Genomic DNA, 230686 nt, shown 5'->3' on the forward strand with positions numbered 1-230686 from the left:
TAATTTCATTACCTGCTATAATGCTCTTAATCCAAGCTAATTGTGTAGGAGATAAAATCAATCCGCCTGAGCGATTTTGTGCTCCATTTTGGTGGACACCAATGACTTCACCATTAGCATTAAATATTCCTCCACCACTCATACCAGGATTTCCACCTTGATATTGAACACCGTAGGTGTTATTCGCGTATTCTTGTTCCATTTCTACCGTAGCATCTTTTAAGTGCGTATATTTCCCAGCTGGATATCCATGAACATTTAGTTTGTCATTAAGATTTACTTTAGTATAATTTTTAACTAATTCTACATGTTCTCTGCCAGTTGTTTCAGGTAGCTTAATCACTGCTAAATCATAGATAAATCCTTTTGGATAATCTTTTTTATTATAAAAATGAATATTGTTAGCAGTAAATGTTCCTTTTTGTCCATCAGGAGTCACCCACTCATATACGTTTTTAGATTTATCACCTCTAAATTCGCCCGTAGTATTATCAGTAGAATTATTAATGAAATTATGTGCTACTGTTAAAAGTACATTTGGTGCAATAAAAGTAGCTGATCCTACTCCAGTAACCTTCGACGAATCTGTAATAAAGTTCATATTAATTAATGCACTAGATTTTTTCTGAATACTCATTTCTTCTGGTGTATTAGTATTTTCATTATTTGGTTTAGTATCTTCTGCACTAGGTTGTTCGATTTTACCAGTATATTCTTTCGGTGCTTCTACTTTCTCTGGCTCGACTATCGCTCCGGCTTGTACTCCTGTGTACTCTCTTGGTGCTTCGACTTTTTCTGGTTCTACTATTGCTCCAGCTTGTATACCCGTATATTCTCTCGGAGCTTCCGCTTTTTCTGGTTCTACTATCGCTCCGGCTTGTACTCCTGTGTACTCTCTTGGTGCTTCGACTTTTTCTGGTTCTACTATTGCTCCTGCCTGTGGACCTGTGTACTCTCTTGGTGCTTCGACTTTTTCTGGTTCTACTATTGCTCCAGCTTGTACTCCAGCATATTCAGGTTCAACTTTTTCAGGTTCAACTATCGCTCCGGCCTGAACTCCTGTATATTCAGGTAGCGGTGCTATCTGCTCTGGCTCGACTATCGCTCCAGACTGTGGACCTGTGTATTCTGGTAGTGGTGCTACCTGTTCAGGTACGCCTTTATCGCTTACTACAGCTTCGGGTAACGCTGGTTGGATTGCCGGTTCACCTTTATCTGTTACGACTGCCTCTGGTAGTTCAGGCTGAATTGCGGGTTCAACAATAGCTCCAGACTGTACGTCCTTATATTCTGCACCAGTCTCAGGTTGTTCCTTTATAATTTGAGCTTTTTTAGTACCTTTTTCAACTATTCTTGAAACAGGCGCAGTAGTTGAAGTTGAAACAATTTCTCGCGAAACTTCTTCCTTGTTTACAGAGAATATTCTGATGACTTCAATTTTCTTACCTAATGTACCTTCTTGTTTGACTCTTACAGTTCCTTCAGCTAAATCAGGATTTTCTTGAATTTCTTCTTGAAAATCTATTTTTGTCTCTATAGTTTCATCACGATATAAGAGTTCAGGTTTGTTCAATTGACCTGATAAAACTTCATCCTGTGGATTTAATGTATTTACCCCAGTCTTTTCTTTTGGAGAAACCTTCTCGTCTTTCTTCGTTTCTAGATTCTTATGTTCTGCTAATTGTGATTGAGAATTTGAAGATTGTTTCTCTTCTTTTGTTGGATCGGTTAATTCTGTAGAGAGAGGTTTTTCAACTACTTGAACTTCTGTCGGCTTAGTTGAAGAAACAGGTGTTTGTTCCTGAATATCTTGTACTTTGGGATGGTCTACAAAATTCGGTGTAACACTATAATCCACCTTTTGTTGTTTTGTAGGAGTGGCTGCTGATTTTTCTTGATTATTTACTTTAGACTCAGAAGTTATGTTTCCCTCTTTGATATATCCAACATATCTGTAACCTGAAATATCTTTAGGAAGAGGTAATTTTTCTTCAGAGGTCAATTCATAGTCCGTATTGTAATTCAGTAAAAGATTATTTTCTAAAGCATGAGCTGAAATTAGGACACCATTTCCTATTCCTGCAACCAATACTAAATGTAATACCGTTTTATTCTTGACCTTTTTCTTAGAGACAGCAAAAATTAAAATCCCCAGAGCAGCTAAGCTAGCACCAGCAACTAGGGCTTGCATCTCATTCTTGCTTCCAGTATTTGGCAATTCTCCCAGTTGATTTTGAGAATTTAATTTATAAACAAGATAATAAGTTTCATCATCATTCTCCACGTATGTCGGAATATCATAAACGAGCTGATTCTTTTCTTCTGATGATAGCTCTGAATCTGTTACATATTTATAGTGAACACCTTTAGTCTCTTGAGCATCCACAGATGAACTAGCTAATACAGACATAAAAAATAAACTTGAAATCGTTGCAGATACAAGTCCTACTGATAATTTTCTAAATGAAAAACGTTCTTGTTTTTCACCAAAATACTTTTCCATGATTCCTCCTTGAAATACAATTTATAAATGTTACAAAGACCTTTATTATATTAGTGTATTATATATAAAAAAGGCAGTATACCTTAATTATACTCTTTATTTACCGAAAAGTCTTAAAATTTAGTAGCGTTTTCATACTTTGTTTTATATATAAAATACCAAGCAGTAGTTTTGCAACTTCCTATTATTTTTTTGGGTAAAATTACACCTACCATGAAATTTCCACAGTAGGTGTTACTCATATCAATAATCGTTCTAAAAATGGTTTGAGGCAATTGAGGAGAATTCCTTCTATCCAGCTTTCCTGTGCTGAGGAGAGATGATCTGCCTGTAGGCTTTCTTTTAGAAAATCGCGGACTTGTTCTGGTGAGATTTCAAACTCAAAGGCTTTCATTTTATAGAAAAAGTCGAGCAGATGATCTGACAGATATTCAGTTGAAAAGGGAACTTCTCCACTTTTTCGATATTCTAATAAGAGGCGAGCAAATCGAGCTTTTTCTTCAGGAAGTTCACGAAAGTAAGAATTGAGGAGCCAGGTCTGCTTCTGTTTTCTTTCAATTGGATCTTGACTGGCAATTCGTTGATCTTTTTCCAGCTCTTTTTGGTATTGTTTGGCCTTGATAGCCCGTTCTGTCCGATTTTTACCAAAAAGAATTTTCTCCCACTTGCGTTCTTCTTGAGTCAGGGTCTCTGTAAAGCCAAAGTAATCTTGATAAGCACGCTCTGCTGGGCCCATAGCTAGAACCAGATTGTCTGCATATTGCTTGGCGATTTTATCCCTCTTCTTGCGCTCTTTCTCTGCCTGAATACGGAGTTCTTGTTCGTAGTCAATTTTCTCCTTACCTAGCTTGACAAGGTAGAGTTGGTCATCTGGTTTTCCAAGTAAAAAGGGTTTGATACACTTTTCAAGAACTTCTTCCATCCGAGCCTTCTTCTTGGGCTCTGCCTTGGTCCAACTTCCTCCTTGAAAGACTTCTAGGAAGAGATGGTAGTCTTTCTCAGGTGAGAACTGATTTCCACGATTGGGTTTAAAAACACCTTTTTCCCAGAGCCATTTTAGAAGTCGCTCGTCAAAGTCACTTTTATTGACCTTGATTTTTTCCCTTTTCTGGATTTTTCTGGTCAGATTTTCAACCTTTCTGAGTAGTTTTTCTTCCTCTTCCAGTTGCTGGTCAAGGGTCAATCGATGAAAATGACGAACACAGTCGCTACCTATCGGAAAGAGGCGTTGGCCTGTGACACCGTTAAAGAGTTCATAAGCGTATTTGATGGTATTTCCACAGACACAATTGCTACGGCCGATACCGTTAAAAATCAAGGAAACTTCATTCCATTCCTTGGTAGCTTGTTCCCAAGTATCCGCTTTTGAAGCCTGTAAAACCGCATCATGCAGGGATTTTCTAACTGGAAGTGTCATGAGGTCTCCTTTCTAAATTATACTTTTACAACTTGAACCTCATCTTTACCTAGTAAAATCAAGTATTTCTCAATATTTTCAATCGAATAGGCTCGAGATAAAGCCTCTCCGTATAGGGCTAACTGACCACGATAACGGTCTATGAGTTGACTTGGTTCATCATAGCGGTCTGTCTTATAGTCGAACAGAACAATTCTGTCCTCATAAAGCAGATAGCCATCAAGAATACCACGGACAACAAAGTCTTCCTGACTATTTTGGTCTCGTTTGAGCATGGAAAAAGGTTGCTCACGATAAAGATGGTTGGTATTAGCGATAATTTCCTGACCGAGCGCTGTGTCAAAGAATGCAAGAATTTTAGCAAGCTTGATCTTGTCTCTGACAGCTGGTCTGGTTTGAACTTGTTTGAGAGTTTCTGTCAGGCTAGCAAGCGTTGGTCGTTGGCTGAGATCCATTCTCTGCATGAGTTCGTGGGTAGCACTACCAATCTCAGCTCCAGTTACCTTTTCTTTGGTTGAAAAATCTGGCAAATTAAAGCTAATTTTCTTGTCTACTGACTGGCCTTGACCAGCAATTTCGACACCTTCCATATCCATAACTGGTTCGTAGAATTTCTTGATTTGACTTGGAGTTTGAACACTAGGAAGTTCAATGGCTGCACGGTGAAGAGTATTATAAACTTCCACTTCTTTCAGCATTTCAAGAGCTTCTTTAATGGTTTCTGACTGACGATTGTCTGCTTGGGAGCTATCTTGGAGAGGGCTTTTGTTTTCCAACTCTCCGATAGATTCTCTAGTCAGCTGATTTTCACCAACGAAACGATAACTAAAGTTGAGAGTGTCCTTAGAAAATACTTTGCTGATAGCCCAGATCCAATCTTGAAAATTCTTGGCTTGAAGTCTAGTGTTGCTATTTAGTTTCCCATTTTTAGCTGCTGGGTATTCCTTGGCTTCCAGCTTTTCACGAGAACCCTTGCCGACAAGATAGAGCTTTTTCTCAGCCCGCGTCATGGCAACATACAGCAGACGCATCTGTTCTGAATAGCTTGCCAGCTGCAATTCTTCTTCATTCTGCCTATAGGTCAGGCTAGGAATGGAGAGTTTGATGGTTTTAGGATAGTGATCTTCCACTGCTCCTGTCTCCATTTTGGCAATATATTTGACACCAAGTCCATTTTTACGGCTGAGAATGACCTCTGACATAGAGTCTTGCTTGTTGAAATCTTGATCCATATTGAGGATAAAGACGTAAGGAAACTCCAGCCCTTTACTCTTGTGGATGGTCATGAGCTCTACTGCATCTTTTGGCGGTGCGACGGCCACGCTTGCAAGATCGTGCTGGGCTTCTAAAACTTGGTCAATCATACGAATAAAACGTGATAAACCCTTGAAATTGCTCTTTTCAAATTGATCAGCACGCAGTGCTAGGGCATAGAGATTGGCCTGTCTAGCAGGACCATTTGGCAAGGCTCCAACATAGTCATAATAAAAACGGTCGTTGTAAATCTTCCAAATCAGGTCATAGAGGGAGTGGGTTTTGGCATACAGGCGCCAAGAAGCCAAGATTTCTATGAATTGCTTTAGTTTCTCAGCTAACTCTGTGTGAATCAAGCCTTTTTGACTACTTGCCATTTTTTGTGCATTGACCAGTTTCTCATAGAGATTTTCGTGGACTTTATCCTCTGCTTTCTGAAGAGATAAACGTGCTAACTCGTCCTCGTCAAATCCAAACATTGGAGACTTCATAATAGCAACCAAGGCATAGTCTTGTAGGGGATTGTGAATGACACGAAGGGTGTCCAGCATGACTTGCACTTCTAGGGATTGGAGATAATTGTTTTGCTCTCCGTCAGTTTTGACAGGAATTCCGTACTCAGACAGGGCGAGTAGAATCTGGTCATTACGACTGCGACTGGAGGTCAGAAGGGCGATTTCTTTAAAGGCAACACCTTGTTCCTTATGGAGTTTAAGAATCTCCTTGATGACCAGCCGCATTTCGCCTGTTAGTTTCGTTTCTGCCTGCCCCTCTTCTTCCTCACCTGTATCGTCCTTGTCGTAGAGGAGAAATTCTGCCTTGTTGTCTGGATTGGGAGTCAGTTTGGTATTGGCAAAAACAAGCTGGTGCATGTTATCATAGTTGATTTCGCCGACCTCTTGGTCCATGAGACGTTCAAAGACATCATTGGTTGCTGACAGCACTTCTGAACTACTACGGAAATTTTCTTTAAGCAAAATCAACTTGCCTTCGTGTGGATTTTGAGCATAGCGTTGAAATTTTTCATTGAAAATCTGCGGGTCTGCCTGACGGAAACGGTAGATAGATTGCTTGATATCCCCCACCATAAAGCGATTGTGGCCATTAGACAGCAATTCCAGCATCCGTTCTTGAATGTGATTGGTATCCTGATACTCATCGACCATGACTTCGTGGAAACGCTCCTGATAAGCCTCACGGACTTGCGAGAAATTCTCTAAAATCTCGATAGTGTAATGGCTTATATCAGCGAATTCAAAGGCATTTTCCTGTCGTTTTCTCTGACGATAAGCCTCTACAAAATCGCTCATGAAAGATTGGAAGGTTTTAGCTAGTTTCCAAGTGTCTCCATGATAACGTTCTTGATAGTCGAGAATCGCTATCTGGTCTGATAATTGTCCTAGCCTAGCAAACTGGGTCTTTCTCTCTTCGTTGTAGGCATCAGCCAGGGGCTTCAAATCAGCCTTACGGCTGGCATTAGTCAGAGCTCGACCGTTTTTCTCCTTAGAGATGGCGACAACACGCGCAAGCACTGCCTGATAAGCCTGACTATCGGACTCCTGATTTAGGGAGCCAATTTCATCCAGAATTAACTGAACATTTTCTAAATAGGCAGCCTTTGCAAATTCTTTGGCATCATTATCTAGATGATAACGGAAGAAACTTTCCAAGTCCCAAAGGGCTTGTTTGATTTGTTCAGTTAGTTTTTCTTTTTCACTGCTAAAATCAGCTTTTTCAAAGCCTTTGAGGAAAGATTCACTCAGCCACTTTAGAGGATTACTGGTGGATTGGAGGAAGTCATAAATTTTATAGACTTGCTGGCGCAGCCCCCGTTCATCCTTACCACGCCCAGCAAAGTTTTTCAGCAAATGACTAAAGGTATCTTTCTGTTTACCTTGGTAATGGGCTTCAAAGACCTCATGAAAGACTTCGTTTTTTAGAAGAAGTTGCTCGCTCTGGTTTTGTAAAATCCTGAAATTAGGCGCAATATCAAGCAGATAGCCATGTTTGCCAAGGAACTTTTGTGTGAAGGAATCCATGGTTCCGATGGCTGCGTTGGGTAAGTCTGCCAACTGGCGTCCCAAGTGTTGTTTGAGGTCGACATCATCGCTTTCTTGGACTTGCAGGCTGATTTTTTTCTCCAAGCGTTCTTTGAGTTCAGTCGCAGCCTTAACGGTAAAGGTTGAGATAAAGAGTTGAGAAATTTCGACACCACGCGCTAATTGGTCCAGAATACGCTCTGCCATAACAAAGGTTTTCCCAGAACCAGCCGACGCTGAGACCAGGATATTTTGACCAGAAGTATAGATAGCTTCGATTTGCTCGGCAGTTTTCTTTTGTTCCTTGCTCGAATTCGCTTCTGCTTCTTGCAATTTTTGAATTTCCTTCTCAGTTAAAAAGGGAATAGGCTTCATCGATTCAACTCCTCTCTTATTTTTTCAAACCAAGCTTGCTTGAGTTTTTCTCCGACAAGACGCTTGCCGTCAGTCAAGTCCAACTTTTCTAGAAAACGGGCTTGGCCCAAGTGGTAATTGGCTTCAAATCCTGTGATGGCTTGATGTTGCTGAACATACGGTGCAATACTTCTGCCATTTTCAGTATAAGGGTTAATGGCGAACTGACCTTCTAAAATTTTCTCAGCTGCTTTCTTGTAAAGATGGGCATTGTAGTCCAGTAGGATCTGAAATTCCTCATCCGTCAGCTGATTGGCCTTATTTTTATTGTAAAATTCACCCAAATGACTGCTTTCTTTTTCTAAAAAGAGTCCTTGGTATTTCATAGACTTGCTGGCTTCTACTACTGCACCTGCCAGACTTTTAACGGCCATCAGAGATTGAACAGGTTCAGCCATTTCCAAGTACATAGCGCCGAAAAAGTTCTGCTCCCCTTCTCTTTTTAAGGCAGCTAGATAGGTTGGCAGTTGGGAATTGAGCCCATTAAAGAAATGAGGAAACTGGAACTGGGTCAGACTAGACTTGTAGTCTACTACTCCTATCGCTCCATCAGCTTTCAAACGGTCAATGCGGTCAACCTTACCTCGTACAAAGACACTGCGCCCACTGTCCAATTGAATAAAGGCCTGCTCTTTTTCACCGAAATTCGCTTCCTCTTTGATGGTTTCGATGACTGGATTCTGTCGGAGAATATATCCAGTCGTCCGTGCAACATCAAGTAGAACCTCCTTGGTAAACTGAGCTTCCAAACTTTCTTGATAAATGGCTTCAAATTCGCGTTCTTGACTGGTTTCTTGGATAGCTTGTTCTAGACGTTTGTCAAAGGAATCTTCGTTAGGCAACTGCAGGGCACGTTCAAAAATGCGGTGCAAGAAATTTCCGTGACTGCGAGCATCAGGACGCAGGCGTAATTCTTCTTGCAAGCCTAAAACGTAGCGGAGGAAATAACTGTATTGGTTTCGGTAAAACTCCGTCAAACCAGATGTAGACAGATAAAACTCCTGATCAGCAGGATAGAGAGCTTGTAAGGTGTCCTTAGCCAACTGCTTACTGCTTGGACTGGTTGGGAGGGCTGGATTTTCCAGACCTTGCTGGTCTAGTTTTTTACCCATGACACGCGCCAGAACCTTAACAAAGGTCAAATCTTGCTCAGTCTCACTCATCTCGCCCTGCTGATGATAGGCAACCAGACTAGACAAAAGACTATGGTATGACCCCATATCCTCCTTAGACAGCCCCTTGTGATTCATCCTCTTCTCTTTCCGACTAAATCCAAAATGGACCAGTTCTTGAAGATAGGCTGACTCCTTACTTTCACTTTCGTTAAAAAGGCTTGGAGCTGACAAGATTAACTCTTTACGAGCAGAATTGACCAAAGAAAGCATAGTATAGCGATTTTTCTTGAGGTTTTCACTGCTGGCAATCAGCAATTGACTCCCCTCTTCTGTCGCTTGGTTTAGGTTTTGCCTTTCTTCATCTGTCAAAAGACTAGTGTTTTGCGCAATTTTTGGTAAATTGTCCTGAGTCAGCCCAATGGCATAGACAAAGTCAGCAGTCAGTGGTGCAATCAAATCGTAACTCTGCACCAGAACGGTGTCCACTGTTGCTGGAATGGTACGGTACTGAGATAGGCTCATTCCAGAATGGAGCAAGGCTAGGAAGTCCTCTAGACTAACCTGTGAACCAGCAAAAACAGTCGCAAATTGTTCTAAAACATGGCAGAATGCCTTCCAAACTTCGTCCTGTCTTCCCTGTTCAAGAATTTCCATAGTGGCTGTCAAATCTTGTAACTGCTTGGTCACAGCTCCTTCTTTTAGAAAAGAGTTCCACTTTTGCAAGAGATTTTCAGCCTTTTGTTTTCGACTGGCAAAGAGGGTTTCAAGAGGTGTTAAAATACGCAGACGAAGAGCATTTAAACGTTCCAGATTAAATTTTCCATGGTGGGATTTGGTAAAGATTTGCTGAAAGGCTGGCAAGCCATTGATACCAAGATAACGGATATATTGCTCAAAAGCATCAATATCAGCCTGACTAAGGTCGGTATACAAACCTGTTCTAAGAAGGTTTATCAAATCCTCCTGACGGAAACGATAGCGTTTCAAAGCTAAAATAGACTCGACAAACTGTGTCAAGGGATGATGAGCCATGGATTCGCTTCTACCAAGATAGAAAGGAATCTGATACTGGTCAAAAATGGTTTTGAGAGATAACTGATAAGAAGCTACATCCCCCAAGAGAATACGAAAATGCTTGTAACTCAGGTCTGGATTGGCATGTAATTTCTGACGAATGCTACGGGCTACTAGCTCCAACTCCTCCTTTTGCGTCAAGCAAGACCAGATTTGTAAGTTTTCACGGTCTTTCTCATCGACATCTAATGTTAATTCTGAAAAGTCATAAGAAGATTCCAGCAAACGAGAGGCCTTGTCAAAGCTATCCATCTGCTCATGCGTTTGAGAACAATCCTGGGCAGGTGTTTGGTATTTAGAAGCTAGATGATGGAGAAACTCCACACTGGCTTGATAAAGATTGCCTTCAGCGAATGGACTGGTATAGGCTTTCTTACTAGCATAAGCCCCAATGACAATCTCAACACCCTTGCCGTGAAGTAGGTCCACAATCCGCTCTTCCTCAGCAGAAAAACGAGTAAATCCATCAATAACCAAGGCGATTTGAGTAAAATCACTACTAACTTTGTCATTCACAATAGCCTCAATCAAGTGGGATAACTGACTTCCTTGAGCCAACTGGCCTTGATTGAGATAAGCCGTTACTTTCTCAAAAATCAAGAGTAAATCAGATCGCTTGTCCTCATCCGTCAAACTCTCCAAGTCTAAAAAGTTCATCTGAGCCTTGGTCATCTCGTGATAAAGATCAATCAACTGCTGGATAAATTGAGGGTCCTGCTTGATAGCACCATAAACACGTAAGTCCTTAGGATCAAGTTCGGCAATGCATTTGTAAAAAGCCATCCCAAGACCAATATCATCAAGACTGGTCTTGGCAGGCAAATCGTTCAAAACCAGATAACGAGCCATCTGAGCAAAGCGCGTGACGGTAATCGCAAAAGAAGCCTGCTGGGACAAGCATTCCAGCACGGCGCGTTCTTTTTCAAAAGAAAGAGAGTTAGGAGCGATATAGAAGACTCGCTTGCCAGCAGCAACTAACTCCTCCGCCTCTCTGGTTAGAATTTCTGTCAAAGAAGTCCGAATATCAGTATAAAGTAATTTCATCTCAGCCTCGTTGGAATTTTTCATTACCTTTTATTATACCATTATTAGCCTCGTAAATCTGTTAAAATATTTAGGCCATCCTTTCTTTTCTTCATCTGTAACTTCTCAAAGTAACTTCCACTTGCCTGACCAAAGTGGAAATTAGTCTAAAACGGATTTTTATGGTGGAATTAAGTGTGAGACGTTTGAGTTAGAAACGAGGTCTACTATGACAAAACATAAACACCTTACCCTTTCAGACCGTAATGATATCCAATTAGGTTTAGAGCGCAGTGAAACCTTCAAAGCTATTGGACAATCCATTCTAAAAGACCCGACTACTGTTTCTAAAGAAGTCAAACGAAACAGACAAGTCCGAGAGTCTACATGCCATAACCTTCCTTGCCCTCTACTCGACAAAGCTCCCTTTGTCTGTAACGGCTGCCCTAAAAGAAGACAGAATTGTGGCTATAAGAAGATCTTCTACCTCGCTAAGCAAGCTCAAAAACAATACGAACAAACTCTTGGCGAAGCTCGTGAAGGAACTCCCCTCAATTCCAAGACCTTCTGGGACATGGACAAAGTCATTTCTGATGGGGTTAAAAAAGGACAACACATCTATCATATTCTCAAAACTCATAACCTTGATGTCAGCTCCTCAACTGTCTATCGACACATCCGAAAAGGGTACCTATCTATCGCTCCGATTGATCTTGCCAGAGCCGTTAAATTCAAAGAAAGACGAAAAAGTAAGCTACCTTCCATCCCTAAAGAAGCTAAAAAAGGCCGTTCCTATGAGGATTTCCAAAACTATTTAGCACTGAATCAACTAGACTCTTGGCTGGAAATGGACACAGTTATGGGGAGAATGGGAGGTAAAGTCCTACTCACCTTCAATCTATCTTTCTGTAACTTTATCTTCGCTAGACTTCTGGATAATAAAACTGCCCTTGAGGTTACCAAACATCTCTATGACATCAAGAACACTCTTCACCAAGCGGACAAAGATTTCTTCCAACTCTTCCCTGTCATTCTTACCGATAATGGTGGAGAGTTTGCCAGGGTTGATGACATCGAAATGGATGTGCGAGGAGAGAGTAAACTCTTCTTTTGTGACCCTAATCGCTCTGACCAGAAAGGGAGAATTGAGAAAAATCACACGCTGATTCGCGACATTCTACCTAAAGGAACTTCTTTTGACAATTTAACTCAAGAGGACATCAATCTCGTCTGCTCTCATGTCAACAGCGTCAAACGTGCTGCTTTGAATGGAAAGTCAGCTTATGAACTCTTTGCCTTTACTTATGGAGAAGAAATTCCTAAGCTTCTCGGTATTTCTAAAATACCTGCAGAAGACGTCTGTCAGTCTTCTAAATTACTCCAACATAAGTTCTAAAAACTAACCTAAAACCCTATTCAAACGTCTCACACTAACTTCCACCATAGCGGAACTTAATCTGAAACGCTTTCAGATAAGAGGATTTTGTGCGCTCTTTTTTTCGATTCATTTTGGCTACAAAAGCAATAAAATCAAGCATTAGTAAAACCAGTGGAACTTACCCTGACATGGATTTCCACTGGTTTTTACAATTTTTATCAGATTAACTTCCACTTCTACTAGCGGTGGAACTTAGTTTGGGAATTTACCTCTTTTCTTCATCATCTACTAAATCTTAAATACTTAGCTTTACTTGTATTAGATAGAATAAATCTGGCTACTGAAAATCACATAATAAAAAAGCCTCGGTAACAAGGCTTTGAGTTTTATGATTGTTCCCTAGGTCCAGAGTAGACTTCAATGTGTTGTCCTAGTACCTTGATGTCGACTGGTAGATTATCTGATTTATCACCATCGACATCGGACTCTAATTCGATATCAGAAGAAATTTTAATAGTACGCGCTTTTATATATTCAATATTTTCATTCTCTACAAGATCTCCTTTTAACAAATCCGGAATTAAAGATAATTTAGAGAATATAGAAGCATCTTTCAAAATTAGAATATTTGCATATCCATCCTTGTTTTCTTCAAAGATTTTTTTATCGGCAAAATAATTTGTTAGAAGTACTAAAACATGACTTGCTTCCCCAAGGTAATTTCCATTTTCAGTTTCGACTTTAATGTTAAAGACTTGATCTGTCATGACAGACTTCATGGTATTAACTGCATAAGCCAAGATACCAAATTTCGTTTTATCTTCAATTTCAACATTATGAATGGCTTCAGGGAGAGACCCGATACTAAAGATATATCCAAAATAGTGACCATTTGCTTTTCCAATATCAATCTTATCAGTTAAATTGAAATCCAGCTCTTCAATAGCTCCGTCAATATCTTGATTGATTTCTAAAAGTTTTGTAATAAGGTTACCAGTACCACCTGGTATAATTCCCAGTTTAGGAATATAGTCCCTTTCAGCAATCCCTGAAATAACTTCATTGACTGTACCATCTCCACCAAAAACTAGAATTGATTCATATCTTTCTCTAGCAGCTTCTTCTGCGAAATTTGTAGCATCTTTGGCTTTTTGAGTAATTTTAGTTTCCACATCATCAAAATACTCTCTTGCTTTATTCTCCAGCTTCTCTTTGTAATCTAAAGCTTTTTCTCCTCCAGAAGTTGGATTGATAATTAGCATTATTTTTTTCACTCTGTATTTTCTCCTTAAAATTGAAATAGAAAGGTTATTCTCGATGAAAATCAAAGCGTAAACTAGGAAACTAGACGCAGGCTACTCACGACACTGTTTTGAGTCTGTATATTAGCCTAACATGGTTTAAAAAGATTTTCTAAGAGTATTAACCTGATGACACATGATATTTGCGTATATTGCTATTATACAATGAAATGTTAAAAAATAGAAATAAATTGCTTTTAATATCAGTTTTTATCTCATATTAAAAAATGATCTATTTTTTACTAGTAGGTTATTCTTAATCATCCAAACTAGTCTCTCTCCTCTCCACGATGGAATATAGTTTGTAGATATTATTGCTATTTTCTAGTTCCGGATAAAGATAAAGCTCACTTGAAAGAGGATTTTACTCATATATAAGTCAGTCTTTGTCTGACTAGCTACTAGCAGATAGATGAGTTAATGTTCATTGTCTACTAATCTGAAAATGAAAATACTTCAGAGGCAGGCACAGCTAAGCATAGCAAAAACTTAATTTTAGGAAAAGCTGAAGTATCTAGTATTACAATAAAAGGCATCTTATCAAGTGTTTTTGACACCGGATAACATGCACTTTTCTGATTTTAAAGATTTTGCCAGTTTTATTATCATTTAAGATAAGACGCTTCCATCATGTTTTGCATCATCATCAACAAACTGTTCTTTTACTAAATCCTTGATATCACTTTTGATGCTTTTAGTATCTATAATAGAATCTTCACCGAGTTGGTGAAATGTCGCTTTATCTCTAATAGTATATTCTTGTTCATCGTCATATTTTTTGGTTATCAATCGAATCATCTTTCGTCTTAAAGATTTTTCCCCTTTGATGTTTCCTCTTTCTTTTATCCATGCCACTGCTAAAATGACCAGCATTAGACAACCGACATAACCTAAAAGAGGATACATAATGGAGACTAATTCTTTAAATCCCATAAAAGATAAACCATATCCTATAGCGACCGTAGCGATTAGAATAGGGTAAAAGCGCTTAGGTTTGTTTGAAGAGAAACGTTTTGCCAAGGCATAAAATAAACTGAAAGCTGTATTAAAAATGAGTCCAAAAATAATTAGAGCATACAGTAAAGAAAATAGAGGATGAATTTGCTCTGCAATTGTTAACATAGGAATATCAACAGTTGCAACAAGTTTTATATTGGCGTATAAAATACTAGTTGCTACGGTAATAATCAAACTAACTACAAGTCCACCTAAGAGACCACTTTTTTCCGCAACACCAATTCTCATGACAGAACCTCCTAAGACAAATGCCATGGATACACCAGTCATAACAGTTAGTGCGAAATAATTTAGTAAAGAAACCCAGACATTGGGCATCGGAGAAGAAAGTGTAGCTGTGATTGCTTCTAATTCTTCAAAATCAAAACTTTTCCCTACGAACGTATGGACTGCCATAATGATAATCATGACAAAGACCAAAGGAGTAAATATCCCAAGAACGCTGGTAATCTTTTCAAAATTAAGAAAACTGACAATAATGACCAAGATAGCACAAATCAATCCTCCCAACCAAAATGGCAAACCAAATTGTTGGTTAAGGTTTGAACCAGCCCCAGCAATCATAACAAAACCAATTACAAAGCAGGAAACAATTAAAGCAAAATCAAGAATCTTATTAGTAATAGGCCCGGCAATTTGGGAAAGAACTTCAAAATGATCATTTGAACGGAAATAACTTCCTAAGGTAATGATAATTTTACCAAAAATAATACTTATGATTCCAAGAACAATCGTTCCAATGATACCCCATTTACCAAAACTAACAAAGTATTGCATTAAATCTTGGCCTGAAGATAGTCCAGCACCAATAACAACACCGACATAAGCTAATGCTATATTTAAAATACGTTTTAACACTATTTTCTCCTAACCGTTATCACTACAATCAATGATTGTCTATTTAGTATACTATTTTCTTATATTATTGTCAAAAATATAGGTATTAGAACCTTGTACATAGAAATATTTCTGCACGATATAGCAAGATAACACAAGGACTAGTCAGTTACTAATTAAAATTCTATGGTAATCAGTTGTTGGCTGCTCTTATGCCAGACAAATATCACAAAGATAGGCAGACATTGGCTATCCACACAACATTCAACCGATACATTCCCGATGATGACGGTACTAAGACTTTTGCAAGCTTTCGAATTACCTACTTAACTAAAAGAGAAATTGAGATACTAGACAAAATGATTGAACTGAACCAGCTCAGTGAAAATACTGACCCAAATTGGTACAAAAGCACTCGTATATTCGTCACAAACACTGGTAAGCCAATCCATAGTTCAATTCTAAGCAAGTCTCTCCAGCGAGCAAACGAACGCCTTAAAAAACCAATCCCCAAACATCTGTCCTCTCACATCTTCAGACATACAACTATTAGTATTTTAGCTGAAAATAAAATTCCGCTAAAAACAATCATGGATAGGGTTGGACATTCTGATTCTGATGTTACTAATTCCATCTATACCCACGTCACGAAGAACATTAAAGATGAAGCAATCAAGGTACTGGATAAAGTTATGAAAAAGATTTTTTAAAAAGTTTTGTCCCCTAAATACAAAAATAGCCCTTCGGATAAAATCCGAGGGGCTAGAAACGTTGTTAAATCAACGACCGAACTTTTGAGTTTCAAGGTTCGGGATAAAATAGTTCACTGAACTATTTTATTTTTTCAAGTTGTAGAATGATTTCAATCCACGGTATTCAGCTACTTCACCAAGTTGGTCTTCGATGCGAAGCAATTGGTTGTATTTAGCGATACGGTCTGTACGTGAAAGTGAACCAGTCTTGATTTGTCCTGCGTTAGTTGCAACTGCGATGTCAGCGATTGTTGAATCTTCAGTTTCACCTGAACGGTGTGATACAACGGCAGTGTAACCAGCTTCTTTCGCCATTTCGATAGCGTCGAATGTTTCAGTAAGAGTACCGATTTGGTTAACTTTGATAAGGATTGAGTTAGCAGCACCTTCTGCAATACCTTTTTCAAGGTAAGAAGTGTTTGTTACGAAGAAGTCGTCACCAACCAATTGAACTTTACCACCAAGACGTTCAGTAAGAGCTTTCCAACCGTCCCAGTCATTTTCATCCATACCATCTTCGATAGTGATGATTGGGTATTTGTTTACCAATTCTTCAAGGTAGTCGATTTGTTCTGCAGCAGTACGTACAGCTGCTCCTTCACCTTCAAATTTAGTGTAGTCGTAAACTTTACGTTCTTTATCGTAGAATTCTGATGAAGCACAGTCAAATCCGATAAATACGTCTTTACCAGGAACATATCCAGCAGCTTCGATAGCAGCAAGGATAGTTTCAACTCCGTCTTCAGTTCCTTCAAAACGAGGAGCGAATCCACCTTCGTCACCTACGGCTGTTTCCAAACCACGAGATTTAAGGATTTTCTTAAGAGCATGGAAGATTTCAGCACCCCAACGAAGAGCTTCTTTGAATGATGGCGCACCAGCAGGTACGATCATGAATTCTTGGAAAGCGATTGGAGCGTCAGAGTGAGAACCACCGTTGATGATATTCATCATTGGAGTTGGAAGAACTTTAGTGTTGAATCCACCTAGGTAGCTGTAAAGTGGGATTTCAAGGTAGTCAGCAGCAGCACGAGCTACAGCGATAGACACACCAAGGATTGCGTTTGCACCCAATTTACCTTTGTTAGGAGTACCGTCAAGAGCGATCATAGCACGGTCGATAGCTTGTTGATCACGTACATCGTAGCCGATGATAGCTTCAGCAATGATGTTGTTTACGTTGTCAACAGCTTTTTGTGTACCAAGACCACCGTAACGAGATTTGTCACCGTCGCGAAGTTCAACTGCTTCGTGTTCACCAGTAGAAGCTCCTGATGGAACCATACCACGTCCGAAAGCACCTGATTCAGTGTAAACTTCTACTTCAAGTGTTGGGTTACCGCGTGAGTCTAGGACTTCGCGAGCGTAAACATCAGTAATAATTGACATTTTTTACTCTCCTTATGAGTTAAATTTTTTACACCTCTATAATACCTTAAAACCCCTCCTTTTTCAAGAAAAAACGTTATCTTTGTGCAAATTTTCCTTAACTTTATAAAGTAATCGCTTTCTTTTGTCTGTTTTATTCTAACTTTTATGATATACTGTTTTCATGACAGATTTATCAAAACAATTACTTGAAAAAGCTCATGGTGGGCCAAAATTAAATCCTGATGAGCAAAGACGCTATCTGGGTACTTTTGAGGAAAGAGTTCTTGGATATGCAGATATTGACACAGCAAATAGCCCTCAGCTAGAAAAAGGTTTTTTATCTATTTTAGAAAACCTTCAGGAAAAAGCAGAGCCACTATTTGTGAAGATTTCACCAACTATCGAATTTGACAAGCAAGTTTTCTACTTGAAAGAAGCAAAAGAAACCAATAGTCAAGCCACCATAGTATCTGAAGAGCATGCTACTTCTCCCTTCGGTCTGGTTATCCATAGCAATGCACCAGTTCAAGTAGAAGAAAAGGACCTTCGACTTGCTTTTGCAAAACTTTGGGAAGGTAAAAAGGAAGAACCAGTCAAAACATCCTTCTGGAAGAAATGGTTTGGCTAAATCTTGTGCATATTTAATAAGTGCCCAATATTGGCAGCCGTGTGCCCCAAATAGAGACTGGCATTTTTCAAACTATCTTCTAAAGGTTCGCTTTTCTCTAAAATAGAAAAGGCTGCTTGGATATTTTCAAATGGTAGGGATGGTAAATCTTCAGCAAGACTACCGCAAATAGCAATAACAGGAACTCCAACAGGGGTTCTTTTTGCAACACCTATAGGAGCTTTACCTGCTAAACTTTGACGATCTAGCTTTCCTTCTCCAACAATAACCAAGTCAGCATCTAAAACTTTCTTATCAAAATCAATCAAATCTAAACAGGTATCAATTCCAGACACGATATTTGCCTGAGCAAAGGCGCACAAACCGCCAGTAATGCCTCCACCAGCTCCGGCTCCTTTAATTTCCAATGTGACAGGTGAGGCTTTTTCATAAAAATCTTGGATTGCCTGATCTACGACTGCAAACATAGTAGGATCTAAACCTTTTTGCTTTCCAAAAGTGTAAGTCGCACCTTGATGACCACATAAGGGACTCGCGACATCTGCTAAAATACGAATTTGAACATCTTCAGGAATTTCATAGCGATTTTCTGTTGACATAGAAGCTAAGTTTAATAAGGACTGACCGCAAGCGGGCAAGACATTTCCATCCCTATCATAAAATCGATAACCTAAACCAGCAGCGATCCCCAGTCCTCCATCATTACTGGCCGTGCCACCAACACCGATATAGATATCTTTAATCCCTTGAGCAATGAGATGACGAATCAACTCTCCAATACCACAAGTTTGGATTTGAAGTGGATTTCGTTTCTCTATCGGAATTTTTCCAAGGCCAACCAAATCAGCAACTTCAAATAGTGCCAGTTGTTCTTTTTGAAAATAGCGCATGGCTTCTTTTTGGCCAAAAGGTCCTGTAACTTGGATCCAATTTTCTTCAATGTCAAGAGAATGTCGGATAGCATCTACAGTACCTTCCCCACCATCACCAACAGGACAGAGGAAACATTCTACATCTGCTATCGATTGTTGGAAGCCTCTTTTTATTGCTTCAGCTACCTGTTGAGCGGACAAGCTTTCCTTAAACGAATCTGGTGCAATTACAATCTTCATATTTTCCCTCATTCTAAAAAGTCAATCAAAGGTAGAACTTCTAAAAAATCTCTCTTGTCAACATGATGTGGTATTTCTTTTCTGAGTACTTCTTTTGCACAAAAGGCGATTCCAAGTCCCGCTGACTTCAACATCAATAAATCATTGGCCCCATCACCGATTGCAACTGTTCTTTCTCTAGGAAGTTTCAGTTTCTCTCTCCATTTTTCCAGAATCTCTTTTTTAACCTCAGGACTGATAATGTGTCCAACTAATTCCCCTGTTAGAAGACCATCTTTGACTTCAAGTTGATTAGCAGAGAAATAGGCAATGCCAAGTGATTTTGCTAATCTCTCAACTATTGGAGTAAATCCACCGGACACCAGACCAACTAGGATACCATTCTTTTGGAGAATGGAAATGAATTCCTGGGCATTTGGCGTTAGATGAATAGAGTTGAAGACTTTATCAAATACCGAAATAGGAAGGCCTTCCAACAAGGAAACTCTGTCTCGTAAACTTCTTTCAAAGTTCAACTCTCCTCGCATTGCCCGACTTGTAATCTGCGAAATTTCCTCCTCACGACCTACCTCTCTTCCCAAAAGATCAATCACTTCTTCTAGGATTAAGGTTCCATCAACATCCATAACACACAAACCTTTTACTTGAGACATCAGTTCTCCTCTCTAAATAGCCCAAAAATCGTATGAAGTCATCATACGATTTTATCTATTAATTAACTAAACTATGGTACAAGTCAAGGTATGACCTGCAGGCTGTATCCCATGAGAAATCACACTCCATAGCTTGTTTTTGTAGATTTCTCCAAACGTCAGGATGGTTTCTATACAAGTCCAAAGCTGTTTGGAAAGTCCAATTTAACCAATAAGGAGATAGATTGTCAAAGCTAAAGCCAGTACCGCTTCCTTCGATTGGATTGAAAGCACGAACGGTATCTCGCAAGCCTCCAACTTCATGGACCAATGGCAAGGTTCCATAACGCATCGCCATCATTTGAGACAAGCCACATGGTTCAAAACGACTTGGCATGAGGAAGAGATCACAAGCAGCGTAGATTTCTTGAGCTAGTTTGACATCAAAAGTGATATTTGCTGATAGCTTGTCTGGGTAAATCTGAGCAAACCATGAGAAAGCTCCTTCAAAGGCTGGATCTCCAGTTCCCAAAAGAACAATCTGAACATCATTTTGCAAGATATGGTGAAGACTTTCTACCACCACATCAAAACCTTTTTGACGTGTCAAACGAGAAACAATTCCCACCAGTGGAACGTCAGCTCTAACTGGCAAGCCAACTCTCTCTTGTAATTTTGCCTTATTCTGGGCTTTTCCAGACAAATCTTCCTGATTGAAATGATAGTCTAAAAGAGCATCCGTCTGAGGATTATAAAGATCAGCATCAATCCCATTCACGATACCAGATACCTTACCAGACTCCATTCGAAGAATCTGATCCAAGTTACATCCGAACTGACTAGTCATAATTTCATGAGCATAGCTAGGTGAAACGGTTGAAACACGGTCAGCATAAAGAATACCAGCCTTCATCCAGTTCAGACAGTTGTTCCAGCGAAGGGTACCATCAGCATAACGTTCAAAGCCAACTCCAAACAAATCCCATAACATTCCTTCTGAAAATTGTCCTTGAAATTCCAAATTATGAATGGTTAAAACTGTTTTAATTCCCTCATAGGCTTGAATCCACCGGTATTTTTCCTTCAATAAGAAAGGAATCATGGCTGTATGGTAGTCATGGACATGGAGAAGGTCAGGGATAAAGTCAATCGTTTCCATAGCCTCAATGGCAGCAAGTTGGAAGAAAGCGAAACGTTCCCCATCATCAAAATCACCGTAAACATGGCCACGGAAGAAATAATATTGGCTGTCAATAAAGTAGAAGGTTACACCGTTTAAGACGGTTTTCTTAATCCCACAGTACTGTCTGCGCCAACCAACACTCACCTCGAAATGAAGAACATCTTCAATCTGATTTCCAAATTTAGCCTCTACCATGTCATAGTAGGGTAAAATTACTGCAACTTCATGTCCCGCTTTTACTAGTGATTTAGGAAGAGCGCCAATGACGTCTCCCAGACCACCTGTTTTTGAAAAGGGTGCACCCTCTGCTGCTACAAATAAAATTTTCATGAATGAATATCCTCTGTTACTTTGCTACCTTTCTTAACGACAACTGGATGTTCTGCAGTTCCTCGAATCACAATACCAGGCTCAACTTCAACACCCTTGTCCAAGATAGCATATTCGACCTGAGCACCTTCTCCAATCACAACACGAGGGAAGAGCAGGCTATCTTTAACCAGGCTATCCTTATGGACATGAATATTACGTGATAGAACAGAATGAGCCACTTGACCTTCAATGATACTACCAGACGCAAACTGAGAAGTACTTACCTTAGATGTATTAGCATAGTAAGTTGGCTCTTCATTTTTGACCTTTGTATAAATCTTTTGGTTTGGTGAGAAGAGAGAGTAGAATTTTTGTGATTCAAGCATATCTTTATTAGCTTTGTAATAAGACTCTACAGAGTGAATATTTGCAAGGTAGCCTGTATACTCGTAGGCGAAAGCTCCCTCTTTTGCAGCCAAATCCCGTAAAACATAACGCAACTTCTCTGGATGTTCTTTTTTAGCTTCTTCTTCCAAGCGTTCAATCAACCACGGTGTATCAACGACAAAGATATCTGTAGACATATTGAACGTTTCAGCTGTTGACTTACTATCAAAGAGTTTATGAGAAAGAACATGGTCTGTTTCATCCACTTCTAAGATTGCATTTACTTCTGAAATATCTTTCTTAGCTAGTTTTTTATAAACTACAGTGACAGGCCCTTTTGTTGTACTATGTAGGTGGAAAACTTGGTTCAAATCAATGTTAATCAAGACATCGCAGTTGAGGGCAACCGTTTGGTTTGAGCCAGAACGTTTCAAATAAGTAAGAAGCTGTTGGTAGTATTCTTTTCCAACTGTGCTACTTTCTACACGGGTATTGTAAATTCCTAGATAATAGTGACTAAGAAGAGTTGACAAGCCCCACTCACGTCCTGAGCGGATATGGTCAAAGACTGAGCTGATATTATCCTGCTGGAAAATACCAAAGACACTACGAACACCTGCATTAGCAAGGCTTGAAAGTGGGAAGTCAATCAAACGATATTTCCCACCAAATGGCAAACTTGCTACTGGACGGTGGTCCGTCAATGTCGACATATCATGAAAACCAACTGTATTTCCTAAAATGGCAGAATATTTATCAATCTTCATCTGTTGCTACCCCCACTACTTCATCATATCCTACAACTTGTACTTCATCTGTTCCATCAATTTCGACACCGTCAGAAATAATCGCACCTTCACCAATAATGGCACGTTTAATCTTAGCTCCTTGACCAATGATAGCTCCACTCATGATAACTGAATCAACCACTTCCGCTCCTTCGCGAACTTGCGCGCCTGTTGAAAGGATAGAATGTTTAACAGTTCCATCAACGAAACATCCGTCTACAACTAATGAGTCTTCCACATCAGCATTTGCCCCGAGGAAGTTTGGTGGTGAAATCAAGTTTCTTGAGTAAATCTTCCATTGACGGTTACGACTATCCAAGGCATTCTCTGGAGAAATGTACTCCATGTTCGCTTCCCAAAGCGACTCAATCGTACCAACATCTTTCCAGTAACCGCTAAATTCGTAAGCATAAACACTTTCACCTGACTCAAGGTAATTTGGAATGACATTTTTACCAAAGTCTGACATATCTACATTGCTCTTTTCAGCAGCAACGAGCATATTGCGCAGACGTTGCCAATCAAAAATGTAAATACCCATAGAAGCCTTTGTAGATTTTGGTTGTGCTGGCTTTTCTTCAAATTCAACAATGCGGTTATTGGCATCTGTGTTCATAATACCAAAACGGCTAGCTTCTTTCAGGGGAACATCAAGAACTGCGACTGTCAAACTAGCATTATTATCCTTGTGAGACTGGAGCATATCATCATAATCCATTTTGTAGATATGGTCCCCAGATAGAATCAAAACATACTCAGGGTTGACACTGTCGATATAGTCGATATTTTGGTAAATAGCGTGACTAGTCCCTTCGAACCAACGATTTCCTTCACTTGCAGAATAAGGTTGAAGAATAGAAACACCAGAATTGATACCATCTAGTCCCCAGCTTGAACCGTTCCCAATATGATTGTTGAGAGCAAGAGGTTGATACTGTGTAATGACCCCCACATTATGAATCCCTGAGTTGGCACAGTTTGATAGGGCAAAGTCAATGATACGGTAGCGCCCACCAAATTGCACAGCTGGTTTTGCGATGCTTTGAGTGAGTTTACCGAGACGAGTTCCTTGCCCACCAGCAAGAATCAAAGCTAACATTTCATTCTTCATTTTCTACTCCTTTTTGGTTTTTATTTGTGACGGTTTTTGCAGATTTCAAGCGGCGTTTTATTTTCCAAACACTTGCTCCCATAGCCGGTAGGGTAAAGGTTAAGGTCTGCTCATAATCTTTCCATAGTCCTTCTTGCGTTTGAACAGTTTGATTATGTTCTTTCCAAACGCCTCCCCACTCTTCTAACTCAGTATTCCAGACTTCTTCGTAAATTCCTGCAACAGGTAGTCCGATTGTAAAATCTTTCCGTTCAACAGGTGCCATGTTAAAGATACAGACTAACATTTCTCCCTTTTTACCCTTACGGATGAAGGAAAGAACACTCTGGTCTCGATTATCCGCATCAATGATTTCAATACCATCATAGCTGGTATCGATTTCCCACAGACAGCGATGATCTTTGTAAAACTGGTTTAGCTGAGAAGTGAAATACTTCATCTTAGCATTCATTGGGTCTTCTAGGTTAGACCATTCCAACTGTTCTTCAGATTTCCATTCTAGGAATTGACCGTATTCGCTACCCATGAAGAGCAATTTCTTACCAGGGTGACAAATTTGGTAAGTGTAGAGATTGCGCAAGCCTGCGAATTGATTGTAACGATCTCCCCACATCTTATGCATCATACTCTTCTTACCATGAACCACTTCATCGTGCGAGAATGGCAAGAGATAGTTTTCATTGAAAACATACATAAAGCTGAACGTCACCAAATTAAAGTCATATTTACGATAAATCGGATCTTCTTCGTAGAAACGGAGGATATCATTCATCCAGCCCATATTCCATTTGTAGTCAAATCCTAGACCACCAAGCTCTTTCATTCCCGTAATCTTGGTTGCAGACGAACTTTCTTCTGCAATCATCATCACATCTGGATATTCTAACTTAATAATATCATTCAAGCGTTGAAGGAAATAATAACCTTCATAGTTGAGATTTCCCCCATCTTTGTTAGGTGTCCAGGGAGCATCATCATAGTCCAAATAGAGCATGTTGCTAACAGCATCCACACGAATACCATCCAAATGATAGACATCAATCCAATGCTTAATACAAGAAATCAAGAAGGACTGGACTTCATTTTTTCCAAGGTCAAAATTGAGAGCGCCCCAACCATAGTTATGAGCCTTATTATGGTCTTGGTACTCAAAAGTCGGTGTCCCATCATAATAGGCTAAGGCATCATCATTGATGGTAAAGTGACCAGGTACCCAGTCTACAATAACCCCAATATTATGGATATGACACTCCTCGACAAAATCTTGAAACTCCTCTGGTCTACCATAAGCATGCTCTAAAGCGAAGTAACCCATAAGCTGATAACCCCAACTCAACCCCAAAGGATGGGACATCAAGGGCATAAACTCAATATGAGTATAGTTCATTTCAACGAGATAAGGAATGAGTTCATCCTTGAGCTGGGCAAAACTATAAGGACTACCATCAGGATTTCTTTTCCATGATCCAGCGTGAACTTCATAGATATTGACAGGACGTTCAGCAAAGCCCCAACGTTTTCTTCGTGCCAGCCAAAGTCCATCCCTCCATTTCTTCTCAGGAAGCTCTGTTACGATTGCCCCTGTTCCTGGACGAGCCTCATATCTGACAGCAAAAGGGTCAATTTTCATCAGTTGATGACCATTTTGACGTGTGACATGATATTTGTAAATATGCCCTTCTTGAGCCATGTTGGTAAAGACTTCCCAGACCCCAAAGTCATTTCTTACCATTGGAATCTGACCCTCAATCCAGTTGGTAAAATCCCCCACCAAGTGAACAGCCTGAGCATTAGGTGCCCAAACACGGAAAGTATAACCATACTCTCCATTTAGCTCTTCCCTATGTGCTCCTAGATAATGCTGAAGGTGAAAATTTTCTCCTGTCATAAAGGTGCGCAAAGCTTCTCTTTTATCCATAACACCTCCCCTTTTCTGTAAGCGTTTTCTATGTTTTTATTATACTACCTTTTTAGAGAAGATTCAAGTAAATTACTATACTTCTTTAAAATTATTTTGAAAATCTACAAAAAGTTCACTTTCTCGTTCAATTGTAAAGCAATATTTTTTCAAAAAAATTGCGAAAACGCCTTTCTTTTTCTACTATAATAGCAAAAAGTTCGTATTTTTGCTACCAATATTATTTTTTTATATCAAAAAATAAAACCAGGAAAACAATTTCCTGATTTTATACGTTTGATGAAAATATTTATCAAATTTTCTATACAAGTGAGTTATCAACTAAGTTCTTTCTATTCGTTCACTTCTAATGATGTGTTAGAAATAGCGAGATAGATGGTCTTTATAAAACACTCAAGACAGCTAGACTAATATCATCTAACACATTATCTTCTTTTGAGCGACTGTTGGTTACCAACATAGCTAAATTTCCTGCATTTTCAAATGGATAGGGTTCTGATTTAGCATTCACAACCACCAAGAGGTGTTCTTTGCCGTGAACTTCATAGATAAGGCAGCCGCTATGTTCAATCGCAGAATGCACAAAGACATGATGGTAAATTTCATCATAGCTAGAGTAAGAAAAGGCACCAGTTTTTGTCTTCAATCGGATGACTTGACGAATAAATTCAATACTGTCTTGACGCTCATTGATCAAATCCCAGTTGACTTGGTTCACACTGTCAGGAGCATTATAGCTATTCATCGCACGCTCTCTATCATCATGTGTCAACTCACCATTCTCACCAGTCGCAACCAGTTTGGTACGACCAAATTCTTGACCGATTTCCATAAAGGCCATCCCCTGCATGAGCAGATTCATGGCTGTGGCTGTCTCGACCTTGCGCATGATTTGTTCTGAACTTTGGTCTGGATGAAGGGTTGCCAATAAATCGTGAAGATTGTAATTGTCATGGGCTTCCACATAGTTAAGCACCTGATTGGGATGTGTATAGGTTCCTAATTCACGACTTCCTAGGATTGCTTTAGCTAGAATTGGCTCTGTCGCAGCACCACTGACAAAACCTGACTTGATAGCACCGTAAACTTCTCCACCTTTGACAGCATCACGCTGATTGTCATTAAAGAAACCAATATTTGGCATTTCGTAGGCGTTGTCTTTCTTAGCCTTATCATAAGGGGCAAGGCCTGTTCCCATATCCCATCCTTCTCCATAGAGGATAATGTTAGGGTCGATTTCATCCAAGCTCTGACGAATCATCTGCATGGTCTTGACATCATGAATCCCCATCAAGTCAAAACGGAAGCCGTCAATATTGTATTCCTGCACCCAGTATAGAAGAGAATCAATCATATACTTGCGGAACATTTCGTGTTCACTGGCTGTTTCATTTCCAACACCCGTTCCATTCTGGAAGGTACCGTCTGGATTCATACGATAATAGTAATCAGGGACTGTTGTTTGGAAAGGTGCATCAACAACTGAGAAGGTATGGTTATAGACCACATCCATAATAACACCAATACCCGCATCGTGGTAAGCTTGAACCATGGTCTTCAAATCACGAATGACCTGAGCTGGATCCTCTGGATTAGTTGAAAAACTAGTTTCTGGTGCGTTATAGTTTTGTGGATCATAACCCCAGTTGTAGGTTACATTTCCATCCTCATCGTATTCTTTATGACGGTCTGCAATTGGTTGCAACTGAACATAATTGTAGCCCAACTTCTTGATGTGATCAAAAGCAGTTGACTGACCGTACTGGTTAACCGTGCCAGTCTGAGCAGCACCCAAGAACGTTCCTCGAAGATGTTCATCCACACCTGAGGTCGGTGATTGGGTCAAATCACGGATGTGCATTTCACAAATAACTGCCTTACATGGATTTTCCAAACGCCAAGTAGCCTCCAAACCGTGCTTAACCTCAAAGTTTTCAACTTGCTTTTCTGCATGACTCAAAATAGCTGAACGTTTGCCATCAGGGCTGGTCGCGATGGTATAAGGATCACGTGTCAGTGTTTCGTGATGAGGGAATTGGACTTGATACTGATAAGCCTTACCAGTCAAATCTTCCTCAACATCCAAACTCCAGACACCAATAGTATTGTCCTTATGGTTATAAGAGTAGCGATTGCCTCTTTCCATATCAAAAGTTTTCCAAACAGAGGCATCATTAGCAGCTGATTCATAAACCACAACCTGCACTGCTGTCGCTGTTGGTGACCAAAGGGAAAAATGAGCCTGATTGTCCTCTACACGGCAACCCAATTCCCCTTGGTAACCCCAATGGTGGTCGAAACTAGCACTGTTAATGGCCTTATCAAAGGCAAAAGGATTTTGATTTTTATAGAAAGGACTGGCAATAGCAGGATTTTCAGAGTAATAAATCCTATCATCCCCTTCCAAAATCCAGACCTCTGTTAAGAGAGGATAGTGATTAAAACGAATAGCATATTCTTTACTGGTTTGACCTGTATGAACCACAAAATTCAAGCTTTCTAAGGCATGAGCACTTGGGTGTTCAAAACTAAATAAGGCGCCAAAATAATCTTCTTTGTAGGTCAGCAAATCAATTCGGTGGTCATGGCTTTTTACAAAAGAGCAAGTGTCATATTCACCATTCTTGCGATGGTAATGAATGCGCATAGGGTAGGTATACATTTTTATTTTTTCCTTTTTTTAATTTGTTTCTGTTTCACTAATAAATTCTTGACTAATTTTGTCACGACTAACAAACATAGTTATATTATCTAAACTCTGTTTTTAAACGATCATTACAGACTTTCTAGCCAAGCTTCGTCTCGAACCTCGATACCAAGTTCTTGTGCTTTTTGCAGTTTACTTCCAGCATCTGCTCCTGCCACGACGAGGTCGGTCTTTTTAGACACACTGCCTGTTACCTTGGCACCCAGACTTTCGAGTTTACTTTTGGCTTCTGAGCGCTTGAGCCGTTCCAATTTCCCAGTCAATACAACGGTCAAACCTGACAAGGCTGCATCTGCTACTACAGTCTGACCTTTATAGTCCAGATTGACCCCAGTTTCTTTCAACTCGTCTAAGAGAATCTTCGATCCTTCTGTCGCAAAATAAGTTTGAAGACTTTTGGCAATCACCCCACCCAGACTTTCAATACTAGCCACTTCCTCTGGATCTGCCTGAGCCAGATTTTCAATTGAATGGAAATGTTGGAGTAAGAGCTGACTAGCCTTGCTTCCTACATGGCGAATTCCCAAACCAAACAAGAGTTTTTCAGCAGAATTTTCCTTAGATGCTTGAATGGCCTGATACAGTTTAGAAGCAGACTTTTCCTTAACCCCCTCTAAAAGTAGGAAATCTTCTTCTTTCAAACGATAAATATCTGCTACATCCTTGACTAGATTGGTAGCAAAAAGCTTCTCAACAATAGATGGACCAAGGCCTGTAATATTCATAGCATCTCGAGAGGCAAAGTGGATCAAACCTTCCATGATTTGGGCAGGGCAACGTGGATTGATACACCGCAGGGCTACTTCATCTTCAAAGTGCAACAAGTCAGAGTCACAACTTGGGCAGTTTGTTGGAATATCTAGTTTCTCTTCAGAAATTCGTTTTGACTCTACTACACGTAAAACAGCAGGGATGATGTCCCCGGCCTTATAGACAATGACCGTGTCGTCCTTACGAATATCTTTTTCAGCAATATAATCCACATTGTGCAGGGTCGCACGGCTAACAGTTGTACCAGCTAGTTGTACTGGTGTTAGATTCGCAGTTGGGGTTACAACTCCCGTACGGCCAACTGTCCAATCAACTGATAAGAGTTGAGCTTCTTTTTCTTCGGCTGGGAATTTGTAGGCCACTGCCCACTTTGGAGCCTTAACAGTAAAGCCGAGTTCTTCTTGACTTGCTAGGTCGTTTACCTTGATCACCACCCCATCGATATCGTAAGGCAGATTGTCTCGATCTTTCCCCACTTCTTGAATAAAATCCCAGATTTCATCTATGTTTTCAGCCAAGATTCGCTTAGGATTGACTACAAAACCGAGTTGTTCTAGGTGCTTCAAAACCTTTTCTTGACTATCTCGAGTTGAAGGGCTGGCTTCTTGATAGAGAAACGTTGCAAGATTGCGCTTGGCAACTACAGCTGTATCTAACTGCCGAAGGGTTCCTGCCGCCGCATTACGAGGATTGGCAAATTCAGGCTCTCCATTTTCTTGGCGAGCTTGGTTGACCTGGTCAAAAGAAGCGCGTGGCATGTAACATTCCCCACGAACTGTAATATCAAGTTCTTCTGGCAAGATCAATGGAATGTCCTTAACACGCTTAAGATTTTCTGTGATATTTTCCCCAATAGAACCATCTCCACGTGTTGCCCCAGCAACTAAAATCCCCTTTTCATAAGTCAGCGAGATAGATAAGCCATCGATTTTCAACTCACAAATATAGGTTGGATGAGCCACTTCCTTACGAACACGCGCATCAAAAGCTTCAAGCTCCTCACGTGAAAAAGCATCCTGCAAACTATAAAGAGGATACTGATGACTATATTTTTCAAAACCATCTAAGACTTTGCCACCAACACGATGGGTCGGACTGTCTGCTAACACTTGATCTGGATAGGCAGTTTCTAACTCGACCAACTCACGGTAAAGGCGATCATACTCATTGTCTGAAACCGACGGATTGTCGCTAGTATAGTACTCAGACGCATAGCGATTGAGCAAGGCGACTAACTCATTCATTCTTTTATTCATAAGACCATTTTACCATAAACTAAGCCCTCCTCACAAACGAGAAGGGCGGAAAAAATACTTAGATTGGAATTATTTTTAAAACTCAAGCAGCCTTATATCAATTTTTCAAAATGAGTTCGAACATAAATAAACGATATACAAGACAAGATGATAACACCACTTCCAATTATCAGGAAAGAAGAGAGATATACACTTGGCAAGACTGTCATAAATCCTTTTGAAATAGGCATAAATAGAATAGCTAAGGTATAAATCGAACTGAGAACTCTACCCAAATATTCACCTTCAACCTTGGTTTGTACTTGAGTAAAAAAGTGAATATTGAAAATCGTCATAAACAGTTCACAAACGAAATTTCCAGAAAAGGAAAGAAAATTTGGAAGTGGTAATCCCATCATAAAAACTCCGACACCTGTCAAAGCCAGTAAAATCAAAAGATTATAAACATTAGCTTTAATCTTACTAGCTAGAAGAGCCCCAATGATGGAACCAATAGCCCCCATAGTTAAAATACTTGCATAGGCTCCTTCTGACCCGTAAAGCTGATTCGAAAAGGGAAGGAGAAATTCAAAAGCTGCAAAAAAGAAATTAACGCTGGAAGCTACCAGCAAAAGGAAAAAAATTTCTTGCTGATGCCAGATATAGTGTAACCCATCCTTGATATCTACAAAAATATCTCTCCCAGTAAAAGCCTTTTTCTCTTGAACTCCTACTTCCTCTTTTGGAAGGAAAGCCACTAGAACAAAAGCAATGAAAAAAGTCAGCGAGTCTAGCAGTAGCGTCATATGGAGACTTGCAAACTGTAAAACAAGGAAGGAAAGAACAGGAGAGCTAACACCTACAACCTGCAAAACCAGCTCTAGGCGAGAGTTATAGATCACAATCTCATCTTTCTCAACAACCTCAGTTATGATAGCTTTATTGGCTGTACGAGAAAAGGCAAAAGCAATTGCCTGAACAATGTTGGCAACAATCAAAGCCCCAATCATCCAGCTATCATTCCTTATGAAAGAAATAGCCAGACAAAGAATCCCGCAAACAAGGTCTGTCGCCATTAAAATCTTACGACGAGAAAAACGGTCTGAAACGACTCCGCCAAAGGGGTTGACAAGAATAGATGTGACGAGTTCAGAAATCTGATACATTCCTAAAACTGTCTGTCCCATAGTCCCCATGGAAGCCAACCAGACACTATTTCCATAATCATAGAGCATATTCCCTATCTTGTTAACAGCTCCACGGCTAATCAACTGTACTGCATAGCGATTCATATAAAAACTCCTCTCAAATTTTGAAACTATTGTATCAAAACCGAAAGGAGCTTTTTTCTTTTTCCCTTATTTGGGAAAATTAATTTTTGATAAATTTTTCGTAGTGTTCCTGATAATAGGCTACTTGCTCTGGAAGACCTAGCACGTCAAAAATATGCATGGCTTCTTGCATTTGGCTACAACCTTCTTTACACTTTCCTTTTTGATATAAGGCAAAACCTTTGAGGTAATGTAAAATATTTCGTTCATACAGACTAATGTTTTTACCAATAATCTTCTCTGTATAAATCTCAAAATAGCTTGCATTGTCAAAAGAAAGATGCTCTAAACAATGCTGGTAACAATTGAGGGCCAAAATCAACACTAATCTCTTATGGCGCCCAATTTCTTGATAAAACTCCTCCCTCTCCATAACTTCTCTACCAATCCGAGTGACATAGTCCACATCGTAGAAACTATAGAGGTTCCCGAAAAGAATCAATTCATACATGGTCCATTCTTCTGTTTTGAAGAGATAATCTGCTACCTTATCCAAATCATCCTGCTTCATCTCATAACTCGAATCTCTTTGACAAATCAGACCTTGTAGCAAAATCCAGTTCAGCTCAAAATAGAGGGGATTTGTCGAACTCTTAGCCTTTTCAAGTTGTTCTCTTTGAAGCTTTTGAAAACCTGCAATATCATTTGAGTAGTAAAGCGGAATAATTTGTCCCATCATGGCAACATGTTCATGATTGTGAAAATTTCTTGCCTTGTCCATGAAATTTTCGATTGTTACATGAATGTTATCCAAAATCTCAAAGAAACGCGAGACTGCTAGGTCAGACTCCCCAAGCTCAAAGCGAGATAACTGAGAGGTTGAACAGGACTCGCCTGCTGCTTCCTTTAAAGAATAATTTCCACTTGTTCGAAATTCACGAAATACTTTTCCAAGATGTTCCATCTTTACACCTGCTCTGATAATTCTTCCCACTCAAGCATAGCTTCTTCCTGACGATGGCTGATTTTGTCCAGCTCAGCCTGTAATTCCATGAGTTTGTCGGCATCGTTTGTTTCCAACATTTGTTCAGAAATGGCTTGACTTTGACTTTCTAACTCTTCGATTTCAACTTCTAGACTTTCAATTTGTCGCATGAGTTTGCGAACTTCTTTTTGACTTTCTTTCTGAGCCTGGTAGTCATTGAGTGTACTTACTTCTTTTGCTTGATTGCTGGTTGAAGCTTCCTCAGTCTGACTCATTTCTACTTCTACTTTCTTCTCAACATAGTAGTCGTAATCTCCCAAGTAAAGAGTCGAACCCTTCTCAGACAATTCCAAAACATGAGTTGCCACACGATTGATAAAGTAACGGTCGTGGCTGACGAATAGAAGAGTTCCATCAAAGTCAATCAAGGCATTTTCCAACACTTCCTTGCTATCAATATCCAAGTGATTGGTCGGCTCGTCAAGAATCAAAAAGTTGTTGTTTTCCATAGACAATTTAGCCAAAAGCAAACGAGCTTTTTCGCCACCAGATAGCATGCCGACTGATTTTTTAACATCATCTCCTGAGAAAAGGAAGGCACCTAGGCGGTTACGGATTTCAACTTCCGGTGTCAATTTGAAATCATTCCAGAGTTCATCCAGAACCGTATTACTTGGTGTCAGCTTGCTTTGAGTTTGGTCATAGTAGCCAACCTCAACATTTGCGCCAAAGCGCTTTTCCCCCTTGATAAAAGGAATCTGATCCACGATTGATTTGATAAAGGTTGACTTGCCAATACCATTGGGACCAACGATAGCGACAGCATTCATCTTACGAAGGTCTAGGTTGATAGGCTCTGACAGGACTTCCCCATCATAGCCAATAGCCGCATTTTCAACAGTCAAAACAACATTGCCCGACGTTTTTTCAGACTGGAAGGTCATGTTGACTGATTTCTTACCAGCTTCAGGCTTGTCCAAACGCTCCATTTTTTCCAGTTGTTTACGACGAGATTGGGCACGTTTGGTCGTTGAAGCTCGGACTAGATTGCGATTGACAAAGTCTTCCAGAGCAGCAATCTCCTTCTGTTGCTTTTCATAGTTTTTTGCCTCAGTAGCTAGCTTTTGCTCTTTCAACTCGACAAAACTAGAGTAATTGCCAACATAACGATCCAAGGAATGCTTGGTCAAATCTAGCGTAATTGTCGCAACCTTATCTAAGAAATAACGGTCGTGGCTGACGATAATGAGGGCGCCACTATAGTTTACCAAGTAATTCTCTAGCCAGGCAATAGTTTCGATATCCAAGTGGTTAGTTGGCTCGTCCAATACCAAGAGATTTGGCTTTTCAAGAAGCATTTTAGCAAGAGCCAGACGGGTATTTTGACCACCAGAAAGCTCGGCAATTTTCATCTGCCACATAGATTCGTCAAACTTGAATCCATTTAAAATCGCTCGAATATCAGCTTCATAGGTAAAGCCACCTGCTTGACGGAAATTCTCAGATAAGCGATCGTAATCTGACATCAGTTTATCCAAATCATCACCAGACTTTTCACCCATCTCCAACTCCATCTGACGCAGTTGTTTCTCCGTCCGACGTAAGTCACCAAAGACAAGAAGCATTTCATCGTAGATGGTATTTTCAGACTCAAAACGGCTATCTTGGGCTAGGTAAGACAGAGAAATATCTTTTTTCTTATTGATTTCTCCACTAGTTGGCTCCTCTTCTCCAACCAAAATCTTCAAAAGAGTAGACTTACCTGCACCATTTTTCCCAACAAGGGCAATCCGGTCTCGTTCATCAACCTGCAGGTTAATATTATCGAAAAGAACCTCTCCTGCAAAAGAACGTTCAATTTTATTAGCTTGTAAAATAATCATACAAGTAGTATAGCATGTTTCCCTAAGGCATTCAAGATAATGGTAAGTATTTTAGCGAAGGATTTGTAACATAAAATAAATTATGTACATTTTATATTACAAACCCTTCGCTATCTTGTTGGATTTTCTAACCAGCTAATCTTGCTTCAAATAGTTATCGCACAAGTCTATTATTTAATTCTTTTCATTATATACGTACGTATAGCAGATTGAAATAAGATGAGAACCAATCGATTGGGGAAGTAAAATTAATTTCTATAGATGTTTTAGAAATTGTTTTGTACTATTTTAGATTCAACTACTATATATACAATATTTTCGGAGCATTCAATTTTTTAACTCTATTTATTACTAGATTTCATAATTAAAAAGCCTACTGACCAAGCTAGAAAGCTTGATACAATAGGCTTTTAAAAGGCTGATTATTTAACAGCGTCTTTAAGAGCTTTACCAGCTTTGAATGCTGGAACTTTAGAAGCTGCAATTGTCATTTCTTTACCAGTTTGTGGGTTGCGACCTTTACGTTCTGCACGCTCACGAACTTCAAAGTTACCAAAACCGATCAATTGAACTTTTTCACCAGCTGCAAGATAGTCAGCTACTGCTGCAAATACAGCTTCAACTGCTGCTGCTGAGTCTTTCTTAGTCAATTCTGTAGCTTCTGCTACTTTAGCGATCAAATCTTGTTTGTTTGCCATGTTAACGATTCCTCCAAATAATTCTAATTAACAAATATAATCATATCCTAAAATCCCTTTTAGGTCAAGTTAAAAACGCTATTTCTTCCCATTTTCTTTATTTTTTTAGGAGTGGTAACGTACCAAAATAGCCCAAGCATTCTCACCTGTGTGCGTTTGAATAATGGAACCCGTTTCCAAAACAGAAATTGGCTGTTCAACATAGGCTTGTAAGCTTTCTTTCATCTCTTTTGCCCAATCAGCACTACCAGAATATGAAATTCCAATCTCTGCTACAGAACGTTCAGCGAGTGATGTTATCAACTCATCTAACCATTTTTTAAAAGTTTTAGCTCCACGACCTTTAACCATTGGCTGCAATTCATGGTCTTTCATTTGCATGACAACACGGATATTGAGAAGTGAACTCAACAATCCAGTTACACGGCCAATTCGCCCACCTTTAACAAGATTTTCCAAAGTTGAAACACCAATATAAAGCTCTGTATTGTTTTTGACCTCTTCTACATGAGATAAAATTGTCTCCATGTCTTTGCCTTCTTGCGCTAATTTTGCAGCCTCAACAACTTGGAATTTCAAGGCTTGGTCAGTGAAGAAACTGTCAATAACTGTTACGTCGGCAGTAGATAGGCTAGCACCTTGACGCGCTGCTTCTACAGTACCCGAAAGAGCATGGGACATATGAATAGCAAGAATCTGGCTACCATCCTTGCATAGGTCTTCAAACACTTCAGCAAAGACACCTACAGGCGGCTGGCTTGTTTTCGGAAGATTCTTACTTGCTTGCATCAAGTGAAGGAATTTACCTTCTTCTTTCAAATCAGCATCAGAATAAACAACATTATCAATCATTACAGATAATGGAACAATTGTAATATCTAATTGCTTTACTAGTTCTGGTTCAATAGTAACAGATGAATCGGTTACAATCTTAATTTTTGTCATAGTATCAATCTTTCTATTTTAGGATTCAGATTGGTTTTCTTACTTCTAATTATATCAAAAAAAGATTAAAAATCCTAATGGAGTCACTCAAATTTTCCTTAAAAATTTGATATAATCTACTTATAAGAAAAGAGGTGTCCTATGATTAAAAAAATTTACCCCATTTTAACCATTTTATTAGGAGCTGCTATTTATGCTTTTGGGCTGACTTATTTTGTAGTTCCTCATCATCTCTTTGAAGGAGGGGCGACAGGTATTACCCTCATCACCTTTTATCTTTTTAAAATCCCTGTTTCGCTCATGAACTTGCTGATTAACATTCCCCTTTTCATCCTAGCTTGGAAAATATTTGGAGCAAAATCTCTCTATTCTAGTTTGCTTGGAACCTTAGCGTTGTCTGCTTGGTTGGCTTTTTTTGAGCGTATTCCCCTTCATATTGACCTTCAAGGTGATTTACTGATCACAGCCCTTATAGCGGGAATCCTATTGGGAATTGGCCTTGGAATTATTTTTAATGCTGGAGGTACAACTGGCGGAACTGATATTCTAGCTCGTATTCTCAACAAATACACTCATATATCAATGGGGAAACTACTTTTTATCTTAGATTTTTGTATTCTCATGCTCATTCTCCTTATCTTCAAGGATTTGAGATTGGTTTCCTACACACTCTTATTTGATTTTATCGTTTCTCGTGTCATTGATTTGATTGGAGAAGGTGGCTATGCTGGTAAAGGCTTTATGATTATTACAAAACGTCCTGACCAACTTGCTAAAGCGATTAATGATGACCTAGGAAGAGGTGTTACTTTCATCTCAGGTCAAGGCTACTACAGCAAAGAAAATTTGAAGATCATCTACTGTATTGTCGGTAGAAATGAAATTGTGAAAATGAAGGAAATGATTCATCGAATCGATCCTCAAGCCTTTATAACTATTACAGAAGCCCACGAAATCCTTGGAGAAGGATTTACCTTTGAAAAAGAATAAAAAGAGGTAGTGTAGTGACCTCAGAAGTTAGACTAAATCATCTATCTTTCAGGTCACAGACAACCTCTTTTTTGTTTACTCAATCTTTTAAGACCAATTCCGAGCTACTTCTTCATCAGTCTTTAACTGATCCACTAATTGGTCAACAGAATCAAATTTTGTCATATCTCGAATGCGATCAAGCCAATAAACCATGACGGTTTCTCCATAAATATCTTGATTAAAATCAAAAATATTGACTTCAAAACGTGCTTCTTCTCCATCAAAGGTCACATTTTTCCCGACACTAGCCATAGCACGATACTTCTGTCTTTGAATCTCAACATCAACGACATAAACGCCATCTGCTGGCATATAAGTACGGTCTAAAAGCACTAAATTAGCTGTTGGATAACCAATCGTACGACCACGAGCATTACCATGAACCACCATACCTCTTGATGGAAGCGGTGCCCCCAAAAGTTCCCCTGCTTCTTTCACATTTCCGTCCAAAATAGCTTGACGGATACGAGTTGAACTAATCTTTCCTTTCTCATCTTCTACAGGTGGTACAATGATAACTTCTCCATCAAAGTAATCCTTTAAGTCTTCTGCCGTTTTTTGGTCAGAACCAAATGTATAATCAAAACCTGCAACAATAATTTTGGCATTCATAGCCTTGATATAAGTTGCAAAAAATTCTTCTGCCGTGAGACTAGCGAATTGACTACTAAAATCAAGGAGATATAATTCTTCTACACCTTCACGCTTTAATTTTCTCTCGCGTTCAGCAGGGTTCAAAATATGTAAAAACAGATCAGGATGATAAGGCTCTAAAGCGATCTTTGGAGATTCATTAAAGGTCATAACGACGATAGGCAATAAATCCTTTCTCGCAGCCTTATTGGCAACACGAAATAATTCTTGATGCCCCTTGTGTATACCATCAAAATAGCCAAGGACTACGACTGAATCAGATGGTGTGCCAATATCTTTTTGGTTTTTTATAGGAATAGTAATAATCATAAAATAATTATATCATAGCGATAGCTATTTCTGGAACAGAAAATCTGAAATATCGTTTTTTTCACCTGAAGTGTACCTGTTTTCAAAAAGCACTTCACTCGATTGTTGCTTAACTATGAACTTTGCAATATTCTTCTCAAAAACTTGTAGAACATCTTCAAAATTTTGAAAGGAGTGATTAGACTTGTTCAGTAACCATAAAGTGTCATACTATGCTTATGTATGAAAAAGCAATGCAACTAACTCCTGAGAACTTTAAATTACTAATTGGTGCCGAAAAGGTAGAATTTAGAATCGAGGTACACCTATGGCTGTAAAATTTACAAAATGAGACAACTTGGGCAAGATGTTTGAAGAATTTCCTAAACTCCCTGATTTGAAGCAAGTCACTTTCCCTGATGACAAAGAAAAAGCCAAAGCAGCAAAGAAAAACTAGATGACTGCTTTCCAACAACTCCCATCTAATGTGCTTCAGACTGGAGCTATTTTTCTCTCCATCTGTTAGCTTGGATTCTCAGACAGTTTCAGCTAAAGAATATCTTTTCCCTTATCAGAAGAAACGAATCAAGCCATTCAGACAAGTGAAGGGACGACAAGCCAATATTTGAAACCAGATACCAGTTCTTATAGTCAATTGAAATAAAATCTGAAGAAATCGAGTAGGAAACTCAAATCAATTTTTAACAGTGTTCTATTCCAGATTCAATCCACTATACATATTAAAAAGTATGGGTACCAAAACAAAAAAACAGGCTCTCCGAAAACTCGGAAAGCCTTAATTTATGCTATTTCTAGCTTCCTCGCCTTTACAGTTCAAGGCTCGGTATAAAAAGGTTCACTGGACCTTTTTATTTAGCGATTGGATAAACAGAAACTTGTTTTTTATCGCGTCCTTTACGTTCAAAGCGTACTACGCCTTCAACTTTAGCGAACAAAGTATCGTCTCCACCACGTCCAACGTTTACACCTGGATAGATGTGTGTACCACGTTGACGGTAAAGGATTGATCCACCTGTTACAGTCTGTCCGTCAGCTGCTTTAGCTCCAAGACGTTTTGCTTGTGAATCACGTCCGTTTGATGTAGAACCTCCACCTTTTTTGTGGGCGAAAAGTTGCAAGTTGTTAAGAGTCATTTTTAACATAATGTTTTCCTCCGTGTTAGTTTTCTGTGATAACTCTGGTTTGGACGAACTCTGAAGAGTTCTCCGATAAGTTTGCCATACCTAAGAAAAATGATTCAAAGAATAACTGAGTCATTTCTCTCTGGTGTGAAGGAAGATCTTTTGGAATTTCAACCATCAGATAGCCACCTTCATCTTTGTTTAATTCTAGGATTGGTTCGTAGCCTGCAAATTTCTCAATGGAATTGATAAAGTTAATGGCAAGCGTAGAAACCGATGCACACACGACATCTAAGCCGTATTCGCCACTCTCGGCGTGTCCAGTAATTTCCGCACTCCTCAGCTCGCCATCTTCGGCTCTCTCAAAGACTGCTTGTATCATGTGTTCTCCTTAAAATTAAGCGTTGATTGCGTTGATGACAACTTTTGTATATGGTTGACGGTGACCTTGTTTACGGTGGCTACCTTTTTTAGGTTTGTACTTGTAAGTAACAACTTTCTTTTGTTTTCCTTGTTTTTCAACAGTTCCAACTACAGTAGCTCCAGCAACAAGTGGAGTTCCGACAACAGTGTTTTCACCACCAACAAGAACAACTTCGTTAAAAGTAACTTCTTGACCAGCTTCAACGTTCAATTTTTCAACGTAAACTGCTTGACCAACTTCAACTTTAACTTGTTTTCCGCCAGTTTTGATAATTGCGTATGTGCTCATTATGCACCTCCTATGATTTTTATGGGTTTCCCCGATTTTTTGTGAAGACTCGCCTAGCATCGTGGGACGAACCACTTAAACTTGAATAATCAAGCAACGATGTTCGTGCGGTTGCACAGGATCGTGCATAGTCAACTCTTCAAGTATAGCATATCTCCTATTTTCTTACAAGTAATAACACCTAAAATCACGCTTTTTCTTTTACTTTTTTCTGCCAAGAGGCAAAAAGCATGCTAAGGTAAAAAATACTCATCATAATAGGAACACCAAGAATAGTCTTTTCATGATAGAAAATCGTCAAATAGGCTGAAAAGACAACACCAAGGACAAAACTACTAAGCAGGCTAACAAATATGAACCCTTCACGCAAAAAAGGAGTGTGCTTGGTCCGGAAATAATCTCCAAAAGCCAACATGGTCCGTTTGATATTCCCTGTCATAAAGGCATTATTGTAAGCAATACCCGACACTTCTCCAAAAGCAGTTGTCACCAGTCCCATACAGAAGGCCAAGGGCGGCACTAGATAGATATTATCCACAGTTTGCGGCACAAAACCAATAACTATTGATAAGATTGCCAAAGGAATCAGTGACAGAATTGGCTTTTTCACAATTCTCAATTTTTCCTTATAAATGGTTAGTAAAAAAACTCCCAGCATAAACGCTATTAAGGTTAAAAGCTTATCCCTAACATCCGAAACATTATTCTGTATTAGCTCTACCGAAAGAAAGACAACATTTCCAGTTTGTCCAGCTACAAGGGTATTCCCGCGAACAATAAAAGTGTAAGCATCCACATATCCAGCACAAAACGTCAAAAAAAGTGCTAACCTTTTAGACTGACGTGATATTTTTCTTATAGGTAATAACCTCATTTTCCCTCCCATTGTATTTTCTCTTAGAATATTGTACCATTTTCTTTCTAAAAAATCGTAGGCTACCATTTAGATTTTACTATTAGCATAATAATAGATAACTATTTATCCAAAAATAGATAGAGATAACATGTTTGTAAACAAAGCGAACCTTTGGTAAAATCATTTCCATGAAACTAGAATAGAGCCTCTCTTAGCAAAAATCATTATTTTAATTTATTTCTAATCACTCCTTGACATAAATAACTCTTACCAATAAAAGACTATGTCTAAAAAAAATGGTATAATAAAATCAATACTTGGGCTTGATGGCTATGCTACTAATAACAATTAGGAGAGAAAATCAGGCACTTGTTAACAACAAGGATTATCCCCTTGAAACGAAAGGAATCTTAAAAATCTTATGATGAACATGCAAAACATGATGCGCCAAGCACAAAAACTTCAAAAACAAATGGAACAAAGTCAAGCTGAACTTGCAGCTATGCAATTTGTTGGCAAATCTGCTCAAGACCTTGTCCAAGCGACCTTAACTGGAGATAAGAAAGTTGTCAGCATTGATTTCAATCCAGCTGTCGTTGACCCAGAGGACCTTGAAACTCTTTCTGATATGACCGTTCAAGCCATCAACTCTGCTCTTGAACAAATCGATGAAACTACCAAGAAAAAACTGGGTGCTTTCGCTGGGAAATTGCCATTCTAAAAACAAGGACCTAGAACAATACTTGTCGATAACAAAGGCTAAGAAAGGTGCAAAAATTATAAAAAACGCATAATAGCAGGTGTCAAAAACACTCAATATTATGCGTTTTCTAATGAAAAAATTCTCTTTTCATACTCATTTAATACTCTTCAAAAATCAAATTCAAACCATATCAGCGTCGGCTTGTCGTACTCAAGTACTGCCTGCGCCTATCTTTCTAGTTTGCTCTTTGATTTTTATTGAGTATAAAATCCAAAAGGGAATTTATCGTTTTACGGACATATATATTACAGATTTCTATAGGTCGTATATAGACAGGATATCATCGCTTGGAAGTTGTCCTTTTTGACACCAATCAGTAATTTAGTCCCCAGGAGTTAATGGCAGTGCTTTTCGTACATAGTTTCATAACTACAGTATAGCATAGTATATCGCTTTATAGTTTTCACTATTGATGAACTGCTTGGGCCGCCGTGATAAGGGTCAACTTGTAGACATCATCTGCATTACATCCACGAGAAAGGTCGTTAACTGGCTTGTTCAAACCTTGCAAAACAGGGCCTACAGCCGCAAATCCACCAAGACGTTCGGCCATCTTGTAACCGATATTTCCTGCCTCGATACCTGGGAAGATGAAGACATTTGCTTGACCAGCTACTGTACTTCCAGGAGCTTTCAGAGCTGCAGTTTCGGGAACAAAGGCCGCATCAAATTGCAACTCACCATCGATTTCAAGGTCAGGACGCAAGTCGTGAGCAATTTTAGTTGCTTCTACAACCTTATCGACGCTCTCACCAAACCCTGAACCTTTAGTAGAATAGCTTAGCATAGCAATTTTAGGTTCGATACCAAACATCTTAGCTGTGATTGCTGAGTTGATGGCAATTTCAGCCAAAGCTTCCGCATCTGGATTGATATTGATAGCACAGTCTCCAAATAGGTAACGTTCAGAGCCACGAACCATGAGGAAGGCTCCTGAAGTACGAGTCACATTTGGACGAGTTTTGATGATTTGTAGGGCTGGGCGAACTGTTGAAGCTGTTGAGTGAATAGCTCCAGATACCATTCCATCAACCAAGCCCAAGTAAACCAACATAACACCAAAATAGTTGACATCTTCAACCAAAACCTTGCGTGCATCTTCTTCAGACATTTTGCCCTTGCGACGCTCCACCAATGCAACAACCATTTCTTCAAATTGAGGATAATGTTGAGGGTCAATAACTTCATAACCATCCATGATCCCTTCGATTTCAAGATAAATTTTAATTTTTTCAGGATTTCCAAGCAAGACTGGAATAACATCTGTTTCTTTTACCAAGCGTTTAGTTGCTTGCAGAATACGAGGCTCTTCCCCTTCAGGGAGAACAATACGAGCATTTTTACCAACAAGGTTGGCTTTGAGACTTTCAAAAACTTCCATGAGTTTTCTCCTTTAAGATAATAATTATACTCTGAAACAGTTTTTATAGAGTATTAGTTGATAACTGAGTAATAAGGTTACTGAAATCATCCGGCAAGGAACTTTCTAACTGCAAGTCTTGCTCTAAAAATGGATGATAGAAGGATAGGTAATGGCAATGCAGGGCCTGACGTTGAATGCCATCGTCCAGACTACCACCATACAAGTCATCTCCCAACAAAGGAAAACCAATATGAGAAAAATGGACTCGGATTTGGTGGGTTCGTCCAGTATGCAGGCGAATGTCGACCAAGTGGATATTTCCATAAGAAGCTACAATCTTGTATGAAGTATGGGCATACTTTCCGCCTTTAGCCACTCGTCTGGTAATAATGGAATCTTCATCACGCGCAATCGGAGCAATAATTTCCCCTTCTGGCTCCAAATGTCCATCTCCCTTAACCAAAGCAAAGTAGCGTTTCTCGATAGATTTCTTCTGCAACTGCTTGTCTAATCGTGCATGGGCATAACCATGCTTGGCAAAGAGCATCAAGCCAGAAGTGTCCCTATCTAGTCTGGTAACAATGTGAACCTGCTGATTTTCATAATTTTGCTTGACATAGTAACCCTTGATAAAATTGGCAATGGTATTAGAGTGATTGACACTAGGAATAGAAGCCACTCCATAGGGTTTATTCAAGACTAGAAAGTGGTCATCCTCATAGAGAATATCTAATGGAAGCTCAATAGCCTCCAAGGTTTCAAAGCCTTCCTCAGCGGGAATATCGATAGTAACGCGGTCCCCAAGATCCAATAGATGGGTTGCATTTTGTGGTTGGTCATTGACCAGAATAGCCCCACCTCGAAACTTAATCTTGGCCAGAAGCCCCTTAGAAACCTCGTGCTTTTTTAAGAAGGTCTTAACCTTGACATGCTCATCTGCGATAAATTCAAACCTCATTCGTCCACCTCGCCGATAAAAGCATCCTTAACGCGGTTCCAGAAGCTGGTATGGCTAGGAGTCGCGACAAAGTGAATCTTATGATGATCAATTTGATACTCGATTCGCTCGATACTACGAAAAGAATAGACACTATTGTCAACCGAAATGGTGTGGTAATCATTTCTTGTTGGAATGAGTTCAATCTTATCCTTCTTAGGCACAATAATGGACGAACCCAGCGTTCGATAGACACGATTATTAAGGCTGGCAATTTCCGTCAACTGAAGAGCTTCAATGGTAGGATGTAACACTGCACCGCCAAGAGACTTGTTATAAGCCGTACTACCAGTCGGCGTTGAAACTGTTAGCCCGTCTCCACGAAAACGCTCAAAGGGAACACCATTGATGACAATATCTGCCACCATGGTTCGATCAGACCTGCGGATACTGGCTTCATTGAGGGCACGAAAAATCTTGACCTCTCCATTTCCAAGAAAAACCTTCACATTTAGAACAGGGTAAGAAACCCTTGCTCCGGTATCTAGCTGCAAATTGATCATTAACTTATCCAACTCAAAATCACGATAATCGGTATAAAAGCCCAGATGTCCTGTATGAAGACCGATAAAGCGTACCTTATCAAGTTGGTCTTCGTACTTATGAAAGGCCGACAAGAGCATGCCATCTCCACCAATGGAAATGACAATGTCCGGACTGCTATCATTGAGTATAAACTGATTTCTCTTCAAACGATCTCGCAATTCATACAAAACCCTTTGGCTCTGCGGTTTTCTATTAGCTATCAGATCAATTCGTTTACCTGTATTCTTCATCTGTATCGTCACTGTTTCCTACACCGTCATTTAATTTTCTACTCAAAGGATCAAAAAGTGCCTGGGCTTCTTGGATATCATCACGAATTTTACCCATTTCTTCATCCAACTGATGGGCAATTTTGGCAGTAATTTCCAATCGCTTCTTAATCTCCTCTGGGAAATCCCCTTGATATTTGTAGTTGAGAGAATGTTCTATCGTTGCCCAGAAATTCATGGCCAAAGTACGTATTTGAATTTCTGCTAAAATAGTCTTGGCTCCATTGATGGTGTCAACCATATATTCTACTACCACATGATAGGAACGGTAGCCTGAAGCCTTTCGATGAGTAATGTAATCTCGCTCCTGTATGATACGCATATCCTGACGCTTACGCAAAATAGCTACAACTTCTTGGACGTCATCTACAAACTGGACCATCACACGTAAACCAGCAATATCCTGTAAATCGTGTTCTAAGGTCGCATAAGTAATGCCACGACGAGCCATTTTTTCTTTGATACTCTCAATTGGCTTGACTCGACCAGTCACAAACTCAATCGGAGAATGCTTATTTTGCTTACGATATTGCTTACGAATACCACGAAGTTTAATCTTTAACTCACCAACAGCTTGAATGTAAGGATCTAGAAATTCTTCCCATTCTAAGGTCATATATTCTCCCTTGTTCTCATATTATCCGTCAAAAATATCTTTGATTTTTTCTCCAGATTCATATACAATAAATACAATGCTTATTATACCATAAATCCGCTTTCAACGATAAAGAAAAGGTAAGAAAAATGAAACATTTAGAAATTGAATTGAAAACACTATTGAAAAAAGATGAGCATGATCGTCTAAAAGACCAGTTCACAGGTGTCACTCCTGTTCTTCAAAAAAATTACTACATCGACACACCTGATTTTGAGCTGCGAGAAAAGAAAGTTGCTATGCGCATTCGAACCTTTGAAGACTGGGCAGAATTGACACTCAAAGTCCCACAAAGTGTTGGGAACATGGAATACAACCAAAAATTGCAACTAAAAGATGCTGAGAACTATCTGAGTAAGGAAGAACTTCCTCAAGGGCTGGTTCTTGATGAATTGGCTAAACATGGTATCCAAACTAGTGAATGGCAGGTTCTTGGTTGTCTAACAACGCTTCGCTATGAAATGCAAACAGCTATCGGTCTCATGGCTCTGGATGAAAGTCAATACTTTGATATGACGGATTACGAATTGGAGCTTGAAGTGGAAAATCACGAGCAAGGCAAACAGGATTTCCAACAATTTTTAGAGAAAAATCAGATTTCCTATCAAAAAGCTCCTTCAAAATTGGTTCGATTTGTCAAAAGTATGAAAAATAGCTGAAATAATCTCCATTTTTTGGTAAAATAGAAAAGATAAAAATACACAAATCCCAGTTCATATATGTAAGGCAAATATCACTAGGATTTATAAAGTTTACAGAGGACGGTCTATAATGTCAGATAGAAAAAACATGAAACTTTTCGCACTCAACTCTAACCAAGAGATTGCACAGAAAATTGCTGAAGCTGTTGGTGTCCCACTTGGAAAACTATCATCACGTCAATTTTCAGACGGAGAAATCCAAGTGAATATCGAAGAAAGTGTTCGTGGTTATGATGTTTACATCATCCAATCAACAAGTTTCCCTGTTAACAACCACCTAATGGAATTGTTGATCATGGTTGACGCTTGTGTGCGCGCAAGTGCCCACAGTATCAACGTTGTCCTTCCATATTTTGGCTATGCACGTCAAGACCGCATTGCTTGTCCTCGTGAGCCACTTACAGCAAAACTAGTTGCCAATATGCTGGTTAAGGCTGGAGTTGATCGTATCCTGACTCTTGATTTGCATGCCGTTCAGGTTCAAGGTTTCTTTGATATTCCAGTGGATAATCTTTTCACTGTTCCCCTATTTGCAAAACATTACTGCGATAAGGGACTACTCGGTTCAGATGTTGTTGTCGTTAGCCCTAAAAATTCAGGTGTCAAACGTGCGCGTAGCTTGGCTGAATATCTTGATGCTCCTATCGCCATTATCGACTATCCTCAAGACGATGCAACTCGCAACGAAGGTTATATCATTGGTGATGTTGAAGGTAAGAAAGCTATCTTGATTGATGATATTTTAAATACAGGACGTACCTTCTCTGAAGCTGCTAAAATCGTTGAACGTGAAGGAGCTACAGAAATTTATGCTGTTTCTAGCCACGGTCTCTTCGTTGAGGGAGCTGCTGAACTTCTTGACAATACTAAGATTAAAGAAATTCTTGTGACTGATTCAGTAGCAACAAAAGAAAAAACTCCTAAAAACGTATGCTACATCACTGCTAGTGAGTTAATTGGTGATGCCATCGTCCGTATCCACGAAAGAAAACCAGTCAGCCCACTCTTTGCCTACAACAAAAAGAAATAAGGTGATCCTTTGATTTATTTGGACAATGCTGCGACGACTCCTATGTCAGCAGTTGCTATTTCAGCTATGACCAAGGTTATGCAAGAAACCCATGGAAACCCTTCTAGTATTCATGGGCATGGCCGTCAAGCTGGCAAACTCTTGCGAGAAGCCCGTCAGGAACTAGCTCAGTTACTGGGGACAAAACCTCAACATATCTTTTTCACTTCTGGTGGGACTGAGGGCAACAATACTGCTATCATTGGCTACTGCCTTCGTCACCAAGAACGAGGAAAACATATTATCACAACTGCCATCGAGCACCATGCTGTCCTTGAAACCATTGATTACTTGGTTCAACACTTTGGGTTTGAAGCAACCATTATCCAGCCAGAAAATCAAGAAATCACCGCTCAGCAAATTCAAGAGGCCTTACGTGACGATACGATTTTGGTTTCTACCATGTTTGCCAATAATGAGACTGGAAACCTACTGCCCATTGCTGAAATTGGCCAAATACTCAAGCAACACCCAGCCGCCTATCATGTCGATGCAGTTCAGGCTATTGGTAAAATCCCTATACACCCAGAAAAATTGGGCATTGATTTTCTCACTGCTTCTGCCCACAAGTTCCATGGTCCTAAGGGAATCGGCTTTCTCTACGCATCTAGCATGGATTTTGATTCCTATCTACATGGCGGAGACCAAGAACAGAAAAAACGTGCAGGAACTGAAAATTTAGCTGCCATCGTAGGCATGGTTGCAGCCCTAAAAGAGGACCTCGAAAAGCAAGAAGAACATTTTCAACATGTACAAAATCTAGAAACTGCCTTTCTGGCAGAGCTAGAGGGCATTCAATATTACTTGAATAGAGGAGACCATCATCTCCCTTATGTTCTCAATATTGGATTTCCTGGTCAGAAAAATGACCTCTTACTCCTTCGTCTAGATTTGGCTGGAATTTCAATCTCTACTGGCTCAGCCTGCACTGCAGGTATTGTACAAGTAAGCCATGTTCTTGAAGCCATGTACGGGGCAAATTCAGAACGCTTGAAGGAATCCGTTCGTATCAGTTTGTCGCCACAAAATACCGTTGAAGACCTACAAACCCTAGCAAAAACCTTAAAAGAAATTATCGGAGGTTAGCCATATGGCATTTGAAAAAACCATTCAGTTAAAAAATTGTCATTACGACTACACTCTTAGCCCTTCTGTTAAAAAATTCACCCTCAAAGATAACACCTTTTTTGAAACAAAGATTGGTAACTACGAACTAACTCGCCTACTTGAAAAAGTGCCAAACAGCGGTGAAGGCTTCCAACTCAAAATCATCATTAACAAGGAACTTACAGGGGCTAAAATCAATATCACTGACAAGTTTGGGCTACGTCTGGTTGATATTTTCAAATCAGAAGACCACCATATTCATCAGGAAAAATTCTATTTCCTCATGGATAGCTTGGTAGAGCGTGGTGTCTTTACAAAATCAGAAAGATAAAGCCAAAATGTTTGAACTGACCTATAAGGATAACTATCATGTAGAGCGTACTCTCAAGTACGAAGATTATGAGGAACTCATGCTGGCTTTGTCAGGATGTGTGACCCTACCAGATACACTTTATGTGACTTCTCTGACTTTTAAGGACCAGAAAGTTTATCAGGGCCTGGTCGGAGACCTCTACCGTTTTCTATCACATGCAGATTTTTTACATCAAAACTAAGATTTTTCTTAGTTTTTTCTTGTTTTTGTTGATTTTTTCACAATGTTTCTATAAAATAGAAGAATAGAAAGGTTGTGATTTTGTGAAAGATAAACAGTCTGCTATTCCAAAAGCTACAGCAAAAAGACTCTCCCTATACTATCGAATTTTTAAGAGATTTCATGCAGAAAAGATTGAACGTGCCAACTCTAAACAAATTGCAGAGGCTATCGGTATTGATTCAGCGACCGTACGTCGTGATTTTTCCTATTTTGGTGAACTTGGTCGTCGTGGTTTTGGCTATGATGTCAAAAAACTAATGACATTTTTTGCCGATTTGCTCAATGATAACTCTATTACCAATGTCATGCTGGTTGGTATTGGAAATATGGGCCATGCCCTTCTCCACTACCGCTTTCATGAGCGTAACAAGATGAAGATTATCATGGCCTTTGACCTAGATGACCACCCTGAAGTCGGTAGCCAAACTCCTGATGGGATTCCCATTTACGGAATTTCACAAATCAAGGATAAAATCAAGGATGCTGATGTGAAGACTGCTATCCTGACAGTTCCCAGCGTCAAGTCACAAGAGGTTGCCAATCTCTTGGTGGATGCTGGCGTGAAAGGAATTCTCAGTTTTTCACCAGTCCATCTGCATTTACCAAAGGACGTGGTCGTTCAGTATGTCGATTTGACAAGTGAACTCCAAACCCTCCTCTATTTCATGCGAAAAGAGGATTAGAAAGCGAAAATCATTTTATGAAAAAACCAGTTATAGGGATTACAGGAAACGAAAAAACTCATCCAGATGATGACATCATGATGAGCTACGCAGCAAAAGGCTTTGTTGAAGGCGTTAAAGACGCTGGAGGGATTCCCATCATCCTACCGATTGGTGATCAAGAAATGGCTAGCCACTATATCAGTATGATTGACAAGCTCATCTTGACAGGTGGGCAAAATGTTGATCCAAAATTCTATGGTGAACCAAAAACCATCGATAGCGATGACTACCACCTTCAAAGGGATATCTTTGAACTGGCCCTCATCAAGGAAGCTATTAAACAGAAAAAGCCAATTTTTTCTGTCTGCCGTGGAACTCAACTCTTTAACGTTGCCATGGGTGGAACTTTGTACCAAGATATCGAAGACCATTGGCAGGATTGTTCTGCTGAGTACACAACTCAACGCTTGGCGACAGAACCAGATACCGTTCTCCGAGAAATCTATGGAGAAATTTCCCATATTAACTCCTTCCACCATCAGAGCATTAAGGATTTAGCACCTAACTTAAAGATTGCGGCTCATGATCCTAAGGATGGCATTATTGAAGCTGTCATGAGTACGGATGATGTCTCCTTTCTCGGTGTCCAATGGCATCCAGAGTTTCTTTTTGAAAATCGTCCCAAAGATAAAAACCTCTTTGACTATATCGTTAATGAACTTTAGATTAAATCTGTCTTTTCACGATAGCTAAAATAACTGGAGTGAGAGACAATCAAATGGTCCAAGAGGACAATGCCCATCAGGTCGCAGGCTTCCTTGACAAGCTTAGTGACATGATCATCATTTCGGCTAGGGGCTACCGCTCCTGAAGGATGATTGTGAACTAAGATGAGAGAGGTCGCCATATGCTTGATAGCATAGTGAAGAATCTCTCGAGGCTCAGCGATACTACGAGTTGCAGAACCGATAAAAATGGTCTGTTGATGGATGATTTGATTTTGAGTATTGAGATAGAGCGCCACCAAGTGCTCTTGTTTTTTATGTCCCAACTCCTGTTGCATCTTCTTGGCTAACTTTTGACTGCTGAGAATACTTTCCATCTCAAGGGTCTCGTATTTGTGAATACGATGGCCCAGTTCAATCATAGCTTGCAACTCTATAGCCTTAACACGCCCGATACCAGACAGACTCTGCAATTCCTGCAGGGTCATTTTTTTCAAATCCGTTAGGCTTGAAAGGTTGTTCAAAACTTTCTGGGCAATTTCAAAGACGCTATCCTGACGTGTTCCAGTCCTAAGTAAAATAGCTAGCAACTCTTGATTACTGAGCGCTTCTACTCCTTCCTTGGCCAGTCTTTCTCTTGGCAATAGTGAATCTTCTTGGAATGAAATACTATACATAAAAATCCTCCTCACTTTATTATTCGTGAGAAGGATGGAAAATTAGATTTTTTTCTCAATTGGAGCCACACTGGCTAAAAGTTTTTTCAAACCTACTTCTGGGAAATTGATTTTCAATTCCTGAGTTGCACCACTACCTGAAACTTCCAGAACGGTTCCCTCTCCCCATTTCTTGTGGAGGGCAATATCACCAATGGACCAATTTGTCTCACTAGAAGCTGATTTTGTGCCAGCTGTAAATTGACCAAATGGAAGGCCGCTTGACTGGATAGTTTTTGGAGCCGCACCGCGTTTACGGTCTTGGAGGGCCTGCGCCAAACTCATACCTTGACCGAAGGCAAGGCCACCACTACTATATGATGCTTTAAAGCTTGTATTTGCTGGACGAGCCAGACCTTGATACTCAAGTAAGTCTGAACTGATTTCGTTAATAAAACGAGTCGGACGGTTGTAGTTGGTACGACCAAAAAGCAGGCGTGAGTTGGCATTGGTCAGATAGAGAATTTTCTCTGCACGCGTGATTCCTACATAGGCTAGACGGCGTTCTTCTTCTAGTTCATCTTGATCTTCAGCCGCACGGCTAAGCGGGAAGACATTTTCTTCCATCCCAATCAAAAAGACAACTGGAAACTCAAGACCTTTGGCAGCATGCAGGGTCATCAAGGTCACTTCTGATGTCTCCTGACTTCCTGAATCTGTATCCGCAATCAAGGCCAAGTCATTTAAGAAACGACTCAGTTTATCCAGACCAGTTTCCTCTTCTGGACCATCAGAGGTGTCATCAAAGTTTTTCGTCACAGAAAGGAACTCTTCGATATTTTCAACCCGAGCCTTACTTTCCAGAGTTGCTTGGGCATTAAGAATATCGACGTAACCCGTTTTTTCTAGAACCGCCTCAACCAACTCAGTAATGCTTAAGTGATCCAGTTGCTCTCGCAAATTCAGAATCATATTGGCAAAATTCCAGATAGACTGATCTGCCTTACCCTTGATACCTGACAACATGATGTTTGCAGAAGCATCTAGCATGGACATATCTTGCATATTCGCAAAGTCACGGATTTTCTCAACTGTACCTGGCCCAATTCCACGTTTCGGTTCGTTGATAATACGCTCAAAACTGATATTGTCACTCAAATTAGCAATGAGGTTGAGGTAAGCGATAATATCACGAATTTCCTTACGGCTGTAGAACTTGGTTCCGCCAACCATGGTATAAGGGATATTTGACTTGAGCAAGGCTTCCTCAATAGTACGGGACTGCGCATTAGTCCGATAGAGAACTGCAAAATCCTTGTGAAGGAAGTTTTGACTCCGACCAAGTTCATCGATGGTTCTGGCTACAAATACAGCCTCATCTAGCTCATCATCGGCACGATAGTAAACGATTTGCTCCCCATCAGCATTTTGGGTCCAGAGATTCTTAGGACGGCGATTTTTATTGTTTTTAATGACCTCGTTGGCCGCTTGCAGAATAGTTTTAGTTGAACGGTAATTCTCCTCCAACAAAACAACCTTGGCTTGGGGATAATCCTTTTCGAAGTCCAAGATATTCTGCATATCAGCACCACGCCAACCGTAGATAGACTGGTCCGCATCCCCAACCACACAGATGTTTTTAAAGCGCGAAGCCAAGAGTTTGACCAATTGGTACTGGGCATGGTTGGTATCTTGGTACTCATCAACGTGGATGTATTGGAATTTCTGTTGATAGTAAGTCAAAACATCAGGATTTTGATCAAAGAGACGCAAGGTCAGCATAATCAAATCATCAAAGTCAACCGACTCCGACTGACGCAGTTCTTTTTGGTAAGCCGTGTAACACTGGGCCACGATTTGCGTATACATATCGCCAGCTTGAGCAGCATAAGCCACATCATCAATCAAATCATTCTTGGCATTTGAAATGGTCCCTAAGATGCTCCGTTCATTCCATTTTTTAGGATCCAAGTTCAACTGCTTGAGAATACGTTTCATGAGCGTTCGCTGCTCCCCTGGATCGACAATAGTAAAATTACGATTGTAGCCAATATGGTCCGCATCGCGACGCAAAATACGAACACACATGGAGTGGAAGGTCGCAATCAGACAGTCCTGAGTGGCTGGATTGAGGCTATAAGCACGCTCCTTCATCTCACGCGCAGCCTTGTTGGTAAAGGTAATGGCCAAGATATTCCAAGGATTGACCAGCTTTTCATCAATCAAATAAGCGATACGGTGGGTCAAAACTCGGGTCTTTCCAGAACCAGCCCCCGCCATGATTAACAAGGGTCCTTCTGTCGTTTGCACCGCCTCAGCCTGACGGTCATTCATTCCATTTAATAATGCGTTCATCTTCTCTTCCTTACTCTTGAAGTCAATATTTCTATTATATCAGAAATAAGGAAAAATAGAAACTTTACGGGGAGTAGCAAAATATAGTGGATTGAAACTAGAATACTACACTGTAGGTTTCTAAAACACTCAACTCTTTCACTCAATTTTTTCATAAACTAGCTCAATACTTCAATATGAAAAAGGTAAATTTAAGATTGGCAATACGAACGTTAAACAGAATTCCATTTCTCTTTTTAGAATCAAAACGACAATATTGTGGAACCTCTACAGAAACAATAGATTGCGACACTAAAATATTCTCCCCTAGTTTTGCTTTACTAATAGTATATAGGAGGAGAGCCCTGAATCCTAGATCCTCTGTTATAATGTCGTTACAAACAGAGTTGAAAAAAATCGGCTCTATAATATTTGTAGTGGGTAAATCCTCTATAGATATTATGGAGCCTATTTTTGTATAGAAAAAAAGTCCCATAAGATCTATAATGAAAAGCGACCAAACAACTCATTAGAAAGATTCATATGGAACAATTACATTTTATCACAAAACTGCTCGATATCAAAGACCCTAATATCCAATTTATGGATATCATCAATAGGGATACACACAAGGAAATTATCGCTAAACTGGATTATGAGGCCCCCTCTTGTCCTGATTGCGAAAGTCAAATGAAGAAATATGACTTTCAAAAACCGTCTAAAATTCCTTACCTCGAAACGACTGGTATGCCTACTAGAATACTTCTTAAAAAGCGTCGATTTAAGTGCTATCATTGCTCTAAAATAATGGTCTCAGAGACCCCTCTCGTCAAGAAGAATCACCAAATCCCTCGTATTATCAACCAAAAAATTGCGCAAAAGTTGATTGAAAAGACTTCTATGACCGATATCGCTCATCAACTGGCTATTTCAACTTCAACTGTCATTCGCAAGCTTAATGACTTCCGTTTTAAGCCTGATTTTTCTAGTCTTCCTAAGATTATGTCCTGGGACGAGTATGCCTTCACTAAGGGAAAGATGAGTTTCATTGCACAAGATTTTGATAATCTCAACATCATCACTGTTCTTGAAGGCAGAACACAGGCTATCATACGAAATCACTTTCTGCGCTACGATAGAGTCGTTCGTTGTCAGGTGAAAATCATTACGATGGATATGTTTAGTCCTTATTATGACTTGGCTAAACAGCTTTTTCCATGTGCTAAAATTGTTCTAGATCGTTTTCATATTGTGCAACACTTAAGCCGTGCTATAAGTCGTGTCCGTGTTCAAATCATGAATCAATTTGAGCGAAAATCCCATGAATATAAGGCTATTAAACGCTACTGGAAACTCATTCAACAGGATAGTCGTAAATTGAGTGATAAACGATTTTATCGCCCTACTTTTCGTATGCACTTGACGAATAAAGAAATTCTAGATAAGCTTTTGAGCTATTCAGAAGACTTGAAACACCACTACAATGTCTATCAACTCTTACTCTTTCACTTTCAGAACAAGGAGCCAGACAAATTTTTCGGACTCATTGAGGACAATCTTAAACAGATTCATCCTCTTTTTCAGACTGTCTTTAAAACCTTCCTCAAGGATAAAGAAAAGATTGTCAATGCCCTTCAACTACCTTATTCTAATGCCAAATTAGAAGCAACTAATAATCTCATCAAACTTATCAAACGAAATGCCTTTGGATTTCGGAACTTTGAAAACTTCAAAAAAAGGATTTTTATCGCTCTCAACATCAAAAAAGAAAGGACGAATTTCGTCCTTTCTAGATCTTAGCTTTTCTTCAACCCACTACAGTTGACAAAGAGCCAAAAAATCTTAAAATCAGAAAAACGCATTATACCAGGCATTAAAAGCTTGATACAATGCGTTTTATTATAAAAAGATCTACTGGATTTTTTATCAAAATAAACTTCCAGTAGGCTTTTCACTTTTTATTAATAAGTTCCTTCTTCACCTTGGCTAGTCAAGATAACAGGACCATCTTTCGTAATGACAAATTGGTGTTCATATTGACAAGATAGCCCACCGTCAATAGTCTTATGAGCCCAACCAGTCTTCATATCTGTATCAATTTCCCAGTCACCTGTATTGATCATTGGTTCAATAGTCAAGACCATTCCTTCACGAAGACGGAGTCCTCGACCTGCAATACCATAGTTAGGAACCATTGGTTCTTCGTGCATGGTTGGGCCAACACCATGACCAACCAAATCACGCACTACACCGTAACCACGGCTTTCAGCGTATTCTTGAATAGCCGCACCAATATCACCGATACGATTTCCAACAACAGCTTGTTCAATCCCCTTGTACATAGCTTCTTTAGTTACATCCATCAGATTTTTCACTTCTTCGGACGGTGTACCAACAGCATAAGCCCAACATGAGTCTGCAAGACCACCAGAATAGCTCTGAGTGTATTTCTTCATTTGCTCAACATTGTTGAAGTTTAATTTTGAGACATTCAGGTCAGATTTAGCAATAGGACCTCCCAAAACCATATCAACTTTGAGCAAATCACCATCTTTCAAGGTATAGTGACGAGGGAAAGCGTGAGCCACTTCATCATTAAGAGAACAGCAGGTAGCATAAGGATAGTCCATCATGGCACCGTCAACCCCAATCTGAAGCGGAAGGAAATTTTCTTCCTTACAACGACGGCGAACATACTCTTCGACTTCCCACATATCTACGCCAGGCTTAATCAAATCACGTAAGCCGATATGAATACTTGCTAGAAAATCACCAGCCTTGTCCATAGCTTCGATTTCACGAGCTGATTTTAATGTTATCATCTTTTCTCCTAGTTTCTAATTAATTTTAACGGTCACATTTGCTTTTGAAACAATCTGATGACCATGATAAATATCGTAATCAATAATAGCTGATCGTCTAGTATGATGGATGATGCGTGCTTGAATGCGCAGTATATCATCTATCTGAACAGCCTGCAAAAAGTAGATTAACATCTGCTCGATGATGAGATTGCGCCCACTATTCACAACTAAATCTTGAGTCATGTGGGTCAGAATTTCTGCCAATACACCATTAGCCAAAACACCGTTCTTCTCTAGCATAAAGGGTTCCACTGTAATGACGACTTCATCATGGTGATAAGAAAGTTTTTGACCAATCTGCTCAGAAAAAGTAGGTAGAGCAGAAACTTGAGAACGGCTCATCTTCTCCATGACATCTCGTCTGGTTACAACGCCAAGCAAGGTTTGATTATTCCGAACAACTGGTACCATTTCAAAGTCTTCAGCAATCATCCGTTGACTCACATTGGCAATATTTGTCGATAATCCAACTAAAAATAGACTACGCGACATAACCTTGTCAATTGTGGTACTTGGTGACTTATCGCCCGCATCTCTCATAGTTACAACTCCAACGACAACCTGATGTTGGTTAATAACTGGAAAACGACTGCTTCGATTCTTACGAACTAAGTCCAAATAATCTTTAACGGTATCGGTCTCTCTCAAAAAACCATACTCATGACTTGGACGATAAAGTTTCTCAACTGTCAGAATATCAGTCTTGATTTGGACATTTGACAAGGCTTTATTGATCATAGTCGCGACGGTGAAAGTGTCATGCTTGCTTCTTAGAACAGGAATCCCTTTTTGATTGGCCAGTTTAAGAACATCATCATGAATCTGAAATCCCCCTGTAACTAGAACTGCATTTTCATTTTCAAGTGCTAACAGTTGGATACGGGTACGATCTCCGACAATCAAGAGCCCCCCATCGTGAAGGTAAGATAAAATATTTTGTTCTGTCATAGCACCAATTGAAAACTTACTAAATTCTCTCTCTAAACCTTCTTGCCCAGCCAGCACCTCAGAAGAAGTCACTTCTGCAATTTCAGCAAAAGTTAATCTCTCTATAGCAACTTTCTGGGATTTAACACGAATTGTTCCACTTCTGGGACGGGTCTCCACAATTCCACGGTTTTCAGCTTCTTTAATGGCTCGATAGGCAGTTCCATCACTGACTCCCAGATGGTTTGAAATGCTACGAACACTGACCCTTTTACCTACTGGTAATTCCTCCAAATAGCTTAGAATTTCTTGGTGTTTACTCATTAACTTCTCCCTTTACAAAGCGAAACTCAAGATAATCTCGCATTTTCCTTGTATAGCGATCACTTCCTTTAAACTGACGAATCAATCGAAATCCAGCCCTAAGAGCAACCTTTTGACTTGCTTCATTTTCAAGGTGGGTAATGATGGATAATTGTTTTAAGCCAAATTCTTCAAAAGAAAGTTGACAAATTTTTCTAACAACCTCTGTCATAAATCCTTGCGACCAAGCATCTTTTCTCAAAAAATAGCCAAGTTCTGCTTCTTTTTTGATTTCATCTAACTTTTCAAACTTAACAGAACCAATCATTTTTTCAGTTTTCTTGTCACAAATAGCCCATACTCCCAAAGGGGACTTCATAAAGTAATTGGCCAACGCATATTGGCTCTCTTCCAGACTTGCCTGAGTCGGGAAAATAAATTGAAGATTTTCTGGATTCGAAGCTATCTCATGGAAGTCATGACTATCACTAAAAAAGAAAGGACGCAAATACAAGCGATCCGTTTCAAAAAAAGAAAACATTGCTAATTTGGTCCAAATATTCATAAACACCTCTACGGTTTAATCCTCAACAAGTGTAATATCCGCTCCTAGATTACGTAATTTTTCGATAATATCAGAATAACCACGTAAGATAAACTCGATATTGGTAATTTCAGTTTGTCCCTCGGCCATCAAACCAGCAATAACCAAAGCTGCACCAGCTCTCAGGTCAGTTGCTTTAACACTGGCTCCACGTAAATCACGACCACCTGTGTACAAAATATGACCATTTGTTGTCGAAATGTCCGCATCCATCTTTGCTAGTTCAAAAACATGATTTACACGTTTTTCGTAAATCGTATCAACAATTGTACCACGACCATTCGCTCTTAGTAAAAGTGGGGTAATCGGTTGTTGCAAATCGGTAGCAAAGCCCGGGTAAGGAGCTGTCTTAATATTGATTGCTTTCAAATTAGACTGCTCTTCGACAAAAATGCTGTCTTCAGATACAGTCATTCTCACTCCCATTTCCTCCAGTTTAGCAATAAATCCTTCTAGGTGTTCGTAAAGAACATTATTTATACGAATCCCCTTGCCGACTGCAGCAGCTAAAGAAATATATGTTCCAGCTTCAATACGATCTGGAATCACCTGATGACGGGTTCCATGTAATCTTTCAACACCATCAATAATGATGATATTAGTTCCTGCCCCACGGATATGGGCTCCCATATTATTCAAGAGAGTAGCTACATCAATAATCTCAGGCTCACGGGCTGCATTTTCAATAATAGTACGACCATTTGCTTTAACTGCAGCAATCATCGTATTGATCGTTGCCCCTACACTAACCGTATCCATGTAAATACTTGCACCATGAAGTCCTGTATCTTTAGCAGATAACTTCATGTTATCTCCCTCGTAACTAACAGTGGCACCCATAGCTTCAAACGCCTTAAGGTGTAGGTCAATCGGGCGAGGACCAAGGTCACACCCTCCAGGCAAGCCAACTGTGGCTTCACCAAAGCGACCTAAAAGACTTCCATAAAAATAATAAGATGCACGAAGACTATTGATTTTTCCATAAGGCATTGGAATATTTTGAACACCTCTTGGATCAATCTCCAAGACATCATCATAACGCTTAACAGTAGCTCCCATTAATTCCATGATTTCGACAAGACTTGCTACATCCGAAATATCTGGAACGCAATCCAAAGTCACCACATCATCAGCCAAGATAATAGCCGGAATTAAGGCTACAACACTATTTTTAGCACCACTAATAGTGATTTCACCTTGTAGTGGTAATCCACCATTGATAACAATTTTTCTCATTCTAAGTTTTTAATACTCTTTCAAGATTTCTAATAAGGTCTTTAAAATAAATTATATCATAAATGCAACCTTTTTTCCATCCTTTTCAATTTTATTGGATAAATCAGAGTTGATGAGTTAGTCACTGATACTCAATGAAAATCAAAAAGCAAACTAGGAAGCTAGCCGCAGGCTGCTCAAAACACTGTTTTGAGGTTGTAGATAAGACTGACGAAGTCAGTCACATATATACGGCAAGGCGATATTGACGTGGTTTGAAGAGATTTTCGAAGAGTATAATCTTTCTCGAATCGCTATTGCCCCTTTTTTGCCCCCTGAAACCGAGCAGGAGCTAAGAACTAGCCCCCTTATCTAAGTATCGGAATACGGCTGTTCAACTAAACTTTAGAAAGAACTTCTCCCCCTTCTCTCAGTTCACAGAAGCGTTTTATACATACCGTCCTATATTTCATGAACAAGACGTTTTCAGGCTAGCATCCTATCAGACAATCTATTTTAAAGATAACCGTGACTCAGGATCACTTCTATCTGTCGTTTTCTCTTTATAGTGATAGACCTCACGGGATAAGTCGTACATCTATCCTCGTTTATACAAGATATGAGGACGTTAAAAGGTTACAGTGAAAATAGGAAATCTTAGTACGAATTCAATTACTCTCGTGCTTTATGTATATAGGTTACGACTACCTTTTTGGAATTTAGAGTTTTGAGCCCCCTTATCTACTATATACGCCTTACTATCACGTTCCTGTTCGTAGAGCCACGATTTCGCTATCCCTTCCTCTGACGATTCTTATTTCCAGCATCAGACTTAAAACGGTCTATCCCTAGACCGTTTTAATTCGCTACCTCACGATAGTCAGGCTTGGGAATCGCTATTTGACTCGCCGAGAACTTTGACATCAGATATACTATAACAAAGTGAAATAAGAATTAAACAATTTAATTTTGAAATTCAAATCAATTGATAACAACATTTTAGAAGATATTCTGTGCTATTCCAGATTCAGTTTGCTATACATCCCGTCGTACCACAAAATCCCGTGTCTGATGAGGCACGGAATTGTTTAGCTTCTTTACTGAGATGGATTGTCTTTTTTAGTTCGTGCCAATCTCAGGGCACGATTTGGATTGAGACGATTAAATAGTTCTTCCAATTTCTTTTCATTCCAAACGTCTGCGGCGGAAACGAAATTGCCATCCGCATCTCGGAAAGATATCGGTTTATCTCCCATACCAGTCTCCTAGTCTACAAATTCAAACTCAAATTTACCAATTCGGACCAAGTCACCATCTTTAGCACCACGCGCACGAAGGGATTCATCAACCCCCATACCACGAAGTTGGCGGGCAAATTTCATGACAGATTCATCACGATCAAAGTTGGTCATATTAAAGAGTTTCATGAGTTTTTCACCAGAAAGTACCCATGTCGCATCGTCATCACGGCTAATTTCAAAGGCTTTCTCTTCCTCGTCAAAGCCGTAGTATGCTTCTTCTTCCATATCTGACTCGTCATAGAGCAAGAATTCTGGTGTCTTATCTAACAATTCAGCTGTAGCATCCAAGAGCGTAGCCAGACCTTGCTTGGTCAATCCAGAAATTGGGAAGATTGCTGGTAACTCTTCAAATTCATCATAATTTTCAGCCAATTTTTTCTTAAATTCTTTAAGATTTTCTTGACTCTCAGGCATGTCCATTTTGTTGGCTACGATAATCTGTGGACGCTCCATGAGACGGAGGTTATAAGACTCTAACTCCTTATTGATAGCTAAGTAGTCCTCATAAGGGTCACGACCTTCGCTAGCTGACATATCAATGATATGGAGGATGACACGTGTACGCTCAATGTGGCGGAGGAACTGGGTTCCCAAACCAACTCCTTGACTAGCCCCTTCAATCAAACCTGGCAGATCGGCTACTGCAAAGGATTCACCTGATTGGGTACGAACCATACCTAGATTTGGCACAATGGTCGTAAAGTGGTAGGCACCGATTTTAGGTTTAGCTGAGGTAATAACACTGAGCAGTGTTGATTTCCCAACAGATGGGAATCCAACCAAACCAACATCTGCCAAGATTTTTAGTTCCAATTGTAACTCACGTTCCTGACCTGGTTCTCCATTTTCAGAGATTTCAGGTGCAGGATTTTTTGGTGTCGCGAAACGAATATTTCCACGTCCACCACGACCACCGTGGGCAACGATAAATTCTTGCCCGTGTTCAATCAAATCTGTCAAGACCTTGCCTGTCTCAGCATCACGAACAGTCGTACCTTGTGGTACTCGAACTCTAAGGTCCTCAGCACCACGACCATGCATCCCTTTGGTCATTCCTTTCTCACCAGAATCAGCCTTGAAATGGCGATTATAGCGGAAATCCATGAGGGTACGTAGACCTTCATCTACAATGAAGATGACATTGCCTCCACGACCTCCGTCACCACCCCAAGGACCACCATTGGGGACATATTTTTCACGGCGAAAGGCAACCATGCCATCACCACCATTACCAGCCTTGACCTTAATCTTGGCTGTATCTAAAAACATACTCATTATTTCTTCTCACTTTAAAAAAGGGCTGGGAAATCCCAGTCACTAAATTTTCTTGAATCTATTTTATAGATTACTGAGGGCACCAATTGCAGTTGCAAAAATTCCCAATAAACTTGCTACTAGCATGATAATCACGATAAACAAGGTTATTTTCTCAAACATAGTTTTTTTACGATTTCCATTATCTCCAAATGCCATTTTTTTCTCCTTCGTTACATTCTATTTTCTATTATCTTAGCATGAATTGAGCTAGTTTTCAATAGTCACTTGCTACTGGTGCAATCATCCATAAAATGATATAAGCTACAATTCCCGCTCCGTAACAGCAAGCAAGAACACCCCATATTACGCGAACGATAGTTGGATCCATATCAAGATAATGGGCCACTCCAGCACAAACACCCGCAATCTTTTTGTCACGCCCACTTCTCATTAATTGTTTTTTCATAGCTGTTCCTCTTTCTATTCTTCATGGTCTTTCCAATAATCTCTTATACTGATCAACTGTGTTTTTGAAGCTTTCAGCATGCGTCTAGAGCCTTTTACCGGTACAGCGACCACTTTTTGCGGTAGATACAAAACTGTCTTAAAGATACGCTGACTGACCGTATCATCTTTTGCTAAATCTTTCTGGAAGTTATTTGAAATTATGGCATCCAGATAAAACTCATGCACTCGTTTCCCAAAGTTCTCAGCTGAAATCTCGTACAATTTCTCTGATAAGGTATGCTCATTCATATCTGGCGTTGCAATCAGGGCCTCCAGAATAGCTCCAGCCAAGTCATGTTCTCCATAGTACAAGGTTCCAAACATTTTATCACTGATAAGATTGTCCAGATAAGGATTTCCGTGAGCAATGACAGGTGTTCCACTGGCCAAACTTTCTAAGTAGGTCAAGCCTTGGGTTTCACTTGTCGATGCCGAGATGAAGAAATCCGCCGCCTTATAATAAAGAGCTGTCTCACTAGGAGCAATCATGCCTGTAAAGATGACGGAGTCTTGAATCTCTAGTTTCTTGGCTTGCTCTTTGAGGTCATCCAGATAAGGTCCATCCCCAGCTACCACCAGTTTCACCTTGTCTTCCTCTCTCAGAACTTCTGCAAAGGCTGCTAATACTGCTTGAATATTTTTTTCATAGGAAATTCTGGAAAGACTAAGCAACATCTTTTCATCATCTTGAATCCCTAGTTTACTACGTAGTTCTTGCAGATTTTCTTGCTTGATTTCTGGACGGTCAAACTTAGCTAATTCAATCCCAGTTGGAATGACCCGTTTTTCAACCTTGACCTTATAGTCAGATAGCAAATCATGGACAATCTCACTAGGACAAATAACCCCATCCACATCATGCAGAAAACCTCTAACCAGATACTTGACCATACTAGGACGAATCAACATCCCCTTGGCAATATAATGCACATAGTCTTCGTATTGGGTGTGATAGGTATGGATGACTGGAATCTTCAATTCACGCGCAATCCAAATCCCCAACAGGCCAAGAGAAAATTCTGTCTGAGTGTGGATAATATCTAGCTGATATTGTTTAGCAATTTCAAGTGCCTTGCTAAAACCTCGGTAGGCAAAGCGGCGATCCTTAAAAGCAAAGAAGGGAACACTTGGAATGCGGATAATTTGCCAATCTTCATAACGATTGACATCCTTATCTGTTGTCGTAAAGATAAAAACAGCGTGCCCCTGCTTTTCAAGTTCGGTTTTCAAGGTTCGAATACTGGTCGCAACACCTGAAACCTGAGGAAAATAGGTATCTGTAAATAAACCAATTCGCATAGATTACCTCACTTTTTACTTTCTCCCTAAAGCGGCTTGTTTCTCATAAAAGTCCAACCAGATTTGTAACAGATGCTCTTCAGAATACTCTCTAGAAATATTCTTAGCTTTTTCTTTCAAATCTTTTAAAGCAACAGGATTCGCTTGATATTCCAGAATAGCTTCTTTCATCTCTTCTCTATCTGCTGTCGCCCGATAATCTCCCTCCAAAATTACCTTATAAAGATCTAAATCACGCAACATAATCGGAGCTTCACAACTGGCAGCTTCTAGGATAGTCATAGGAAAGAGTTCATTGTAACTAGGAAGCAAGAAAAGATCCGCTAGGGCATACAATTCGCGCATCCGCTCTGGCGATACAATACCTGGAAAAATCAAATTTTTAGGGGGATTCTCCATGATTTTCTTGTAGCGTTCATAACCATCTGTCATGCCACCAAAAGAAAAACCACCAGCCCAGATAAAGGTAATCTGCGGCAATTCCTCAGCCAGACGGATAAAATCGTCAATCCCTTTGCGCTTCTGAACTTGACCAGCACCTACTACGATAAACTGATTGTTACTAAGACCTAGCTCTGTACGCAGTCTCGCTACCTCTTCTTGCGGAAGAGGATGCCATTTTTCCTTGTTTACAAAGTTAGGAATATAGGTCACTTTTTCACGTGGAATACCAGCTGCCACCAAATCCTCGATAAACATAGGATTGACCACCACCAAGTGCTCCATCCGTTTGTAAAAAGAAAATACATAGCGTTTCACAATTCCCTTTAAGAAAAATGGAATTTTCAAACTCCCCTCAAGTGTATCAGGCAAGAAGTGCACATAGCCAATTTTCCTTCCTGAGCGTTTTTTCTGGAATGTCGATAAATAATAGGGGAAATCAATTGTATGAAAGTGAGTCACATCTGCCTCTATTGGAAGATTTTCTGTAACAATCAATTGGTCCTTGGCATCACGGTGAAGAAGACGAACTAATTCACGGTAGGCACCTGAAACTCCTTGTCCTGCTACTTTCTCACTTGAACTCAACATATTGATGCGTAATTTCTTTTTTTCCATAACTACTATTATATCATTTTCTTTGAATAAAATCAGCAAAAGAAAGGAGAGACTAGGGAAAAGAGAGGAAATTTCCTCGCTTTTCCAATAATCTCTCACATGCTTTTATATGTTTATTTAATTCCTAGGGCAATGCGTGCATAGCGACTCATTTTTTCAACAGTCCAGGCTGGATACCAAACCAATTTGACCTCAGTATCCGTTACTTCTGGCACCTCTGTCATGGCATCATAAATCTGGTCTGTCAAAAGATCTGCCAGGGGACAACCCATAGTTGTCAACGTCATATCAATCTCTGTTTGCCCTGTGTCGCCGTCAAAACGAATCTCATAAATCAAACCAAGATTGACAATATCGATTCCCAACTCAGGGTCAATCACTTCTTCCAAGGCTGATAAAATTCGTGTTTTGATATTTTCAATTTGCTCTTCTGTATAAGCCATATTCATCCTCACTCTTAGTCTTCAATAAAATCACGAAGCGGTTTGCTGCGACTTGGTTGGCGTAGTTTTCTCAAAGCTTTAGCTTCAATCTGACGGATACGCTCGCGAGTCACGTTAAAGACTTTACCAACATCTTCAAGGGTACGCATTTTACCATCATCTAGCCCAAAACGCAGACGCAAAACATTTTCTTCACGGTCTGTAAGAGTATCCAAGACCTCATCCAACTGCTCACGCAAGACAATACGAGTTGTATAGTCCACTGGATTTTCAATCACTTCATCTTCGATAAAGTCCCCAAGGTGGCTATCATCCTCTTCACCGATTGGAGTTTCAAGGGATACCGGTTCTTGGGCAATCTTCAAGATTTCACGAACCTTGTCAGGGGTCATATCCATACGTTCAGCGATTTGTTCTGGTGTCGGATCTTGCCCCAATTCTTGAAGAAGGTTACGCTGTTCACGAACAAGCTTGTTAATCGTTTCAACCATGTGGACTGGGATACGAATAGTACGAGCTTGATCCGCAATAGCACGAGTGATAGCCTGACGAATCCACCAAGTTGCGTAAGTTGAGAACTTAAATCCTTTAGAATAGTCAAACTTGTCAACCGCCTTCATTAAGCCCATGTTCCCTTCTTGAATCAAGTCAAGGAACTGCATACCACGGCCGACATAGCGTTTAGCAATAGAAACAACCAAACGAAGGTTGGCTTCCGCAAGACGTTGTTTGGCTTCGATATCACCCGCTTCAACAGCTAGTGCCAATTCTTTTTCCTCTTCATTGGTCAAGAGAGGAACGACTCCGATTTCTTTCAAGTACATACGAACAGGGTCATTGACCTTAGCCGAAGTTGACCCAATCAAGTCCTCATCGCTGAGTTCTGGTTCTTCTTCAGAGCTAAGAACACGAGCACTCGGATTTCCTTCGTTATCTGTGATAGAAATTCCTGCATCCTGAATTCGTTGCAAGAGATCTTCAATTCCATCAGCATCCAAGGTAAAAGGAATCACCAGACTTGCATTAATTTCATCATCAGTTGCTGTCCCTTTTTGTTTATGATTACGGATAAATTCTGCTACTTGTACGTCAAATGTTGTTACTTCTTTTTGTTTTGTTGCCATTATTACTCCATTCTTCTCTTTTGGGAAATTAAACGTTCCAATTCTTCTAAGGCTGTGTCTGTATCTCCTACATGGCTAGCTTCCTGCACCTTCTTTTTGATTCTCATATTGTCCTGATTCAAGAGAGCCTTGTTTCGAGTCATTTCTACTTCACTAAGTTCCTGAGGTGACATCTCAGATGGTAAATCCTGAGCTAAAACTTGATACCATGCTCTTTCAACTTCCTCTGTCTGCTCCGCTAGAACTTCTGGAGGAAGATTTCCATACTGGCCAAGCAAGTCATATAAAACCTGAAATTCAGGAGTGTCAAATGCAAAGTCTTCTCGCAAACGGTAATCATTCAAAACAAGGGGAGATTCCATCATTCGATAAAGTAGATGGGCTTCTGCCCTCATAATAGCCGATAACTGCTTGGTGACAGGCATAGTGATTGGCATCGGTCTGGAAATTCCTTCCATACGATTCTGCCTTTGCGCCTGACGACTCTCATTAACAATCTGCTCAATCTGGGCATAATCAAAGGACGCCAGACTGTCAGCTAAAATATGTATATAGCTGTTTTGAGCAGTAATAGATTTTTCTTGAACAATCAAGGGAGCTATTTTTTCAATAAACTCAATCTGTGCCTGCAGATTTTCACTGTTTTCAGGCTTATACTGATGAATGTAAAACTCAATCGGACTAATACGAGTTTTCGTTAACAGATAGGCCAAGTCTTCTGGTCCATTTTTTTGTAGATACTCATCTGGATCCAAGTTATCAGGCATGCTAACGATTTGCACAGGCATATCACCAATTTCGTCCAGCGCTTTCAATGTCGCGGCTTGCCCAGCCTTATCACCATCATAAACAAGAACCAACTTCTTGGTTAACCTTTTCAGATGCTCAACATGCTCACGACTTAAGGCCGTTCCCATAGACGCTACAGCATTTTCTATTCCAGCCCGATAGGCTGCGATGACATCCATGAATCCTTCCATCAGATAAATCTCACTGGCTTTTCCAGAAGATTTTTTAGCCCTATCCATATGATATAATTCGTAACTTTTGTTAAAAATTGCAGTCGATCGGCTATTTTTATACTTAGAAGTTTGTGAATCCGTTTTCTGCCAGATACGACCTGAGAAGGCAATAACCTTTCCTTGGTCATTTGTCAGGGGAAACATGATCCGATTGTGAAAAGTGTCTACAAATTGATTGGCATCTGATAGGTAAAATAGCCCTGAATCTAGAAAATCCTCATCACGATACTGACCAGACAAACGTTGATAGAGATAGTTTCGTTCTGGAGGTGCTAAACCAATCCGAAAATGCTTGAGCACTTCATCTGTCAAACCACGCTGATAAAGGTAGTTTCTGGCCTCTTCCCCCATGGTAGTTGTCATGAGAATAGCATGATAAAATTTGGCAGCATCTTCATGCATATCATAAAGAGCTTGGTGGGGTGAAGCTGGCTTCTGCTCACTATAAAGCGGTTTTTCCACCTCTATCCCGACACGCTGACCTAAGATTTGGACAGCCTCCATAAAGGGAACTCCTTGGTACTCCTCGATGAACTTAAAGACATCACCTGAGCGACCACAACCAAAACAGTGGTAAAACTGCTTGTCCTCTACAACGTTGAAAGAAGGTGTTTTTTCACCATGAAAAGGACAGAGCCCTAGATAGTTCCGTCCTGCCTTTTGTAAAGAAATCACATCTCCTATGACTTCCACAATGTTGGCATTGTTTTTGATTTCTTCAATGACTTGTTTGTCAACCATACACAATACCTCCATGTTATCATAGTTTACTTTATATAGTATACTTTATTTCAGAAAAAAAGTAAACCATTTCACTCATTTTCCCTACTTTATTCAAAGAGTTGATAATAATCAGAGATTTTCATTTTTGCTTTTTCTTCTTGTTTCAAATCTTGGATGATTCGTCCTTCTTTCATGACAATTAAACGATTGCCATATTTGAGAGCATCTTCCATATGGTGGGTAATCATAAGCGCTGTCAGCTGGTCTTTCTTGACAAATTCATCTGTCAACTCCATGAGTGCGACACTTGTCTTTGGATCAAGGGCTGCAGTATGCTCGTCTAACAAGAGCAACTCAGGTCGCTTCAAGGTTGCCATCAAGAGACTCAAAGCCTGTCTTTGTCCACCAGATAAGAACTCAATCGGTGTATTCAAGTGTTTCTCAAGACCGTTTCCCACTTTTTCAATAGTTGCCTGAAACTCATCCTTATAGCTAGCCAGACGTCTCGGAAACAGTCCACGCTTTTCACCACGAAACTTGGCAATCAAAAGATTTTCAGCCACCGTCATACGAGGAGCTGTCCCCATCTTGGGATCTTGGAAGACTCGAGACAGATACTTAGCCCGCTTCTCTGGTGAAAACTTGGTAACATCTTCACCCAAAATACGGATGGTTCCACTGGTTAATGACAAGGTTCCTGCAATAGTGTTAAAGAGAGTTGATTTCCCAGCACCATTTCCACCTAAAATCGTGATGAAATCCTGTTCAAAAATTTCTAAGGAAACATCATTTAAGATAATCTTTTCTTCATCAAAGCCATTTTTAACGACTTTGGTTGCATTTTTTAATTCTACAATTGCTGTCATTTGCTTAATTTGGCTCCTTTCAAGATTGTTTGCTTAAATGTTGGAATCATGAGGCAGACTGCTAAAATCACGGCGCTGTACAAACGAAGGTAACTTGTATTAAAGCCAAGCGCAATAACTGCCCACACTAAGAATTGATAAGCGATAGAACCTACAACGATGGCAACCAGACGCTCTGCCAAGCTCAAACTCTTGAAAATAACTTCTCCAATAATCAAACTTGCAAGACCTACAACGATAACCCCGATTCCTCGAGATACATCGGCATAACCTTCTTGCTGGGCAATAAGAGCACCTGCAAGGGCAATCACACCATTTGATAAGACCAAGCCCATAAGCTCCATGCGACCAGTATGAATCCCGAAACTTCTAGCCATATCAGGATTGTCACCTGTAGCAATATAGGCCTGTCCGAGTTTGGTATCCAAGAAAAAGAGCATGAGAGCAATAACAAGACTGACAAAGATAAGACCAGTCAAAAGTTGGTTCAAATCTGAATCAAAAGGCAAAACATCCTGAATTTGCTTGGTTCCAAGCAGGCCTAAATTCGCACGTCCCATAATTAAGAGCATGATAGAGTGACAAGAAGTCATCACCAAAATCCCTGAGAGCAAAGTTGGAATCTTCCCTTTTGTATAAAGAAGTCCTGCTGCCATTCCAGCCAAACAACCAGCTCCAACAGCAACAAGTGTCGCTAAAAAGGGATTCACACCTTTGGTTATCAAAGTGACAGCAACAGCCCCCCCAAGAGGGAAGGAACCTTCTGTCGTCATATCTGGAAAGTTCAAAATCCTAAATGTCATAAAGATTCCCAGACCTAGAATAGCCCAGACAAATCCTTGAGAAATAATAGATAATATCATCTGTTTCTTAACCTTTTTCTATATGATGTCTATTGTAAAAAATTAGAGGAGATGTCCCCAACTCCTCCATTACAGATTATTCGATCACTTGCCCTGCTTCTTTTAGAACAGATTCAGGAATCGTAATACCTAGCTCTTGTGCCATTTTTTTGTTGATTACTGATTTACCAGTTGAAAAGACATTTACTGGAGTATCGGCTGGTTTTGCACCTTTCAAGACTTGTGCAATCATTTTACCAGTTGCCACACCAAGGTCGTGTTGGTCAACTACAACGGATGCCAAGCCACCTGCTTCTACCATGGCAGTTGCGCTTGGGTAGATTGGTTTTTTAGCTGATTGGTTGCTTGATACAACAGTTGAGAAGGCTGAGGCAATAGTGTTATCAATTGGAACCCAGATAGCATCAACCTTACTAGTCATAACGTTAACTGTTGAAGCAATTTCATTTGTTGAAGGAACTGCAAATGTTTCCACTGTCAAACCTGCTTTTTCAGCATAAGCCTTAAATTCTTCAACCTGAGTTTTGGAATTATCTTCGCTACTTGAGTAAAGAGCTCCGATTGTTTTCACATTTGGTGTAAGAGCCTTAATAAGTTCAACTTGTTGTTGAGCTGGATTATGGTCAGATACCCCTGTAATGTTGCCACCTGGTTTTTTCAAATCTTTGACCAAGTTAGCACCAATTGGGTCTGTAATAGCGGCCATGATAACCGGTAGGTCTTTTGTGGCACTAGCCAAGCCTTGAGCAGCTGGCGTTGCAATACCAACCACAAGGTCATTCCCATTTGCAACCAACTGTTTGCTCATTGTCGCAACCTTACTTTGGTCACCTTCTGAGTTCATAAAATCGATTTTAACTTGATCATCTTTATATCCTTCTTCTGCAAGTCCATCTTGGATTCCTTTATAAATCAAGTCAAGAGATGGATGGCTCACAAACTGAAGAACACCAACTTTGGCAACTTTCTTCTCATTCTTAGCTTCTGGTTTATTCATTGAAGAGTAAATCAAGCTTCCTGCTACTAAGACTGCTAATGCAGCGATAATTCCAATTAAACGTTTATTTTTCATTCTATTTCTCCTTTTTAATTCCTTTAAAATACTTCACTTATCTAAACAAGCGACGCCATCGTTTTCTTTCCATACTAACCTCCATCAAAAAAATCCTCACACAAAAAACTTGTGTGAGGACGTCGATGCGCGGTACCACCTCAATTATAGGGAATTTCCCTATCGCTCTGTCTCGCAATAACGAGATGCACTGTAAGGTGTGCTCACCGAATTTTTATGATTTCAAATTCTAAACAGCATTCAGCCCAATTTTCATCATCGCCACTTATCTGTTTTCAGCTACCACAGACTCTCTTGAAAGTTTGTACGATTACTTTTCTGAATGGTTAAATTATATCATTTTTAAACTACTTGTCAATAGTCTATTAGAATTTTTTTGATCTTCACTTTTGAAAATGATTAACCTGAATTACGCAATCCTGTTGCAATTCCGTTGATGGTGATATGAATCAATCGTTCTTGATCACTGGACAATTCTCCACGACGTTGGCGTTTGATCAACTCCAACTGAATATAGTTGAGAATATTAAAGTAAGGCATACGGTAATCCAGACTAGCTTTTAGATATGGATTGTCAGCTAAGAGTTCGTCATGTCCTTCAATAGCCAAGATAACGTTCTTAGTAACTTGCCATTCATTTAAAATAGTCTCATAGATGGCCTTAACTTGCTCGTCTTCACAAAGTTTAGCATATTCAAAAGCAATATTCATATTTGATTTTGATAAAACCATATCAACATTTGAAAGAAGCGATTGGAAGAAAGGCCAATTTTGGTACATATCTCGTAGGATAGCGATATTTTCTGGATTTTTATCGATAAATTCCTTGAAGCTTGAACCAACCCCGTACCATCCAGGGAACATAACACGACTCTGTGACCATGAGAATACCCAAGGGATGGCACGCAAACCACCGATTTCAGTAATCGTCTTACGAGCAGCTGGACGAGAACCAATATTAAAGCTTGAAATAGCCTTGATTGGACTTGACTCGAAGAAATAATCATAGAAATGCTCATTACCAAAGACCAAATCACGGTAGATATCGTAACTACGATCCACTACTTGATCCATAATGGCTTCATAACGATTTGAGGTATTGGTATCGCTCTTTTTCTGCGTAATCATACGGTTAATAGCTGCCGATACTAGCATTTCAAGGTTATAGTAAGCGGCGTCTTTGTTACCATATTTATTGCCAATTACTTCACCCTGCTCCGTCAAGCGGATACGATCCTTGATAGACTTGAGCGGTTGAGAGGTGATGGCTTCATAGGTTGGCCCACCACCACGACCGACAGTACCACCACGACCATGGAAGAAGGTAACCTTAACGCCAAATTCATCTCCAATAGCAGTCAATTGTTGTTGAGCCTTGTAGAGAGTCCAACATGATGATAGGTAACCACCATCTTTATTACTGTCAGAGTAGCCAAGCATGATTTCTTGGTAGTTATTACGTGAAGCAATCCATTTTTTGGCAAGAGGAAGAGAAAGATATTGTCTCATTGTTTCCTCTGAATGATCCAAGTCTTCAATTGTTTCAAAAAGGGGAACAATCTGAACACGCGCCCTTTCCGTATCCACCAGTCCTACTTCTTTTAATAGAATAGCTAATTCTAGCATATCAGAAAGGCTGGTTGCATGTGAAATGATAGTCTGACGGATGACATCATCTCCCAACTTATCTTTCAAAACACGAGCCGTCTTAAAAATAGCTAGTTCTTTTGCTAATAATTCTGATTTTTCTGCGTGAGTCGCAGAAAGAATTCGGGGATCTTCTTCTAACTCTTTCAAGAGAAGATCGCACTTTTCTTCTTCGCTCAACTCGCTATAGCGAGAATGAATTCCTGCTGATTTCAAGAGTTCTGCCACACAGGCTTCATAGACGCTAGAGTCTTGTCGCATATCAATTGATGCTAGGTAAAAACCAAATATCTCTACTGCCTGCAATAATTCCACAAAATCACCTGAAATCAAGGACTCGCCCTTATTTTCTAGTAGAGAATCTCGAATGGCAATCAAATCCTTGTAAAAATCATTGGCGGTTTCATAACGAGTCCCAACTTCCTTATCCTCAATCAGATAGGTTTTTGTTGCTTGAATTTTTGATTGAATATCAAACAAGGCACGACGGTAAAGCTCTTTTTCGCGGTAAATCGAGTTATCCTTGGACTGACGAGCCATTTCTCTGACTTGCTTACTTACATTGACAATGCTAGTTGAAAGAGAAAACTCACGATAAAGTTGGTAAATCTTTTCATCATAGTAGTTCATGATGACTTCACACTGAGTGAGTGCAGACTGCTTCAAGGTATCTGCAGTAACAAATGGATTTCCATCACGGTCACCACCTATCCACATACCCATGGTGATTGGTTTAGCCTGTTTTAAATTCAGACCATGTGCTTGCGCTAAGCGCTTATACTCCGTCGTCAAGTGAGGTACAGCTTTCAAAAAGGAGCTGTTGTAATATTCCATAGCATTCGTGATTTCGTTAGTCACTTTTAATTTTTTCTCACGAATCATGTCTGTCTGCATGATAATTTCGATGTAACGACGCAAATCATTGTGCCATTTTTCTTTATTGATCAACCCCAACTTAACATCACGGTATTTACGCAAAAGACTATGAATATGATTTGTTAAATCCAACATACTTTTGCGTTGCACTTGTGTTGGATGGGCTGTCAAAACAGGAACAACATTCAAGTGTTCTAGGATCTCAACGGCATTTTCTTTTTCAGCAACCATTTTGATCGTTGTAGATAATTTACCTAAATAGTCCTGATCAATATTATTTTGATGATTGATTTCATAAGCTAAATCCACATCCTCTGAAATATTAATCAAAAGAGGTAAGATTGAAAAATAGCGTGAAATATAGACCATTTCATCATTTGATAAGCTAGTCACTAGACGGTTTAGACCTTGATAATCTTCCTGCGTTGATAATTCTTTCAACTGCATGATTTTTTCAAAGGTCTCTGGTGCAAGCATATTTTTAGTAATATCTTCCAGCAATTCTGTTAGAATCAATACTTCTTCTTGCACAACACTTTTATTACTATAATTTTCTAATTTTTGAAGAGACATAGACTATCCTTTCTTTATTCTACTTCACAGAAGGTTCATTGGTTGATTTTCCAATTCTCGGTACAACTTAGCGCGTTTTTCACTGGCGTCAATATTTAAGACAAAGGCCACTGCCACTGATAAGACTAGAAGACTATTCCCCCCCTGGGATAAGAAGGGGAAAGTCACTCCTGTAGATGGAATCAAGCCCGAAATCCCTCCGATATTGACAAATACCTGAACCAACATCATCCCTCCGACACCGAGTGCAACCATGGCATTGAAAGGATTCTCCGCTCGGATACCGACCAAGATAATCCGCAGAATCATGAAAAACAAGAGAGCTAAAATGAGACTGGCACCAACAAAGCCAAATTCTTCAATCACGATAGAAAAGACAAAGTCTGTATGAGCTTCTGGTAAATAACCTCGTTTTTCAATCGAGTTTCCAAGACCTAGACCAAACCAACCGCCATTGACCATGGCAAAATAAGAATTAGATAACTGGTGACCCGCATCAGCACGATCCGCAAAAGGATTAAAAAAGGCACTAAAGCGCTTGGCTACATAGCCAAATACTGGAATTTTTGAAAAGGTCTCAACACCGATTAGACTGATAGTGGTCAAGACAAAGACAGAAGCGGCAGATACGAGCGCCAGAATGGTTGAAAACCAGCGATAAGCGATTCCACTAACTGTATACATAATCAAGGAAACTAAGACTAAAATAGTCGCATTTCCTAAATCAGGGAAAATTCCCAAACTTCCAATCAGAACTAGGAGAACGAATCGCCAATCATTAAAAGCACGGGGAAGCCATTGATTTTGAGTCAAAACTTGAAAATCATAAATAGCTATTTCTTCTTGCTGTTTGGAGAAGCGGTGAGCCAAATACCAAATAATAATGATTTTTAAGTACTCAGCTGGCTGAATAGTTACTCCTGCAACCGAAATCCAACCGTATGCCCCGTTTACGGAAATACCAATAAAACGAGCTAAGAACAATAAAAGCATTTCTATCAATATAACTAAAATGATTAGTCGCTCATTTCTCAAAAAATCTAGTCTCAATTTATAAATTAAGGCAATCAGTATCAAACTAACAATCCAAAAGATTCCTTGGTTTCGAACCAATTGCAAGGCGCTCTTGCCTTCTTCAATTAAAATAGCGCTGGTGGTCGAATAGACCACAATCAAGCCCAAAATAGATAAAAGCAAGTAGGGAATCAAGATGGAATAATTTAATAAGTGCCTCTTACTAATCTTCATAGTATCACCACTCTAGTAGGATACAGACAAATCTGTTCCAAATTCCGTTTTATTTTCTAGTTTTGATTGCTATTATACCATTTTTTCAGAAAGAAAAAAACTCTTACCTTACAATCCTTCGAATTTTACTGTTTTTACAGAATTAAGGCAGAATTTGAAATCGTAAAACCATTTTGAATAAGAGTTGCTTCAATCCATTGACTCCGACTAATTATGTTGCTTTCGTGAATGCCAAAATCAGCCGAAATTTGTTCATAAGTGCGCTATTCTCGCATGTATTGAATAGTTACCTTGAGGAGATCGTCTAGGCTTAATTTGGATTTTCGTCCACCTTTTGCGCGTTTACGTTGATAAGCTGTTTTTAACACAGATAACATCTCTTCAAAAGTCGTGCGCTGAACACCTACAAGGCTCTTGAAACGGATATCGCTTAATTGTTTACTTGCTTCATCATCCATAGTTTTATTGTCTTGTATTTTTGTTCCGCAGAAAGTCTATTATCCCTTTCGTTCCAAGGTTTTTACGCTTTTTCAAGCAATCCTACACACTCCACGTGTGGTGCTAGCAAACTTCTATATTATAGAACGAAAGTATGTAAAAGTGATTTTGGAATAATACTATAGAACGGAACTATTAAAATTTATTTAGTAAGGAAATCCCCTAACTCACTGACCAATCCTTGCTTTATAGAACAGAAATCAATACTCTGAACTTTCGTCTCACGTAATGTAATTTTTTCTGCAGTAGTATAAAAATCTAATTCATCTTGAGTGAAGAAATCTAGTGCATCATATCGACGTATAGGTATAAGTTTTTCATTATAATAAACCAGCATTTTAATCGGATTGACTCGTAATACCTCAGCTACTCCAGAATCCGCAGTTGCGAAATAATGGAGATAAATCACATCTGAATTTTCAATACAATTGAATAAAGTACTTTGTTCCAATAGTCTTATATGAAAAATATCCCATGCTGTATTATGTATTTTATCAATTAACTTCTTAGCCCCTAGCTGTAACTTTTTAAATATTTCTTGAACAGCACTATCATTTTTCAAAAAAAGTATTAATAAAGTCATTTCCAATTCTAAAAATACGCATAAATCCTCAAAACAATAGCGTTTAAACTCAGCTACTTTAGCTTTTGTAGAAAGATTTTTTGTATTTTTCAAAACGAATGCTTTCAATATATAGCAACATACTGCCTCATACTGTTGTATCACCTCATCATTGCTTAGGTAGTTTTCTGCATCTTCCCAGATTTCTTTCATCCAAATATATTTATCTGGTTTTAGAGTCTGAGGCACATTAGATTGAAATACTTCAAAATTAGTGCTATCAAAATAAACATAACTTTCAATCATTTTGGCTAATAATTCACGATTTATTGGGGTGGTATATCTTTCCATTAAAGCATTTGAAATATTATTTGTTAGACGCAACGATTTAATTTCGTGTAAAAATTTAATTAAATTCTCCTTATCTGGGACATTTCTTCCTCTATATAAATCATGTATGTAGGTAAAAATGTTTAAGTCATAATTGATAATTCTGGCAACGGGTAAGAAATTATCCTTAGCATTCACAGTATTTTTATCAATAACCCAAATTTTTTGGTAATCTCCCAAACCAATCAGATTAAACTTTCCATAGCTAAATGATTTGCCTATATTACCAAAATTTGACTTTTCTTCATCAAATAGAAAAACTCTACACTCATGAAGGTTCCATCTATTGAAAACTTCTATTTTCTGTATGGTCGTTTCACACTTAACTAGCTCCTGAATAAAAGGATATATTTCAAGCATAGGTGTTTAACCTCCAAAAATATTTAGTTGTCTTGTTCATAACGAATAACTTCTTCCCAATAATCATACTCATCACAAATATACAACATTGCATTAAATAACTTCAAAAACTCTTGTTCTTCGATTTCTTTCTCCCACCGACCATGACTAATCATATGTCGATTTGGTTCATCAAGTGTAAATCTATTAGTATCTTTGAAGAAACTATACAGCCAGTGCATCAGTCCTACATCGCTAAACGACTTATCAATAAATATATTATCAATTTCTTTAATCGCTCGGTGACCTACTGGTATTTTTTTCTCTAATGAAGTCATTTCTGAAATTCTATTTAGTGCACCATCAATTGCCAAACTTCCCAGAGTGTATGCTGCATAAAAGTTTCGATTAAAGTAGCAATCAACCATTGATTTTACAAGAGGAGCTGAATAACACGCTGAATTTTGTAAGTCAATAATAAAATCCTCATTTTTTAGTTTATCCCTAAGCAGCTCTAACCATTCGTCCTCCAAGGTATTCCATTCCTCAGCAAGTAAACGTTGATAAACATTTCTATCACGAAAATAAATAACCCATCCATTTTCTGCCAGCAGTTGAACTCGAGAAATAATCTGCTCAATTTCTTCTTGTGTGTAAATCGAAGGCAGTGACTTTAAAAGTTCATTAATGCCACTAAAAGTCTTTGAATAATCAATTTGATAGCTAGCAATTAAATTTTTAGCAGACTCTGCAATGTTTTGAATTGCTTGCAAGTGTGTGCTTGACAACATCTTATTGTACGAATCAATCACTTCTAACATAACATTAATAACGCTTTTGTCCACTTGAATTGATGAAGGCAGACTTAGTAAAGAAGTTGTCAAATTAGTAATATTCACTAATTTAGCTGAACTTAATACATTTGAAGTTGCAGTTAATTCTGAAATAATGTTAGCATTTACAGTTGCTTGAAAGCTACTAAAGGTATCAGCCAAAACAGAAATAGGTGTAGTATTTTGTCCCAATTTTATCTTTTCAGAGAGGTTTGTTGAGCTGTCTAAGGGAATTTTTTTAGAGTCTATTTCAACTTTCTTCACTTTAATACTATCAATCATTTTGTCCCCCAAAAACAGCTTATTCATATTGTTTATTATACCACTAAAACTATAAAAAGACCTTAGCCATTAAGAAGTTCAACTTGAACAACCACTTTGATACAAATTGTTCCTGAACAATAAAAATTTTGTTTTCAAAAAATCTTACTATTTTAATTTATAGAAATAACAAGCAGTGATAGTGACTAAACATAGTGCAAGAAAACTTCTAAATTATAGAACGAAAGTATATACTATCTTGTATTAAAGACCTATTTATAATAAATGTGTAAAATGATTTATTATTAGTTTAGTTAATCATTTACTCTAATAACACTACACTCTGTGAAAAACTAAAAACACAAATTTACCAGTAGTACCTTTTCTCACTTAGATATTGTTCTTTTTCTTCTCTAGAATTTTCATGATTTCTGATTCCTAATAATTCATCTGATGAAGAAACTATTGGGTCGATCCAGTCAGCCTTGGATCTAATCCAATCAATTTCCTCTTTACTAAGTTTCCCTACTATCTCCAGTTTATCAGCCATCAGTCTTAAATCATTTGCTGTTTGAAAATCTTCTAGCATATTCAGAAGAGACATTGTCCGCTTCTTCTCTTCTTCGATTCTATTTTGTAATTTTCTTTTTCGCTCTTGCTCCTCTTCGTATAGTCTTGCTTTCTCTTCACGTTCAAGGCGTAAGTTCTTAACTTTATAATGCTCTTGGTAAATTAAAACAATTATTTCTGGGATTGATTGTTCAAGTGTGAATTCTTTAGTATCTTTAATGTATTTACCATCTATTATCTTAAATCGGAATTTTCCATTTGGTATATAGTCATACTTCTTTATTCTTGGTTTAAAAGCATATCCATTAAACTTAACGCTATCATTGTACTCTGCTAGTTCTTTAGCTTCTTCTTTTGTTAATTCATGACTTACTTTGTCTGTTGATTCTATAACTTCAAAACGAACAATATCCTTATCAATTTGAATATCCCAATTTGAAATTACATTATCACCAATTCTTTCAATTACAGTAACTAGTGTATCTAAAAAGCGATATAAACGTGGAAGAGAATTGAGTGAAATATTTTTTACAAATTTAGGTTCTTTTAAATCATTATATCTGTGTCTAGGATCAAAGTAAGGATAAGAAGCAGCTGTTTCCCTCTTATTCCACTCTGCGATTTTATCTCTTAGATTAGCTACAGATTTATGTAATCTCTTATTTGGAGCCTGGTTTAGGTTTAAAACTGCTTCAATAATACGTTCTATTTTATCGTCCTCTATAAATGATAATGAACTTCTTATACTAGTTGTATCAAGTTTAACAGTATCTTCGTTTTTATCCTCCGTACTATCTTCTTTATGTTTACTAGGTTTTATTCTATTGTTCTTTAGACTTTTTCTATCAATATGAACCTCATTTACGTCATTTTGTGGTAATGGAATAATAAGTTCACTTAAATCTTGTCCAGTATTCTTACGATACCAATAACTACCATTTGGAATTGGGATTTCAAATTCTTTGCATTTCTTGAGTAAGTCTGAATAGCTTAAATCATATTTCAATGAAACTTGTTTTGCACTTATTTCCCAGATTACTTCATAGAGTTCTTCTCTAGAAAAGGTCTTTATCATCTTCATTTGAAACACCTTTACCCTTATATTTCACATCACCATTTTTATATTTACCAAGCGAAAACGCAAATTCAAAAACTTCTAATTCTTCACTTCTGCATTTTCGCTTAATATAAAAAGTAAATCTTGTTTTAAACCGTTAAATTCCTCTATAATTTTATCTAAACTAGTTTCAATATTTTCAACACGGATCTCAGATAGCTTACCGTGATTGTATGAAATCATTCTTTCAGCAATAATATGATATGACCAACTCTCAGTGAAACGTCTGTCTCTTTCTTCGTTATGAATAGCAAAACCAATTGGGAGAAAATTATTTCTAAGACCTATAGCAACTGCCTGTGAACTTATACCTAAATAATCACCAGCAATTTTTAATGTGATTTTATTTAATTTTCTAATATCTTCGTCGGTATATTTCGGCATGTTAGTACTCCTTTTTTTATAATTCAAGTTGATGATTTAATAATCATGTCGATTGTTTTCATACTTTCTACTTTCTAAACAATTTTCAAATATATAGCGTTTTCATTATTTTCTTAATCTATTATATCATTATTCAAAACAAAAAACTGCAACTTACTCGTTGCAGATACACAGATTTAATTCTGTTCTTTTTAGAAACTTATATTTTCATTTTCAGGCATAGTAAAGACATCGTTTTTTTCAAAATAAGGTTTTACCATTTCTTTCCATCTAGCTTTATGAAAGTTGATTGAGTTTAAAGGAGATAGGCCATAATTTCCCAATGCATAACCATCATTTACTTCAACAACAAGTGTTCTGCCATCACTAGTAACACCAATATCTAGTCCATAAGCTATTGGCGCATCTTTCCAACATGATATGGCTTTATCAATTACACTAGGATCAAATTGTGCATGATAATCACCTGTATAGGGTCGAACATCTAATACGCTACCATCTAAAACAAAACAACGCCATTCTGCTATGAATTCTGCAACCTCACTAATCCATATAGGATAGTCAAAAGGTAGACCAATACCTATCAAATCACGGGTTCCGTTAACAACTCTTCCAGTAAAGACTTTTGAACCAGCTTTAGGCTTAATAAATTTTCCCCAATTATCAGGTATATTTACAATCTCTCCTAAAACACCTGCATAAATCTTTCGACCATAAAACTCTTTAAGCTCAATAGGATAGTCGTAAACCGGAACGTTTAACCCCATCATTTTTAGTAATGCTCTGGTCTCCGTTATATAATCTATAACTGCATCATCGCTTGTTAACTGTTTTATTTCAGAAAAAGATTGATATAAAACAACTTCTTCTCCTTGTAAGTAGGCACCTACTTGAGCATTGTATTTATTAATTGAAACCTCATTTGGTAATTTACTTTGTCTAATATAAACAACCATTTTATCACTCCTATATCACTAGTGTTGCACCTATTTGTAAAAAAAATAATAGCATTTTCGCTGTTATTTTTTTGAGTAAATAGCTCCCATAATATCATCGAAATAATCAACGGTATTTAGGAGTAATTCAATAACTTGGGACTTTGTTAGTCGCATTCCTCTTCTATCTCTAGCATCTTCTACTAAATTTTCAAGTTTCTCTAAATTTTTATCATCCAAGCTAATCATTATTCTATTTTTATCTGTTGCCATTTTCTTCACCTCAAGTCAATTCTATCACAGGTGTAACACTTATGTCAACTGATTTTTATAATACATTAGTTTAAAAGTGGGGAGGTTTTTTAACACAGTAACTTTAAATCTTTGGTATTAAAAAATTTCCACAGTATTTATAGAAATAAAATCTATCTCAAATAAGTTATCAGGTCTAGTATAAATTATGAGCGGATACTCTAATACGTCCCCTCTAAACAAGAAAACGGCTTACACTCAAGGGTTCTCTTAACCCCCTTTGTTACAAGGATTTGACGATTTTACTAGCAAATCTACATGCTGATAAGGAACTTTGGTTGACTATTGAATTTCTCCAACCTCTTCTTTAACATATCCCTCTACATCTTCAATCTCTAAAAATATTGGGTCTAAGTAACACAAGAAATGCCAATCTTCTGCACCTTTTTTTCTGTAGAGAATCGCTTCACCGTCTTCACTTCTGAAAAAGCTTCTGTCTACTTCATATCCACTGCATTCTAGAAAGTCTTTTGCCTGCCGATAGTTCGCTTCTCTTGCTTCCACTTAGGTTTTAACTTCATCGTTGTTAACAACATAGGCATCGATTTTGGAATAGCCTTCAATTACTTTTTCGTTTGGTTCGGATAGATTCGAGATTTCTTTCCAAATAATGTCAACATTTTCCTCAGGATCAAACATAAATTTAGACAAAGGTACAATGTTTCCGTTATAGATAATTTCCAGATAGTCTGGTAGATTTGTAGGATTAAAAAACTCTACTTCAAATCCATCTTCTGTTTCTAAAGTATATCCAGGGATTTGAGCTACAAAAGTTTTCCCCTCTTTTATTGAATCAAACGCGACTATATCTTTAGAATAATCATTTTGGTACAATTCCAATATAACCATCGATAATCTTTCTATTTTCATCATTAGGCTAATGTAAATAAGCACGTCACCTGATCAGTTCAGGCTTTCTGTATCATCTCATCATATTCCCTCCTCATTCTCCGAGTCCTATCCCATGGGCGGAGCATCTGCTTCTACTTCGCTGATGCTTCAGCTCGTACAAGCAGTGATACCGCCTCAACGTGATGCGTTTGTGGGACTCAAAAGGTTTGGGTGAACCTTTTGAGGATTAGCTACGTTTCACTAACAAGCTTACACACTCGACATGTGCTGAGAGCTTTCTTCTATACTAATAGACGAAAGGGTGTGAAAATGATTTTTAAATGATACTGTGGAACGGAACAGTAGCCCTAGTATTGACTACTGTCGTTTCTATTCATATTGGCTATTCTAGGACTGAGATGAAAAAATCTATAAATGCTCAGAATAAAATTGAACCCGCAAATCTCCCCAAAACAATGGTGAGTCATGTACTTGTATTATTCCGAAAAAATACACCTCTGGTGCAGTGAGACAAATTGGTGTATCTTATAGTGGCTTCGTAGATGAAAGCTATACTCTACTATCACTCTTTGATGATGTAGAACAAATTGAAAAAGATAATAGACTTCAGACAGCTATTGATGTTGTCAGAGAACAGTTTGGTTTTTTAGCCATACAAAAAGGAACCGTCCTAACTGAAGGTTCCAGAAATATTGAACGCAGTAAACTTATCGGTGGTCATTCCGCGGGTGGATTGGAGGGATTAAAATGAAACAAGAAAAAAATACAGTACAATTTTCAGAAATCCGTAGCAAAGGATGTAATGATATTGAAATGCTTGAAAGATTTTTACATGGAATCGTTGAAACAGCAACTTCAAAACTTCGTCAGAGAAAACTCAAAACAACTGAAATATCGATACGACTAGTACATGCTAAATCTGAAAACCGATTACCATTGGAATTTACATTTAGCATTAAGCCAACAAGCTCATCTGTGATAATCTATACTGAGGTAATCAATCGCTTTAAAGAATGTTACACAGGTGGGGGAATTCAAGGTTTTACGATTCAATTTGATAAAAATACCCTTGCCTCTGCATAGAAAGGATTTGATATGATTGACCGTTCATATTTACCATTTCAATCAGCAAGAGAGTACCAGGATACAAAGATGCAAAAATGGATGGGCTTTTTCCTATCTGAACATGCATCAGCACTCTCTGATGATACAAACAAAGTAACGTACATGTCTGACTTATCACTAGAGAAGAAATTATTACTCCTCAGTCAAGTATACGCCGGGCAGCTACGCACACGCATTCAAGTGATTGAAAAAAACAAGCGTGTTTCCTACACTGGAACAATACCAAGTCTGACCAAAGATTTCATTTTGATAAAAACTACAACAGGTCACATCAATTTGAAATTAAAAGACATTATTAGTATTGAACTTGTCGAGGAGGTGCTCTATGAATCAGCTTGAGTTTCAGCGTAATCACCTACAAATGGACTATTATAGCGAGAGCTACCAAGATTTTGAACGTGACTTCTACCGCTACTCTAACATGAATATTCCATTGACCTTCCTAACTGATGATATCCTAAAAACAATGGCGACTTCACGTAAGAATTACTTTGTCCTCAATAAGGAAAAGTCCAGAGATAACCGCGATCACTTCTTCATATTTGAAGTAAGTACCGTAGATGAGAATCCGCTAATCTATCATTATACATATAAGAAAACTACAATATATTTAGCAGAAAAATAGGAGCAGTTCAATTGACTGTTCCTATTTTTAATATTCATAAAATCTAAAGTCTTTATACTCTTTAACAATGGAGTCGCCAACCAGAACAGACTATACTGACCAGCGACTACCTTAAATTTAATGTTTCAGATTTATTTTCTTATCTCTAATTTCATAAACTACATCTGCTACATTTTCGAGTAATCGTTTATCGTGGGTGATAAACACGATAGTTCCGGTGTACTCCTTCATTAGTATTTCCAAAGCCTCTAAACTTGGTATGTCAAGGAAGTTACTGGGTTCATCCATTATTAGGATGTTATATCTACCCATGAGCATTTTAGCAAGCAACAATTTTATAATTTCTCCACCGCTTAAAACAGATAAACTTTTTCCAATATCGTTCTGTTTGAACCCCATAGATGCTAGCACTGAACGAATTTCTGATATATTGTAGTCACAATCCTTCTGCATAAACTCCATAACATTCTGATTACTGTTGTACTTGTAACCATTCTGTGCAAAGTAACCTATTTTTGCCTTAGGCGAAATAGAAATTCCTTCTTCATGGTTTAAGATCATTTGGATTAAAGTTGTTTTTCCGATTCCATTACCACCAGTTAACGCCACTTTTGCTCCTAACGGAATTTGAAAAGATGCATTTTCAAACAGAGCCTTATCCCCAAATACTTTATTAATTTCTGCACCGACTATAGGGTATGGATTATGGAGCTCCAATGCTTTACTTTGCCTGAAACGAATTCTGCGAATGCCTTCCGGAGCTTCTACTTTTCCTAAGGCCGCAATCCTGTGCTCTAGGGTTTTAGCAGCATTATACATCTTTTTTTCCTTACTTCCTATTGATTTTTGATGAGCTAAACGCCCTCCGTCTTCAGTACTTTTTTTCTTTGAAGAACCTTTTGCCTTCTGTTCTATTTTACGAGCCTGTTTTCGCTTTTCCTCCGCAGCCCTTTCCAATCGGGCACGTTCCGCAATAAATTGTTCGTATTCTGCAGCTTGGCTCTTACGTTCTTCCTCTTTCTGACGAAGATAATCAGAATAGTTTCCCCAATACTCAGTGATTTTGCCATCTTTCAGTTCCCATATTTTATCTACTATTTCATCAAGAAAATAGCGGTCATGGCTAATAACTAACAGTGCACCTGTAAAATATTTTAGCTGTCCTATTAGAAAATCAATTCCTTCACGGTCTAAATGGCTCGTAGGTTCATCCGCTAAAATACCATGAACCTGTGCCGATAAGGCCTGTGCTATTTTAAGCCTTGTTTCTTCACCACCGCTCATAGTCTGTATATTTAATTGCTCAACACCTAGCTTGCCTACAAGTGCAAAATCTTTTTCCTCCTGCAGAGTTACTTCGTCCAACTGGGGAATATAGGCAAGTTCACCCAGACGATTCATTTTACATCCTGGGGGAGTTAATTCTCCTAAAAGTACCCTGAGTAAAGTGCTTTTTCCAGCACCATTTGCTCCTACTAAACCAATACGGTCATAATCATATACTTCTAATTCATTTATATCTAAAACATCGCGTCCTTTGAATTCCACACGAATGTCTTTTGCTTTTAATATTAATTCCATAACATTTCCTCCTGTCTATAATCGCATGCTTTCATTTGCTTGTATGCAGGGAAACCCCTGCGATTTTAGCAGGAAGAGTTACATGAAAATAAGATACATAAATATTCCTCCAATATTGTTTATTTTAAATCTAATTTTCTAACCTCAGTTATCATTTGGCAAACTATAGCAATGCCAATAATTAAAATACCTGATAGTAAAAACCAATGATTTACACCGATTTTATCAGCAAAGAATCCAGAAAGAATTAACCCAATTGGCATAGCAAGTGACATGATACTTCCGATCAAAGAAAATACACGTCCTAAATATTCAGGCTTAATTTTCTCCTGAAAAAGAGCTGTTTGCACACCGCTATAAAATGGCACCGAAAGCCCCATTATTGCACAGCAAACTACGAATATTACAAATCCATTTGGAGGAAGTATTCCCGAAACGGCTAAACTGGTCCCCATTATAAAAAATGAACTTGTTATTAGTAATACATGCTTTTCGAAGCCCCCTAATCTTCCTAATAATAAGCCTCCTGCTAGCATCCCAAATGCAAAGGAAATTTCCGTAATAGAAATATGCACAGGCGTTCCATTAAAGTGTTCCATGCTTATTAAAGGAAATAGTGCATTGATTGGCATATAAACAAAAGTATATAGTGTTCCTAAGAGTAATAAGGCAAACAATCCTTTGTTTTGTCTCAGAACCACAACTCCTTCTTTCATCTCCCTTATGAAATTTGGTTCTAAACTTTGCACTTGATTACCCAGCTTAGGTATACGTACAATTGCTACCGTAATAGATGCAATCACAGCACCCAATACGTCGATGGCAATAATAGCATTTAAATCCCAAACGGAGTATAAGAGTGCTGCAACTGCCGGACTAACAATATAGCTTATAGACTGCAAAGACTGACTATAGCCTGCGCATTTCGTTAGCTGTTCTTCTGGTACTAAAAGTGGTGTAACCGCATTGAGTGCTGGGGTATGAAAAGCTGTTCCAATGCTACGGATAAACAATACTATCATAATCATCCAGACAGGTAGCTCCATACAGAATGCAACAATAGCAAGCACTGCACCAGCTGCTGCGATAATTAAATCGGCACCAATCATTATCTTCTTCCTATCATGACGATCCACTAGCACACCAATGGCAGGTCCCAAAATCGCATAGGGTAAAAAACCTACTAATGAAGCCATAGACAAGACCATCGCAGATCCTGTTTTTTCTGTAAGGTAAAAAATAATCGCCATTTGCAGGATGGCACTAGTGATTAATGATACTGCTTGCCCTGCCCATATTGCATAAAATTTTCGTTTCCAATTGTTGTATTTTTCCATTTATATTATCTCCTGCATATTATTTTGCTTGAATTTCTATTTTGAATAGCATTCTAGGCAATAAAAAATGCAGGCCAAACCCCACAATGTGGCTTTTGGTCTGCATACATACAATTTGGAAACATTCATATTAAAGACATAGTTAAATAAAGGTATAGTTAAATAACCAATATCCTCACCGTAACTAATGAATGCTCAATATCGTATAAATAAGCACAACAAAAAAGCCTATCATCGGGTATAGATTCTGCTTTTTTTATTGCCAGCTTATCTTAAACGCATTGAGGCTGTCATAGTTTCGGTTCCTCCTACATCTTTGTTTATATCAATTTATAGTATAACACAACAAGATGATATGTTCAATATAAAAGTTATGGAATGAGACTCATACTTCCAATTCGATGCCAGATTTAAAGGATATGACGAAGTTTTCTTCATAGACTGTAACGCTCTGGATTATCTTCCTTAGTAGCAAGCGATTAGCTTTCACAAAATCTTCTGTTTGTAGTTTTAAAAATTCATCAGGATTTTCTAACTCAACCTCAAAATATTTCATTTTACATTCCCTCATTTCATTTATTGATAAATTGAGTTTGCAAAAAAGAGTGGACAATTTTTGTCTACTCTTAACCTTTAAAATAGTTTTTTTTAATCGATTTGAAGTTGCCTAAATTATTACTTATTCGGTAAAATGAAGTATTGCTTTCAACAGATTTCCTTCAACTACACTTCACTTGATTCAAACAAGGTGGGTACATTTCTATTCCCACAAACTCCTTGTCAATGGAAACAAACACGTACCCACAGGGTAAATGGAAATAGAAACTGATAATTTCTAGCTATCACTTCTACTCATTCCAAAAATTTTCTCACTCTGATACTTACCCACCATAAAGCAAAAAGCCTTGCAATCAAGGCTTTCATTATCCCTTTCGTTCAAAGGTTTCTAAGCTTTTACGAGCAGAGCGACACACTCAGCGGTTCGCTATCTCCGTTCTGTCTGCGTGCTAGCACTTGTCAATCACGGACAGCTATCGCATGGGCGGAAGTAAATGCTAATCTTCGTCGTTTTACTCCTTGACTAGCAAACTTACCGCCTCAACATGATGCGTTTGAGGAAATAAATCCACTGGCTGAACTTTCTTCAACTCATATCCCAATTCTTGGTAGAGTTTGATATCACGCGCCATGGTGGCGACATTACATGAGATATAGGCGATGCGGTCGGCTCCTGTTTGGCTACTTGCCTTGATAAAGCTTTCTGTGAGTCCTTTTCTTGGTGGGTCCACTAGGATAAGGCTTGGTTGAATTCCATTTTTAAGCCAATTTTTCATGGCATTTTCGGCTGTATCACAGACATAGTAGGCATTTGAAATATTGTTCAGCTGAGCATTCTTCTTGCTATTCTCAACCGCTTCTGGAATTACTTCAACACCATAAACTTCTTTGACATGTTTGGCAACAGAGAGGCCAATCGTCCCGATACCAGAATAGGCATCAATGACCACGTCATCTGATTTTAATGCTGCAAAGTTAATGGCTGTTTGATAAAGTTTTTCAGCCATTTCAGTATTGACTTGGTAAAAGGCTGGACCAGCGATTTGGTAGTTATTTCCCAACATCTGGTCAGTGATAAAGTCTTGTCCATAAAGTGTGTGCCATTCCTTACCAAAAATAGCATTGGTGTTCTGGTCATTGATATTTTGCATAACAGACACAATCTCTGGAAACTGCTTGATGAGTTGTTCAATCAATTGGTCAACACGAAAAACTTTGGGACGAGTCGTTACCAAAATAACCATAATTTGACCTGAATAGTGTCCGCGACGCACCACAAGATTCCGAATCAAGCCAGATTGTTCCTTTTCATCATAAGGTTTCAAATCATAACGACGGAGCAAGTCGCGTAGGGCTACAACTACCTCATCAATCACAGGATCTTGGATAAAGAAATCTTCTAGAGGCATGAGGTCATGGGAATTCTTACGGAAAAAGCCAGTTTCCAAGACACCATTAACACGACGAACAGGCACCTGCGCCTTGTTACGGTACTTGACTGGATTTTGCATACCAAGCGTTTCAGGAACCTCTATATCATCAATTCCAGAAATCTTATATATACTGTCCTTAACTTGCTTGGTTTTAAATTTGAGCTGTTCTGAATAGGCAAGATGACCCAAATCCGCGATTCCTGAACGCAGGTAATCCAAATCTAGATCTTGATTACGGTGTGGTGATTGAACAAGGTATTCTTCAACCTTCCCAAAACCAATCTTTTTATTGACCTTGAGGACACGCATGAGGATTTTTTCACTCTGTAAAGCATTCTCTACAAAAAAGACCAAACCATCTACCTTGGCCACGCCAGAACCTTCATGGGTCAAGTCAACAATTTCAACTTCTACAATATCATTTTTCTTTAACATTCTCTTCTCTTTCTATTGACCGACAAAAAAGACGGCAACGTTACGGTTACCATCTATTATACCATGAAATTTCTTAAGAACCAAAACTCTTGAAGAAGTTGACAATGGCTTGCCAGAGGGAGCTTAGAAAATTACCGCCGTCCTCTAGCGCCTTATCAGCATCAAAGTTAAGGTTAATATTTTTAAAACTGTCGCCAGCTTGTGAAACAATACTTTGTTTAAGGTCATTCAGGGTTTTAGTGAAGTCTGTATTGCTGAGGATATCACTCTTTGAGAGATTCAAAGCAAAATTGATGATGATATTGATCTGGTTTCCTGTTATAACCTGATCAAGTTTGTAATTTTTTAAGGTATCTTCAACGATTTTGCGGACATCTTCTTCTGTCAGATTTCCCTTGCTTTCTTTAGCTTTGGCGAGTCCTGACTTGATATCGGCTAGGGCAACGTTTAATTTATTAGCATCATAGCCAGTTTTGTCCTTGTTTTCAGCATTGATATCCAACAAAGCCTTTAGCTCTTCTTGAGCCAAATCTTTGTTGGCTTGTGGCACCTTGGCTCCATTAGCTTCTAGCGAATAATAAATCCCTGCTAAAGCACTTTCTCCTGTAACGGGAATAGGTGCTGCTACAGTGATTTTTGCGTGTTCCACACCCAAAGTTACGGCCGCATTGCGGTACATATCCTGAGTCACCTTAGTGATGTTTTCTGGTGTTTCAATCTTGACCTCAAGTGGCGACTTGTCCCCTAGCTTTTGAATCTTGGCTGATGAATACAACTGTAAACTAGAGTCATTGGCCACATTCATGATTTTAGAATAGACATCAGGTGTCATGGTCTTGAGTTCTTTGGTGTCTGTTGAGGCATTGTAGCCTAGTTTTTTAAGGGTTTGATTTTTTTGGTCTTCAGACAATGAAGAACCTAGGACATATTCAGGTTGAACATAGGTTTCATCGATGACTTTTTGAACATCTGTTGCTGCATGGACGCTATTCATAGCTGTTACTGCCCACAAGACCGCAGCACTGGTCAGAAAGAGTTTCTTTCTCATAGGGATTTTCCTCCTTTCCCTTTCTAGAGTAATATATCTATCTTAAAGAAAACTTATAACAAAAACACCTGGGCTAGCCAGATGTCGAAAAGAGAGTGAAGCATTTGATGATGTAAAGGTTGAGTTGCACCTGTCTAGAATAATAATAGTTTCCTCCATTTACATAGAGTTCGGCTCCATGAAAAATGGAAATGGGGTGAATATAACTATAAGTCTTTCCAGTGGTATTGCCAAGCAAGGGAGCAACAGTCTCACGAGAGTACTGTTTGGCCAGTGCTAGGGTGTTTTCCTTGCCATTTTGGGCGATAAAATCGATATAGGCAGGTCCAAAATTATAGGCTTGAACAGCTGTCCAGACATCAACACCCTTCTTCTGGGCCAGATAGAGATTGTCTGTCAGAGTTTGAACGCCTTGCCGAATGCTAGAGGCATTATCATTGATGGTATTGGTGGAACCACTTGCAGACTCACTAGACTGCATAACATCGCCTTCTTTTCCTTTTGTTTCGGTATAAATCATAGCGAGCACAAGCTCTTCGTTTGCTGGGGTGTCTTTTTCACTCAAGATTTCTCGCACCATGGGTTGATAGGTCATGACTTGCTTGACATCTTGGTGAACGCGGTAAGCTTTATAGCCAGCAAAAAGGAAGACTGCTAGTACAAGCACTCTTCGAATTCGTTTAAACATTATTTACTTTGGATATCCTCGATATTTTTGATTAAGATAGAGTAGGTTCCATTATCATTTTGAATAAACTCAACAGACTCGGCGTCTTGATAGACGTTATTGGGAACGATGAGCTCAATTCCATTTGACAAGGAGAGTTTTTGGTTTTCAAATTTCTTTAATTGGCGACTGGCATCAATTTCATCAAATTGAACAGGCTCTGGTACAGTTTCTTTAACTTGGTCAATAAAGTTCAAACGAGCCGTCAGATTGTTGTCAAAAAGGTCATTGGCCAATTTTTCAGGTGACAATTCATTGCTTTCTTCTAGGTTGTTGAAAATGGCTGATTTGACCTTGGATTGAAATTGAAAGTCATCTGTGTTAAAAGATTCAGCAATTCTCTGGGCCGTTTTTTCCAGTTCCTTGATGGATTTCTTGGGAGAAATTTTAGGAGCGACAGCAAGAAGATTATCTGAAAAATAGTTCAAAAAAGTCCCGTTGTACTTGATTCGTTTTTCAATCAGATGGTACTTGCGACTCTGAAGATTGACCACCAAGGCTTCGTCAGCACCTGTTCCAAATCCAGGTAGGTTATTCTGAGTCAGCTTGATTGGATTCTCAACTTCTCCACCGAGGTGGGTCAGGGTCTCACGCAGGGCAATTCGTAAGAAAGCGAAATGTTCTACACCTTCTTTAGAAAATTGCACAAAAATCAAATCATTGGTCTTGAGGTTTTCAGAAATACTGAACTCTTCTTTCCAGAGATTAGCCAGTGTTACTGATGTCTCCAACAAATCGTCTGTGATATGATTGAAGAAGGGATTTTCTTCCTCGAAAATCCCAGTCTTGGCTTCATCTGAATACACACATTCAATTTTTCTACGCAGGTATTCTTCGATTTTTGGAGTAATATTGAGAAACTTATCCGCTAGGAACAGCTCGGTATCATCCGGACTGAACTGGTGAATAATGGCTTTCTTAATATAAATGTCCATAAAAGTTTTAGTCCTCGTATAGTGGGAAGGCATCTGTCAATTCTTTAACTTCACTTCTCACTTCTTCTAAGACAGCTTCATTTTCTGCATTCTTAAGGGTTTTAATAATCAATTCAGCCACTTTGCGACTTTCTTCTTCACCAAATCCACGTGCAGTAATGGCTGCAGATCCGATACGAATCCCACTTGTCTTGAATGGTGACAAGGTTTCGTAAGGGATTGAGTTTTTATTCAGGGTAATATTGACCTCATCAAGCAAGTTTTGAGCAACTTTTCCGTTTTCTACAACCTTGGTTACATCTACTAGGAAGAGGTGGTTTTCAGTTCCGCCAGAAATAATACGGAAATCAGGGTCTTGCAAGAAGACATCTGCCATAGCCTTGCTGTTCTTGATAACATTAGCAGCATATTCCTTGAAGGCTGGATCCAAAACTTCTTTGAAGGAAACAGCTTTAGCCGCCACAACGTGCTCCAAAGGACCACCCTGAATACCAGGGAAAATAGCTGAATTGATTTTCTTAGCTAAGTCTTCATCATTGGTCAAAATCAAACCACCACGAGGGCCACGAAGGGTTTTGTGGGTCGTTGTTGTCGTGATATGAGCGTATGGCACTGGGCTAGGATGTAGACCAGCAGCAACCAAACCAGCGATATGAGCCATATCTACCATAAGTTTAGCCCCAACAGCGTCTGCAATTTCACGGAATTTTGAAAAGTCGATAATTTGAGAATAGGCTGAAGCACCTGCTACGATCAATTTTGGTTTTACTTCTTGGGCTTGTTTCAAGATAGCATCAAAATCTAAGAGTTCCGTTTCAGGATCAACACTGTAAGAAACAAAGTTGTAGGTTTGACCAGAGAAGCTGACAGGAGCTCCGTGGGTCAAATGTCCACCTGCTGCCAAATCCATCCCCATAACCGTATCACCCGGCTCAATCAAGGCCATGTAAGCCGCACAGTTAGCTTGGCTTCCTGAGTGAGGTTGGACATTGGCAAATTTTGCACCGAAAATTTCTTTTGCGCGTTCAATGGCTAGAGATTCTACCACGTCTACTACATCTGTTCCACCATAATAACGGCGTCCTGGGTAGCCTTCGGCGTATTTATTCGTCAAGATAGACCCTTGAGCTGCCATAACAGCCTTGGAAACTACGTTTTCCGAAGCAATCAACTCAATGTTGTTTTGTTGTCGTTCTTCTTCTTTGGCAATAGCATTCCAGAGATCAGCATCATATGCTTTAAAATCATCTTTGTCAAAAATCATAGGTCTTCTCCTTTATAGTGTGACTGGTCCTTTAGTTTGGTTTTTCAATACGAAAACAAACTAAAAGATGCGAATAAACCGTTTCTGCATTTTATCACAAGTATAACCAACTTTTTCATAAAATGCATGAGCACCCAGACGATGATCGGCAGAGTTTAAGCGGATAAACCCATAACCACGTCTTTTTGCTTCTTGATCCAACCCTTGTAATAAGCTTTTACCAATACCTTGACCTTGCGCTTGAGGTGAAACTGCTAAGGCTAAAATATTAAATCCTGCTTTGGAATAAAGGGATTCGTAAACCTCAGCATGGACATATCCAAGCAAGGCATGACTAGCTGCATCCTCATAGCCAAGTAGGAAATGATGGGAATCCTGAGACAGTCTAGCTAGTTGGCTAGCCGTTTCCTCTGGACTAAAAGAATAACCCAAAGCCTCTTGGTTGATGTCACATATAGCTTTCACATCTGTTTCTTGCAAATCTCTTAGCATATCATTCCTCCTCAAAAGAAATCTCTGGCAACTGAGCAAGAATATCCTCTCGCTTAATGGCCCCTTGACGTAAAATTTTCACCTTGTCTCCAGACAAATCCAAAATAGTTGAATCCTGTCCAGTTAGAAAAGCATCGTCTTCCAGACCTAGAACCTCTTGGTCAAAATCCTCTAGAATTTGATTAAAGGTTACCCCACTTGCCTGACCTGAGATATTGGCAGACGGCCCAATCAAGGGACCTGTCTCTCGAATCAAATCAAGTGTAATGGGGTGACTGGGCATCCGAAATCCAACAGTTTCAAGGCCAGAATTGACCCAATAGGGAACTCTGGCATTGGCTTCGAGAATAATGGTCAATGGACCTGGTAAAAAGGTCTCGACAAGTTTTGGTAGATAAGCTGGCTGATTCTTTGAAAAGTGCAAGATGTCCTCGAGAGAAGCGATATTGAGATTGAGCGCCTTATCTCTAGGACGACGTTTGAGCTGGTATACGTGATCAACTGCTTTTTCGTCTAGAGCCTTGGCAAAAAGACCGTAAACTGTCTCTGTAGGCAGAACGACAGCTCCGCCATTTTCCAACTCTTGTTTAATCCTGTCCATCATCAACCACGACCATCCTATCTTGACCAAATTGGTCCTTAAGTGTTCTTACACGTTTTTCAGGAAGATGCTTCCTAAAAAGTTCAGAAACACTTTGACCTTGCTTGTATCCAATTTCAAGGTAAATCTTACCACCATCTTTGAGATAGTCTTTTGCATCTTCCGCAATTCTACGGTAAATAGCTAGGCCATCCTCGTCTGCAAAGAGAGCTAGATGAGGCTCCGAATACAAGACATTCAAGCCTACCTCTGACTCATCTTCACGAGAGATATAGGGTGGATTGGAAACAATTATATCATATTTTTCAGAAATTTCTGTAAAACAGTCAGATTTTTTTAAAAATATTTGAAGATTTTGATTTTTAGCATTTTCGCTAGCTAATTCTAAAGCCTCTCGAGAAATATCTGCTGCTGTCACTGACCAATCTGGTCTATTTTTAGAGAGTGCAAGAGCTATAGCTCCACTTCCTGTTCCAATATCAAGAACTGAAAGATTCGTCTCAGGATTTTCATCCAGGATAAGCTCCACCAACTCCTCTGTTTCAGGTCGAGGAATCAAAACCCGCTCATCAACTTTTAACTGCATGTCATAAAAATCTGTATGACCGATGATATACTGGGCTGGTTTATGAGCCGCTAACTGCTGGTAAATCTCTTCTACAAATTGTTTTTCTTTCTCTGTTACCTCTTGCTGGAGGGCAAAAACGAAATCTGTAAAAGATAGATTTTTCAGGCTACGATAGACAAAAGAGAGGCTTTCAGCTTCCTCTCCTTGTCTTATCAACTCTTCTTCAAAATCTGAAAATAATTGAGCTAATTTCATTATTTGTTTAATTCTTCTAATTTTTGCGTTTGGTCATAAAGTACCAAGGCGTCCACAACTTCGTCCAATTTACCAGATAAAATCGTATCTAGTTTTTGGAGGGTTAAGCCGATACGGTGGTCTGTGACACGGTTTTGTGGGAAATTATAAGTACGGATTCGTTCTGAACGGTCACCAGTACCGATTGTCGACTTACGCTCAGCGTCTTGTTCATCCTGAGCAATCTGAGCAAAGTGGTCAGCAACACGCGCACGGATGATTTTCATGGCTTTCTCACGGTTCTTCTGCTGGGTACGTTCTTCCTGCATCTCAACCTTGATATTGGTTGGCAAGTGAACGATACGAACGGCTGTCGCAACCTTATTGACGTTCTGTCCACCAGCACCTGATGCGTGGTAGATGTCAACACGAAGGTCTTTTGGATCAATGTCGTATTCAACCTCTTCAACTTCAGGCATGACAAGAACTGTCGCTGTGGAAGTATGAACACGACCTTGGCTTTCAGTCACAGGGACACGCTGTACTCGGTGGGCACCAGATTCGTACTTGAGTTTAGAGTAAACAGATTGACCTGAAACCATGGCAACCACTTCTTTAAAACCACCGACACCGTTCATAGAAGCTTCCATGACTTCAAAGCGCCAGCCTTGGGCTTCTGCATACTTTTGGTACATAGTTAGAAGGTCTCCGGCGAAAAGTGCCGCTTCGTCACCACCAGCCGCTCCACGAATTTCAAGGATGATGTTCTTATCATCGTTTGGATCCTTTGGAAGGAGCAAAATTTTGAGTTTTTCTTCGTATTCTTCTTTTTCAGCCTTGGCATCTTTGAGTTCTTGCTTGGCCATTTCTTCCAAGTCCGCGTCTCCACCTGATTCCTTAATCATCTCTTCAGCATCAACGATGTTTTGAAGGACTTGCTTATACTCACGGTAGGCTGTTACCGTATCACGACTTGAAGACTCCTCTTTTGAAAGCTCCATGAAACGTTTAGTATCAGATACTACATCTGGGTCACTTAGCAATTCTCCTAATTCTTCATAACGGTCTTCTACAGCTTGTAGTTGATCATAGATGTTCATTTTTTCTCCATTCTCCTTATTGATTTCAGGGGCAAAATAATGTTTACGGCAAACTGAGATATAGGTTTCATTACCACCAATCTGGATCTGTTCTCCATCATAAACAGGCAATCCATCCTGTGTACGCAAGACCATAGTCGCCTTTTTCTTACAATACTGACAGATGGTCTTAATCTCATCAATCTTGTCTGCTAAAAGCAAGAGATATTTGGAACCTTCGAACAGTTCATTGCGAAAGTCATTTTTCAACCCAAAAGCCATGACAGGTATGTCTAACTCATCAACAACACGAGCTAGATCGTAAACATGGTGACGCTTGAGAAACTGGGCTTCATCAACCAAAACACAGTAAGGCTTTTCTGGTAGGTCTCGGATATAGCCAAAGATATCCGTCGTCTCCTCAATCGCAAGAGCAGGGCGTTTCATACCGATTCGACTCGACACATAGCCAACACCGTCACGCGTATCCAGAGCCGAGGTCATAATGACAACACCTTTTCCTTGCTCCTCATAGTTATAGGCCACCTTGAGAATCTCAATCGTCTTACCAGAGTTCATGGTCCCATAACGATAATACAACTGTGCCATGTTTCTTGCTTCACGTCCATTTCTAAATTTTTGCTACATTCTAGTATATCATAATTTTCTTAAGCTTTAAACGGCAAAATGTGGTAAAATAGAAGAAATCAAAAACTAGTGGAGGAAGCTATTATGCCATTTGTACGCATCGATTTATTTGAAGGACGCACGCTCGAGCAAAAGAAAGCTCTTGCTAAGGAAGTAACAGAAGCTGTGGTCCGTAACACTGGAGCCCCTCAATCTGCTGTCCATGTTATCATCAACGACATGCCAGAAGGAACTTATTTCCCACAAGGGGAAATGCGCACCAAATAAGCTAGCTTAAGCAGAAATGCTTAGGCTTTTTCAATCTCCAAGTAGCATCCATTGAAGAAATAGCCTAAATTTGTTACAATTTGAAAAGAGACTTGGAATATTCCAAGAAAAGAGCAATTAATTAAAGGAAACATTATGATTACACGTGAATTTGATACCATCGCTGCTATCTCGACTCCACTAGGCGAAGGAGCTATTGGTATTGTCCGCCTGAGCGGAACGGACAGTTTTGCAATTGCGCAAAAGATTTTTAAAGGAAAAGACTTGAATCAGGTTGCCAGCCACACTCTTAACTACGGTCACATCGTTGACCCTCAAACTGGTAAGGTCATGGACGAGGTTATGGTTGGGGCTATGAAGTCTCCAAAGACCTTCACTCGTGAAGATATTATCGAGATTAACACCCACGGTGGGATTGCGGTGACCAATGAGATTCTCCAGCTGGCTATCCGTGAAGGAGCTCGGTTGGCAGAACCTGGTGAATTTACTAAACGTGCCTTCCTAAATGGTCGTGTGGATTTGACACAGGCCGAGGCGGTGATGGATATCATCCGCGCTAAGACTGACAAGGCCATGAACATTGCAATCAAACAATTAGATGGTTCACTTTCTGATCTCATCAATAATACCCGTCAAGAAATCCTCAATACACTTGCCCAAGTCGAGGTCAATATCGACTATCCTGAGTATGACGATGTTGAGGAAGCCACTACTGCTGTTGTCCGAGAGAAGACAATGGAGTTTGAGCAATTACTAACCAATCTTCTTAGAACAGCCCGTCGCGGTAAAATCCTTCGTGAAGGAATTTCAACGGCTATCATCGGACGCCCCAACGTTGGGAAATCTAGCCTTCTCAACAACCTCTTACGTGAGGACAAGGCCATCGTCACAGACATTGCTGGGACAACACGTGATGTCATTGAAGAATACGTCAACATCAACGGCGTTCCCCTAAAATTGATTGACACAGCAGGTATTCGTGAAACGGATGATATCGTTGAACAAATTGGAGTTGAGCGTTCGAAAAAAGCCCTTAAAGAAGCTGACTTGGTTCTACTAGTGTTAAATGCTAGTGAACCGCTGACAGCCCAAGACCGACAACTTCTTGAGATTAGCCAAGATACAAACCGCATTATTCTTCTTAATAAAACCGACTTGCCTGAAGCGATTGAAACTTCGGAACTTCCAGAAGATGTCATCCGTATTTCAATTCTTAAAAACCAAAACATTGATAAGATTGAAGAACGCATTAATGACCTCTTCTTTGAAAATGCTGGTCTAGTCGAGCAAGATGCAACCTACTTGTCCAACGCCCGTCATATTTCCTTGATTGAAAAAGCAGTTGAAAGCCTACAAGCTGTTAACCAAGGGCTGGAACTAGGTATGCCAGTTGACTTGCTTCAAGTTGACTTGACTCGTACTTGGGAAATCCTCGGAGAAATCACTGGGGATGCTGCTCCTGATGAACTCATTACCCAACTCTTTAGCCAATTCTGTTTAGGAAAATAAGAAAAATCCATGATCCTTCATTCGGTCATGGATTTTATTGTCTTATTAGTAATCTGGTCTTAAAACCCCTGTTACAGTTGCCTTGGTCGCTTCGTAGTCGCCATCTACAACAACCTTGATAATGCGTTTGGCATCTTCTTCTGGTGCTGGAACAAGAGGTAGACGAGTTGGGCCAGCTGCAAATCCCATATAGTTCAGAACTGCCTTAACTGGAGCAGGACTTGGATAAGAGAAGAGGGCATTGACCTTAGGAATGAATTTACGTTGAATAGCTGCAGCTTTCTTCATATCGCTTTCTGCAATGGCAGTAAACATCTCGTGCATTTCATCCCCATTTGTATGAGAGGCAACAGAAATAACCCCATCCGCACCAAGGTTCATGGCATGGAAAGCATCTCCATCCTCACCTGTATAAATCAAGAACTCTTCTGGCTTGTGCTCAATCAAGTAAGCCATATTGGCCAAGCTGGTACATTCTTTTACGCCAATGATATTTGGATGGTCAGCCAAGCGAAGCATGGTTTCTGGAGTCAACTCGACAACTACACGCCCCGGAATGTTATAGATGATAATTGGTAGGTCAGAAGCATCTGCAATAGCTTTAAAGTGCTGATACATTCCTTCTTGAGAAGGTTTGTTGTAGTAAGGAACAATAGCAAGCCCAGCTGCGAAACCACCAAATTCTGCTACTTCTTTGACAAACTCAATAGAGTCGCGCGTATCATTGGTACCTACACCCGCAATCAAAGGAACGCGTCCATTGACAATCTTTTGTACAGCCGCAAAGAGTTCCAACTCCTCATCGTGGGTCAAGGTTGGACTCTCAGCAGTGGTCCCTGCGAGAAGAATTCCATCCGTATGATGGGCCAATAAATGCTCAATCAAGGCTGGAATAGCATCAAAGTTGATGGAACCATCCTCGTGGAAGGGGGTAATAAAGGCTGTGATGATTTTACACTCTTTTAAATCTTGATAAGACATGAAAACACCTCTCTATTTCAAAGAAGGAGTTCATCTGAACTCCTAAACAATATGACTATTTTAATTCAAATTTCAATTCGGCAGTTGGACGAACCAATCCACGTTCGTGCAAAGTTTCTGCAATCTGAACTGAGTTCCAAGCAGCACCTTTGAGAAGGTTATCTGAAACAACCCACATGTGAATTCCTTTTTCTGCATCCAAGTCTTTACGGATACGACCAACAAAGGTATCACGTGAACCAACTGCATTGATGGCTTGCGGATAGATTTGATGAGCTACATCATCTTCAAGGACAGCACCTGGGAAGGCTGCGATAGCTGCTTTTACTTCTTCGATTGGAGCCACTTCTTTTGTTTCGATGTAAACAGACTCAGAGTGAGCTGACAAGACTGGAATACGCACACATGTTGCAGATACTGCAATGCTGTCATCTTCCATAATTTTCTTAGTTTCCTTAGTCATCTTCATCTCTTCGTAAGTGTAATCATTATCAGTGAAGACATCGATTTGTGGAAGAGCATTGAAGGCGATAGGATAATGTTTCTTGTCCCCACCTGAAGGCAAGATTTCGGCATGTAAATCACGTGGTTTCACACCATCATTCAACACTTCACGAAGTTCACGTTGTGTTTCAAGAATCGCTCCCATACCAGCACCTGAAACAGCCTGATAAGTTGAAACGATGATACGATCCAAGCCCCATTTTTGACGAACTGGTTCAAGCGCCACCATCATTTGAATTGTTGAACAGTTAGGGCAGGCGATGATTCCGTTATGGGCATCAAGTGCGTGAGCATTGACCTCTGGAACAACCAAAGGAACGTCTGGATTTTGACGGAAGTAAGATGTATTATCTACTACTACCGCTCCAGCTTTAACTGCGTATGGTGCATACTTAGCTGATGTAGAACCACCTGCTGAAAAGAGAGCAATGTCAACTCCTTCAAAAGCTGTTTCAGTCGTTTCTTCAATCGTAATATCTTGGTCTTTAAATTTCAAAGTCTTACCCGCTGAACGTGCAGAAGCAAGTAAACGAATTTTATCGATTGGAAGTGTTGATTCTTCCAACATTTTTATCATCTGAGCTCCGACAGCACCTGTCGCGCCGACTACAGCAACTGTATATCCCATAAATAACCTCTTTCGGAATTTTCTAAAAATTTCTATAATAGAAGTATTATACTACTTTTTCCATGAATTGCAAAGCTTTTTCATCATTTTTTGAAAAATGTAACTTCTCAAAGTAACTTCCACTTGCCTGACCAAAGTGGAAATTAGTCTAAAACGGATTTTTATGGTGGAATTAAGTGTGAGACGTTTGAGTTAGAAACGAGGTCTACTATGACAAAACATAAACACCTTACCCTTTCAGACCGTAATGATATCCAATTAGGTTTAGAGCGCAGTGAAACCTTCAAAGCTATTGGACAATCCATTCTAAAAGACCCGACTACTGTTTCTAAAGAAGTCAAACGAAACAGACAAGTCCGAGAGTCTACATGCCATAACCTTCCTTGCCCTCTACTCGACAAAGCTCCCTTTGTCTGTAACGGCTGCCCTAAAAGAAGACAGAATTGTGGCTATAAGAAGATCTTCTACCTCGCTAAGCAAGCTCAAAAACAATACGAACAAACTCTTGGCGAAGCTCGTGAAGGAACTCCCCTCAATTCCAAGACCTTCTGGGACATGGACAAAGTCATTTCTGATGGGGTTAAAAAAGGACAACACATCTATCATATTCTCAAAACTCATAACCTTGATGTCAGCTCCTCAACTGTCTATCGACACATCCGAAAAGGGTACCTATCTATCGCTCCGATTGATCTTGCCAGAGCCGTTAAATTCAAAGAAAGACGAAAAAGTAAGCTACCTTCCATCCCTAAAGAAGCTAAAAAAGGCCGTTCCTATGAGGATTTCCAAAACTATTTAGCACTGAATCAACTAGACTCTTGGCTGGAAATGGACACAGTTATGGGGAGAATGGGAGGTAAAGTCCTACTCACCTTCAATCTATCTTTCTGTAACTTTATCTTCGCTAGACTTCTGGATAATAAAACTGCCCTTGAGGTTACCAAACATCTCTATGACATCAAGAACACTCTTCACCAAGCGGACAAAGATTTCTTCCAACTCTTCCCTGTCATTCTTACCGATAATGGTGGAGAGTTTGCCAGGGTTGATGACATCGAAATGGATGTGCGAGGAGAGAGTAAACTCTTCTTTTGTGACCCTAATCGCTCTGACCAGAAAGGGAGAATTGAGAAAAATCACACGCTGATTCGCGACATTCTACCTAAAGGAACTTCTTTTGACAATTTAACTCAAGAGGACATCAATCTCGTCTGCTCTCATGTCAACAGCGTCAAACGTGCTGCTTTGAATGGAAAGTCAGCTTATGAACTCTTTGCCTTTACTTATGGAGAAGAAATTCCTAAGCTTCTCGGTATTTCTAAAATACCTGCAGAAGACGTCTGTCAGTCTTCTAAATTACTCCAACATAAGTTCTAAAAACTAACCTAAAACCCTATTCAAACGTCTCACACTAACTTCCACCATAGCGGAACTTAATCTGAAACGCTTTCAGATAAGAGGATTTTGTGCGCTCTTTTTTTCGATTCATTTTGGCTACAAAAGCAATAAAATCAAGCATTAGTAAAACCAGTGGAACTTACCCTGACATGGATTTCCACTGGTTTTTACAATTTTTATCAGATTAACTTCCACTTCTACTAGCGGTGGAACTTAGTTTGGGAATTTACCATTTTTTGAAAAATAAAAATCCCCAGTCGCTAGACCAGGGACTAAGAGGCATCTTCATGTGATGAGCAGGTTCACACAACTCATCAAGGTCCGCTCCTGCGTTATGACCTCCTTATGCTCAATAGTAGTCCGAGGACTACCTATCGACTCATCGCATATTCTATTCTACTAAAGAGAATGACTTTTGTCAACAGACGAAACTCTTTATACTCTTCGAAAATCTCTTCAAACTTCGTCAGCATCGTCTTACTGTATGTATGCTTACTGACTTCGTCAGTTTCATCTACAACCTCAAAGCAGTGCTTTGAAACCTGTGGCTAGCTTCCTAGTTTGCTCTTTGATTTTCATTAAGTATTAGTTTTATTTACACAGCTTAATAAGAAATATCTTTGAAAGATTTAGGGCAGACATAACAAAACCCCTTGTAAATCAAGGGCTTTTCTGTTTATTTCATGCTAATTGCCGGGATTGAACCGGCGACCTCATCCTTACCATGGATGCGCTCTGCCAACTGAGCTAAATCAGCTTACTTAAAAAGTATACTATAATCAGAAAAGCTTGTCAAGTTTCCTTAGAAATTTTCTATAAGAAAAAGCCAGGTAAAGGCTACCTAGCTTGTCTTCTTCTATTTGCTTAAATCAATTCGACGACCAATTTTACCGATAATAATCGCTCCAATAATCAATGAGGCAAATTCACCGATCCCTGTTGTAAACCAAGTAAGGAAAAATGGTAATTCTGCTACAATATTTAACTCTGCAGCGATAGTAAACATGGAAATTGAAAAGAGGATTGAAAAGAAGAAATGATCTTTTCGAATCAATCCGTTAAAGAGGTAATCCTTGCTGTATTTTGCAAAAAGCCAAACACCTAAACTGAGGAATACCAAGGTTGATCCGCCACCAACAAAGACATCTAGCAGTCCGAAGCTAAAGAAATTAGCAATCATACAACCGATAGTAACTCCGATGATGTACTTGGGATTGTAAAAAGCCATAAAGTTCATCATTTCTGAAATACGGAACTGATAAGCACCATAGCTAATGGCATTTAGAGGCGGTGTGACAGTCAAAACGACATAGATAGCAGCGACGATTGCAATATCTGCAACATCACGAATAGTTAATTTTTTCATCTTTTCTCCTTTGGCGGTTATCCGCGTAAAATATGCTTGGTGAAAGAAGCTAAGCACCAAGGGTTGCTTGAATCAACCTTACTAGTATAGCACAATAGCCTGCTTTATGCTATACTTAAAGCATGAAAATTCCTATTCAAAAAATTTTTAACAATGAAATCTTAGCCTATCTCTTTTTTGGCCTTACAACAACTCTAGTTTCGATTCTCTCGCGATTGGTCATTTATCAACTAAGTCATCAGGAACTTCTTGCTACTGCCCTAGCAAATAGTATTGGTATCCTATTTGCCTTTATCACAAATGATACGATTGTATTTAAGCAAGCAAGGAAGAATCGGCTTATTCGTTTAGTGAAATTTTCTCTTGCTCGCCTTTCTACTTTTCTGTTAGATTTACTATTTACTTTTCTGTTTGTGACTCAATTCCCTCATATCATAGGGCAATTTGTAAATGAAGACATTGATAAGATAAATACTATTGAAACAATAATTGCACAAATACTCATTATTATCATCAATTATATCTTGAGCAAGATCTATATTTTTAGAAAATAATGCTCCATTTATGAGCCTTTTAATTGCCTTCTATAATGATTTAGGATACAATGAAACACGAAACGTTGAAAGGAAAACAATATGTTAAAAAATCTAAAATCATTCTTGCTTCGAGGAAATGTTATTGACCTTGCTGTCGGTGTTGTCATTGCCTCTGCTTTTGGTGCTATCGTTACTTCACTTGTAAACGACATTATCACTCCTCTTATTTTAAATCCCGCTTTGAAAGCTGCTAAAGTCGAACGTATCGCTCAACTGTCTTGGCATGGAGTCGGCTATGGTAACTTTTTAAGTGCTATTATCAATTTTATCTTTGTCGGTACCGCCCTCTTCTTTATTATCAAGGGTATTGAAAAAGCACAGAAACTGACTGGTATAAAGGAAGAAAAAACTGACGAAAAAAAACCAACCGAATTGGAAGTCCTTCAAGAAATCAAAGCTCTTCTTGAGAAAAAATAATCGTTTAAAAGGATCTAGCACAAAGCTAAATCCTTTTTTCTTTACTCTTTGGGTAACTTGCCTGCTTTTTCTAGCATCTTCTTGATAAGATAAGGCATCTTGACATTCTCCCGACCTTTTTTCTCAATCAGTTTTTTCACAAATTCAGGCATTTGTAAATCTTGAGATTCGGCCAAAATGTTTTTCGTCTCGTCTGAAGGAACCAATTCATCAAAGGTTTCTTCTTCTGGAAGAAATTCCTTAAACTCCTGATGTTCATTAGCTCTGACTGTGTTGACCAAGGTATCAATCAAACGAGAATCTGTATTTGGCATTGGTGGACGATGGTAGTTGACACCCAATTCCTGACACAAGTCATAACATTCCACATCATTATCAAACAAGACTTCAATGTGCTCACTGATAAAGCTAATTGGAACAAAAATATAATGGTCTGGATGTTCTGTCTGTTCTCTGAGATATTCTAATACATCTGGCTTAATCCATGGAATCCCAATATCACTCTCACTTTGCCAGGTATTTGTATATTGCTCGGAACTCAAACCTAGTTTTTCAGCGACTAACTTGCTATTTTCAAAAATTTGATCGATATAAGGATCGCCAAAATCCAAGGCAAAAATGGGCACACTATGGGCAGAAAAGATGACTTTAAAGCTATCCTGCTTTACTTCTTCTTTTAAAATCTTAGCAATTTCATCTGCCCAATAATTTAATAGCGCTTCTTCTTGATACCAGTCCTTAATAACCAAAAATTGAATTTGTTTGCTTTCTAAAAATTTTTCATAGCCCATGACAGAGTAAAAAGAATAATGAGGCTCCAAAATCAAGCAAATACACTGTTCAATGCCGTCTGCTTCCATCTGACCAATCACATCTGGAATAAAAGGGCTGGAAAACTTATTGGCAAAATAGACACTATATTCATTTCCTAGCCTAGCTTCTACCAAGGCAACCTCTTCACGGGTAATTTTTTGCAGAGGAGTACCTCCAATTCGCACATAATTATCATAGAGAGTTTGAATCTCGTGGTCTTGAGGTCTCACTCCACGACGAATATTTGTGAAAAAGTCAGCTACACCTTCAAAGGTAATCTCTTCTGGCGAACCGAAGGTCATCATTAAAATTGCTTTTTTCATAATCGCTTCCTTGTGATATTTTTATCAAGTTTATTTTATCATTTATCCACTAATAAGTAAACGCCAACATAGTGAATTTCCCGAACTTCTGTATTTTGTTTTTCTCTTCTTTCTATGATACAATGGAAAAAATGAATTCAAAAGGAGTTTTTTTATGACTTATCCCAATCTCTTGGACCGCTTCTTAACCTACGTTAAGGTCAACACGCGCTCTGATGAACACTCTACTACTACTCCAAGTACACAGAGTCAGGTTGACTTTGCAACCAATGTCCTTATTCCAGAAATGAAACGTGTTGGATTACAAAATGTTTATTATCTACCAAATGGTTTTGCGATTGGTACCTTGCCAGCCAATGATCCATCTTTAACACGTAAAATTGGCTTCATCTCCCACATGGATACTGCTGATTTTAATGCCGAAGGAGTCAATCCACAGGTAATTGAAAACTACGATGGTGGTGTGATTGAACTTGGAAATTCTGGTTTCAAACTCGATCCAGCTGACTTTAAGAGTCTTGAGAAATATCCAGGACAAACGCTCATCACAACCGATGGAACAACCTTACTAGGTGCTGATGATAAGTCAGGAATTGCTGAAATTATGACTGCTATTGAATATCTGACTGCCCATCCTGAAATCAAACACTGTGAGATTCGTGTTGGTTTTGGTCCAGATGAGGAAATCGGTGTTGGTGCTAATAAATTTGATGCAGAAGATTTTGATGTTGATTTTGCTTACACTGTTGATGGTGGCCCACTAGGTGAGCTTCAGTACGAGACCTTTTCAGCAGCGGGTGCTGAATTGCATTTCCAAGGCCGTAATGTCCACCCTGGTACTGCCAAAGGGCAAATGGTCAACGCCCTTCAGCTAGCAATTGATTTTCACAATCAACTTCCAGAAAATGACCGACCTGAGTTAACGGATGGTTACCAAGGTTTCTATCATCTTATGGATGTGACAGGTAGTGTCGAGGAAGCGCGTGCAAGCTACATCATTCGCGATTTTGAAAAAGATGCCTTTGAAGCTCGTAAAACAACTATGCAGTCTATCGCTGATAAGATGAATCAAGAACTTGGTAGCGACCGTATCACCCTCAACTTGACAGACCAGTACTACAATATGAAAGAAGTCATTGAGAAAGATATGACTCCAATTACCATTGCCAAAGCCGTTATGGAAGATCTAGGTATCACTCCTATTATCGAACCAATCCGTGGAGGGACAGACGGCTCTAAGATTTCCTTTATGGGAATCCCAACTCCCAATATCTTTGCTGGTGGCGAGAACATGCACGGTCGTTTTGAATACGTCAGCCTTCAGACTATGGAACGTGCAGTTGATACAATTATTGGCATCGTAGCTTATAAAGACTAAAAAGACGAGGTAGCTCAGCTACTTCGCCTTTCTTTTTATTCTGCTGGTTTTTCTTGATTTCCAGTAGCTGTAGAAGATTCTGTTGTTTCATTTTTTGAAGTTGATTCAACAGGTTTAGAATCTCTTGTATTGGTTGGTTTGTTTTCGTCGCTAGCAGTTTCACTGTTAGATTCTGCAGTTGCGTTTGGTTGGTTCTCAGCACTGGTATTATCACCATTTGCCTCGGCATTTCTTGCTGGACTTGTTTCTTCACTTGCGCTAGCTTTTGACTGGATTTGGTGATTCAAAACTAGAATAGCTTTTGTCAATTCAAGTAAAGCTGCTTTGTCTTTACTCTTAGCAGAAAGTTGATCTAGTAATGCATCCACTTTATCAAAGTCATCATCAGAACCATTATTACTTTCTAAATAAGAGTGAAGCGATATGAGAATATCGTAGAGTTTTTGATAGAGTACAAGTGTCTGAGGATCTTGTTCAGCATTTTCCTTCTCTTGTTGAAGGGCGCTAGCGATACGAGTCAAGACATCTTTTACCTGGCTATTTACTTCATCCAAGTCTGCATCAGCCTTGTTTGTGGCAGCTTTGAGATTTTCTACTTCTTCTGCCAAGGATTGTCTGATTCCTTCTTCTTGGATTTGCTCCAAGAGTTGATTTGCCTTGCTCAAGAGGCTTTCTACTTCTTCCTTGCTAACATGATTGACATGCTCTTCTTTTTTAAGATCAGGATAAAGATCTTTCAAAAATTCATAAATCGCTTGCTTAGCAGATTGGTTATCAACTGTTTCTTTATCTAGAACTGTTTCATTTACTTTTGTAGAAGCTGGCTGATTTTTCAAAGCCTCTTCTACTTCTTGTTTTGTTTGATAAATGCTTGGGAACAGTTTATTCAAGTCCACAGCCTTACGGAAGGATTGGGATTGATATAAAGTAAAAGTCAAATTAGCTACTTTATTACGAAGCTCATCACTTAAACGACCATCATTTACATTCTCATAGAAGTACTTGATATATTCCACTGTTGTATCGCCAGTACGATCATTAAAGTCTTGAAGAGCTTGAAGTTGTGATTCAACCGCTGCTAAACCAGCCTCATCTTTAGCCAACTTAGCTTCCTGGAGTCGAACGAGAAGGTCTTTCTTAGGAAGTCCATAAGTGTCTGTATCTAGCGTATTGATTTTATCAATCAAGGATTGATATTTCTTATCTAAAGCACTTGTTTCAACAGGTTTGACACTTTCATCAATATGGATATATTGCTTATCAAAGAGATCAAGTGTCGCAAGATAACCTGCTGTAGAGTTAGTTGCTAGTTTCTTCATATTTTCAGTAAACTGTCCTAAGGCTAACTCAATCTGTCTTTGTTTGATTGGATCGTCTTTATAGACGTTTCGACTTTCAGCAAGAAGTTGATCTACTTTTGCTAAAACTGTTTTCTCATCAAAGGCCCCAGGCTGATAGTTGGATTTCAGGGCTGGAATCTTGTTTTTCAAGGCTACTTCATAGCCCTTAGTTTGAACCTTGATGTAGTGATTGTGGTCTCCATGAGGGATCACAAAACTGCCGTTTTCAACCTGCAAACGATAAGGTGATACGCGATCACGTAAGGCAGTCGTATAAAGTTCATTTAGGAAATCAAGTTCAGGATTTCCAGTTTGGAGTGGAAGTCGAACGTGTTCCTTACGAACAGCATAGGGATGGATATGAGTTGGATCGTAGGCTTGGTCAGGATTATTAAATACAAAGAAACCTTTTGAAATTCTAATAGCTTCAAGTGGAACCCCATAGGTCTTAGAAATATAAGCTATTTTTTCTTCATCACTAGCATCTTTAGAGAATGATTCAACAGATTTTGCAAGTGGTTGAACAGGCTCTGCATCATGATGTGTTTTCAAATGATCCTGAGCTTCCTTAATTTGTTCTGGTGTCAAGTCCTTCTTGAAGAAGTAATGATTGTGGTCTCCGTGACTCATGACAAATCCTTGATCATCCTCACTAATGACACGATCGGCATCAAAACCGTGATCGTGATCTTCACCATGATGGTGGTCATGCTCATCGCCATCGTGATCGTCATCATGAGCTGGATTTGGTGTAGCTGTATTTGCCCCTTTCAAGTGGTCTTGCGCTGCCTTAATTTGCTCTGCTGACAAGTCCTTCTTGAAGAAATAATGATTGTGGTTACCATGACTCATAATAAAGCCTTGCTCATCTTCAGCAATAATACGATTGGCATCAAAGCCGTGTCCACCTTCTTCATGTTCCTCATGTGAAACACTAGGATTGGCTGCAAGAGACGGCGAAGGTGCTACTAGACCATTGTTTGGAAGAGTCGGTTGCCCAATTACGGTCGATTTTGGAATGTAATGGAAATGATCACCATGTCTTACAATATAAGCTGTTGCTGTTTCCTCGACAATATCTTTAGGATTAAAGATATAACCATCAGATGTTGAAGAGATAGGCTTATTTGTAAGTAATGAGGCATGATTCAAAGTAGATGGACTACTTGAAAGACTTCCTAGACTAGACGCTGCTTCATGAGGTTTTTCATTTGTAGAGACCGTAGAACCAGTTCCACCGATAGGCACCATTCTAGCAATCTTTTCTTCTAAAGGAGAGAGTTTGCTGTAAGGAATAAAGTGATAATGGTCGCCATGTGGAATCGCAACTCCATTTGGTGTACGACTGATAATCTTAGCAGGGTCAAAGACCAAGCCATCTGATTCACTGTAACGTTGGTCGCTAGGTAAATCATAGAGTTCTTTCAATAGACTCTGGAGATTTTCAGCTTTATTTGCTGGCTTGCTAGTTGAGCCTTGTGCTACAGATTGCGTGTTATTGTCACTAGCTGTTGAAGAATAGCTTAACTGGCTCGGTTGCGTATTTTTCCCAGCTAAATAAGCTTTTGCTGCTGCTAATTCACTAGCAGACAAATCACTTTTTGGAATGTAGTGATAGTGACCTCCGTGAGGAACGATATAAGCATCACCCGTATCTTCGATAATATCAGCTGGATTAAAGACATAACCATCATCTGTCGTATAACGTCCCTGAGACCTTGCTACAGCGACATCTGAGCTGACCTTCTCATTATCTTTGACATGTTCTTGTTTTTGACGATTGATTTCATCTTTGGTTCGAATATTATCAGCATGAGCTGCATCTTTCAGGTAGACATAATATTTTCCATCGATCTTGATGATATAACCACCCTTGACCTCATTGACAATATCAGCGTCTTTAAGTTGATAGTTTGGGTCCTTCATCAAAAGTTCTTCACTAAAGAGGGCATCATAAGGAACTTTCCCATTATAGTAATGATAGTGATCACCGTGTGACGTTACATAGCCCTGATCTGTAATCTTAATGACAATTTGCTCAGCCTGAATTCCTTCTTTTTGGCTAACCTGGTCTGGTGTCAAGTTTTCAGTTTTCTGACTTGACTGACTGCCATCCACATAAGAGACACGATTATTGTCCTTATTTTCCTGCGAACGATGCTGGTTTAGTGCATATGCACATAGACTCAAGGATACGATAACAGCTGATCCAGCTGCTATATACTTTTTACTGAATTTCATAAATCCCTCATTTCAATAAATGATGAAGCTTTTTCTTAACTTCTTTTTCTCGGTTAAACATTTTTTCTAAACTGGTTATTTAACCATTTAATTAACCAGTAAATAGTTTACCTTTTTTAAGTTTATCTGTCAAGATTTTTATATCATTTAAAAAAATAAAAGCCAGTATTACTACTGACTCTTACATTATATCGATTTAATAGGATAAACTTATGCTTCTGGCTTCGTCTCAATTGACTCACTACCTTTTAACAAAGCAAGTAATTTTTCTGCCTCTGTCATGATGTCATTATTATCCATGGTTTGCAGGCTCAAGTTACCTCGTAAACTAGCCAGGGTTTCAGTCGCAGTAGCTTTCAGACTAGCATCCGTTACTTTATCAAGTAAAGCTTCTACTTCTTTGAGTTTAGCTTCTACTTTTGCAGTCTCTACTTGATGGACTTCTGGCTCTTCTGTAGTATCTTCAGCTTCTTCCTCTGTCTCGTCTTCATCAGTGCTCGGTTTATAAAGATTATCTGCTGAAGGATTTAAACCAGCGTGATTCTCTTTTTCATCAGATTCAGAGCGAGTTGGCTCACTTACTTCATCATGTTCCTTATTTTCATCAGGTTTACCGTCTTGGTCTGCCTTATTTTTACGAACATGGTCGCTAGCATTACCCCAACCATTATCTGAATGAGGACGTTGGTCCGGATGTTCAACGTAGTATTTTACAGTCGCAAATAAATCTTCTAAGGTATAACCCTCAGGTGCCTTATAGAGTCCTTCGTCAAACCATGCAAACTTAAGATTATGATAGTGATCAAAGTGAGGAATTATAAAGTAACCATTCTGTACAGCTACAGTATACTGTAAATGATTTGGTATTTTTTCTAATGGTACCTTGTTCTCAGCTGTTACGCGGTTATAGATAGCTTCTGTCCCTGTTGCCTCTGGTTTTGCTTCAGTAGAATTTGGAGCTTGTAAGCCTTTTTCTTTAGCATAAGCCTGAGCTGCTGCCCTTTCAGCTTCAGATAAGCTGTCTTTTTTAATCCAGTGGCTATGGTTCAAGTGTGGAGTGACGTAGGCATTTCCTGCATCACTTTCAATATCATGTTCGTCAAAAATGTAGCCATCTGAGGTTGTATATTTACCTGCTAATTTCGCTAATTTAATTTCATCGTTTGTATAGGCAATTTGAGCATTTGGTTTGCCAAGGCGTTCTGGGTGGGTAATTGGTGCTAGAAATGCCAATAAATCATCTACCAATTTTACTTTATTATTAGAAGATTCATTATTCAAGCGTTCTGCTAATTTGTCTAAGGCTTGGAAATCAACAGCACGCCCCTTATTTTCAGACAAGGCTTTATGAGCCTGGGTTAACAGATTATAAGCTTTATCATAAAATTCTTTGTCACGAGAAGAGACGTTTTCTTTCTTCGCAACTAGAGCATGTGTCTCTTGAGTTTTCTTAGACAAGAGATTTTCAATAGCATCAATCTTATCCTTAGCCAAGTCTTTAGCAAAAACATAGTGACTGACACCAGCAATTTCCACAACATATCCTTTTCCAACTTTTCTAACAACCTGTTCTACTGCAAAATTAGTTTGTTTTTTCTCAGTTGACGGTTGAGCTTGCGGTTTTGGTGCTGGTTTCAAATAATGCATTCCTGGCACGACTGCACCATTTTGCCCTTTTAACAGAATCATTCTTGCAATCTTCTGCTCTAAATCAGACATTTGTGAATAAGGGATAAAGTGATAATGATTTCCGTGAGGCACAGCAACACCATTTGCTGTACGATCTGTTATTTGTGCTGGGTCAAATACCAAGCCATCCGATTCCACATGTCGTTCTGACAAAGGTTTGGCATACAATTCACGTAAAAGGCTTGAAATATCTTCCCCTTGATTCTGATGATAAGTTGGAGTGACAGTTAGATTGTGGTTCTCTGACAAGCTTGGTTGAGCTAGATTTGCATTATGACTAAAACTTGAAGAAGGACGAGACCCCTGCTTCCCATTCCAATAGGCTTGGGCTGCAGCTAATTCCCCTGCAGACAAAGCGCCTTTTGGTATATAGTGGAAATGATTTCCATGCGGTACAATAAAAGCGTCACCTGTATCTTCAATCACATCTGACGGACTAAAGACATACCCATCATCCGTTGTATAGGCGCCTCCAGTTGATCTATTCGATGCCGGCGTATTGAGATTAAAGTTTGGTTTAATGGTTGAACTTAGTTTATCTGTACTGCTTGGTTTCGTATTATCAGAATGCTTTTGAACTGGCTGACCTCCAATTGGAAGATTTCGAGCCAATTTTTCTTCCAAGGCAGACATTTGCGAATAAGGAATGAAATGGAAATGATCCCCGTGAGGCACTGCCACACCATTGGCAGTACGTTTTGTAATCTGTGCTGGGTCAAATACTAATCCATCAGACTCCACATGACGTTGGCTAAGTGGCAAAGCGTACAATTCTTGAAGAAGACTAGCTAAATCCTCACTTTGACTTTCAGAATCTGTTGCAAGATTTTGAGGTGTCTCAGATTGACTCGTTCTCACACTAGATCTTGTTTCAGCTCTACTTGAACGATATTCAACCGTACTTAATTGGCCACCTTTTCCAGATAAGAAGGCTTGGGCAGCAGCTAATTCACTGGCAGACAAATCACTCTTCGGAATATAGTGGAAGTGATTGCCATGAGGAACGATATAAGCATCACCCGTGTCCTCAATGATATCAGAGGCATTAAAGATATAACCATCATCCGTTGTATAGCGTCCCTGCGCTCTGGCTGCAGCAACAGCATTATCTGTGCTTGCATTATGATTATGACTATGTTCCTGCTTCTGACGTTTAATCTCTTCTTTTGTACGAATATTGTCCGCATGAGCCGCATCTTTAAGGTAAACATAGTATTTACCGTTTACCTTAATGACATAGCCACCCTTGATTTCATTGACAATGTCTGCATCCTTCAACTGATAATTCGGATCTTTCATGAGAAGTTCTTCACTGATGATGGCATCATAAGGAACCTTACCATTATAGTAATGATAATGGTCTCCATGAGAGGTCACATAACCTTGATCCGTAATCTTGATAACAATTTGTTCGGCGTTGATTCCCTCTCTCTTACTGACTTCATCTGGTGTCAAATTTTCTGCCTTTTGACCAGCCTGATCACCGTCTATATAAGCAACTCGATTAGACTCTTTCTTAGCCTGACCAGCTTGGTAACGACCAAGTTCATAGGAACAAACACTTAGGGCAAGAACTGCCACTGAACCTGCTACATATTTTTTATTGATTTTCATTCTTTCCTCACTTTAATTCTTCTGCTAAAACACTTATATTTTCTTCAAGATTTTCTAAATAAGTCTTGTCATTTTGTGGGTCTGCCTCTAAAGGATTCAGAGTTTTAAGACCTACACCTGTTGATTTAACAAGAGTTTCAGCTACTTTTGAAGAAGCATTACTTTCTGTAAAAATCGTTTTAACCTTATAGGTTTTAACAAATTCCTGAATTTCTGTTAGTTGTCGTGGACTTGGTTCTTGTTCAGGAGAGATGCCTGCAATACCAAGTTGATGAAGTCCAAATCGCTTCGCTAAATAAGAAAAGGCTGTATGTTGTGTTACAAAGGTTTTCTGACTCGCTTTTTCAAATTTAGGCTGGAATTTCTTAGTTAGTTCTTGAGCTTTTTTGATAAAGGCTTGCGCATTTTTCTGGTAAGTTTCTTTATGCTCACTATCCACCTCTGAAAGTTTATCAGCGATAATCTGAGCTTCTTCGCCAGCTTTTTCAGGATCTAGCCAAGTGTGAGGATCATAGAGCGTTTTTTCATCAACTCCATCCCCTGCTTCCACATCTTCTAGCCCTGGGACGCGGTCTAAAGTCATTCCCTCTGAAGCCTCTAAGACCTTCACTTTAGATTTTTTTAGATTGGGATCTAAACTTCCTGCCCAAGATTCGAGCGTATGCGAATGGTAAACAAAGACATCTGCATCATAGATGGCCGCGATGTCATTTGCCGAAGGCTCAAAGGAGTGAATCCCACTACTTGACTGAATCATCCGAACATCATTCAAGTCACCAGATACTTCCTTAACCATAGCGTAGATAGGATAAAAACTGGTCACAATTTTCATCCCCTTTCCTGTCTGGCTTTCCTTTTGACTACAGGCTCCTAGCAATAAAAGAAAAACACTTAACAAGACTAAAAATAAATTTTGTTTCTTCATGAACAACTCCTTAACCGTTTAATTAACTAGTAAACATTCTACTCCTAAAAATTTAATCTGTCAAGATATTTTTAGAAAAAAATTGAAATTTCTTTCACATATAAAAATCTGCTGAGTTTCAACAACTCAACAGATTTTCACTTTATATACTCAATGAAAATCAAAGAGCAAATTAGGAAGCTAGCCGCAGGCTGCTCAAAGCACGACTTTGAGGTTGCAGATAGAACTGACGAAGTCAGCTCAAAACATGTTTTTGAGGTTGTAGATGAAACTGACGAAGTCAGCTCAAAACATGTTTTTGAGGTTGTAGATGAAACTGACGAAGTCAGTAACCATACATACGGCAAGGCGAAGCTGACGTAGTTTGAAGAGATTTTCGAAGAGTATTATTCTTCTATGGTAGAATGCTTATAACCATAAGTGAAGTAAATAATACTTCCTATCAACAAGGCAATCAAGAAAGCAATCCAGGTTTCCATATTATACTGTAACATAAAGGATAAACAAATGATGATTGATAAAATCGGTAACAGGGGTACCAAGGGAGTTTTAAATTCCCCAGCTTTTGGCATTCCTTTTTCTTTCCGTAAGCGAATCAGACCGTAAGCCAGCATAATCAAGTAGGCCAAGGTACAAATATTTAAGAAGGCTGCAATACTAGCTAGTGGGAACATTCCTGCTGCTACTGCTGAAGCTAGACCTGTCAAGATAGTCGCATTTTTGGGTACCTTGCTTGTTTTGGTCAGTTCTTTAAAGGCAGCAGGCATTAAGCCGTCACGCGCTAAACTGTAAATCATACGCGATAGGGCATAGGTCATCGAAATACAAACTGTAATCAAGGTCAAGATAGCCACTAATGACACATAGTTGGCTGCCCAACTAATCCCAATGCTACGAAGTGCAAAGGCAACGGCGTCATCGACATTTAAATGACTATAGTGAACCACACCAGTCAAGACAAGCGTCACCAAGGCATAGAGAATAGTTACGATAGAAAGCGATAAGACAATCCCTCTAGGAATATTTTTTTGAGGAGTCTTGACCTCATCTACAGCCATAGAGATGGATTCAAATCCCAAAAAACCGAAGAACATCAAGGACGCACCAGCCATAATACCAGTACTAGCACCATAGATTTGTCCAAAACCATAAGGAGCAAAATTGCTCCAATTATCAAGCTTAATATTCCAAATCCCTACTAAAACAAAGAGAGCTAAAGCGGAAAATTTCAAAATGACTAGAATCGAATTAAAGCGTAAGGCTGCCTTAGCATTTAGTAAAACAAGCGAAGTCACCAAGACCAAGACAAGAATAGGCAATAAATCAACAAATGTCCCTGCTTGAGGATTAAAGGTACCATTTAATGCCTGAGGAAGGGCTATCCCGTATTGAGAAAGCAAGCCTTTAAAATAAGCTGCCCAACCCGAAGCCACACCAGATATAGCTGTCATGAATTCCATCATGGTTAACCAGCCAGCCAACCAAGCTGGAAATTCTCCTAAAATAGCATAGAGATAACTGTAGGCACCACCTGTAGCAGGTACTCGTGAAGCAAATTCTGCAAAAAAGAGGGCTGATAATCCCACACACAAGGCAGAAATGACGATTGAAATCACTAGGGCTGGACCAGCAAGCGTTGCAGCTGCAGTACCTGTAATTGTAAAGACACCTGTCCCTACCATGGCTCCAATACCCAGCAAAATCAAATCCCATAACTTCAAATGCCTGTGCATCTCTGTTTTATCTAAACTAACGTTCTTTGTTCTAAATATATTCATCTTTGACTCCAAAATAAAATGATAATTCTATTTTACCATAAATATAGGAGATTTGTGAATATTTATAAAACATTTTCCTAAAAAAATCTGACTACATCTTGTAATCAGATTTTATCGATTCTAGTTCATTTCTTTAAAAGCTGCTTCTGCATCCGCATTGCTGATAGCACCAAATTGAATCTTTCCAATCTTTCCTTGGCTATCAATTAGGTATTCTGTAGGAATACTTCGAATTTGATAAGCTTGGAAGGTCGTTGCTTTGGTATCATAAAGAACTGGGATATCCTTATAACCTTGTTCCTGGAACCATTGTGGGAATTGCTCAACGGTTTTTTCACCTTGAATTCCCGGTGCAATGACACTAAGAATTTCAAAATCGCGATCTGGTTTTGCAGCCAATTCCATCAACTCAGGCATACTTTTTTTACATGGACCACACCATGAAGCCCAAAACTTCAAGTAGACTTTTTTACCCTTATAATCAGATAACTTGACTTCTTTGCCATCCATGGATTGCAAGGTGAAGTCTGGAGCCTCTTTTCCAACAGCGATTTGTTGTACAGTCGTTTGTTGTTTTGGCTGTTGTGGGGCTTGAGTTTTTTTAGTCTCTTCCTCACCACAGGCCATCAATACAACTAATGACAAGAGACTTAAGCCAGCAAACATTACTTTTTTCATTTGTTCTCCTTTATTCAAAAATTCCAGCTAGAACATTTACTTGTCCTAGTATTAACAAAATTCCCATTAAAATAATGAGCAAACCACCAATTTTCTTCAGTAGCATCATATGACGCTTGATTTTACTAAAATAAGGCATCACAACTCCTGAAGCTAGGGCCAAGACCAAGAAAGGAAGGGCCATGCCCAGAGTGTAAATCAAGGTATAGATAGCTCCTTGCCAAGCACCATTGCCCCCAGAAGCCGCAAGCGCTAAAACAGAACTTAAAACCGGACCAATACAAGGTGTCCAACCAAAGCTAAAGGTAATACCAAGTAAAAATGCTGACCAATAACGATTGGCTGCTGATTTCTTGAAAGTAAAGCTTTTTTGAACCTCTAATTTCTTAAAATGAAAAATTTCCATCTGGTGAAGGCCTAAAATGATGATAATTGTGCCCATGGTATAGCGAAACCAATTGGCATAGAGAATATTACCAAAGTAACCAGCACCAAATCCTAGAATAAAGAAAATAAGAGAGATACCTGCGATAAAGCAAAGCGTCCGAATCAAACCTGACCAGAGAACCTTTCTCCCAAACAAAGAAAAACTTTTTGCGCTTTCCTGATCATCCAGCAAAATTCCAGCATAAACTGGCAGAAGTGGAAAAATACAAGGAGAAAAGAAGGACAAGACCCCTGCTAAAAAAACGGAGATTGAAAATACTAGCGTTTCCAATAAAGAACCAACTTTCTTAAGATTTCTAATCCTATTTTACTATATTCAATTTAATTTGTATGCTTTCTGCTACGCAAAATCGTATCGGGAACTATTGGACTAATCTTTTCTTTTGCTAGTCAAGGTGGATTTTATCCCCCAAAATAGCCAAAAAGCAACGACAAGGGTTACTCGTCGCTGCTTTTGTGAACGGAAACGTCTTTTAGAGTTGACATTTCATAAATCATGTTTTACTTGAGTTTGGCAAGGATTGCTTTAAGCTCCTCTACTAGTTTAGCTTCTGTCTCTGCTGAGCCATTTTCCTCTTTCACGAAATCAAGGGTTTCTTGGAGAAGGTTTTGGGCTTTGGCAAGGACTTTTTTATCCGCTTTTTCTACATCTAGCTGTCCAAGAACTTTTGTCAATTCCGTGCTTAATTGCTGGATTTCTGACTCTTTCTTACGGCGAACCAACCAGAAGGCAATCACACCTAGAAGAGCAAGTAGACCGACTACAATCACTCCTGCTGGAACTGAGTTTGTTTCAGTCATCTTATCTGAATCCTTACTATCTTCCGTTCCTTGTTTGGCATCCTTCTTGTCCTGTGTAGGCTTGCTGTCGCTAGCATTTGCTTTCACATCTTTGAGAGAGTCCAAGGCAGCCTTCACAGACTCTACTGCAGTACGCAGACCTTGCTCTGTCAAGGCACTATCTTCCAGAGCTTTTTGAGCATCTAGGAGGACAGTTTTGGCTGCATCGATTTTCGCATCAGATACTGTTGCCAAAGCTTTCAAGCGTTGGTCTAACTCTTGAGTCAAGGCACGAAGTTCAGACTTGTCGACTTGCTCTTGAGCTGGAGCTTGCGTGCTCGTTGAGCTAGCTGGAGCGCTTGCTGCTACTCTAGGAGCTTGAGTCGGAGCTGAACCTGGAGCTGGAGCAGGACTTGCAGGTTGACTCGGAGCAGTTGGTTGAGACGGTTGTGGAGCTGGCTCAGATGGAGCTGTTGGAGTCTCAGTAGCTCCTTGATCTGGCTGAGTAGGGGTAGAAGGTTGAGGTTGAGGCGTAGGAAGCGGACGTGGAGATGGTTGTGGATTGATGTTCTTGATAGCATCGATTCCTGCCACTTTTGCCTGTTCTACATCCTTATTTGTTACACCCTTGTCCACCGCAATCTTAGCATCCTTAGCTTCTTGATCCACCTGTTGCAATGCTCTTGACTTGTCCTCAGTTGTCAAATCAAAACGATTCGAAATTTCTGTTTTCTTAGCAAATGCAGCAGCATTGATTGCTTCTACAGCTGCGGCTTTGTTACTTTTCGCTTTGGTTGCTGCTGCTTGGATATTACTTATTCCTTTATCTTTTGCAGCTGTTACTTTAGCGTCCGTATCCGTATCAGCCTTATTGATTTCATTTCTTGCTGTTGTTGCTGCTGCGGTAACAGCTGCTGTTAGACTAGCTTTTTCATCTGAAGTTAATCCTCCATTATTGGTAATATTACCTTTTTGAGTTCTTTCTTCAGTATCAATTGCTTCTACAGCTGCGGCTTTGTTACTTTTCGCTTTGGTTGCTGCTGCTTGGATATTACTTATTCCTTTATCTTTTGCAGCTGTTACTTTAGCGTCCGTATCCGTATCAGCCTTATTGATTTCATTTCTTGCTGTTGTTGCTGCTGCGGTAACAGCTGCTGTTAGACTAGCTTTTTCATCTGAAGTCAATCCTCCATTATTGGTAATATTACCTTTTTGAGTTCTTTCTTCAGTATCAATTGCTTCTACAGCTGCGGCTTTGTTACTTTTCGCTTTGGTTGCTGCTGCTTGGATATTACTTATTCCTTTATCTTTTGCAGCTGTTACTTTAGCGTCCGTATCCGTATCAGCCTTATTGATTTCATTTCTTGCTGTTGTTGCTGCTGCGGTAACAGCTGCTGTTAGACTAGCTTTTTCATCTGAAGTCAATCCTCCATTATTGGTAATATTACCTTTTTGAGTTCTTTCTTCAGTATCAATTGCTTCTACAGCTGCGGCTTTGTTACTTTTCGCTTTGGTTGCTGCTGCTTGGATATTACTTATTCCTTTATCTTTTGCAGCTGTTACTTTAGCGTCCGTATCCGTATCAGCCTTATTGATTTCATTTCTTGCTGTTGTTGCTGCTGCGGTAACAGCTGCTGTTAGACTAGCTTTTTCATCTGAAGTTAATCCTGCATTATTGGTAATATTGCCTTTTTGAGTTCTTTCTTCAGTATCAATTGCTTCTACAGCTGCGGCTTTGTTACTTTTCGCTTTGGTTGCTGCTGCTTGGATATTACTTATTCCTTTATCTTTTGCAGCTGTTACTTTAGCGTCCGTATCCGTATCAGCCTTATTGATTTCATTTCTTGCTGTTGTTGCTGCTGCGGTAACAGCTGCTGTTAGACTAGCTTTTTCATCTGAAGTTAATCCTCCATTATTGGTAATATTACCTTTTTGAGTTCTTTCTTCAGTATCAATTGCTTCTACAGCTGCGGCTTTGTTACTTTTCGCTTTGGTTGCTGCTGCTTGGATATTACTTATTCCTTTATCTTTTGCAGCTGTTACTTTAGCGTCCGTATCCGTATCAGCCTTATTGATTTCATTTCTTGCTGTTGTTGCTGCTGCGGTAACAGCTGCTGTTAGACTAGCTTTTTCATCTGAAGTCAATCCTCCATTATTGGTAATATTACCTTTTTGAGTTCTTTCTTCAGTATCAATTGCTTCTACAGCTGCGGCTTTGTTACTTTTCGCTTTGGTTGCTGCTGCTTGGATATTACTTATTCCTTTATCTTTTGCAGCTGTTACTTTAGCGTCCGTATCCGTATCAGCCTTATTGATTTCATTTCTTGCTGTTGTTGCTGCTGCGGTAACAGCTGCTGTTAGACTAGCTTTTTCATCTGAAGTCAATCCTCCATTATTGGTAATATTACCTTTTTGAGTTCTTTCTTCAGTATCAATTGCTTCTACAGCTGCGGCTTTGTTACTTTTCGCTTTGGTTGCTGCTGCTTGGATATTACTTATTCCTTTATCTTTTGCAGCTGTTACTTTAGCGTCCGTATCCGTATCAGCCTTATTGATTTCATTTCTTGCTGTTGTTGCTGCTGCGGTAACAGCTGCTGTTAGACTAGCTTTTTCATCTGAAGTTAATCCTGCATTATTGGTAATATTGCCTTTTTGAGTTCTTTCTTCAGTATCAATTGCTTCTACAGCTGCGGCTTTGTTACTTTTCGCTTTGGTTGCTGCTGCTTGGATATTACTTATTCCTTTATCTTTTGCAGCTGTTACTTTAGCGTCCGTATCCGTATCAGCCTTATTGATTTCATTTCTTGCTGTTGTTGCTGCTGCGGTAACAGCTGCTGTTAGACTAGCTTTTTCATCTGAAGTCAATCCTCCATTATTGGTAATATTACCTTTTTGAGTTCTTTCTTCAGTATCAATTGCTTCTACAGCTGCGGCTTTGTTACTTTTCGCTTTGGTTGCTGCTGCTTGGATATTACTTATTCCTTTATCTTTTGCAGCTGTTACTTTAGCGTCCGTATCCGTATCAGCCTTATTGATTTCATTTCTTGCTGTTGTTGCTGCTGCGGTAACAGCTGCTGTTAGACTAGCTTTTTCATCTGAAGTTAATCCTGCATTATTGGTAATATTGCCTTTTTGAGTTCTTTCTTCAGTATCAATTGCTTCTACAGCTGCGGCTTTGTTACTTTTCGCTTTGGTTGCTGCTGCTTGGATATTACTTATTCCTTTATCTTTTGCAGCTGTTACTTTAGCGTCCGTATCCGTATCAGCCTTATTGATTTCATTTCTTGCTGTTGTTGCTGCTGCGGTAACAGCTGCTGTTAGACTAGCTTTTTCATCTGAAGTTAATCCTGCATTATTGGTAATATTGCCTTTTTGAGTTCTTTCTTCAGTATCAATTGCTTCTACAGCTGCGGCTTTGTTACTTTTCGCTTTGGTTGCTGCTGCTTGGATATTACTTATTCCTTTATCTTTTGCAGCTGTTACTTTAGCGTCCGTATCCGTATCAGCCTTATTGATTTCATTTCTTGCTGTTGTTGCTGCTGCGGTAACAGCTGCTGTTAGACTAGCTTTTTCATCTGAAGTCAATCCTCCATTATTGGTAATATTACCTTTTTGAGTTCTTTCTTCAGTATCAATTGCTTCTACAGCTGCGGCTTTGTTACTTTTCGCTTTGGTTGCTGCTGCTTGGATATTACTTATTCCTTTATCTTTTGCAGCTGTTACTTTAGCGTCCGTATCCGTATCAGCCTTATTGATTTCATTTCTTGCTGTTGTTGCTGCTGCGGTAACAGCTGCTGTTAGACTAGCTTTTTCATCTGAAGTTAATCCTGCATTATTGGTAATATTACCTTTTTGAGTTCTTTCTTCAGTATCAATTGCTTCTATTGCACCAGCCTTATCTAACTTCGGTGCAGGCGCTGTCGCCTGAATACTATTTGCTGAAAAGTCCGTCTTCAATCCTTCGTAATATGTAGTATTTGTTCCCTTACGAACATACGCCACTACAAGTCTAAGATTATCCGTTCCTATTCCTTTTGTTTGATCACTATATTTAGGAGGAACAAAATCAAAGCTCCCATCTGTCTTTACTGGGGCTTCCGCAACAACATGATAACCATCTGCCTCTGGTAAGTAACTATAAGGATTTTGCCGTCCTCCGGTTACTAAATAAGCTTTTAACTCAGCATCAGATGGAAGATTGTTAGGCTCCGCCTTTGTGCCAATAGTACCAGAAACTACTGGTTTCTCATTAGCTTGTCCTTCTAAATTTTTACTAGTTGTTGTAAATCTTGGGGTAGGTAGAGGACGAGCAATACTTACTGTGGTATGTTCACTATGACCTGCGCTATCTGTAGCTGTGACAACGATATTAGATAAACCATGTTTATTTCCAGGAATACGACCTGTTAAATCTACATATCCCCTTGATCCTATAGTTTTCAAACTTGACTTCGTCAATCCCAAGCCATCTAGTCCTTGCACATCTATATTTGTAATAGTACGACCACTTAAAGACTCAGCTATCAATCGAATATTATTCCCGACCGCTTCTCCCGTCAGTACTGGTACGACTTTATTAGTAGAATACTGAGGGTCAGAGCTTCTTCCAGTAGCTAATCCCACCCTCAAACTTGAAGTTTCCCTAGAATGTCTTAGATTTCCATCTAAATTAGCCGCTCCTCCCTGCTGAAGTTGACTAGCCTTTCTATACTCTTCAAGTGCCGCATTAAAAATCTCCTGATCAACAAGTCCAGTTTCCGATGTTCCCAATGCTGCATTGAATTTTTCGTATGCTTCATTGAGTTTTTGGACTTGTTCTTGATTTCCAGCACTGTTCTTGAGATTTTGAAGAAGCTTGTGTATATCATCTGATAGAGAGTAACTTCCTTCACCATTTATATAACTTGTACTGCTTGCAACACTTTCCTCTTCCTGATTCTCTACACTTCTATCTTGAGATTGAGGTGATTTGCTTCGGCGATCTATGGATACTGTTTCCTCTTCCAACTCTGGTTGAGCTTCTTTTTTATCTTTTTCTGCCTCAGACACGGGAGATGATTCGTCAGATACAGGTTTAGCTCCACTACCGCCTTTTTCTTCATCTGGCTTATCTACTATCGAGCTAGCTTTTCCTTCATCATCTTTAGATGGAGCTCCTGGCTCTTTTTTCTCTGTCTCTTGAGTGTTTGCTTTAGCTCCTTCTTGTTCTACGTTAAGATTTTGATTGCTTGTCTCTGATGAGCTTAGGGCAGATGAATTGTCAGGCTTGACATCCCTATCCGGAGTGACCACTTCTGTATTTGCTTCCGCCGCCTGGACTTCTGTCGCTGGATTAGCCGCAAAAAAGACAGACCCTAGCAAGACTGAGGCTGCTCCGATTGAAAACTTGCGTATAGAAAAGCGTTGGCGCTCATTCATTTTAAACTGTTTCATAGTTTTTCCTTTCTTTCTACCCTGTCTTTGCTCCTCTAGCCATGTTCATGCAGGCATCAACTCGCAATAAAAACAGGAAAACATGACCTTTTTCATCTTAAACAAATGACAAAAAGCCCATTGTTTACTAACACTTAATTATATCAACTTAGTCCCCTTTCCTCAACCTCACTTTGTTTTAGAAAATCGATAATTATATATATATATATATATGCATGTTGCTTATTTTAAAGGATTTAGAGGCTTCTTATTTGTAAATTTAGTATATTTTTCGTTATTTTCAGAAATTTTAAATTTATATGACATTCAAACAGAACTGCTTGTTTTGCTATCTATCGCCAGAAAAACCTATACTAGACTCAGCAAATAAAAAAACAGGCTCTCCGAAAAATCAGAAATCCTGAGATATTATTTGATATAACTCCTATCCCAAATCACTTGATGTAGGCTCTCCCAGTTTTGTCAAGTAGCAGAGGTAGACTAACCATGACAAAAATCAGCCATAGCCAGACTCGTAAAAGCCCAGATAAATATAGGAAAGAAGCAAAGAGAAAGGCCGATAGCAAAATCATACCCAAAGTCTCTCCAAAATTCCTGCAAATACCATAGAAGTCAAAGGAGAGATAAAGGATAAAGAAACTAAAGCAAAAACGCTTGCCTGTCTTTTAGTACAAAAAGCACACCTTGGCTAGATGGTGTGCTTGACCATTATTGCTGATTTTACAACAATGTCTCAAACTCAGTGACAGTCATTTCCAATTGCTGACTGGCAACCTCAGAAGTCAGAAGACCTTGACGAACCATATCTAGGAAGGCAAAAAGTTTCCCTTCTTCCCTTCCTTCAACTTTCCCACGCTCCAAGCCTTCTTCTCGCCCTTTTTCAATACCTTCTGCACGGCCACGTTCAAGTCCACGCTCTAAACCTTGTTCAATACCCTCTGCACGACCACGTTCCAACCCTTTTTCCTCAGCTTGCTCCAAAGCATAGTCCTGTGCTAACAAGGCTTGTTCTTCTCGCATACGTAGTTGGCTAAACATTTTCCTGTCCTCCTCGGACCAGCTCTTGTAGTCCAGAAGTTGGTCTGCTTGGCTGATGGCTCGCTCGGGTTCTTGGGTAAAGGGCTTGTTGCCGAAAAACTCCAACCATGGTTTACGAACCTTGTCTTTGCTGGTTTCCCTGTATTTTTTTAGGTCTTATTTATGATGGTTCTTCAATAGCGCTTCAAACTCAGCCACGGTCATGCCTAACTGCCGGCTGGCAACCTCAGGTGTTAGAAGACCTTGACGTACTAGATTTACTAAACCTACTTTTAATCCCTGTTCGATGCCTTCAGCTCGTCCACGTTCAAGTCCTTGTGCTAAACCTTTTTCGATGCCTTGTTCAATCCCCTCTGCACGACCACGTTCAAGACCACGTTCTAAGCCCTTTTCCTCAGCTTGTTCCAAAGCATAGTCCTGTGCTAACAAGGCTTGTTCTTCTCGCATACGTAGTTGACTAAACATTTTCCTGTCCTCCTCGGACCAGCTCTTGTAGTCCAGCAGTTGGTCTGCTTGGCTGATGGCTCGCTCGGGTTCTTGGGTAAAGGGCTTGTTGCCGAAAAACTCCAACCATGGTTTACGAACCTTGTCTTTGCTGGTTTCTCTGTATTTTTTTAATTCCAAGAATGCCATCTTGACCAGATGATTTTCTTGTCCATTGTTTGTAATTGTTAAAGCCTCTCCCGTCGTATCCTCTCGCATGCTAAAACTATGAAAAGCCAAGTCATCTGAGAAGTAGTTACTATCCACAATTGCGATAGCGTAAACAGGTGCGATATGTTTGTAACTCTGGTGTGTATCACCTTCACGTTGGCGAATTTTTTCAAGATTTTGATTGACCTGACTGCACAGGTAAGCCCATAAACGATTGATGAAAAAATTCTGATGGTGAACCTGAATCTCAATGATAACTTGAGTGCCGTTGTCCAACTCCGCCAAAACATCTATACTGGTATAGAAATCCTGCGCTGAGTACGGCATGGAAGGCAAGACATGAATATTGCTCCCCTCCAAAATGGTTACATTTTTGGCTGGCAAGTCCAGCATATCGCGGATAAATTGACAAGTGATTTCTGGATTGCTGAAAATTTTCTTAGCAACCAAGTCATTGGTCGGGCTGATGCCCGGATGACGTACAGTCATATTTCTTCTCCTTTCATTATAGCACATTTTTTAATCTAGGTTTACTAGATTTGATGCTTCTATCTATTTATTCGGAAAAGAAATTAAAAATCTCCTAATTTTTAATCAATTCTTTCTAATGGATATATAGAATAAAGGAAGCTTTCCAATTTCTAGTACTATTTTAGAAGTTATAGTGTAGCATTCCAACTTCAAAGCACCATAAAATCAATTGAAACAAGAACAATACAAACAATTCTCGTAAACGGATTGCAACCACAAAAAAGCAAGTATTCACAAGAATACTTACCTATCATGGAAGGAATAGTTGTTCCTCTTTTTTATTACTAAAATTCAAAGAATTCCAGAGCTTTTTTCAAGAGCAAATCCGTATATTCTGGATCTTCTTGGGCTACTTCTATTTCCCACTGAACTTTTTCCAAATCATCTGTAATCACTCCATCTACTCCTAAGTGAAGCGATTTATTGATAGCTTCTGAATCATTGACAGTCCAGACATAAAGTTTCTGGTCCGTTGTCCATAGTTTGCTTACAAAATATTCATCCAAGGTCGAGTACTCCATAGTATATCCTGTCGCCCTTGTTTTAGGAAAGACAGAATTGTAGGGCATGATGAAATAAACTGGCAGTTCGGCATCATACTGTCTTACTTTTTCGACAACATGGTAGTCTAAAGATTGGATTTGATGTCCATAAATCTTGAGCTTTGCAGCATAACGGGCTAAAAAGCGATCCATCATGTCTGGACTATCTTTTTTACTGGTTTTGATTTCAATTAGTAATTTTTGACCAAGTTCGTTGGCTCGACTGAGATAATCTTCAAAGCTTGAAATTTTAGTCTGGTAGCCATTTTCAAAAATATCAATCCCTTTAAGCTCCTCCAAGTTTAAGTCTTGAGGCCTTTTATTGATACCTGCTAGATTTTTCAAGTTAGCATCATGCATCATGACAAACTGCCCATCTTTTGTCTCCTGCACGTCCGTCTCCACCAAGTCTGGTTTGAGTTGTGCTGTAGTTTCCAAGGATTCTACTGTATTTTGAATCCCATTTGCATTGGAAACCCCTCGGTGAGAAATAAGCTGAGGTAGATGAACCATGGGAGCCTCCAGATAAATATAACCTTCTAAGGCAAAGAAAAGACTAGCACAAGTCATGACTCCCCATCGCATGATGTGATCTTTTTCTCTCCGAGGAAGCATATCCAGCTCCTTTCCTGTCAAAAATGAAACAAATTTAACCAAAAAGTAAGTCAGAGCCATATAATAGAGATTTTTAATCACGACAAAATTCAAAATACCAAGAATCAGAGACTCTCTCTGAGTGATATCATCTACCAAAGTTTGAGCCAATAACAAAGGAATCAAAGGAAGATAAAATAATAAATTTGCCTTGAGCAAGATATAAAATAAATTCCAAGCATAAAAAGCAACTCTTTTCTTGGTTTTCTCCAAGCTAAACATCACTGCTTCTCGAACAGTCAGCTGATCATATACAATCTTCGGAAGGGCAAACATCAATCTGACAGAGACATAGAGAAAGATAAGAGATAGAAGTAGGATGCTCAGCCACCATATCCAATATTTATCTTCTAAATAATCTTGGATAAACTCTGGAATGACGATTTTATTGAGATAATAAATCTTCAGCATTTTCCGTATAAAAGGAAAAAGCATAGCTATATAGAAAAAGATAAACAAGGCTTTGGCGCAAGTTAGCTTTTTCATAAATCCAAAACTTTCATGGAAAACCTTGCGGATATACTCAATTAGCCTTCGCTTTTCATGATAGAGGAGATGACGAGCACCAATAAAGAGGAGTCCTATTTGAAAATAAGCGACCAGCAGGTTAATGATAATCAAGGCCAAAAAAGCTAGACTAATCAATGGAGAATGAGTGAGGATGGCTAAGACATTGTTATAGGAAATAAAAAGATAACCTGTCTGATCTAATAAGAAGCTAGCCAACCATGAATTGAATGGTACCCACAAATACTCCACTATCATAAAAATTAAGAAAAAGAGAAAGAGGATTTTATCAAGATTGAGGTAAATCTGTTTAAAACCCAATTTTTTAGGTTTTTCAGGTTTCATAGGCACTCCTAGTCAAATAATTGAGATAAGTCCAAGCCTCCAAAAGGATTGTTTGATAAGCTACTTTCTGTCTCTAACAATTCTCTAGCTTGATCTGACTCTAAGAAGGACTCGTAAACACGCGCCGTCATCCGAGCATCTTCTAAACTATTATGGGACTGACCTTGAAATCCAAGAAATGAGGCAACAGTTTGCAACTTGAGATTGGCAATACCATGTAAATCTGAACTACGACGTTCAAAAGCTTCATCATACAAATCCACCTTGTACTGCTGGCTGTAGTCTAAACCATGCTCTGCTAGAATAGGCAAATCACTTTTAGCAGCATTGTATCCAACCATCGGCAAAGAACCCACAAACTCTTGAAAATCTTTGATAACTTTCTCCACTGGAGGAGCATCTTTTAAGGTCTCAGCTGTAATCCCTGTCAAACCATTGATAAAACTTTTTAAGGGAACACTGGTATGAACATAGGAATCATAGGCATCGATTTCCTGACCATCTCTAAAACGCACTGCCGATACTTGAATCAGGTGTGTTTGTCCTTCGTGCTGATTAAATTCTAAATCGAAAGCAATGTAATCTTCTAATCGTTCCATTTTCTACCTCTCCTATACTGTTATTTTATACTCTTCGAAAATCTCTTCAAACCGCGTCAGCTTCGCCTTGCCGTAGATATAGTTACTGACTTCGTCAGTTTCATCCGCAACCTCAAAAACATGTTTTGAGCTGACTTCGTCAGTCTTATCTACAACCTCAAAGCAGTGCTTTGAGCAACCTGCGGCTAGCTTCCTAGTTTGCTCTTTAATTTTCATTGAGTATTACTTGAGCAACTATACTATTCACAAACAAAAGAAGCCATCAGGTTAGCATGTAACCTAAACAGCTCCTTGATTATCCTCCAAATAAACGAGCAAAAAAGCCTTTCTTAGTGGATTGGACTTCTTCTTTTGCTTGGTCCAGCTCTAGCTTAAGATTTTCTTGATCCTTCATTGCTTGAAGAGTCAATTGTTGCTGCTGATCGAGTTGTTTGTCTTTCTCAGCAATCTGACGGTCTTTGATGCGCATTTGCTCGTCTTTTTCTGATAACTGACGATCCTTGGCTTTTAATTGTTCATAAAGACGGAGAATTTCTGCATTCTTCTCATCAACCAAAATCTCCATCAGTTCACGTTGCTTGACATCTTCACTGACAGGCTCATCTTCAAAAATCGTTTTTTTATAGATTTCTTCTAGCTTAATCAAGCCACTTCTGGTAACGACTGTTACCCCTTTGTCATTTTTATCTGTGTCTTCTTCTGGTAATTCTTTGACACGGTTATTGATTGCTTGGCGAGATAATCCTAAGACCTCTGCAATCTCACTGACGGTCATTTCAATACTCATAATATCCTCTGAAACGTTTTCTAGCTTTTCTTTACTTAAATCTTATCATAAGCTAGAAAAACTGTCAAATTTTCGCTTAATCTAAAGCCTTCAAAAAGGCTAGTAAGACTTGGGCAGAACGACGTCCAGCTTCGATAATAAACTCATCAAAAGAGATGTTTGCTTCATGGTTGGCATTGTCACTCATAGCTCGAATGACTAAAACTGGAAGATTAAGGGCATGTGCTGCCTGAGCAATAGCTGCCCCCTCCATCTCAACAGCCAAAACATCTGGAAAATGAGACTTAATCGCTTCTATCTTGTCATTTCCTGCAACAAAACTATCTCCTGTAGCAATCAAACCAAGATGCCAGTTCTGGTCCAATTGAGATAAACTCTCTTGGATTTTGGCAACAAAGGTTTTATCTGATTCGAAATAAAGCGGTTGTTGCGCCATTTGTCCATAAGCATAGCCAAAAGCTGTAACATCCACGTCATGATAGGCTAATTTGTCAGCAATCACGACATCCCCAACAGCAATCCCTTCTGCTACTGCCCCAGCTGATCCCGTGTTAATTAGAGCATCCACTTGGAAATGATCAGCCAAAATCGCCACACTCATAGCAGACATGACCTTACCAATTCCACTTTCTACAAGAACGACTTCATGAGAGGCAATGGTGCCTGTATGATAGGTATTCCCTAAAACAACTTGCTCCTGGGCATTGTCTAAATGCTGGACCAAATAAGCCAGTTCTTCTGGCATAGCCGCAATAATTCCTATTTTCATTTCAATTCCTTTTCCATTACAAAAGTTTCATTGCTAAGACAAGCAAAATCAAGAGAAAGATGACTGCAAATAAAATCTTATTCAACTTAGAATTGAAGACATTTCTCTTGGTATTTTCAATGCGACGGCTTTTATGAATAGATGGTTCGACCTGAATCTTCAAGGTTTCCTGGCTAAATCCATGATCCTTAGGATTGGCATAACCAAAACGGTAAGAAGAGGTTGGTAAAATCTTAGTCTCCTCATTATCATCTAGCAAAGGAGGACCTGAAATTTTTTCGCCTCTATTAGCTCTTTCAATCATTTCATCCGTTAATAAAGGTTTACCCATACTGACCTCCTCTATTTTTTGTGCAATTCCCAATATTGAACAGCCATAATTGTCTTGGCATCACAGATATGACCTGATTGGATTAATTCCTTGGCTTCTTCTAAGCTCACTTCAAGGACTTCCAAGGTTTCATCTTCATCCTGAGGACGCGGATTTTCAACCTTTGTCAAGTCACTCGCTAGGTATAGTTTTAACTTTTCATTACAAAAGCCAATGGCTGAATAAAAATCATATAAAAGTTCTAACTTCCCTGTATAGGCTGTTTCTTCCTCTAATTCACGCAGGGCTGCTGCGACAGGGTCTGTGTTTTCTCCTACCTCCAATTTTCCAGCTGGAATTTCGTAAGAGACAGCCTCGATAGCTTTGCGGTACTGCTTGACCAAGATGAGTTTTTGCTCATCCGTTACGGCTAAAACACAGACAGCTCCATTGTGGAAAATCAAATCACGTTGGGCAATTCCCTTGCCTTCCGGTAATTCAACCTGATCTTGAACCAATTTAAAAATTGGACCTTGATAGATTTCTTTTCGACTAAGCGTTTTTTCTTCAAATTCCATGACAGACTCCTACTGATTCTTAGGATGATGAGGAAGGCGTGTTGCATATTCATCTTTATTGACCTGACGACCACGACCAATAGCAATCGCATCCGCTGGCACGTCTTTGGTAATAGTTGAACCAGCACCAACGAGGGAATTATCACCAAGTTCTACTGGCGCAATAATGGTTGAATTCGAACCAACAAAGACATTGTTGCCAATGACTGTCTTGTATTTGTTTTTGCCATCATAGTTGACTGTAATGGTTCCTGCACCAAAGTTAACATGGCTACCCACTTCACAGTTTCCGATATAAGTCAAATGACCAGCCTTAGTATTCTCGCCGATAGAAGAACCTTTCACCTCAACAAAGTTTCCAATATGGACTTGGGCACCCAGACTTGAACCTGGACGAATGTGGGCATACGGACCGACTGTCACACCGTCTGCAACACTACTTTCCTCAATCATAGAATTGGTAATGACAGCTCCTGCTCCGATAGTGCTATCCACTACATAAGTACCATTTGTCAAAACAGTCTCAGCACCAATTTTCGTTTGCCCTTTCAAGGTAACATTGGCTTCGATTTGAACTTCGGGAGCAATCTCAACATCAATATCGATATAAGTTGCCTCTGGATTGACAAAGCTAACACCATTGACCATGTGTTGATGATTGATGCGACGACGCATAACTGACTCAGCTGTCGCAAGAGCCACACGGTCATTTACACCAAGACTCTCATCAAAATCTTTCAAAGTATAAGCACCAACTTTTTCACCAGCTTCACGGAAAATACCAATGACATCTGTAATATAGTATTCACCTTGAGCATTGTTGGTGTTGATATTTTTCAAAGCCTCAAACAAACGCTCGTTGTCAAAAACGTAAGTTCCAGTGTTGATTTCCTTGATTTGTTTTTCAAAATCTGTGGCATCCTTTTGTTCAACAATGCGAAGAACTTCAGCATTGTCATTACGTACAATTCGCCCATAGCCAAAAGGATTATCCGTTTCAGCAGTCAAGATAGTGGCCACATTTTTATGATTGATGTGGAAATCAATCAAGTTTTTCAAGCTTTCACCTGTGATTAAAGGAGTATCTCCTGCAATGACCAAGGTGTGACCTGACAAACCTTCTAAAATAGGCTCTGTCATCATAACCGCATGCCCAGTACCCAACTGTTCAGATTGAGTCACAAATTCTGTCTGTCCAGCCAAGACCTCCTCAACCAATTCTGCCTTGTGTCCGACAACTGTTACTGTCTTTTCAGGTTGGATAGCTCCCACACTACGGAAAACATGTTCCAGCATAGAAATACCCGCAACCTTGTGCAACACTTTTGGCAAATCAGATTTCATGCGAGTCCCTTTACCCGCTGCTAAAATAATGGCAAAATTTGACATAATCTTCTCTTTTCTGTAGAAATTCCCTTTTATTATACCATATTTCAAATCATTCCGCGCCCTTGAATGAAAAAATGCTCCAAAGTCCTTTCCTTAACCCATTTTTTTGATTTTTTTTGATTTTTAGGGTAAAATTATGAGATATGAGAAAACAAATTCATCCACTTATTTTATTTAGTTTTTTTGGGATTATAATTTTCATTTTAATCATCAATCGCCCACTTAATGACAACCAATCCTTTAAAACAAAATCCAACATAGCGCAGATTGAAGCACAGGCTTTGAAACACTTAGACAAACCGATTATTGACCTCTCTGGCTGGCAGCGTCCTGAGGAAATCAACTATGACGCCCTCTCACAAAATATTTCAGGCGCTATTGTTCGTGTTCACAGCGGTGCTCAAACGACAAAAGAAAATGATGCTTCCTTTATCAATGGAATAGACAAAGCCTATAAGAGTCATATCACTGAACTTCAAAAGCGGAATGTCCCCGTTGGGGTCTACGCTTATGTAGCTGGAAAAAGTGTCCAAGAAATGGAAAAAGCCGCTGAAGTTTTCTACAATGCTGCCTCCCCTTACAGCCCTAGTTACTATTGGCTAGACGTGGAAGATAAAACCATGTCCAATATGAACGAAGGTGTTGAAGCCTTTCGTGCAAAACTAGAATCACTAGGTGCAAAAAATATCGGCATCTACGTTGGGGTCTACTTCATGGAAGAACACAGTATTGATACGGACAAGTTTACGTCTGTTTGGATTCCTTCCTATGGTTCAAATACTGGATTTTTCGAAAGCAAACCTAATACGGACTTAGATTATGACATCCACCAGTACACTTCTAAAGGAAAAATTGCTGGCTTTGACCACGATTTAGATATCAACGTCATCTCTTCCTTAAAAAACAAAGAAGAAACCTTTAGAAAACTCTTTTTAAAACCTTAAAAGCATTTGTTTAGCATTTGCTTTTTCTTTTTGTGTTTGATTGTGATACAATATAGTAAGGATTTTTTGAAATAGAAATAGTTGGAGGAACTATATGCTCTCATGGTTAGCACGCCTTATTAAAGGGATTGTCATTGCTCTTGGATTTATCCTACCGGGAATTTCCGGAGGGGTTCTAGCAGCAATCTTAGGAATTTATGAACGAATGATTGGTTTTCTGGCCCATCCTTTTAAAGACTTTAAAGAAAATGTTTTGTACTTTATTCCAGTTGCGATTGGTATGCTTCTGGGAATCGGCTTATTTTCCTATCCGATTGAATACCTGCTTGAAAATTATCAGGTCTTTGTCTTATGGAGCTTTGCGGGTGCCATCATTGGTACAGTTCCTAGCCTTCTCAAAGAATCAACTCGAGAATCTGACCGAGACAAGATTGATTTAGCTTGGTTCTGGATAACCTTTATCATTTCTGGATTAGGACTCTATGCCTTAAATTTTGTCGTTGGAACCTTAAGTGCCAGCTTTCTTAATTTGGTCCTAGCAGGTGCGCTGCTAGCTCTTGGCGTATTGGTTCCTGGCCTCAGCCCATCAAATCTACTTTTGATTTTGGGTCTCTATGCTCCTATGTTGACTGGTTTTAAAACCTTTGACCTCTTGGGAACCTTCTTCCCGATTGGAATCGGAGCAGGTGCCACTCTCATCGCTTTTTCAAAATTGATGGATTATGCCTTAAACAACTACCACTCACGCGTCTATCATTTCATCATCGGTATCGTCCTATCAAGTACCCTTTTGATCTTGATTCCAAATGCAGGAAACGCTGAAAGTATCCAATACACAGGACTTTCACTTGTCGGTTATGTCATCATCGCCTTCTTCTTTGCACTGGGAATCTGGCTTGGTATTTGGATGAGTCAATTGGAGGATAAATATAAATAATGGCAAAAAAAGTTAAAATCAAAAAAACATTGGTGGAACAAATCCTGTCTAAAGCAGGTATCCCACATCAGGGAATTCAAATCAATGCCCTGGAAGGAGAGCTGCCTCAAGGTTATGGACGAGATCAGATTTTCAAAACCTTGGCGCTTCTGGGAGACAAGACAGGACCGATTATCGGAATTGTACCTATCACTCAACACTTGTCGGAAAAGAAACTAGCTAAAATTTCTGGCAATAAAAAAGTGAGCATGATTCCACAAAAGGACTTGGAAAAAACAACTGGTTACATTCATGGAGCCAATAATCCTGTCGGAATTCGTCAGAAACACAATTATCCCATTTTTATCGATAAAATTGCTCTCGACTTGAATCAAATGATTGTTTCTGCAGGAGAGGTCGGTCACAGCATTATCATCGCGCCACAAGACTTAGCTAGCTTTGTAAAGGCAGACTTTGCCGATATTTTGGAGGACAGCAAGTAATGAAACTCTACTTTGTCCGCCACGGTCGTACTGTCTGGAACCAAGAAGGTCGTTTTCAAGGCGCTAGTGGAGATTCTCCCCTTCTTCCTGAATCCATTGAAACCCTAAAACGACTTGGTCAGTATCTCAAGGACATTCCTTTTGATCAGATTTATTCAAGTGATTTACCTCGAGCGGTCAAATCTGCTGAGATTATCCAAAGTCAACTCCAGACTCCCTGTCCTTTAGAAAGCGTCCCTAAGCAACTGGGGAAGTTAGAAGGTTTGAAAATCGCAACCTTGGAAGCTATTTACCCGCAACAAATCAAAGCTTTCCGATCTAATCTTGCTCAATTTGACACTCAAATGTTTGGAGCTGAATCCCTCTATAGTACAACTCAACGGACCATCCAATTTATCAAATCACTCAAAGATAGTCCAGCTGAGCATATTCTAATTGTCGGGCATGGCGCTAATCTTACTGCCAGTATTCGTACTCTTCTAGGTTATAAAGAACCACTTCTTCGTAAAGATGGCGGTCTAGCAAATGCCAGCCTGACAATTCTAGAAACCCATGATTTTGAAACATTCACTCTCGATACTTGGAATGATACTTCTTATCAATCATAATTATAGCCTAGCCTTCTGAACTAGAACCATAGGAGATATAGTCAGTTGAAACAAAAATAAGACAAAAGAGCCTCGTAAAAAGGTATTGCAACTTGCCAATACCTTTTTGATATGAACACGTGTCTTCTCAACAGAATTGTAGAGCAAAATGAAATAAGAACTGAATAATGTGATTTGAGAATTTAAATCAATTTATAAGAATGTTTTAGAAGCAGTGATGTACTATTTCAGATTCACTTTTCTATACTAATACTCTTCTAAAATCTCTTCAAACCGCGTCAACGTCGCCTTGCTGTATATATGTTACTGACTTCGTCAGTTCTATCTGCAACCTCAAAACAGTGTTTTGAGCTGACTTCGTCAGTTCTATCTACAACCTCAAAGCAGTGCTTTGAGCAACCTGCGGCTAGTTTCCTAGTTTGCTCTTTGATTTTCATTGAGTATAAGATGAGTAGGGAGGAAGAGGTAAAAGTTTATGCCCAAACTCTTCACATAAGAACTCTAGCTTACCCATTCTATGGAATCTTGCATTATCCATTAAAACTTCCAGACTCATACTCTTCTAAAGTCTATTCAAACCACGTCAGCTTCACATTATATATGTTGGTGATCTCATAAGTCTTATCTGCAACCTCAAAGCTGTTCTTTGAGAAGCCTACAGCTAGCTTTCTAGTTTAATCTTTGCTTTTCACTGAGTAGCAAGTTAAAAAAATGAGGCTGGTCAAAAAGTCTTTAAAATCAAAAAACGCATAATATCAGGTATTGAAAACCTTGTACTATGCGTTTTATTGTGGGAAGATTTACTTCATTTTTTCCTGAAGTCGAGTTTTTTCCCTGACTTATTGATTTGGACTATTCGTTTGATGCACTACTGCTTGAGCTGGAATCTCCACCACCGATATATTGGGTAAAGATATTTTGGAAGGCTTGGTCCTTAACCTTGATATTGGCTGCTTGCAATTCTTTTCCGATAATGCTTTGAACAAATGTTGAATCATTTTGTTTTTGAGTTAAGATAACAGTTTTTAATTTTTCTTTGTAGTCATCAATATTAGATGATTTTTCTGTTTTCTTAATGAGTTTTACAATGTAATATTGGCTACTGTAAGCTTGTGTTCCAGTTGCTGTAATCACATCAGAAATGCCATTTACATCTAAAGCGAAAGCGGCTTTCTTGACTTGCTCAGGTACTTCCGTTGAAGCAGAATCAAAGGTAATTTCTCCACCATTTGCTTTAGTTTTCTCATCAGTTGAGTTATCTTTGGCTAATTGAGCAAAATCAGCACCTTCTGCCTTGGCTTTTTCGAGAACTTCTTTAGCCTTATCTTCATTATCAAGACGGATGATTTGAACCGTTACATCTGGAGTGTATTCGTCAAAGGCCTTCTTATAAGCATCATCTGTCAATTCAGCTTCTGCTGCCTTCTTAACTGCCAACTCAACTAATTTACTTGTACGAATTTGAGCTTTACGTGTTTCAAGAGTCATACCTGCTTGTGACAAGACACGTTGGTAGTTTTCGCCATATTGTTTTTCTTCTTCGGCAATAGTATCATCAACCTCTTTATCATCAAGCTCTGAGCCATATTGTTTTTCAAAAACTTTTTGGATGGTCATATTTAACAAGACTTGTTGGGCTGAAGGGTTGCTTTTCACTTGCTCATAAAATTGATGTTCTGTGATGACATCCCCTTTCATGCTGATAAGGTCTGCCCCTTCTGAACCTTTCGAACAAGCTGCTAAAGTTGCTACTGATAATAGTGTAATGGCACCTGCCAATAGTTTTTTCTTCATGTCTACTCCTTTGAGATAAGTGTTACTCTATCTATTTTACTATATTTTCTTAAATTTTTCTGAAAATCATTCGCTGTCAGGCAATTGAACATCTGCTACATTTTTACGAAGCATGAGAATGCCGTCTCCCAGAGGTACTAGTGTTGCGGTGAGCCCTGGATTGTCTAAGGTTGCATCAAATAGTCTTTGAAGGCCTCGATAGATGGTTCGCTGACCTCGACGGACTTCCATAATGTCCTTGGCAACATCACCGCCTTGGAAAATATCATCCAAGACAACCACACCACCAACTTCCAAATGTTTGAGGATTTCTGGCAGAAAGACGATGTATTTAGACTTGGCAGAATCCATAAAGACGAAATCATAAGACTCTGTCAGTGTAGATAAGACATCCACCGCATCTCCTTCTAAAAGCGTGATTTGTTTGCGACTGTCAAACTGAGCAAAATTTTCCTTGGCAAAGCCAATCATCTCTGGATTGCGATCAATGGTTGTAATCTTGGCCTTTGGCGCATGTTCAGCCATCAAAAGGGCTGAAAAACCGATAGCCGTCCCAATTTCCAGTATGTTTTTAGGTTGCATGGTTTCCATGAGAAAACGGAAATAAGCTACCGTTTCATGGGGAATGATGGGAATATTTTCCTTACGGGCAAAGTCTTCTAATTCTTTCAAATATCCTGTGACTTGCTTTTGACGCTGACGCATCAAGTCCACAATTTCTTCCTTGACAACAGGGCGACGCATGTTATGGTTGGCATTTTTACTATATGATTCAACCATCTTATGCCAATCCCAATTTTTCAACAAGGGCTTCAAACTCATTCAAACGACGTTCAAAGACTGCAAAGGCATCGTTGAGGTAGTCTTCCTTCTCCATATCAACACCAGCTTTTCTCATGACATTAAGTGGATAGTCAGATTTACCTGCCTTGAGGTAGTCGATATAGCGGTCACGGTCTTCTTGACTACCATGGACAATTTTTTCAGCCAGGGCTGAAGCTGCTGCAAAGCCTGTTGAATATTGATATACATAGTAGTTATAGTAGAAGTGTGGAATGCGAGCCCACTCGTATTGGATTTCAGGATTGTCTTCCTTACTCAAACCATAATATTCTTGGTTCAAGTCTGCGTAGACTTTATTTAAGAAATCGCTTGTCAAGACTTCACCATTTTGATCCGCTTGGTGAATCGCGTGTTCAAACTCAGCAAATTGAGTTTGGCGGAAAACTGTTCCACGGAAACCGTCTAGGAAGTTATTTAGAATAGCAAAACGCGTTGCATCGTCTTCCACTTCTTCCAATAATTTCTCCGTCAAGATATTTTCATTGGTAGTTGAGGCAATCTCAGCCAAGAAGATAGAGTAATCTCCATAAACATAAGGCTGAGTCTCGCGAGTATAGCTGGAATGCATACTGTGACCTGTTTCATGAACAAGGGTAAAGAGATTGTCTAGATTGTCCTGCCAGTTAAGAAGCATAAAGGCATTGGTATCGTAAGAACCACCAGAGTAGGCACCTGAACGCTTTCCTTGATTTTCGTAAACATCAATCCAACGCTCGCTGAAGGCACGTTTAACACGGCTCAAGTAATCCTCACCCAAGACTGACAAGGCTTCTTCTGCTTTTTTCAAGGCTTCTTGGTAGGTAAAACTATATTCAACAGATGAAAGCGGTGTATAGACATCGTACATCTTGAGGTCTGAAATTCCCAAGATTTTTGAACGAAGTTCAAGGTAACGATGCAAGAGTGGCAAATGCTTGCGAACTGCTGCTACCAAATTGTCATAAACACTTTCTGGAACAAAATTAGCCGCTAGGGCTGCATGACGAGCACTCTTGTAGTTGCGAACTTTGGCACGATAGTTTTGGACCTTAACATTGGTTTGCAAGGTTTTGGCATATGTATGTTGGAATTGTTCGTAAGTCGCATAAAGAGCTTGATAAGCACCACGACGCACCTCACGATTTTTAGACTCCATCAGACGTGTGTAAGTCCCATGAGAGAGCTGCACTTCCTTACCATCATCGTCGAGGACATAAGGGAACACAATATCCGCATTGTCCAAGATAGCGAAGGTTTCACTTGCTGAACCAAAGATTTCCCCAGCTCCAGCCAATAATTCTTCTTCACGTTGTGATAGAACGTGATCCTTGCCTTGCAAAAGCTTGTCAAAATAGTGTTGATAAACCTGCAGCTTTGGTTGAGCTTCTAAAAAGTCAGCATACTGCTTTTCGCTAATTTCCATAAATTCAGGTTCATAGAATGAAAAGGCTTGGTCTAGCTGGCTGTAGAGAGTCATTGCCTTGGCATAGTACTCTTGGTACTTGGCTTCACGTGTGTCTTGGTCATTCTTCATATGAGCATAAACGTAAAGCTTCTCCATCTGGCGTTCCATTTCAAGAGAAAATTCAGTAATTTCCAGTAGGCTATCCGCACTATCTAGGAGATGGCCTTCATACTGGGCTACTGTCTCCAATTTTTCTGTTAAATCTTTTAAGGCTTCTTCCCAAGCCTGGTCAGTTGGGTAGATCGTTGATAGATCCCATGTATCTTTTTCATTTATTTCATTTCTTTGTAATACCATTAGATTCCTCCATCCTTTCTATTCTACCATATTTTTCAAGAAATATTGCTGATAAAAGGCTGGTGGATAGAGCTTTTGCCAATCATTTTGAGGATTTTCTTGGTAATAGATTTGAAAATACTGATAATAGCTGGTCAACTCCTTCTCAATCTGGCAAAAATCACCTACTAGTGGTCGAATTTGTGGATACCATTCTTTCAGTCCATAAGTCAGGAGATTTACTCCCTTTTGATAGGCTTCTGCTTGTTCTCTCATCCAAATGGGATTTTGATAGTACAGTTGTTGCCGGATATAGCGACAGATGTCCTTATCTTGAGAAACTGTAAAACGAGATATTTTTTGTTTCTTATAGGGAAGACGTAATATCTCCAGTAGACTACTTTGACCATAGGGAAATTCCTTGATTTGATAATGGAGTTTGCCACGGAGATCCTGGTGAATCAGGTATTTGAGTCTTAAAACTTGTTTTTCACTGTCTAATTCCCAAACATAAAAGCCCATGTTTTGACTGAAATAGAGAAACCCTTGTTGCAGACGAGTCAACCGCTCCTTGAGCCACAGTTTTTGACCCAGCAACCACAGTACTTGGTAACCCTCACTACGATAACCCTCACTACGCTCTTTAAGAACTTTTTGAGGCAAGGGACTACATTGAACCTCTAAAGCTAGATTGCCATTTACAAATACATCCGCAATCTGTTTAAGCTCTGGAAGAGGGTATTCTAATTGCACCTCAGTCTCTGTTTTCAACCAGTGATAGAGGACTTCCTTATTTGTCAAATGTTCTGGGCTTTCATTTTCAAAGGAGTAACCACAGTCTTTTAAGGATTTATGGGCAAAATGGGTTCGGACACTTGGTCCTTGCCGCAAACGGAGCTGACCTCCACAAGCTGGGCAGGTGTAGGCTTGCTTCTCAAGCTTATCCTCTAACACATTTACCAATTCTCCCCTAGCATCTCTCGCAACAAACATGATTTCCCTCCTTTTCTATATTATTCGTAAAAAAGAAAAAAGATCAGGAAAATTCCTAATCTTCATCACTCTATAATTTTAGAGTTGCAAGCGACTTTCAAGAGCTTGTGTCAACACTTCAGAATAGTTCACTTTCTCACGATCCGCAAGTCTGACTAGCCACTCTGGAACCGTAACATTTTTTCGAATCGCTTTATTATTCTTTACGAAAGGCAAGGGATTGACCTGAATCAAAGTCACAAATCCATCGGGAGCCTTCAACATAGAAATGTCACTAGGAGTAGGTAGAGCCAATCCTTCATCAATATAAGAAGCTAAAACACTCTCAAGCATTTCCCGAGCATTTTTCATTGCAAGTTCAAGCGTTGCTCCTTCAGTCCCGCCTCGAAACTCCGGAAATTCAACCCAGTATCCAGTACCTTCTTTATGAAAAATAGCAGGATAAGATTTTAGCATAATACACCTCCACAATTTCCAAATCAACTACAATCCCAAATCTTTTAATATTTTTCTCTCTAAACCTTTTCCTAGATCATCATTACCGTGAACTGGAATAGTGACAAGATAGGGAACCCCTTCTTTCTTAAAATGATGATGACTTCCTCTCTTACGAACTTCAATCCATCCATTTGCAAGAGCTAATTTTACCATTTCCTTACCTGTGATTGGCATGTATGGTCACCTTTCTAGCTAAAATTATACTTATAATGCGTATTTTTGTCAATTCTTCTATCTTATCTATTCGTAAAAAAAGAAAAAAGATCAGGAAATTTCCTAATCTTCATGTGTGTTTACTTGATTTTCTTGGCTAGCATGGTCGCAAAGCGTAGTTGAATACGATTGCCATTCTCATCGCGACGGTGCAAATGGCCTGGATTTTCATTGTACTTGACCAATTCCCAGTCCTTGTAATAGTATGCCAATTCCCCTTCTTTAAAGGTAAATGGGAAGTTCACAGAGCAAGGGTAATCTTCCGTATCCATAGCACAAACGATAAGATTATAGCCACCGACCGTGGTATGCTCCTGCATATTTTTGATAATTGCAGGAATGCGGTCTGCTTGCAAAAACATCAAAACAACTGTCGATACGATGAAATCATAAGCTTGCCCAATGCTAGCTGAATTGATATCTTAAAAACCAACAGGCATATCCAAATCTTCCTGCTCCACAATGCTTTGCAAGATTTCAAGGGACAGTTCATTTTGATCCACAGCTGTCACATCAAAACCTTGCTGGGCTAGAAAGAGGGAATTACGCCCCTGACCACAGCCCAAATCCAAGGCTTTCCCTGGTTTTACTGTCTGCATAGCCTCTAGGACCTCTGAATGAACAGGATTGGTATTGTATTTCTTAGGGAAATAATCCTCAGGTTTACAATAAAATTCCAAGTACCATTCTACATCGTCTGTTACAGCCTCCACTCGGTGCCAGGCTTGTGGTTGTGCCATTGGATTGTCAGCCCCCGCTTCAAAGAGATGCTCAGCTAGAACCTCACCATCCTCTGTCAATTCAATAAACTTGAGAGTTCCTTTTAAAACAGTAATCTTGCCCCAAGTCCCAACCTTGGTATTGTGTTTCTGCTGAACAGCCTCTGGCATGGTTTCTTTAGTCCACAAGGGCATACGTTTATAGGCAATTAGTTTTTCCATTTTCATTCCTCTTTTTATCGCTGATTAACAGCTTTCATCACGCGCGCAATGTCGCGATTTTGCTCACGTCGTTTGATTGACTCCCGTTTATCATAGTCATGCTTCCCTTTAGCTAAACCTAAAAGGAGCTTGGCATAACCATCTTTGATATAGACCTTAAGGGGAACCAGGGTCATTCCTGTCCCTTTGGTCTCTTGTTCCAACTTTTGGATTTGCTTTTTATGGAGCAGGAGTTTGCGACGACGTTCTGGTTCTTGATTCCAGATATTTCCCTCTTCGTAAGGAGCGATATGAACATTGCTCAACCAGACCTCCCCATTTTTCACTTGGGCAAAGCCATCCTTGAGATTGATTCGAGCAGCTCGTACACTCTTGATTTCAGTTCCAGTCAGGACCATTCCTGCTTCTAGCGTATCTACGATTGTATAGTCGTGCCGCGCCTTTTTATTTTGTGCGACGACCTTTCCCTCGCCCTTTGCCATGCTTGGCTCCTTTCTTAGCTACTTCCTTATAAAAAGGTTTCTTTCCTTTTTTCTTCTTATCTTTCTGTGAATGCTTGCGCTTATCATTTGAGCGTCCTGATTTTCTCTTGTCTTCCTTCTTATCTGAACGACGACTGGAACCACGCCCTCTGTCACTACGACTAGACTGTTTCAAGCCTTTTTCGATCACATCAAACTCACTTGGAATGTAAGAGAAGTCAATTTCCCCCGTCATCTTGTCGGCTCTTTCAACCCGAATACGAATTTGTTGACCTACACGGAAGGTTGTTCCTGATTTCTCCCCACGCAGGGTCAAATCACGCTCATTGAAATGATAAAATTCAGGTAGATTGGTGATGTGAATCAAGCCTTCAACTGTGTTTGGCAATTCAACAAAGAGACCGAATTTAACGATGCTAGACACAACCGCATCGTACTCTTCGCCCACGTATTCTTCCATATACTCAGCCTTTTTCATGGCTTCGACTTCACGCTCAGCCTCGATAGCACGACGTTCACGGTTTGAGGACTGGGTCGCAATCTCTGGGATCACTTGCTCAAAATGCTCGGCTATTTCCTTAGAACAGCCGTAGTCCCGAATCATACGGTGAACAAGGAGGTCCGGATAACGACGAATCGGACTGGTAAAGTGAGTATAATAATCAGCCGCTAATCCATAGTGGCCGTGATTGTGCTCTGAATAGCGAGCCTGCTGCATAGAGCGAAGAAGCATCATGGACAATACATCTGCATAAGGTTCTCCCTCAACAGCACGCATGATGTCTTGGAGAGCCTCCTGGCTCATCTCACTGGCAGTCCCATAAATGTGCAAACCAAAACTCGAAGCATAATCAATAAATTTCTGAACCTTTTCAGCCTTTGGCTCCTCGTGAATTCGATAGATGAAAGGCGAATCCAGCTTGCTAAAATGCTCAGCAACTGTTTCATTGGCCATCAACATGAAGGACTCAATCATGCGCTCGGCAACACCACGCTGACGAAGAACGATATCAACAGGCTTTCCTTGTTTATCTACTAAAATCTTCGCCTCATTGGTATCAAAATTGAGGGCTCCACGTTTCACTCGCATGTTTTCTAAAGTTTCATGGAGCTTGGCCATAAGTTCGATACTTGGAACAATTTTCTGATACTCTTGTCTCTTTTCCTCGTCGCCCTCTAAGATATCATTGACATCGCTATAGGTCATACGAAAACTGGTCTTGATAACTGTTTGTGTGATGGTGTAGTTGACCACATGACCATGTTTATCAATTTCCATAATGGCTGACTGGGTCAAGCGGTCAACTTGAGGATTGAGGGAGCAGATGCCATTTGACAAACGCTCTGGAAGCATTGGCACCACTCGGTCTGTCACATAGACTGAAGTCGCGCGGTTAAGGGCTTCCTTGTCCAGGGCAGAACCCTCGGTCACATAGTAGGAAACATCTGCTATGTGAACTCCGAGTTCGATATTTCCATTTTTCATAGGCTTAATATGCACTGCGTCGTCCAAGTCCTTGGCGTCCGCACCATCAATGGTAAAGGTAATCTCATCTCTTAGATCCAGACGACCTTCCATATCCTTTTGAGACGGAGCATCAGGAACACTTTCTGCTTCCTTAAGAACAGCCTCTGGAAACTCGGAGACAATGTCCATAGACTCCAAAACCTCAAGAACATCAATTCCGACATCCGTTGAGTGCCCCACCACATCGAGGACACTAGCGACAAAGAAATCATGTTTCTTGCTTGGGTATTTATCGATAAGGACCTTGAGAACTTCTGTTCCTTCTAGTTTTAGGGCTGGTTTCTTAACATAAATAGGTTGACTGATTTTCTGATTTTTCGAACGGATGTAGCCAGCATACTTAGGCTTTTCCTGATCCAGAACGATTTGCCCGACAACTGTTGTCAAACTGTGTTCTAGGATATCAATAATTTTGGCTTCCGCTGCTGTTCCCTTATTGCGGTCAGCGACTTTCTTAATCACTACCTCGACGGTATCACCATCAATAGCATAGTTGACATCGTTTTTTCCTACAAAAAGGTCGTCCTCCTCGCCTTCCAGACTGACAAAGCCAAAGCCATTTTTATGGGCATGAAAAATCCCCTTGAGAGTAATCTCATGTTTTTTCTTAACTTCCAAGGTCAGACTGCCATCTTCTTCAAAACGAATCTGATGCCTTCTTTCCATTAGGGATAAGGTTTTAATCAACTCACGAAAATCCTTGGAACCATCTTTTCCCAAAGCCTGAGCCAAGTCATTGACAGTTACCTTTCCCTTGTCTTGTAAATATTCTTTTATTCTATCTTTCATATTTTCTTTCTAGATTTTTTATTTTCTTTTACTGTAAAACCTTCTCAAATATCCTTTAAAAATAAAAAGAGGCAAAGACCTAGTCCTGCCCATTATTTTCTTATCTACTTGATAATACCGTCAATGCTAAGGCAATGGCTAGCCAGAAAAAGACTAAAATCCCTGTCAAACGCTGCATTACAGCTTCAAAACCGCGTGCTTTACTGCGTTCAAACAAATCACCTGAGCTGGCATCAAATACATTGCTGGATTGGTTTTTGGTTGGTTGCATGAAAATCGCAATCACAATTACAACAGATAATACTAATAAAATGGTTAATAATAGGTTATACATATCAAACTCCTTAAAATCCCTATTATTTTACCATAAAATCTACTTAGATTCAAGATGTAGGGTTACTTTTCTTTCCTTGGGACAATACTTTAAAACCTCGATCTTGTCTGGATGGGTTTTTGAATTTTTACTGGTTAGGTAATTGATACTGCCACAAGAGGAGCATTTGAGATTAATTTTTACTCGCACTAGATTTCCTTTACTTTTAATAATGTTCGAAATTGAAGCAGGTTAAAGAGACAACTAAAGGCAACACAAATGCTTGTCGCATAAAAGACTGCATGATAGCCAAATTGACCTGCTACTGCAGAACCTGCCATAGGCCCAACGACACCTCCCAGATAAAAGAATACCTGATTAAAGGCAAAGACCCTAGAAATACCGGCTTTGGGGGTCATCTTGCTAAGAAGAGCATTAACGCCAGGTATCAGCGCACCGGTTCCCAAGCCAAAGAGGAATCGATAGAGTCCTAGTTGAAGCGGACTAGAGGCATTGGCACAGAGGAGATAGATGATAACTGAATAAAACTGAGCTACAACCAAGAGACGATGGTTGCCCACCTTGTCACCTAGCTTTCCCATGACTCCTGCACTCATCATACTGGAAAAGCCCATACTGGATACAATCAAACCAGATACAAAGAGAAGATTCTCTGTCTGGCCTAAGTCGCGCACATACAGAGCCAAAATAGGGCCAATCGATTGAGCTGAAAATTGGATGACAAGACTGGTCAGAAAGAGGTTGACCAAAAGATAGGGATATTTAACTGAGGTAAACAATTCCTTTGTTGGAATAGCCTTTTCCTTGGCTACTGGTTGAAAATCTTCCTTGATAAAGCAAATAGTCAAAACAGCAGCTAAAAATAGAAAACTACCAACCAGTAAGAAAACTGTACGAATACCAAATAATTCTGCGATAAAGCCACCAATAAAGGGACCAGTTAGAGTACCTGCAACTACGCCTGTAGACAAAGTACCTAAGGCAGAGCCTGATTTTTCCTTGGGAACCTGACTGGCTATCAAGGCAGTTGCATTAGGAACAAATCCTGCAAATACACCGTTTAATAAACGAAGAAAGATTAACCAATAGATATTTGGGACAAAGGCCAAGCCTCCCATAGTAATAGTCATGGCCAGACCAGCACGAATCATCATGGGTTTTCGGCCGTATTTATCAGCAAGGATTCCCCATATAGGAGAAAAGAGCGCCGCAGAAATGGCAGAGACAGAAATAGCTAAACCTGCATAAAAAGCAGCTTGATCACTCCCTACACCCAGATTTTCCACAAAGATGGGCATAAAGGGCACTACCAAAGAAATACTGGCTCCTGTCAGAAAATTACCAAACCAGGCAATGCGCAGATTATCCTTCCAGTTAATCTCTGTCATCTTGCCTACCTCCCTCAAGAAGGATATGCACTTGATTAAGAAGCTGGTTCTGATTGCCATTATTATCAAGAACCTGGCTGGCCAAATCTTTCTTTTTTTCTAAAGGCCACTGGGCTGCCAGACGAGACTCAGCTTCATCCTTGGATAGCTGATCCCTTTTCATTAGACGTTCTACTTGGACATCTCGGTCCACATAGACCAACCAAGTCTCATCAAACCAAGAGACGTAGTCCTGCTCAAAAAGCAAGGGAATATCCATGAAGAAAATCTCTTCTGTCTGAGCCAACTGGTCTCTCAACGTAGCTAGCTCCTCACGGATAATCTTTCCTTGGATTCGCTTAGACCATTCCTGTTCTTCAGGATTTGAAAAGATAAGACTAGCTAGGATAGGGCGATTAAGTTCTCCGTTTTCAAGGATGATTTCTTGCCCAAAATGCTGGACTAGAGCCTGAAACAAACGACCACTAGGTTTCTGTAGTTGGTGGACGACTGCGTCGGCATCCACTACTTGAAAGCCTTGCTTTCTTAGAAAATTTGTCACGGTTGACTTACCAGAGGCAATTCCCCCAGTGATTCCGATGATTTTTCCCATCAGTCCCTCCTTTGACACTGAGGACAAAAGTGGGTTCCACGTCCGCCTAGTTGTATTTTCTCAATGATGGTGCCACAACGTGAACATTCTTGACCAGCCTTATCATAGACCTGATGAAAATCCTGCATGGTTCCATCTTCCCCAAAGGCATTGGTATAGGTCCGAATGGTGGAACCGCCTTTTTCAACAGCCTGTCCCAATACAGCAATGGTCTGGTCATGAATGGCAGTCACTTCTGCTGCTGTCAAAGTCTGGGAAGGTCTAGCCGGATGAACCTGAGCTCGCCAGAGAACCTCATCCACATAGATATTGCCAAGTCCAGCTACCAAAGTCTGGTCCAAAAGATGGGATTTGATAGGCTTTTTAGACTTGGATAGGGCAGATTGAAAGACCTGTAAATCAAAGTCTTGTTCGCTTGGTTCAGGACCTAATTTTTTAGAAATAAAGTAGGCGTCTAAAAGGTCAGGAGCCAAGAGTTCCATAGTACCAAACTTGCGAACATCCTCATAAACAAGCGTGCCACCATCCTCAAATTGGAAGAAAACATGGGCATGCTTGCGTTCAGGTGCTTGGTCTGGATAGTAAAAATACTTACCCTCCATCCGTAGATGGGAAATCAAGACCTTGTTTGTCAGGCAGAAAAGCAAATATTTTCCACGACGTCCCATTGACTCAACAATCTGATCAGGCACTTCCTTTTGAAACTCGTCCAAATCTGTCTTAATCATCTTGGGATAGCGAATTTCTACACTCGAAATCTTCTTTCCCAAAATCAATTTTTCTAAGCCACGACGAACGGTTTCAACCTCAGGTAATTCAGGCATAAGTCCTCCTTCTGTAAAAACAAGAAGCAGGCATGAGCCCACCTCTACTTAGTATTCTTTTTCATTATAGCCAAAGTCAGCCAAATCTAACTTTTTATCGCGCCAGTTTTTCTTGACCTTGACCCAAGTTTCTAGGAAAACCTTGTCCCCTAGCATGAGTTCGATATCACGACGGGCCATGCTACCGATTTTCTTAAGCATAGCGCCACCTTTACCGATGATAATCCCTTTTTGGCTATCGCGCTCGACCATGATGGTTGCACGGATGTGAACCTTGTCTGTCTCTTCATCTCGTTTCATAGAATCCACAACTACTGCAACAGAATGCGGAATCTCTTCACGAGTTAGGTGCAAGACTTTCTCGCGAACCATTTCTGAAACCAAGAAACGTTCTGGATGGTCTGTGATTTGATCAGCTGGGAAATACTGGAATCCTTCGTCCAGATTTTCACTCAAAATATCCACTAGACGAGAGACGTTATTCCCTTGAAGAGCTGAGATTGGAACGATTTCCTTAAAGTCCATCTGATTACGGAAATCATCAATCTGGGACAAAAGCTGGTCTGGATGAACCTTATCAATCTTGTTCACCACCAAAATCACAGGAACCTTAGCAGCCTTGAGACGCTCGATAATCATGTCGTCTCCCTTACCACGCGCTTCATCAGCAGGCACCATGAAAAGAACGGTATCCACTTCGCGAAGGGTACTATATGCAGATTCAACCATGAAATCTCCAAGAGCTGTTTTAGGCTTGTGAATCCCTGGTGTGTCGATAAAGACGATTTGTTCCTTATCAGTCGTGTAAATTCCCATGATTTTGTTGCGCGTTGTCTGCGCCTTGTCACTCATGATGGCAATCTTTTGCCCCATGACATGATTTAAAAAAGTTGACTTCCCAACATTGGGACGTCCTAAAATGGCTACAAAGCCTGATTTAAAAGTCATAATTTCCTCTTGCTATTTAAAATAATAAATCCCAGATTCGTGGGAGAAAAATCAATGCGCCTGTTAATGCTGCGAAAAGAGAGACCACTAATACCGCGCCAGCCGCCATATCCTTGGCATTTTTAGCCAGCATGGAAAAGTGATAGTGACTGGCCAAATCCACCACATTTTCAATAGCAGAATTGATAATTTCAAAAGCTACTACCAAGAAAATGCTCAATAGGAGAAAGAGCCATTCGATTCGTGACACCTGAAAAACAAAACCTGCAAGAATGACTACAAGAGCCGTCACTGCATGTTTTCGCATATTGCGTTCTTCCTTGATGGCAGTAAAAATTCCTGTGAGAGCAAATTCTAAACTGGATATCAGGTCACGATTTTTCCATTTTCGTTTATTGTCTTGTGAGTCCATAGGCTGTCAAAATTTCTTCTTGTAAACCGAACATCTCCGCTTCTTCTTCCGGAGTGTAGTGATCATAGCCGTTAATATGTAAAAAGCCGTGTACTGCCAAGAAGCCCATCTCACGCTCAAAGCTATGGCCGTATTCCTCGGCCTGCTCATGAGCCTTATCGATAGAGATGAACAGTTCCCCAATATAGGCATCAAACTCAGACATCATCTCTGCCAATTCTGGATTTTCAAGTAAATCCTCTTCGTCAAAGGCAATTTCCAACTCTGGCTTATATTCAAGGCTGATAACATCTGTCGGACGGTCGGTGTCACGGTACTCCAGATTGAGTTCATGACTACGTTCATTGGTCACAAAGGTAACCGCCATCTCCTTGTCTTCTTTGCCTAATTTTTGGGCTGCAAATTCCAAAATTTCTTGGGTTTGTTGCAACATTTCTTTTGAAACTTGACCAGTTTCATCTACCATTTCAATATACATGTGCTTCTCGTTTCTCTTTACTTGGCTTTATTATACCACATTTCCATGATTTTATTCTACCTTTTTGATATAATACTATGGAATACAATCACAAGGAGAGAACGATGTCATTTGACGGATTTTTTTTACACCACATGGTTGAGGAATTGCGAAGAGAGTTAGTGAACGGTCGCATCCAGAAAATCAATCAACCTTTTGAACAAGAGTTGGTCTTGCAAATCCGCAGCAATCGCCAAAGTCATCGCCTGCTCCTTTCTGCACATCCAGTTTTTGGACGCATTCAGCTGACCCAAACAACTTTTGAAAACCCAGCCCAACCTTCTACCTTTATCATGGTTTTGAGAAAGTATTTGCAGGGTGCCCTGATTGAGTCGATTGAGCAGGTGGAAAATGACCGTATCGTGGAAATTACGGTTTCCAATAAAAACGAGATTGGAGATCATATCCAGGCTACCTTGATTATCGAGATTATGGGTAAACATAGTAATATTCTACTGGTTGATAAAAGTAGCCACAAAATCCTCGAAGTTATCAAACATGTTGGTTTTTCACAAAATAGCTACCGCACCTTGCTTCCTGGGTCGACCTACATCGCTCCGCCAAGTACGGAATCTCTCAATCCTTTTACTATCAAGGACGAGAAACTCTTTGAAATCCTGCAAACACAGGAAACGACAGCTAAAAACCTTCAAAGCCTCTTTCAAGGTCTGGGACGCGATACGGCAAATGAATTGGAAAGCATACTGGTTAGTGATAAACTATCTACTTTCCGAAACTTTTTCAATCAAGAAACCAAGCCCTGCTTGACAGAGACATCCTTCAGTCCAGTTCCTTTTGCAAATCAGGTGGGAGAGCCTTTTGCCAGTCTTTCTGATTTGTTGGATACCTACTATAAGGATAAGGCTGAACGCGACCGCGTCAAACAGCAAGCCAGTGAACTCATTCGTCGTGTTGAAAATGAACTTCAAAAAAATCGCCATAAGCTGAAAAAACAAGAAAAAGAGTTACTGGCGACAGACAATGCGGAGGAATTTCGTCAAAAAGGGGAATTGCTAACAACCTTCCTCCATCAAGTGCCTAACGACCAAGACCAGGTTATCCTAGACAACTACTATACCAACCAACCTATCACGATTACGCTTGATAAGGCTCTGACTCCCAACCAGAATGCCCAACGCTATTTTAAACGTTATCAGAAATTAAAAGAAGCTGTCAAATACTTGACTGATCTGATTGAGGAAACCAAGGCAACCATTCTCTATCTGGAAAGTGTAGAAACCGTCCTCAACCAAGCTGGGCTGGAAGAAATCGCTGAAATCCGTGAAGAATTGATTCAAACTGGCTTTATCCGCAGAAGACAGCGGGAGAAAATCCAGAAACGCAAAAAACCAGAACAATATCTAGCAAGCGATGGCAAAACCATCATCTATGTCGGACGCAATAACCTTCAAAATGAAGAGCTAACCTTTAAAATAGCCCGCAAGGAGGAACTTTGGTTCCATGCCAAGGATATTCCTGGAAGCCACGTTGTCATCTCAGGCAATCTTGACCCATCTGATGAAGTCAAGACAGACGCAGCAGAGTTGGCCGCTTACTTCTCTCAAGGTCGCCTGTCAAATCTGGTTCAGGTAGATATGATTGAAGTCAAGAAACTCAACAAACCAACTGGTGGAAAACCAGGCTTTGTCACCTACACAGGACAAAAGACTCTCCGTGTCACACCAGATCCAGAAAAAATCGCATCCATGAAAAAATCCTGATTTTACTTGAAATCAGGATTTTTAGCTTATACTCAAATCATATTCAATTATAGGACTAATCTTTGCCACCTAGTTTCTCGTTGATTTTCATCATCACACTAGCAATTTTTTCGCCCCAATAAGGGTCTGAGGCATATTCCACATTCATACCAGACGCCTTATTTCCAAGGAAAGTTCTGCCCCTATCGATATAATTTTCCTTAATCCACTTTGTTGCACCTAAAATTCCCTTATCCACATCATCAAATGTCTTAGCAGAAAGGTAAGGTGTCGTATCATAGGCTGTAATTCCAAAGAAATTATTCTTATCTTTGGCAATCTTGCTACGTCCCCAGTCGCTTTCTAAGGCACTATGAGCAAGGAGATAGAGGGCATTGATATGGTAATGTTCTTCGGCTTCCTTAAAGGTGGCTCCCTTATTTTCCAAGAGACTATTATTAATATTTAGCAGACTAAATACCTTATCCAAATCCTCAGCACTATAGTTTGTAGCCTCTGTCAAGTCTTTGAAAAGGAAGGGATTCTCAAGCTTAAAACCATCAAAATGCAGCCCATCTGCCGAATAATATTTCTTGCCTACTTCCATATCAGAAAGATGAGCAGCTACTGGAATACTAGCATTCTGAGCCACATAGTGATAAAAACGGTGTCCATCACTCTCATAATAAGGGATAAAGTCCTTACTAGCATCTAGCGCTTGTAAATCTTCTGTTTTCATATAGCCTGACAAACCAGAAATAGTAATAGCCAGGAGCTTGTCATCACTTTTTCTATCCTTATCTAGCCAGACAACACTACCTTGTGATATATAGGAGAGCTTTTCACCATCTGCATTATAAACATTTGCTGTGACAGGTACTACTTGATAATAAGCAGCATTTTCATTTGTAGCTTTTTCTCCAAGCCATTTACCATCGCTTCCAAGCTGATAACCATCTACTGTCTCATTTTTCGCCATGTAGCCACCAGATTTGAAGTAGTACCAAGCTTGACTTTTAGCATCGTATAGCCATTCTTTATCTGCCATTTTACCATCAGATTTTATATAAAACCAAGATTCCTTATCCCAAATCCATTCATTGGTTGCCATATAGCCACCGGATTTTAGATAATAATAGTGACCATTTTCGAAAATCCATTCTTTATCAGCATGATTCCCATTTTCTTTTATGTAAAACCAAGATTGGTATTGTTTGTCATAAAGCCAACCTTGCTGTACTTTTGCACCACTAGCATTCACATAAGCCTGATCAATCCACTGACTTGTCAGCAAATAACCGCCAGATTTAAAATAATAGTCCTTACCTTTAATTTGAAGCCATTCTTTCTCTGCGTGCTGGCCATCTGCTTTTATATAAAACCAAGCATCATATTGAGAATCATAGACCCAGTCTTCTATTACTTTGGCACCTGATGCACCGACATAGGAAGCTCCTAGCCAAGCAGTTCTTTTCATCTTTCCATTTTGGTCAAGATAATAGAAGACTCCCTTGTCTTCTATCCATTCTGACTTAGCCATATAGCCACCAGATTTGAGATAAAAATAGTCATCACCTTGTTTCAGCCATTCATTTTCAGCATAGTTAGCATCTGCTTTTATATAAAACCAAGATTGATAGTGAGCATCAAAAACCCATTCATTGGCTGCTTGACTGCCGTCTGCTTTCAGGTATTGTTTTCCTTGCCAAGTACCATCACTGGCCATTACACCCTCTGGACTAGCTAAGAAAAATAGCAGGGCTAAAAAAATAAATCTTACTTTCTTCATTAACCTTCTTCCTCTGTTCTTATTTATTTTATTGTACCAAAATTCTCCTAAATTCATATTACAAACTAATAAAAAATCAAGAACAGATTGATTGCAGTTTACCTCAGAGACTCTTTTACTTCCTTGCGGAGATTTTCCAGACTACTAATGCCGTATTTGTCCATAACTTTTGGTAAATTTTCGATGATATCAGGACAGGCATAGGGATTGGTAAAGTTGGCTGTTCCAACTCCGATTGCAGATGCCCCGGCCAGATACATTTCTAAGGCAGCTTCAGCCGAATCCACTCCTCCCATTCCAATGATGGGCAGGTCTGTTGTTTGGGCGACTTGGCGGATGAGTTTGAGGGCTACTGGAAAGACTGCTGGACCAGACATTCCACCTGTTCCATTGGCCAAGATTGGTTTTCTGGTTTTGAGGTCAAAGCGCATACCAACTAGAGTATTGATCATAGTTAATCCACTTGCTCCCGCATCTTCTGCAGCTTTTGCGACAGTGACGATATCCGTCACACTAGGGGTTAGTTTGACATAAACTGGTACATCTGACGCCTCTACAGCTGCCTTTACTACATCATAAGCCAAATCTGGATCTTGACCAATCAAAAGTCCGTGATTACAGTGGTCAACATTGGGGCAAGAAATATTGAGCTCAATAGCCTTTATATTAGCTGCCTTGGAAATCCCATGAGAAACAGCCGCATACTCTTGTTTTGAAAAACCGGCCACATTAGCAATAATAGGAAGATTTGGATATTCTCTTTCCAGCCAAGGTAACTTTTCAGCCAAAACAACTTCCAAACCAGGATTTTGCAAACCGATTGCATTGAGCATGCCAGCAGGTGTTTCTGCCACCCTTGGAGTTGGATTGCCAAAACGGGGTTCAAGAGTTGTCGCCTTGATCATAATAGAACCCAAAAGGTCTAAATCATAGTACTTGGCATACTCTTGACCAAAACCAAAACAGCCTGATGCTGGAATAATCGGATTTTTCAAATCCAAACCAGGTAGAGAAACTTGTAAACGATTTGTAGTCATAATTTTCTCCTTATAATACAACTGTTCCTGTGCGGAAAACAGGGCCATCTTCACAGACTCGTTGGCTAACCGTCTCGCTTTCTGGCACTTTTAGGACGCAGGCATAGCAAGCCCCCATCCCACACGCCATACGAGATTCCAGAGATAGATAGGCTCTTGGGTGGTCATAAAAGGTTTGATTGATATACTTCATCATTCCAGGCGCCCCACATGAGTAAACAGCATCAAATTGATTGTCTAAATCCTTGATAACAACGGAAACATTTCCCTTGATACCATAAGAACCATCATCTGTCGTTACAAATACTTGACCATATTGGGCTAATTCTTTTTCAAGGATAACAGCAGCCTTGTTAGCAAAACCAAGAACTGTCACTACCTTCGCACCACGCGCATGCAATTCCTTGGCCACTTCAAGCAAGGGCGGAACACCAATTCCACCACCAACGAGGAGAACCTGGCTCAGCTCATCTAGGTCAGACAAGTCAAAACCATTCCCCTGAGGCCCCATCACATCAAGAGTATCCCCCTGACTTAAGGTTGAGAAAATAGCTGTCCCAGTTCCCTCAATCCTATAAATGAGATGACACTGCTTCTTAACCTTATCGATAGAAGAAATTGAAATAGGGCGACGCAAGAGATGGGCATCATCAGGCACACGCAGATGAAGAAATTGACCTGCTCGCATGGCTTCAACCATTTCCCCCTCTAGGACTAATTCAAAGATTGCTGGCGCAATTTCCTCTTGTACAACCACCTTCATGGTTTCCAAACGAATGGCACCCAAGCGTTTCTTACATGTGGGATTCATGACTTTTCCTCCTTAAATTTTAAGGGGACCAGATAAAGAAAAGACCTTGCTAGTGCAAGGCCTCAGTTAAAATCGTACAAGATAAGAGAGCACACTCAAAAAGTCTCCTCTAGAAAATTGTACTATTCTTTTATCTGACACCTTGTGAGTCTCTCTGGACTCCCCTTAAAGGTTAAATTTTTATTAGTATACTCTTTCAGCTAAAAAAAGTCAAGTAGAAAACGAACATTCTACTTGACTTCACGAGATTATTTTTCACGAATGACTTCGACCTTGTAGCCATCAGGGTCTTTAACAAAGTAATAGTTAGGTGCAGTTCCTGGTAGACCATTTGGCTCAGTCACTTCATATCCTTTGGCACTGTGCTCTTGATGAAGCGCCTCAAGATCAGGTGTACTGAGGGCGATATGGGCACATCCATCCCCAACCACATAAGGACCATGATCGTAGTTATAAGTCAACTCCAACTCATAGTCGTCACCTTCAAGACCTAGATAGACAATCGTGAAGGCATGGTCTGGAAAATCTCTGCGACGCAATTCTTTAAAACCAAAAGCATCTTGATAGAATGCGATTGATTTTTCAAGATTTTCTACTCGCAAGCAAGTATGTAGCATTTTTGAAGCCATATTTTTCTCCTTAATTTTTAAAAAGACTGGGACAATCCTGTTCCAGCCTTATCTGTTATTATTTACCAAGTTTTGCTTTAGCTGCATCTGCAAGAGCTGTGAAAGCTGCTGCATCGTTAACAGCCAAGTCAGCAAGCATTTTACGGTTAACTTCGATCTCAGCCAATTTCAAACCATGCATCAATTGTGAGTATGAAAGTCCGTTCATACGAGCTGCCGCGTTGATACGAGTGATCCACAATTTGCGGAAGTCACGTTTTTTCTGACGACGGTCACGGTATGCATAGTAGTAAGAGTTCATTACTTGTTCTTTTGCAGTACGGAACAAGATGTGTTTAGCTCCATAGTAACCTTTTGCTAATTTAAGAATACGTTTACGACGTTTGCGTGATACAACGCCACCTTTAACACGTGCCATATTTTATTTCCTCCAAATATTTCCTAGAATTGTTTACTTACAGTCAAGCTATTATTTCAAGCGAGTAAGCATTGCTTTGATACGTTTGTAATCTCCTGAATGCACCATAGATGCTTTACGAAGATGACGACGTTGTTTCTTAGTTTTTCCGTGGAAACGGTGAGAAGTGTAAGCACGGAAACGTTTAAGTCCACCAGAACCTGTACGTTTGAAACGTTTAGCTGATGCGCGGTGTGTTTTTTGTTTTGGCATGATTTTTTCTCCTTTATTTAACTTTCTGACAATTATTTTTTGTCAGTCGCTGGCGCCAATTGCATGAACATTTGACGTCCATCCATTTTAGCACGTTGTTCGATGATGGCAATATCTTGAGTTGCTTCAGCAAACTCGGCTAAAACTTTTGCACCAATCTCTTTATGGGTAATCATACGACCCTTAAAGCGAATAGATACCTTAACTTTATTTCCTTTTTCAAGGAATTTGCGTGCATTGCGAAGTTTTGTATCAAAGTCACCCTTGTCAATCGTTGGACTTAGACGAACTTCTTTCACAGTAACAACACTTTGTTTTTTGCGTTGTTCTTTTTGCTTCTTCTGGTACTCAAATTTGAACTTACCGTAGTCCATAATTTTTGCAACAGGCGGTTTGGCTTGGGGTTGAATCAATACTAGATCAACATTAGCGTTATCAGCCAAAGCTTGCGCTTCACTGAGTGGCTTGATGCCTAGCTGTTCTCCTTCAAGACCAATCAAGCGAACTTCACGTACACGAATCTCATCATTGATGAATAAGTCTTGCTTTGCTATGGTTTTCACCTCTTTTGTTTTATTAGAGAAAAACAATAGCGGACTCGTAAAGATACAAGCCCGCACGTTATGATAGCGTTTCTTAGAAACTTTTCATCCGTAGGGCCAGGCAACTTAATGTCACAAGGCGAGAAGCTCTCACTTCTGCTTTTCTCAACTTTTATATGATACCAAGTTTTCTAGCCCTTGTCAAGATAAAAAGTTATTTTTTTGAAAAGTTTGTGTTTATATTTTGACTTGGTTTTCGAATCAAAAAGAGAGAATCAAGTTGATTCCCTCTCTATGTTAGTTTTTACTTATTTTCCGTATAGGAAAGCTAGAATCTATTAAAAACTTCCTTTTTCCCTGAACTTCCCCATCTTTCGATAAATAGAATCCCCACTAACAAAAGGAGAATCAGGCAAGGAAGTAAGACCAGCCCCATACCCCAATTCAGATTGACATTATCAATTTGCTTAGGTAATCTTCCAGACAAAATCTCCACTGAACGCAAGTAAGTAAAGGGAATCAGATGTGCAATCCTTTGAAGAGGCTGAATTGTTTGGATGCCAAACAATAAGCCAACAATCCCAATGAGTGAAAGAAAAAGGACAGGCATTTTTTGCTTGAAAAAGTAAGCAATCAAGTACACTACTTCCACAATGACGATAAAGGATAAGAAAGCTAAGAACAAGCCAGGAAATAACACATCTTGTATCTTTCCAATAGTTACCTCTTGATTCACTAAGCTATAAATCGGGTAGGGATAATCTAACTGTCCAAAACCACTTATCAGACTTCCCACTAGAAAAGAAAATCCGCTGATTCCGATAAACAGCACAGTTACATAGCCCACTCCAACTCCAAGGGAGGACATGGCAAATGCCACTTTTGAAAAAGGATATAATTGAGCTGTATCCAGATGATTTTGATATCTTTCTGCAAATAGTTGCGTTAGCATAAAAATAATAGCAACCACAAACAAGCTTGGGATGATAGCCTCTAAAATCCAGACAATCTGATCAATCCCGTGGGTCGGAAACTCCAAAGTATGTGCTTTTATATTCAAGGGATACAGGGCTTGGTAAATCTTTCGTTGGCGGTCAACCGCCATTTTAAAGTCAGAGCTAGCAGTCGGTTGATTTGACATAACTTCATAATTCTTCTCTTCATCTTGCCACTGCAAATAGTAGGCTTCTTTCCAGCGTCCTTCTTTTAACAAATCCAGAATTTCTTTCTTTTGAGTCAAAAGATTTTTTTGCGATTCTAAATTAATTTTAGCAATCTGGTATTCCTCCGAGTTGGTATCAGAAATTTGGGAGAGTTCCTCTTCATATTCATTGATGACTCTCTCATCTTTTACAAGACGGGTTTCCAACTCGCTCTTCAAGCTGACGGAGTTTGCAGTCTGACTATTAAAATAAAAGGTAACACCGAGTCCAGATGCAAATAAAGCTAAGATAATCCAGTTTAAGCGACTTTTGAAAACTTTTTTTAATAAAAATAGACTAACATCTTTCATAAACTAAACCTCTTCTATTTGCCCCTGATGAATGGTTACTACTCTATCGCAGACATCAACCAACTCTTCCTTATAGTGGGAACTTAAAAGAACCAGCTGTTCTTGCCTATCGATTTGTGCAAGCCTATCAAAAAACTTCTGTCTATAATACTCATCTAAGCCATTTGTAATCTCATCCATGAGCCAACATTTGGCCTGACTGAAGAAATACATGGCAATCACCAAGCGTTGCTTCATGCCTAAGGAATACTTGCGAATGGGAAGACTGATATAGTCAGACATTTCCCAATAGGCAATTTCATCCCTCAAGTTCAGACCTGACTTCCAGATATTTTTGATAAGGCGAAGATAGTCTATCCCACTTAAGTTTCCATCCAGCCATTCAATACTCTCATAATAAAACAAAGAAGGAGGGGCTGCAATATTTCCGCTACTTATAGGAATTAAATTGCTAATGGCGCGGAATAGTGTCGTCTTTCCAGAACCATTGATAGCAAGAATACCATAAATCCTACCCTTTTCAAATGTAAAATCAACATCTTGTAAGATGACTTGTCGCGTTTTTAAGGTCACATGAGTAAGCTGCAACATACCTAACCCTCCTTTTTATCACTCTTTAAGGATTAATAGCCTCCGCTGTAGTAGTTTATTACCTCATAACGATCATAGTTCCAGCCTCCGCCAACTTTATACTCAGAATAGCTGTAATAACGAGACCATTCCGGAATATCACTATATCTATGTCTGTGATAATTCATACTAGACCTATAGAAGATATTCCAATCATACCGATAAGTTTTAAGAACGCTCACAGCAGATACACTGGACTAAAAAGACCCATAGATTATAAACTAACTAATTAAACGATTTTTGCTAATTTTTAATGATTTTATATCATTAACATTGAATACGTTTTCATTATATCGTTTTTATCATTATTATGCAACAGATTTTTAGTTTATTTTACTAATATATAATATTTGTTCTTCCTATCGAACGCTTTCGATTTTCCAACTTTTCCACCCCTTAAAGCGTATAGCTCCTTGCTGGTCAGTTCGATATACTTTGCTATTGATAGTTTCCAGTCGGGTCAAGGTTTCCTGATGGGGTAGTTTCGTTCGATTGTTCTTTCCAACTGAGATGAGAGTCATCTCTGGTTTGAGTTTTTCTAGAAAGGCTGAACTTAATGATTTTTTAGAGCCATGTTGGCTAGCTTTCAAAACATCCACCTCTAGGTCAGAATATTGATTCAGCAAGTCCTTCTCTCCTTTCTCCTCCAAATTTCCAGTGAAAAGAAAGTGCTTATCCAAGAGTTTCCCATAAAGAACCAGGGAATCTTCATGACCTCCATCTCCAATTTTCCTTGGAGATAAGACTTCTAACTCACTTCCAAAAATTGGCAACTTCTCTCCTGCTGTCACACTGCGTACTTTGGTTTGAGTCGCCTGTAGTTCTACCACAAATTCCTTCTGTTTCAAACTGCCTTTGGACACTAAAATTTCGCCTACATGGAAAGCCTTGGTCACCTCTAACAAATCTCCAATATGTTCCTTGTCCGTATTTGTCAAAATCAGCTGGTCAATCTTGGCCACTCCTCGACTTTTTAGATAGGGAATCAAGGTTCGCTGGGCATTGCTGGTCGTCGCCTTTACTTGCCATTTTTCTATTTTCTTACTAGACTCTGCCTTGCCGCCTACATCTATGAGAAGAGTTTTACCAGTTACATCCCTTAGAAAAATACTTTCGCCTTGCCCCACATCCAGCATGGTGATTTCATTTTCCAGTGGATGCTTGGTAAGGAAAAAAAGACCTGTAATCAATAAGCTCAATACTGCTAGCCTTTTTATGCTTTTCCTCAAATCATAGACTAAAGCCAAGGAAATTAACAATAAAATTAAAAGCCACGCATTAGGTTGTCCAAAGACTAGAGGCCTACTTGCCACCTGTGATACCAAGCGAATCATCCCCTCCAACCATTCAAAAATAAAATTAAGCTGAATAACTGGATAGAGAAAGGAAAGGGCAAATAAGATGGACAAGAGCGGTAAGAAGACCAAGTCAAAAAGAAAGGAAAAGACAAAGGTCAAAAGGATGGACCAAGGCTGAAATTCCGCAAAATAAAAGGATAGAATGGGTAATATTCCCAAAGAAATAACCAGACTTTCTCTGGCAATAGCCTTAAGCCCCTCCTCTTCTTTGCTGGTCATGGTCAGGATAAAAGCATAAGCGCAGGACAAAACTCCTCCTGCAGTCAAGAAAAAGTTTGGCATGATGATAAAGAGGACAAGCACCGTTAAGGCAAAATTATCCAAGCCCTTAACCCCATGTTGAGCCAGTAGCTTCTGCAAAAGACTGCGAATGACCGAGGCTGAAAATCCAGTCAGGCCCGCATAGAGAAGGGAAAAGGGATAAGTCAGCCATTTCAACTTTTCTTGGGTCAAGCCCAATCGCAAGAGAAGTTTCTTAAATCCATTCATGAAAAATCCTACCTGCATACCAGACAAAGCAAAAAGGTGGATAATTCCTAAACTAGAATAAAGCTCATTCATCTCCTCAAAGTCTGTATCCAGATGTCCCAGCAAGAGACCCGTCATGTAATTGCGCATAGGGTCTGGAAAATGTGTCTTAATCCAAACCACAGTCTTTCGGCGTAAACTGGATAGATTTTCTCCTATATCCCAACTGCCAACCTTTTGAAGTGACTGGATTTTTTTGATATTGAGTGTCTGGTAAATTCCCTGAGTCTTCAGATAAGCTTGGTAGTCAAAGCCACCAAAATTTCTTTGCCCTTCTGGCTCTGAAAGTTTTCCTTCTAGTTCCAAGTCATGAAGATCTGTTAAAGCTTGAAAGGCTTCTTTCTCCTCCTCGGACTGTAGTTTATAATAGACTTGGAAAATGCGTCCATCAGACTTGCCACGAAAGGATAGACTGTCACCATTGACCTTAATAGTGTCAGGCAAAATCCGTACCCTCTCAACAGAATCCGCCAAATTTTGACTCGCTTGACTCTGTTGCCAAGTTTGAAAGAGAAACCAGAAACCAAAGATTCCACAAATCACTAGAACTTTGCCTGCTGATTTCCAAGGAAATTGGATAAAGAGACAGATTAGCAGAAAAACGAAGCTCAATAAAGCAAGATAGGATGCTGAGAAAATGGTGTAGTAAAGCCATAGCAATAGAAAACTCAGGTAAATTAGGAGAATAGAGATGTTTTTAATCCACTGTAACATAGTCTTTTAACTTTTCTATAGTCTTGGCACCAATGCCAGAGATCTTCTTGAGTTCATCAACCGACTTAAATTTCCCATTTGCCTCACGATGATCGATAATGTCCTGAGCTCGTTTTCCTCCCAGTCCCTTGACCTGCTTGAGTTCTTCCAGACTGGCCTTGTTGAGATTGACCTTCTTTTCCTTGCTTGTTGAAGAAGCCGTCCCAGAACCTGCCTGCTGACTAGCTGATTCTTCTCCCTTAGTGGGAACGTAAACCAGAGCCTCGTCACTAACTTTCTGAGCTAGATTGAGTGCCTTACTGTCTGCTTGCTCTGTCAAGCCACCAGCCTTCTGAACAGCGTCATTGACTCTACTACCTACCGGCAAATCATAAATTCCAGGTGCTTTAACAGCACCTTTTACATCTACTGTGATTAGATCTTGTTCAACAGGTTCTTCCTTTTCGGATACCGAATCCTTGGAAACAGCTGCAACTTCAGCCTGCAAATTCGTTTCTTTTACAGGTGTTTGTGGAGCTGGCTTTAGTAGGAAAAATCCGCCTACAAGCAAGCCCAGACCAGTACAGATGACAATGATTTTATACTCTTTGATTTTCTCGATAATTGCTTCCATATTTTCTCCTCTCTTAGATTATTCGTAAGAGAAAGAAAAAACAGTCGAAAATTTCTTTTCAACTGCTTATTTATTTGCAAAATAGTCTTCCTTGGTCAAGACATAATGAACTCTTGTAACGATTCGGCCTTCTTCATGCTGGTCCATACAAGCATATGGTTCTGCATGTGAAAAATGCATGCCTGATTTCTCCATAACCTTTCCAGATGCAGGATTGTCCTTATCGTGAAGGGCAATCAACTTATTCATCCCTATCTTCTCAAAAGCTAGCTCAATTACGGCACGATTGGCTTCTGTCGTCAATCCTTGATTCCAATACTTTTTATTGATAATGTAGCCAATAGCTGCCTTCTTAAGAACAGGATCAATCTTGTACAAGTCAATGGTTCCAATAAACTGACCATTGCTTTTTAGTTCTATTCCCCAACGTCCCAAGGGATTAGCCAAGTAGAACTGGGCAATATTATTTTTGGTTTCTTCTACATTTTGATTGGTTGGAAAAGTGTAGCGCGTATTTTCTCTGTCCGAGGCATAGGCAAACATTTCTTCCGCATCATCCAAAGTTACAGGTCTAAGCAATAAACGCTCTGTCTCCACTATGGGATACTGGGCTAGTTTTAAAAAGATTGATTCCATACTTCTCCTCCATTTAAAAATATTTTCTACCAGTCTAGCATAAAAAAGAAGTGATAACAAATTTTTCTTGCTTTTTAAAGCGGTTTCATATAGAATAAAATCATCACCTTATTTTATAGATAATTGTGATAAATCATTTACAACCCGTCAATAGAAAGTGAGTTTTTCTCTATGTTAATCGGAATTCCAAAAGAAATTAAGAATAATGAAAACCGTGTTGCCCTCACACCTGCTGGTGTCCACAGCTTAGTCGGTCGTGGTCATCGCATCCTTATCGAAACAAATGCTGGTCTCGGTTCTGGCTTTACTGATGCTGACTATCAAAAGCAAGGAGCTGAAATTGTCGCTACTGCTGGTGAAGCCTGGGCAGCTGAGTTGGTCGTGAAAGTAAAAGAACCATTAGCTTCTGAATATGGTTACTTACGTGACGACCTGCTTCTCTTCACCTACTTGCACATGGCCGCTGCTCCAGAATTAGCAGATGCTATGTTGGAAGCAAAAACAACTGGGATTGCCTATGAAACTGTCCGTGATTCCCAAGGTCAATTACCACTCCTCGTACCTATGAGTGAGGTTGCAGGCCGTATGGCAGTCCAAATCGGTGCTCATTTCCTAACTAAGCAAGCAGGAGGTTCTGGCGTTCTACTGGGTGGTGTACCGGGTGTACCTAAAGGAAAAGTAACCATCATCGGTGGCGGTGTCGTAGGAACCCATGCTGCTCGAATTGCGCTTGGTCTTGGTGCTCAAGTAACAATCCTTGATATCAGTGCTAAACGTCTCTCCGTTTTAGAGGAGGTCTTTGGTCACCAAATTCAAACTCTCATGTCCAATTCATTTAACATCGAAGCCAGTGTGAGAGATGCGGATGTGGTGATTGGGGCAGTTCTCATTCCAGGTGCCAAAGCACCAAAATTGGTGACAGATGAGATGGTCAAACAAATGCGTCCAGGCTCTGTCATCGTTGACGTTGCCGTTGACCAAGGTGGTGTTATCGAGACAGCTGACCGTGTGACAACCCACGATGAACCTGTCTATGAAAAACACGGTGTGCTCCACTATGCAGTTGCCAACATCCCAGGTGCTGTAGCTCGTACTTCTACCATTGCCCTAACCAATGTCACACTTCCATATATAGAATCCTTGGCTGGCAAAGGATTCGCACAAGCAATTGCTGAAGATGAGGGCTTGCGTCAAGGTGTGACCACTTATCAAGGTTACTTAACTAGCCTACCAGTTGCTCAAGGACTCGATAAAGATCATACGTCTATCGACGAACTTGTTTAAAGCTAGACACTCATTAAAAAAGAGCAGTTCACATCTGAACTGCTTTTTTTCTATTCTGTTTCTTGGTTCTTTTCTTCAACCTTAACTGGAGCTGGTTCATAAGCTCGGATAATCTGAGCGACAACTGGATGGCGAACCACATCCTTAGCTGAAAAATGAACAAAGTCAATCTGGTGAATGTTCTTGAGTTTTTCTTGAGCGTCAATCAAACCGGACTTGACGTTACGCGGAAGGTCAATCTGACTGATATCTCCATTGACAATCATCTTAGAATTAAAACCTAAACGAGTCAAAAACATCTTCATCTGCATGATAGTCGTATTTTGCGCCTCATCGAGAATGACAAAGGCATCATCCAAGGTCCGGCCACGCATATAGGCAAGGGGCGCAATTTCAATAATTTCACGCTCCATGAGACGAGTCGTTTGGTCTTTCCCCAGAATCTGATACAAGGCATCATAAACAGGTCTAAGGTAAGGATCTACCTTCTCCTTAAGATCACCCGGAAGAAAACCTAGACTCTCTCCTGCTTCTACTGCTGGACGTGTTAAGATAATCCGTTTGACTTGCCCACGTTTAAGGGCAGTCACTGCCAAGGTCACTGCAAGAAAGGTCTTCCCTGTCCCTGCGGGTCCGATTCCAAAGGTCACATCATGCTGTTTGACACTGTCCACATAAAGTTTTTGCCCCAGTGTTTTGACACGGATAGGCTTCCCTGTATTATCTTTGATGATTTCTTCTTCGTAAAGGGCGACAAACTTGTCGATTTCATCGTTTTTGACCATGCTAATCGCAGTCACCACATCTGGCGTGCCAACGGTCATCCCACGATTGACCAAGACCATCAAAGCCTGAATAACCTGACGGGCTTCCTCACAGGCAGCCTCTTCTCCCAAAACCTGGACAATCTCAGTACGAGCATGAATCACCACATCAAGCTCTTCTTCCATCAAACGAAGATGGCGTTCATTGGAACCAAAAAGATGAAACAGGTCATCTGGATGACTCAGTTGAATGTCAATTGAATGTTCCTTCAAATAAAGAACCTCTCTAATCCTTTTATTTCTTTTTATTATAGCAAAGGGGCGGAGAAATTACTAGCCCAAACCCAATGAATCATGCTAGTGTTCTAAGTATTCTTGCCAGATAGCGTCAAAGTCTCCTAGATTGAAAGAGAAACTGGCATGTTCTTCCAAAAAGCGACTCACCTCATCAAAATCATCTGTGTGTTTTGGGAAGGAAGACTCCTCAAAAGCTAGGTCTGCCAATATAGCCTTTGGACTGTCACTTTTAGGATTGCGCTCGGTCATGAGCCAAGTGTAAAATGATTTTCTCATAAGTCTCCCTAAATCAATTCTGTCCCAAACTGGTCTTGCTTGATTTTGCCAGTCTTCATCAAGCCACCGAGTGCTTTCTTGAACTGACCTTTAGAAATTCCAAAGGTTGCTTTGATGTCGTCTGGAGATGACTTATCATTTAAGGTCATGAAACCGCCATTGCTTTCCAAGTATGTCAAAATCATCTGGGCATCATTTTCCAACATTTCAAATGAACGCGGTTTGAGAGAGAGATTCAGCGTTCTATCAACCTCACGGAATCCAATAACGCGCGCATCTAATACTTGCCCCAAACGTGGCTCTGCGTAACGCTCGCTAGGATGGATAAAACCAAGCATGTTATTTTCTGGTAGGTAGACAAAGGTTCCTGACAGCTTGAGACGGTAAACAATGGCTGGCCAGTTTTGGTTCTGCATATTGTTGTAGGCAGGACGAGCCAGACGTTGGAAGTCTTCTTGATAGGCCAAGAGGCCCCAGATACGATCTTTCTTGTCCACTTCAAGACGTATGTAGAGTTGGTCACCCTTCTTAGGCCAGAGTTCCTTAAGTTCAGGGAGAATATCGAGTGACACAACGATTTCCTTGTCAGGAAGGCCTGTATCCACAAAGACACCCAAGTCCTTGCGTACTTCTGTGACACGACTCCAACCAAATTGGTCCTGAGTGGCAGTCACTTCTAAGGTTGTCAGGCGGAGTTTTTGCTTCATATCCGTGTAGGCAAAACCTTTGACCGTATCCCCTACTGTATGTTGACCTTCTTCCTTAGCAAGAGCATAGGTTTGACCATCCTTTTGCACAAAGTAAAAACGGTCATTTTCATCGATGATGAGTCCAACGATAAAACTTGCAAGATTTGTATTCATATTTCCTTCTTTCGAATAAAACTCAGCCAGCAATGCCAACTGAGTTTTTCTGTTTATTTCTTAGACTTCCAAAAGTTCTTTCTCTTTATTGGAAGTCATGTCGTCGATGTGTTTGACAGCATCGTCTGTTACTTTTTGAATGTCTTTTTCAAGAGTCTTCAATTCGTCTTCAGTGATTTCTTTTGCTTTTTCTTGTTTCTTAGCTTCGTCCATAGCATCGCGACGGATATTGCGGACAGCCACCTTAGCATTCTCACCAACCTTCTTCACTTCTTTAGCAAGGTCACGACGAGTTTCTTCTGTAAGAGCAGGGATAACCAAACGAATAACAGAACCGTCGTTAGCTGGTGTGATACCAAGATCAGAAGCGTTCAAGGCACGTTCGATGTCTTTCAATGAAGACTTGTCAAATGGTGTTACCAACAAAACACGCGCTTCTGGAATCGTAATTGAAGCGATTTGGTTAAGAGGAGTTTCTACTCCATAATATTCTACATGTACACGGTCGAGCAAACTTGCATTGGCACGACCAGCACGGATACCACCAAATTCACGAGCAAGTGATTGGTGAGACTGGGTCATTCTCTCTTTAGCTTTTTCAATAATTGCGTTAGCCATAATCTTTCTTATTCCTTTTCTTCTATATTATTTGAAACTGTTGTTCCGATATTTTCACCAAATACGACACGTTTAATGTTGCCTGGTTGGTTCATGTTGAAGACAACCAAGTCAATATCGTTATCCATTGAGAGGGTTGAAGCTGTTGAGTCCATGATACGAAGACCTTTATTGATAACGTCACGGTGGGTCAATTCTTCAAACTTAACAGCTGTCTTGTCTTTCTTAGGATCGGCATTGTACACACCATCTACACCATTTTTAGCCATAAGGATGGCATCCGCTTCGATTTCAGCTGCACGAAGAGCCGCTGTTGTATCGGTTGAGAAGTAAGGTGAACCAATACCAGCACCAAAGATAACGATACGGCCTTTTTCAAGGTGACGAAGGGCACGTCCACGGACATAAGGCTCTGCCACTTGTTGCATAGCAATAGCTGTTTGTACGCGCGTATCAACCCCAACTTGTTGCAATGAATCTGCCATCACAAGAGCATTCATAACAGTCCCAAGCATTCCTGTGTAATCTGCCTGAACGCGATCCATTCCTGCTTCTGCAGCAGGTTCACCACGCCAGAGATTTCCTCCACCAATAACAAGGGCAATTTCGATACCTAAACTATGAACTTCTTGAATCTCTTTTGCGATTGTTTGAACTGTTTGGATATCAATCCCTACGCCACGTTCACCGGCAAGGGCTTCACCTGATAACTTGATTAAAATACGTTTATACTTGGGATTCGCCATTTTCACTCTCCTTTTTTTATCCTACCTATTTTATCACAATTTCTAAGATTTTTATAGTATCATGAGCAATTCTTTCAAAAAAATTAGACAGGGTAACTTCTCAAAGTAACTTCCACTTGCCTGACCAAAGTGGAAATTAGTCTAAAACGGATTTTTATGGTGGAATTAAGTGTGAGACGTTTGAGTTAGAAACGAGGTCTACTATGACAAAACATAAACACCTTACCCTTTCAGACCGTAATGATATCCAATTAGGTTTAGAGCGCAGTGAAACCTTCAAAGCTATTGGACAATCCATTCTAAAAGACCCGACTACTGTTTCTAAAGAAGTCAAACGAAACAGACAAGTCCGAGAGTCTACATGCCATAACCTTCCTTGCCCTCTACTCGACAAAGCTCCCTTTGTCTGTAACGGCTGCCCTAAAAGAAGACAGAATTGTGGCTATAAGAAGATCTTCTACCTCGCTAAGCAAGCTCAAAAACAATACGAACAAACTCTTGGCGAAGCTCGTGAAGGAACTCCCCTCAATTCCAAGACCTTCTGGGACATGGACAAAGTCATTTCTGATGGGGTTAAAAAAGGACAACACATCTATCATATTCTCAAAACTCATAACCTTGATGTCAGCTCCTCAACTGTCTATCGACACATCCGAAAAGGGTACCTATCTATCGCTCCGATTGATCTTGCCAGAGCCGTTAAATTCAAAGAAAGACGAAAAAGTAAGCTACCTTCCATCCCTAAAGAAGCTAAAAAAGGCCGTTCCTATGAGGATTTCCAAAACTATTTAGCACTGAATCAACTAGACTCTTGGCTGGAAATGGACACAGTTATGGGGAGAATGGGAGGTAAAGTCCTACTCACCTTCAATCTATCTTTCTGTAACTTTATCTTCGCTAGACTTCTGGATAATAAAACTGCCCTTGAGGTTACCAAACATCTCTATGACATCAAGAACACTCTTCACCAAGCGGACAAAGATTTCTTCCAACTCTTCCCTGTCATTCTTACCGATAATGGTGGAGAGTTTGCCAGGGTTGATGACATCGAAATGGATGTGCGAGGAGAGAGTAAACTCTTCTTTTGTGACCCTAATCGCTCTGACCAGAAAGGGAGAATTGAGAAAAATCACACGCTGATTCGCGACATTCTACCTAAAGGAACTTCTTTTGACAATTTAACTCAAGAGGACATCAATCTCGTCTGCTCTCATGTCAACAGCGTCAAACGTGCTGCTTTAAATGGAAAGTCATCCTATGAACTCTTTACCTTTACCTATGGAGAAGAGATTCCTAAGCTTCTCGGTATTTCTAAAATACCTGCAGAAGACGTCTGCCAGTCGTCTACATTACTTCAACATAAGTTCTAAAAACTAATCTTTAACCCCATTCAAACGTCTCACACTAACTTCCACCCTAGCGGAACTTAATCTGAAACGCTTTCAGATGAGGGGATTTTGTGCGCTCTTTTTTTCGATTCCTTTCGGCTACAAAAGCTATAAAATCAAGCATGTTTAAAACCAGTGGAACTTACCCTGACACGGATGTTCACTGGTTTTTACGATTTTTATCAGACTAACTTCCACTTGGATTAGCAGTAGAACTTAGTTTGGGAATTTACCAAAAATTAGACAGTTAAAAATTCCTCTAAATCGCTGAGGGCACGCTCTGCAATTTTTTCATAACGAGCCTTCTTATCACGAATACGTTCGCCTTCCAACTCCTTGATGATTCCAAAATTGACATTCATTGGTTGGAAATGTTTGCTATCGGCATGGGTGATGTAATGAGCCAGACTTCCAATCGCTGTTGTTTCTGGGAAAATAGCCTCGCTTTCTCCCTTGAAAAGACGAGCCGCGTTAATTCCCGCAACTAAGCCTGACGCCGCTGATTCAACATAACCCTCTACACCCGTCATCTGACCAGCAAAGAAGAGATTTAGTTGTTTCTTAGAACGGTAAGTCTGCTCAAGAAGATTTGGTGAATCCATGTAAGAATTGCGGTGCATGACACCATAACGAACAAACTCCGCATTTTCAAGGCCTGGAATCATTTGGAAGACACGCTTTTGTTCTCCCCATTTGAGGTGGGTCTGGAAACCAACGATATTGTAGAGGCTACCAGCCGCATTGTCCTGACGAAGCTGGACAACCGCATAAGGTGTTTTGAATTCTCCATCACGAGGTCCTGTGTAGTCGTCTGGATACTCAAGACCGACTGGTTTCATAGGACCATAAAGCATAGTTTTAATGCCACGTTTGGCCATAACTTCGATTGGCATACATCCTTCAAAGTACTTTTCTTTTTCAAAAGAATTGAGCGGTGCTTCTTCTGCATTAACCAAGGCTTCATGAAAATCCATAAACTCTTGCTTGGTCATAGGGGCATTAAGGTAGGCCGCTTCTCCCTTGTCATACCGAGACTTGAGATAGACCTTGCTCATATCAATGGTGTTGACGTCGATAATAGGCGCTGCCGCATCGTAGAAATAGAAGCCATCGCCATCATTAAGGGCATGAATCTTTTCAGCTAGGGTATCACTAGTCAAAGGACCAGTCGCGACAACCGTAATAATATCCGTCGGCAATTCTGTAATCTCATCACGCACTACTTCGATTAAGGGATGATTGGCTACTTTTTCGGTCACCGTTTGGGAGAAACCATCGCGATCCACCGCAAGGGCACCGCCTGCAGGAACACGTGTAGCTTCTGCTGATTCCAAAATGACAGAACCCAAGCGGCGCATTTCTTCCTTGAGTAGCCCGACAGCATTGGTCAAAGCATCCCCACGTAGGGAATTGGAACAAACCAACTCAGCAAAATTGTCTGTTTTGTGTTGAGGTGTTGACTTGACACCACGCATTTCATAAAGTTTAACTGGAATACCACGTTCTGCAATTTGGTAGGCTGCTTCAGAACCTGCCAAACCAGCACCGATAACATTGATATAAGATTGAGACACGACACTAATACCTCTTTGGGTGGGACGTAAGTCCATATCAAAACACCCCACTGGACTGTTTGACACCCACAAATCTTTCTAATTTTTTCTTCTACTAGTATAACAAAAAAAGGGAAGAAGGCAAACTTCCCTGTTTAGTCATTTTCTTGATTTTCTTCCCAGTCGTGGTAGGCAGCGTAAAGCTGGCTTTTATTCCACTGGTAAATCTTAGCGACTTCCTTGATAGCTTGATTTTTCTTCATGCCTTGATGGATACGGGCTTTAATTTCTAAGAATAAGTCTTCCTCGTCTTTTTCCTCCACATCCTGACTGGCACCTTCAACGATGAGAAGGCATTCTCCCTTAAGTGGCGTTTCAGCTATGCTTTCTAATAACTCTAAAATGGTACCTCTTTGGTATTCTTCATAGATTTTGGTCAATTCTCTGACCAATACGACCGAGCGGTCACCATAGACTTCTAGCATATTTTCTAACGTATCTGACACACGATGGGGAGATTCATAGAAAATCTGAGTTTCAGGATAATCTTTTTTTGAGTCGAAAAATTGCTTTTGCTGGCCTGATTTTCTCGGTAAAAAGCCATAAAAGATATGTGGCTGCGGCACTAAACCACTTGCAATCAAGGCAGAAATCCCTGCAGAGGCACCTGGAACGGTGACAACTGCAATTTCTTCCTCAATAGCTGCCTTAACCAAATCATGCCCAGGGTCTGAGATACTAGGCAAACCCGCATCGGAGACCTGAGCAATACTTTGCCCTGCTTTCAAGAAACCAATCAAATCAGGAATCTTTTCCTTGGCATTGTGCTCATGAAAACTAATCTGCTTGGTAGAAATGTCAAAATGCTTGAGCAATAGACCTGTATTGCGCGTGTCCTCAGCAGCAATCCAGTCCACTTCTTTCAAGGTCTGAATAGCACGAAAGGTCATATCATCTAGATTGCCAATCGGCGTTGCCACTAGGTACAGCTTGCCATAGGGAGACTGCCCCTTAAAACTTTTTTGAATCTGCATGCCTACTCCCTGTACAACAACTCGTCACAGAACATACATTCCTCGTCCTGCTCTCGACGTTGTCCATAAAAATCATTACATACGTGAAATCCATCTTTATAAATTCGACGGACACTTTCACGAACATGCTTAGCCTTGACAGGAGCGTCTGCTTCCACCTCACCCAAGCGTTCGCGCAATTTACTATTTTCCAAACGAAGAGCTGTATTTTCCTCTACCAGGCTCTTGAGATTTTTCTTGATGGCTTCCACATCGGCCAAGGTTACCAATAACTGTTGGGAAAAATCATCCAGCGCGTCAAATAATTCTTTTTTGTCCATAAACCAGCCCTTTCCTTTCTTTATCAATCATTTTTAAGTTTATATTTCTTTCAAGACAAGATATTCTATGGCATTTTGAAAGCTGACATTAGCTTGCCACATTTTTCTAGCTTCTAGCAAATCTTGTAAAATCACTCTTACTCTTGCTTGTAGAATATCTTGTCCACAGAGAACTTCAAGAATCCGTAAAACCTGATCTTGTTTTTCCTTATCATCTGCCAAGCTAGCTAGTTTGGCAACTTGCAAATAACTTTCTTTTTTATTAGCTACTAACCAAGTCAGCAGGCGTTCACTTTCATCGACCAATGTCCAAAAACTTGCCTGATTAGCTAACTTTTCTGCTTCAGCTCGCGATTGACTAAACTGGGCTAAAAGAGTTGCTTTTTTCTTGACCAGACCTGCTTGTTCTAATTGATGGATGAGCTTTTCTTCTTGCTTTTTAAAGTGGAAAATCTGAGTCCGACTTCGGATTGTCGGCAAAATCTTTTCCTCATCGCTGGTCAAGAAGAAAATGTAAACCTCACTCTGGGGTTCTTCGATAACCTTGAGCAGAGAATTAGCTGCGTTGGGATGCATTTTCTCAGCTTGCTCGATAATAAAGACCTGTTGCTGACTTTCAATCCCTGCTTGAGAAAACTGTCCCACCAATTCTCGAATCCGTTCTGTCTTGATGACCTGATTGACTGGCTTAATCAAGGTAACATCTGGAAACTCTCCCTGTTCAATCAGCTTACAATTTCGGCATTTCTCACATGGTAAAACACCTACCTTATCCGTACAAAAGAGACTCTTAGCCAAAAAGTGCGCCATTTCCAAGCTTCCAAAGAAACCTGAAAAGAGGTAGGCATGATTGAGCTGGTCTTGTTCCAAAATACGGACAAAGCGGTCAAACTGGGCTGGTTGCCAAGCCTTTAGTTGATCTTGTTTCATTTAGCTAATCCCATTCTGTCAAACAAGACAGCCTTGGTAGTTTCCACAACCTGCTCCAAAGGGAGACTAGCATCAATCTTGACAATGCGATTTCCCTCTTTATCCAGAAGAGAAAGGTAACCGTGACGGACTTTTTTATGCAAGTCCAACCCTTCCAAGTCCAGACGATTGACCTCGCGATTGCTATTAGCAGCAATGCGAGCCAGTCCTTCTTCCACCTCAATATCAAAATAGAGTGTCAAATCGGGTTTAAGGCCATCTGTCGCAAACTGATTGAGCCAATCAATGGCGTCAATATCCAAGCCACGACCAAATCCCTGATAGGCAACGGAACTATCGATGAAGCGGTCCATAATGACCAACTTGCCATCTTCAAGTGCTGGAAGAACTTTTTCCACCAAGTGCTGTCTGCGACTGGCGATATAGAGAAGGAGTTCTGTCTTAGCATCCATCTGAGTATGACTTGGGTCCAAAATCACTTCCCTAATCTTCTCCCCAATCAAGACTCCGCCAGGTTCACGGGTCGTCAGCACCTCTACCCCTTTTTCCTCTAAAATTGGTAGCAGAGCCTCTAAAACACTGGTCTTTCCTGCTCCCTCTGGTCCCTCAAGAGAGACTAAAAATCCTTTTGACATGTCTAACTCATTTCTTTTTTACTACTTCTATTCTATCAAAAAAATAGGGGTTTGTGACAATCTTTTTTTCTTCTCATTTCAACCACCATAAAAGAGGCAGATAAAACTACCTCTTATTTACCTAATTCTTGTGTTCGCATGTAGGCTTGACCAACTGCATCCATGACCGTTCCTCGAAAAGCATGCGCTTCTAGGCTTGCTACACCAGCGATAGTCGAACCGCCTGGGCTACAGACTTGGTCTTTCAATACTCCAGGATGTTGCTGACTTTCAAGAACCAATTGTCCAGCTCCTACCACAGTTTGAGCTGCCATTTTCAATGCTGTTTCTCGTGGCAATCCAGTCTGAACACCTGCATCTGCCAAGGCCTCGATAAAAAGATAGACAAAGGCTGGTCCACAACCTGCAAGACCTGTCGCTGCATCTATTAAGCCTTCCCCAAGTTCAACCAAGAGACCAGCCTTAGTTAAAAGCTGACAAAAGAGCTCACTGTCCTCAGCCCTGCAATTAGGAGACAAGGCATAACTAATCACTCCTTGCCCGATAGAAGCAGGGGTATTAGGCATCATGCGAATAATTCGGTGTTGACTTGGGATAAGACTTGCTAGTTTTTCCAAGGTCAATCCAGCTGCCATCGAAATCAAAAGAAGACTCTCTCGTTTTTCAAGGATGGTCTGACATTGAGAAAGCAAATCTGAGAACTGAGCAGGCTTGACTCCTAGAAAAATCACATCTGCTTCTGCAAAGATTTCGTCATTGCTTGAAGCCTGACCACCAAAGTCTGCAATGAAAGCATCTACCTTGGCTTGACTACGATTGGCAAGGAGAAGGTCATCTCCCGTCTTAGCCTGCAAAACAGCCTTAGCCAAGCTAGCTCCCATATTCCCCAAACCGATAAATCCAATCTTCATCTCTTACTCCCTTATCTGTCCGTCACCAGTAACCACATACTTGTAGCTAGTCAACTCCTTCAAGCCCATTGGACCACGCGCGTGCAGTTTCTGAGTAGAAATCCCCATTTCACAACCCAGACCAAATTGACCTCCATCAGTAAAACGAGTTGAGGCATTAACATAAACCGCTGCTGAGTCCACCTGATCTGTAAAGTAAGCTGCAGCTTCAGCATTTTCCGTCACAATGGCATCCGAATGATGGGTACTGTGGGCTTCAATATGCTCAACCGCTTCTTCTAAACTGCTCACAGCCTTAACAGCTAATACATAGTCTAAAAACTCGGTGTCAAAGTCTTGTGCTTCAGCTGCTTGACCTAAAACAAACTGACTTGCTTGGCTATCTAGGCGGAATTGAATTGCTTCCAGTCCAGCTTCTTTTCGATCTGCAACTAAAACTTGCTCCAAACGAGGAAGGAAGCTTGCTGCCTTGTCTTCATGAACAAGTAGAACCTCCATGGCATTACATACAGAAGGACGACTGGTTTTGGCATTGTTGATGATAGACAGAGCCTTGTCTTCGTCTGCATCCTTATCGACATAAACATGGACAATCCCTGTCCCGGTCTCGATAACAGGTACGATAGCATTCTCAACCACTGCATTGATCAAACCAGCTCCTCCACGAGGGATGAGCAGATCCAGATAGCCCTTGGCCTTCATCATAGCATAACTACTTTCACGGCTGGTATCTTCCACCAGCTGAATCACATCTGGGTGAATAGTAGTCGTCTCCAAGCCCTTTTTCAAGGCTGTGACAATAGCATGAGCTGTTTGATAGGTATCCTTCCCACTACGAAGAACAACTGCATTTCCACTCTTGAGAGCCAGAGCAGCCGCGTCAGACGTCACATTTGGACGGCTTTCATAGATAATACCAATAACTCCCATAGCTACACGTTTCTTTGTGATAACCAAACCATTTTCAAGCTGATTGGTTTCTAAAACTTCACCGATTGGATCTGGTAAAGCAACCACTTCACGAATCCCAGTTGCCATCGCTTCTATACGACTTGCATCCAAATAAAGACGATCCAGCATCACATCTGAGATTTTACCTTTGGCCGCTTCCATATCGAGGGCATTGGCTGCTAAAATTTCCTCAGTAGCAGCCACTAAGTGATCAGCCATGGCTAGCAAGGCTTGGTTTTTCACCTCTTCACTAGCTGTGTTGATCGATTTTTTAACAGCCTGTACCTGTTCAAATTGTTCTTGTGTACTTACCATAGTTTACCTCTAAAATTCTGTAAAGAGTAGTTGGATTTCAGGAGTAATGGAAATCCAGTCATCACGGTGAATCAGGACACCCTTGGCTTTTTGAGAACGCAACATATCCTCCAAAGCAGATGCACCAAATTGCACACGCCCTTTTCCAAGTGATTTTCCACTTTCCTTGTCAAATACTGTCACAATATCACCGTAAGAAAAGGCTCCTTCTGCTTCAACAACACCAGATAAAAGGAGACTCTTGCCATGTTGAGAGAGAGCTTCTGCAGCTCCTTTATCAACCCAAATAGAACCCTGACTCTGAGCATAAAAGGCCAGCCATTGTTTCTGGGTACGAAGTCCCTTCTCTTGCGCAACAAAGTAAGAACCATCCTTGGTCTCCTCAGCCGCCTCAATCATGGCATCTGCCTTCAAGGATGAGCAGATATAAACAGGAACTCCTGATTCTGTCGCAATAGTTGCAGCTTTGATTTTGGTTAACATGCCACCTGTACCATTAGACGAACCTGCTCCACCTGCCATATCAATAATCTCACAATTGATGGTCTCGATTCGCTCCAAGCGTTTGGCTCTTGGATCTGAATTAGGATTTCCAGTATAGAGACCGTCCACATCTGTCAAGAGAACCAAGAGGTCTGCTTGGACCATGGCAGCTACCTGAGCACTCAGAGTGTCATTGTCCCCGACCTTGAGCTCATCAATGACGACACTGTCATTCTCATTGATGATAGGAATCGCCCCACGGCTAAGTAGAACTGACAAAGCCTGATGGGCATTTTTATAACGGCGCTTATCCACAAAGTCATCCTGGGTCAGTAAGATTTGTGCAGAAACAATTTGACGCAAGAGAAGATTAATCGTGTATTCTTCCAACAAAAGCCCTTGCCCTACCGCTGCTGAAGCCTGCTTATCAGCAATCTTAGTCGGACGCTTTTTAAATCCTAAGGCTCCAAAACCTGCCGCAATAGCACCCGACGACACCAAAATCAATTCATGACCAGCCTCGTGCAGCATAGCCAACTGTTGGGTAATAGCTTTTACTTTACTACGTGATAAACTTCCATCCTCATTCGTCAAAGAAGAAGTCCCCACCTTAAAGACAATCCGTTTGTATTTCATAGTCTCACTCCGATTCTTCATATTTATCCATTATAACATGAATAGCAGGAAATAGAAAAGAGTTGATAGGAAAAAGAAGGCCTTAAAACCTTCTTTTCTACTACTGTTCTGATTCCGATTTATTTGTACTCGTCTCAGAGCTTTTTGAGGTTGAAGAAGTCAAATCTTGACTAGTTGAAGCGCTTGTAACACCTTCATTCTGTCTAATTTCTTTACTTTCAAGATCTTTTTTCACTACTTCTTTCGATTCTTTTATTTCTGAGTGACTTGTGACTTTAGTTGTAACAGATTTCTCGACCGGAACATCCACTAACCAGGCACCACTTGAGTCAACAGTATAGCCTTCTGGTGTCTTACCATTCACAAGTAATTGACCATTTTCTTTCAAGAAGTACCATTTATCCTTGTCTTTGATCCAACCCACAGCTCGTGAACCGTCTGCCTTGTAGAAGTACCAAGCATTTGCCTTTTTAAGCCAGCCTTGCTTCATAGCTCCTGAATCTTCCAGATAATAATGTTGACCTGCAACTTCTATCTCACCTGTCTTCATGATACCTGTAGAATCCATATAGTACCAGATTTCTTTATCTTTTACCCAACCCGTTTTCATTTCTCCTGATTGAGCAAAGTAATACCATTGCCCCTTATATTGAAGCCAACCTGTCTTCATAGAGCCATCGTTTGATAAATAATAGGACTGACCTCCAGTATTTACCCAACCAATTTCCATCTGATTTTCTTTGTTGAAATAATACCAGATTCCATCAATTTTCTTCCAATTTTTAGAAGAAGCACCAGAGTCTGTCAAATAGAACCAATGATTGTTCCATTTTTTCCATTGATTCTGTAACAAGATACCCGCTTGGTTAAAGTAATACCATTCACCTTCGATTTCATTCCAACCGACAGCATACTCTCCTGTAGAATCAGGTGCTTGATACCACCAATTCCCATACGCACTCTTATGCCAGCCAGCTTGAAAACTTGGAATCGGCTTGTAGGAAGTTGAAATATTGACAAAACCGTCTTGTCGAATATCAAAAACTGTTGCATCATAGTCTTTGCTGGCTGCGTTGATTCTCTCAATTCCTCGTTCTTTGAGCCAATTAACATACTCACTATCAACACTATTTTTCCAAGGTAAACTATCCGAAGTTTGAACAATCAAACTCGGACTCAAATTTTTAATGAATTCCTTGGTATTTGATTTGTTGGTATCATGGTGATGATTAAACTTCATCAAATCAACTTTTCCAATGAGAGGACCATACTTGTCTTCTGCTCCATGAACATTATCTAAGTCGCCCCCAAGGTAAATTTTCTTACCATTGACTTTTACCACGCTAATCAAGGAATTAGAATTGTCATCCCAAATTTTCTTTAATTCACCTGATGAATCAGTTTCATTTTCATAGTTATAGAGTTGAATATCCATGTCTCCAAACTGAAAATGAGCATCCCCTTGTGTGATATTTTGAATAACTGAAACACCTTTTTCAGCGGCAGTCTGTAAAACCTTATCATAGCCATACAGATTATCCCATAGACGTTCAGAATTAGTAATACGATTATCACTATATTTTTTAAGATAGACTCGGTCAACTGGGTAGGTAGACAGTAATTCATCAACATTTCCAATATGATCACTGTGGGTATGGGTCACCAAAATAAAATCAAGTTTTTGGACACCCAATTCCTTCAAACGACGAAAGACACGGTCTGTTAGAACATGCTTATAAGACGTTTCAATTCCTTCTCTCCATGGATAGCGAGAATCACTTCCATCTGGGAAGTCATAATCTTCTCCTGTATCCACCATGGCAAAATGCCCATTGCTTTCAAGAATAATCGCATCACTGCCACCTTCTTGAACATTGATAAAGTGAATTTTATTTCCTGAGCTTTCTTGAGCTTGAACATTTCCATACCATGACAAGCCTAAAAAAGCGCCCACAAGTACTAAACTAGTTAATTTCTTTTTCATTCTTACCTCCTTAATTTCTCCAATGTTTCCTTTAAAATCTCTGGGATATCTGCTGTAAATTCCAAAATCTCACCTGTTCTCGGATGAGTAAAACCTAAAGTCTTGGCATGAAGAAATTGCCCATGTCCTTTCAGAGTCTTACGTGGACCATAGACTTCATCCCCAGCGACTGGATGACCAATATAAGCCATGTGAACACGGATTTGGTGGGTACGGCCTGTCTCCAGTTGTAACTCCACTAAGCTATAATCGCCAAAGCGTTCCAAAACGTGGAAACGGGTAACTGCAGGCTTACCTTTAGCAGTCACAGCCTGTTTCTTACGGTCTTTTTCACTACGGCCAATCGGCGCTTCAATCACACCGCGATCATTGGGTAGATTTCCATGAACAATCGCCCAATATTTGCGTAAAGACTTTTTATCCTTAAGTTCTTGAGCAAGTGCTAGATGCGCCTCATCGTTTTTAGCAATCATGAGAAGACCTGACGTATTCTTATCAATACGGTGAACAATTCCCGGACGCAGAACCCCATTGATACCCGACAAGTCCTTAATATGATACATAAGGGCATTTACTAGGGTTCCACTAGTATGACCAGCACTCGGATGCACAACCATCCCCTGAGGTTTGTTAACGACAGCCACATCCTCATCTTGGTAGACTATTTCTAGCGGAATATCCTCAGCCACATACTCTAATACCTCTGGTTCTGGCACATGGTAAGTGACAACATCACCCTCTTGGACCGTGTACTTAGCTTTCTTGACTTGACCATTGACCAAGACCTGGCCTAATTTGATTTGTTCATTCGCGAGACTGCGTGATAATTCTGTCAAATCTGACAAAGCCTTATCTAAACGCAGGCAACCAGTTTCAATTTTAATTTCCATTTATTTCCTCTTTTAGCATTGCAATCAATAAAATAATCACTCCAACCGTCAGATAGCTATCTGCCACATTGAAAATTGCAAAGTTGATAAAGTCAAGGTGGATCATATCCACAACAAAGCCCTGACTTATTCTGTCAATAAAGTTCCCAAGGCCACCTGCAATAATCAAGGTCAAACCCAAGACCATCCAGAGTGAGTCCTCCATGTGTTTATGTAGATACCAAATGGCACCTACCACGACAACCAGAGTAATGACAGCGAATAACAACTGCTGATCTTGTAAGATAGAAAAGGCTGCACCTCGATTTTGCAGGTAGGTCAAGCTAACGAAATTGGGAATCCAAGAGCGCACTTCACCCAGTGGAATTTGCTGGACGATATAGGATTTGACTAACTGATCCAGCCCAATCAAAAGCAGTACAATGACTGCCACTATTCCTCTTTTTTTCATGATTTCCTCTTCTGATCAAAATATTCTTGCATGACTTCTACGAAAAGAGTTCCAGCCTGACTCAGCTCCACTTCTTCACGTTTAACATAGACCATGCGATTATCTAGGTTATCCTCGAGACGAATAACTGTGATGCCATTAACACTGTCACTATCTAAAAATCCAGAACCTGTCGCATAGGCGTCCGTCCGCTCCAAAATACCATTCAAGGTAGCACGGTCTGTCACATTAAACATCTGTGAGCTAGCGCTGGTGTCGACAAAGTTCTCTGAATAATAAAGGTACTCGTCTTTCTCTTGAGTAAAACGAACTGTCGGTAAATCCGCTAAATCCTCCATGACCAATTCCTCTTTCTGAGCCAAAGGATGCCCCTCACGGAGATAAATGTGAGTATGGAAGGGAATCAATTCAATGACCTCAAGACCCAGCTTTTCAACCCGTTGCATGATCCCCTTTTTATTTTGATTGTTGAGGTAGATAATCCCAATCTCACTGTGCCCTTGCGCTACTTCGTCTAAAATTTGAACAGTAGTTGATTCAAAAATACGGAAGTTCTTATAGTCAGGATAGCGCTCTGAAAAGGCCGTAATAGTTGGTGGCAAGAAGTCATAGTGCTGACTGGCAATGGAAAATTCATCCTTTTCTTCCTCAGAATTGGCATACTGATTTTGAAAAATATCAAATCCTTTAACCAATTCTTGCGCTTTTTCATAGAATTCCATACCACGACGGGTCAAGAAAGTCCCTGAGCTGGTCCGACGGAAAATCTTAAACCCCAACTCTTTTTCCAAATCACGAACAGAAATAGACAGACTCGGCTGACTAACATACATCTTTTCAGCAGCTTCACGGAAAGTACCACTATTGGCAATGGCAACAACATAGCGTAATTGTTGAATGTTCATCTTCTACCCCCAACTTCTTTATCTTTTCATTATACCATATTTTAGAAGTTTTCCAAAAAGGAAAAAAACATCCTATTCTTCTTCACTATCTTCACTATCTGCCTTTCTCAAGCTAATCTTATTTTCAAAATCAATTCAAAAAAATAACTGGATACACACCACTTTAGTATAGGAAAGAAAAACGATGACTATTTGTGAAAAAAAGAAAATGCCGGAAAGTTCCGACATTTTTTTAGTAAGCTAACTTCCTGAAAATAGGAGTATCCACACATCCCAGAAGGCAGTGATATTAATGAAAATATGAACTAGTATTGGATAGTAGAGATTTTTTGTCATGCGATACAGTAGAGCTAAAATGAGACCTCCACTAGCATAAATGAAAAAAGCAAGAGGAGTTAAAGCAAAATTGATATGAATATAACCGAAAATAATAGCAGAAAGCAAGACATCTCCGTACCAAGGCGAGTTTTTGAAAAAGGTTGTCATAAGCACACCGCGATAAATCAATTCCTCAGCAATAGGGCCGATGAAGCAAGCTATGAGCAAGAAATAGGGTAATTCCTGTCTCCCTATCATTTCTATCGTTTCATTCAAAGAAATTTGATTTGAAGACGAGGGTATGAAATAAGACAAGAAGAAGTCCGACATATACGAAATGATGTAGGCCAGTAAAAGGTAGATAAAGTACCTCAGCTGCCACTTGAAATGAAAAGTTTTCTTTCCTGCAAAAACTAGTAGATAGATGACCGCTAATAAAAGACCTCCACTCTCCATCCAAAGCAGAATCTGAAAAAATTCACGACTTGCTGGTAGATAAGGCTTTGCGAGGTGATTGAAAATTCCCCAAAACCAAGTTGATTTGTAAAAAATTAAGGATAATGCTAGTAAAATCTGAATAATCCGTTTTTTCATATTAAATCCTCTGCTTTCTCCCCTTGTTTCTTCATATTCCTACTAAATTTTACTTAAAATCTCGCGGCACTTCCTTTGCAAAGATGGTTACCTCCTCCAATATATCCTAAATCATAGGTTCCTCTGGGACAAAATCCATGAACCGGCATAGTTAATACTGGTTCCATTTGCCAAGCATAATAACCATTAGGTTCTTTACCATAGGGATCTGCTCCACCTTGGATCATCTCTAATTCTTCATTTGTTAGATTTATATTTTTTGTCATTAAAATCATGATATATTTCCTCCGTTATTGTTTAGATTAGTTGAGTAATCTGATACTCATACCTACTTACAAAAAACTATTATATTAAGTTGGTTTTTTAATTTGTCTAGTTGCAACATTGACAAACATAGTATAGCATATCTTTTCCAAATATCCTCTTCAAATCATGAATTGTTCTCCAAACATCCTAAACTGTAAAATCAATTAGTCTCGTTCCTTTTACCATTTTCTTCTCCAAAATATGCTATAATAATACCAAAAGATAAAGAAGGAAGACCTATGATTAAACTACTAGCCTTGGATATGGACGGAACCCTCCTCAATGAAGCCAAGGAAATCCCACAAGCTCACATTACTGCTATTCACCAAGCTATTGAAAAAGGTGTCAAACTGGTTCTCTGTACAGGTCGCCCGCTTTTCGGTGTTCTCCCCTACTATCAAAAACTGGGGCTCGACCTCCAGAATGAGTATGTCATTGTTAACAACGGTTGTTCAACTCACCAGACAAGTGACTGGGGGCTAGTTGATTGGAAAGAACTCAGTCCAGCAGACATCGAGTACCTCTATGACCTAGCTGAAAAAAGTGAGGTTCAGTTGACTCTTTTTGATGAGGAGCATTATTTTGTCCTCGGTGGTAAGCCTAATCAAGTCATCCAAAATGATGCTAAGCTAGTCTTTTCAGACCTGACTGAAATTTCCCTCGAAGAAGCTACCAGTGGTAAGTACCGTATGTTCCAAGGTATGTTTTTGGGTACAAAAGAGCAAACAGATGATTTTGAAGAGCGTTTTGCTGAGGAGCTTTGCCAACGATTTAGTGGAGTTCGTTCGCAGCCTGTCATTTATGAAGCCATGCCACTTGGAACGACAAAGGCTACCGCTCTTTCTCGACTAGCAGATATTTTGAAGATTGATTCCTCAGAAATCATGGCTATGGGCGATGCTAATAATGATATCGAAATGCTCCGGTTTGCAGGGCTTGGTGTTGCAATGGGAAATGCTAGCGATTATGTCAAATCTCTTGCGGATGCCGTTACAGCCAGCAACGAAGAAGACGGCGTTGCGCGTGCGATTGAGAAATATATTTTATAATTAAGAAGCCCAGTTCATATCAACTGGGTTTTGATATTTAAGAATTCCTAAAACTTTAGAAACTCTTTAGAAATGCTTGAGCTTTCTTTGATTTCTATGCTTTATACTAAAATTATCAAAATAAATCAAAAGGAGAGAATCATGAAAACAGTACTTGATATTCATGGATTGTCCAAAAACTTTGACAAACAAGCTATCCTTCAGGATCTTCATCTAACGATAAGAGAGGGAGATATTTATGGACTTATTGGGAAGAACGGAGCTGGGAAAACCACCTTAATCAAAATCATTACGCAACTACTGTTTGCGGATAAAGGGACTGTTTCCCTCTTCTCTAGCCAAACGGAAAATGAGTGGAGCAAGGCTCTATCTCGAGTAGGTTCAGTGATCGAATCACCTGTGGCCCATAATCACTTAACAGCCTACCAAAATCTGAAATATTACTGTATGATTCGCCATATTCCAAATGCTGATCAAGTCATTCGAGAAACGCTGGACTATGTAGGTTTGCCAGATACAGGTAAGAAAGTCTTTCGTGATTTCTCTCTTGGAATGAAACAAAGACTTGGTATCGCCATTGCCCTTCTATCTAAACCAGACTTCCTGATTTTAGATGAACCTATCAACGGTCTCGATCCAATCGGTATCAAAGAATTTCGACTCATGATTCAACGGCTCAATCAAGAAAAAGGGATCACCATTCTCATCTCTAGCCATATCTTGTCAGAACTTTATCTCCTAGCAAATCGCTTTGGTATTTTAGATCAAGGCAAGATTATCCGTGAAATCAGCAAAGCTGAATTTGAAACACTAAGTGAGGATTACATTGTTCTTAAGACAGCTGATCAAGAGAGAGCTTGTCAAGTATTGAAAGAACAAATCCAACTCCAGTTCAAGGTTGTCAATCCTGAAAACGAAATTCATATCTTTGGTCAGGAACAAGATGTCAAACAGATTCTTAAGGAATTAACCTTGGCAGATGTTGCCATTGACGAGATTTACTATGCCCGTCAAAACCTAGAAGAATATTTCACTCAATTGGTTCAATAGGAGAAAAATCATGATACATACCATTCAAGCAGACTTTTACCGTCTTTTCCGTTCCAAAGGATTCTGGATTACAGAGTTCATTCTCTTTTTACTCATGTTAATGGGGGCTATTTTTGGGGCTACGGGTCAACTAATGGCAATCCAGACAGAAGAACCAGATATACCAATCCAAGGTTGGAATGGTATACAAGCCCTGATCAACGCATCTAGTCAAGGTTCAAACCTCGTTTTTCTCTGCATCGTCCTAGCCTGCCTCGTGCTTGGAGTTGATTTAATCGGCAAACTCTATAAAAATAATTTAACAGTGGGTGTTTCTCGTACCGAGTTTTTCCTTGCCAAAGCCTTTGTATTGGCTTGCATTGGACTTTCTCAACTCATCATCGGTCTTGTGATTGCTTTTATTCCAGCAACGATCTTAAATGGATTTGGAACCATGCCTGATGGCTTTATTGGCAATCTACTGGTAACCATTTTCCTTCAATTCCTTTGCCTCCTTGCTTGGCTTTCCATTGTTTCCTTTATTCTCTATGTGAGTCATTCTTATCTTGCAGTATTTATTGGTTATTTTGTCAGCTCTATCTTACTTTCTATGCCAATGCTCTTTTTTCCAAATATCAAATTTTTACCATATTTTTCCTTGCAATTTTCCTATGCTATGACTGCTAATAGTGAGTCAATTTTCTACACACTTATAGTTAGCTTAGCTGTTATTGTAATCTTTAATCTAAGTGGACTGATAGTTTTCAAAAAGAAAAGTCTATAAAAAAAGACCTCCTCTGGCCTACAGAGGAGGTTTCTTTCGTTAAAAGTAAATGAAAACCGACAACCACTGCCCATCTGTGCTTAGTTTCATCTCTGCACCGAGAAGATGGCATAATTCCTCAGTGATATAAAGGCCTAAACCAGAGGATTCTTCAGTATCTGATAGATTTTCAGAATAAAAACGGTTGCTGAGATTTTCTATTTTTTTGATGGGCTGTTTGACAAGGTTTGCAATCTCTAAGACAAGCTGTTCCTTTTCCTTTCTCAAAGATAGACGCGCTTCTTCCTTACCATGCTTGAGGACATTTCCGAGCAAATTTTGTAAAATTCGATCCAGCAAGTCTTCATCAGTCCTTATTTTCAGACCAGCTTCAACCTTAAAATCAAGCGTGATATTTGCCGCCTGAAAAACATCATAATAAGCCAGAGTTTTTTTGGTGATAAAAGCTGAAAAATCCACTTCTTGCAGTTTCGGTTTGACAGCTCCTTCCATCAACCGACGGTATTCTAGGAGTGCCTCTAAACGTTTGGAAACTAAATCAAGATGCTGGGCGATTTTTTGTAAGGTTTCTGCTTGGTTTTCAGGAGATTTTATCAATTGTTGGGTGTAGCCTGAAGCGATAGTCAGAGGCGTCCGAATATCATGGGCGATATTGCTGATGGCCATATCCAGAGTCTGCTTTTCCCTTTTCATAACCAATCGAGATTGTTCCACTTCCTGAAATAGATTCTCAATCTGCTGGTAGAGATGTAAAAAATGTTTGGAAAAAATGCTGATCCCGACTCTTTTCATACTACTTGTGAGAATCTTATCCTCAATCTGTTGACTCAAGTTTTTAAGTGCTAGATGGTAACGAATCAATGTAATCGATAAAATGATTAGGGGTACCAATAGGATAAAGATTATCATGTAGGTCATTGCTTGTCTCCTTTTAATCTTACCCCAACTCCCCAGATGGTTTCAATATATTCTTGATTTGGGTCAAGCTGGTTTAATTTTTTACGAAGATTACTCAAATGCGTATTGAGGGTATTATCTCCAGGTAGGTAGCTATCCTCCCAGACCAATTCATAAAGTTCTTCTTTTGTAAAAATTTTCTTAGGATGTTTGAGGAGAGTTTGAAGAATCAAGCATTCTTTCTTGGCAAGGCGAATCGTTTCCTGGCTATTTTTGATTTCAAAACTTTCTGCATCAAACTGGATATTTTTCAAGTTTTGTGGCAGATTTTCAGTTTTTCCTATTTCCATAGGCTGTTTTTCTACGCTTTGACGTAATTGAACAGTGACTCTGGCAAAGACTTCGTCCAAATCAAAAGGTTTCACTATGTAATCATTGGCACCATCTAAGAGATATTGACTGATTAGCTTCTTATCGCTCAAAGCCGTTAGCATAATGACTGGAGTTTGACTTTGTTCCCTGATGGCTTTTAAAACCTGATCCCCATTTTTCCCAGGAAGCATGATATCTAGCAAAACAAGGTCAATCCCACCTTGGTCAAAACGCATGATTCCTTCTGTACCAGAAAAGGCTTGAATCACCTCATGCTCCTCAGTAAGAAGTGTTCGTAAAATCTCTTGAATGTCACTATTATCTTCAATAACCAATATCCTAGCCATAAATACCAACCTTTCTGAAACTATTATAGCATGTTTTATGGATAAAGCTTAAACAGAAAAGCTCCTCGCATCAAAGCGCGAGAAAGCCTTAGAGGATTAAAATATAAAATCCACTTGCTAGATGACCTAGTATCCTTATAGTTGCTAATAAGAAGTTAGTCTAGCAGAATGAATCTCTCATTTCTCCCCTACTAGTCCGTAATACGTTGATACATTTCTGGTCTTCTATCTCGAAACAAGCCCCAGTTTAGGCGTTCGCTTGCTCCCTTATCAAGGTCATAAGTTGCTAACAGAACAGCTTCTCCTTGTCTTTCAGCTCGCTCTAGAATAGCTCCTGTTTCATCCGTCATAAAGGATGAACCGTAGAAGTCAAGACTGGAACTCTGTCCGCCATTTTCCTCACTTGGAGTGACTTCCTCTAATCCATAACGATTGGCTGTAATAACTGGGACAATATTTGCTGCTGCGTGCCCTTGCATGGTACGTTGCCAATGACCACAACTATCTGTATCCAAAATCGGCTCTGAACCGATGGCTGTTGGATAAAAGAGCAAATCAGCCCCATTCAATGCAAGACAGCGCGCTGTTTCGGGGAACCATTGATCCCAACAGATACCGATCCCAATCTTGGCATACCGAGTATCCCAGACCTTGAAACCAGTGTTACCAGGCGTGAAATAAAACTTTTCTTGATAATAATGATCATCTGGTATGTGGGTCTTTCGATAAACACCCAGCACTTCCCCATCTGCATCAATAACGGCAATAGAGTTATACAAGACATTGCCATCTTTTTCATAGAAACTAATCGGTAAAACAACTTGTAGTTCCTTGGCAAGCAATTTAAAATGCTGAATAGCTGTATTTTCTGTCACCGACTGAGCATGCTGGTAGTAGTCATACTGACGTTCCTGACAAAAATAAGGACGTTCAAACAACTCTGGCAAGAGAATAATTTGTGCACCTTGTTCTGCAGCCTGACGTACTAAACGCTCCGCTGTTTGAATATTTGTTGCCACATCCTTGGCACATTGCATCTGAATGGCTGCAACTCTTACATTTCTCATCTTTTTCTCCTATTCTGGGATTTGTTGGGTGATACAGTGGATATTGCCACCACCTAAAAGAATATCTCTGGCTGGTATTCCGACAACTTTACGGTCTGGGAAACACTTACTGAGGATATCTAAGGCCACTTGGTCATTGACATCCTCGAACTGTGGAACCAAGACTGCCTTGTTGGCGATATAAAAGTTTACGTAGGAAGCTGCTAGTCGTTCACCTGCGTATCGCTCTTCTTCTCCTTCTTCATAGATGTAGCCTGGCAGATCCTCTTCGGTTACAACTTGATGAAGAGCTGGAATTGGAAGTTTATGAATGGTAAACTTCCGTCCTTTTGCATCTGTCTCTTGCTCTAAGAGTTCGAGATCTGCTTTTGACATGGCATATTGAGGATCACTTTCGTCGTCCGTCCAAGACAAGACAAGTTCTGCAGGACCAACAAAGGCAGCAACATTGTCAACGTGTTCATTGGTTTCATCCTGATAAATACCATAAGGAAGCCAGATAACTTTTTCAGCACCAAGGCTCTCTAATAAGGTACTCTCGATTTCCTCTTTACTTAGATGAGGATTGCGTCCAGGGCTTAGAAGGCAACTTTCAGTCACAAGAATGGTTCCTTGACCATCGCTATGAATGGCTCCGCCTTCAAGGACGAAAGGCTTAGCATCGTAAACAGGCATTTCCAAGGCCTCAGCAAAACGACTGGCTACTTGGTCATCATCTTCATAATCTTGATAAAGACCATCATAGGTGCCACCCCAGGCATTAAAAGCCCAATCGACTGCCAACTTTTCTCTTTTATCATTGACAAGAATAGTTGGACCTGTATCACGCGCCCAGGCATCATTGGTAGGAATGTCTAAATAAACAGCGCTATCTCCAAGGTAGTCTTGGGCTTCAGCTAAGTAGTCTTGGTCCACCAAAAGATAGACTCTTTCTCCTTCTGCTATGGTTTTGATAATCTGACTAAATGCTCTTTTAGCAGCTTTTCCTTGAAAAGGCCATGAACCTGGTCGAGTCGGCCATATCATGAGGGTACCATGATGGGGTTCGTACTCTGCTGGCATGTGATAGCCTAATTTTTTTGGACTGTCCATCATGATAATCTCCCTTTAAAGTCTTGATAACCAAAAGATTTGACTAAGTTGCAGTCTCCCTGTTCGTCCATGAGATAGAGACTTGGCAATCCAATACCATTAAAGGTATTATTTTTGACAAAAGAATAAATAGCCATGTCTTCAAAATAAAGTCTATCACCGATTTGAACTGGATTTTCAAAGCTATAATCACCAATCACATCGCCTGTCAGACAGGTATTAGAAGAAAGTCTATAGGTATGGGCTTTTTCCTGTGCCTCAGAGCCATTTCTCAAAGGTGGACGATAGGGCATCTCAAGTACGTCAGGCATATGGCAGGTCGCGGAGGCGTCTAAAACCAAGATTTCCATACCGTTTTCGACAATATCTAATACCTCAGTTGCTAGATAACCTGCATTGAGCGCAATGGCTTCACCCGGCTCGATATAGATTTCAAGATTGTAAGTTTCTCGGATACGTTTGATTTCAGAAATCAGCAAATCCACATCGTAACCTTCTCTTGTGATGTGGTGTCCGCCCCCCATATTGAGCCACTTTACCTCATGTAAGTACGAACCAAATTGCGCTTCTACTGCTTTCAAAGTTGTTTGTAAATCATCTGCTCCCTGCTCGCAAAGGGTGTGAAAATGAAGACCGTCCACCAAATCTAGTAAATCACTAGGAATCTTGTCTAGAGTGACTCCAAAACGAGAGCCTGGTGCACAAGGGTCATAGAGCGCGTGATCACCCTGAGTTGAACACTGAGGATTGAGACGTAAACCTACACTGATACCAGCTTTCCGACAACGAGCCCCATGTTTACGCAACTGTCTCTCAGAGTTAAAAACGATATGGTCTGTTATCTCAAGCAATTCCTCCAAGTCTGCATCCTTGAAAGCTGGCGCAAAGACATGGACTTCCCCTTGAAATTCCTCTCTAGCTAGCTTAGCTTCATAGAGTCCACTAGCTGTCGTACCTGATAGATACTGGCTAATCAAGGGATAGGTTTTATAGAGGGAATAGGCCTTCTGGGCAAGCAAAACCTTGCAACCAGCTTCTTCTTGTACATATTGTAGAATGCGGCAGTTTGATTCTAACTTTGCCAAGTCAATGACGTAAGCTGGTGTTGGTACTTGTTCTAGCTTCATTAGTCCACCATTTGTGGATTTTCAACCACAACCCAAGGCAAACCGTACTCATTCAAAGCTTCCATAAATGGATCTGGATCCAATTCTTCAAGGTTATACACTCCAGCTTGTTTCCAAGTACCGTTCATAACCAATTTTGTCCCAATCATGGCTGGAACGCCTGTCGTGTAAGAAATAGCTTGTGAACCAACTTCTGTGTAACATTCCTGATGGTCGCAGACATTGTAGATGTAGATGGTCTTTTCAACGCCATCTTTTACACCTGTAAAGATACATCCAATATTGGTTTTTCCGACTGTACGTGGACCAAGGCTTGCAGGATCTGGAAGTAGCGCTTTTAAAAATTGGATTGGAACAATTTCTTGACCGTTAAAGTTAATGGTATCCGTACGAAGGAGCCCAACATTTTCAAGACATTTCATGTGCGTCAAGTATGATTGACCAAAAGTCATAAAGAAACGAATGCGTTTGACTCCAGGAATGTTTTTGGCCAATGATTCAATTTCTTCATGGTGAAGGAGATACATGTCTTTTTGTCCAACTTGAGGGAAATCGTACTCACGCTTGATAGACATAGCTTCGACTTCAACCCATTTTCCATCTTCCCAGTAAGAACCTGGCGCAGAAACCTCGCGTAGATTGATTTCTGGGTTGAAGTTGGTCGCAAATGGATAACCGTGGTCACCACCATTACAGTCTAAAATGTCGATATAGTGGATTTCATCAAAATAATGTTTGAGAGCATAGGCAGAAAAGACACTAGTCACACCTGGGTCAAATCCAGAACCAAGCAGAGCAGTCAAACCTGCTTCTTTGAATTTTTCCTGATAAGCCCATTGCCATGAGTAGTCAAAGTAGGCGGTAAAACCAAGTTCTTTGCAACGTTTTTCGTAGATAGCACGCCACTCAGGGTCTTCTGTGTCTTCTGCTTCATAGTTAGCCGTATCGATATAGTGAACACCTGTTTCCAAACAAGCATCCATAATGGTTAAATCTTGATATGGTAAAGCTACGTTCAAAACAGCTTCTGGTTTGTAGCTTTCAATCAGGGCAATCACTTCTTGAACCTTGTCAGCATCAAGAGCAGCTGTCTCAATCTTTGTACTTGTTTTGCCTTCCAATTTAGCTTTCAAGTCATCACATTTTGACTTGGTACGGCTAGCAATCATAATTTCTGTAAAGGTTTTGCTATCTTGACAAATCTTTGAAATAGCAACTTGGGCAACGCCCCCACATCCAATAACTAATAAACGACTCATTTTTTTCCTTCCTCTTCTTCTAAAATGTCCTCAACATACTTGGGTAACATAAAGGCTCCCACGTGTAAGTTTGCAGTGTAGTATTCTGTGAAAAGCTGGCGTTTTTTCCAGCCTTCCTTGTCAAAATCTTTAACAGGGTGGTATTTTTTCGATGCAAATCCAAACAACCAATAACCAGCAGGGCTGGTTGGGATATGGGCCTGATAGACCCGACTGATTGGAAAGGCTTGATTGACCTTGCGGTGCATGCTTCGACAAGCTGACTCATCCTCGTCAAAGAAGGGACTCCCATGCTGGTAAATCATGATGCCGTCTTCTTTCAAGGCTCTGTAACTGTTACCGTAAAATTCCTTGGTAAAGAGCCCTTCCGTATGTCCAAATGGATCTGTCGCATCGTTGATGATAATATCGTAGTCATCTTCGCAGTTTCGCAAAAAGCGTAGCCCATTTTGATAGTAAATGGTAACACGAGGGTCATCAAGTCCCGAAGCAAAGTCTGGGAAATACTCACGACAGACCTCAACCAACATCTCATCTGGTTCCACAATATCGATTTGCTCCAGTTCAGGATAGAGGGTTAATACTTGGGCAACACCACCGTCACCACCCCCAATAACCAAGACTTTCTTGGGATTTGGGTGGACAGCCATGGGAACATGAACGGTCATTTCATTGTAGACAAAATCATCCGCATCTGAGAACAAGACGTGCCCATTTAAAATTAGTATTTTCCCAAAAGCTGGTGTATCCAAGACTTCGATATCCTGCCATTCACTTTTACCAGCGTAGAGTTGCTTGGCTGTTCTCAGGGACAATTTCACATCTGGAGTATGAACTTCAGAAAACCATAAATCCATCTAGTTCTCCTTTCTCTTAATGACGTTGATGTGATTGACCTCTGGATCTTCCGTCCCTTGGAGGGAGCAACCACGTTCCTTGGCAAATTGGATATAGTCGACAATTTCTCGTGTAATGCGTTCTCCAGGAGCCAAGACAGGAATACCTGGAGGATAGCACATGACAAATTCCCCACAGACCTGTCCAACAGATTCGTCTAAAGACAAACTTTTTCTCTCTGAATAGAAGGCTTCCTGAGGAGAAAGGACCAACTCGGGCTGGATATATTCTCCAGCTATCAAGTCCTTCCCATCTCGTGAATAGAGTCTCTTGATATCAGCCAAAGCACCGACCAAGCGCTCGATGTCTTGGATACGGTCACCAATCGAAATATAGGCCAAGATATTGCCAATATCACCAAACTCAATCTGAATGTCGTATTCGTCTCGCAAGAGGTCGTAAACCTCGATACCTGTTAAGCCAATACCCTGAGTGTAAACTGACAACTTGGTCACGTCAAAATCGCAAACGGACACTCCGTCTATTAACTCTTTTGAGTAGGCATAGTAGCCACCTATGGCATTGATTTCACGACGAGCGTACTCGGATAGCTCGATGACCTTCTCAAAAGACTCTTTACCACGAAGGGCTAAATTCCTACGTGAAATATCCAAACTAGCCATCAACAAGTAAGAGGCGGATGTTGACTGGGTCAGATTGATAATCTGACGTACGTACTCGGGATTCATCTGCTCCCCGATTAAAAGAAGCGAACTTTGTGTCAAACTCCCACCAGACTTATGCATAGAAACTGCTGCCATATCAGCACCTGCATCCATAGCAGAAATTGGAAGTTTATCAGTGAAATGCAAATGCGCTCCGTGGGCTTCATCTACTAAAACCATCATGCCAGCTTCATGAGCCATTTCTGTCAAACCCTTTAGGTCTGAACAGATTCCGTAGTAAGTGGGATTGTTAATCAAAATGGCCTTGGCATCTGGATGGTCCTTTATGGCCTGGGCTACTCGGTCATTTTCAAGACCTAAAGCGATACCAATCTTAGGATCTACACTCATCTCGATATAGATGGGAATGGCACCACATAGAACCAGCGCATTGATGGCAGATTTATGGACATTTCGTGGCAGAATAATCTTATCTCCAGCCTTGCAGGTTGACAGAATCATAGTCTGCACCGATGAAGTTGTTCCACCAATCATGAGAAAGGCATGGTTAGCTCCAAAAGCATCCGCCGCTAGCTCCTCTGCATCCCGAATAATCGAAATAGGGTGACCAAGATTATCCAAGGGTTTCATCGAATTGACATCAATGCCAACACATTTTTCACCTAACAGTTCGACAAGTTCTGGATTTCCCCGTCCGCGCTTGTGACCTGGAACATCAAAGGGAACAATCCTTTTCTTGCGTAACTTCACCAAGGCCTCATAAATTGGGGCTTGGTTTTGATCTAACTCTTTCAAGACATACTCCTTTCCATATTTTTAGTACCTTATGAAAACTAAGGAACTAAAGGTTGACTCATGAAAAAAGAGCAGGATTTCACCTGCTCTGCAATCTTCTGACGTTTTTATGTTTGTTTCTGTTGAGTATGTCTGTTCCCGATGTTTCCTAACTCTCTAGTAGCAAATATTACGTACTTTATTGATCGTTTCACAAGATGACGTGTGCTTTCACCACACTAAAAATTTATGAATTAGGACAAGTGTCCTAACATCAACTTATAAAAGTAGGCTTTTAACCCTATCAATAATGTGGTTTTTCAACCACGCTTCGGCATTCAACCCTGCCTGTCCGTAGGCATTTTTTACTCGGGTTTATATTTGCTAGAAAACATCATCTCATTTTCTAAGCTCCATTACTATATCATGTTTTTAAGAACTTGTAAAGCCTTTTACGAAAAAAATATAAAAAAGTTCGCAAAATATTTGGATTTTATTTGATTTAATACTCATTATTCTCTTGTAAACGATTATAAAGTGAACAAAATGTTTATCGTATTTAATTTAAAAATTCTATACTCTTTACCTTCGGTGTTTGATCTATTAGAGAAGATGTCGACATTTTTATATCATTAAAATCGTGCAACTTTTTTCAGATACTTTTAAAAGATTGATTTCATTACCTCTTTCCTTTATACTGGATAAAAAGGAGATTAGTATGTCAGAAACAAATCACGAAATCGATTCAAATTTTGCAGGTCGTTTAAATATCCTGCGTGCTGGTGTTCTTGGTGCCAATGATGGAATTATTTCCATCGCTGGTGTGGTTATCGGGGTTGCCAGTGCTACCAGCAATATCTGGATTATTTTTTTATCAGGTTTTGCAGCTATCTTAGCTGGTGCCTTTTCAATGGCTGGTGGAGAATATGTATCCGTTTCAACTCAAAAAGATACCGAGGAAGCAGCCGTTGCGCGTGAGCAGCTCTTGCTAGACCAAGATATGGAACTAGCCAAAAAATCCCTCTATGCTGCCTATATTCAAAATGGCGAGTGTGAAACATCAGCCCAACTTCTCACCAACAAAGCCTTTTTAAATAATCCACTCAAGGCTTTGGTAGAGGAAAAATATGGGATTGAGTATGAAGAGTTTACCAATCCTTGGCATGCTGCCATCTCTAGCTTTATTTCTTTTTTCCTTGGTAGCTTACCACCAATGCTTTCAATTACCATTTTCCCAAGTGAATACCGCATCCCTGCTACTGTCCTGATTGTCGGTGTAGCCCTTCTTCTCACTGGTTACACTAGTGCCAGACTTGGAAAAGCCCCAACCAAAACGGCTATGATTCGGAACCTTGCTATTGGTCTCTTAACTATGGGAGTTACCTTTCTGCTAGGACAACTTTTCAGCATTTAATACTCTTTGAAAATCTCTTCAAACCACGTCAGCTTCGCCTTGCCGTATATATGTTACTGACTTCGTCAGTTCTATCTGCAACCTCAAAACGGTGTTTTGAGCTGACTTCGTCAGTTCTATCTGCAACCTCAAAACAGTGTTTTGAGCTGACTTCGTCAGTTCTATCTGCAACCTCAAAACAGTGTTTTGAGCTGACTTCGTCAGTTCTATCTGCAACCTCAAAGCAGTGCTTTGAGCTGACTTCGTCAGTTCTATCTACAACCTCAAAGCAGTGCTTTGAGCAACCTGCGGCTAGCTTCCTAGTTTGCTTTTTGATTTTCATTGAGTATAAAATACAAGAAATACCTCGATTTTGAAGTCGAGGTATCTTTTTTTACATTTGCACAATTTTGCGATAACTTCTTGAAGTAATCATGAAAATCAATACATAGGCGATAAGGAAGATAGCGCAGATAGACAAGGTCACAGTCAACATCATAGTCGTATCTATTACACCAATCACTTTTAAAATCAGACTAAGCATATGGTAGGCAAAGGCTAGATGTATGAAGGCAAAAAGCAAAGGAAGGAAGAAAACAGTTAAAACCTGTTTGTTGATGGTTTGCTTGATTTGCTTTTGATCTAAACCGACTTTCTGCAAGATAATAAAGCGTTCACGGTCTTCGTAGCCTTCAGAAATTTGTTTGTAGTAGATGACCAGAACAGTTCCGACCATAAAGATAATGGATAGGAAAATACCGATAAAGAAGACACCACCAAAGAGGGCACTCATCTGAGTACTAGCATCTGATAAATTACTACCATAAACATAGCTACCTTCCGTGTTTAATTGAGCATTAAATTGATCGAGGTATTTATCATACTCCTCAGCGACCTTGAGTTGTTCTTCTTCACTGGCATTTACATTCATACCACCGTAAAACTGATTATAGATAGCCGAATCTGGGAATTGATCCAAAAAGGCTTGTAAATCAGGTACAACAAGATAATTGTAATCAGCAGTCAAAATATTAAACTGATTTGGAACGTGGTTCACAATGAAATCTTTATTAAATTCTTCTTTGACAGAAAATTGATGATCATTCAGAATTAGAGTTTTCTGTTCTTTAACTCCCTCATTCTTGGCAAAGAGTCCGACCTCATTTCCTGATAGAGACAGTTTTTGACCAGTCATATTTTCATAATCTTTTTGGTCAAATACCATGAAAACTGTTGTGGGTTGGACACGATTTTGTCCTTTTTCAAAAAGGGTTAACTTATTTCCTTCTTGGTTCGCAACACCGAAGTAAGTGTAACGAAACACTTCTTTTTCTTTAATCTTATAACCTTTGTCACTTGCAAACTGGCTCAAGAGTTTGTCCAAATCTTCTTTTTCAACATTTTGCCCTGAAACTCCAAAATCATGAGGATTTAGAACTTTTTTAAAGGATTCTGCGGAATTGAAAATGCTTGTCGCTGCTGACATGGTTACTAAAACCATTGTTGACAAAATAGCGATGGTTGCTAGTCCAACTGCATTTTTCTTCATACGGAAAATCAAGTTGGAAACAGATATGAGGTTATTAGGTTGGTAATAGTATTTCTTGTTTTTCTTTAAGATTTGAAGGAAAACGGTAATACCTGCATTGAACAAGAGATAAGTACCAAAGATAACCAGCAAAACAGCTATGAAGAAGGTTGTTAAGGCTGTAAGAGGATCTTTTACTGTAAGGGCAAGATAATAGCCAATCCCTAAACTAATGGAACCAAGAATGGTTTGGAGAGGTAGGAAACGACCTTTTTTCTCTCCGCTTGCTTTCTCACGCGAGAGCTGGAGGGCATTCATACGGGCGATTCGAAGGGCATTCAGGAACATGAGGCCTAGGAAAATCAAACCAAAGACAACAAGTACTGTAATGACAACTTTCATCTGGAAGGTAGCGACCAGCTCAACCTTCAATTTCATCAGTTTGAGCAAGAAAGCGAAAATTAACTTGTCAAACAAGGCTCCAATACCGATACCCGCTCCAACAGTTAGAATCCCAAATAGCACTAACTCCTTAAAGGTCATACTGATTAGATGACGCTTCTCCAAACCCAGCATGCCATAAATTCCTAGTTCCTTGGAACGATTTTTCATAACAAAACTATTGGCATAGAGGACGATAATGGCTGACGCAAGGGTGACGACAAACATACCAAATCCTAGAGTAGCTTGAATGGTTGTCCCTCCACGGATTTCCGAAATCTTGGGATTGAAGGTTAGAGAGTAAAAGAGATAGGTGACGGTGACTGCCAAGAGAACAGCCAGAGCAAAGGGATAGTAGAGTTTGCGGTTTTTAATCAAGTTCGATACCGCTAACTTATTGGTTAATCGAAACATACTAATTCACCTCGCTTGCCATGACAGTCAAGGTATCAGAGATTTCTTGGAACATCTGACGCTCTGTCTTCTCTCCACGGTAGATTTGGTTGTAAAGAATGCCGTCCTTGATAAAGAGTACACGTTTAGCTCTGCTAGCTGCTGCTGTTGAGTGGGTTACCATAAGAATGGTTTGGCCGCGCTCATTGATTTCATCAAAGACATCAAGTAAGGCTGCAGATGACTTGGAATCAAGGGCTCCTGTTGGCTCATCCGCAAGGAGAATTTCAGGTTCTGTGATGATGGCGCGGGCTACTGCTACACGCTGTTTCTGACCACCAGAAATCTCGTAAGGGTACTTCTCTTGCAATTGGTTGATGCCTAGATTCTCAGCTGTCACCACCAATTTCTTCATCATTTCCGTAATGGGTCTTCTTGACAAGACAAGCGGAAGCAAGATATTGTCCTTAACAGACAGAGTATCTAGCAAGTTAAAGTCTTGGAAGACAAAGCCTAATTTTTCACGACGGAAGCTAGAAGCCTGTGAATTTTTAATGGTTGCGGTATCAGTTCCATTTAAGTAAACCTGTCCACGACTTGGTTTATCCAGCATAGCTAGGATATTGAGAAGAGTTGATTTACCAGAACCAGACTCACCCATGATGGCAACGTAGTCACCCTTTTCGACGGTAAAGTGAATATCCTTGAGGGCCTCTACTTGGTTGCCCTGAAAACGTGTTTTGTAAATTTTTTGAACGTGTTTTACATCTAAAAGTGTCATGAGAATCTCCTTTCTTAATATCCCATCAAATGAAATGTTGCTTGCATCATAGCGCATCCCAGTTGAACACGCTCGATATCTTTGTGGCTTGGTTTTCTTGTTTTCTTATGTAAGATTTGTTTCATGATGTTACTCCTTTGTTCTTTATGAGTCTAGTTTACATCAAAAAAAGACTGCTTGCCATAACCTAACCTTACAAAAGAGACTTTAATCTTACATTTTTGTAAGATTGGGGGAAATGTAGGCAAAATTACTTATAAAATGATTTGATTTTCTATTTTTAAAATTGTAAAATATAAGTGTGAAAAGGCTTACTTTGGAAAGGAGGAAGCGGGAACTAACATTTGAGTAAGCTTACCTAGATAACATACCATTAAATTGAACACTTGCAAGTTGTTCAACCTATAAGGAAAGAAGGTGCGCCTTAATGAAACACAAAGAACATATACTCATCGGACTTCTCTATCTCCTCTCTCCATTCATCGGTCAGCTCTTAGTTGAAAAGACACACTTTATCGGTACACAATCTACAGCTACTGCTTATGCTATTTGCTGGCTATCAGTTGTTATCAGTATCCATCATTTATCAAAAAATGTATTGTCTCAGCATGAAAAATCAGATTAGAAATCTAAGTTCAAAATAATATTTTTAGTTTACAGATGAGACTGGCGAAATATTATTAAAAGTAAAAAAGCTTTAAATCAAGCAGTTTAGACTATTGATTTAAAGCTTTTTGCTTATTCAAAATCTTTTGTTAAACCTCACCAAAACCAGCCTTCATTGTCGTCAATAGCTTGGGCTTCTTTGCGTTTGCGTGGACCTGTTCCATACATTTCTGCTTCGATTTCTTCCTTGGTTGGCATGATAGAAGCTAGGATGATATAGATAATCACGCCAAGTCCAAAGTTTGCGACTGTAAAAATAGCAAATAGAAAACGAACCAGGGTAACATCAAAGTTCCACTTGTCTGACAGACCTGCCAGAACTCCTGAAATCATGCGATTTCGTCTCATTTTATAAAATTTACTGTTCATGATATTTCCTCTTTCTGCTAGGTTAGACATAGTATATCACGGGTAGGCTCGGCTTTCATCAGTCCTCAGGCTGATTTATTAGTAGCAATTTACCTCGACAAAGTCCACAGCGATAGCGTTTGGTATCAATCCTACGCTTGCGCTGATACCTTTGTTGGCAGGATTGACAACGATAAAGCTTGAGTGGTTTAGAGTGGCTATTTGTCAAGGAGGGCACAAAGCGTAATCCATCCACTGCTTTCAAAAGGTCCTTAAAATCCCGATCCTTGTGTTGATAGCCCTTCCCTTGAAAATAGAGGTGATAGTGACAGAGTTCATGGCGAACAATTTTCCTAAAAACATCCAACCCCAGTTCTTTATAAACCTTAGGATTAAAATCCAAATGCCCATCTTTGGGGAAAAATCGCCCACCTGTCGAACGTAGACGAGAATTCCACTGGACATGATGGATAAAAGGTCTGCCGAAGTCTTCTAGTGAAACCTGCTTGACGTAATCAGTCAGTTTCATTTGGAGCGAGGAGCGACAGATTGACTTTTTCACGTTCAGTATCGATTTTCTTGACCCAAACGGTCACCAAATCACCAACGGATACCACTTGGCTAGGATGTTTGATAAATTTACGACTCATATGTGAAATATGAATCAGGCCGTCCTCATGAATCCCAATGTCAACGAAGGCACCAAAGTCAACGACGTTACGCACCACACCTTCCAGCTTCTGTCCGACCACTAAGTCTTTGATATCTAGGACATCTTGGCGAAGTACAGGTGCATCAAAGGAATCACGGAAATCTCGACCTGGTTTGAGAAGATCTGCAATGATATCTTTAAGGGTTTCTGGACCAAGGTCTAGCTCTACCGCCATATCTTTGACTGAAAGCGACTTGAGTTTGCTTTGGGCTTCCTCGTTTAGGTCTTTAATATCTAAACGTTTAAAGAGTTCCTTAACAGCAGAATAGTTTTCTGGGTGAACTCCTGTATTATCAAGGATATTGCTACTTTCAGGGATACGAAGGAAACCAGCTGCCTGTTCAAAAGCCTTGGCCCCCAGACGCGGAACTTTCTTGATTTGAGCGCGTGAAGTGATTTTTCCTTCTTCCTCACGGTATTTGACAATATTTTCAGAAATGGTTTTATTGAGTCCAGCTACGTGTGAAAGAAGAGCTGGACTGGCCGTATTGACATTGACACCGACTTGGTTTACCACTGTATCGACAACAAAGTCCAGACTCTCAGATAGTTTCTTCTGACTGACATCATGCTGGTATTGACCGACACCGATTGACTTAGGATCGATTTTGACCAATTCAGCAAGGGGGTCCTGCAAACGACGGGCGATAGAAATAGCAGAGCGTTTTTCAACGGTCAAGTCTGGGAACTCCTGACGAGCAAGTTCGCTGGCAGAGTAGACCGAAGCACCACTTTCGTTTACGATGACATAACTAACCTCAGGAAAATCTTTCAGAACTTCCGCCACAAAGGCTTCACTTTCACGACTGGCCGTCCCATTTCCTATGGCAATAATTTCTACACTGTATTGACCAATCAAATCTGCCAGATCTTTCTTGGCTTCTTCGATTTGACGAGCTGACGCTGGTTTGACAGGATAAATGACCTGAGTTGTCAGCATTTTCCCTGTTGCATCCACGACAGCTAGCTTGGCACCTGTACGAAAGGCAGGGTCAAATCCTAAAACCACACGCCCTTTCAGCGGAGCAACCAAGAGGAGACTGCGCAGATTGTCAGAAAAGAGTTGGATAGCTCCTTCTTCTGCTTTCTCAGTTAATTCTGTCCGAATGCGTCGCTCAATAGCAGGCAAGACTTTTTTCTTAACAGATTGCTGAACCACTTCATCTATATAGGTGTTTTTGACCTTGAAACGAGCAGCAAAGAAGGCAAGAATACGGTCCGTTGCATGTTCAAAACCGACCTTCAAGATACCTAGCTTCTCCCCACGATTGAGGGCTAAGGTACGATAACCCTGCATATTTCCAACCGTCTCTGAAAAATCATAATAAATCTGAAAAACCTGCTTTTCATCAAGACTTTCATCCTTGACTTGAGAAGTGAGTTTGGAGTGTCTCAGCACCTCCTGATAAGTCATGGAACGCAAGGTCACATCCTCCGATAAGGCTTCAACCAAGATATCAACTGCACCAACTAAAGCTTCCTTACCAGTCACAAATCCTTCACAGACAAACTTCTCAGCTTCCTTCTCTAAGTCAGTTACATTCTGCAAGATTAAGCGAGCAAGTGGGAAGAGGCCAGCTTCACGGGCAATGGTTGCCTTGGTTCGACGTTTTTCCTTATATGGAAGATAGAGTTCTTCTACGTCTGCTAATTTTTCGGCAACTAAGATAGCTTCTTCCAACTCCTTGGTCAGCTTGCCTTGCTCTTGAATCTTAGCTAAAACAGCTTCCTTGCGGTCGTTAAGATTGGTCAGACTTTTATCCAAGTCAATAATGGCCTTAATCGCCACCTCATCCAGACTACCAGTCATGTCCTTACGATAACGCGCGATAAAGGGAATAGTCGCCCCTTCAGCTGTCAAACTTAGAACGGTATCAATTTGCTTTAACGTCACTCCCAAATCTTGGGAGATTTTTTCATATTTTTTATCCATGAATCTATTATACCACAAGCTGGAAGGCTTTCTCCAATCCTTTTCATACTCAATAAAAATCAAAAAGCAAACTAGGAAGCTAGCCGCAGGCTGCTCAAAATACTGTTTTGAGGTTGTAGATAAGACTGACAAAGTCAGTCACATATATACGGCAAGACGAAGCTGACGTGGTTTGAAGAGATTTTCGAAGAGTATCAACTATCGAAAACAAATTAAAAAACTCCCTTTTCCTCAAAATAATAGTATAATAGAGGTAGAATTTAGAATCGAGGTACACCTATGGCTGTAAAATTTACAAAACGAGACGACTTGGACAAGATGTTTGAAGAGTTTGCTAAACTTCCAGATTTGAAACAAGTCACTTTCCCTGATGACAAAGAGAAAAAAGCCAAAACAGAAAAGAAAAACTAGATGACTGCTTTTCAACAACTCCCATCTAGTGTGCTTCAGACTGGGGCTATTTTTCTCTCCATTATAATTGAAGCCCTCCCCTTCGTTCTGATAGGAAGCATTGTCTCAGGGCTGATTGAGGTCTATATCACACCTGACAAAGTTTATCATTTTCTCCCTCGAAATCGTTGGGGGAGAATCTTTTTTGGCACCTTCGTAGGGATTCTTTTCCCCTCTTGTGAATGTGGAATCGTCCCCATTATCAATCGTTTTCTTGAAAAAAAGGTTCCCAGTTACACAGCCGTTCCCTTTCTTGTGACAGCACCTGTTATCAATCCCATTGTTCTCTTTGCGACCTATTCTGCCTTTGGCAACTCCTTCCATATCGCGCTGTTACGAGCTCTGGGTTCCATCGTTGTGGCTGTAATACTAGGAATTTTTCTAGGATTTTTCTGGCAAGAACCGATTCAGAAAGAAAATCGGTTGGCCTGTCATGAGCATGATTTTTCTCACTTAAGCCCTGCAAAAAAGGTTTTTCAGGTTTTTGTGCAAGCAATTGATGAATTTTTTGATACGGGGCGTTATTTGGTATTCGGCTGTCTCTTTGCCTCTGTTATACAGGTCTACGTTCCAACTCGGATTCTGACCTCTATCAGTGCAACCCCTATTTTTGCCATCCTGCTCTTGATGCTTTTGGCCTTTCTTCTCTCTCTCTGCAGTGAGGCGGATGCCTTTATCGGTGCTTCTCTTCTCTCGAGTTTCGGTTTGGCACCAGTTCTGGCCTTTCTGGTGATTGGCCCAATGCTGGATATCAAAAATATTCTCATGATGAAAAATTACTTGAAAGCACGATTTATCAGTCACTTCATAACGATTGTAACTCTTGTCGTCTTAGTCTATTCTCTCTTGATTGGAGTCATCCTATGATTCGATTTTTAGTTTTAGCTGGCTATTTTGAACTGACTATTTACCTCCATCTGTCAGGCAAATTAAACCAGTACATCAACATGCACTATTCCTATCTGGCCTATATCTCCATGGTGCTTTCATTTATCTTGGCAATTGTTCAACTGTATATCTGGATGAAGCAAGTCAAAACCCACAGTCATCTGAACAGCCGATTGGCCAAGATGACGAGTATTTCTCTTCTGGCTATTCCACTTGTCGTCGGCTTAACTTTCCCAACTGTTAGCTTGGATTCTCAGACCGTTTCAGCTAAAGGCTATCATTTCCCTCTATCGGAAGGAACGAATCTAGCCATTCAGACAAGTGAAGGGACGACAAGCCAATATTTGAAACCAGATACCAGTTCTTATTTTTCAAAATCAGCCTATGAAAAGGAAATGCGAACGGCGGCGGATAAATACTTATCCCAAGATAGCATTAACATTACTAACGAAAACTATATGGAAGTCATGGAAGCTATCTACGACTATCCAGATGAGTTTGAGGGTAAGACAGTCCAGTTCACAGGCTTTGTCTATAACGACCCCAGTCATGCCAATAGCCAATTTTTGTTCCGCTTCGGCATTATCCACTGTATCGCAGATTCTGGTGTGTATGGATTGCTGACCAAGGGAAATAACCGGCAGTACGAGAACAATACCTGGATAACAGCCAAAGGAAAACTGGTCAATCACTACCATAAAGAACTCAAACAAAACCTTCCAACCTTGGAAATCGAAAGCTTTACCAAAGTCGATAAACCAGAAAATCCCTATGTTTATCGAGCTTTTTAAGGAAATCAATATAAAAACGAACAAGTTCTCTTCTGAATAACAGAAAAGATCCTGTTCGTTTTTTGTTGAGTATTGTATAGTAGAATATAAATTGCGATTTTTAAAATGATATATAACTAGTGAACAATTCACAAATCAAATACATTTTCATTCTCTACTTAATACTATGCTTATTCATCTTTTGTTCAAAGATAGTCGTGATAATTTGACGCAATTCTTCGCGTTCTTTTTCTGGAATCTCACCACTTGTTTGAGCTGCAGCGTAAAGCTCAGGGTGTTCGATTGAAATGCGTTTAATCGTACGTGTCGTAGCATGTTTTCTGACGAAAAATGGGATTCGCTTAATCAAGTCTTGTGAGACAAGCGCAAGAATCTTCTCAGCAGTTTCCTTGTCACTAATCTTAGACGTAGTCAGCCCCTTCTTAATCATTTCCTGTTCTTTTTCTGTAAAATCTTTTAATTCCATTCGATTAGTCCTCCTATTTTCTCTACCTTAAATTATAAACCAATCCAGATAAAACTACAAATGGACTGTCTGGAAATAGGTACAATACTGTAAAGACGACTCTGTTCTTTAATTATAAATCTTCCTCCTCAGTCACTTCCCATACTTCTGATTGATAGCCATTCCCATCAATATCGTATCTTTGGATATAGCCAATAAATGTTTCATTTTTTCCTGGTTTCTGGCTATTAACGATTGAAATAACCCACCAACTCATCAAAAATAGAAATAAAAATCCTAGGATTACTGTCATATCATACCACCATTAAAGTTTAACCCACTTATCATTATCCATGATAAAAGGCTTAGCCAGTCCCTCGCCTGTATAATCCGCATACTTGGTGCCTAAATACTTGTAACAATCTTCCTTGCTGGCAAATTTAATCGCTTGGTAGGGCTCTTCGAAAGTCAATTTCTCTACAAATAAGAAGCCATCAGCAGCAGGCACTAAGACTCCAACATGTCCAACAAACAGATACTCACCATCCAGATTGTCATGCAAGACTACAGATAACATTCGAGCTTTTTCATTGAATTGAAATTGTGAGAAGAATGTTTCCATCTTTTCAGCGTGAACCTTGACATCTGTAGTTGCCTCAGTTGGAACTCTCGAAAATAGAATATCAAACTCTTCCTTATCTTGTGAATCAAAGACCTTTCCCTTATCAATCGCATCGTTATCTAGGAAAAGCAATTGGTCATTTTTTTCAAGCTTGGGAATGGTGACTGAATTTTTCAAAAGACAATAACTATTGATACGGCAGTTGGTTCCAACAAAATCACCCTTCTTTTGATTCCAGAGATGACTGATTTTTTCAACATCGTATTCTGTGTGAGTAAAGGAAGTGAAATCTCCTGATAAGCCAGTTGAGCCAACAATGGTATTATAATCATTTACAAGATTAAAAAAGGCATCAACACTATTTGGATCCAAGTGAGCTGATAAGACAGATTTGACCTCTTCTGTACTTACCTGGTTGTTTAGGTTGGTGTATGAAGCTTTCCATGGCACTTTCGTTGAACTACTTTGCCTTTGACTCGTCCCATTCGAAATTGTAGCATCTTGTTGACAAGCTGCCAAGCCTAAAAACAAGGCTGAACAGAGTCCTAATGTGGCTAATTTTCTTGATTTCTTCATCTTTTCTCCTAAATGTCTTGGATTAAAGTTTCTTTAACTACTGCTTTACAAATATTGATTACTTTCTCATTTAGTGTGTTCATCGTCTTTCCCTCTGATTTGTTTTTTTGTTATTTCCTTAAGCTTGATTTAATTATAGTAGGCGTTTCGTGCTCTGTCAACAAATTTTTTACGAAAACACAACAAAGTTTTCATTTTCGTGGATTTCGTGTTATGCTTTACTTATAAAAATAGAAAGCGATTTCATTTGTGGATAAAGAAGAGATTGCGATTGTTACAGTCTAAAAATAAAACAATATAGACTAGTAAATGGTTGGACTCAATAAAAATTGGGTACTAAGATAGGTATAAGTAAAAACACCATTGGAAATTATGAAAAAAGGGTTAGCACTACTAAGAAAAATACTATATTTGACTTAGCTAAAGTATTCAGTAGCTTGATTGATGCCTCTTTCCTCCAGTTCAAAAGGATTCTCCTAGCGATATCCAATCTATCTACGACCAACGGGCATCACCCAGACAAGGTAAATTCCTGACCTATGCCGAGATGCAACTGTATGAGCAGAAAAACGAAGAAAAAGCGAAGATAAACGAAGTATCGTAAAAATCATCAGACTGGACGACTACTTACTCTCGTTTTAGGTAGTTTATCTCTGCAGGTAGCCACTTGATGCAGGATGACGATTTAGACATGGAGTTTCCATTCTATGAGGATGAAATCCCAGACGACTACGACACAATCGCTTATGTCGTCAGCAGGTCCATGGAGTCAAAGATAAGAAACAGCGACTACCTATTTATCAAAAATCCCCCACAGATTGACTATAATACCATCGGCATCTTCCAAGTAGACGGTGCTAACTATGTCAAGAAACTATGTCAAGAAACTCCGCCAAGGCTACCTCAAAAAAACTCAATCCCGAATACCCCAACATCCACCTAGACGAAAGCAACCATATTCATACCATCGGGAAAGTTGTCAGGCTGTATAGGGAGAATTAAAAAAGGGGGAGAATGACGATATAAAACAAACAGATTTTAAAGAATTCAAAAAACTTTGAAAAAGTTCATTCTACATTTCAAAAAAAGAATAAGTGACCTAAAGCAGATTAGATTTTGTTAAACAATAGTGATATGTAAATTTAGAGAAAGGCATTTAAGATCACTTTGTAAAAGGCAAATACTAAACTAGCAAAACCGATAAACCAGCCCCTTAGTTCCCATATTTTCAGGCACACACTCCTTAGTATACTAGCTGAGAAGAATACTATAATGGTTAGAGTGGAACACAAAGACGCTAAAACAATAAATAATATCTGCACTCACGTAAGTAAAAGAATGGAGCAAGCTGCTTTGGAGGTTTTAAATACCATATCATTAAATCAAAAATATATCAGATCGAATCTAGACAAGTACATTACGATTGCTAAAACATTTGTAGAAATTCATTTGACTTTCCTAATCAATTTGTGCATATCTTATTTCATACTCAATGAAAATCAAAGAGCAAACTAGGAAGCTAGCCGCAGGCTGCTCAAAATACTGTTTTGAGGTTGTAGATAAGACTGACAAAGTCAGTCACATATATACGGCAAGGCGACGCTGACGTGGTTTGAAGAGATTTTCGAAGAGTATCAATCCATTATGAAAGTTTTGCCTCTTTCTTACCCTCTATACAAAAAAAGCCTATCACACAAGCTCTAAAGCTGGATATGATAGGTTTTTATATTTTTCTTAACGTACTGTGCGGATACGCATTGTGTTTGTGCGAACAGCTTCTCCTACTGGTACACCAGCAACGATAACGATATCATCGCCTGACTCAACGAGACCTGCTTCTACCGCTTTACGTTCAGCGATTTCGAACATATCGTCAGTTGAAGATGGAGCATCTGTCAACATTGGGATAACACCCCAGTTCAACATCAATCCACGTTCTGTCAATTCGTCGAATGTCAATGCCAAGATGTCAGCATTTGGACGGTATTTAGAGATCAAACGTGCAGTGTGACCTGTCTTAGTAAGAGTTACAACCAATTTAATGTCCATTGAGTTAGTAGCATCTTTAACAGCTGAAGCCATTACTTCTGTCTTAGAGTTACGCTCAAATGAATCTGAATCCAAACGTCCGTATTCATTAAGAAGAGTTTGAGCGTTCTTGTCGATTGTAGCCATTGTAGTTACTGACTCGAGTGGGTATTTACCGTTTGCAGACTCACCTGATAGCATTGTAGCGTCAGTTCCGTCGATAACAGCGTTGAATACGTCTGATACTTCTGAACGAGTTGCACGTGGTTTTTCAGTCATTGTTTCAAGCATGTTTGTTGCAGTGATAACAACTTTACCTGCAGCATTGACTTTAGTGATGATCATTTTTTGGTAAACTGGAACCATTTCGAATGGTACTTCGATACCCATGTCACCACGAGCGATCATGATACCATCAGCAGCTTCGATGATTTCATCCAAGTTATCGATACCTTGTTGGTTTTCGATTTTAGCGAACAATTGAACATGGCCATTTCCAGTTTCTTCACAGATTGCACGAACTTCGTTCACGTCTTTTGCAGTACGTACGAATGAAATAGCGATGAAGTTGATACCTTGTTCAAGACCGAAGCGGATATCGTCGTTATCACGTTCAGCAAGAGCTGGGAAAGGAATTTTAGTGTTAGGAATGTTCACACCTTTTTGTTTAGCGATGATACCATCGTTTTCAACTTCAACTTCAAATTCACGAGTTGCATCATCTTTAGCAACAACACGAAGACCAAGTTTACCATCGTCAACCAAAACTTGACGACCAACTTCAACATCATCATAGATATCAAGAGCACCAGCAACGTTCAATGCAATCAGTTCACGAGTTGATTTGATTCCTTGTTTAGTTGCAACATGGATTTTTTCACCAGTTTTATATGAATATTCTTTAGCTTCACCTTCAAACAATTCTGTACGGATTTCTGGTCCTTTTGTATCAAGAAGGAAACCAACTTTTTTACCTGCAAGTTTTTCTGCAAGTTTAACAGTTGCCATACGCTCACCTTGTTCTTGGTGGTCACCGTGTGAGAAGTTGAAACGGAATGTGTTAGCACCAGCTTCAATCAATTTAGCAATGTTTTTAGCTGAAGCTTCAACATCAAGTTTTTCACCCCAGTATCCGTCCTCACCGAATTTTTTACCACCACGGATTTCTACCGCAGGACCCAAAGTTGCAACGATTTTTACACGTTTGTTCATGATTTTTGTGACTCCTTTATATATATGACCTTTTTGGTCTTATTAACTAAATTGTAAATTATGACAAGCTCTTATTCAAGCTAGATAGCTCAATGTCAGCTTTGTGTGGGTTGTTAACAACAATCTTACCTTCTGCAGTAAGGCTAAACAATGCTCCTTCTTCTGCAGTACCAAGAATTGGATTTTCAACCATTTTCTCGTTACGGATACCAACCGCAACACCACCGATACCTTCTTTAAGAAGTTTAACAGCATGCGCACCCATACGTGACGCCAATACACGGTCACGCGCAGTTGGAGAACCACCACGTTGAATATGTCCAAGTTCTGTCACACGAAGGTCGCTTGTATCCCCAGCTTCTTTTAATTTTTTACCAAATTCAGCTGCTGACATCACACCTTCTGCCAAGACGATGATATTGTGTTTTTTTCCACACTCATAACCACATTTAATGCTTTCTACGATATCTTCAATCTTGAATCCTTCTTCAGGAATGATGATTTCATCAGCACCAGTTGCAATACCAGCCCAAAGAGCGATATCACCAGCGTTACGTCCCATAACTTCAATAACAAAAGTACGACGGTGACTTGATGACGTATCACGAATCTTATCGATAGCGTCCATAGCAGTTGTGACCGCTGTGTCAAAACCGATTGTGAAGTCAGTACCAACGATATCGTTATCGATTGTACCTGGAAGACCGATAGCTGGGAAGCCATGTTCAGTCAAACGCATAGCGCCGTGGTAAGATCCGTCACCACCGATAACAACTACACCTTCAATTCCGTGTTTTTTCAATTGCTCAATCCCTTTAAGTTGCCCTTCAAGTTGAGCGAATTCTGGGTAACGAGCTGAGTGAAGGAAAGTACCACCACGAGAAATGATGTCTCCTACTGAAGCTGCATCTAGGGGATGAATTTCACCGGCAACCATACCAGCATATCCGTCATAAATACCAAACACTTCCATTCCTTCTGAAATTGCTTGACGAACAACTGCACGGATAGCAGCGTTCATACCAGGGGCGTCTCCACCACTAGTCAAAACAGCAATACGTTTCATATTGGTTTATGCTCCTTTTTCTTTTAACATTCTTATTGATTATACCACATTTGATTTTAAAATTCTTCTATTTTCCGTATTTTTAGCGATAAATCGTTTTCATAACCATTTCATTCAATTTCGCTTCTAATTCATTGGATTTAGCTACAAAATGATGAGGGGAAACGATTGTTTTCTGTTCCTCTTCATACCTGATGATGACTGGGATTGGGCCTTTATATTGGTCTAAAATACGTGAAATTTCTTGATCCGATTCATGATTTTTCACCTGTATCCAAAAGCGTTCAGCAACTGCTTCTCTTATTTCTTGTGCAATCATTTGCAGACGACCATCACGTGACTGGATTTTTCCTTTTATATAGTAGAAGGCTCCCTCTTTTACTTCTTGTCCAACCTGTCGATATAAGTCTGAAAAGAGAGTGACATCCAATTTTTTCTTACTGTCATCTACCTGTAAGAAAGCCATATTTTCGCCCTTTTTGGTACGAATTACTTTTATTTTCTGAACTTCAACCAAAATAATAGCGTAGCTATTTTCTGACAAATTCCCAATTGGGGTAATCGGGTAAATAGCCTTACTTGCAATAGCTTGTAGGGGATGTTTGCTGACACCTATCCCTAAAAGCTCTTGTTCCATATAGAATTTTTCTTGTTCCGTCCAATCTTCCGATTCCTGCCAACTATAAATGGTATCCCCAAACAAACTTCCTAACTCTTTCACAAATTCAAATAGATTAGCTAAATTATTGAATACTTTTTGACGATTTTTTTCAAATAAATCGAAAAGACCAACTTTTACCAAAGGTTCTAGCAGAGGAAGTTTCAAATAATTTTCAGGTAATTTAGCTATAAAATCTTCAATGTTAGAATAGGGTCTATTTTCAATAATCCAGAGAGCTAAATCATTACTGACTCCCTTAATCGATTTCAGACCTAGATAGATGGACTTGTTAGCAATTTTATCGTGATAGGGAATGGTGTTGATGGACAGAGGCGCTACTTCAAAGCCTGCTTCTAAGGCATCTGTTAAGTAATCACTGTTGGCAGAATTCAACATGACCTGATAAAAAATGTCTGGATAATGTGTTTTGAAATAAGCCAACTGGAAGGCCAAGGCTGAGTAGGCATAGGCATGTGACCTGTTAAAACCATAACCTGCAAACTTCTCCATGACATCAAAGACCTGCTCTGCCTTTTCCGCAGTATGTCCAGCTTCTAATGAACCTTGAATAAAAGAAGCCCTCATCTCATGCATGGCAGAGGCATCCTTTTTCCCCATAGCTCGACGCAAAATATCAGCCTTCCCAAGACTAAATCCAGCAAAACGCTGAGCAACCTGCATAACCTGCTCCTGATAGAGCATAATTCCGTAAGTTGGAGCCAAAATATCCTCCAGTACTGGATCCAGAACAGTCACTTCTTCCTGCCCATGCTTTCTTGCCACAAAATTATTGATGTAGTCACTAGCACCTGGTCGATTTAGGGAAGTAGTTGCTACGACATCTTCAAAACAGACTGGTTGCACACGTTTGAGCAGGCGAATAGCACCAGGTTGCTCAAATTGAAAGATACCTTTTGTATTACCAGAAGCAAATAAAGCTAACGTTTCTTTGTCTTCTAAATCTATTTCTTCGATTTTAAGGTGAATATCTTCTGTTTCAGCAAGCAATTCTTGCATCTTCTGGACAAAGGTCAGATTTCGTAGTCCCAGAAAGTCCATCTTCAAAAGTCCGCTAGCCTCAACTCCATGAGCATCATACTGAGTCAGTGGAATTTCATCTCCATGCTTTAGAGGGATGTAATTGGTCAAATCTTGGTCACTGATTACAACACCAGCCGCATGGACAGAGGTTTGTCTTGGATAGCCCTCTATCTTGCAGGCAATCTCAAAAGCTTTTTGGTATTCTAACTTACTATTTATTTGCTGACGAAACTGGAGATTGCCCTCATAGGCTGACTTGAGATTATCACGGAAACTGATTTTCTTGGTAATTGCGGATAATTCATATTCTGGAACACCAAAGCGTTTCAAGACATCTCGTAGAGCTTGCTTGGCTCCAAAGGTTGAAAAAGTAACGATTTGAGCCGCATGTTTACTACCATATTTATTGCCAACATATCTGATAAAATCTGGACGATAAATATCAGGGATATCTATATCAATATCAGGCATGGTATAGCGTTCACGATTGAGAAAGCGTTCAAAAATCAGATTTTTCTCTACTGGGTCAATCCCTGTGATATTCAAAGCATAGGAAACCAAGCTACCAACTGCGGAACCTCGTCCCATTCCCATATAATAGCCATTCGAACGTCCAAAACGCAGCAAATCCCAGACAACCAAGAAATAATCATCAAAGCCCATATCATGAATAACAGCCAATTCTTGGTCTAGTCGATCTTGATATTCTTTACTAGACAATCCCTTCTGGGCAAGCCCAAGCTCAGCGCGTTCTCTCAACTCTTCTACTGCTGGTCTAGCTGGGTTAAAACGAGGCAGTTTCAAACTCGTATCCAAGTCGTAAGAAATACCTGAAATCAGCTTTTCTAAATTGTCTAAGGCTTGCGGAAATCGTTCTAGGAATAATTTCTCTAAAGAACTTGCTGATATAAGGACATCTTGTCGTGAGCGCAAGGGAACTTCTCTGAACGGTAGGTTTTCTTTAATCGCTGTTAAAACTTGAAGAACTTCTCTATCCCTGCTTTCAAAAGCGTTGACCCGATAAAGAGGCAAAATAGGATGATGAAATTCGCTTGTCAGTGTTTCTGGATAAACTCCAATATAATAATCACAGCCTAGTTCTAACGACTCCAGTCCATCAAAATAAGGCACAATTACCGCAATATCATTTAAGTACTGAGATAAAACCGACCAATTTTTCTCCCCCTGCATCTTGGCTGTCGAAAGCTTCATCAACTGCTGATAGCCCACACTAGATAAAGCTAAAAAGCGCAGATTCACTTCCTGAGCATCCACAAACACAGTCATTTCAAGCCCTAATAAAGGATGAATGCCATATTTTTTTGTAACCTCTAGAAAGTCAAAAGCACCATAAAGATTGTCAATATCCATTATAGCCAGATGAGTGTAGCCGAATTCTTTAGCTGCTCTCACATACTTTTCAATCGAAATGACGCTTTCCATAAAACTATAGACTGTTTTTGTATCTAGTTGTGCGATCAATTTACACTTCTCCTCTATCCTTCTCACTATATTATACCATTTTCACATATAAAAGGCTTCTCTTGAGAAAAATTTCATCAGCTTACTAATTTATTTTTTATTCATTTGTATTTTTGTCATTATTTTTTTATATTTATACTATATTATATATAAAATAGAAAACATACAATATAAATCTCCTAGAATTTTTATATTATACCTATTATGTCTATTATTACACTGTTCTCTATATTGAATTTAGCACTTTATTCATTTTTATTGGATTATTTCCTTTTGCAGTTAACAATTCCCTTTCTGCTTTTTTTTTGATATAATAACCTTAACTATCATTCTATATGGAGGTTCTATGCGTTTTAATCAATATAGTTATATCACTTTTCCAAAAGAAAATATCTTATCTGAACTAAAAAAATGTGGCTTTGATTTACAAAACACAGCCAATCCCAAGGAATTACTGGAAACTTTTTTACGTCGCTTCTTTTTCACTTATGAGAACACCGACTATCCACTCTCCTGCTTGGCTATAGACAAAGAAACTAACATATTAACTTTTTTCAAATCTGATAAAGACTTGACAGCAGCTATTTTTTATACTGTCGCCTTTCAACTTTTAGGCTTTTCTTATTTGATTGACTTCGAAGACAGTGAAGCTTTTCGTAAAGAGACTGGATTTCCTATTGTATATGGTGACTTGATTGAAAATCTCTATCAGTTACTCAATACTCGCACCAAAAAGGGAAATACTCTTATCGACCAACTTGTTAGCGATGGTCTTATCCCTGAGGATAATGACTATCACTACTTTAACGGCAAGAGTTTGGCTACTTTTTCTAGCCATGATGTCATTCGTGAAGTCGTTTACGTTGAGTCTCGTGTCGATACTGACCAAAAAGGCTTTCCAGATCTAGTCAAGGTCAGCATTATTCGTCCACGTTATGAGGGGCAAATCCCTGCCATCATGACAGCCAGTCCCTATCATCAGGGAACAAATGACAAGGCAAGCGATAAGGCTCTCTACAAGATGGAGGGCGAGCTTGAGGTGAAACCTGCTCATAAGATTGAACTAGAGGAACCTCAACTCATTCTCGTCCAACCTCAAGGCCAAGCTGAGCTTGTGGCTGAAGCTGAGGAAAAGCTAAGTCACATCAACTCTAGCTATTCACTCAACGACTACTTCCTTCCACGAGGTTTTGCCAATCTCTATGTGTCAGGTGTTGGTACCAAAGACTCTACTGGTTTCATGACTAACGGAGACTACCAACAAATCGAAGCTTATAAAAATGTCATCGACTGGCTCAATGGTCGTTGCCGTGCCTTTACCGACCACACGCGCCAGCGTCAAGTCAAGGCTGACTGGTCAAATGGAAAAGTAGCCACAACTGGACTTTCCTATCTTGGAACCATGTCCAATGGACTTGCGACTACAGGCGTCGATGGTTTAGAGGTTATCATCGCTGAGGCTGGCATTTCTTCATGGTACAATTACTATCGTGAAAACGGTCTGGTAACTAGCCCAGGTGGTTATCCAGGTGAGGACTTTGACTCCCTTGCTGAACTAACCTACTCTCGTAATCTCTTGGCTGGCGACTATATCCGTGGCAATGAAGCTCACCAAGCTGACTTAGAAAAAGTAAAAGAGCAACTGGATCGCAAGACCGGCGACTATAACCAGTTTTGGCATGATCGCAACTATCTGCTCAATGCCCATAATGTAAAATCAGAGGTTGTCTTTACTCATGGTTCTCAGGATTGGAATGTCAAACCGCTTCATGTTTACCAGATGTTCCATGCGCTTCCTACTCATAGAAATAAGCACCTCTTTTTCCATAATGGAGCACATGTTTACATGAACAACTGGCAGTCCATTGACTTCCGTGAGTCCATGAATGCCTTATTGACTAAGAAATTACTGGGGCAAGAAACAGATTTTCAACTTCCTATTGTCATTTGGCAAGACAATACAGCTCCTCAGACTTGGTTATCACTTGATAACTTCGGTGGACAAGAAAACTTTGAAACCTTCTCACTTGGTCAAGAAGAGAAAGTCATTCAAAACCAGTATTTAAATAAGGATTTTGAGCGTTATGGTAAGACATACCAGACCTTCAATACGGAACTCCATCAAGGGAAAGCCAATCAGATTACTATTGACCTTCCTGTGACCAAGGATCTTCACTTGAACGGTCGAGTTCAACTTAATCTTCGTATCAAATCCAGCACGAACAAGGGGCTCTTATCTGCTCAACTACTGGAACTTGGACAAAAGAAATACCTACAACCTTATCCAGCTGTTTTAAGTGCTAGAACCATTGATAATGGACGCTACCACATGTTGGAAAATCTCTGTGAATTGCCATTTAGACCAGAGGCACAACGAGTCGTGACAAAAGGTTACCTTAATTTACAGAATAGAAATGATTTACTATTAGTAGAGGATATTACTGCAGATAAATGGATGGATGTGCAATTTGAACTACAACCTACTATTTACAAGTTAAAAGAAGGAGATACTCTTCGTTTAGTCCTCTATACGACTGACTTTGAAATCACCATACGTGACAATACTGACTACCACCTGACTGTCGACCTCGCTCAGTCCACGCTTACCATACCTTGCTGAAAGGAGTTACATTATTATGAATAAATCAGAACACCGCCACCAACTCATACGCGCTCTTGTCGCAAAAAACAAGATTCATACACAGGCTGAATTGCAGTCCCTTCTTGCTGAGAACGACATTCAAGTGACCCAGGCAACCCTCTCACGCGACATCAAAAATATGAACCTATCAAAAGTCCGCGAAGAAGATAACGCTTATTATGTTCTTAATAATGGTTCCATCTCAAAATGGGAAAAACGTTTGGAAAACTATATGGAAGATGCCCTCATCATGTTGCGACCTATTCAGCACCAAGTCCTACTCAAAACTCTTCCTGGTCTAGCACAATCGTTCGCTACAATTATTGATGCTCTTGATTTCCAATATATTATCGCAACCCTTTGTGGTGATGATGTTTGCCTTATCATCTGTGAAGATACAGATGCTGCTCAAAAGTGCTTTGAAGAACTGAAAAAATTCGCTCCACCATTTTTCTTTGAAGAATAATAAATGACTACAACTAACAATTATGCTTTAAAAAAACCTAGTAGAAAGTCTTTAACATCAGAAAACGCATAGTATCAAGTATTTAAAACCCTTGATATTATGCGTTTTGCTTTATCCTAGGAAGATTTATACTCTTCGAAAATCTCTTCAGTCCGCGTCAACATCGTCTTGCCGTAGGTATGGTTACTGACTTCGTCAGTTTCATCTACAACCTCAAAACAGTGTTTTGAGCAGCCGGCAGCTAGTTTCCTAATTTGATCTTTAATTTTCATTGAGTATTAATAGACTTGAAAACTATATCGTATAGGTGTCGTCATGGATCCTTTTAGCTGATTTAAGGATACGAAAGCACAATACTATGACTCAATTGAAGTATTAAAATTCAATTTCTGACCACCTAATCCTGCTTCAAATAGTTATCGAACAAGTTTTATGATAGCTACCTTATTAGGATGCTCTTACTTTTTATCAGACAAAACAAAAGGATTAAGGGAGTGAATTTCCTTAATCCGATAGTTCTTATTCTTGACGTTGTCCGAAATCAGCAATCATCTGATCCATTTCTTGTCGACTCGGAGTTGTCAGCATATAAAGGTAATCCCCTTGAAGTTCCGCAAAGGCAGCTGGCATGATTTTTTTAACCTTGAACTGCTGACTATATTTGTCAAGCAAGTCCTCCTCAGAATAAACATAGTGAGCATTTGCACGGCGAGAAGTAGCCAAACAATACTGAGGTTCAAACTCTGACATTGGGAACTCTTCTCCTGCGACAATGGCTGCATATCCACGATAGAGATCCAAGGAATGAGCAAAGTTATAAACATCAATGGTGAAACCACCTGCAGGACGGTTATTGTACTCAATGGCAATGTAATCGTCCCCCTCACGGAAGAACTCAATATGGAAGAAACGTTCTTTCATACCAAATTCTTTGACAATTGCCTCACCATATTTACGTAATTTAGGATCCATATCCTTGAGCACGTAATAAGAATTATCCATCTTGTAAATCATGAGATCAAGCGGTGTATAGGCGTAGTCAAAGGTTGTTGAAAAGACAATCTTTCCATCCTTATCCACTAGACCATCAAAGGTACAGATTTCACTAGACGTGACAAATTTCTCAAAGAAATAAATAGTTGAATGGTCCCATTCTTGCTTGAAGTGATTGACATCGTCTTCTGTTTCAAGCTTAAAGGTCGCGGCTGCTCCAACTCCATTGTCAGGTTTGGCAATCATTGGAAGACCGATTTCGTTCACTGCTTGATCAACATCTGCTTCCGTCTTGATAACAGCTCCAGGTACCACGGGGACACCTGCTTTTTTGAACAGTTTCTTCATTTCAGACTTAAATTTCGTCTTTTTGAGATCCTCTGGTTTAGCACCAAAAACATTGAATTGTTCACGGAGAGCTGCGTCCAGCTCAAGCCAGTATTCATTATGGGATTCAATGCGGTCAATTGGTCCATGTTTATAAAAGAGAAAAGCAACTGCACGTTTGACTTCATCTATATTTTCAAGATTATCTACACGGAAATACTCGGTCAGGCTATTGCGCAAGGGCTCATCCAATTGCTCGTAAGGCTCTTGACCAATTCCCAAGACGGTGATGCCTTTATTGGCTAGTTCAATGGTAAACTGTTGAAAGTTTTGTGGATAGTAGGGAGAAATAACAAGGTAATTCATAGATAACTCCTTTTATAAATAGAGATTGCCGAGGAAATAAGGCATTTGTTTACGCCACCATTCCCAGTCGTGGGCGACATCATGTCCCCATTCAGCAAACCAGGCTGGAATTTGTTTCTGGTCAAAGGCTTCTTTGAGCTTGTAGAAAGATGGTAGACCGTCTTGTTCCCAGGCACCAAGACCCGTACACAGCACAATCTCTGCCTGACGATAACGATCAATAAACCAGCCGTCGTTCTGGTTCCAGATATAATCTACTGGCGAGTTTTGGTAAATAGCATCGTCATTATAGTAATCGCCGACAAAGAAACGTGCGTCGTAAACACCACTAAGAGCTATCACTTTGGTAAAGACATCTGGATGCTGGAGGAAGAAATTGACAGCATGGTAGGCTCCCATGGAGCAACCTGTTGTCATCATACCATCAAACCAGCCTGTCTTGTGCTTAATAAAAGGAATGGCCTCCTCAATCACATAGCGTTCGTAGGTACGGTGCATCTCTGCTTGGTCGTGACCGTTTTTCCAAGTGGCCAACCAGCTCTCACTGTCTACACTGGAGAGGGTAAAGAACTGGACACGGCCTTCCTCGATAAAAGAGGCACAGGCATCAATCATGCCAAAATCATAGTATTCGTTGTGACTACCACCTGATGAAGCAAAGACCACAACTGGAATCCCAGCATGTCCATAACGATTGAGGTACATTTCACGGTTGAGATGGCCACTCCAATGGCTAAGATGTTCAATATGCATTTCGTTTTTTCCTTTCTTAACTTACCATTTTTCTGCAAAAAATCTCAAACAATCTGGTAGATTTTCTGACCAAGGGATTTCACTATGGATGGCACCAGACTGAACTTTCAGCACAAGATTATCCAGATGTACCCCCCCTGCTATTAAATCATGGTAATAGCGAAGCGATGAGTCAATATAGGCTTGTTTGATATTACCAGCCATCAAGGTCTTGTCTGTATCATCCGCTTCTTCCGTTCCCACATAGATGAAGATGCGCTGGTCAGGCGATAGTTGCTGACGCTCGATATAGCGGTTAAAGGCTTCTTGGTGGAGCCAGTTGGCAGATGAAAAGACGCCCAAGCAACCAATTTGGTCTTGGTATTCTAAACCGATAAACTGGGTAATATTGCCTCCTAGTGAGGAACCAATCATAGCTGTATGCTGGCGGTCTGCTTTTGTACGATAAGTTTCATCGATAAAAGGCTTGACCACCTCCATGACAAACTCGGCATACTCCACACCCTTACCGCCAAACTGCTGGCCTGGGATGGGAGATTCTTGGAACTTCCATGCCGCATACTCATTCATCCGCCCCATGCCATCATTGTCAATAGCAACTACAATCATGCGACTGATATCGGGATTTCGTTTGATAGCTGGGATAATCTTCCATGAGTGACCAATGAAAGACTCCTTGCTATAAAAAACATTTTGCCCGTCATGAAAGTATACAACAGGATAGGAACGATTCGTGTCTTTCTCATAATCTTTAGGCAGAAGAACACGCACACGGCGCTCCTTACCTGTATAAGGAACCTTGAGTTTGTGTTCTTTCATTTTTAGATAAAAGTAGGATTGATTCATTGTCAGAAAACTCTCTATATTCAAAATTTATTCTTATTATATCACAGTTTAAGAAAAAAAGTCAGTTTTTCTTCCATTTTTGGATTAAAAACTAACTTTTTCATTTAATTTTCTAAATTCTTTTGGATTTTCTGATTAGAGCAGATTGTCAATCAAGTCATCAACTTCATCTTTTTCAGCTTGCGGTGTAATCTCAGTAATCATAATTCCAGCCACTGCTCGCTCAACTAAGCCTTCAACATCCATACGCGCTTCGTACTGCTCCGCATTCTTAATCTTAGGATTAGTCTTTGGACGATCTGGCGCAAAAATCGTACAACAGTCTTCAAACGGTTGGATTGAAATGTCAAAGGTATCAATTTCTTGTGAAATATCGATGATTTCCAACTTATCCATGGTCACAACTGGACGGATGATGGGAGTGTTGGTCACAGCGTTAATAGCCTGCATGCTTTCCAAGGTCTGGCTAGCTACTTGACCAAGGCTTTCCCCATTGATGATAACCAAACCATTTCGTACCTCACGAATACGATCGGTAATCCGCATCATAAAACGACGGGTCAAGGTCATGAGATAGGCTTCTGGCGCCTTGGCCTTGATTTCCTCTTGAATCTCAGTGAAAGGCACTTCGATAAACTGGATATTACCCCCAAACTTGGTCAATTTACGGGTCAAGTCCTGCGCTTTCTTGAGGGCACCGGGACTAGTATATGGTGGACTAGCAAAGTGAACAGCCTCAATATCCACCCCACGCTTAAGAGCAAGATAACCTGCTACAGGTGAGTCAATCCCTCCCGACAACATAAGCATACCTTTACCTGAAGTTCCAACTGGCAAACCACCAGCCCCACGAATAGTTTCATAAGAAAGATAGGCAGCTTCTTCACGGATCTCCACCTGAAGATTGATGTCAGGACTTTTCATTTGAGCTTGCACATTTGGAATGGCTTCAAAAACAGCTCCTCCAAGTGTTTGGTTGAGTTCACGACTATCCAACTCAAAGTTGTGGTCGCTACGCTTGCTAGAAATCTTAAAGGTCATGCCTTCCTTGTAGATGTCCTGCATAATCTCTTGGACAGCAGACTTCAGAACTTCTACAGATTTTTCAACCTTATAAACAGGGGAAAAGTTTTGAATTCCAAATACTTGTTTGAGAGATTCTGCAACTGCCGTGTAATCTGCTCCATTGAGGTAAGCATGGGCACGGTCGCGATCTGCTGTTACCTTAACTTGGGGATAGATAGACAAAACGTCTGAAATATTATTACGAAGTTTATTGATGAAACGCATACGGTTTTTACCCTTGGTTGACAGCTCACCGTAGCGAATCATAATTTCTGAATACTGCATGAATGCTCCTATCTTACTTTTCTAGTTTGATTGTAAATCAATTTTAACTTGGTCAAAAACTGCTCGACCTGACTCATATCATTTTCAAGGTCTAGGCTTAGACGCACAGCTGACCGAGCCTTATCTTTATCCACTCCCATAGCAATAAGAGTTCCTGCAGGTTTCCCAGCCTTGGATGAACAAGCAGAGGTCGTTGAGATGAAAATATCATAGTCTTCAAAGGCGTGAACGATGACTTCACCACGAACACCCTTGATTCCAAAAGTCAGAATATGAGGTGCGAAGTCTTCCTCATCTGAAAAGACAAAAATATCTGGATAGTCCAGAAGTGCTTGGCGAATAACAGCTTTCATCTGCCCAGTCTTGCTAGTAAAGAAATCTAGCTTTTCCATGGACAAACGGAGAGCCTTGGCTGTCGCTGCTATCCCTGCTACATTTTCAGTAGTCGACCGATAGTCACTCTCCTGACCACCACCTGTTAAAAGAGGTGTAATCTTCTTGCCAGACTTGATATAGGCAAAACCAACACCACGAACTCCGTGGAACTTGTGACCAGAGAAAGTCGCAAAATCCACTCGTTCTGTCAGATACTTTTCAGTCGGAATCTTGGCAAGCGCCTGAACCGCATCAACGTGGAAGGAAATAGTCGGCTTGTCTGCCAATAGTTTTGAAATAGCCTCAATGGGCTGAATAGAGCCAATTTCATTGTTAACTGCCATGATGGAAACAAGGGTCGTATCCGGTCGTATCAAATCTGCTAACGCTTCAACATCCACAAATCCTTTGTTATCAACTGGAGCAAAATCCACTTCAAATCCTTGACTTTTCAACCAAAGGGCTGACTCTTTGACTGCCGGATGTTCAACGGCTGATACGATGATGTGCTTGCCAAACTGGGCTTTTTCAAATGCTACTCCCTTGATGACCCAGTTATCCCCTTCTGTTCCACCAGAAGTAAAGAAGATTTCCTCACTTTTCTTACCGATTAAATCTGCAATCTGTTGCCGGGAAGCATCTAAAATTCGTGTTGCCTGGTCTCCCAAACGATGGAGACTAGATGGATTTCCTAAAATTTTTGAAGCGACCTGCATATAAGTTTCAAGTGCTTCAGGATAAGGCTTGGTCGTTGCCGAATTATCAAAGTAAATCATGTTTTCTTACGCTTTCTAAAATCACTCCCTCTATTGTATCATGAAACGGAGCTTGCGACAAGAAAGGGCAATTCCTCTTTTTTTAAGATTTTTTTAAAGAAATGCGGTATAATAAATTTTAATTAAAGGAGAGAATGTATGTCTAATTATCGTAGAACTTCAAAACCAAAAACAGAACACATCAAAAAAGGCTTTACGGTCTTTCAAAAAACCGTCGCTACTATCGGTAGTATCCTTGGCTTAATTACCGCAAGTATCACGATCATGAACGCCTTGGACAATAACAAAAATACTAAAAAAGAACCTACGACAAGCCAGACGACAACAATTGTCAAAGAAATTCAAAAGGAATCCCCTCAGGAAAACACTAGTCCCAATAAGGAAAATAACACTTCTCAAGAAAAAACACAGCAAGAGGAAACACCAAAAGCTAGCGTCAAGGAAGAGAAAAAAGAAGAGCAGAAAGCATCAACTCAGGATTCTTCTACTCCTACTCCAAGTAAACCTGCTACTGAAAATGAAAAACAGTCCAATACCCCAACTTCAGAAAATAAAACTAATCAATAATCACTAAAATAGCTTCTCTCCAAACTTGGAAAGAAGCCATTTTTATTGTTGCAATACTTTTCTTGGTTTGGTACCTTCAGCTGGACCGATAACACCTGCCATCTCCAGTTCTTCCATGAGACGAGTCGCACGGTTAAATCCAACTGACAAACGACGCTGAATCATGGAGGCGCTGGCTTTCTGGGTTTCTATCACCAAAGCCTTGGCTTCTTCAAAAAGCGGATCTCCACCAGCTTCACCATCTGAAAATTCACCGTCATTTTCAGAAACCTCACCTGGATCAAAACTATCATCGTAGTCCGCATCTGCCTGAGCCTTGATGAAGTTTACGATGCGCTCGACATCATCATCCGAGATAAAGGATCCTTGGAGACGAACTGGATGATTTTCATCAATCGGTTTAAAGAGCATATCTCCTCGACCAAGCAGTTTCTCAGCTCCATTTTCATCCAAAATCGTACGGGAGTCTGTCCCTGATGAAACCGCAAATGCGACACGAGATGGGACATTAGCCTTGATCAAACCAGAGATGACATCAACAGATGGACGCTGGGTTGCAAGAATCATGTGGATACCTGCAGCCCGCGCCTTCTGTCCAAGACGGATAATAGCATCTTCTACTTCCTTGCTGGCCACCATCATAAGGTCAGCCAACTCATCCACAATCACGACAATGAGCGGTAGCGGAACCTGCTTGTACTCAGACTGGGCATTAAACTCTTCTACCTTGGCATTAAAGCCTGCAATGTTACGAACCCCCACCTTGGCAAAGAGTTCATAACGATTTTCCATCTCATCCACAACCTTTTGCAGGGCCTTGCTGGCTTTGCGTGGATTGGTCACAACTGGAATCAAGAGATGGGGAATATCATTGTAAACAGATAACTCAACCATCTTAGGGTCGACCATCATAAATTTAACTTGGTCAGGTCTCGCCTTCATGAGAATGCTGGCGATAATGCCGTTAACCGCTACTGACTTCCCTGAACCCGTCGAACCTGCGACGAGCAAGTGGGGCATTTTAGAAAGGTCAAAAGCTCTTGCGGTTCCATTAACAGCCTTCCCTAAAGGAATTTCCAAGAGATTTTCTGCTTTCGTTTGAGATTGTTCCCATAGTTCGCGGAAAGACACAGTGGCAATCTCAGAGTTGGGTACTTCGATTCCGACCAGGGATTTCCCAGGAATTGGTGCTTCGATTCGGACATCCTTGGCCGCCAAGGCTAGAGCGAGGTCATCTGCTAGATTGGAAATGCGGTTGACCCTTACACCTACTGCTGGCTTGACTTCATACTTGGTCACTGATGGCCCAATTTCAGCCCGTTCAACTGTTACCTTGATACCAAAGCTAGCAAAGGTTTCTTCTAGGATTTTGATGTTTTCTCGAACAATTTTCTTCTCTTTAGACTGGTCTTTTGGTTTATCTGGGGCAAAGAGTTGTAAGCTTGGAAGTTTGTATTCAAGGGCTTCTTTGGCTGAAAAATCAACCTGTACGTCTTCATCATCAGAGCCATCTTCCTTTTCAGGGAATTCAAGCTCCGGTTGAGGTAGGATGATTTCTGGTTCCACCCACTCTTCTTCCGGAACAGGTGGAACGTCAAGCACAACATCATCAGTCAGAATTTCACCCGTTTCCATATCAACAGGAGGCATATCGAGTAAGGATTTTTCGGTCTTTTCTTTTTCTAATCTAGCCTCTTCCTCAGCCTTTTGGCGAGCTTTTTCTTCTTGTTTGACAAAGCGTTCCTCTTTTCGAAGCTCATGTCCTTCCCTCCATTTGGCAAAGCCTCTACTGAAAAATTCAGCAATATCATAAACAGACCAAGGACTGACTAGGAGGGCACCCACTAAAATCAAGATAGAACCAATAAAGTAAGTACCGATATTTGAAAAGAGAAAGGCGGTTGGAATATAAAGAGCGACCCCAATCAAGCCCCCTCCAGCAAAACTGGTCGTTCGAAAACTAGTCAGATCCGTCACAACCTGAGCCATGGTCCCTTTTAGAACGGACTTGTCTAAACCATATTTCCAAACTAAGTAGGCTTCAAAAATCAAGAGCAAACCTGCAAATATGGTGAAAAATCCTGACAAGAGCCCTTCCTGTTTTCGGATCCACTTGAAAAAGAAGAGGTAGAGCAGGATACCGAATATTGCCAGATAAGCTAGGCTACCCACCAACAAGCGAATTAAATTGTAAAGTGTTATACCTGCAGCCCCTAATTTGAAGGCTGCGAAAATCAATAAAAGCGCGATTCCCAACGAAATCAACATTCGTTGAATCGCTTCTTTTCTTTCGAGTTCTGCTTTAGACGGTCTCCGTCTTGTTTTACTTGTATTCTTGTTTGCCATTCTTCTATTATACCATATTTCACAAACATTTCGGAAAAGATCAATATTCTCCTTGGATAGTTCAGTATTAAGATATTCAAATAAAATTTTCTTATCCATAGTTTCCCTCTCTAAGCAATTTCAGAACATCTTTTTGATAGCCTTTATAATCCAGCTGACTGTTCATCAAAAAAAGAAGATATGCAAAATTTTGAAATTTTGATATAATAAAACTATCAAAAAGTAAAGGAATGATTGGTATGAACGCAATCACAGCTCACAGCTCACAGCTCACAGCTCACAGCTCACAGCTCACAGCTCACAGCTCACAGCTCACAGCTCACAGCTCACAGCTCACAGCTCACAGCTCACAGCTCACAGCTCACAGCTCACAGCTCACAGCTCACAGCTCACAGCTCACAGCTCACAGCTCACAGCTCACAGCTCACAGCTCACAGCTCACGCTGATTATGTAATCGGACGTGTTTTTTGTCAAGCACTAAAACAGACTTTTTCACATTTTTGTGAGGAAGTCTTTTCTGTTGTTTATCAACTCCATGAGTTGATTGTTGGAGGTGTAAAATGACACCTCTAGCTATTGATAGAAGTTGGCAATCTGGAAATGAAAGAGCTGACAATTTATTTTTCTGGAGAAATTTCGGTTTTGATGAAAAAGATATTTTAATCGAAAATACTGATGGTATCATTAACGGAGCTCTGTTTGAATTTAAAAATAGCATTGCTGATCTTAATGCTGTGCTTGTTCAAGCTATCCACTATCTGTCTAAATTAAGGATAAAAGGTGGTATTCCTATACCAAGCAAAATCGTTTTAGTTGATATTAATAAAAATCGTGCTAGTGTTTATGATGCAACTCAATATCGTTTAGAAATTTTACAAAATTATACGAATAGTGCATCAAAAAATGTAAATCAGACCACTTTAAAAAATGCTACTACTCCTGAAAAAGTAATTGAATTTGATGTTCTTCAACCAAAAAGCCCTAAAAATCGTGAATTGTGTGAATTATTCCAAATAGACGAGTATCAAAAGTTTGAAATTGATTTTCCAAACATTTTAGGGTGGGCGAACTATATATACCGTCACGATAAAACAACAACAAAATCTCAAATGTTTGAGATGCTCAAACAACCATCTAATTCAATAGTCGAAAACTATATCTTACCTTGGTGTGGAGACGAAAGTGATTTTGACACCGTGATGGACGCATTAAATGACCCCGCAAATAGAAAAGATTTAGGAGCATTTTATACACCACTACCTTATGTTAAAGAAGCAACTAAACTTGTTCGTCAAGCTATTAGCAATCTTCCTAAAGGCATGGACTATGTTATTTTGGACAGATGTGCTGGTACAGGAGCATTGGAGCATTATTTAACTGAAGAAGAGTTAAGCCATGTTATCTTGAATACTTATGAAATAAAAGAATGGCTTGTTTTGTATAACAAATATATTGGGAAGGTACGGGCTATCATACCACCACTTTCAATGGTACAAGAAAACAAGGGGAACTTAGTAACAGGTGGGGATGCTTTAGCAGAAGAGTTTTTATCAATTCCAATGGAAACAGATGGAAAACATAATACATTACAAGAAGTCATAGATGACAAAAATGTTGCGATTATTGGTTTTGAAAATCCCCCTTATTCTAGCGAATTAGCCCGTGCTCAAGAAGGAAATGTCAAATCGATAGATAAATTTAGCTATATAAGGAAATTGATGTCCGATGAATTTGTTGGTGATAGTAACCATGCAAAAGATTTGCTAAATCAATTCGTTTGGTCTTTTGAGAAATACTTTATGAGAGATGAAAACGACTATTATATTTTATTTGCTCCTGTTAAGTATTGGAAATCAGTTGGTCTAATGCAAAAAATCTTTATTAATGGTTTTCTAGCAAACAGAGGGAACTTTAAAGCACAAGAAAGTTCCGTTTTGGTAGCACTTTGGAAAAACAATCAAGATAACGAAACTGAAAGTATTACTGTAACTGCTAAAGAAATATGGAGAGATAATAAAAAATGGGGAACTGGGAAAGGAGCAGCAGTCATTGATGTACCTGAGGATGCTATTCTTAAAGATGTGAAGCATGTCACTATAAAAAAAGTATACAAAACGCTAGGAGAATACTATTCTAAAAAGTTAAAAACAGATGTGTTATCTAAAATTGCTACTGGCTACGATGGTAAAGAAGTGCCATTAAAAAGCTATGGAAAACCTGTTTATAATGACAATATTTTAGCGGTTATAGAAGCCAGTGGTTTTGGTACTACTCCGCAGGACATAAGAATGACTAGAATTGCTATTTATCATGGACGAGGTAGTCAAGTTAGAACGAATAATTACGCAGAGCAAACTGCTTTATTTGTTGCCAAGCAATACCCTCAAAAAAACTGGTATGAAAGGGATATTTACTATACAACTGCTGATAAAGGGGATTTGTATACAGAGGATACAGATTTTCTTAGAAAAGCTACATTATGGACTTGTATCTCTCAAAAAAATCATTGTTTGAGCTTTGATGGTTCTGATGGAAAGTTTTATAGTAACGAAATGTGCCTAGATAAGAACTCTCTAGTTCGTAAAGAATTGGTCGAACAAGAAAAATATGGAAAACTTGATAGAACTGACTTAATGTTGCTAGGTGTCTTCGATGAATTACTTGAACTAGCTAAAAATACTCAAGAATATAATCCAAAATACAATTATGGTACTTATCAAATTGAATTGGACATAAATACATCATACAAAGATGGTAATGATAAAAAGATATTCAACAATGAAAAAGTTAACACTAAACTAAAAGAACTTAAAACAAGGTTAGCTGAATACTACGAAAATGAACTTGAAAGTAAAGTATTTGAGTATGAACTATTGAAATAGTGAGAAGACGATTTCCAAACGGAAATCGTCTTTTTCGATATTGTTGAAATACTACAGTTTGTGGTTAGTTTAAACTGGTATATAGTTCCCTTTTATTTCACTGCTTGGGGTTTGCGTAGGTAACCATAAACCACACCACTTACGATTGCTCCTACCAATACAGAAACGAGGTAAAGAAGAGCATTTGAAGTAAGGGCAATCACGAAGATTCCTCCGTGTGGCGCCATAAGTTTGATACCAGTAAGACCAACGAGTCCACCTGCTACTGCTGAACCAAGGATGAAACTTGGGATCGCACGAGCTGGGTCAGCGGCACCAAATGGAATTGCTCCCTCAGTGATAAATGACAAGCCCATGATGATGTTTGTCAAACCTGAGTTGCGTTCTTCCTTAGTAAATTTATCTTTGAAAAGAAGAGTTGCGACAAAGATTGCAAGTGGTGGCACCATTCCTCCAGCCATAACTGCTGCCATGGCTACAGAACCACCTGAAGAAACAGACGCTGCAAGCGTACCTGTACCAAAGACATAAGCCGCTTTGTTAACTGGTCCACCCATGTCAACAGCCATCATTCCACCAAGGACGATACCAAGAAGGACAGCTGAACCTCCTCCAAGACCACCTAGGAAGTCATTCATAGCAGTGTTGATTGCTGCCATTGGGATATTAACAGCTAGCATGACAAATCCAGTCAAGATTGTTCCAAGAAGTGGCAAAAGAAGGATTGATTTTGCACCTTCAAGTGAACGAGGAACTTTAACGTATTTCTTGATAGCAAGAACTAAAGCACCTGCGATAAATCCACCAACAAGGGCACCTAGGAAACCAGATGAGACACCTGCAAGAGTTGAAGTTGCTTCACCACCTGCGGCATAAGGAATTTTACCAAAGGCAAAACCTTCTTTGGCAATAGCACCAGCCACGAAACCTGCTACCAAACCTGGTTTTTCAGCGATAGAGTAGGCAACATAACCTGCAAAGACTGGAAGCATCAAACCAAAGGCAGCTCCACCAATTTTCATGAACATAGAAGCTAGCTCATGGTAGGAACCAAGATTACCAAGATTTTCATTTGGAACACCCAAAGCACCGTCAATCAAGAAGGCAAGGGCAATCATGATACCACCGCCAATAACAAATGGCAACATTTGCGATACACCACTCATCAAGTGTTTGTAGAAGGCACCACCAAGACTTTGTTTTTCGTTAGAGGCTGTTGTAGCTTTTGTTCCATTAGCAGCACGATAAACTTCAGCATCTCCTGAAAGAGCCAAGTTAATTAACTCTTCTGTTTTACGGATACCGTCAGCAACTGGACGATTGATCAATGGTTTGCCATCGAAACGATCCATTTCAACTGCCTTGTCTGCCGCGATGATAACAGCTTTAGCCTTACGAATGTCTTCCGCAGTTAGTTGGTTACCAACACCGCTAGCACCGTTGGTTTCGACCTTAATTCCAACACCCATTTCAGCAGCCACTTTTTGAAGAGCTTCTTGGGCCATATAAGTGTGGGCGATACCTGTTGTACAAGCTGTAACAGCAACGATAAAGTCACCAGAGTCATTGGTAGGTGCTTGAACTGGCTCCTCAGCTTTTTCTGAAGCTTGGTTAAAAAGTTCGATAACTTGGTCAGCTGATGTTGCTTGACGAAGTTTGTCAGCAAAACCGTCTTTCATCAAGTATTGAGACAATTCTGCCAAGGCTGCTAAGTGAGTATCATTGGCACCTTCTGGAGCCGCAATCATGAAGAAGAGGTCAGTTGCTTGTCCATCCAAGCTCTCATAATCAACACCCTTATTTGACTTAGCAAATAGAACTGTCGCTTCTTTGACAGCAGCGTTTTTGCTGTGAGGCATTGCGATACCGTCACCCAAACCAGTAGAAGTCAAGGCTTCACGCGCCAAAATGCCTTCTTTAAAAGTTTCAAAATCTGTTACATAACCGTGGTCTGTCAAATTTTTAATCATCTCGTCGATGACAGCTGTTTTTTCAGTTGCCTGCAAATCCAGCAACATGACATCTTTTCTCAATAAGTCTTGAATTTTCATCGTTTTCTACCTCAACTTTTTCATATGTTTCTTTAATAAATTCTGCCGTTGCCAAGTCATCCGAGAAAGTAGTTGCTGTTCCGCAAGCCACTCCCCATTTGAAGGATTCTACTGCGTCTTTTGATTTGACAAATTCACCTGTAAATCCAGCAACCATAGAATCACCAGCTCCGACTGAATTTTTGACTGTTCCCTTGATTGGTTTAGCGAAGTAAGCTCCCTCAGA

209 protein-coding genes, 1 tRNA gene, 11 pseudogenes, 1 riboswitch and 3 other annotated features (2 of these 225 running past the window's edge) are annotated in these 230686 nt (G+C 39.9%); of the genes and pseudogenes, 48 read left to right on the forward strand and 173 right to left on the reverse strand.

From position 1 onward, the window contains the following. The 4 genes from zmpA to rexB all read right to left on the reverse strand — a co-directional run. A protein-coding gene (gene zmpA, locus AC6I9F_RS05385) for a zinc metalloprotease A (RefSeq protein WP_498020917.1) crosses the window boundary here: on the reverse strand, positions 1 to 2503 show its beginning. Its footprint begins 3920 nt before the window's first position; 2503 of the gene's 6423 nt are visible here — the first part of the coding sequence; the start codon lies at positions 2501 to 2503; its stop codon lies off the left edge, out of view. Positions 2504 to 2741: 238 nt separating this feature from the next. Further along, on the reverse strand, positions 2742 to 3920 hold the full coding sequence (locus AC6I9F_RS05390; protein ID WP_498020919.1) for a hypothetical protein: 1179 nt from the start codon (positions 3918 to 3920) through the stop codon (positions 2742 to 2744). 17 nt (positions 3921 to 3937) lie between these two features. Next, on the reverse strand, positions 3938 to 7588 hold the full coding sequence (gene addA, locus AC6I9F_RS05395; RefSeq protein ID WP_498020921.1) for a helicase-exonuclease AddAB subunit AddA: 3651 nt from the start codon (positions 7586 to 7588) through the stop codon (positions 3938 to 3940). Then, on the reverse strand, positions 7585 to 10860 hold the full coding sequence (gene rexB / locus AC6I9F_RS05400) for an ATP-dependent nuclease subunit B (RefSeq protein ID WP_498020923.1): 3276 nt from the start codon (positions 10858 to 10860) through the stop codon (positions 7585 to 7587). The genes addA and rexB overlap by 4 nt, the downstream gene beginning before the upstream one ends. Positions 10861 to 11068: 208 nt before the next feature. Here rexB and AC6I9F_RS05405 point away from each other — a divergent pair, with 208 nt between their 5' ends. Continuing rightward, a complete protein-coding gene (locus AC6I9F_RS05405; RefSeq protein WP_000160552.1) occupies positions 11069 to 12235 on the forward strand; it encodes an IS30 family transposase in 1167 nt (388 codons plus the stop codon). Positions 12236 to 12603: 368 nt separating this feature from the next. Here AC6I9F_RS05405 and AC6I9F_RS05410 read toward each other — a convergent pair whose 3' ends face one another. Further along, positions 12604 to 13491 carry a YegS/Rv2252/BmrU family lipid kinase gene (locus AC6I9F_RS05410; RefSeq protein WP_173212636.1) on the reverse strand — a complete coding sequence of 296 codons (888 nt, stop codon included), beginning with the start codon at positions 13489 to 13491 and terminating at the stop codon, positions 12604 to 12606. Between the two features lie 636 nt (positions 13492 to 14127). Continuing rightward, positions 14128 to 15393, reverse strand: a complete 1266-nt coding sequence (locus AC6I9F_RS05415; protein ID WP_498020926.1) for a YkvI family membrane protein — start codon at positions 15391 to 15393, stop codon at positions 14128 to 14130. A 338-nt stretch (positions 15394 to 15731) separates the two neighbouring features. On the opposite strand from AC6I9F_RS05415, the gene AC6I9F_RS05420 reads away from it, so the two are divergent. After that, entirely contained in the window at positions 15732 to 16082 is a 351-nt protein-coding gene (locus AC6I9F_RS05420; RefSeq protein WP_498020928.1) for a tyrosine-type recombinase/integrase, read from the forward strand. Positions 16083 to 16208: 126 nt separating this feature from the next. On the opposite strand, the gene eno is transcribed toward AC6I9F_RS05420, so the two are convergent. Beyond that, positions 16209 to 17513, reverse strand: a complete 1305-nt coding sequence (gene eno, locus AC6I9F_RS05425) for a surface-displayed alpha-enolase (protein ID WP_000022821.1) — start codon at positions 17511 to 17513, stop codon at positions 16209 to 16211. 163 nt (positions 17514 to 17676) lie between these two features. On the opposite strand from eno, the gene AC6I9F_RS05430 reads away from it, so the two are divergent. Beyond that, positions 17677 to 18123, forward strand: a complete 447-nt coding sequence (locus AC6I9F_RS05430) for a YueI family protein (RefSeq protein ID WP_498020929.1) — start codon at positions 17677 to 17679, stop codon at positions 18121 to 18123. Here the strand turns inward: AC6I9F_RS05430 and AC6I9F_RS05435 are convergent. From AC6I9F_RS05435 to AC6I9F_RS05495, 13 genes are all read right to left on the reverse strand, one after another. Then, positions 18120 to 19235: a glycerate kinase gene (locus AC6I9F_RS05435; protein WP_498020931.1), complete on the reverse strand. Its 1116-nt coding sequence runs from the start codon at positions 19233 to 19235 to the stop codon at positions 18120 to 18122. The two genes, AC6I9F_RS05430 and AC6I9F_RS05435, sit on opposite strands and share 4 nt — an antisense overlap. Before the next feature lie 8 nt (positions 19236 to 19243). Continuing rightward, entirely contained in the window at positions 19244 to 19888 is a 645-nt protein-coding gene (gene serB / locus AC6I9F_RS05440; protein WP_498020932.1) for a phosphoserine phosphatase SerB, read from the reverse strand. A gap of 58 nt (positions 19889 to 19946) precedes the next feature. Beyond that, on the reverse strand, positions 19947 to 21380 hold the full coding sequence (gene glgA, locus AC6I9F_RS05445) for a glycogen synthase GlgA (RefSeq protein ID WP_498020934.1): 1434 nt from the start codon (positions 21378 to 21380) through the stop codon (positions 19947 to 19949). Continuing rightward, a complete protein-coding gene (gene glgD / locus AC6I9F_RS05450) occupies positions 21377 to 22516 on the reverse strand; it encodes a glucose-1-phosphate adenylyltransferase subunit GlgD (protein ID WP_173212646.1) in 1140 nt (379 codons plus the stop codon). Before glgD ends, glgA begins: the two co-directional genes overlap by 4 nt. After that, a complete protein-coding gene (locus AC6I9F_RS05455; RefSeq protein WP_050253058.1) occupies positions 22506 to 23648 on the reverse strand; it encodes a glucose-1-phosphate adenylyltransferase in 1143 nt (380 codons plus the stop codon). Before AC6I9F_RS05455 ends, glgD begins: the two co-directional genes overlap by 11 nt. Continuing rightward, positions 23638 to 25566 carry a 1,4-alpha-glucan branching protein GlgB gene (gene glgB / locus AC6I9F_RS05460; RefSeq protein WP_498020936.1) on the reverse strand — a complete coding sequence of 643 codons (1929 nt, stop codon included), beginning with the start codon at positions 25564 to 25566 and terminating at the stop codon, positions 23638 to 23640. The genes AC6I9F_RS05455 and glgB overlap by 11 nt, the downstream gene beginning before the upstream one ends. 382 nt (positions 25567 to 25948) lie before the next feature. After that, entirely contained in the window at positions 25949 to 28228 is a 2280-nt protein-coding gene (gene pulA / locus AC6I9F_RS05465; RefSeq protein WP_498020938.1) for a type I pullulanase, read from the reverse strand. A 113-nt stretch (positions 28229 to 28341) separates the two neighbouring features. Continuing rightward, a complete protein-coding gene (gene ligA, locus AC6I9F_RS05470; protein WP_498020940.1) occupies positions 28342 to 30300 on the reverse strand; it encodes an NAD-dependent DNA ligase LigA in 1959 nt (652 codons plus the stop codon). Positions 30301 to 30392: 92 nt separating this feature from the next. Beyond that, positions 30393 to 31571, reverse strand: a complete 1179-nt coding sequence (locus AC6I9F_RS05475) for an MFS transporter (RefSeq protein ID WP_498020942.1) — start codon at positions 31569 to 31571, stop codon at positions 30393 to 30395. Positions 31572 to 31650: 79 nt separating this feature from the next. Further along, positions 31651 to 32514: an Rgg family transcriptional regulator gene (locus AC6I9F_RS05480; RefSeq protein WP_498020944.1), complete on the reverse strand. Its 864-nt coding sequence runs from the start codon at positions 32512 to 32514 to the stop codon at positions 31651 to 31653. Between the two features lie 2 nt (positions 32515 to 32516). Continuing rightward, positions 32517 to 34418, reverse strand: a complete 1902-nt coding sequence (locus AC6I9F_RS05485; RefSeq protein WP_498020945.1) for an ABC-F family ATP-binding cassette domain-containing protein — start codon at positions 34416 to 34418, stop codon at positions 32517 to 32519. 422 nt (positions 34419 to 34840) lie between these two features. After that, entirely contained in the window at positions 34841 to 35116 is a 276-nt protein-coding gene (locus AC6I9F_RS05490; protein WP_001284639.1) for an HU family DNA-binding protein, read from the reverse strand. Positions 35117 to 35221: 105 nt separating this feature from the next. Further along, complete coding sequence (locus tag AC6I9F_RS05495) at positions 35222 to 36061, reverse strand: DegV family protein (RefSeq protein WP_498020957.1); 840 nt, start codon at positions 36059 to 36061, stop codon at positions 35222 to 35224. A 141-nt stretch (positions 36062 to 36202) separates the two neighbouring features. Between AC6I9F_RS05495 and AC6I9F_RS05500 the strand changes: the two genes are divergently transcribed. Then, positions 36203 to 37051, forward strand: a complete 849-nt coding sequence (locus tag AC6I9F_RS05500; protein ID WP_000592063.1) for a YitT family protein — start codon at positions 36203 to 36205, stop codon at positions 37049 to 37051. 87 nt (positions 37052 to 37138) lie between these two features. Here AC6I9F_RS05500 and AC6I9F_RS05505 read toward each other — a convergent pair whose 3' ends face one another. Continuing rightward, complete coding sequence (locus AC6I9F_RS05505; protein WP_265477858.1) at positions 37139 to 38056, reverse strand: bifunctional riboflavin kinase/FAD synthetase; 918 nt, start codon at positions 38054 to 38056, stop codon at positions 37139 to 37141. A gap of 436 nt (positions 38057 to 38492) precedes the next feature. Between AC6I9F_RS05505 and AC6I9F_RS05510 the strand changes: the two are divergent. Together AC6I9F_RS05510 and AC6I9F_RS05515 are read left to right on the forward strand one after the other, a co-directional pair. Then, positions 38493 to 38555: pseudogene (locus AC6I9F_RS05510) on the forward strand (permease); the annotation flags it as partial. Next, positions 38551 to 38684, forward strand: a pseudogene (locus AC6I9F_RS05515) (TIGR03943 family putative permease subunit); the annotation flags it as partial. The pseudogenes AC6I9F_RS05510 and AC6I9F_RS05515, both read left to right, overlap by 5 nt. A gap of 220 nt (positions 38685 to 38904) precedes the next feature. On the opposite strand, the gene rpmA reads toward AC6I9F_RS05515, so the two are convergent. The 4 genes from rpmA to AC6I9F_RS05535 form a co-directional block, all read right to left on the reverse strand. Next, a complete protein-coding gene (gene rpmA, locus AC6I9F_RS05520; protein WP_000916509.1) occupies positions 38905 to 39198 on the reverse strand; it encodes a 50S ribosomal protein L27 in 294 nt (97 codons plus the stop codon). 16 nt (positions 39199 to 39214) lie between these two features. After that, positions 39215 to 39559 (reverse strand): ribosomal-processing cysteine protease Prp, encoded by a 345-nt coding sequence (locus AC6I9F_RS05525; protein ID WP_050269755.1) that lies wholly within the window; start codon positions 39557 to 39559, stop codon positions 39215 to 39217. A 15-nt stretch (positions 39560 to 39574) separates the two neighbouring features. Further along, complete coding sequence (gene rplU / locus AC6I9F_RS05530) at positions 39575 to 39889, reverse strand: 50S ribosomal protein L21 (RefSeq protein ID WP_000109141.1); 315 nt, start codon at positions 39887 to 39889, stop codon at positions 39575 to 39577. Between the two features lie 35 nt (positions 39890 to 39924). Next, positions 39925 to 40012 (reverse strand) — a sequence feature (ribosomal protein L21 leader region). A gap of 64 nt (positions 40013 to 40076) precedes the next feature. Next, positions 40077 to 40775, reverse strand: coding sequence for a YoaK family protein (locus AC6I9F_RS05535; protein WP_498023191.1), 699 nt, complete (start codon positions 40773 to 40775; stop codon positions 40077 to 40079). A 391-nt stretch (positions 40776 to 41166) separates the two neighbouring features. On the opposite strand from AC6I9F_RS05535, the gene AC6I9F_RS05540 reads away from it, so the two are divergent. Continuing rightward, positions 41167 to 41466 carry a YbaB/EbfC family nucleoid-associated protein gene (locus AC6I9F_RS05540; RefSeq protein WP_000981526.1) on the forward strand — a complete coding sequence of 100 codons (300 nt, stop codon included), beginning with the start codon at positions 41167 to 41169 and terminating at the stop codon, positions 41464 to 41466. Between the two features lie 448 nt (positions 41467 to 41914). Here the strand turns inward: AC6I9F_RS05540 and pta are convergent, their stop codons facing one another. The 4 genes from pta to yjbM are packed head-to-tail and all read right to left on the reverse strand — an operon-like array spanning position 41915 to position 45299. Next, complete coding sequence (pta, locus tag AC6I9F_RS05545; RefSeq protein ID WP_498020969.1) at positions 41915 to 42889, reverse strand: phosphate acetyltransferase; 975 nt, start codon at positions 42887 to 42889, stop codon at positions 41915 to 41917. Positions 42890 to 42932: 43 nt separating this feature from the next. Continuing rightward, the gene (locus AC6I9F_RS05550; RefSeq protein WP_498020970.1) at positions 42933 to 43829 is read right to left on the reverse strand and encodes an RluA family pseudouridine synthase; all 897 of its coding nucleotides are present in this window, start codon (positions 43827 to 43829) and stop codon (positions 42933 to 42935) included. Then, the gene (locus AC6I9F_RS05555; protein WP_498020972.1) at positions 43826 to 44644 is read right to left on the reverse strand and encodes an NAD kinase; all 819 of its coding nucleotides are present in this window, start codon (positions 44642 to 44644) and stop codon (positions 43826 to 43828) included. Before AC6I9F_RS05555 ends, AC6I9F_RS05550 begins: the two co-directional genes overlap by 4 nt. Then, positions 44628 to 45299, reverse strand: a complete 672-nt coding sequence (yjbM, locus tag AC6I9F_RS05560) for a GTP diphosphokinase (protein ID WP_000171684.1) — start codon at positions 45297 to 45299, stop codon at positions 44628 to 44630. Before yjbM ends, AC6I9F_RS05555 begins: the two co-directional genes overlap by 17 nt. A gap of 128 nt (positions 45300 to 45427) precedes the next feature. Between yjbM and AC6I9F_RS05565 the strand changes: the two genes are divergently transcribed. From AC6I9F_RS05565 to AC6I9F_RS05595, 7 genes are all read left to right on the forward strand, one after another. Further along, the gene (locus tag AC6I9F_RS05565; RefSeq protein WP_498020974.1) at positions 45428 to 45997 is read left to right on the forward strand and encodes a CYTH domain-containing protein; all 570 of its coding nucleotides are present in this window, start codon (positions 45428 to 45430) and stop codon (positions 45995 to 45997) included. 112 nt (positions 45998 to 46109) lie between these two features. Next, on the forward strand, positions 46110 to 47069 hold the full coding sequence (locus AC6I9F_RS05570) for a ribose-phosphate diphosphokinase (RefSeq protein WP_001283809.1): 960 nt from the start codon (positions 46110 to 46112) through the stop codon (positions 47067 to 47069). A gap of 9 nt (positions 47070 to 47078) precedes the next feature. Continuing rightward, entirely contained in the window at positions 47079 to 48194 is a 1116-nt protein-coding gene (locus AC6I9F_RS05575) for a cysteine desulfurase family protein (RefSeq protein ID WP_498020976.1), read from the forward strand. Positions 48195 to 48198: 4 nt separating this feature from the next. After that, complete coding sequence (locus AC6I9F_RS05580; protein ID WP_498020978.1) at positions 48199 to 48546, forward strand: DUF1831 domain-containing protein; 348 nt, start codon at positions 48199 to 48201, stop codon at positions 48544 to 48546. A 7-nt stretch (positions 48547 to 48553) separates the two neighbouring features. Next, a complete protein-coding gene (locus AC6I9F_RS05585) occupies positions 48554 to 48769 on the forward strand; it encodes a DUF4649 family protein (RefSeq protein ID WP_414392866.1) in 216 nt (71 codons plus the stop codon). A gap of 82 nt (positions 48770 to 48851) precedes the next feature. Then, positions 48852 to 49493 (forward strand): redox-sensing transcriptional repressor Rex, encoded by a 642-nt coding sequence (locus tag AC6I9F_RS05590; protein ID WP_000653414.1) that lies wholly within the window; start codon positions 48852 to 48854, stop codon positions 49491 to 49493. A 17-nt stretch (positions 49494 to 49510) separates the two neighbouring features. Further along, the gene (locus AC6I9F_RS05595) at positions 49511 to 50200 is read left to right on the forward strand and encodes a gamma-glutamyl-gamma-aminobutyrate hydrolase family protein (protein ID WP_498020981.1); all 690 of its coding nucleotides are present in this window, start codon (positions 49511 to 49513) and stop codon (positions 50198 to 50200) included. Here AC6I9F_RS05595 and radC read toward each other — a convergent pair. Together radC and pcrA are read right to left on the reverse strand one after the other, a co-directional pair. Continuing rightward, positions 50197 to 50877 carry a RadC family protein gene (gene radC, locus AC6I9F_RS05600; RefSeq protein ID WP_498020982.1) on the reverse strand — a complete coding sequence of 227 codons (681 nt, stop codon included), beginning with the start codon at positions 50875 to 50877 and terminating at the stop codon, positions 50197 to 50199. The genes AC6I9F_RS05595 and radC overlap by 4 nt on opposite strands. Before the next feature lie 42 nt (positions 50878 to 50919). Further along, a complete protein-coding gene (pcrA, locus tag AC6I9F_RS05605) occupies positions 50920 to 53211 on the reverse strand; it encodes a DNA helicase PcrA (protein ID WP_498020984.1) in 2292 nt (763 codons plus the stop codon). A 522-nt stretch (positions 53212 to 53733) separates the two neighbouring features. Here pcrA and AC6I9F_RS05610 point away from each other — a divergent pair. After that, positions 53734 to 54990: an ISL3 family transposase gene (locus AC6I9F_RS05610; protein WP_050213065.1), complete on the forward strand. Its 1257-nt coding sequence runs from the start codon at positions 53734 to 53736 to the stop codon at positions 54988 to 54990. 161 nt (positions 54991 to 55151) lie between these two features. Here AC6I9F_RS05610 and AC6I9F_RS05615 read toward each other — a convergent pair whose 3' ends face one another. The 26 genes and pseudogenes from AC6I9F_RS05615 to AC6I9F_RS05740 form a co-directional block, all read right to left on the reverse strand. Beyond that, positions 55152 to 56012 (reverse strand): methionyl aminopeptidase, encoded by an 861-nt coding sequence (locus tag AC6I9F_RS05615; protein ID WP_084953909.1) that lies wholly within the window; start codon positions 56010 to 56012, stop codon positions 55152 to 55154. Between the two features lie 15 nt (positions 56013 to 56027). Beyond that, positions 56028 to 57305 carry a CBS-HotDog domain-containing transcription factor SpxR gene (spxR, locus tag AC6I9F_RS05620; RefSeq protein WP_498020987.1) on the reverse strand — a complete coding sequence of 426 codons (1278 nt, stop codon included), beginning with the start codon at positions 57303 to 57305 and terminating at the stop codon, positions 56028 to 56030. Continuing rightward, on the reverse strand, positions 57298 to 57849 hold the full coding sequence (locus tag AC6I9F_RS05625; protein ID WP_498023193.1) for a GNAT family N-acetyltransferase: 552 nt from the start codon (positions 57847 to 57849) through the stop codon (positions 57298 to 57300). The genes spxR and AC6I9F_RS05625 overlap by 8 nt, the downstream gene beginning before the upstream one ends. 15 nt (positions 57850 to 57864) lie before the next feature. Continuing rightward, positions 57865 to 59124, reverse strand: a complete 1260-nt coding sequence (murA, locus tag AC6I9F_RS05630) for a UDP-N-acetylglucosamine 1-carboxyvinyltransferase (RefSeq protein WP_061088064.1) — start codon at positions 59122 to 59124, stop codon at positions 57865 to 57867. Between the two features lie 1076 nt (positions 59125 to 60200). Continuing rightward, on the reverse strand, positions 60201 to 60359 hold the full coding sequence (locus AC6I9F_RS05635) for a hypothetical protein (protein WP_007284777.1): 159 nt from the start codon (positions 60357 to 60359) through the stop codon (positions 60201 to 60203). A gap of 9 nt (positions 60360 to 60368) precedes the next feature. Next, positions 60369 to 61679, reverse strand: a complete 1311-nt coding sequence (gene obgE, locus AC6I9F_RS05640; protein WP_498020989.1) for a GTPase ObgE — start codon at positions 61677 to 61679, stop codon at positions 60369 to 60371. 63 nt (positions 61680 to 61742) lie between these two features. After that, complete coding sequence (locus AC6I9F_RS05645) at positions 61743 to 61877, reverse strand: DUF4044 domain-containing protein (protein WP_000863859.1); 135 nt, start codon at positions 61875 to 61877, stop codon at positions 61743 to 61745. Positions 61878 to 61935: 58 nt separating this feature from the next. Next, on the reverse strand, positions 61936 to 62112 hold the full coding sequence (locus AC6I9F_RS05650; protein WP_498020998.1) for a PspC domain-containing protein: 177 nt from the start codon (positions 62110 to 62112) through the stop codon (positions 61936 to 61938). A gap of 29 nt (positions 62113 to 62141) precedes the next feature. After that, positions 62142 to 63467: a glycosyltransferase family 4 protein gene (locus AC6I9F_RS05655; RefSeq protein ID WP_498021000.1), complete on the reverse strand. Its 1326-nt coding sequence runs from the start codon at positions 63465 to 63467 to the stop codon at positions 62142 to 62144. Positions 63468 to 63482: 15 nt separating this feature from the next. Continuing rightward, positions 63483 to 64526, reverse strand: a complete 1044-nt coding sequence (gene cpoA / locus AC6I9F_RS05660; protein WP_498021002.1) for an alpha-galactosylglucosyldiacylglycerol synthase — start codon at positions 64524 to 64526, stop codon at positions 63483 to 63485. A 113-nt stretch (positions 64527 to 64639) separates the two neighbouring features. Beyond that, a complete protein-coding gene (locus AC6I9F_RS05665; RefSeq protein WP_000331925.1) occupies positions 64640 to 64969 on the reverse strand; it encodes a metal-sulfur cluster assembly factor in 330 nt (109 codons plus the stop codon). Between the two features lie 14 nt (positions 64970 to 64983). Continuing rightward, on the reverse strand, positions 64984 to 66093 hold the full coding sequence (gene rpoD, locus AC6I9F_RS05670; RefSeq protein WP_045611498.1) for an RNA polymerase sigma factor RpoD: 1110 nt from the start codon (positions 66091 to 66093) through the stop codon (positions 64984 to 64986). Between the two features lie 2 nt (positions 66094 to 66095). Next, complete coding sequence (dnaG, locus tag AC6I9F_RS05675; RefSeq protein ID WP_237446906.1) at positions 66096 to 67856, reverse strand: DNA primase; 1761 nt, start codon at positions 67854 to 67856, stop codon at positions 66096 to 66098. An 89-nt stretch (positions 67857 to 67945) separates the two neighbouring features. After that, positions 67946 to 68704, reverse strand: a complete 759-nt coding sequence (locus tag AC6I9F_RS05680) for an ABC transporter ATP-binding protein (protein ID WP_004254621.1) — start codon at positions 68702 to 68704, stop codon at positions 67946 to 67948. Further along, the gene (locus AC6I9F_RS05685) at positions 68701 to 69567 is read right to left on the reverse strand and encodes an ABC transporter permease (protein WP_031237057.1); all 867 of its coding nucleotides are present in this window, start codon (positions 69565 to 69567) and stop codon (positions 68701 to 68703) included. Before AC6I9F_RS05685 ends, AC6I9F_RS05680 begins: the two co-directional genes overlap by 4 nt. A 76-nt stretch (positions 69568 to 69643) precedes the next feature. Next, positions 69644 to 70639, reverse strand: coding sequence for a tryptophan ABC transporter substrate-binding protein (gene trpX, locus AC6I9F_RS05690; RefSeq protein ID WP_084951380.1), 996 nt, complete (start codon positions 70637 to 70639; stop codon positions 69644 to 69646). A 112-nt stretch (positions 70640 to 70751) separates the two neighbouring features. Beyond that, positions 70752 to 70969: a binding site (T-box leader), on the reverse strand. A gap of 69 nt (positions 70970 to 71038) precedes the next feature. Continuing rightward, positions 71039 to 73735 (reverse strand): phosphoenolpyruvate carboxylase, encoded by a 2697-nt coding sequence (ppc, locus tag AC6I9F_RS05695; protein ID WP_173226440.1) that lies wholly within the window; start codon positions 73733 to 73735, stop codon positions 71039 to 71041. Between the two features lie 24 nt (positions 73736 to 73759). Next, positions 73760 to 74983 carry a cell division peptidoglycan polymerase FtsW gene (gene ftsW, locus AC6I9F_RS05700; protein WP_050242906.1) on the reverse strand — a complete coding sequence of 408 codons (1224 nt, stop codon included), beginning with the start codon at positions 74981 to 74983 and terminating at the stop codon, positions 73760 to 73762. Between the two features lie 143 nt (positions 74984 to 75126). Next, a pseudogene (locus tag AC6I9F_RS05705) lies at positions 75127 to 75441 on the reverse strand (helix-turn-helix domain-containing protein); the annotation flags it as partial. Between the two features lie 182 nt (positions 75442 to 75623). Next, entirely contained in the window at positions 75624 to 76793 is a 1170-nt protein-coding gene (locus AC6I9F_RS05710; protein ID WP_173218370.1) for a hypothetical protein, read from the reverse strand. Between the two features lie 23 nt (positions 76794 to 76816). After that, complete coding sequence (locus AC6I9F_RS05715; protein ID WP_262078705.1) at positions 76817 to 77887, reverse strand: hypothetical protein; 1071 nt, start codon at positions 77885 to 77887, stop codon at positions 76817 to 76819. A gap of 346 nt (positions 77888 to 78233) precedes the next feature. Continuing rightward, positions 78234 to 79517 carry a cellulose synthase gene (locus tag AC6I9F_RS05720; RefSeq protein WP_498021006.1) on the reverse strand — a complete coding sequence of 428 codons (1284 nt, stop codon included), beginning with the start codon at positions 79515 to 79517 and terminating at the stop codon, positions 78234 to 78236. A 75-nt stretch (positions 79518 to 79592) separates the two neighbouring features. Continuing rightward, on the reverse strand, positions 79593 to 79937 hold the full coding sequence (locus AC6I9F_RS05725) for a hypothetical protein (RefSeq protein ID WP_049487162.1): 345 nt from the start codon (positions 79935 to 79937) through the stop codon (positions 79593 to 79595). 191 nt (positions 79938 to 80128) lie between these two features. Beyond that, positions 80129 to 80893, reverse strand: a complete 765-nt coding sequence (locus tag AC6I9F_RS05730) for an ATP-grasp domain-containing protein (RefSeq protein ID WP_498021007.1) — start codon at positions 80891 to 80893, stop codon at positions 80129 to 80131. 63 nt (positions 80894 to 80956) lie between these two features. Continuing rightward, positions 80957 to 81145, reverse strand: coding sequence for a hypothetical protein (locus tag AC6I9F_RS05735; protein WP_000179769.1), 189 nt, complete (start codon positions 81143 to 81145; stop codon positions 80957 to 80959). Between the two features lie 321 nt (positions 81146 to 81466). Further along, positions 81467 to 82033: pseudogene (locus AC6I9F_RS05740) on the reverse strand (hypothetical protein). A gap of 508 nt (positions 82034 to 82541) precedes the next feature. Between AC6I9F_RS05740 and AC6I9F_RS05745 the strand changes: the two are divergent. The 4 genes from AC6I9F_RS05745 to AC6I9F_RS05760 are packed head-to-tail and all read left to right on the forward strand — an operon-like array spanning position 82542 to position 83786. Then, positions 82542 to 82787, forward strand: a complete 246-nt coding sequence (locus AC6I9F_RS05745; protein ID WP_001813542.1) for a hypothetical protein — start codon at positions 82542 to 82544, stop codon at positions 82785 to 82787. After that, positions 82784 to 83119, forward strand: coding sequence for a DinB/UmuC family translesion DNA polymerase (locus AC6I9F_RS05750; protein ID WP_000806926.1), 336 nt, complete (start codon positions 82784 to 82786; stop codon positions 83117 to 83119). Before AC6I9F_RS05745 ends, AC6I9F_RS05750 begins: the two co-directional genes overlap by 4 nt. A gap of 12 nt (positions 83120 to 83131) precedes the next feature. Then, entirely contained in the window at positions 83132 to 83500 is a 369-nt protein-coding gene (locus AC6I9F_RS05755) for a hypothetical protein (protein ID WP_000567222.1), read from the forward strand. Next, positions 83487 to 83786 (forward strand): DUF5960 family protein, encoded by a 300-nt coding sequence (locus AC6I9F_RS05760; RefSeq protein ID WP_001072467.1) that lies wholly within the window; start codon positions 83487 to 83489, stop codon positions 83784 to 83786. The genes AC6I9F_RS05755 and AC6I9F_RS05760 overlap by 14 nt, the downstream gene beginning before the upstream one ends. A gap of 117 nt (positions 83787 to 83903) precedes the next feature. Here AC6I9F_RS05760 and msr(D) read toward each other — a convergent pair whose 3' ends face one another. The 13 genes and pseudogenes from msr(D) to AC6I9F_RS05825 all read right to left on the reverse strand — a co-directional run. After that, positions 83904 to 85367: an ABC-F type ribosomal protection protein Msr(D) gene (gene msr(D) / locus AC6I9F_RS05765; protein WP_000420313.1), complete on the reverse strand. Its 1464-nt coding sequence runs from the start codon at positions 85365 to 85367 to the stop codon at positions 83904 to 83906. A gap of 119 nt (positions 85368 to 85486) precedes the next feature. After that, entirely contained in the window at positions 85487 to 86704 is a 1218-nt protein-coding gene (gene mef(A), locus AC6I9F_RS05770) for a macrolide efflux MFS transporter Mef(A) (protein WP_000417519.1), read from the reverse strand. A 385-nt stretch (positions 86705 to 87089) separates the two neighbouring features. Continuing rightward, positions 87090 to 87260: a hypothetical protein gene (locus AC6I9F_RS05775; RefSeq protein ID WP_000873143.1), complete on the reverse strand. Its 171-nt coding sequence runs from the start codon at positions 87258 to 87260 to the stop codon at positions 87090 to 87092. Between the two features lie 514 nt (positions 87261 to 87774). Further along, on the reverse strand, positions 87775 to 89130 hold the full coding sequence (rlmD, locus tag AC6I9F_RS05780) for a 23S rRNA (uracil(1939)-C(5))-methyltransferase RlmD (protein WP_498021016.1): 1356 nt from the start codon (positions 89128 to 89130) through the stop codon (positions 87775 to 87777). A gap of 73 nt (positions 89131 to 89203) precedes the next feature. Further along, the gene (locus AC6I9F_RS05785) at positions 89204 to 90178 is read right to left on the reverse strand and encodes a DUF1002 domain-containing protein (protein ID WP_498021018.1); all 975 of its coding nucleotides are present in this window, start codon (positions 90176 to 90178) and stop codon (positions 89204 to 89206) included. Between the two features lie 73 nt (positions 90179 to 90251). Beyond that, the gene (pmp23, locus tag AC6I9F_RS05790; RefSeq protein ID WP_000476378.1) at positions 90252 to 90866 is read right to left on the reverse strand and encodes a cell wall hydrolase Pmp23; all 615 of its coding nucleotides are present in this window, start codon (positions 90864 to 90866) and stop codon (positions 90252 to 90254) included. Further along, positions 90866 to 91840: a nucleoid-associated protein gene (locus tag AC6I9F_RS05795; protein WP_498021020.1), complete on the reverse strand. Its 975-nt coding sequence runs from the start codon at positions 91838 to 91840 to the stop codon at positions 90866 to 90868. Before AC6I9F_RS05795 ends, pmp23 begins: the two co-directional genes overlap by 1 nt. A gap of 7 nt (positions 91841 to 91847) precedes the next feature. Further along, positions 91848 to 93104, reverse strand: coding sequence for a serine hydroxymethyltransferase (glyA, locus tag AC6I9F_RS05800; protein WP_498021022.1), 1257 nt, complete (start codon positions 93102 to 93104; stop codon positions 91848 to 91850). 60 nt (positions 93105 to 93164) lie between these two features. Continuing rightward, positions 93165 to 93596, reverse strand: coding sequence for a GNAT family N-acetyltransferase (locus tag AC6I9F_RS05805; RefSeq protein ID WP_498021024.1), 432 nt, complete (start codon positions 93594 to 93596; stop codon positions 93165 to 93167). Position 93597: 1 nt separating this feature from the next. Beyond that, the gene (locus AC6I9F_RS05810) at positions 93598 to 94200 is read right to left on the reverse strand and encodes an L-threonylcarbamoyladenylate synthase (RefSeq protein WP_498021026.1); all 603 of its coding nucleotides are present in this window, start codon (positions 94198 to 94200) and stop codon (positions 93598 to 93600) included. Further along, complete coding sequence (gene prmC, locus AC6I9F_RS05815) at positions 94184 to 95020, reverse strand: peptide chain release factor N(5)-glutamine methyltransferase (RefSeq protein ID WP_498021028.1); 837 nt, start codon at positions 95018 to 95020, stop codon at positions 94184 to 94186. The genes AC6I9F_RS05810 and prmC overlap by 17 nt, the downstream gene beginning before the upstream one ends. Next, complete coding sequence (prfA, locus tag AC6I9F_RS05820; protein WP_001028820.1) at positions 95020 to 96099, reverse strand: peptide chain release factor 1; 1080 nt, start codon at positions 96097 to 96099, stop codon at positions 95020 to 95022. The genes prmC and prfA overlap by 1 nt, the downstream gene beginning before the upstream one ends. 30 nt (positions 96100 to 96129) lie before the next feature. Continuing rightward, a pseudogene (locus AC6I9F_RS05825) lies at positions 96130 to 96687 on the reverse strand (thymidine kinase); the annotation flags it as partial. Positions 96688 to 96810: 123 nt separating this feature from the next. Here AC6I9F_RS05825 and AC6I9F_RS05830 point away from each other — a divergent pair. After that, positions 96811 to 96993 (forward strand): 4-oxalocrotonate tautomerase, encoded by a 183-nt coding sequence (locus AC6I9F_RS05830; protein ID WP_001117401.1) that lies wholly within the window; start codon positions 96811 to 96813, stop codon positions 96991 to 96993. A 135-nt stretch (positions 96994 to 97128) separates the two neighbouring features. Next, positions 97129 to 98502, forward strand: coding sequence for a tRNA uridine-5-carboxymethylaminomethyl(34) synthesis GTPase MnmE (gene mnmE, locus AC6I9F_RS05835; RefSeq protein WP_498021029.1), 1374 nt, complete (start codon positions 97129 to 97131; stop codon positions 98500 to 98502). A gap of 45 nt (positions 98503 to 98547) precedes the next feature. Here the strand turns inward: mnmE and dapA are convergent, their stop codons facing one another. Both dapA and AC6I9F_RS05845 read right to left on the reverse strand, forming a co-directional pair. Then, positions 98548 to 99483 (reverse strand): 4-hydroxy-tetrahydrodipicolinate synthase, encoded by a 936-nt coding sequence (gene dapA / locus AC6I9F_RS05840; protein WP_153223670.1) that lies wholly within the window; start codon positions 99481 to 99483, stop codon positions 98548 to 98550. A gap of 55 nt (positions 99484 to 99538) precedes the next feature. Further along, positions 99539 to 100615 (reverse strand): aspartate-semialdehyde dehydrogenase, encoded by a 1077-nt coding sequence (locus AC6I9F_RS05845; RefSeq protein ID WP_000542462.1) that lies wholly within the window; start codon positions 100613 to 100615, stop codon positions 99539 to 99541. A gap of 210 nt (positions 100616 to 100825) precedes the next feature. On the opposite strand from AC6I9F_RS05845, the gene AC6I9F_RS05850 reads away from it, so the two are divergent. Further along, entirely contained in the window at positions 100826 to 101992 is a 1167-nt protein-coding gene (locus AC6I9F_RS05850; RefSeq protein WP_000160552.1) for an IS30 family transposase, read from the forward strand. A 705-nt stretch (positions 101993 to 102697) separates the two neighbouring features. On the opposite strand, the gene AC6I9F_RS05855 is transcribed toward AC6I9F_RS05850, so the two are convergent. Then, positions 102698 to 102770: transfer RNA gene (locus AC6I9F_RS05855), tRNA-Thr, on the reverse strand. Between the two features lie 99 nt (positions 102771 to 102869). Then, on the reverse strand, positions 102870 to 103379 hold the full coding sequence (locus tag AC6I9F_RS05860) for a QueT transporter family protein (RefSeq protein WP_000737071.1): 510 nt from the start codon (positions 103377 to 103379) through the stop codon (positions 102870 to 102872). Then, positions 103377 to 103473: riboswitch (PreQ1 riboswitch) on the reverse strand. It overlaps the preceding gene by 3 nt. Before the next feature lie 28 nt (positions 103474 to 103501). On the opposite strand from AC6I9F_RS05860, the gene AC6I9F_RS05865 reads away from it, so the two are divergent. Beyond that, positions 103502 to 103933 (forward strand): GtrA family protein, encoded by a 432-nt coding sequence (locus tag AC6I9F_RS05865; protein ID WP_112443645.1) that lies wholly within the window; start codon positions 103502 to 103504, stop codon positions 103931 to 103933. Positions 103934 to 104014: 81 nt separating this feature from the next. Beyond that, a complete protein-coding gene (gene mscL / locus AC6I9F_RS05870; protein WP_000916792.1) occupies positions 104015 to 104392 on the forward strand; it encodes a large conductance mechanosensitive channel protein MscL in 378 nt (125 codons plus the stop codon). 41 nt (positions 104393 to 104433) lie between these two features. On the opposite strand, the gene hemH is transcribed toward mscL, so the two are convergent. Continuing rightward, positions 104434 to 105528, reverse strand: coding sequence for a ferrochelatase (hemH, locus tag AC6I9F_RS05875; protein ID WP_498021033.1), 1095 nt, complete (start codon positions 105526 to 105528; stop codon positions 104434 to 104436). A gap of 154 nt (positions 105529 to 105682) precedes the next feature. Here hemH and pepT point away from each other — a divergent pair, with 154 nt between their 5' ends. Beyond that, complete coding sequence (gene pepT, locus AC6I9F_RS05880) at positions 105683 to 106906, forward strand: peptidase T (RefSeq protein WP_498021034.1); 1224 nt, start codon at positions 105683 to 105685, stop codon at positions 106904 to 106906. A 35-nt stretch (positions 106907 to 106941) separates the two neighbouring features. Here pepT and AC6I9F_RS05885 read toward each other — a convergent pair whose 3' ends face one another. The 3 genes from AC6I9F_RS05885 to adcAII all read right to left on the reverse strand — a co-directional run bounded on the left by AC6I9F_RS05885 (position 106942) and on the right by adcAII (position 114715). Further along, positions 106942 to 110487 carry a pneumococcal-type histidine triad protein gene (locus AC6I9F_RS05885; RefSeq protein WP_498021036.1) on the reverse strand — a complete coding sequence of 1182 codons (3546 nt, stop codon included), beginning with the start codon at positions 110485 to 110487 and terminating at the stop codon, positions 106942 to 106944. Positions 110488 to 110697: 210 nt separating this feature from the next. Beyond that, positions 110698 to 113790, reverse strand: coding sequence for a pneumococcal-type histidine triad protein (locus AC6I9F_RS05890; protein ID WP_498021037.1), 3093 nt, complete (start codon positions 113788 to 113790; stop codon positions 110698 to 110700). A gap of 7 nt (positions 113791 to 113797) precedes the next feature. Further along, positions 113798 to 114715 (reverse strand): zinc-binding lipoprotein AdcAII, encoded by a 918-nt coding sequence (gene adcAII, locus AC6I9F_RS05895; RefSeq protein ID WP_173283029.1) that lies wholly within the window; start codon positions 114713 to 114715, stop codon positions 113798 to 113800. 153 nt (positions 114716 to 114868) lie between these two features. Here adcAII and AC6I9F_RS05900 point away from each other — a divergent pair, with 153 nt between their 5' ends. Next, a complete protein-coding gene (locus AC6I9F_RS05900) occupies positions 114869 to 115078 on the forward strand; it encodes a hypothetical protein (protein WP_000692898.1) in 210 nt (69 codons plus the stop codon). A gap of 23 nt (positions 115079 to 115101) precedes the next feature. On the opposite strand, the gene AC6I9F_RS05905 is transcribed toward AC6I9F_RS05900, so the two are convergent. From AC6I9F_RS05905 to glmU, 15 genes and pseudogenes are all read right to left on the reverse strand, one after another. Then, positions 115102 to 116493, reverse strand: a complete 1392-nt coding sequence (locus AC6I9F_RS05905; RefSeq protein ID WP_333503289.1) for an APC family permease — start codon at positions 116491 to 116493, stop codon at positions 115102 to 115104. A gap of 120 nt (positions 116494 to 116613) precedes the next feature. Beyond that, the gene (gene sdbB / locus AC6I9F_RS05910; RefSeq protein WP_498021040.1) at positions 116614 to 117171 is read right to left on the reverse strand and encodes a thiol-disulfide oxidoreductase-associated lipoprotein SdbB; all 558 of its coding nucleotides are present in this window, start codon (positions 117169 to 117171) and stop codon (positions 116614 to 116616) included. 10 nt (positions 117172 to 117181) lie between these two features. Further along, positions 117182 to 117889 carry a thiol-disulfide oxidoreductase-associated membrane protein CcdA2 gene (ccdA2, locus tag AC6I9F_RS05915; RefSeq protein WP_498021042.1) on the reverse strand — a complete coding sequence of 236 codons (708 nt, stop codon included), beginning with the start codon at positions 117887 to 117889 and terminating at the stop codon, positions 117182 to 117184. Positions 117890 to 118119: 230 nt separating this feature from the next. Then, a complete protein-coding gene (locus AC6I9F_RS05920) occupies positions 118120 to 118536 on the reverse strand; it encodes an EGFR-like transmembrane domain-containing protein (RefSeq protein WP_050252989.1) in 417 nt (138 codons plus the stop codon). 426 nt (positions 118537 to 118962) lie between these two features. Further along, a pseudogene (locus tag AC6I9F_RS05925) lies at positions 118963 to 123831 on the reverse strand (DUF1542 domain-containing protein); the annotation flags it as partial. 720 nt (positions 123832 to 124551) lie between these two features. Next, positions 124552 to 125025, reverse strand: a pseudogene (locus AC6I9F_RS05930) (Rpn family recombination-promoting nuclease/putative transposase); the annotation flags it as partial. Then, complete coding sequence (locus tag AC6I9F_RS05935; protein WP_498021043.1) at positions 125026 to 126012, reverse strand: Rpn family recombination-promoting nuclease/putative transposase; 987 nt, start codon at positions 126010 to 126012, stop codon at positions 125026 to 125028. Between the two features lie 326 nt (positions 126013 to 126338). Then, positions 126339 to 128102 carry a glycerophosphoryl diester phosphodiesterase membrane domain-containing protein gene (locus AC6I9F_RS05940; RefSeq protein WP_498021045.1) on the reverse strand — a complete coding sequence of 588 codons (1764 nt, stop codon included), beginning with the start codon at positions 128100 to 128102 and terminating at the stop codon, positions 126339 to 126341. Positions 128103 to 128110: 8 nt separating this feature from the next. Beyond that, positions 128111 to 128701, reverse strand: coding sequence for a 3'-5' exonuclease (locus tag AC6I9F_RS05945; protein ID WP_042751360.1), 591 nt, complete (start codon positions 128699 to 128701; stop codon positions 128111 to 128113). A gap of 12 nt (positions 128702 to 128713) precedes the next feature. Then, entirely contained in the window at positions 128714 to 128917 is a 204-nt protein-coding gene (locus tag AC6I9F_RS05950) for a hypothetical protein (RefSeq protein WP_138704509.1), read from the reverse strand. A gap of 79 nt (positions 128918 to 128996) precedes the next feature. Then, positions 128997 to 129488 (reverse strand): chromosome segregation protein RocS, encoded by a 492-nt coding sequence (gene rocS / locus AC6I9F_RS05955; RefSeq protein ID WP_000021242.1) that lies wholly within the window; start codon positions 129486 to 129488, stop codon positions 128997 to 128999. A 76-nt stretch (positions 129489 to 129564) separates the two neighbouring features. Continuing rightward, positions 129565 to 130257: a 5'-methylthioadenosine/adenosylhomocysteine nucleosidase gene (locus tag AC6I9F_RS05960; RefSeq protein ID WP_057487420.1), complete on the reverse strand. Its 693-nt coding sequence runs from the start codon at positions 130255 to 130257 to the stop codon at positions 129565 to 129567. A gap of 16 nt (positions 130258 to 130273) precedes the next feature. Continuing rightward, positions 130274 to 130588, reverse strand: a complete 315-nt coding sequence (macP, locus tag AC6I9F_RS05965; protein WP_498021054.1) for a cell wall synthase accessory phosphoprotein MacP — start codon at positions 130586 to 130588, stop codon at positions 130274 to 130276. Between the two features lie 11 nt (positions 130589 to 130599). Further along, on the reverse strand, positions 130600 to 131145 hold the full coding sequence (locus AC6I9F_RS05970) for an NUDIX hydrolase (RefSeq protein ID WP_033680471.1): 546 nt from the start codon (positions 131143 to 131145) through the stop codon (positions 130600 to 130602). Positions 131146 to 131154: 9 nt separating this feature from the next. Then, positions 131155 to 132534, reverse strand: coding sequence for a bifunctional UDP-N-acetylglucosamine diphosphorylase/glucosamine-1-phosphate N-acetyltransferase GlmU (gene glmU, locus AC6I9F_RS05975; protein WP_498021056.1), 1380 nt, complete (start codon positions 132532 to 132534; stop codon positions 131155 to 131157). Between the two features lie 143 nt (positions 132535 to 132677). On the opposite strand from glmU, the gene AC6I9F_RS05980 reads away from it, so the two are divergent. From AC6I9F_RS05980 to AC6I9F_RS05995, 4 genes are all read left to right on the forward strand, one after another. Further along, a complete protein-coding gene (locus AC6I9F_RS05980) occupies positions 132678 to 133478 on the forward strand; it encodes a GH25 family lysozyme (protein ID WP_498021058.1) in 801 nt (266 codons plus the stop codon). Positions 133479 to 133572: 94 nt separating this feature from the next. Beyond that, on the forward strand, positions 133573 to 134415 hold the full coding sequence (locus AC6I9F_RS05985) for a DUF368 domain-containing protein (protein WP_498021060.1): 843 nt from the start codon (positions 133573 to 133575) through the stop codon (positions 134413 to 134415). After that, positions 134415 to 134897, forward strand: a complete 483-nt coding sequence (locus tag AC6I9F_RS05990; protein WP_498021062.1) for an aminoacyl-tRNA deacylase — start codon at positions 134415 to 134417, stop codon at positions 134895 to 134897. The genes AC6I9F_RS05985 and AC6I9F_RS05990 overlap by 1 nt, the downstream gene beginning before the upstream one ends. Continuing rightward, on the forward strand, positions 134897 to 135505 hold the full coding sequence (locus AC6I9F_RS05995; protein WP_498021064.1) for a histidine phosphatase family protein: 609 nt from the start codon (positions 134897 to 134899) through the stop codon (positions 135503 to 135505). Before AC6I9F_RS05990 ends, AC6I9F_RS05995 begins: the two co-directional genes overlap by 1 nt. Before the next feature lie 278 nt (positions 135506 to 135783). On the opposite strand, the gene AC6I9F_RS06000 is transcribed toward AC6I9F_RS05995, so the two are convergent. The 19 genes and pseudogenes from AC6I9F_RS06000 to ybeY all read right to left on the reverse strand — a co-directional run bounded on the left by AC6I9F_RS06000 (position 135784) and on the right by ybeY (position 150282). Then, positions 135784 to 135942 (reverse strand): hypothetical protein, encoded by a 159-nt coding sequence (locus AC6I9F_RS06000; RefSeq protein WP_025173180.1) that lies wholly within the window; start codon positions 135940 to 135942, stop codon positions 135784 to 135786. An 11-nt stretch (positions 135943 to 135953) separates the two neighbouring features. After that, positions 135954 to 136049, reverse strand: a pseudogene (locus tag AC6I9F_RS06005) (IS630 family transposase); the annotation flags it as partial. Positions 136050 to 136357: 308 nt separating this feature from the next. Next, the gene (prsA, locus tag AC6I9F_RS06010) at positions 136358 to 137299 is read right to left on the reverse strand and encodes a peptidylprolyl isomerase PrsA (protein ID WP_498021066.1); all 942 of its coding nucleotides are present in this window, start codon (positions 137297 to 137299) and stop codon (positions 136358 to 136360) included. Between the two features lie 66 nt (positions 137300 to 137365). Next, positions 137366 to 138079, reverse strand: a complete 714-nt coding sequence (locus AC6I9F_RS06015) for an O-methyltransferase (protein ID WP_498021068.1) — start codon at positions 138077 to 138079, stop codon at positions 137366 to 137368. A 1-nt stretch (position 138080) separates the two neighbouring features. Then, a complete protein-coding gene (gene pepF, locus AC6I9F_RS06020; protein ID WP_498021070.1) occupies positions 138081 to 139883 on the reverse strand; it encodes an oligoendopeptidase F in 1803 nt (600 codons plus the stop codon). Positions 139884 to 139901: 18 nt separating this feature from the next. Continuing rightward, positions 139902 to 140855, reverse strand: coding sequence for a competence protein CoiA (locus AC6I9F_RS06025; RefSeq protein ID WP_498021072.1), 954 nt, complete (start codon positions 140853 to 140855; stop codon positions 139902 to 139904). A gap of 78 nt (positions 140856 to 140933) precedes the next feature. Beyond that, positions 140934 to 141311 carry a type II toxin-antitoxin system HicB family antitoxin gene (locus AC6I9F_RS06030; RefSeq protein ID WP_498021074.1) on the reverse strand — a complete coding sequence of 126 codons (378 nt, stop codon included), beginning with the start codon at positions 141309 to 141311 and terminating at the stop codon, positions 140934 to 140936. A gap of 27 nt (positions 141312 to 141338) precedes the next feature. After that, positions 141339 to 141527 carry a type II toxin-antitoxin system HicA family toxin gene (locus AC6I9F_RS06035; RefSeq protein WP_001122912.1) on the reverse strand — a complete coding sequence of 63 codons (189 nt, stop codon included), beginning with the start codon at positions 141525 to 141527 and terminating at the stop codon, positions 141339 to 141341. Positions 141528 to 141646: 119 nt separating this feature from the next. Continuing rightward, positions 141647 to 142507: pseudogene (gene tehB / locus AC6I9F_RS06040) on the reverse strand (SAM-dependent methyltransferase TehB). A gap of 14 nt (positions 142508 to 142521) precedes the next feature. Beyond that, a complete protein-coding gene (gene smpB, locus AC6I9F_RS06045) occupies positions 142522 to 142989 on the reverse strand; it encodes an SsrA-binding protein SmpB (protein WP_001051750.1) in 468 nt (155 codons plus the stop codon). Beyond that, entirely contained in the window at positions 142952 to 145306 is a 2355-nt protein-coding gene (gene rnr / locus AC6I9F_RS06050) for a ribonuclease R (protein ID WP_173262552.1), read from the reverse strand. The genes smpB and rnr overlap by 38 nt, the downstream gene beginning before the upstream one ends. Positions 145307 to 145406: 100 nt before the next feature. After that, positions 145407 to 145640: a preprotein translocase subunit SecG gene (gene secG / locus AC6I9F_RS06055; RefSeq protein WP_000282517.1), complete on the reverse strand. Its 234-nt coding sequence runs from the start codon at positions 145638 to 145640 to the stop codon at positions 145407 to 145409. A gap of 39 nt (positions 145641 to 145679) precedes the next feature. Then, a complete protein-coding gene (gene rpmG / locus AC6I9F_RS06060) occupies positions 145680 to 145829 on the reverse strand; it encodes a 50S ribosomal protein L33 (protein ID WP_001809104.1) in 150 nt (49 codons plus the stop codon). Beyond that, positions 145829 to 147028 (reverse strand): multidrug efflux MFS transporter PmrA, encoded by a 1200-nt coding sequence (pmrA, locus tag AC6I9F_RS06065; protein ID WP_498021084.1) that lies wholly within the window; start codon positions 147026 to 147028, stop codon positions 145829 to 145831. Before pmrA ends, rpmG begins: the two co-directional genes overlap by 1 nt. After that, positions 147015 to 147620 (reverse strand): dephospho-CoA kinase, encoded by a 606-nt coding sequence (coaE, locus tag AC6I9F_RS06070; RefSeq protein WP_173262546.1) that lies wholly within the window; start codon positions 147618 to 147620, stop codon positions 147015 to 147017. Before coaE ends, pmrA begins: the two co-directional genes overlap by 14 nt. Next, on the reverse strand, positions 147620 to 148444 hold the full coding sequence (gene mutM / locus AC6I9F_RS06075; protein WP_498021086.1) for a DNA-formamidopyrimidine glycosylase: 825 nt from the start codon (positions 148442 to 148444) through the stop codon (positions 147620 to 147622). The genes coaE and mutM overlap by 1 nt, the downstream gene beginning before the upstream one ends. Before the next feature lie 48 nt (positions 148445 to 148492). Further along, complete coding sequence (gene era / locus AC6I9F_RS06080) at positions 148493 to 149392, reverse strand: GTPase Era (protein WP_050208736.1); 900 nt, start codon at positions 149390 to 149392, stop codon at positions 148493 to 148495. 16 nt (positions 149393 to 149408) lie between these two features. Beyond that, positions 149409 to 149804, reverse strand: coding sequence for a diacylglycerol kinase family protein (locus AC6I9F_RS06085; RefSeq protein ID WP_000378166.1), 396 nt, complete (start codon positions 149802 to 149804; stop codon positions 149409 to 149411). Next, a complete protein-coding gene (gene ybeY, locus AC6I9F_RS06090; RefSeq protein ID WP_000275156.1) occupies positions 149785 to 150282 on the reverse strand; it encodes an rRNA maturation RNase YbeY in 498 nt (165 codons plus the stop codon). Before ybeY ends, AC6I9F_RS06085 begins: the two co-directional genes overlap by 20 nt. Before the next feature lie 104 nt (positions 150283 to 150386). Between ybeY and pavA the strand changes: the two genes are divergently transcribed. Next, positions 150387 to 152042, forward strand: coding sequence for an Rqc2 family fibronectin-binding protein PavA (gene pavA / locus AC6I9F_RS06095; protein WP_498021096.1), 1656 nt, complete (start codon positions 150387 to 150389; stop codon positions 152040 to 152042). A gap of 55 nt (positions 152043 to 152097) precedes the next feature. On the opposite strand, the gene AC6I9F_RS06100 is transcribed toward pavA, so the two are convergent. The 13 genes from AC6I9F_RS06100 to AC6I9F_RS06160 form a co-directional block, all read right to left on the reverse strand. Further along, positions 152098 to 153867, reverse strand: a complete 1770-nt coding sequence (locus AC6I9F_RS06100; protein ID WP_498021097.1) for an N-acetylglucosaminidase — start codon at positions 153865 to 153867, stop codon at positions 152098 to 152100. A 41-nt stretch (positions 153868 to 153908) separates the two neighbouring features. Next, positions 153909 to 154895 (reverse strand): dihydroorotate dehydrogenase, encoded by a 987-nt coding sequence (locus AC6I9F_RS06105; protein WP_498021099.1) that lies wholly within the window; start codon positions 154893 to 154895, stop codon positions 153909 to 153911. Beyond that, a complete protein-coding gene (locus tag AC6I9F_RS06110) occupies positions 154858 to 155658 on the reverse strand; it encodes a dihydroorotate dehydrogenase electron transfer subunit (RefSeq protein ID WP_498021101.1) in 801 nt (266 codons plus the stop codon). Before AC6I9F_RS06110 ends, AC6I9F_RS06105 begins: the two co-directional genes overlap by 38 nt. A gap of 248 nt (positions 155659 to 155906) precedes the next feature. After that, entirely contained in the window at positions 155907 to 156287 is a 381-nt protein-coding gene (gene gloA / locus AC6I9F_RS06115; RefSeq protein ID WP_498021103.1) for a lactoylglutathione lyase, read from the reverse strand. A gap of 58 nt (positions 156288 to 156345) precedes the next feature. Further along, positions 156346 to 156705, reverse strand: coding sequence for a 50S ribosomal protein L20 (gene rplT / locus AC6I9F_RS06120; protein ID WP_000124834.1), 360 nt, complete (start codon positions 156703 to 156705; stop codon positions 156346 to 156348). A gap of 51 nt (positions 156706 to 156756) precedes the next feature. Continuing rightward, complete coding sequence (gene rpmI, locus AC6I9F_RS06125; RefSeq protein ID WP_001125943.1) at positions 156757 to 156957, reverse strand: 50S ribosomal protein L35; 201 nt, start codon at positions 156955 to 156957, stop codon at positions 156757 to 156759. A 32-nt stretch (positions 156958 to 156989) separates the two neighbouring features. Next, complete coding sequence (gene infC / locus AC6I9F_RS06130; RefSeq protein ID WP_000848180.1) at positions 156990 to 157520, reverse strand: translation initiation factor IF-3; 531 nt, start codon at positions 157518 to 157520, stop codon at positions 156990 to 156992. A 15-nt stretch (positions 157521 to 157535) separates the two neighbouring features. Then, positions 157536 to 157667 (reverse strand) — a sequence feature (ribosomal protein L20 leader region). Between the two features lie 160 nt (positions 157668 to 157827). Beyond that, complete coding sequence (locus AC6I9F_RS06135) at positions 157828 to 159012, reverse strand: hypothetical protein (protein WP_498021116.1); 1185 nt, start codon at positions 159010 to 159012, stop codon at positions 157828 to 157830. Between the two features lie 3 nt (positions 159013 to 159015). Further along, positions 159016 to 159603 (reverse strand): ABC transporter ATP-binding protein, encoded by a 588-nt coding sequence (locus tag AC6I9F_RS06140; RefSeq protein WP_498021118.1) that lies wholly within the window; start codon positions 159601 to 159603, stop codon positions 159016 to 159018. Positions 159604 to 159635: 32 nt separating this feature from the next. Next, a complete protein-coding gene (locus tag AC6I9F_RS06145) occupies positions 159636 to 159824 on the reverse strand; it encodes a hypothetical protein (protein WP_498021120.1) in 189 nt (62 codons plus the stop codon). Between the two features lie 177 nt (positions 159825 to 160001). Then, positions 160002 to 162242 (reverse strand): DNA internalization-related competence protein ComEC/Rec2, encoded by a 2241-nt coding sequence (locus AC6I9F_RS06150; RefSeq protein WP_498021121.1) that lies wholly within the window; start codon positions 162240 to 162242, stop codon positions 160002 to 160004. After that, entirely contained in the window at positions 162226 to 162855 is a 630-nt protein-coding gene (locus tag AC6I9F_RS06155) for a helix-hairpin-helix domain-containing protein (RefSeq protein ID WP_498021123.1), read from the reverse strand. The genes AC6I9F_RS06150 and AC6I9F_RS06155 overlap by 17 nt, the downstream gene beginning before the upstream one ends. A 66-nt stretch (positions 162856 to 162921) precedes the next feature. Then, positions 162922 to 163491, reverse strand: coding sequence for a GNAT family N-acetyltransferase (locus tag AC6I9F_RS06160; protein ID WP_498021125.1), 570 nt, complete (start codon positions 163489 to 163491; stop codon positions 162922 to 162924). 171 nt (positions 163492 to 163662) lie between these two features. On the opposite strand from AC6I9F_RS06160, the gene ald reads away from it, so the two are divergent. Further along, the gene (gene ald / locus AC6I9F_RS06165; protein WP_498021127.1) at positions 163663 to 164775 is read left to right on the forward strand and encodes an alanine dehydrogenase; all 1113 of its coding nucleotides are present in this window, start codon (positions 163663 to 163665) and stop codon (positions 164773 to 164775) included. Positions 164776 to 164825: 50 nt separating this feature from the next. Here the strand turns inward: ald and AC6I9F_RS06170 are convergent, their stop codons facing one another. From AC6I9F_RS06170 to pyrH, 5 genes are all read right to left on the reverse strand, one after another. Beyond that, the gene (locus AC6I9F_RS06170; protein WP_049550008.1) at positions 164826 to 165812 is read right to left on the reverse strand and encodes a PhoH family protein; all 987 of its coding nucleotides are present in this window, start codon (positions 165810 to 165812) and stop codon (positions 164826 to 164828) included. Positions 165813 to 165896: 84 nt separating this feature from the next. Then, on the reverse strand, positions 165897 to 166112 hold the full coding sequence (locus tag AC6I9F_RS06175) for a YozE family protein (protein ID WP_498021129.1): 216 nt from the start codon (positions 166110 to 166112) through the stop codon (positions 165897 to 165899). Between the two features lie 8 nt (positions 166113 to 166120). Further along, positions 166121 to 166975 carry an RNA-binding virulence regulatory protein CvfB gene (gene cvfB / locus AC6I9F_RS06180; RefSeq protein WP_498021131.1) on the reverse strand — a complete coding sequence of 285 codons (855 nt, stop codon included), beginning with the start codon at positions 166973 to 166975 and terminating at the stop codon, positions 166121 to 166123. 60 nt (positions 166976 to 167035) lie between these two features. Next, on the reverse strand, positions 167036 to 167593 hold the full coding sequence (gene frr / locus AC6I9F_RS06185; RefSeq protein WP_498021132.1) for a ribosome recycling factor: 558 nt from the start codon (positions 167591 to 167593) through the stop codon (positions 167036 to 167038). Positions 167594 to 167601: 8 nt separating this feature from the next. Further along, positions 167602 to 168339 carry a UMP kinase gene (gene pyrH, locus AC6I9F_RS06190; RefSeq protein ID WP_000002996.1) on the reverse strand — a complete coding sequence of 246 codons (738 nt, stop codon included), beginning with the start codon at positions 168337 to 168339 and terminating at the stop codon, positions 167602 to 167604. Between the two features lie 203 nt (positions 168340 to 168542). On the opposite strand from pyrH, the gene AC6I9F_RS06195 reads away from it, so the two are divergent. Next, positions 168543 to 169709 (forward strand): IS30 family transposase, encoded by a 1167-nt coding sequence (locus tag AC6I9F_RS06195; protein WP_498021134.1) that lies wholly within the window; start codon positions 168543 to 168545, stop codon positions 169707 to 169709. A gap of 257 nt (positions 169710 to 169966) precedes the next feature. Here the strand turns inward: AC6I9F_RS06195 and trmFO are convergent, their stop codons facing one another. From trmFO to AC6I9F_RS06255, 12 genes are all read right to left on the reverse strand, one after another. Then, a complete protein-coding gene (gene trmFO, locus AC6I9F_RS06200) occupies positions 169967 to 171301 on the reverse strand; it encodes a methylenetetrahydrofolate--tRNA-(uracil(54)-C(5))-methyltransferase (FADH(2)-oxidizing) TrmFO (protein ID WP_498023196.1) in 1335 nt (444 codons plus the stop codon). 134 nt (positions 171302 to 171435) lie between these two features. Further along, positions 171436 to 172314, reverse strand: a complete 879-nt coding sequence (gene rsmI, locus AC6I9F_RS06205) for a 16S rRNA (cytidine(1402)-2'-O)-methyltransferase (protein ID WP_498021136.1) — start codon at positions 172312 to 172314, stop codon at positions 171436 to 171438. A 2-nt stretch (positions 172315 to 172316) separates the two neighbouring features. After that, positions 172317 to 172634: a DNA replication initiation control protein YabA gene (yabA, locus tag AC6I9F_RS06210; RefSeq protein WP_000358227.1), complete on the reverse strand. Its 318-nt coding sequence runs from the start codon at positions 172632 to 172634 to the stop codon at positions 172317 to 172319. A 39-nt stretch (positions 172635 to 172673) separates the two neighbouring features. Further along, positions 172674 to 173564: a DNA polymerase III subunit delta' gene (locus tag AC6I9F_RS06215; RefSeq protein ID WP_112443599.1), complete on the reverse strand. Its 891-nt coding sequence runs from the start codon at positions 173562 to 173564 to the stop codon at positions 172674 to 172676. After that, positions 173561 to 174199 (reverse strand): dTMP kinase, encoded by a 639-nt coding sequence (gene tmk, locus AC6I9F_RS06220; protein ID WP_112443598.1) that lies wholly within the window; start codon positions 174197 to 174199, stop codon positions 173561 to 173563. The genes AC6I9F_RS06215 and tmk overlap by 4 nt, the downstream gene beginning before the upstream one ends. A 113-nt stretch (positions 174200 to 174312) precedes the next feature. After that, positions 174313 to 175110: a pyrroline-5-carboxylate reductase gene (proC, locus tag AC6I9F_RS06225; RefSeq protein ID WP_498021139.1), complete on the reverse strand. Its 798-nt coding sequence runs from the start codon at positions 175108 to 175110 to the stop codon at positions 174313 to 174315. Between the two features lie 3 nt (positions 175111 to 175113). Further along, positions 175114 to 176376, reverse strand: a complete 1263-nt coding sequence (locus AC6I9F_RS06230; RefSeq protein WP_498021141.1) for a glutamate-5-semialdehyde dehydrogenase — start codon at positions 176374 to 176376, stop codon at positions 175114 to 175116. A gap of 9 nt (positions 176377 to 176385) precedes the next feature. Beyond that, positions 176386 to 177495 (reverse strand): glutamate 5-kinase, encoded by a 1110-nt coding sequence (gene proB, locus AC6I9F_RS06235; RefSeq protein WP_498021142.1) that lies wholly within the window; start codon positions 177493 to 177495, stop codon positions 176386 to 176388. Positions 177496 to 177595: 100 nt separating this feature from the next. After that, positions 177596 to 179479: a phosphorylcholine esterase CbpE gene (gene cbpE, locus AC6I9F_RS06240; RefSeq protein ID WP_498021144.1), complete on the reverse strand. Its 1884-nt coding sequence runs from the start codon at positions 179477 to 179479 to the stop codon at positions 177596 to 177598. A gap of 2 nt (positions 179480 to 179481) precedes the next feature. Beyond that, on the reverse strand, positions 179482 to 180369 hold the full coding sequence (locus AC6I9F_RS06245; RefSeq protein WP_498021146.1) for an RluA family pseudouridine synthase: 888 nt from the start codon (positions 180367 to 180369) through the stop codon (positions 179482 to 179484). Beyond that, positions 180359 to 180820, reverse strand: a complete 462-nt coding sequence (lspA, locus tag AC6I9F_RS06250) for a signal peptidase II (protein WP_049511684.1) — start codon at positions 180818 to 180820, stop codon at positions 180359 to 180361. The genes AC6I9F_RS06245 and lspA overlap by 11 nt, the downstream gene beginning before the upstream one ends. Next, complete coding sequence (locus AC6I9F_RS06255) at positions 180817 to 181725, reverse strand: LysR family transcriptional regulator (RefSeq protein ID WP_498021148.1); 909 nt, start codon at positions 181723 to 181725, stop codon at positions 180817 to 180819. The genes lspA and AC6I9F_RS06255 overlap by 4 nt, the downstream gene beginning before the upstream one ends. Between AC6I9F_RS06255 and AC6I9F_RS06260 the strand changes: the two are divergent. Then, positions 181718 to 181892: pseudogene (locus AC6I9F_RS06260) on the forward strand (AraC family transcriptional regulator). The gene AC6I9F_RS06255 and the pseudogene AC6I9F_RS06260 sit on opposite strands and share 8 nt — an antisense overlap. A 73-nt stretch (positions 181893 to 181965) precedes the next feature. Here the strand turns inward: AC6I9F_RS06260 and AC6I9F_RS06265 are convergent. Then, positions 181966 to 182637 carry a CPBP family intramembrane glutamic endopeptidase gene (locus AC6I9F_RS06265; RefSeq protein ID WP_498021150.1) on the reverse strand — a complete coding sequence of 224 codons (672 nt, stop codon included), beginning with the start codon at positions 182635 to 182637 and terminating at the stop codon, positions 181966 to 181968. A gap of 53 nt (positions 182638 to 182690) precedes the next feature. Further along, positions 182691 to 182912 carry an SP_0924 family bacteriocin-like peptide gene (locus AC6I9F_RS06270; protein WP_033683595.1) on the reverse strand — a complete coding sequence of 74 codons (222 nt, stop codon included), beginning with the start codon at positions 182910 to 182912 and terminating at the stop codon, positions 182691 to 182693. Positions 182913 to 183182: 270 nt separating this feature from the next. On the opposite strand from AC6I9F_RS06270, the gene AC6I9F_RS06275 reads away from it, so the two are divergent. The 3 genes from AC6I9F_RS06275 to AC6I9F_RS06285 all read left to right on the forward strand — a co-directional run bounded on the left by AC6I9F_RS06275 (position 183183) and on the right by AC6I9F_RS06285 (position 185805). Beyond that, positions 183183 to 183992 (forward strand): Cof-type HAD-IIB family hydrolase, encoded by an 810-nt coding sequence (locus AC6I9F_RS06275; protein ID WP_498021153.1) that lies wholly within the window; start codon positions 183183 to 183185, stop codon positions 183990 to 183992. A 141-nt stretch (positions 183993 to 184133) separates the two neighbouring features. Beyond that, positions 184134 to 185042 carry an ABC transporter ATP-binding protein gene (locus AC6I9F_RS06280; protein WP_498021155.1) on the forward strand — a complete coding sequence of 303 codons (909 nt, stop codon included), beginning with the start codon at positions 184134 to 184136 and terminating at the stop codon, positions 185040 to 185042. 10 nt (positions 185043 to 185052) lie between these two features. Then, positions 185053 to 185805, forward strand: a complete 753-nt coding sequence (locus AC6I9F_RS06285; protein ID WP_498021157.1) for an ABC transporter permease — start codon at positions 185053 to 185055, stop codon at positions 185803 to 185805. Between the two features lie 39 nt (positions 185806 to 185844). Here AC6I9F_RS06285 and AC6I9F_RS06290 read toward each other — a convergent pair whose 3' ends face one another. The 8 genes from AC6I9F_RS06290 to AC6I9F_RS06325 all read right to left on the reverse strand — a co-directional run bounded on the left by AC6I9F_RS06290 (position 185845) and on the right by AC6I9F_RS06325 (position 194284). Next, positions 185845 to 186723: a sensor histidine kinase gene (locus AC6I9F_RS06290; protein WP_498021159.1), complete on the reverse strand. Its 879-nt coding sequence runs from the start codon at positions 186721 to 186723 to the stop codon at positions 185845 to 185847. Then, the gene (locus tag AC6I9F_RS06295) at positions 186720 to 187421 is read right to left on the reverse strand and encodes a response regulator transcription factor (RefSeq protein WP_261009885.1); all 702 of its coding nucleotides are present in this window, start codon (positions 187419 to 187421) and stop codon (positions 186720 to 186722) included. Before AC6I9F_RS06295 ends, AC6I9F_RS06290 begins: the two co-directional genes overlap by 4 nt. Before the next feature lie 191 nt (positions 187422 to 187612). Next, positions 187613 to 188488, reverse strand: a complete 876-nt coding sequence (gene aguB / locus AC6I9F_RS06300; RefSeq protein WP_498021162.1) for an N-carbamoylputrescine amidase — start codon at positions 188486 to 188488, stop codon at positions 187613 to 187615. Positions 188489 to 188497: 9 nt separating this feature from the next. Further along, entirely contained in the window at positions 188498 to 189583 is a 1086-nt protein-coding gene (gene aguA, locus AC6I9F_RS06305) for an agmatine deiminase (protein WP_173218224.1), read from the reverse strand. Further along, entirely contained in the window at positions 189580 to 190707 is a 1128-nt protein-coding gene (nspC, locus tag AC6I9F_RS06310; RefSeq protein WP_173218222.1) for a carboxynorspermidine decarboxylase, read from the reverse strand. Before nspC ends, aguA begins: the two co-directional genes overlap by 4 nt. Further along, the gene (locus AC6I9F_RS06315) at positions 190707 to 191966 is read right to left on the reverse strand and encodes a saccharopine dehydrogenase family protein (RefSeq protein WP_173218220.1); all 1260 of its coding nucleotides are present in this window, start codon (positions 191964 to 191966) and stop codon (positions 190707 to 190709) included. Before AC6I9F_RS06315 ends, nspC begins: the two co-directional genes overlap by 1 nt. Beyond that, positions 191963 to 192823, reverse strand: coding sequence for a polyamine aminopropyltransferase (gene speE, locus AC6I9F_RS06320; RefSeq protein ID WP_000366729.1), 861 nt, complete (start codon positions 192821 to 192823; stop codon positions 191963 to 191965). The genes AC6I9F_RS06315 and speE overlap by 4 nt, the downstream gene beginning before the upstream one ends. After that, complete coding sequence (locus tag AC6I9F_RS06325; protein ID WP_173218218.1) at positions 192824 to 194284, reverse strand: aminotransferase class I/II-fold pyridoxal phosphate-dependent enzyme; 1461 nt, start codon at positions 194282 to 194284, stop codon at positions 192824 to 192826. It lies immediately after the preceding gene. A gap of 697 nt (positions 194285 to 194981) precedes the next feature. On the opposite strand from AC6I9F_RS06325, the gene AC6I9F_RS06330 reads away from it, so the two are divergent. Continuing rightward, on the forward strand, positions 194982 to 195677 hold the full coding sequence (locus tag AC6I9F_RS06330) for a VIT1/CCC1 transporter family protein (RefSeq protein ID WP_000005260.1): 696 nt from the start codon (positions 194982 to 194984) through the stop codon (positions 195675 to 195677). A gap of 28 nt (positions 195678 to 195705) precedes the next feature. Here the strand turns inward: AC6I9F_RS06330 and AC6I9F_RS06335 are convergent, their stop codons facing one another. Genes AC6I9F_RS06335 through AC6I9F_RS06345 form a run of 3 tightly spaced genes read right to left on the reverse strand, consistent with a single transcriptional unit; the run spans position 195706 to position 198799 of the window. Next, positions 195706 to 195999 carry a hypothetical protein gene (locus AC6I9F_RS06335; protein WP_498021165.1) on the reverse strand — a complete coding sequence of 98 codons (294 nt, stop codon included), beginning with the start codon at positions 195997 to 195999 and terminating at the stop codon, positions 195706 to 195708. A gap of 51 nt (positions 196000 to 196050) precedes the next feature. Next, complete coding sequence (locus tag AC6I9F_RS06340; RefSeq protein ID WP_498021167.1) at positions 196051 to 198039, reverse strand: ABC transporter permease; 1989 nt, start codon at positions 198037 to 198039, stop codon at positions 196051 to 196053. Between the two features lies 1 nt (position 198040). Then, positions 198041 to 198799 carry an ABC transporter ATP-binding protein gene (locus AC6I9F_RS06345; RefSeq protein WP_000173358.1) on the reverse strand — a complete coding sequence of 253 codons (759 nt, stop codon included), beginning with the start codon at positions 198797 to 198799 and terminating at the stop codon, positions 198041 to 198043. 427 nt (positions 198800 to 199226) lie between these two features. On the opposite strand from AC6I9F_RS06345, the gene AC6I9F_RS06350 reads away from it, so the two are divergent. Continuing rightward, positions 199227 to 199424 (forward strand): hypothetical protein, encoded by a 198-nt coding sequence (locus AC6I9F_RS06350; RefSeq protein WP_173217519.1) that lies wholly within the window; start codon positions 199227 to 199229, stop codon positions 199422 to 199424. Positions 199425 to 199561: 137 nt separating this feature from the next. Here AC6I9F_RS06350 and AC6I9F_RS06355 read toward each other — a convergent pair whose 3' ends face one another. The 3 genes from AC6I9F_RS06355 to AC6I9F_RS06365 are packed head-to-tail and all read right to left on the reverse strand — an operon-like array spanning position 199562 to position 202458. Continuing rightward, the gene (locus AC6I9F_RS06355) at positions 199562 to 199834 is read right to left on the reverse strand and encodes a PspC domain-containing protein (protein ID WP_001085044.1); all 273 of its coding nucleotides are present in this window, start codon (positions 199832 to 199834) and stop codon (positions 199562 to 199564) included. A gap of 58 nt (positions 199835 to 199892) precedes the next feature. Continuing rightward, entirely contained in the window at positions 199893 to 200342 is a 450-nt protein-coding gene (locus AC6I9F_RS06360) for a SprT family protein (RefSeq protein WP_498021184.1), read from the reverse strand. Beyond that, positions 200329 to 202458, reverse strand: coding sequence for a Tex family protein (locus AC6I9F_RS06365; RefSeq protein WP_498021186.1), 2130 nt, complete (start codon positions 202456 to 202458; stop codon positions 200329 to 200331). The genes AC6I9F_RS06360 and AC6I9F_RS06365 overlap by 14 nt, the downstream gene beginning before the upstream one ends. A 279-nt stretch (positions 202459 to 202737) precedes the next feature. On the opposite strand from AC6I9F_RS06365, the gene AC6I9F_RS06370 reads away from it, so the two are divergent. The 3 genes from AC6I9F_RS06370 to AC6I9F_RS06380 are packed head-to-tail and all read left to right on the forward strand — an operon-like array spanning position 202738 to position 204587. After that, the gene (locus tag AC6I9F_RS06370) at positions 202738 to 202869 is read left to right on the forward strand and encodes an SPJ_0845 family protein (protein ID WP_049511209.1); all 132 of its coding nucleotides are present in this window, start codon (positions 202738 to 202740) and stop codon (positions 202867 to 202869) included. Further along, a complete protein-coding gene (locus AC6I9F_RS06375) occupies positions 202870 to 203775 on the forward strand; it encodes a permease (protein ID WP_301351572.1) in 906 nt (301 codons plus the stop codon). It abuts the gene before it with no gap. Then, positions 203772 to 204587: a TIGR03943 family putative permease subunit gene (locus tag AC6I9F_RS06380; protein WP_301351570.1), complete on the forward strand. Its 816-nt coding sequence runs from the start codon at positions 203772 to 203774 to the stop codon at positions 204585 to 204587. Before AC6I9F_RS06375 ends, AC6I9F_RS06380 begins: the two co-directional genes overlap by 4 nt. Before the next feature lie 154 nt (positions 204588 to 204741). Here AC6I9F_RS06380 and AC6I9F_RS06385 read toward each other — a convergent pair whose 3' ends face one another. From AC6I9F_RS06385 to AC6I9F_RS06395, 3 genes are all read right to left on the reverse strand, one after another. After that, positions 204742 to 205053 (reverse strand): hypothetical protein, encoded by a 312-nt coding sequence (locus tag AC6I9F_RS06385; protein WP_301351568.1) that lies wholly within the window; start codon positions 205051 to 205053, stop codon positions 204742 to 204744. 112 nt (positions 205054 to 205165) lie between these two features. Continuing rightward, the gene (locus tag AC6I9F_RS06390) at positions 205166 to 205345 is read right to left on the reverse strand and encodes a hypothetical protein (RefSeq protein WP_301351567.1); all 180 of its coding nucleotides are present in this window, start codon (positions 205343 to 205345) and stop codon (positions 205166 to 205168) included. Between the two features lie 12 nt (positions 205346 to 205357). Beyond that, positions 205358 to 206230 carry a DUF4300 family protein gene (locus tag AC6I9F_RS06395; protein WP_498021190.1) on the reverse strand — a complete coding sequence of 291 codons (873 nt, stop codon included), beginning with the start codon at positions 206228 to 206230 and terminating at the stop codon, positions 205358 to 205360. Between the two features lie 448 nt (positions 206231 to 206678). On the opposite strand from AC6I9F_RS06395, the pseudogene AC6I9F_RS06400 reads away from it, so the two are divergent. Both AC6I9F_RS06400 and AC6I9F_RS06405 read left to right on the forward strand, forming a co-directional pair. Then, positions 206679 to 206834, forward strand: a pseudogene (locus tag AC6I9F_RS06400) (XRE family transcriptional regulator); the annotation flags it as partial. An 87-nt stretch (positions 206835 to 206921) separates the two neighbouring features. Continuing rightward, entirely contained in the window at positions 206922 to 207173 is a 252-nt protein-coding gene (locus AC6I9F_RS06405) for a S24 family peptidase (RefSeq protein WP_498023198.1), read from the forward strand. A 791-nt stretch (positions 207174 to 207964) separates the two neighbouring features. On the opposite strand, the gene pyk is transcribed toward AC6I9F_RS06405, so the two are convergent. The 3 genes from pyk to AC6I9F_RS06420 all read right to left on the reverse strand — a co-directional run bounded on the left by pyk (position 207965) and on the right by AC6I9F_RS06420 (position 213720). Continuing rightward, positions 207965 to 209470 (reverse strand): pyruvate kinase, encoded by a 1506-nt coding sequence (gene pyk / locus AC6I9F_RS06410; RefSeq protein ID WP_498021192.1) that lies wholly within the window; start codon positions 209468 to 209470, stop codon positions 207965 to 207967. 58 nt (positions 209471 to 209528) lie between these two features. Continuing rightward, on the reverse strand, positions 209529 to 210536 hold the full coding sequence (pfkA, locus tag AC6I9F_RS06415; RefSeq protein ID WP_000820862.1) for a 6-phosphofructokinase: 1008 nt from the start codon (positions 210534 to 210536) through the stop codon (positions 209529 to 209531). 82 nt (positions 210537 to 210618) lie between these two features. Then, positions 210619 to 213720 carry a DNA polymerase III subunit alpha gene (locus tag AC6I9F_RS06420; protein ID WP_498021194.1) on the reverse strand — a complete coding sequence of 1034 codons (3102 nt, stop codon included), beginning with the start codon at positions 213718 to 213720 and terminating at the stop codon, positions 210619 to 210621. 346 nt (positions 213721 to 214066) lie between these two features. Between AC6I9F_RS06420 and AC6I9F_RS06425 the strand changes: the two genes are divergently transcribed. Together AC6I9F_RS06425 and AC6I9F_RS06430 are read left to right on the forward strand one after the other, a co-directional pair. Then, entirely contained in the window at positions 214067 to 216340 is a 2274-nt protein-coding gene (locus AC6I9F_RS06425; RefSeq protein ID WP_498021196.1) for a Xaa-Pro dipeptidyl-peptidase, read from the forward strand. Positions 216341 to 216356: 16 nt separating this feature from the next. Continuing rightward, on the forward strand, positions 216357 to 216827 hold the full coding sequence (locus tag AC6I9F_RS06430; RefSeq protein WP_001043011.1) for an arginine repressor: 471 nt from the start codon (positions 216357 to 216359) through the stop codon (positions 216825 to 216827). Positions 216828 to 216943: 116 nt separating this feature from the next. Here AC6I9F_RS06430 and AC6I9F_RS06435 read toward each other — a convergent pair whose 3' ends face one another. The 6 genes from AC6I9F_RS06435 to AC6I9F_RS06460 form a co-directional block, all read right to left on the reverse strand. Continuing rightward, on the reverse strand, positions 216944 to 217099 hold the full coding sequence (locus AC6I9F_RS06435; RefSeq protein ID WP_498021198.1) for a hypothetical protein: 156 nt from the start codon (positions 217097 to 217099) through the stop codon (positions 216944 to 216946). Between the two features lie 247 nt (positions 217100 to 217346). Continuing rightward, positions 217347 to 218513 carry an ATP-grasp domain-containing protein gene (locus AC6I9F_RS06440; protein ID WP_173217545.1) on the reverse strand — a complete coding sequence of 389 codons (1167 nt, stop codon included), beginning with the start codon at positions 218511 to 218513 and terminating at the stop codon, positions 217347 to 217349. A gap of 12 nt (positions 218514 to 218525) precedes the next feature. After that, positions 218526 to 219266: an esterase family protein gene (locus AC6I9F_RS06445; RefSeq protein WP_153219659.1), complete on the reverse strand. Its 741-nt coding sequence runs from the start codon at positions 219264 to 219266 to the stop codon at positions 218526 to 218528. A 21-nt stretch (positions 219267 to 219287) separates the two neighbouring features. Then, the gene (locus AC6I9F_RS06450; RefSeq protein ID WP_031233572.1) at positions 219288 to 220112 is read right to left on the reverse strand and encodes an alpha/beta hydrolase; all 825 of its coding nucleotides are present in this window, start codon (positions 220110 to 220112) and stop codon (positions 219288 to 219290) included. 135 nt (positions 220113 to 220247) lie between these two features. After that, positions 220248 to 221462, reverse strand: coding sequence for a tRNA uracil 4-sulfurtransferase ThiI (gene thiI, locus AC6I9F_RS06455; RefSeq protein WP_173217547.1), 1215 nt, complete (start codon positions 221460 to 221462; stop codon positions 220248 to 220250). Positions 221463 to 221470: 8 nt separating this feature from the next. Then, complete coding sequence (locus AC6I9F_RS06460) at positions 221471 to 222613, reverse strand: cysteine desulfurase family protein (protein WP_173217549.1); 1143 nt, start codon at positions 222611 to 222613, stop codon at positions 221471 to 221473. Positions 222614 to 222751: 138 nt separating this feature from the next. On the opposite strand from AC6I9F_RS06460, the gene AC6I9F_RS06465 reads away from it, so the two are divergent. Next, the gene (locus AC6I9F_RS06465) at positions 222752 to 223180 is read left to right on the forward strand and encodes a DUF6556 family protein (protein WP_173217551.1); all 429 of its coding nucleotides are present in this window, start codon (positions 222752 to 222754) and stop codon (positions 223178 to 223180) included. 42 nt (positions 223181 to 223222) lie between these two features. Here AC6I9F_RS06465 and AC6I9F_RS06470 read toward each other — a convergent pair whose 3' ends face one another. Next, the gene (locus tag AC6I9F_RS06470; protein WP_498021201.1) at positions 223223 to 225526 is read right to left on the reverse strand and encodes a DNA translocase FtsK; all 2304 of its coding nucleotides are present in this window, start codon (positions 225524 to 225526) and stop codon (positions 223223 to 223225) included. 561 nt (positions 225527 to 226087) lie between these two features. Here AC6I9F_RS06470 and AC6I9F_RS06475 point away from each other — a divergent pair. Next, entirely contained in the window at positions 226088 to 228409 is a 2322-nt protein-coding gene (locus AC6I9F_RS06475) for a hypothetical protein (RefSeq protein ID WP_498021203.1), read from the forward strand. Between the two features lie 92 nt (positions 228410 to 228501). On the opposite strand, the gene AC6I9F_RS06480 is transcribed toward AC6I9F_RS06475, so the two are convergent. Both AC6I9F_RS06480 and pfkB read right to left on the reverse strand, forming a co-directional pair. Continuing rightward, positions 228502 to 230460 (reverse strand): fructose-specific PTS transporter subunit EIIC, encoded by a 1959-nt coding sequence (locus AC6I9F_RS06480; protein WP_498021205.1) that lies wholly within the window; start codon positions 230458 to 230460, stop codon positions 228502 to 228504. Further along, a protein-coding gene (gene pfkB, locus AC6I9F_RS06485; RefSeq protein ID WP_079252826.1) for a 1-phosphofructokinase crosses the window boundary here: on the reverse strand, positions 230402 to 230686 show its final stretch. It continues 681 nt past the right edge of the window; 285 of the gene's 966 nt are visible here — the last part of the coding sequence; its start codon lies off the right edge, out of view; its stop codon occupies positions 230402 to 230404. Before pfkB ends, AC6I9F_RS06480 begins: the two co-directional genes overlap by 59 nt.

The sequence above is a fragment of the Streptococcus nakanonensis genome, from assembly GCF_059738785.1.

What these genes read in the sequence shown, in the direction of transcription:
- sdbB (WP_498021040.1), bottom strand. Translation starts at nt 117,171, where the DNA reads ATGAAAAAAGTAATGTTTGCTGGCTTAAGTCTCTTGTCATTAGTTGTA.
- AC6I9F_RS05500 (WP_000592063.1), top strand. Translation starts at nt 36,203, where the DNA reads ATGATTAAAAAAATTTACCCCATTTTAACCATTTTATTAGGAGCTGCT.
- AC6I9F_RS05610 (WP_050213065.1), top strand. Translation starts at nt 53,734, where the DNA reads ATGGAACAATTACATTTTATCACAAAACTGCTCGATATCAAAGACCCT.
- AC6I9F_RS05760 (WP_001072467.1), top strand. Translation starts at nt 83,487, where the DNA reads ATGAATCAGCTTGAGTTTCAGCGTAATCACCTACAAATGGACTATTAT.
- AC6I9F_RS06195 (WP_498021134.1), top strand. Translation starts at nt 168,543, where the DNA reads ATGACAAAACATAAACACCTTACCCTTTCAGACCGTAATGATATCCAA.
- rsmI (WP_498021136.1), bottom strand. Translation starts at nt 172,314, where the DNA reads ATGCAGATTCAAAAAAGTTTTAAGGGGCAGTCTCCCTATGGCAAGCTG.
- glmU (WP_498021056.1), bottom strand. Translation starts at nt 132,534, where the DNA reads ATGTCAAATTTTGCCATTATTTTAGCAGCGGGTAAAGGGACTCGCATG.
- AC6I9F_RS05960 (WP_057487420.1), bottom strand. Translation starts at nt 130,257, where the DNA reads ATGAAAATAGGAATTATTGCGGCTATGCCAGAAGAACTGGCTTATTTG.
- AC6I9F_RS06175 (WP_498021129.1), bottom strand. Translation starts at nt 166,112, where the DNA reads ATGAGAAAATCATTTTACACTTGGCTCATGACCGAGCGCAATCCTAAA.
- glgB (WP_498020936.1), bottom strand. Translation starts at nt 25,566, where the DNA reads ATGGATAAAAGAGAAGCTTTGCGCACCTTTATGACAGGAGAAAATTTT.
- spxR (WP_498020987.1), bottom strand. Translation starts at nt 57,305, where the DNA reads ATGAGTAAACACCAAGAAATTCTAAGCTATTTGGAGGAATTACCAGTA.
- AC6I9F_RS06395 (WP_498021190.1), bottom strand. Translation starts at nt 206,230, where the DNA reads ATGAAGAAATCAAGAAAATTAGCCACATTAGGACTCTGTTCAGCCTTG.
- AC6I9F_RS05405 (WP_000160552.1), top strand. Translation starts at nt 11,069, where the DNA reads ATGACAAAACATAAACACCTTACCCTTTCAGACCGTAATGATATCCAA.
- AC6I9F_RS05795 (WP_498021020.1), bottom strand. Translation starts at nt 91,840, where the DNA reads ATGGACATTTATATTAAGAAAGCCATTATTCACCAGTTCAGTCCGGAT.
- secG (WP_000282517.1), bottom strand. Translation starts at nt 145,640, where the DNA reads ATGTATAACCTATTATTAACCATTTTATTAGTATTATCTGTTGTAATT.
- AC6I9F_RS05980 (WP_498021058.1), top strand. Translation starts at nt 132,678, where the DNA reads ATGAGAAAACAAATTCATCCACTTATTTTATTTAGTTTTTTTGGGATT.
- AC6I9F_RS05655 (WP_498021000.1), bottom strand. Translation starts at nt 63,467, where the DNA reads ATGCGAATTGGTTTATTTACAGATACCTATTTTCCTCAGGTTTCAGGT.
- proB (WP_498021142.1), bottom strand. Translation starts at nt 177,495, where the DNA reads ATGAAATACAAACGGATTGTCTTTAAGGTGGGGACTTCTTCTTTGACG.
- pmrA (WP_498021084.1), bottom strand. Translation starts at nt 147,028, where the DNA reads ATGACAGAGATTAACTGGAAGGATAATCTGCGCATTGCCTGGTTTGGT.
- AC6I9F_RS06270 (WP_033683595.1), bottom strand. Translation starts at nt 182,912, where the DNA reads ATGATTTTAATGACAAAAAATATAAATCTAACAAATGAAGAATTAGAG.
- smpB (WP_001051750.1), bottom strand. Translation starts at nt 142,989, where the DNA reads ATGGCAAAGGGCGAGGGAAAGGTCGTCGCACAAAATAAAAAGGCGCGG.
- nspC (WP_173218222.1), bottom strand. Translation starts at nt 190,707, where the DNA reads ATGAAGCTAGAACAAGTACCAACACCAGCTTACGTCATTGACTTGGCA.
- AC6I9F_RS05495 (WP_498020957.1), bottom strand. Translation starts at nt 36,061, where the DNA reads ATGACAAAAATTAAGATTGTAACCGATTCATCTGTTACTATTGAACCA.
- pyk (WP_498021192.1), bottom strand. Translation starts at nt 209,470, where the DNA reads ATGAACAAACGTGTAAAAATCGTTGCAACTTTGGGTCCTGCGGTAGAA.
- AC6I9F_RS06245 (WP_498021146.1), bottom strand. Translation starts at nt 180,369, where the DNA reads ATGGAAATTAAAATTGAAACTGGTTGCCTGCGTTTAGATAAGGCTTTG.
- AC6I9F_RS05785 (WP_498021018.1), bottom strand. Translation starts at nt 90,178, where the DNA reads ATGAGAAAGAAACTCTTTCTGACCAGTGCTGCGGTCTTGTGGGCAGTA.
- AC6I9F_RS05805 (WP_498021024.1), bottom strand. Translation starts at nt 93,596, where the DNA reads ATGCTAAGAGATTTGCAAGAAACAGATGTGAAAGCTATATGTGACATC.
- macP (WP_498021054.1), bottom strand. Translation starts at nt 130,588, where the DNA reads ATGGGTAAACCTTTATTAACGGATGAAATGATTGAAAGAGCTAATAGA.
- AC6I9F_RS05725 (WP_049487162.1), bottom strand. Translation starts at nt 79,937, where the DNA reads ATGCCGAAATATACCGACGAAGATATTAGAAAATTAAATAAAATCACA.
- AC6I9F_RS06355 (WP_001085044.1), bottom strand. Translation starts at nt 199,834, where the DNA reads ATGAACAGTAAATTTTATAAAATGAGACGAAATCGCATGATTTCAGGA.
- pavA (WP_498021096.1), top strand. Translation starts at nt 150,387, where the DNA reads ATGTCATTTGACGGATTTTTTTTACACCACATGGTTGAGGAATTGCGA.
- AC6I9F_RS05485 (WP_498020945.1), bottom strand. Translation starts at nt 34,418, where the DNA reads ATGATTATTTTACAAGCTAATAAAATTGAACGTTCTTTTGCAGGAGAG.
- AC6I9F_RS06285 (WP_498021157.1), top strand. Translation starts at nt 185,053, where the DNA reads ATGATACATACCATTCAAGCAGACTTTTACCGTCTTTTCCGTTCCAAA.
- AC6I9F_RS06155 (WP_498021123.1), bottom strand. Translation starts at nt 162,855, where the DNA reads ATGGAAGCAATTATCGAGAAAATCAAAGAGTATAAAATCATTGTCATC.
- AC6I9F_RS05475 (WP_498020942.1), bottom strand. Translation starts at nt 31,571, where the DNA reads ATGAATCGCTATGCAGTACAGTTGATTAGCCGTGGAGCTGTTAACAAG.
- pepT (WP_498021034.1), top strand. Translation starts at nt 105,683, where the DNA reads ATGACTTATCCCAATCTCTTGGACCGCTTCTTAACCTACGTTAAGGTC.
- AC6I9F_RS06365 (WP_498021186.1), bottom strand. Translation starts at nt 202,458, where the DNA reads ATGGATAAAAAATATGAAAAAATCTCCCAAGATTTGGGAGTGACGTTA.
- AC6I9F_RS06000 (WP_025173180.1), bottom strand. Translation starts at nt 135,942, where the DNA reads ATGAAAATCAAAGAGCAAACTAGGAAACTAGCCGCAGGTTGCTCAAAG.
- AC6I9F_RS05390 (WP_498020919.1), bottom strand. Translation starts at nt 3,920, where the DNA reads ATGACACTTCCAGTTAGAAAATCCCTGCATGATGCGGTTTTACAGGCT.
- glyA (WP_498021022.1), bottom strand. Translation starts at nt 93,104, where the DNA reads ATGATTTTTGACAAAGATGATTTTAAAGCATATGATGCTGATCTCTGG.
- prmC (WP_498021028.1), bottom strand. Translation starts at nt 95,020, where the DNA reads ATGAAATTAGCTCAATTATTTTCAGATTTTGAAGAAGAGTTGATAAGA.
- mscL (WP_000916792.1), top strand. Translation starts at nt 104,015, where the DNA reads ATGTTAAAAAATCTAAAATCATTCTTGCTTCGAGGAAATGTTATTGAC.
- AC6I9F_RS06255 (WP_498021148.1), bottom strand. Translation starts at nt 181,725, where the DNA reads ATGAACATTCAACAATTACGCTATGTTGTTGCCATTGCCAATAGTGGT.
- AC6I9F_RS05665 (WP_000331925.1), bottom strand. Translation starts at nt 64,969, where the DNA reads ATGGCTTATACAGAAGAGCAAATTGAAAATATCAAAACACGAATTTTA.
- prsA (WP_498021066.1), bottom strand. Translation starts at nt 137,299, where the DNA reads ATGAAGAAAAAACTATTGGCAGGTGCCATTACACTATTATCAGTAGCA.
- rplU (WP_000109141.1), bottom strand. Translation starts at nt 39,889, where the DNA reads ATGAGCACATACGCAATTATCAAAACTGGCGGAAAACAAGTTAAAGTT.
- rnr (WP_173262552.1), bottom strand. Translation starts at nt 145,306, where the DNA reads ATGAAAGATAGAATAAAAGAATATTTACAAGACAAGGGAAAGGTAACT.
- pepF (WP_498021070.1), bottom strand. Translation starts at nt 139,883, where the DNA reads ATGGTATTACAAAGAAATGAAATAAATGAAAAAGATACATGGGATCTA.
- AC6I9F_RS05990 (WP_498021062.1), top strand. Translation starts at nt 134,415, where the DNA reads ATGGCAAAAAAAGTTAAAATCAAAAAAACATTGGTGGAACAAATCCTG.
- AC6I9F_RS05900 (WP_000692898.1), top strand. Translation starts at nt 114,869, where the DNA reads ATGAAAATCAAAGAGCAAATTAGGAAGCTAGCCGCAGGCTGCTCAAAG.
- trpX (WP_084951380.1), bottom strand. Translation starts at nt 70,639, where the DNA reads ATGAAAAATAAACGTTTAATTGGAATTATCGCTGCATTAGCAGTCTTA.
- AC6I9F_RS05735 (WP_000179769.1), bottom strand. Translation starts at nt 81,145, where the DNA reads ATGGCAACAGATAAAAATAGAATAATGATTAGCTTGGATGATAAAAAT.
- glgA (WP_498020934.1), bottom strand. Translation starts at nt 21,380, where the DNA reads ATGAAAATTTTATTTGTAGCAGCAGAGGGTGCACCCTTTTCAAAAACA.
- AC6I9F_RS05860 (WP_000737071.1), bottom strand. Translation starts at nt 103,379, where the DNA reads ATGAAAAAATTAACTATTCGTGATGTTGCAGATATTGCAATCGTCGCT.
- AC6I9F_RS05555 (WP_498020972.1), bottom strand. Translation starts at nt 44,644, where the DNA reads ATGAAGAATACAGGTAAACGAATTGATCTGATAGCTAATAGAAAACCG.
- AC6I9F_RS05720 (WP_498021006.1), bottom strand. Translation starts at nt 79,517, where the DNA reads ATGAAGATGATAAAGACCTTTTCTAGAGAAGAACTCTATGAAGTAATC.
- pta (WP_498020969.1), bottom strand. Translation starts at nt 42,889, where the DNA reads ATGGAAGTTTTTGAAAGTCTCAAAGCCAACCTTGTTGGTAAAAATGCT.
- yabA (WP_000358227.1), bottom strand. Translation starts at nt 172,634, where the DNA reads ATGGACAAAAAAGAATTATTTGACGCGCTGGATGATTTTTCCCAACAG.
- AC6I9F_RS05885 (WP_498021036.1), bottom strand. Translation starts at nt 110,487, where the DNA reads ATGAAATTCAGTAAAAAGTATATAGCAGCTGGATCAGCTGTTATCGTA.
- AC6I9F_RS06295 (WP_261009885.1), bottom strand. Translation starts at nt 187,421, where the DNA reads ATGGCTAGGATATTGGTTATTGAAGATAATAGTGACATTCAAGAGATT.
- gloA (WP_498021103.1), bottom strand. Translation starts at nt 156,287, where the DNA reads ATGGCTTCAAAAATGCTACATACTTGCTTGCGAGTAGAAAATCTTGAA.
- tmk (WP_112443598.1), bottom strand. Translation starts at nt 174,199, where the DNA reads ATGTCAAAAGGATTTTTAGTCTCTCTTGAGGGACCAGAGGGAGCAGGA.
- AC6I9F_RS06375 (WP_301351572.1), top strand. Translation starts at nt 202,870, where the DNA reads ATGACTGCTTTTCAACAACTCCCATCTAGTGTGCTTCAGACTGGGGCT.
- AC6I9F_RS06460 (WP_173217549.1), bottom strand. Translation starts at nt 222,613, where the DNA reads ATGATTTACTTTGATAATTCGGCAACGACCAAGCCTTATCCTGAAGCA.
- AC6I9F_RS06275 (WP_498021153.1), top strand. Translation starts at nt 183,183, where the DNA reads ATGATTAAACTACTAGCCTTGGATATGGACGGAACCCTCCTCAATGAA.
- AC6I9F_RS06350 (WP_173217519.1), top strand. Translation starts at nt 199,227, where the DNA reads ATGAAACACAAAGAACATATACTCATCGGACTTCTCTATCTCCTCTCT.
- AC6I9F_RS05710 (WP_173218370.1), bottom strand. Translation starts at nt 76,793, where the DNA reads ATGCTTGAAATATATCCTTTTATTCAGGAGCTAGTTAAGTGTGAAACG.
- AC6I9F_RS06340 (WP_498021167.1), bottom strand. Translation starts at nt 198,039, where the DNA reads ATGTTTCGATTAACCAATAAGTTAGCGGTATCGAACTTGATTAAAAAC.
- AC6I9F_RS06345 (WP_000173358.1), bottom strand. Translation starts at nt 198,799, where the DNA reads ATGACACTTTTAGATGTAAAACACGTTCAAAAAATTTACAAAACACGT.
- AC6I9F_RS06405 (WP_498023198.1), top strand. Translation starts at nt 206,922, where the DNA reads ATGGAGTTTCCATTCTATGAGGATGAAATCCCAGACGACTACGACACA.
- cbpE (WP_498021144.1), bottom strand. Translation starts at nt 179,479, where the DNA reads ATGAAAAAGAAATTAACTAGTTTAGTACTTGTGGGCGCTTTTTTAGGC.
- hemH (WP_498021033.1), bottom strand. Translation starts at nt 105,528, where the DNA reads ATGAAAAAAGCAATTTTAATGATGACCTTCGGTTCGCCAGAAGAGATT.
- AC6I9F_RS05850 (WP_000160552.1), top strand. Translation starts at nt 100,826, where the DNA reads ATGACAAAACATAAACACCTTACCCTTTCAGACCGTAATGATATCCAA.
- dapA (WP_153223670.1), bottom strand. Translation starts at nt 99,483, where the DNA reads ATGTCTTATCAAGATTTAAAAGAGTGTAAAATCATCACAGCCTTTATT.
- AC6I9F_RS05585 (WP_414392866.1), top strand. Translation starts at nt 48,554, where the DNA reads ATGTTTGAACTGACCTATAAGGATAACTATCATGTAGAGCGTACTCTC.
- AC6I9F_RS06335 (WP_498021165.1), bottom strand. Translation starts at nt 195,999, where the DNA reads ATGAAAATCAAAAAGCAAACTAGGAAGCTAGCCGCAGGTTGCTCAAAG.
- AC6I9F_RS05680 (WP_004254621.1), bottom strand. Translation starts at nt 68,704, where the DNA reads ATGACAGCAATTGTAGAATTAAAAAATGCAACCAAAGTCGTTAAAAAT.
- AC6I9F_RS06015 (WP_498021068.1), bottom strand. Translation starts at nt 138,079, where the DNA reads ATGGTTGAATCATATAGTAAAAATGCCAACCATAACATGCGTCGCCCT.
- radC (WP_498020982.1), bottom strand. Translation starts at nt 50,877, where the DNA reads ATGTATAGTATTTCATTCCAAGAAGATTCACTATTGCCAAGAGAAAGA.
- AC6I9F_RS05890 (WP_498021037.1), bottom strand. Translation starts at nt 113,790, where the DNA reads ATGAAAATCAATAAAAAATATGTAGCAGGTTCAGTGGCAGTTCTTGCC.
- rplT (WP_000124834.1), bottom strand. Translation starts at nt 156,705, where the DNA reads ATGGCACGTGTTAAAGGTGGCGTTGTATCACGCAAACGTCGTAAACGT.
- AC6I9F_RS06470 (WP_498021201.1), bottom strand. Translation starts at nt 225,526, where the DNA reads ATGGCAAACAAGAATACAAGTAAAACAAGACGGAGACCGTCTAAAGCA.
- AC6I9F_RS05905 (WP_333503289.1), bottom strand. Translation starts at nt 116,493, where the DNA reads ATGAATATATTTAGAACAAAGAACGTTAGTTTAGATAAAACAGAGATG.
- AC6I9F_RS05490 (WP_001284639.1), bottom strand. Translation starts at nt 35,116, where the DNA reads ATGGCAAACAAACAAGATTTGATCGCTAAAGTAGCAGAAGCTACAGAA.
- AC6I9F_RS06105 (WP_498021099.1), bottom strand. Translation starts at nt 154,895, where the DNA reads ATGGCCCTGTTTTCCGCACAGGAACAGTTGTATTATAAGGAGAAAATT.
- AC6I9F_RS06215 (WP_112443599.1), bottom strand. Translation starts at nt 173,564, where the DNA reads ATGAAACAAGATCAACTAAAGGCTTGGCAACCAGCCCAGTTTGACCGC.
- rpmI (WP_001125943.1), bottom strand. Translation starts at nt 156,957, where the DNA reads ATGCCAAAACAAAAAACACACCGCGCATCAGCTAAACGTTTCAAACGT.
- rpmA (WP_000916509.1), bottom strand. Translation starts at nt 39,198, where the DNA reads ATGTTAAAAATGACTCTTAACAACTTGCAACTTTTCGCCCACAAAAAA.
- AC6I9F_RS05935 (WP_498021043.1), bottom strand. Translation starts at nt 126,012, where the DNA reads ATGACTGTACGTCATCCGGGCATCAGCCCGACCAATGACTTGGTTGCT.
- AC6I9F_RS06035 (WP_001122912.1), bottom strand. Translation starts at nt 141,527, where the DNA reads ATGCCAATCACAGGTAAGGAAATGGTAAAATTAGCTCTTGCAAATGGA.
- AC6I9F_RS05995 (WP_498021064.1), top strand. Translation starts at nt 134,897, where the DNA reads ATGAAACTCTACTTTGTCCGCCACGGTCGTACTGTCTGGAACCAAGAA.
- AC6I9F_RS05730 (WP_498021007.1), bottom strand. Translation starts at nt 80,893, where the DNA reads ATGGTTGTTTATATTAGACAAAGTAAATTACCAAATGAGGTTTCAATT.
- yjbM (WP_000171684.1), bottom strand. Translation starts at nt 45,299, where the DNA reads ATGACCTTAGAATGGGAAGAATTTCTAGATCCTTACATTCAAGCTGTT.
- AC6I9F_RS06280 (WP_498021155.1), top strand. Translation starts at nt 184,134, where the DNA reads ATGAAAACAGTACTTGATATTCATGGATTGTCCAAAAACTTTGACAAA.
- AC6I9F_RS06465 (WP_173217551.1), top strand. Translation starts at nt 222,752, where the DNA reads ATGTCTAATTATCGTAGAACTTCAAAACCAAAAACAGAACACATCAAA.
- AC6I9F_RS05775 (WP_000873143.1), bottom strand. Translation starts at nt 87,260, where the DNA reads ATGAAATATTTTGAGGTTGAGTTAGAAAATCCTGATGAATTTTTAAAA.
- AC6I9F_RS06435 (WP_498021198.1), bottom strand. Translation starts at nt 217,099, where the DNA reads ATGAAAATTAAAGATCAAATTAGGAAACTAGCTGCCGGCTGCTCAAAA.
- AC6I9F_RS05570 (WP_001283809.1), top strand. Translation starts at nt 46,110, where the DNA reads ATGTCAGATAGAAAAAACATGAAACTTTTCGCACTCAACTCTAACCAA.
- coaE (WP_173262546.1), bottom strand. Translation starts at nt 147,620, where the DNA reads ATGGGAAAAATCATCGGAATCACTGGGGGAATTGCCTCTGGTAAGTCA.
- addA (WP_498020921.1), bottom strand. Translation starts at nt 7,588, where the DNA reads ATGAAGCCTATTCCCTTTTTAACTGAGAAGGAAATTCAAAAATTGCAA.
- ftsW (WP_050242906.1), bottom strand. Translation starts at nt 74,983, where the DNA reads ATGAAGATTAGTAAGAGGCACTTATTAAATTATTCCATCTTGATTCCC.
- obgE (WP_498020989.1), bottom strand. Translation starts at nt 61,679, where the DNA reads ATGAGTATGTTTTTAGATACAGCCAAGATTAAGGTCAAGGCTGGTAAT.
- murA (WP_061088064.1), bottom strand. Translation starts at nt 59,124, where the DNA reads ATGAGAAAAATTGTTATCAATGGTGGATTACCACTACAAGGTGAAATC.
- cpoA (WP_498021002.1), bottom strand. Translation starts at nt 64,526, where the DNA reads ATGGAAAAAAAGAAATTACGCATCAATATGTTGAGTTCAAGTGAGAAA.
- pmp23 (WP_000476378.1), bottom strand. Translation starts at nt 90,866, where the DNA reads ATGTTTAAACGAATTCGAAGAGTGCTTGTACTAGCAGTCTTCCTTTTT.
- AC6I9F_RS06030 (WP_498021074.1), bottom strand. Translation starts at nt 141,311, where the DNA reads ATGCTAAAATCTTATCCTGCTATTTTTCATAAAGAAGGTACTGGATAC.
- AC6I9F_RS05865 (WP_112443645.1), top strand. Translation starts at nt 103,502, where the DNA reads ATGAAAATTCCTATTCAAAAAATTTTTAACAATGAAATCTTAGCCTAT.
- AC6I9F_RS06385 (WP_301351568.1), bottom strand. Translation starts at nt 205,053, where the DNA reads ATGGAATTAAAAGATTTTACAGAAAAAGAACAGGAAATGATTAAGAAG.
- ligA (WP_498020940.1), bottom strand. Translation starts at nt 30,300, where the DNA reads ATGAATAAAAGAATGAATGAGTTAGTCGCCTTGCTCAATCGCTATGCG.
- rlmD (WP_498021016.1), bottom strand. Translation starts at nt 89,130, where the DNA reads ATGTTAAAGAAAAATGATATTGTAGAAGTTGAAATTGTTGACTTGACC.
- pfkA (WP_000820862.1), bottom strand. Translation starts at nt 210,536, where the DNA reads ATGAAACGTATTGCTGTTTTGACTAGTGGTGGAGACGCCCCTGGTATG.
- AC6I9F_RS05645 (WP_000863859.1), bottom strand. Translation starts at nt 61,877, where the DNA reads ATGGCATTTGGAGATAATGGAAATCGTAAAAAAACTATGTTTGAGAAA.
- rpoD (WP_045611498.1), bottom strand. Translation starts at nt 66,093, where the DNA reads ATGGCAACAAAACAAAAAGAAGTAACAACATTTGACGTACAAGTAGCA.
- AC6I9F_RS06445 (WP_153219659.1), bottom strand. Translation starts at nt 219,266, where the DNA reads ATGCATATTGAACATCTTAGCCATTGGAGTGGCCATCTCAACCGTGAA.
- era (WP_050208736.1), bottom strand. Translation starts at nt 149,392, where the DNA reads ATGACTTTTAAATCAGGCTTTGTAGCCATTTTAGGACGTCCCAATGTT.
- AC6I9F_RS06140 (WP_498021118.1), bottom strand. Translation starts at nt 159,603, where the DNA reads ATGTTGCAGCTTACTCATGTGACCTTAAAAACGCGACAAGTCATCTTA.
- AC6I9F_RS06315 (WP_173218220.1), bottom strand. Translation starts at nt 191,966, where the DNA reads ATGAGTCGTTTATTAGTTATTGGATGTGGGGGCGTTGCCCAAGTTGCT.
- ybeY (WP_000275156.1), bottom strand. Translation starts at nt 150,282, where the DNA reads ATGTATATTGAAATGGTAGATGAAACTGGTCAAGTTTCAAAAGAAATG.
- ald (WP_498021127.1), top strand. Translation starts at nt 163,663, where the DNA reads ATGTTAATCGGAATTCCAAAAGAAATTAAGAATAATGAAAACCGTGTT.
- AC6I9F_RS05685 (WP_031237057.1), bottom strand. Translation starts at nt 69,567, where the DNA reads ATGATATTATCTATTATTTCTCAAGGATTTGTCTGGGCTATTCTAGGT.
- AC6I9F_RS05715 (WP_262078705.1), bottom strand. Translation starts at nt 77,887, where the DNA reads ATGATTGATAGTATTAAAGTGAAGAAAGTTGAAATAGACTCTAAAAAA.
- AC6I9F_RS05455 (WP_050253058.1), bottom strand. Translation starts at nt 23,648, where the DNA reads ATGAAGAATGAAATGTTAGCTTTGATTCTTGCTGGTGGGCAAGGAACT.
- AC6I9F_RS05580 (WP_498020978.1), top strand. Translation starts at nt 48,199, where the DNA reads ATGGCATTTGAAAAAACCATTCAGTTAAAAAATTGTCATTACGACTAC.
- AC6I9F_RS06380 (WP_301351570.1), top strand. Translation starts at nt 203,772, where the DNA reads ATGATTCGATTTTTAGTTTTAGCTGGCTATTTTGAACTGACTATTTAC.
- aguB (WP_498021162.1), bottom strand. Translation starts at nt 188,488, where the DNA reads ATGAGAAATGTAAGAGTTGCAGCCATTCAGATGCAATGTGCCAAGGAT.
- AC6I9F_RS05985 (WP_498021060.1), top strand. Translation starts at nt 133,573, where the DNA reads ATGCTCTCATGGTTAGCACGCCTTATTAAAGGGATTGTCATTGCTCTT.
- ppc (WP_173226440.1), bottom strand. Translation starts at nt 73,735, where the DNA reads ATGTCTCTTCAAAAATTAGAAAATTATAGTAATAAAAGTGTTGTGCAA.
- AC6I9F_RS05480 (WP_498020944.1), bottom strand. Translation starts at nt 32,514, where the DNA reads ATGGAACATCTTGGAAAAGTATTTCGTGAATTTCGAACAAGTGGAAAT.
- AC6I9F_RS05435 (WP_498020931.1), bottom strand. Translation starts at nt 19,235, where the DNA reads ATGAAGATTGTAATTGCACCAGATTCGTTTAAGGAAAGCTTGTCCGCT.
- AC6I9F_RS06230 (WP_498021141.1), bottom strand. Translation starts at nt 176,376, where the DNA reads ATGGTAAGTACACAAGAACAATTTGAACAGGTACAGGCTGTTAAAAAA.
- AC6I9F_RS05525 (WP_050269755.1), bottom strand. Translation starts at nt 39,559, where the DNA reads ATGATACAAGCAGTCTTTGAGAGAGCCGAAGATGGCGAGCTGAGGAGT.
- AC6I9F_RS06025 (WP_498021072.1), bottom strand. Translation starts at nt 140,855, where the DNA reads ATGTTTGTTGCGAGAGATGCTAGGGGAGAATTGGTAAATGTGTTAGAG.
- AC6I9F_RS05540 (WP_000981526.1), top strand. Translation starts at nt 41,167, where the DNA reads ATGATGAACATGCAAAACATGATGCGCCAAGCACAAAAACTTCAAAAA.
- AC6I9F_RS06290 (WP_498021159.1), bottom strand. Translation starts at nt 186,723, where the DNA reads ATGACCTACATGATAATCTTTATCCTATTGGTACCCCTAATCATTTTA.
- AC6I9F_RS06370 (WP_049511209.1), top strand. Translation starts at nt 202,738, where the DNA reads ATGGCTGTAAAATTTACAAAACGAGACGACTTGGACAAGATGTTTGAA.
- AC6I9F_RS06265 (WP_498021150.1), bottom strand. Translation starts at nt 182,637, where the DNA reads ATGAAAAAACGGATTATTCAGATTTTACTAGCATTATCCTTAATTTTT.
- rocS (WP_000021242.1), bottom strand. Translation starts at nt 129,488, where the DNA reads ATGAGTATTGAAATGACCGTCAGTGAGATTGCAGAGGTCTTAGGATTA.
- AC6I9F_RS05625 (WP_498023193.1), bottom strand. Translation starts at nt 57,849, where the DNA reads ATGAATATTTGGACCAAATTAGCAATGTTTTCTTTTTTTGAAACGGAT.
- AC6I9F_RS06330 (WP_000005260.1), top strand. Translation starts at nt 194,982, where the DNA reads ATGTCAGAAACAAATCACGAAATCGATTCAAATTTTGCAGGTCGTTTA.
- AC6I9F_RS05535 (WP_498023191.1), bottom strand. Translation starts at nt 40,775, where the DNA reads ATGGGAGGGAAAATGAGGTTATTACCTATAAGAAAAATATCACGTCAG.
- AC6I9F_RS05950 (WP_138704509.1), bottom strand. Translation starts at nt 128,917, where the DNA reads ATGAAAATTAAAGAGCAAACTAGGAAGCTAGCCGCAGGTTGCTCAAAG.
- AC6I9F_RS06150 (WP_498021121.1), bottom strand. Translation starts at nt 162,242, where the DNA reads ATGTTACAGTGGATTAAAAACATCTCTATTCTCCTAATTTACCTGAGT.
- AC6I9F_RS05945 (WP_042751360.1), bottom strand. Translation starts at nt 128,701, where the DNA reads ATGGAACGATTAGAAGATTACATTGCTTTCGATTTAGAATTTAATCAG.
- mnmE (WP_498021029.1), top strand. Translation starts at nt 97,129, where the DNA reads ATGATTACACGTGAATTTGATACCATCGCTGCTATCTCGACTCCACTA.
- pulA (WP_498020938.1), bottom strand. Translation starts at nt 28,228, where the DNA reads ATGTATACCTACCCTATGCGCATTCATTACCATCGCAAGAATGGTGAA.
- glgD (WP_173212646.1), bottom strand. Translation starts at nt 22,516, where the DNA reads ATGAAGATTGATAAATATTCTGCCATTTTAGGAAATACAGTTGGTTTT.
- adcAII (WP_173283029.1), bottom strand. Translation starts at nt 114,715, where the DNA reads ATGAAGAAACAAAATTTATTTTTAGTCTTGTTAAGTGTTTTTCTTTTA.
- rexB (WP_498020923.1), bottom strand. Translation starts at nt 10,860, where the DNA reads ATGAAATTACTTTATACTGATATTCGGACTTCTTTGACAGAAATTCTA.
- AC6I9F_RS05635 (WP_007284777.1), bottom strand. Translation starts at nt 60,359, where the DNA reads ATGGGAGATAAACCGATATCTTTCCGAGATGCGGATGGCAATTTCGTT.
- AC6I9F_RS05830 (WP_001117401.1), top strand. Translation starts at nt 96,811, where the DNA reads ATGCCATTTGTACGCATCGATTTATTTGAAGGACGCACGCTCGAGCAA.
- AC6I9F_RS05810 (WP_498021026.1), bottom strand. Translation starts at nt 94,200, where the DNA reads ATGATGGACAGGATTAAACAAGAGTTGGAAAATGGCGGAGCTGTCGTT.
- speE (WP_000366729.1), bottom strand. Translation starts at nt 192,823, where the DNA reads ATGGATTTATGGTTTTCTGAAGTTCATACTCCAGATGTGAAATTGTCC.
- AC6I9F_RS06430 (WP_001043011.1), top strand. Translation starts at nt 216,357, where the DNA reads ATGAATAAATCAGAACACCGCCACCAACTCATACGCGCTCTTGTCGCA.
- AC6I9F_RS06085 (WP_000378166.1), bottom strand. Translation starts at nt 149,804, where the DNA reads ATGGACTCACAAGACAATAAACGAAAATGGAAAAATCGTGACCTGATA.
- AC6I9F_RS06100 (WP_498021097.1), bottom strand. Translation starts at nt 153,867, where the DNA reads ATGAATTTAGGAGAATTTTGGTACAATAAAATAAATAAGAACAGAGGA.
- AC6I9F_RS05565 (WP_498020974.1), top strand. Translation starts at nt 45,428, where the DNA reads ATGAAACATTTAGAAATTGAATTGAAAACACTATTGAAAAAAGATGAG.
- pcrA (WP_498020984.1), bottom strand. Translation starts at nt 53,211, where the DNA reads ATGAACGCATTATTAAATGGAATGAATGACCGTCAGGCTGAGGCGGTG.
- prfA (WP_001028820.1), bottom strand. Translation starts at nt 96,099, where the DNA reads ATGAACATCTATGATCAACTACAAGCTGTAGAAGACCGTTATGAAGAA.
- AC6I9F_RS05420 (WP_498020928.1), top strand. Translation starts at nt 15,732, where the DNA reads ATGATTGAACTGAACCAGCTCAGTGAAAATACTGACCCAAATTGGTAC.
- AC6I9F_RS05550 (WP_498020970.1), bottom strand. Translation starts at nt 43,829, where the DNA reads ATGAGGTTTGAATTTATCGCAGATGAGCATGTCAAGGTTAAGACCTTC.
- AC6I9F_RS06360 (WP_498021184.1), bottom strand. Translation starts at nt 200,342, where the DNA reads ATGAAACTGACTGATTACGTCAAGCAGGTTTCACTAGAAGACTTCGGC.
- proC (WP_498021139.1), bottom strand. Translation starts at nt 175,110, where the DNA reads ATGAAGATTGGATTTATCGGTTTGGGGAATATGGGAGCTAGCTTGGCT.
- thiI (WP_173217547.1), bottom strand. Translation starts at nt 221,462, where the DNA reads ATGCAGTATTCAGAAATTATGATTCGCTACGGTGAGCTGTCAACCAAG.
- AC6I9F_RS06110 (WP_498021101.1), bottom strand. Translation starts at nt 155,658, where the DNA reads ATGAATCCCACATGTAAGAAACGCTTGGGTGCCATTCGTTTGGAAACC.
- AC6I9F_RS05505 (WP_265477858.1), bottom strand. Translation starts at nt 38,056, where the DNA reads ATGATTATTACTATTCCTATAAAAAACCAAAAAGATATTGGCACACCA.
- cvfB (WP_498021131.1), bottom strand. Translation starts at nt 166,975, where the DNA reads ATGAATACAAATCTTGCAAGTTTTATCGTTGGACTCATCATCGATGAA.
- AC6I9F_RS06390 (WP_301351567.1), bottom strand. Translation starts at nt 205,345, where the DNA reads ATGACAGTAATCCTAGGATTTTTATTTCTATTTTTGATGAGTTGGTGG.
- AC6I9F_RS05970 (WP_033680471.1), bottom strand. Translation starts at nt 131,145, where the DNA reads ATGGAATTTGAAGAAAAAACGCTTAGTCGAAAAGAAATCTATCAAGGT.
- mutM (WP_498021086.1), bottom strand. Translation starts at nt 148,444, where the DNA reads ATGCCTGAATTACCTGAGGTTGAAACCGTTCGTCGTGGCTTAGAAAAA.
- eno (WP_000022821.1), bottom strand. Translation starts at nt 17,513, where the DNA reads ATGTCAATTATTACTGATGTTTACGCTCGCGAAGTCCTAGACTCACGC.
- AC6I9F_RS05430 (WP_498020929.1), top strand. Translation starts at nt 17,677, where the DNA reads ATGACAGATTTATCAAAACAATTACTTGAAAAAGCTCATGGTGGGCCA.
- AC6I9F_RS05755 (WP_000567222.1), top strand. Translation starts at nt 83,132, where the DNA reads ATGATTGACCGTTCATATTTACCATTTCAATCAGCAAGAGAGTACCAG.
- aguA (WP_173218224.1), bottom strand. Translation starts at nt 189,583, where the DNA reads ATGATGGACAGTCCAAAAAAATTAGGCTATCACATGCCAGCAGAGTAC.
- pyrH (WP_000002996.1), bottom strand. Translation starts at nt 168,339, where the DNA reads ATGGCGAATCCCAAGTATAAACGTATTTTAATCAAGTTATCAGGTGAA.
- lspA (WP_049511684.1), bottom strand. Translation starts at nt 180,820, where the DNA reads ATGAAAAAAAGAGGAATAGTGGCAGTCATTGTACTGCTTTTGATTGGG.
- AC6I9F_RS06475 (WP_498021203.1), top strand. Translation starts at nt 226,088, where the DNA reads ATGACACCTCTAGCTATTGATAGAAGTTGGCAATCTGGAAATGAAAGA.
- AC6I9F_RS06160 (WP_498021125.1), bottom strand. Translation starts at nt 163,491, where the DNA reads ATGGAATCAATCTTTTTAAAACTAGCCCAGTATCCCATAGTGGAGACA.
- AC6I9F_RS05940 (WP_498021045.1), bottom strand. Translation starts at nt 128,102, where the DNA reads ATGAAACCTGAAAAACCTAAAAAATTGGGTTTTAAACAGATTTACCTC.
- AC6I9F_RS06440 (WP_173217545.1), bottom strand. Translation starts at nt 218,513, where the DNA reads ATGAATTACCTTGTTATTTCTCCCTACTATCCACAAAACTTTCAACAG.
- AC6I9F_RS05650 (WP_498020998.1), bottom strand. Translation starts at nt 62,112, where the DNA reads ATGAGAAGTGGGCGTGACAAAAAGATTGCGGGTGTTTGTGCTGGAGTG.
- AC6I9F_RS06425 (WP_498021196.1), top strand. Translation starts at nt 214,067, where the DNA reads ATGCGTTTTAATCAATATAGTTATATCACTTTTCCAAAAGAAAATATC.
- AC6I9F_RS05615 (WP_084953909.1), bottom strand. Translation starts at nt 56,012, where the DNA reads ATGATAACATTAAAATCAGCTCGTGAAATCGAAGCTATGGACAAGGCT.
- frr (WP_498021132.1), bottom strand. Translation starts at nt 167,593, where the DNA reads ATGGCTAACGCAATTATTGAAAAAGCTAAAGAGAGAATGACCCAGTCT.
- AC6I9F_RS06450 (WP_031233572.1), bottom strand. Translation starts at nt 220,112, where the DNA reads ATGAATCAATCCTACTTTTATCTAAAAATGAAAGAACACAAACTCAAG.
- AC6I9F_RS06480 (WP_498021205.1), bottom strand. Translation starts at nt 230,460, where the DNA reads ATGAAAATTCAAGACTTATTGAGAAAAGATGTCATGTTGCTGGATTTG.
- AC6I9F_RS05595 (WP_498020981.1), top strand. Translation starts at nt 49,511, where the DNA reads ATGAAAAAACCAGTTATAGGGATTACAGGAAACGAAAAAACTCATCCA.
- AC6I9F_RS05845 (WP_000542462.1), bottom strand. Translation starts at nt 100,615, where the DNA reads ATGGGATATACAGTTGCTGTAGTCGGCGCGACAGGTGCTGTCGGAGCT.
- dnaG (WP_237446906.1), bottom strand. Translation starts at nt 67,856, where the DNA reads ATGGTTGACAAACAAGTCATTGAAGAAATCAAAAACAATGCCAACATT.
- serB (WP_498020932.1), bottom strand. Translation starts at nt 19,888, where the DNA reads ATGTCTCAAGTAAAAGGTTTGTGTGTTATGGATGTTGATGGAACCTTA.
- AC6I9F_RS06135 (WP_498021116.1), bottom strand. Translation starts at nt 159,012, where the DNA reads ATGAAAGATGTTAGTCTATTTTTATTAAAAAAAGTTTTCAAAAGTCGC.
- AC6I9F_RS05750 (WP_000806926.1), top strand. Translation starts at nt 82,784, where the DNA reads ATGAAACAAGAAAAAAATACAGTACAATTTTCAGAAATCCGTAGCAAA.